Annotated in this window: 191 protein-coding genes and 1 other RNA gene (2 of these 192 cut by a window edge); 87 read left to right on the top strand and 105 right to left on the bottom strand. The window is 31.2% G+C overall.

Going from position 1 to position 230686, the window contains the following annotated elements:
• The 8 genes from BT107_RS01050 to BT107_RS01085 all read left to right on the top strand — a co-directional run.
• Positions 1–240 carry the 3' end of an MlaD family protein gene (locus BT107_RS01050; protein WP_072301904.1) on the top strand. The gene continues 726 nt to the left of window position 1, outside the view, so 240 of the gene's 966 nt are visible here — the last part of the coding sequence; its start codon lies off the left edge, out of view; it ends in the stop codon at positions 238–240.
• A gap of 13 nt (positions 241–253) precedes the next feature.
• Positions 254–1588 (top strand): 4Fe-4S dicluster domain-containing protein, encoded by a 1335-nt coding sequence (locus BT107_RS01055; protein WP_072301905.1) that lies wholly within the window; start codon positions 254–256, stop codon positions 1586–1588.
• Positions 1589–1607: 19 nt separating this feature from the next.
• Positions 1608–2399, top strand: a complete 792-nt coding sequence (locus tag BT107_RS01060) for a (Fe-S)-binding protein (protein WP_072301906.1) — start codon at positions 1608–1610, stop codon at positions 2397–2399.
• Positions 2400–2467: 68 nt separating this feature from the next.
• Complete coding sequence (locus BT107_RS01065) at positions 2468–2956, top strand: ABC transporter ATPase (protein WP_072301907.1); 489 nt, start codon at positions 2468–2470, stop codon at positions 2954–2956.
• Positions 2957–3058: 102 nt separating this feature from the next.
• Positions 3059–5995, top strand: coding sequence for a serine hydrolase domain-containing protein (locus BT107_RS01070; RefSeq protein WP_072301908.1), 2937 nt, complete (start codon positions 3059–3061; stop codon positions 5993–5995).
• Positions 5996–6013: 18 nt separating this feature from the next.
• Positions 6014–7159 (top strand): N-acetyl-alpha-D-glucosaminyl L-malate synthase BshA, encoded by a 1146-nt coding sequence (bshA, locus tag BT107_RS01075; protein WP_072301909.1) that lies wholly within the window; start codon positions 6014–6016, stop codon positions 7157–7159.
• A 257-nt stretch (positions 7160–7416) separates the two neighbouring features.
• Positions 7417–8865, top strand: coding sequence for an MBOAT family O-acyltransferase (locus tag BT107_RS01080; RefSeq protein ID WP_072301910.1), 1449 nt, complete (start codon positions 7417–7419; stop codon positions 8863–8865).
• 4 nt (positions 8866–8869) lie between these two features.
• A complete protein-coding gene (locus tag BT107_RS01085) occupies positions 8870–9820 on the top strand; it encodes a hypothetical protein (protein ID WP_072301911.1) in 951 nt (316 codons plus the stop codon).
• Positions 9821–9834: 14 nt separating this feature from the next.
• Here BT107_RS01085 and BT107_RS01090 read toward each other — a convergent pair whose 3' ends face one another.
• The 18 genes from BT107_RS01090 to BT107_RS01180 all read right to left on the bottom strand — a co-directional run bounded on the left by BT107_RS01090 (position 9835) and on the right by BT107_RS01180 (position 31016).
• Positions 9835–10998 (bottom strand): GNAT family N-acetyltransferase, encoded by a 1164-nt coding sequence (locus BT107_RS01090; protein ID WP_072301912.1) that lies wholly within the window; start codon positions 10996–10998, stop codon positions 9835–9837.
• Between the two features lie 19 nt (positions 10999–11017).
• Complete coding sequence (locus tag BT107_RS01095; protein ID WP_072301913.1) at positions 11018–12226, bottom strand: GNAT family N-acetyltransferase; 1209 nt, start codon at positions 12224–12226, stop codon at positions 11018–11020.
• Between the two features lie 80 nt (positions 12227–12306).
• On the bottom strand, positions 12307–13488 hold the full coding sequence (locus tag BT107_RS01100) for a GNAT family N-acetyltransferase (RefSeq protein ID WP_072301914.1): 1182 nt from the start codon (positions 13486–13488) through the stop codon (positions 12307–12309).
• A gap of 2 nt (positions 13489–13490) precedes the next feature.
• Positions 13491–14684: a GNAT family N-acetyltransferase gene (locus BT107_RS01105; protein WP_072301915.1), complete on the bottom strand. Its 1194-nt coding sequence runs from the start codon at positions 14682–14684 to the stop codon at positions 13491–13493.
• 38 nt (positions 14685–14722) lie between these two features.
• Positions 14723–15664: a GNAT family N-acetyltransferase gene (locus tag BT107_RS01110; protein WP_072301916.1), complete on the bottom strand. Its 942-nt coding sequence runs from the start codon at positions 15662–15664 to the stop codon at positions 14723–14725.
• 8 nt (positions 15665–15672) lie between these two features.
• Positions 15673–16920, bottom strand: a complete 1248-nt coding sequence (locus BT107_RS01115) for a GNAT family N-acetyltransferase (RefSeq protein WP_072301917.1) — start codon at positions 16918–16920, stop codon at positions 15673–15675.
• 12 nt (positions 16921–16932) lie between these two features.
• Entirely contained in the window at positions 16933–17892 is a 960-nt protein-coding gene (locus tag BT107_RS01120; RefSeq protein WP_139254254.1) for a hypothetical protein, read from the bottom strand.
• Positions 17893–17896: 4 nt separating this feature from the next.
• Positions 17897–19228: an MBOAT family O-acyltransferase gene (locus BT107_RS01125; RefSeq protein WP_244543086.1), complete on the bottom strand. Its 1332-nt coding sequence runs from the start codon at positions 19226–19228 to the stop codon at positions 17897–17899.
• A gap of 247 nt (positions 19229–19475) precedes the next feature.
• On the bottom strand, positions 19476–20639 hold the full coding sequence (locus tag BT107_RS01130) for a GNAT family N-acetyltransferase (RefSeq protein ID WP_072301920.1): 1164 nt from the start codon (positions 20637–20639) through the stop codon (positions 19476–19478).
• 58 nt (positions 20640–20697) lie between these two features.
• Entirely contained in the window at positions 20698–21522 is an 825-nt protein-coding gene (locus tag BT107_RS01135) for a cupin-like domain-containing protein (protein ID WP_072301921.1), read from the bottom strand.
• Between the two features lie 46 nt (positions 21523–21568).
• A complete protein-coding gene (locus BT107_RS01140) occupies positions 21569–22600 on the bottom strand; it encodes a GNAT family N-acetyltransferase (RefSeq protein ID WP_072301922.1) in 1032 nt (343 codons plus the stop codon).
• Between the two features lie 10 nt (positions 22601–22610).
• Complete coding sequence (locus BT107_RS17350; protein WP_084639067.1) at positions 22611–24308, bottom strand: NeuD/PglB/VioB family sugar acetyltransferase; 1698 nt, start codon at positions 24306–24308, stop codon at positions 22611–22613.
• 114 nt (positions 24309–24422) lie between these two features.
• Positions 24423–25034, bottom strand: a complete 612-nt coding sequence (locus tag BT107_RS01155) for a sugar transferase (protein WP_072301923.1) — start codon at positions 25032–25034, stop codon at positions 24423–24425.
• 39 nt (positions 25035–25073) lie between these two features.
• A complete protein-coding gene (locus tag BT107_RS01160) occupies positions 25074–26144 on the bottom strand; it encodes a hypothetical protein (RefSeq protein WP_072301924.1) in 1071 nt (356 codons plus the stop codon).
• A gap of 200 nt (positions 26145–26344) precedes the next feature.
• On the bottom strand, positions 26345–27370 hold the full coding sequence (locus BT107_RS01165) for an ATP-grasp domain-containing protein (RefSeq protein ID WP_072301925.1): 1026 nt from the start codon (positions 27368–27370) through the stop codon (positions 26345–26347).
• Positions 27371–27392: 22 nt separating this feature from the next.
• A complete protein-coding gene (locus BT107_RS01170; RefSeq protein ID WP_072301926.1) occupies positions 27393–28700 on the bottom strand; it encodes a phenylacetate--CoA ligase family protein in 1308 nt (435 codons plus the stop codon).
• Between the two features lie 106 nt (positions 28701–28806).
• A complete protein-coding gene (locus BT107_RS01175) occupies positions 28807–29955 on the bottom strand; it encodes a glycosyltransferase family 4 protein (RefSeq protein WP_170854682.1) in 1149 nt (382 codons plus the stop codon).
• Between the two features lie 35 nt (positions 29956–29990).
• On the bottom strand, positions 29991–31016 hold the full coding sequence (locus BT107_RS01180; RefSeq protein ID WP_072301928.1) for an acyltransferase: 1026 nt from the start codon (positions 31014–31016) through the stop codon (positions 29991–29993).
• 325 nt (positions 31017–31341) lie between these two features.
• Here BT107_RS01180 and BT107_RS01185 point away from each other — a divergent pair, with 325 nt between their 5' ends.
• Positions 31342–33330: a right-handed parallel beta-helix repeat-containing protein gene (locus tag BT107_RS01185; RefSeq protein WP_072301929.1), complete on the top strand. Its 1989-nt coding sequence runs from the start codon at positions 31342–31344 to the stop codon at positions 33328–33330.
• Positions 33331–33398: 68 nt separating this feature from the next.
• Here the strand turns inward: BT107_RS01185 and BT107_RS01190 are convergent, their stop codons facing one another.
• From BT107_RS01190 to BT107_RS01245, 12 genes are read right to left on the bottom strand one after another with little or no spacing between them, the layout of a single operon-like run.
• A complete protein-coding gene (locus BT107_RS01190; RefSeq protein WP_072301930.1) occupies positions 33399–34307 on the bottom strand; it encodes a hypothetical protein in 909 nt (302 codons plus the stop codon).
• Positions 34297–34758 (bottom strand): hypothetical protein, encoded by a 462-nt coding sequence (locus tag BT107_RS01195; RefSeq protein ID WP_072301931.1) that lies wholly within the window; start codon positions 34756–34758, stop codon positions 34297–34299. The genes BT107_RS01190 and BT107_RS01195 overlap by 11 nt, the downstream gene beginning before the upstream one ends.
• Before the next feature lie 10 nt (positions 34759–34768).
• The gene (locus tag BT107_RS01200; RefSeq protein ID WP_072301932.1) at positions 34769–35191 is read right to left on the bottom strand and encodes a thiol-disulfide oxidoreductase DCC family protein; all 423 of its coding nucleotides are present in this window, start codon (positions 35189–35191) and stop codon (positions 34769–34771) included.
• The gene (locus tag BT107_RS01205) at positions 35191–36177 is read right to left on the bottom strand and encodes a glycosyltransferase family 2 protein (RefSeq protein WP_072301933.1); all 987 of its coding nucleotides are present in this window, start codon (positions 36175–36177) and stop codon (positions 35191–35193) included. The genes BT107_RS01200 and BT107_RS01205 overlap by 1 nt, the downstream gene beginning before the upstream one ends.
• A 6-nt stretch (positions 36178–36183) precedes the next feature.
• A complete protein-coding gene (locus tag BT107_RS01210; RefSeq protein ID WP_072301934.1) occupies positions 36184–37266 on the bottom strand; it encodes an EpsG family protein in 1083 nt (360 codons plus the stop codon).
• Positions 37267–37272: 6 nt separating this feature from the next.
• The gene (locus BT107_RS01215; protein ID WP_072301935.1) at positions 37273–38481 is read right to left on the bottom strand and encodes a glycosyltransferase; all 1209 of its coding nucleotides are present in this window, start codon (positions 38479–38481) and stop codon (positions 37273–37275) included.
• A 2-nt stretch (positions 38482–38483) separates the two neighbouring features.
• On the bottom strand, positions 38484–39584 hold the full coding sequence (locus BT107_RS01220) for a glycosyltransferase family 4 protein (RefSeq protein WP_072301936.1): 1101 nt from the start codon (positions 39582–39584) through the stop codon (positions 38484–38486).
• A 5-nt stretch (positions 39585–39589) separates the two neighbouring features.
• Positions 39590–40564 (bottom strand): polysaccharide pyruvyl transferase family protein, encoded by a 975-nt coding sequence (locus BT107_RS01225; RefSeq protein ID WP_072301937.1) that lies wholly within the window; start codon positions 40562–40564, stop codon positions 39590–39592.
• A 3-nt stretch (positions 40565–40567) separates the two neighbouring features.
• Positions 40568–41851 (bottom strand): hypothetical protein, encoded by a 1284-nt coding sequence (locus BT107_RS01230; RefSeq protein ID WP_139254255.1) that lies wholly within the window; start codon positions 41849–41851, stop codon positions 40568–40570.
• Positions 41852–41880: 29 nt separating this feature from the next.
• Positions 41881–43404 (bottom strand): lipopolysaccharide biosynthesis protein, encoded by a 1524-nt coding sequence (locus BT107_RS01235; RefSeq protein WP_072301939.1) that lies wholly within the window; start codon positions 43402–43404, stop codon positions 41881–41883.
• A gap of 40 nt (positions 43405–43444) precedes the next feature.
• On the bottom strand, positions 43445–44728 hold the full coding sequence (locus BT107_RS01240; protein ID WP_072301940.1) for a nucleotide sugar dehydrogenase: 1284 nt from the start codon (positions 44726–44728) through the stop codon (positions 43445–43447).
• 22 nt (positions 44729–44750) lie between these two features.
• Positions 44751–45749, bottom strand: a complete 999-nt coding sequence (locus tag BT107_RS01245; protein ID WP_072301941.1) for an SDR family oxidoreductase — start codon at positions 45747–45749, stop codon at positions 44751–44753.
• Positions 45750–46271: 522 nt separating this feature from the next.
• On the opposite strand from BT107_RS01245, the gene BT107_RS01250 reads away from it, so the two are divergent.
• From BT107_RS01250 to BT107_RS01265, 4 genes are read left to right on the top strand one after another with little or no spacing between them, the layout of a single operon-like run.
• Positions 46272–47399, top strand: coding sequence for a DegT/DnrJ/EryC1/StrS family aminotransferase (locus BT107_RS01250; protein WP_072301942.1), 1128 nt, complete (start codon positions 46272–46274; stop codon positions 47397–47399).
• Positions 47396–49327 carry a polysaccharide biosynthesis protein gene (locus tag BT107_RS01255; RefSeq protein ID WP_072301943.1) on the top strand — a complete coding sequence of 644 codons (1932 nt, stop codon included), beginning with the start codon at positions 47396–47398 and terminating at the stop codon, positions 49325–49327. The genes BT107_RS01250 and BT107_RS01255 overlap by 4 nt, the downstream gene beginning before the upstream one ends.
• Before the next feature lie 14 nt (positions 49328–49341).
• Positions 49342–50130 carry a polysaccharide biosynthesis/export family protein gene (locus tag BT107_RS01260; protein WP_072301944.1) on the top strand — a complete coding sequence of 263 codons (789 nt, stop codon included), beginning with the start codon at positions 49342–49344 and terminating at the stop codon, positions 50128–50130.
• A gap of 36 nt (positions 50131–50166) precedes the next feature.
• Positions 50167–52542, top strand: a complete 2376-nt coding sequence (locus tag BT107_RS01265) for a GumC family protein (protein ID WP_072301945.1) — start codon at positions 50167–50169, stop codon at positions 52540–52542.
• 54 nt (positions 52543–52596) lie between these two features.
• Here the strand turns inward: BT107_RS01265 and BT107_RS01270 are convergent, their stop codons facing one another.
• Positions 52597–53337 (bottom strand): tyrosine-protein phosphatase, encoded by a 741-nt coding sequence (locus tag BT107_RS01270; RefSeq protein ID WP_072301946.1) that lies wholly within the window; start codon positions 53335–53337, stop codon positions 52597–52599.
• Positions 53338–53369: 32 nt separating this feature from the next.
• Positions 53370–53948 (bottom strand): PhnA domain-containing protein, encoded by a 579-nt coding sequence (locus BT107_RS01275; protein ID WP_072301947.1) that lies wholly within the window; start codon positions 53946–53948, stop codon positions 53370–53372.
• Between the two features lie 172 nt (positions 53949–54120).
• On the opposite strand from BT107_RS01275, the gene BT107_RS01280 reads away from it, so the two are divergent.
• A complete protein-coding gene (locus tag BT107_RS01280) occupies positions 54121–54762 on the top strand; it encodes a protein-L-isoaspartate(D-aspartate) O-methyltransferase (RefSeq protein ID WP_072301948.1) in 642 nt (213 codons plus the stop codon).
• Here the strand turns inward: BT107_RS01280 and smpB are convergent.
• Positions 54759–55220, bottom strand: coding sequence for an SsrA-binding protein SmpB (smpB, locus tag BT107_RS01285; protein WP_072302877.1), 462 nt, complete (start codon positions 55218–55220; stop codon positions 54759–54761). The two genes, BT107_RS01280 and smpB, sit on opposite strands and share 4 nt — an antisense overlap.
• An 85-nt stretch (positions 55221–55305) precedes the next feature.
• On the opposite strand from smpB, the gene BT107_RS01290 reads away from it, so the two are divergent.
• Positions 55306–56043, top strand: coding sequence for a DUF6503 family protein (locus BT107_RS01290; protein WP_072301949.1), 738 nt, complete (start codon positions 55306–55308; stop codon positions 56041–56043).
• Here BT107_RS01290 and BT107_RS01295 read toward each other — a convergent pair.
• From BT107_RS01295 to clpB, 3 genes are all read right to left on the bottom strand, one after another.
• Entirely contained in the window at positions 56030–56575 is a 546-nt protein-coding gene (locus BT107_RS01295) for a phosphoglycerate mutase family protein (protein WP_072301950.1), read from the bottom strand. The two genes, BT107_RS01290 and BT107_RS01295, sit on opposite strands and share 14 nt — an antisense overlap.
• A 120-nt stretch (positions 56576–56695) precedes the next feature.
• Complete coding sequence (locus tag BT107_RS01300) at positions 56696–57292, bottom strand: TetR/AcrR family transcriptional regulator (protein WP_072301951.1); 597 nt, start codon at positions 57290–57292, stop codon at positions 56696–56698.
• A gap of 101 nt (positions 57293–57393) precedes the next feature.
• Positions 57394–59982: an ATP-dependent chaperone ClpB gene (clpB, locus tag BT107_RS01305; protein ID WP_072301952.1), complete on the bottom strand. Its 2589-nt coding sequence runs from the start codon at positions 59980–59982 to the stop codon at positions 57394–57396.
• Positions 59983–60150: 168 nt separating this feature from the next.
• Here clpB and ytxJ point away from each other — a divergent pair, with 168 nt between their 5' ends.
• Positions 60151–60540: a bacillithiol system redox-active protein YtxJ gene (gene ytxJ / locus BT107_RS01310; protein WP_072301953.1), complete on the top strand. Its 390-nt coding sequence runs from the start codon at positions 60151–60153 to the stop codon at positions 60538–60540.
• Between the two features lie 94 nt (positions 60541–60634).
• On the opposite strand, the gene BT107_RS01315 is transcribed toward ytxJ, so the two are convergent.
• Entirely contained in the window at positions 60635–61102 is a 468-nt protein-coding gene (locus BT107_RS01315) for a GNAT family N-acetyltransferase (RefSeq protein ID WP_072301954.1), read from the bottom strand.
• Between the two features lie 165 nt (positions 61103–61267).
• On the opposite strand from BT107_RS01315, the gene BT107_RS01320 reads away from it, so the two are divergent.
• Positions 61268–62155, top strand: a complete 888-nt coding sequence (locus BT107_RS01320) for a hypothetical protein (protein ID WP_072301955.1) — start codon at positions 61268–61270, stop codon at positions 62153–62155.
• A 73-nt stretch (positions 62156–62228) separates the two neighbouring features.
• Here BT107_RS01320 and fumC read toward each other — a convergent pair whose 3' ends face one another.
• Both fumC and BT107_RS01330 read right to left on the bottom strand, forming a co-directional pair.
• A complete protein-coding gene (gene fumC, locus BT107_RS01325) occupies positions 62229–63626 on the bottom strand; it encodes a class II fumarate hydratase (RefSeq protein ID WP_072301956.1) in 1398 nt (465 codons plus the stop codon).
• A gap of 121 nt (positions 63627–63747) precedes the next feature.
• Complete coding sequence (locus BT107_RS01330; protein WP_072301957.1) at positions 63748–66180, bottom strand: TonB-dependent receptor; 2433 nt, start codon at positions 66178–66180, stop codon at positions 63748–63750.
• Between the two features lie 276 nt (positions 66181–66456).
• Between BT107_RS01330 and BT107_RS17460 the strand changes: the two genes are divergently transcribed.
• Positions 66457–66630, top strand: a complete 174-nt coding sequence (locus tag BT107_RS17460) for a hypothetical protein (protein WP_170854684.1) — start codon at positions 66457–66459, stop codon at positions 66628–66630.
• Positions 66631–66799: 169 nt separating this feature from the next.
• Here the strand turns inward: BT107_RS17460 and BT107_RS01335 are convergent, their stop codons facing one another.
• From BT107_RS01335 to prfB, 4 genes are all read right to left on the bottom strand, one after another.
• Positions 66800–69310, bottom strand: a complete 2511-nt coding sequence (locus tag BT107_RS01335; protein WP_072301958.1) for a TonB-dependent receptor — start codon at positions 69308–69310, stop codon at positions 66800–66802.
• On the bottom strand, positions 69307–69780 hold the full coding sequence (locus BT107_RS01340) for a hypothetical protein (RefSeq protein WP_072301959.1): 474 nt from the start codon (positions 69778–69780) through the stop codon (positions 69307–69309). Before BT107_RS01340 ends, BT107_RS01335 begins: the two co-directional genes overlap by 4 nt.
• A gap of 108 nt (positions 69781–69888) precedes the next feature.
• The gene (arsC, locus tag BT107_RS01345) at positions 69889–70230 is read right to left on the bottom strand and encodes an arsenate reductase (glutaredoxin) (RefSeq protein ID WP_072301960.1); all 342 of its coding nucleotides are present in this window, start codon (positions 70228–70230) and stop codon (positions 69889–69891) included.
• A 19-nt stretch (positions 70231–70249) separates the two neighbouring features.
• A protein-coding gene (gene prfB, locus BT107_RS01350) for a peptide chain release factor 2 (protein ID WP_139254257.1) occupies positions 70250–71348 on the bottom strand; the annotation gives its coding sequence in 2 pieces (ribosomal slippage) (positions 70250–71284 and positions 71286–71348; 1098 coding nt in all).
• Between the two features lie 89 nt (positions 71349–71437).
• Between prfB and BT107_RS01355 the strand changes: the two genes are divergently transcribed.
• Positions 71438–73837 (top strand): zinc-dependent metalloprotease, encoded by a 2400-nt coding sequence (locus BT107_RS01355; protein WP_072301961.1) that lies wholly within the window; start codon positions 71438–71440, stop codon positions 73835–73837.
• A 17-nt stretch (positions 73838–73854) separates the two neighbouring features.
• Positions 73855–74877, top strand: coding sequence for a threonine aldolase family protein (locus tag BT107_RS01360; protein ID WP_072301962.1), 1023 nt, complete (start codon positions 73855–73857; stop codon positions 74875–74877).
• Here BT107_RS01360 and BT107_RS01365 read toward each other — a convergent pair.
• Positions 74872–75186 carry a YegP family protein gene (locus tag BT107_RS01365; RefSeq protein ID WP_072301963.1) on the bottom strand — a complete coding sequence of 105 codons (315 nt, stop codon included), beginning with the start codon at positions 75184–75186 and terminating at the stop codon, positions 74872–74874. The two genes, BT107_RS01360 and BT107_RS01365, sit on opposite strands and share 6 nt — an antisense overlap.
• 236 nt (positions 75187–75422) lie before the next feature.
• Here BT107_RS01365 and BT107_RS01370 point away from each other — a divergent pair, with 236 nt between their 5' ends.
• A complete protein-coding gene (locus BT107_RS01370) occupies positions 75423–76523 on the top strand; it encodes an OmpA family protein (protein WP_072301964.1) in 1101 nt (366 codons plus the stop codon).
• A gap of 93 nt (positions 76524–76616) precedes the next feature.
• On the opposite strand, the gene BT107_RS01375 is transcribed toward BT107_RS01370, so the two are convergent.
• The gene (locus BT107_RS01375; RefSeq protein WP_072301965.1) at positions 76617–77072 is read right to left on the bottom strand and encodes a thioredoxin family protein; all 456 of its coding nucleotides are present in this window, start codon (positions 77070–77072) and stop codon (positions 76617–76619) included.
• 41 nt (positions 77073–77113) lie between these two features.
• Positions 77114–77440, bottom strand: a complete 327-nt coding sequence (locus tag BT107_RS01380) for a YbaB/EbfC family nucleoid-associated protein (RefSeq protein WP_072301966.1) — start codon at positions 77438–77440, stop codon at positions 77114–77116.
• 145 nt (positions 77441–77585) lie between these two features.
• Between BT107_RS01380 and BT107_RS01385 the strand changes: the two genes are divergently transcribed.
• The 3 genes from BT107_RS01385 (at position 77586) to capB (ending at position 82144) form a co-directional block, all read left to right on the top strand.
• The gene (locus BT107_RS01385) at positions 77586–79646 is read left to right on the top strand and encodes a S9 family peptidase (protein WP_072301967.1); all 2061 of its coding nucleotides are present in this window, start codon (positions 77586–77588) and stop codon (positions 79644–79646) included.
• Between the two features lie 74 nt (positions 79647–79720).
• Complete coding sequence (gene capA / locus BT107_RS01390) at positions 79721–80761, top strand: cysteate synthase (protein WP_072301968.1); 1041 nt, start codon at positions 79721–79723, stop codon at positions 80759–80761.
• Between the two features lie 123 nt (positions 80762–80884).
• Complete coding sequence (gene capB, locus BT107_RS01395) at positions 80885–82144, top strand: cysteate-C-fatty acyltransferase (protein WP_072301969.1); 1260 nt, start codon at positions 80885–80887, stop codon at positions 82142–82144.
• A gap of 84 nt (positions 82145–82228) precedes the next feature.
• On the opposite strand, the gene BT107_RS01400 is transcribed toward capB, so the two are convergent.
• Positions 82229–83413: a hypothetical protein gene (locus BT107_RS01400; RefSeq protein WP_072302878.1), complete on the bottom strand. Its 1185-nt coding sequence runs from the start codon at positions 83411–83413 to the stop codon at positions 82229–82231.
• A 274-nt stretch (positions 83414–83687) separates the two neighbouring features.
• Complete coding sequence (gene fahA, locus BT107_RS01405; RefSeq protein ID WP_072301970.1) at positions 83688–84971, bottom strand: fumarylacetoacetase; 1284 nt, start codon at positions 84969–84971, stop codon at positions 83688–83690.
• A 111-nt stretch (positions 84972–85082) separates the two neighbouring features.
• Between fahA and glyA the strand changes: the two genes are divergently transcribed.
• The gene (gene glyA / locus BT107_RS01410) at positions 85083–86354 is read left to right on the top strand and encodes a serine hydroxymethyltransferase (protein WP_072301971.1); all 1272 of its coding nucleotides are present in this window, start codon (positions 85083–85085) and stop codon (positions 86352–86354) included.
• A 54-nt stretch (positions 86355–86408) separates the two neighbouring features.
• Here glyA and BT107_RS01415 read toward each other — a convergent pair whose 3' ends face one another.
• From BT107_RS01415 to BT107_RS01450, 8 genes are all read right to left on the bottom strand, one after another.
• Positions 86409–87053 carry a hypothetical protein gene (locus BT107_RS01415; protein WP_139254258.1) on the bottom strand — a complete coding sequence of 215 codons (645 nt, stop codon included), beginning with the start codon at positions 87051–87053 and terminating at the stop codon, positions 86409–86411.
• Positions 87054–87204: 151 nt separating this feature from the next.
• Entirely contained in the window at positions 87205–87870 is a 666-nt protein-coding gene (locus BT107_RS01420) for a response regulator (RefSeq protein ID WP_072301973.1), read from the bottom strand.
• Positions 87871–87893: 23 nt separating this feature from the next.
• Positions 87894–89873 carry a tetratricopeptide repeat protein gene (locus BT107_RS01425; protein WP_072301974.1) on the bottom strand — a complete coding sequence of 660 codons (1980 nt, stop codon included), beginning with the start codon at positions 89871–89873 and terminating at the stop codon, positions 87894–87896.
• 107 nt (positions 89874–89980) lie between these two features.
• Positions 89981–90295 carry a hypothetical protein gene (locus BT107_RS01430; RefSeq protein WP_072301975.1) on the bottom strand — a complete coding sequence of 105 codons (315 nt, stop codon included), beginning with the start codon at positions 90293–90295 and terminating at the stop codon, positions 89981–89983.
• Between the two features lie 135 nt (positions 90296–90430).
• Positions 90431–91162, bottom strand: coding sequence for a LytR/AlgR family response regulator transcription factor (locus tag BT107_RS01435; protein WP_072301976.1), 732 nt, complete (start codon positions 91160–91162; stop codon positions 90431–90433).
• A 148-nt stretch (positions 91163–91310) separates the two neighbouring features.
• Complete coding sequence (locus BT107_RS01440) at positions 91311–92825, bottom strand: choice-of-anchor Q domain-containing protein (RefSeq protein WP_244543087.1); 1515 nt, start codon at positions 92823–92825, stop codon at positions 91311–91313.
• Between the two features lie 13 nt (positions 92826–92838).
• Entirely contained in the window at positions 92839–93231 is a 393-nt protein-coding gene (locus BT107_RS01445; protein WP_072301977.1) for an acyl-CoA thioesterase, read from the bottom strand.
• A gap of 4 nt (positions 93232–93235) precedes the next feature.
• Complete coding sequence (locus tag BT107_RS01450; protein WP_072301978.1) at positions 93236–94285, bottom strand: glutaminyl-peptide cyclotransferase; 1050 nt, start codon at positions 94283–94285, stop codon at positions 93236–93238.
• An 88-nt stretch (positions 94286–94373) separates the two neighbouring features.
• Between BT107_RS01450 and ffs the strand changes: the two genes are divergently transcribed.
• From ffs to fsa, 3 genes are all read left to right on the top strand, one after another.
• Positions 94374–94471, top strand: an RNA gene (gene ffs / locus BT107_RS01455) — signal recognition particle sRNA small type.
• An 83-nt stretch (positions 94472–94554) separates the two neighbouring features.
• On the top strand, positions 94555–95364 hold the full coding sequence (locus tag BT107_RS01460) for an SDR family oxidoreductase (protein WP_072301979.1): 810 nt from the start codon (positions 94555–94557) through the stop codon (positions 95362–95364).
• Positions 95365–95437: 73 nt separating this feature from the next.
• Positions 95438–96091, top strand: coding sequence for a fructose-6-phosphate aldolase (fsa, locus tag BT107_RS01465; RefSeq protein ID WP_072301980.1), 654 nt, complete (start codon positions 95438–95440; stop codon positions 96089–96091).
• Between the two features lie 75 nt (positions 96092–96166).
• Here fsa and BT107_RS01470 read toward each other — a convergent pair whose 3' ends face one another.
• Positions 96167–97567 carry a hypothetical protein gene (locus tag BT107_RS01470; RefSeq protein ID WP_072301981.1) on the bottom strand — a complete coding sequence of 467 codons (1401 nt, stop codon included), beginning with the start codon at positions 97565–97567 and terminating at the stop codon, positions 96167–96169.
• 170 nt (positions 97568–97737) lie between these two features.
• On the opposite strand from BT107_RS01470, the gene BT107_RS01475 reads away from it, so the two are divergent.
• Positions 97738–99360, top strand: a complete 1623-nt coding sequence (locus tag BT107_RS01475) for an ABC-F family ATP-binding cassette domain-containing protein (RefSeq protein WP_072301982.1) — start codon at positions 97738–97740, stop codon at positions 99358–99360.
• 122 nt (positions 99361–99482) lie between these two features.
• Entirely contained in the window at positions 99483–100037 is a 555-nt protein-coding gene (locus BT107_RS01480; RefSeq protein WP_072302880.1) for a fasciclin domain-containing protein, read from the top strand.
• Positions 100038–100041: 4 nt separating this feature from the next.
• On the opposite strand, the gene pheT is transcribed toward BT107_RS01480, so the two are convergent.
• Positions 100042–102468 carry a phenylalanine--tRNA ligase subunit beta gene (pheT, locus tag BT107_RS01485; RefSeq protein WP_072301983.1) on the bottom strand — a complete coding sequence of 809 codons (2427 nt, stop codon included), beginning with the start codon at positions 102466–102468 and terminating at the stop codon, positions 100042–100044.
• A gap of 126 nt (positions 102469–102594) precedes the next feature.
• Between pheT and BT107_RS01490 the strand changes: the two genes are divergently transcribed.
• Positions 102595–103830, top strand: coding sequence for a TlpA disulfide reductase family protein (locus BT107_RS01490; RefSeq protein WP_072301984.1), 1236 nt, complete (start codon positions 102595–102597; stop codon positions 103828–103830).
• On the opposite strand, the gene leuB (BT107_RS01495) is transcribed toward BT107_RS01490, so the two are convergent.
• The gene (gene leuB, locus BT107_RS01495) at positions 103823–104941 is read right to left on the bottom strand and encodes a 3-isopropylmalate dehydrogenase (protein WP_072301985.1); all 1119 of its coding nucleotides are present in this window, start codon (positions 104939–104941) and stop codon (positions 103823–103825) included. The genes BT107_RS01490 and leuB (BT107_RS01495) overlap by 8 nt on opposite strands.
• A gap of 1 nt (position 104942) precedes the next feature.
• A complete protein-coding gene (locus BT107_RS01500; RefSeq protein ID WP_072301986.1) occupies positions 104943–106115 on the bottom strand; it encodes a 2-isopropylmalate synthase in 1173 nt (390 codons plus the stop codon).
• Positions 106116–106261: 146 nt separating this feature from the next.
• On the opposite strand from BT107_RS01500, the gene BT107_RS01505 reads away from it, so the two are divergent.
• Positions 106262–107806 carry a hypothetical protein gene (locus BT107_RS01505; protein ID WP_072301987.1) on the top strand — a complete coding sequence of 515 codons (1545 nt, stop codon included), beginning with the start codon at positions 106262–106264 and terminating at the stop codon, positions 107804–107806.
• 1 nt (position 107807) lies between these two features.
• Here BT107_RS01505 and BT107_RS01510 read toward each other — a convergent pair whose 3' ends face one another.
• From BT107_RS01510 to BT107_RS01530, 5 genes are all read right to left on the bottom strand, one after another.
• Positions 107808–108500: an RluA family pseudouridine synthase gene (locus BT107_RS01510; protein ID WP_072301988.1), complete on the bottom strand. Its 693-nt coding sequence runs from the start codon at positions 108498–108500 to the stop codon at positions 107808–107810.
• Between the two features lie 63 nt (positions 108501–108563).
• Positions 108564–109382 (bottom strand): 3-methyl-2-oxobutanoate hydroxymethyltransferase, encoded by an 819-nt coding sequence (gene panB / locus BT107_RS01515; protein WP_072301989.1) that lies wholly within the window; start codon positions 109380–109382, stop codon positions 108564–108566.
• A gap of 145 nt (positions 109383–109527) precedes the next feature.
• Positions 109528–110019, bottom strand: coding sequence for a hypothetical protein (locus tag BT107_RS01520; RefSeq protein ID WP_072301990.1), 492 nt, complete (start codon positions 110017–110019; stop codon positions 109528–109530).
• 5 nt (positions 110020–110024) lie between these two features.
• Complete coding sequence (locus BT107_RS01525) at positions 110025–111860, bottom strand: Xaa-Pro dipeptidyl-peptidase (protein WP_072301991.1); 1836 nt, start codon at positions 111858–111860, stop codon at positions 110025–110027.
• 25 nt (positions 111861–111885) lie between these two features.
• Positions 111886–113310, bottom strand: coding sequence for an L-serine ammonia-lyase (locus BT107_RS01530; RefSeq protein WP_072301992.1), 1425 nt, complete (start codon positions 113308–113310; stop codon positions 111886–111888).
• Between the two features lie 234 nt (positions 113311–113544).
• On the opposite strand from BT107_RS01530, the gene dnaK reads away from it, so the two are divergent.
• Both dnaK and BT107_RS01540 read left to right on the top strand, forming a co-directional pair.
• Positions 113545–115443, top strand: a complete 1899-nt coding sequence (gene dnaK, locus BT107_RS01535; protein WP_072301993.1) for a molecular chaperone DnaK — start codon at positions 113545–113547, stop codon at positions 115441–115443.
• Positions 115444–115565: 122 nt separating this feature from the next.
• Positions 115566–116513 (top strand): hypothetical protein, encoded by a 948-nt coding sequence (locus BT107_RS01540; RefSeq protein WP_084639070.1) that lies wholly within the window; start codon positions 115566–115568, stop codon positions 116511–116513.
• Positions 116514–116526: 13 nt separating this feature from the next.
• Here BT107_RS01540 and BT107_RS01545 read toward each other — a convergent pair whose 3' ends face one another.
• Positions 116527–117093: a GNAT family N-acetyltransferase gene (locus tag BT107_RS01545; protein WP_072301994.1), complete on the bottom strand. Its 567-nt coding sequence runs from the start codon at positions 117091–117093 to the stop codon at positions 116527–116529.
• On the bottom strand, positions 117090–117737 hold the full coding sequence (locus tag BT107_RS01550) for an alpha/beta hydrolase (protein WP_072301995.1): 648 nt from the start codon (positions 117735–117737) through the stop codon (positions 117090–117092). Before BT107_RS01550 ends, BT107_RS01545 begins: the two co-directional genes overlap by 4 nt.
• 91 nt (positions 117738–117828) lie before the next feature.
• Between BT107_RS01550 and BT107_RS01555 the strand changes: the two genes are divergently transcribed.
• The 15 genes from BT107_RS01555 to BT107_RS01625 all read left to right on the top strand — a co-directional run bounded on the left by BT107_RS01555 (position 117829) and on the right by BT107_RS01625 (position 133730).
• Positions 117829–118254: a PaaI family thioesterase gene (locus BT107_RS01555; RefSeq protein ID WP_072301996.1), complete on the top strand. Its 426-nt coding sequence runs from the start codon at positions 117829–117831 to the stop codon at positions 118252–118254.
• A gap of 3 nt (positions 118255–118257) precedes the next feature.
• Entirely contained in the window at positions 118258–119364 is a 1107-nt protein-coding gene (locus BT107_RS01560; RefSeq protein WP_072301997.1) for a chorismate-binding protein, read from the top strand.
• Between the two features lie 65 nt (positions 119365–119429).
• Positions 119430–121187 carry a 2-succinyl-5-enolpyruvyl-6-hydroxy-3-cyclohexene-1-carboxylic-acid synthase gene (menD, locus tag BT107_RS01565; RefSeq protein ID WP_072301998.1) on the top strand — a complete coding sequence of 586 codons (1758 nt, stop codon included), beginning with the start codon at positions 119430–119432 and terminating at the stop codon, positions 121185–121187.
• A gap of 42 nt (positions 121188–121229) precedes the next feature.
• On the top strand, positions 121230–121574 hold the full coding sequence (locus tag BT107_RS01570; RefSeq protein WP_072301999.1) for a DUF2853 family protein: 345 nt from the start codon (positions 121230–121232) through the stop codon (positions 121572–121574).
• Between the two features lie 87 nt (positions 121575–121661).
• Positions 121662–122489 (top strand): CvfB family protein, encoded by an 828-nt coding sequence (locus tag BT107_RS01575; RefSeq protein WP_072302000.1) that lies wholly within the window; start codon positions 121662–121664, stop codon positions 122487–122489.
• Between the two features lie 158 nt (positions 122490–122647).
• Complete coding sequence (locus BT107_RS01580; RefSeq protein WP_072302001.1) at positions 122648–123256, top strand: sporulation protein; 609 nt, start codon at positions 122648–122650, stop codon at positions 123254–123256.
• A gap of 2 nt (positions 123257–123258) precedes the next feature.
• Positions 123259–124164: a 1,4-dihydroxy-2-naphthoate octaprenyltransferase gene (menA, locus tag BT107_RS01585; RefSeq protein WP_072302002.1), complete on the top strand. Its 906-nt coding sequence runs from the start codon at positions 123259–123261 to the stop codon at positions 124162–124164.
• Between the two features lie 37 nt (positions 124165–124201).
• On the top strand, positions 124202–124948 hold the full coding sequence (locus BT107_RS01590) for a LytR/AlgR family response regulator transcription factor (protein ID WP_072302882.1): 747 nt from the start codon (positions 124202–124204) through the stop codon (positions 124946–124948).
• A gap of 409 nt (positions 124949–125357) precedes the next feature.
• A complete protein-coding gene (locus tag BT107_RS01595) occupies positions 125358–127388 on the top strand; it encodes a sensor histidine kinase (RefSeq protein WP_084639072.1) in 2031 nt (676 codons plus the stop codon).
• A 22-nt stretch (positions 127389–127410) separates the two neighbouring features.
• Positions 127411–128091, top strand: coding sequence for a metal-dependent hydrolase (locus BT107_RS01600; protein ID WP_072302003.1), 681 nt, complete (start codon positions 127411–127413; stop codon positions 128089–128091).
• 10 nt (positions 128092–128101) lie between these two features.
• On the top strand, positions 128102–129151 hold the full coding sequence (locus BT107_RS01605; RefSeq protein WP_072302884.1) for an o-succinylbenzoate synthase: 1050 nt from the start codon (positions 128102–128104) through the stop codon (positions 129149–129151).
• Positions 129142–130080 carry a CPBP family intramembrane glutamic endopeptidase gene (locus BT107_RS01610; protein ID WP_072302885.1) on the top strand — a complete coding sequence of 313 codons (939 nt, stop codon included), beginning with the start codon at positions 129142–129144 and terminating at the stop codon, positions 130078–130080. Before BT107_RS01605 ends, BT107_RS01610 begins: the two co-directional genes overlap by 10 nt.
• The gene (locus tag BT107_RS01615; protein ID WP_072302004.1) at positions 130070–131122 is read left to right on the top strand and encodes an AMP-binding protein; all 1053 of its coding nucleotides are present in this window, start codon (positions 130070–130072) and stop codon (positions 131120–131122) included. The genes BT107_RS01610 and BT107_RS01615 overlap by 11 nt, the downstream gene beginning before the upstream one ends.
• A gap of 92 nt (positions 131123–131214) precedes the next feature.
• On the top strand, positions 131215–131634 hold the full coding sequence (locus BT107_RS01620) for a TonB-dependent receptor (RefSeq protein WP_072302005.1): 420 nt from the start codon (positions 131215–131217) through the stop codon (positions 131632–131634).
• Positions 131635–131639: 5 nt separating this feature from the next.
• Complete coding sequence (locus BT107_RS01625; RefSeq protein WP_072302006.1) at positions 131640–133730, top strand: VWA domain-containing protein; 2091 nt, start codon at positions 131640–131642, stop codon at positions 133728–133730.
• A 32-nt stretch (positions 133731–133762) separates the two neighbouring features.
• Here the strand turns inward: BT107_RS01625 and BT107_RS01630 are convergent, their stop codons facing one another.
• Both BT107_RS01630 and BT107_RS01635 read right to left on the bottom strand, forming a co-directional pair.
• Positions 133763–135037, bottom strand: a complete 1275-nt coding sequence (locus BT107_RS01630; protein WP_072302007.1) for an MFS transporter — start codon at positions 135035–135037, stop codon at positions 133763–133765.
• A gap of 22 nt (positions 135038–135059) precedes the next feature.
• Entirely contained in the window at positions 135060–136688 is a 1629-nt protein-coding gene (locus BT107_RS01635) for an acyl-CoA carboxylase subunit beta (protein ID WP_072302008.1), read from the bottom strand.
• Positions 136689–136780: 92 nt separating this feature from the next.
• Here BT107_RS01635 and BT107_RS01640 point away from each other — a divergent pair, with 92 nt between their 5' ends.
• The 3 genes from BT107_RS01640 (at position 136781) to ettA (ending at position 139788) form a co-directional block, all read left to right on the top strand.
• Positions 136781–137764, top strand: coding sequence for a Gfo/Idh/MocA family protein (locus tag BT107_RS01640; RefSeq protein ID WP_072302009.1), 984 nt, complete (start codon positions 136781–136783; stop codon positions 137762–137764).
• 65 nt (positions 137765–137829) lie between these two features.
• On the top strand, positions 137830–138006 hold the full coding sequence (locus BT107_RS17465) for a CAL67264 family membrane protein (protein ID WP_170854685.1): 177 nt from the start codon (positions 137830–137832) through the stop codon (positions 138004–138006).
• 90 nt (positions 138007–138096) lie between these two features.
• Complete coding sequence (gene ettA, locus BT107_RS01645) at positions 138097–139788, top strand: energy-dependent translational throttle protein EttA (RefSeq protein ID WP_072302886.1); 1692 nt, start codon at positions 138097–138099, stop codon at positions 139786–139788.
• A gap of 61 nt (positions 139789–139849) precedes the next feature.
• Here ettA and BT107_RS01650 read toward each other — a convergent pair whose 3' ends face one another.
• Both BT107_RS01650 and BT107_RS01655 read right to left on the bottom strand, forming a co-directional pair.
• Entirely contained in the window at positions 139850–140968 is a 1119-nt protein-coding gene (locus tag BT107_RS01650) for a GTP cyclohydrolase (protein ID WP_072302010.1), read from the bottom strand.
• A 76-nt stretch (positions 140969–141044) separates the two neighbouring features.
• A complete protein-coding gene (locus tag BT107_RS01655; RefSeq protein ID WP_072302011.1) occupies positions 141045–142070 on the bottom strand; it encodes a transporter in 1026 nt (341 codons plus the stop codon).
• Between the two features lie 104 nt (positions 142071–142174).
• On the opposite strand from BT107_RS01655, the gene BT107_RS01660 reads away from it, so the two are divergent.
• From BT107_RS01660 to BT107_RS01675, 4 genes are all read left to right on the top strand, one after another.
• Positions 142175–142429 (top strand): DUF4834 family protein, encoded by a 255-nt coding sequence (locus BT107_RS01660; RefSeq protein ID WP_072302012.1) that lies wholly within the window; start codon positions 142175–142177, stop codon positions 142427–142429.
• Between the two features lie 101 nt (positions 142430–142530).
• Positions 142531–144966, top strand: a complete 2436-nt coding sequence (locus BT107_RS01665) for a YfhO family protein (RefSeq protein WP_072302887.1) — start codon at positions 142531–142533, stop codon at positions 144964–144966.
• Positions 144966–146252 (top strand): glycosyltransferase family 4 protein, encoded by a 1287-nt coding sequence (locus BT107_RS01670; RefSeq protein WP_072302013.1) that lies wholly within the window; start codon positions 144966–144968, stop codon positions 146250–146252. The genes BT107_RS01665 and BT107_RS01670 overlap by 1 nt, the downstream gene beginning before the upstream one ends.
• Positions 146236–147696: a lipopolysaccharide biosynthesis protein gene (locus BT107_RS01675; protein WP_072302014.1), complete on the top strand. Its 1461-nt coding sequence runs from the start codon at positions 146236–146238 to the stop codon at positions 147694–147696. Before BT107_RS01670 ends, BT107_RS01675 begins: the two co-directional genes overlap by 17 nt.
• A 78-nt stretch (positions 147697–147774) precedes the next feature.
• Here BT107_RS01675 and BT107_RS01680 read toward each other — a convergent pair whose 3' ends face one another.
• Together BT107_RS01680 and uvrA (BT107_RS01685) are read right to left on the bottom strand one after the other, a co-directional pair.
• Complete coding sequence (locus BT107_RS01680; protein ID WP_072302015.1) at positions 147775–149037, bottom strand: hypothetical protein; 1263 nt, start codon at positions 149035–149037, stop codon at positions 147775–147777.
• A gap of 119 nt (positions 149038–149156) precedes the next feature.
• Positions 149157–151934 carry an excinuclease ABC subunit UvrA gene (uvrA, locus tag BT107_RS01685; RefSeq protein WP_072302016.1) on the bottom strand — a complete coding sequence of 926 codons (2778 nt, stop codon included), beginning with the start codon at positions 151932–151934 and terminating at the stop codon, positions 149157–149159.
• Positions 151935–152188: 254 nt separating this feature from the next.
• On the opposite strand from uvrA (BT107_RS01685), the gene BT107_RS01690 reads away from it, so the two are divergent.
• Together BT107_RS01690 and BT107_RS17470 are read left to right on the top strand one after the other, a co-directional pair.
• A complete protein-coding gene (locus tag BT107_RS01690; protein ID WP_072302017.1) occupies positions 152189–152770 on the top strand; it encodes an RNA polymerase sigma factor in 582 nt (193 codons plus the stop codon).
• A gap of 71 nt (positions 152771–152841) precedes the next feature.
• On the top strand, positions 152842–152985 hold the full coding sequence (locus tag BT107_RS17470; protein ID WP_170854686.1) for a hypothetical protein: 144 nt from the start codon (positions 152842–152844) through the stop codon (positions 152983–152985).
• Positions 152986–152996: 11 nt separating this feature from the next.
• On the opposite strand, the gene BT107_RS01695 is transcribed toward BT107_RS17470, so the two are convergent.
• Positions 152997–153659 (bottom strand): endonuclease III domain-containing protein, encoded by a 663-nt coding sequence (locus BT107_RS01695; RefSeq protein ID WP_072302018.1) that lies wholly within the window; start codon positions 153657–153659, stop codon positions 152997–152999.
• A gap of 52 nt (positions 153660–153711) precedes the next feature.
• Here BT107_RS01695 and bcp point away from each other — a divergent pair, with 52 nt between their 5' ends.
• Positions 153712–154164 (top strand): thioredoxin-dependent thiol peroxidase, encoded by a 453-nt coding sequence (gene bcp / locus BT107_RS01700; RefSeq protein WP_072302019.1) that lies wholly within the window; start codon positions 153712–153714, stop codon positions 154162–154164.
• A gap of 40 nt (positions 154165–154204) precedes the next feature.
• Here bcp and BT107_RS01705 read toward each other — a convergent pair whose 3' ends face one another.
• Positions 154205–155650: a nicotinate-nucleotide adenylyltransferase gene (locus BT107_RS01705; RefSeq protein ID WP_072302020.1), complete on the bottom strand. Its 1446-nt coding sequence runs from the start codon at positions 155648–155650 to the stop codon at positions 154205–154207.
• Positions 155651–155739: 89 nt separating this feature from the next.
• Here BT107_RS01705 and BT107_RS01710 point away from each other — a divergent pair, with 89 nt between their 5' ends.
• Both BT107_RS01710 and BT107_RS01715 read left to right on the top strand, forming a co-directional pair.
• Complete coding sequence (locus BT107_RS01710; protein WP_244543088.1) at positions 155740–156507, top strand: MBL fold metallo-hydrolase; 768 nt, start codon at positions 155740–155742, stop codon at positions 156505–156507.
• A gap of 11 nt (positions 156508–156518) precedes the next feature.
• Positions 156519–157031, top strand: a complete 513-nt coding sequence (locus BT107_RS01715; protein WP_072302022.1) for a hydrolase — start codon at positions 156519–156521, stop codon at positions 157029–157031.
• A gap of 81 nt (positions 157032–157112) precedes the next feature.
• Here the strand turns inward: BT107_RS01715 and BT107_RS01720 are convergent, their stop codons facing one another.
• The 8 genes from BT107_RS01720 to BT107_RS01755 all read right to left on the bottom strand — a co-directional run bounded on the left by BT107_RS01720 (position 157113) and on the right by BT107_RS01755 (position 164149).
• The gene (locus BT107_RS01720; protein WP_072302023.1) at positions 157113–157772 is read right to left on the bottom strand and encodes an alpha/beta hydrolase; all 660 of its coding nucleotides are present in this window, start codon (positions 157770–157772) and stop codon (positions 157113–157115) included.
• A 1-nt stretch (position 157773) separates the two neighbouring features.
• Positions 157774–158097: a hypothetical protein gene (locus tag BT107_RS01725; RefSeq protein WP_072302024.1), complete on the bottom strand. Its 324-nt coding sequence runs from the start codon at positions 158095–158097 to the stop codon at positions 157774–157776.
• A 91-nt stretch (positions 158098–158188) separates the two neighbouring features.
• Positions 158189–158608, bottom strand: coding sequence for a hypothetical protein (locus tag BT107_RS01730; protein WP_072302025.1), 420 nt, complete (start codon positions 158606–158608; stop codon positions 158189–158191).
• 68 nt (positions 158609–158676) lie between these two features.
• Complete coding sequence (locus BT107_RS01735; RefSeq protein ID WP_072302026.1) at positions 158677–159933, bottom strand: dihydroorotase; 1257 nt, start codon at positions 159931–159933, stop codon at positions 158677–158679.
• The gene (locus BT107_RS01740; RefSeq protein WP_072302027.1) at positions 159930–161852 is read right to left on the bottom strand and encodes a BatA domain-containing protein; all 1923 of its coding nucleotides are present in this window, start codon (positions 161850–161852) and stop codon (positions 159930–159932) included. Before BT107_RS01740 ends, BT107_RS01735 begins: the two co-directional genes overlap by 4 nt.
• A gap of 53 nt (positions 161853–161905) precedes the next feature.
• Positions 161906–162913, bottom strand: coding sequence for a glycosyltransferase family 2 protein (locus tag BT107_RS01745; RefSeq protein ID WP_072302028.1), 1008 nt, complete (start codon positions 162911–162913; stop codon positions 161906–161908).
• A gap of 4 nt (positions 162914–162917) precedes the next feature.
• Positions 162918–163604 (bottom strand): SGNH/GDSL hydrolase family protein, encoded by a 687-nt coding sequence (locus tag BT107_RS01750; RefSeq protein ID WP_072302029.1) that lies wholly within the window; start codon positions 163602–163604, stop codon positions 162918–162920.
• Between the two features lie 101 nt (positions 163605–163705).
• Positions 163706–164149, bottom strand: coding sequence for a hypothetical protein (locus BT107_RS01755; protein ID WP_072302030.1), 444 nt, complete (start codon positions 164147–164149; stop codon positions 163706–163708).
• Between the two features lie 284 nt (positions 164150–164433).
• Between BT107_RS01755 and BT107_RS01760 the strand changes: the two genes are divergently transcribed.
• The 10 genes from BT107_RS01760 to BT107_RS01805 all read left to right on the top strand — a co-directional run bounded on the left by BT107_RS01760 (position 164434) and on the right by BT107_RS01805 (position 180030).
• Positions 164434–165183: a hypothetical protein gene (locus tag BT107_RS01760; RefSeq protein WP_072302031.1), complete on the top strand. Its 750-nt coding sequence runs from the start codon at positions 164434–164436 to the stop codon at positions 165181–165183.
• A complete protein-coding gene (locus BT107_RS01765; RefSeq protein ID WP_072302032.1) occupies positions 165184–167952 on the top strand; it encodes a TonB-dependent receptor domain-containing protein in 2769 nt (922 codons plus the stop codon).
• A 6-nt stretch (positions 167953–167958) separates the two neighbouring features.
• Entirely contained in the window at positions 167959–169182 is a 1224-nt protein-coding gene (locus tag BT107_RS01770) for a DUF4249 domain-containing protein (protein WP_072302033.1), read from the top strand.
• A 10-nt stretch (positions 169183–169192) separates the two neighbouring features.
• On the top strand, positions 169193–170956 hold the full coding sequence (locus BT107_RS01775; RefSeq protein WP_072302034.1) for a hypothetical protein: 1764 nt from the start codon (positions 169193–169195) through the stop codon (positions 170954–170956).
• Positions 170957–171367: 411 nt separating this feature from the next.
• Positions 171368–173044, top strand: a complete 1677-nt coding sequence (gene ilvD, locus BT107_RS01780; RefSeq protein WP_072302035.1) for a dihydroxy-acid dehydratase — start codon at positions 171368–171370, stop codon at positions 173042–173044.
• An 82-nt stretch (positions 173045–173126) separates the two neighbouring features.
• The gene (ilvB, locus tag BT107_RS01785; RefSeq protein WP_072302036.1) at positions 173127–174860 is read left to right on the top strand and encodes a biosynthetic-type acetolactate synthase large subunit; all 1734 of its coding nucleotides are present in this window, start codon (positions 173127–173129) and stop codon (positions 174858–174860) included.
• Between the two features lie 58 nt (positions 174861–174918).
• Positions 174919–175446 (top strand): acetolactate synthase small subunit, encoded by a 528-nt coding sequence (gene ilvN, locus BT107_RS01790; RefSeq protein ID WP_072302037.1) that lies wholly within the window; start codon positions 174919–174921, stop codon positions 175444–175446.
• Positions 175447–175492: 46 nt separating this feature from the next.
• Entirely contained in the window at positions 175493–176968 is a 1476-nt protein-coding gene (ilvC, locus tag BT107_RS01795; protein WP_072302038.1) for a ketol-acid reductoisomerase, read from the top strand.
• A gap of 70 nt (positions 176969–177038) precedes the next feature.
• A complete protein-coding gene (gene ilvA / locus BT107_RS01800; RefSeq protein ID WP_072302039.1) occupies positions 177039–178289 on the top strand; it encodes a threonine ammonia-lyase IlvA in 1251 nt (416 codons plus the stop codon).
• Positions 178290–178443: 154 nt separating this feature from the next.
• Positions 178444–180030, top strand: a complete 1587-nt coding sequence (locus BT107_RS01805; RefSeq protein WP_072302040.1) for an NADP-dependent glyceraldehyde-3-phosphate dehydrogenase — start codon at positions 178444–178446, stop codon at positions 180028–180030.
• Positions 180031–180064: 34 nt separating this feature from the next.
• On the opposite strand, the gene BT107_RS01810 is transcribed toward BT107_RS01805, so the two are convergent.
• The gene (locus BT107_RS01810; protein WP_072302888.1) at positions 180065–180703 is read right to left on the bottom strand and encodes a hypothetical protein; all 639 of its coding nucleotides are present in this window, start codon (positions 180701–180703) and stop codon (positions 180065–180067) included.
• 110 nt (positions 180704–180813) lie between these two features.
• Complete coding sequence (locus BT107_RS01815) at positions 180814–182970, bottom strand: TonB-dependent receptor (RefSeq protein ID WP_072302041.1); 2157 nt, start codon at positions 182968–182970, stop codon at positions 180814–180816.
• Positions 182971–183203: 233 nt separating this feature from the next.
• Here BT107_RS01815 and BT107_RS01820 point away from each other — a divergent pair, with 233 nt between their 5' ends.
• The gene (locus BT107_RS01820) at positions 183204–184394 is read left to right on the top strand and encodes an MFS transporter (protein ID WP_072302042.1); all 1191 of its coding nucleotides are present in this window, start codon (positions 183204–183206) and stop codon (positions 184392–184394) included.
• A 69-nt stretch (positions 184395–184463) separates the two neighbouring features.
• A complete protein-coding gene (locus BT107_RS01825; protein ID WP_072302043.1) occupies positions 184464–186044 on the top strand; it encodes a TPM domain-containing protein in 1581 nt (526 codons plus the stop codon).
• Between the two features lie 71 nt (positions 186045–186115).
• Here the strand turns inward: BT107_RS01825 and leuB (BT107_RS01830) are convergent, their stop codons facing one another.
• The 5 genes from leuB (BT107_RS01830) to recG all read right to left on the bottom strand — a co-directional run bounded on the left by leuB (BT107_RS01830) (position 186116) and on the right by recG (position 193105).
• On the bottom strand, positions 186116–187171 hold the full coding sequence (gene leuB / locus BT107_RS01830; protein ID WP_072302044.1) for a 3-isopropylmalate dehydrogenase: 1056 nt from the start codon (positions 187169–187171) through the stop codon (positions 186116–186118).
• Between the two features lie 39 nt (positions 187172–187210).
• The gene (locus BT107_RS01835) at positions 187211–188725 is read right to left on the bottom strand and encodes an alpha-isopropylmalate synthase regulatory domain-containing protein (RefSeq protein ID WP_425291835.1); all 1515 of its coding nucleotides are present in this window, start codon (positions 188723–188725) and stop codon (positions 187211–187213) included.
• 35 nt (positions 188726–188760) lie between these two features.
• A complete protein-coding gene (gene leuD, locus BT107_RS01840) occupies positions 188761–189357 on the bottom strand; it encodes a 3-isopropylmalate dehydratase small subunit (RefSeq protein ID WP_072302046.1) in 597 nt (198 codons plus the stop codon).
• 105 nt (positions 189358–189462) lie between these two features.
• Entirely contained in the window at positions 189463–190854 is a 1392-nt protein-coding gene (gene leuC, locus BT107_RS01845; RefSeq protein WP_072302047.1) for a 3-isopropylmalate dehydratase large subunit, read from the bottom strand.
• Positions 190855–190999: 145 nt separating this feature from the next.
• Positions 191000–193105, bottom strand: a complete 2106-nt coding sequence (gene recG, locus BT107_RS01850) for an ATP-dependent DNA helicase RecG (protein ID WP_072302048.1) — start codon at positions 193103–193105, stop codon at positions 191000–191002.
• Between the two features lie 71 nt (positions 193106–193176).
• Here recG and BT107_RS01855 point away from each other — a divergent pair, with 71 nt between their 5' ends.
• From BT107_RS01855 to BT107_RS01870, 4 genes are all read left to right on the top strand, one after another.
• Positions 193177–195264: a M1 family metallopeptidase gene (locus BT107_RS01855; RefSeq protein WP_244543089.1), complete on the top strand. Its 2088-nt coding sequence runs from the start codon at positions 193177–193179 to the stop codon at positions 195262–195264.
• 2 nt (positions 195265–195266) lie between these two features.
• Positions 195267–196172: a patatin-like phospholipase family protein gene (locus tag BT107_RS01860; protein ID WP_072302050.1), complete on the top strand. Its 906-nt coding sequence runs from the start codon at positions 195267–195269 to the stop codon at positions 196170–196172.
• Positions 196169–197068 (top strand): patatin-like phospholipase family protein, encoded by a 900-nt coding sequence (locus tag BT107_RS01865; protein ID WP_072302051.1) that lies wholly within the window; start codon positions 196169–196171, stop codon positions 197066–197068. The genes BT107_RS01860 and BT107_RS01865 overlap by 4 nt, the downstream gene beginning before the upstream one ends.
• A 92-nt stretch (positions 197069–197160) precedes the next feature.
• The gene (locus BT107_RS01870) at positions 197161–198222 is read left to right on the top strand and encodes a hypothetical protein (protein WP_139254260.1); all 1062 of its coding nucleotides are present in this window, start codon (positions 197161–197163) and stop codon (positions 198220–198222) included.
• A 240-nt stretch (positions 198223–198462) separates the two neighbouring features.
• Here BT107_RS01870 and BT107_RS01875 read toward each other — a convergent pair whose 3' ends face one another.
• Together BT107_RS01875 and BT107_RS01880 are read right to left on the bottom strand one after the other, a co-directional pair.
• Complete coding sequence (locus BT107_RS01875; RefSeq protein WP_072302053.1) at positions 198463–198981, bottom strand: DUF7935 family protein; 519 nt, start codon at positions 198979–198981, stop codon at positions 198463–198465.
• Between the two features lie 86 nt (positions 198982–199067).
• Positions 199068–199811, bottom strand: a complete 744-nt coding sequence (locus BT107_RS01880) for a hypothetical protein (RefSeq protein ID WP_072302054.1) — start codon at positions 199809–199811, stop codon at positions 199068–199070.
• Between the two features lie 180 nt (positions 199812–199991).
• Here BT107_RS01880 and BT107_RS01885 point away from each other — a divergent pair, with 180 nt between their 5' ends.
• Positions 199992–200750 (top strand): glycosyltransferase, encoded by a 759-nt coding sequence (locus BT107_RS01885; protein WP_084639076.1) that lies wholly within the window; start codon positions 199992–199994, stop codon positions 200748–200750.
• Between the two features lie 12 nt (positions 200751–200762).
• On the top strand, positions 200763–202184 hold the full coding sequence (locus tag BT107_RS01890) for an ArnT family glycosyltransferase (RefSeq protein WP_072302055.1): 1422 nt from the start codon (positions 200763–200765) through the stop codon (positions 202182–202184).
• A gap of 33 nt (positions 202185–202217) precedes the next feature.
• Here BT107_RS01890 and BT107_RS01895 read toward each other — a convergent pair whose 3' ends face one another.
• The 3 genes from BT107_RS01895 to BT107_RS01905 form a co-directional block, all read right to left on the bottom strand.
• The gene (locus BT107_RS01895; RefSeq protein ID WP_072302056.1) at positions 202218–203798 is read right to left on the bottom strand and encodes an FMN-binding glutamate synthase family protein; all 1581 of its coding nucleotides are present in this window, start codon (positions 203796–203798) and stop codon (positions 202218–202220) included.
• A gap of 108 nt (positions 203799–203906) precedes the next feature.
• The gene (locus BT107_RS01900; RefSeq protein ID WP_139254261.1) at positions 203907–205187 is read right to left on the bottom strand and encodes an amidohydrolase; all 1281 of its coding nucleotides are present in this window, start codon (positions 205185–205187) and stop codon (positions 203907–203909) included.
• Between the two features lie 46 nt (positions 205188–205233).
• Positions 205234–205695: a GNAT family N-acetyltransferase gene (locus BT107_RS01905; protein WP_072302057.1), complete on the bottom strand. Its 462-nt coding sequence runs from the start codon at positions 205693–205695 to the stop codon at positions 205234–205236.
• A 153-nt stretch (positions 205696–205848) separates the two neighbouring features.
• Between BT107_RS01905 and BT107_RS01910 the strand changes: the two genes are divergently transcribed.
• From BT107_RS01910 to BT107_RS01920, 3 genes are all read left to right on the top strand, one after another.
• Entirely contained in the window at positions 205849–208170 is a 2322-nt protein-coding gene (locus BT107_RS01910) for an ATP-dependent helicase (RefSeq protein WP_072302058.1), read from the top strand.
• A gap of 78 nt (positions 208171–208248) precedes the next feature.
• Complete coding sequence (locus BT107_RS01915; protein ID WP_072302059.1) at positions 208249–208851, top strand: zinc-ribbon domain-containing protein; 603 nt, start codon at positions 208249–208251, stop codon at positions 208849–208851.
• Positions 208852–208932: 81 nt separating this feature from the next.
• Positions 208933–209553 (top strand): L-threonylcarbamoyladenylate synthase, encoded by a 621-nt coding sequence (locus BT107_RS01920; protein WP_072302060.1) that lies wholly within the window; start codon positions 208933–208935, stop codon positions 209551–209553.
• A 76-nt stretch (positions 209554–209629) separates the two neighbouring features.
• Here BT107_RS01920 and BT107_RS01925 read toward each other — a convergent pair whose 3' ends face one another.
• The 3 genes from BT107_RS01925 to BT107_RS01935 all read right to left on the bottom strand — a co-directional run bounded on the left by BT107_RS01925 (position 209630) and on the right by BT107_RS01935 (position 212042).
• Complete coding sequence (locus BT107_RS01925) at positions 209630–210481, bottom strand: OmpA family protein (protein ID WP_072302061.1); 852 nt, start codon at positions 210479–210481, stop codon at positions 209630–209632.
• 73 nt (positions 210482–210554) lie between these two features.
• Positions 210555–211559, bottom strand: coding sequence for a glycosyltransferase family 2 protein (locus tag BT107_RS01930; protein ID WP_072302062.1), 1005 nt, complete (start codon positions 211557–211559; stop codon positions 210555–210557).
• A 36-nt stretch (positions 211560–211595) separates the two neighbouring features.
• Complete coding sequence (locus BT107_RS01935) at positions 211596–212042, bottom strand: type I restriction enzyme HsdR N-terminal domain-containing protein (RefSeq protein ID WP_072302063.1); 447 nt, start codon at positions 212040–212042, stop codon at positions 211596–211598.
• Positions 212043–212068: 26 nt separating this feature from the next.
• Here BT107_RS01935 and holA point away from each other — a divergent pair, with 26 nt between their 5' ends.
• Entirely contained in the window at positions 212069–213070 is a 1002-nt protein-coding gene (gene holA / locus BT107_RS01940) for a DNA polymerase III subunit delta (RefSeq protein WP_072302064.1), read from the top strand.
• On the opposite strand, the gene BT107_RS01945 is transcribed toward holA, so the two are convergent.
• The 5 genes from BT107_RS01945 to uvrA (BT107_RS01965) all read right to left on the bottom strand — a co-directional run bounded on the left by BT107_RS01945 (position 213071) and on the right by uvrA (BT107_RS01965) (position 222566).
• On the bottom strand, positions 213071–213451 hold the full coding sequence (locus BT107_RS01945; protein ID WP_072302065.1) for a DoxX family protein: 381 nt from the start codon (positions 213449–213451) through the stop codon (positions 213071–213073).
• 119 nt (positions 213452–213570) lie between these two features.
• The gene (locus BT107_RS01950) at positions 213571–215982 is read right to left on the bottom strand and encodes an alpha-ketoacid dehydrogenase subunit alpha/beta (RefSeq protein WP_072302066.1); all 2412 of its coding nucleotides are present in this window, start codon (positions 215980–215982) and stop codon (positions 213571–213573) included.
• A 163-nt stretch (positions 215983–216145) separates the two neighbouring features.
• Positions 216146–218989, bottom strand: coding sequence for a gluzincin family metallopeptidase (locus BT107_RS01955; RefSeq protein ID WP_072302067.1), 2844 nt, complete (start codon positions 218987–218989; stop codon positions 216146–216148).
• Between the two features lie 7 nt (positions 218990–218996).
• Entirely contained in the window at positions 218997–219683 is a 687-nt protein-coding gene (locus BT107_RS01960) for an LOG family protein (RefSeq protein ID WP_072302068.1), read from the bottom strand.
• A gap of 51 nt (positions 219684–219734) precedes the next feature.
• Entirely contained in the window at positions 219735–222566 is a 2832-nt protein-coding gene (gene uvrA, locus BT107_RS01965) for an excinuclease ABC subunit UvrA (protein WP_072302069.1), read from the bottom strand.
• A gap of 124 nt (positions 222567–222690) precedes the next feature.
• On the opposite strand from uvrA (BT107_RS01965), the gene BT107_RS01970 reads away from it, so the two are divergent.
• Positions 222691–223218 (top strand): hypothetical protein, encoded by a 528-nt coding sequence (locus BT107_RS01970; RefSeq protein ID WP_072302070.1) that lies wholly within the window; start codon positions 222691–222693, stop codon positions 223216–223218.
• 80 nt (positions 223219–223298) lie between these two features.
• Here BT107_RS01970 and BT107_RS01975 read toward each other — a convergent pair whose 3' ends face one another.
• The gene (locus tag BT107_RS01975; protein WP_072302071.1) at positions 223299–224375 is read right to left on the bottom strand and encodes a hypothetical protein; all 1077 of its coding nucleotides are present in this window, start codon (positions 224373–224375) and stop codon (positions 223299–223301) included.
• A 175-nt stretch (positions 224376–224550) separates the two neighbouring features.
• Here BT107_RS01975 and BT107_RS01980 point away from each other — a divergent pair, with 175 nt between their 5' ends.
• Positions 224551–225306, top strand: coding sequence for an XRE family transcriptional regulator (locus BT107_RS01980; RefSeq protein WP_072302072.1), 756 nt, complete (start codon positions 224551–224553; stop codon positions 225304–225306).
• Between the two features lie 10 nt (positions 225307–225316).
• Here the strand turns inward: BT107_RS01980 and BT107_RS01985 are convergent, their stop codons facing one another.
• Positions 225317–225778 carry a COG2426 family protein gene (locus BT107_RS01985; protein WP_072302073.1) on the bottom strand — a complete coding sequence of 154 codons (462 nt, stop codon included), beginning with the start codon at positions 225776–225778 and terminating at the stop codon, positions 225317–225319.
• A 215-nt stretch (positions 225779–225993) separates the two neighbouring features.
• On the opposite strand from BT107_RS01985, the gene BT107_RS01990 reads away from it, so the two are divergent.
• Together BT107_RS01990 and BT107_RS01995 are read left to right on the top strand one after the other, a co-directional pair.
• Positions 225994–226299 (top strand): DUF6660 family protein, encoded by a 306-nt coding sequence (locus BT107_RS01990; protein ID WP_072302074.1) that lies wholly within the window; start codon positions 225994–225996, stop codon positions 226297–226299.
• Between the two features lie 109 nt (positions 226300–226408).
• Positions 226409–230686 carry the 5' portion of a CusA/CzcA family heavy metal efflux RND transporter gene (locus BT107_RS01995; RefSeq protein ID WP_072302075.1) on the top strand. The gene runs 48 nt beyond the window's last position, so the window shows 4278 of its 4326 coding nt (coding positions 1–4278); its start codon is at positions 226409–226411; its stop codon lies off the right edge, out of view.

Consider the following 230686-nt stretch of genomic DNA (forward strand, 5'->3'; position numbering starts at 1 on the left):
ACCGTAACAAACTTAGATAATTTACTAACTAAGATAGATAAAGGAGAAGGTTCATTAGGAAAATTAATGAACAATGAAGAACTTTACAACAATCTGGCAGGGGCATCTAAGGAATTAGACCTATTGTTACAAGATTTTAGATTAAACCCTAAACGTTATGTAAACGTTTCTGTTTTTGGAAAAAAACAAAAAGAATACGAGTTGCCAGAAAATGACCCTGCAGCCGAAATAAAAAACTAACTAACTATTATATATGGAGTACCTTCCCAACATTATTTTCTTACTGGTATTAGTTGCTGGTGTAGGATTTTTTGCGAAAAATGTTAAAACACTTTCCCGTAATATTAAACTGGGGAGAGATGTAGATGTAAGTGATAATAAACCCTTGCGTTGGAAAAATATGGCACGTATTGCCTTAGGACAAACCAAAATGGTTGTGCGCCCTATTCCAGGTATTTTACACATTATTGTGTATGTTGGTTTTATTATAATTAACATAGAGGTATTAGAAATTGTTATAGATGGTTTACTGGGAACGCACCGTATTTTTGCTCCACTTGGTGCTGTTTATGATGTGTTAATTGGTTCTTTTGAAATTTTAGCGTTCTTGGTAATTGTTTCTGTTGTTATTTTTTGGATTAGAAGAAATGTAATTAGGGTTAAACGTTTTATGAACCCAGAGATGAAAGGTTGGGCTAAAAAAGATGGTAATCTAATTTTGTACATAGAATTGGTATTAATGGTTCTATTTCTAACAATGAATGCAGCAGATTTTCAACTACAAACTATAGATGCATTACATTATGTTAAGGCAGGTTCTTTCCCTATTAGTCAATTTATAGCACCAATATTTGGAGGTATGTCAGAGGCTAGTTTAATAGTTGTAGAACGTTCTGCTTGGTGGATGCATATTACAGGTATTTTATTGTTCTTAAATTACTTATACTATTCTAAACATTTACATATTCTATTAGCTTTCCCTAATACGTATTACGGTAAAGTACAACCAAAAGGGCAGTTAGATAATTTAGCAGCTGTAACAGCAGAGGTTAAAATGATGATGGATCCAGATGCAGATCCTTTTGCAGCACCAGCCGAAGGAGCAGAAGATGCTGGAGAGCCAGATAAGTTTGGAGCATCAGACGTTACAGATTTAAATTGGGTACAATTGCTAAACTCATATACGTGTACAGAATGTGGTAGATGTACAAGTGAGTGTCCTGCAAACCAAACAGGTAAATTATTATCTCCAAGAAAGATAATGATGGACACTAGAGATAGATTACATGAAGTAGGAGAAAACATAGATAAAAATAAAGGCGAGTTTGTTGCAGACGGTAAACAATTATTAGGAGATTATATTACTCCAGAAGAATTGTGGGCTTGTACATCTTGTAATGCTTGTACAGAGGCTTGTCCTGTAAGTATAGATCCATTATCTATTATTATGGATATGCGTCGTTACTTAGTAATGGAGCAATCTGCAGCACCATCAGATTTAAATAATATGATGGGGAATATAGAAAATAACGGAGCGCCTTGGCCATTTAATCAAATGGATAGGTTAAACTGGAAAAACGAATCTTAAATAGAAATCCAAAATATTTATGAGTAACGAATTAAAAGTGCCAACAATGGCAGAGTTATTTGCCGAGGGTAAACAACCAGAAGTATTATTTTGGGTTGGCTGTGCAGGAAGTTTTGATGATAGAGCTAAAAAAATCACCAAAGCATTTGTAAAAATATTAAATAAAGCAAACGTAAGTTTTGCTGTTTTAGGTACAGAAGAAAGTTGTACTGGAGATCCTGCAAAAAGAGCAGGGAACGAGTTTCTGTTTCAAATGCAAGCCGTTACCAATATAGAGGTGATGAATGCATATGAAGTAAAAAAGGTGGTAACAGCTTGTCCTCATTGTTTTAATACAATTAAAAACGAATATCCGGGATTAGGCGGTAACTACGAGGTTGTTCACCATACACAGTTTTTAAAAGATTTATTAACTGAGGGAAAAATAACAATGGAAGGTGGTCAATATAAAGGAAAACGTATTACTTTTCACGATCCTTGTTACTTAGGTAGAGCAAATGGTGTGTATGAAGCACCTAGAGATCTAATACGTAAGTTAGATGCAGAGCTTGTAGAAATGAAAAACTGCAAGAAAAAAGGATTATGTTGTGGTGCAGGTGGTGCTCAAATGTTTAAAGAACCAGAAAATGGTAGCAAAGATGTTAATGTAGAACGTACGGAGCAAGCATTAGATACTAAGCCAGAAATTATAGCAGCTGGTTGTCCTTTTTGTAATACAATGATGACGGACGGTGTTAAGAGTAAAGAAAAAGAAGGAGATGTAGAAGTTCTAGATATTGCAGAACTTATTGCTAATGCAGAAGATTTGTAAAATAATCTTTTAGGTAGAATGGAAGTTTTTAAATATTAAACGTCTATTTACTTTTAATAAAAATATATATGCTAGTAGATTTTAAAGAATTGTCAGACACATCTCGTGTTTGGATATACCAGGCCAGTAGGTCTTTATCAGATCAAGAATTATTAGAAATTGAAGAAGGTTTGAAATCTTTTATTGTAGACTGGACAGCGCACGGTAGTGAGCTTACTGCTGGTTACGAAATTAAGTACAAACGTTTTATCATTTTAGCACTAGACCAAACCAATGCATCTGCAACAGGTTGTTCTATAGATGCATCTGTACATTTTATTCAGTCTTTAGAGAAAAAGTACGAGATAGATTTGTTAGATAAAATGAATGTCTCTTACAAGCAAGGAGAATTTATTGCATATAAGAATTTAATCGACTTTAAGAAAATGGCAAAAAATAAGTCAGTTTCTAAAAAAACCATTGTATTTAACAACTTAGTGGCTAATAAGCACGAGTATGTAAATCATTGGGAAGTTCCAGCAGAAGAAAGTTGGCACGGTAGATTTATGGTTGTATAAAAATAGTTTCCCAAGTCTTTTTTTTTACTTCTTCTATCTAAATAGAACAAAGTTCTTAACCTAAAAAGTTTACCCAAGAACAAACCTGTTTTACCCTAATTTATGCGGTTATTTTTATCAATTTCTTTATTCTTTTTTAGTTTTTTAGTAGTTAATGCTCAGGAATTAGATTCGTTAGTGCCCACTGTAGATCCTTTACTAACTAAGGATTATGTTTTGCAAAAAAGATGGGTAGATGACCAGTACAATGCTATGACTTTAGATGAAAAAGTTGGGCAATTGTTTATGGTTAGTGTAGCGTCTGATCAAAGTAAACAAGCAACAGCTAAAATTAAAGAGCTTGTTACTAAAGAACATATTGGGGGAGTTATATTTTCTAAGGGAGGTCCTATTCGTCAGGCTAAATTAACCAACACATACCAAAAAGCAGCAAAAATACCGTTACTTATTGGTATGGATGCAGAATGGGGTTTGGCTATGCGTTTAGATTCTACTTACGCGTTTCCTTGGAATATGACCTTGGGAGCAATTAAAAATAATGCTGTTGTAGAAAAAGTAGCAGAACAAATAGGTAAACACACCAAACGTATTGGTGTACATATAAATTTTGCGCCAGATATAGATATTAATACAAACCCTTTAAACCCTATAATAGGAAACAGATCTTTTGGAGAACAAAAAGAAAACGTAGCTAAAAAGGGGATTGCTTTTGTAAACGGATTTGAAAAAGCAGGCGTACTGTCTAGCGGTAAACATTTTCCAGGTCATGGAGATACAGCAACGGATTCTCATAAAACCTTACCTGTCATTAATTTTACTAAAGAAAGATTAGACAGTATAGAGTTATATCCATTTAAAGAACTTATAAAACACGGAGGTTTAAGTAGTGTAATGATTGCACATTTAAATATTCCTAGTTTAGAAGAAAGACCAAATTATCCGTCATCTTTATCAGAAAATATAGTAACTAATTTATTGCAAGAAGAATTACAGTTTAAAGGCTTAGTTTTTACAGATGCTTTAAATATGAAAGGTGTTGCAGACCATACAGATCCAGGAGACGCAGATTTAACAGCTTTTTTAGCTGGGAACGATATTTTATTGATGCCTTTAGATGTTGCAAAAGGAAAACAGAAAATAATAGAAGCTTTTAATTATGGTGTTATTTCTGAAGAGCGATTGGCACATTCAGTTAAGAAGATTTTAAAAGCGAAATACAAAGCAGGTTTACACAAGCACAAACTAGTAAATCTTAAAAATTTGTATGAAGATTTAAATACATTAGAAAATGACTTAGTGTATGAAGAAGCAATTGAAGAAGCAATTACGGTTGTAAAAAATAAGCTAGATTTAATTCCTGTTGTAAAACTAGAGAATAAAAAAATTGCATATTTAAGTTTAGGAGATGCGTCTGGGGATGACTTTTTACAAGAGCTAAAAAACTACACGACTATTACAGAAGTAAAAGAGGATAACTTACAAATACTGTTGCAAAAATTAAAGCAGTTTAATATTGTAATTCTTGGGCATCACAAGAGTAATGGTAGTCCTTGGAAATCGTATAGATTTTCTCAAAAAGATTTAGAAATAGTAAAAGCAGTATCGGCATTAAGAACATCTAACTCTATCTTGGTAAATTTTGCAAAGCCATATTCACTTTTAGATATAGATATGTCTGCTTTAGATGTTGTGGTAATGGGATACCAAAACAGTACCTTGGCACAACAAAAAACTGCACAATTACTATTTGGAGCAATAGGAGCAAAAGGCAAGTTGCCTGTTTCTATAAGTTCTAAATATCCTGTAGGTACAGGAGTTAAATTTGAGTCTCTAAAAAGATTAGGGTACGATTATCCTGAGCGTGTAGGCTTAAGTAGATACGGCTTACAGAAGATAGATACTATGGTCTTGGCTGGTATAGATTCTTTAATGTTTCCTGGAGCACAAGTTTTAGTAGCTAGAAAAGGAAAAATAATTTATAATAAGAGTTTTGGTAAACCAACCTACGAGTCTACCGATAAAATTACAAACAACTACATATACGACTTAGCTTCAGTAACCAAAATTTTAGGTACACTACCTATGATTATGAAAATGGAGGAGGAGAATAAAATTACTCTAAACAATACCTTTAAAGACTTAAATCCTGCGTATGCAGACACCGAATTAAAAGATGTAACTGTTTTAAAAGCACTGTCTCATTATGGTAGATTACCTGCTTGGATAGCTTTTTACGTAAGTACACTAGATAAAAATAGAAAACCATCTAAGGAGTTTTATAGTAGTGAAGAATCTACAGATTACCCATATAAAGTTTTTGATCATTTATATTTAACAAAAGCCTATAAAGATTCTATTTACAATAGAATAGGTAGACAAGATTTAAAATCTAATAGATATAGGTATAGTGATGTAGGTTATTATGTATTTAAAAAGTACATAGAAGATACGTATAATGATGATTTAGATAAGTTGGTAGATGGTTTTTTGTATCAATCTATAGGAGCAAATCGTACAGCTTACAACCCTTTAGATAAGTTTTCTAAGGATATGATTGTACCCTCTGAAAAAGATAATTATTACCGTTATGCAACTGTACAAGGATATGTGCATGATATGGGAGCAGCAATGCAAGGTGGAGTGGGTGGCCATGCAGGATTATTTAGCAATGCCAATGATGTAGCAAAAATTATGCAAATGTACTTACAAGGTGGTTATTATGGAGGTACGCGTTATTTTAAAGAGCGTACTATTAAAAAATTTAATACCTGCTATTTTTGCGATGAAGATGTCCGTAGAGGGGTAGGTTTTGATAAGCCACAAATAAAAGGATCAGGCTCTACCTGTGGTTGTGTGTCAAGAAAAAGTTTTGGTCATAGTGGTTTTACAGGAACCTATACATGGGCAGATCCAGAAGAAGAAATAGTGTATGTGTTTTTATCTAATAGAACTTATCCTACCCAAAATAATAACCTTTTAGTTAAATCTGGGTTAAGAACAAGAATTCAACAAGTAATTTACGACTCCATACTAAATTAAAATAGTAATTTTGTTATAATGAAAATAGCTATAGTTTGTTACCCAACGTTTGGAGGAAGTGGTGTAGTTGCCACTGAGTTAGGAATTGCTCTTGCAAATAGAGGACATGAGATACATTTTGTAACGTATAGACAACCGGTAAGGTTAGAGCTTTTAAACGAGCGTATACATTTTCACGAAGTAAACGTACCAGAATATCCATTGTTTCAATACCAGCCATACGAGTTGGCTTTATCTAGTAAATTAGTAGATACAGTTAAGTTTTTTGGTATAGAAATGTTACACGTACATTATGCAATACCGCACGCATATGCGGGGTATATGGCAAAAAAGATGTTAGAGGAAGAAGGAATTTATATTCCAATGGTAACAACACTACACGGTACAGATATTACATTGGTAGGTAAGCATCCGTTTTACAAACCAGCGGTAACATTTAGCATTAATAAGTCTGAGGTTGTTACGTCTGTATCAGAAAACTTAAAGCAAAGTACATTAGATCTTTTTCATATAAAAAAAGAAATACATGTAGTTCCAAATTTTATAGATAAAACTAATTATAACGCAGATTATACAGATTGTCAACGTTCTTTAATGGCAAATGATAATGAGCGAATTATAACGCACATAAGTAACTTTAGAAAGGTAAAAAGAATACCTGATGTTGTGCAAATATTTAAACAAATACAAGATAAGACTGCAGCTAAATTGGTCATGGTAGGTGAGGGGCCAGAAAAAGCAAAAGCAGAGCAATTAGCAGAAGAATTAGGTATAAAAGACAAGGTTGTTTTTTTAGGAAACAGCAACGAGGTAGATCGTATTTTATGTTTTACAGATTTATTCTTATTACCATCAGAAACAGAAAGTTTTGGTTTGGCAGCTTTAGAAGCTATGATGCATAGAGTACCTGTAATCTCTAGCAACACAGGTGGTATACCAGAAGTTAATGTAGATGGCGTAACTGGTTATATGAGTAATGTAGGTGATGTAGATGATATGGCATTAAATGCATTAAAGATTTTAAAGGACGATGAAACTTTAAATAGATTTAAGGATAACGCAGAAAAAGAGGCGCATAAGTTTGACATCGTAAACATTCTTCCTATGTATGAAAAAATCTATGAAGATGCCTTTAAAAAGTACTATAAAAATTTGCATCAATAAGTTTTGTTAAATACTGTTACACATCGATAAAAGTTGCCCTTTATAAGGTTTTATTGGGTGTAGTTTTGTAACTATCTAAATTAGTTGACTTATATCTAAATTTTATGTTTTATGCTTCTTTGTGTTAGATTATCAGTACTTTATGTTTTTGTCTAATTGATAAGAACTAGCACTAAATGAATACCTTTTTTTAATATTAGGAAAAATAAAACAGAGACTTTAGAAAAAGAGAATATAAATATAACTTTTAATTTAAGATGCTTTTTAATTCTATAGATTTTGCAATTTTTTTGCCGGTAGTGTTTATACTCTATTGGTTTGTTCTTAATCGTAATTTAAAAGCACAGAACTTATTATTATTAGTTGCCAGTTATGTCTTTTATGGTTGGTGGGACTGGAGATTTTTATCTTTAATAGCGTTTAGTACTTTAGTAGATTATACCCTTGGAGTTCTTTTAGGAAAAGAAGAAAAAGAAAGTAAACGAAAAATCTATTTATGGATAAGTGTTATTGTAAATCTTGGATTTTTAGGTTTCTTTAAATACTATAACTTCTTTGTCGAAAGCTTTGTGGATGCATTTACTTTTTTCGGTCAAGATATAAAAGTAGGAAGCCTTTCTATTATATTACCGGTAGGTATTAGTTTCTATACTTTTCAGACTTTAAGTTATACCATAGACGTTTACAAACGAAACCTAGAACCAACAAAAAAGTTTATAGCCTTTGCAGCTTTTGTTAGCTTTTTTCCGCAATTAGTTGCTGGTCCTATAGAAAGGGCATCAAATTTACTGCCTCAAATACTTAAAAAAAGAACCTTTAATTATTGCGAAGCTAAAGATGGGTTACGCTTAATGTTATGGGGTTTGTTTAAGAAAGTGGTAATAGCAGATTCTTTATCGCCCATAGTAAATGATATTTTTTCTAATTATAGTACCTTATCTTCTCCGGTATTAATTATGGGAGCTGTTTTCTTTGCTTTTCAGATTTACGGAGACTTTAGTGGGTATTCAGACATAGCTATAGGTACATCAAAACTATTTGGAATAGAATTGATGTCTAACTTTAAATTCCCTTACTTCTCTAAGAACATAGGAGAGTTTTGGAGACGCTGGCATATTTCTTTGTCTACTTGGTTTAGAGATTATCTTTATATTCCGTTAGGAGGCTCTAGAGGCTCTAAAATGGTTGGAATAAGAAATGTATTTGCTATTTTCTTGGTAAGTGGATTTTGGCACGGAGCAAATTGGACATTTATTTTCTGGGGACTTTTTCACGCATTATTATTTTTACCTAGTTTTTTAATAGGAACCAATAGAAAATATGCAGAAGTTAAAAACACCCGTTTAAATGTGTTGGCAATGATATCTAATGTATACAGAACATTGCTAACCTTTATATTAGTTACAATTGGATGGGTCTTTTTTAGAAGTGAAACTATTACAGACTCTTTTAGTTATTTAAAACGAATTGGATCAAGTTTTTCGGGAATACCATACATACATCCTAATGGATATAGATTAGTAGATTATATAGTGCTACTTGTATTTTTTATAGTTTATGAATACATTATAAGAAATAATGAGAGAAAGCCAATTGGCTTTAAAAATAGATATGTTCGTTTGTTTGTTTATATATTATTGGTGTTTTTAATGTTGTTGTTTTATGACGATGGTGTAGATAGATCATTTATTTACTTTCAATTTTAGAAGTATGAAAAGAGTTATATTAAAATTTGTAATATATAGTTTAGTGCTAGTTCTTGCTTTAGAATTGTTAGTTCGTGTTTTTCATTTACATAATGAAAGACCAGAACGATATTTAGATGAGTATGGCGTTGAAAAATGGGTGCCAAACCAGGAAGGATATTCTGTTACAGGAAATAGAAAACAAAATGTGGGAGCATACAGAATTAATAATTTTGGATTTAATTCTGTTTATGATGATTATACAGTATCTAAAGACAGTATAGAGGTCGCTATTGTTGGAGATTCGTTTATTGAAGGATTTCATCAAAATTATACAAACTCAATTAGTAGAAAGGTAGAAAAAAAGTTACCCAATATAAAAGTATTAGAATTTGGATATGCAGGCTATAATTTATCTGAAGAGTTGAATTTAATAGCATCTTATAATCATCTGTTTAAAGATATAGATAGAGTAGTTATTTATATGAGGTATACAGACGATTTAATTACAGGGGAATATAAGGTATCTGGTAGATTATCTTTAGATACACCGGTAAATAGATTGCTTAAAAAAAGCAAGTTAATTGTCTATGCAAAAGATATAGGTGCTTTTGACCCTATTAAAGATAAAATTGCAGCGACAATTAACTTTGTAAAGGGTGTAAAAACACCTGAGGTAAAAGAAACTAATAAGGATGCTATATATCTTGCGAACTTTAAAAAACTAATAAAAACATATAATTACGACAAAGAAAAAAATGTTTTATTGTTAGATTATAGTCTTTGTTCTAGTGAATTTTTGAGTTATTTAAAACAAAACAACTTTAAAACAATTGATTTTAGTTCCGATTTTATAAAGAGTAAAGAACCTAAAACTTTAATCTATGATCAGCACTGGAATAATCTAGGAAGAGAAATTATAGCAGACGAAATTGTAAATTACATTAAAAATGAAAATATTGAGTTAGTGAAATAATAGTCATTACTATTTTATTTTTTGCTAACTTTTTGATATTCATTTTCACTTATAATTAGGTAATTGTTCTCTGCTATTAGATATATTTTTATAGTATCTACGTGTTTTGTAGTTGTATAAGCAAAGTCATACATATATTTTTTTAAAAAATTATAGTCCTTAGTATCAATTGCAATTTCTTTTGAACTATTTAAATTAAATTGTTCTGTACCTTTGGTTTTTGTTATTGCCGAAACGGTAATGTTTTCATCCGCTTCTTCAAATTGTTTGCTTTTTAGAAACTTGGTTTTAAGGTTCGGAATTATTTCATTTATTTTTTTCGCCTTTAAATTTTCTTTAAGCTTTATTTTAAAGATCTCTGTTTTTCCTTTAATCTTAGACAGGAGACTAGCTTTAGAATAGGTTATATGGTGTTCAAAATTATAAATTGTATCGCTCCACCTTCTTTTGTAATCCATACCGCCAACTCCCATTTCATAAAGCACATAGTTGTTAGTACAACACCATTCTACTTGTTTGTATATTTCAACATGGCCTAATCCAAATTTAGAATAGTTAATATCGTATGAAGAAATGGTACTAAATAACATTTTACCAAAATGATAATTTAAAGAGATTTCTATAGGTTTGTCTTCATCATAAATAACAAAAAGGGAAGCTTGTTTGTTTTTTATTTTCTCGTAAGTTTCATCTAGTAAAATATCCCATTTATAGAGTTCTTTGTTTACTTCATTTCGCTGCTTAAATCTATTTATAATCATTTCTTTTAACGAGTTAAAAATAAACTCGTAAGTATCTTTAGAAATTTCACCGTAATACAATTTGTAGGTTATAGAAAAACAAGCTTCTAATCTATTTACATACCTACGAATTATACTTCTGTATTTAGATTTAAATTGACGTTGTAAATAAGTGTCAATTGTAGAATCTGAATTTAAATGTATAGCATAACCCCAATTGTTCTGAGCTATTATTTTATGCGCTATTGTTGCGTCTTTTATATGTAGTTTAATATAACTTGGCACCAAACTTAAAGATAAGTTCTTAGTGTTTATATCATTGTTAATAGTAGTGTTCTCTATCTGCTCGTTAAAATAGTTAAGAGAAGTAACTACAGAAGGGATAGAATTACCTTTGAATAAGTGTGTGTTAAATATTATTTTATTGGTTGAAGTCATTGAAACTTATTCTAAATATTTATGATGATTTAATACTTATTTTTTGAGTGTTTTTTTCTCCCTTTATATAATAAATGCTAGCTAATTTAGTGTCTTTGTAAACGCTAATGGCTGAGTTTTTTTCAAAATTTTTGTGTAAAAAATCATTTACATAAAATAAGAGGTTGCTGTATTCTTTATCTAAATAATTAATCTTCACTATTTTTTTATCTTTTGGTATAGCTACGCCATTAGTTATAATGTAGGTACTATTGTTTTGTGCGTCTTTTTTATTAGATAATCTATATTTAAATTTAATATATTTTCCATATGCTAAATGAAATTTCATTTTTTTTAAAAGAGCTACCATTCTAAAACGAAGCTTATGAAATACTATCGTTTTTTTTGCTTTTAGTGTAGCTATTATAGATTTAGAATTATATATAATATGCTCTTGGTATAGGTATGTTTTATTTATCCACTGACGTTTATGAAAAAAGTCTCCTCTTCCCATATCAAATAACTTTATACCATTGTCATAACACCAGCGTAAGTGTTTTATGGTGTTTAAATGCCCTAGATTATACATGCTATAATCAACATCAAAACAACTATTAAAGTGAAGCATTGTTTGTCCGTCTATAAAATTTAGCGTAATATTTATGGGTTTATCTTTGTCATAAATTACATAGATGCTTGCTTTTTTTTCAAAAATCATTTTAAACATTATTTCTTCATAGTAGTTTAAATATGGTAATTCAAAATTATGCTCTTCTTTTTGGGTAAATCGTAAGGCCGTTATTCGTTTTAATTCTTTAAATAACCTTTTATATTCTATTTCTTCAATTGCTCCATAGTACATAGTATATGTTGGCGCAATAGATAAGTCTAGTCTGTTTTGGTGTCTTCTAAGCTTGTTTGTTCTAGATTTACCTACTTGGTCATTTAAAAAAGCATCACAGGTGTTGTGGTCACCAAAGTAAACAGCATAGCCGTTGTAAAGAGGAAAACTAATTTCTTTTAAGTTTGTCTCTTGTATTGTAGTTTTTATGTCTAAATAATTAGGAATATCATATACAATACACGTTTCTATATTATATGTTTTATCTGGAGTATCAGTAGTTTTATAAACAACGGTTTTTAGGTAGTTATTTGTTATTTTATTGTAAAACCACGGAAAAGTCTTGTCTTTAAAAAAGAGATCAAGAAAAAAAGAAAATCTAGTGTGTGGTTCCAAATTGTTTAACATAAGTGTTTACTAAAACGCGATCTATAATTGTAACGCTTTGTTTAAAATAAGTATTGTAATAGTGGTTGCGTAATAACTCTTTAATCTATAATATTTAAAGACCATTTATTATTTTTAGCTACTACATAAAAATTATTTTTATTATCTAAATTTTTATAAACTTTAATGTCTTTATAGTGTTCTTTAGACGTAAAGAGTAAATTAAAAATAGGTCTTTTTAAATAAAAATAAGCTTCATTATTTTCAAAATCTAATTGAACGCTGTTCGCAGTTAGCTGGTTCTCTTCTATTTTAGTGTGCGTTACTTTTTTTTCTGTACTAGCGTTATGTGTCTGTTTGTGTAATTTTTGCTTTACTCTTTTATAGTACGTAATAAAATTTGCTTTTTTTAGAGTATAGTACAGTATATAAGTGCCTTTTGTTTTTATTTTTTTAGCATAAGCATTAAAACTAGCTTGTATAGAGCTAGGATCGTAAATTATGCAGTTGTAAAAATCAAAAGTAGTGGTTTTCCAATCTTTTTTGTAATAATCATAACCTTTTAGAAGATCATATGTTACTATGTTGTTTTTTATACACCATTCTATGTTTTTAAGCATGTCTAAGGAGCCTAAATGAAATTTAGAGTAATCTATATCATAGCAGCTCATTATATAGTAGCCAAGTGTTTCCTTAAACATATTAATACGTATACTAATAGGTTTTTGGTTATTATAAATAACAAAAATGCTAGCCTCTTTCTTTAAAATTAAATTGTAGATGGTATCTTGGTATTCATCAAAATGGCGCAACTCATAGTTGTTTTCTTTTTTTTCTTCAAACCGTCTAATTAATAAAGCTTTAAGTTCTATAAATAAACTGTTATATTTTTCTTTTGTAATATCTCCATAATAACAAGTGTAAGTAATGTCGAAACATTTTTCTAGTCTGTTTTTATAGCGTCTTAAATTAGACCTACTTTTAGTTCCAAAATTAGCAGTAAGATATTCTTCTACAGTTGTATACTTTTTTGTTTCAACTAAATATCCTTTTAGAGTTTTTAATTGTATTTTTTTTAATTTTCTAGCCTCGTTAGGTATGTATGTATCTAAGTAACCTGGTACATCAACCACCTCATAAAATGTGTTTTTGGTATTTTTTATATTGGTGCTTTTTGTAGTGTATAAAGTTTTTGTTTGGTATGTTATTTTTTTAAAAAATGGTAAGGTATTATCATTAAAAAATAAGCCTTTTAAAAATACAGTTTTATTATGTTTAGCCATAGTTAAAATGCTTTAGCAACTGTTATTTTATAGCTTTTTTTTATTCCTTTTAAAATGAAACTTTCTTCATTTTCTTTATAAATAGTAATAGAAGTAATGGGTTCTTGCAAAGTATATAGAATATCATAAACAGGCTTTCTTAAAAAATCATATTCTTCTCTAAATAAGTCAATAACTATATCTAATTTAGAAATATCATCATCAATATTTAGCGGTATAGTTTTATATTTATAATTGATATTTGTTTGTTTTAATGCCTCTTCTTTTTCTTTATTATTTTTGTTAATATAGGAGTGGTAAAGATTATCTATGTTAACTTTTTTTAGCAGTTTAATTATAAAATAGAAGCTTTTAATTTTAAAAGCTTTTATAGAGGCAGAAATAGAAGAGCGTAAATATTTTGGATCAAATGCTATCTGTTTTTGAAAGTAATATGTACTATTAGTAAATTTTGTTTTATATGAGTAAGATCCTTTTACCAAATCAAAAATTTCCATATTATTGTTAAAGCACCATTCTAATTGAAAAATTAGATCAGTAAAGCCTAAATAAAATTTAGAATAATGCACATCAAAACCTCTTACAAAACCATACAGAACTTTACCCATTACAGGAGTTAAAGATATACTAATAGGGTTGTTCCCGTCGTAAATTACAAATAGACACGCTCTTTTTTTATTTATTAATTCATAACCATTTTGCTCGTATCTATCCCATACAGATAAATCATAATGTTCTGTGCCTAACAAATCAAAACGTTTTTTGATCATTTCGGGAAACTTATTAAACAGGCGGTCATATTCTATTTTTTCAATACTTCCAAAATATACTTTATAGCTTATATTAAAGCATTTCTCTAATCGTTTTTTATATGTATTAAATTGAGATCTTTTTTTTGCATTAAAATGTTTTGTAAGGTAATCTTTAAGATTGCTATAATTAGTTAAATTAATCATAGAACCTTTATAGGTGTTAAGCTTAATAAATTTTATGTTGTTACTCGTGGCAATAGTTGGTTCTATATAATCCGGCACATCATTAAATAAATATGCTTTTTTATTAAAATCTAAAGGAGTAAAAGACTTATTTGCATAGAGAACGCTATTGGTAATCTTATTTTTTAATTGAACATAGAAAACCGATAAAGCCTTTGGCTTTAGAAGTATGCGGTCTAGAAAGTCTATGTTTATTAACATCTTTATTTATTTGCTATAGCTTAAGCTTAGTTACTTTGTTATTTAACTTTGTATAATAATTTATCTAGAGAGAAGTATTTTCCTAGAATTTGTTTATCTCTTAAATACTGCAATAATCTAAATTTTAGCCGGGTTATTTTTACCCAGGCTATGTCTACTATAGCGTTGTTATTGTAGTACAATCTATTGTAAAAATTATAATGGTAATTACTCCACTTTAGTTTGTAATAAGTCTCTCCCATAGACAGATCAAAAATACTAACATTATTCTGTATACACCAAGTAATATGGTTTACCATACAGATGTCTCCTATGTTATATATAGAATAGTCAACATCATAGGCTTGTATATGACTAAAAACAATATCTCTAAGATGAAAATTTAAAGTAATGCCAATAGGCTTTTTATTGTCGTATAAAACAAATAGAGAAGCTTCTTTTTTTAAAATTTTGTGATACACATAGGTTTGTAAATTATCCCAATCTGCAAGGTATCTGTTATGTGTTTTTTTTTGGTGAAACCTGTTTTTTAATAAACTATAAAATGTCTTAAAAATTAAGAGGTAAGTATTTTTTTCAATACTACCAAAATAAACACTGTTTGTAATTTTAAAGGAGCTTTCTAATTTTTTCTGTTTAGAGCGTAAATTTTTCTGATTTCTTTTACTTAGTTGGTCTTGTAAAAAATTAGCAGTACTAACTTGGTTTTTTAGGTTCACTAAAAAGCCTTTATATTGTGGTACATCTATAAATTTTAAATTTCCTATATTTTCTTTATGCTCGGTAAGTTGTATGTAGCTTGGTATATTTATTATAAGGTGCCTACTAGATTTATCAACAACTAAATTTTTAGCAGATGTAATAGGTGTGCTTGTAATTGAATTATATAAGGTGTCATCAAAAAATGAAGGCTTACTTCCCTCTATAAATAGACAGAAAACAAAGTTTGTTAATTTTTTAGAGAAATATTTTTCAAGCATACGATACCTTATTCTTCTAAATTATAAGCCATAAATGTAGTAACGTTTTGTAAACCTTTAATATAGTAATAATTCTGTTGGTTTGTTATTTTATAGAGCCTTACATCGTTTAATTTTTCTGATTTCTTGTATAAAAAATCATATACATATTTTAAGAGATGTTCATTTTTAACATCAAAAATAGATAACTCTTTTAAGTTTTCTTTTACGGGACTTGTATTGTTTTTTACAGGAACTGTTTTTTCTGTTTTTTTTGTATTGTTCTTAAGAGCAAATGTAAGTTGATGAAATTTTTTATGAATATTCTTATCTCTTAAATAATTTTTAAAATTAAAAAAGAGTAGCGTTATGTGCATCGTTATTTTTGATACAATAGACTTAGAGTCATAGACAATATGGTATTCAAAATTATACGTTGTTGTTGCCCAACGTTCTTTATACTCATAATAACCTTTAGAGAAATCTAAAAACTTAATGCCATTGGCAATACACCAATCTAGTTGTTTAATAATACTAGTAGTTCCAAGTCTAAAAGGCGAGTAATCAATATCAAACACTCTAATGGTATCAAAAGCAATAGTGTCAGAAAAATTTAATAAGGTAATTGCAATTGGTGTTTCTTTGTTGTAGGTAACAAATAATGCCGCTTTTTTCTCTAACAGCATTGGGTAAGTCACATCAAAATAAAAGTCCCATTCTTTTGGGTCTAAATTATTATTAGTCTCCTGTTTGTCATTAAAACGTTTTATAAGTAATTTTTTAAAAGCTGAAAAAAGAGAGTTGTATTTTTCTTTAGTAATAGTTCCATAATACATATTATAACTAATGTCAAAAGAGTGTTCTAGCTTTCTTTTGTATAGATTAAACTTGTAATTACTGTTCTTACTAAGCCTTTTTTGCATATACTCCTTAACACTTAAAAAGTTTTCTAACTCACATAAGTAACCAGGGTATTGTATCGTTTTTTTTATTTTATATCTAGAGTTGTTTAAAACACTTTGGGTATTAAAAAAAGTATGTACATCATAAATTAAAAAAGTCTTTTTTAATGACGTGTTACTTTCTTCTTTGGCAATAGTGTAGGTAATTCCTTTTGTATTTGTTTTAGCAGTATTTATATATACTAGTTTTTTAGCGCTTTTAAAAAAGCTAAGATCTGGAAACAGGTTAAACGATACTTCCTTTTGGTCATCCAAAAAATGACTCAACCACTTTTTTATAAAAGTTTTGCTAAGAAAAGGATTGTTGTGTATCATTTTTTAATAGAACTACTTTTTTTTAGAATCTGATAAAAGTATACTTTTAACATCGTCGCTTAAGGTTTTACTGAACTTTTTAGCACTTTCAGATACCATATGTGTTCCATCATATGTATTGTATTCAGAACTTGTTTCAGAATAATCTAAAAACGAAATATTTTTTACTTTAGCAATGCTGTCAAACTGATAATTAAAATTCTCCCACTTTTCATTTTCAAGTTTTAAATTTTCTGGGGTTAAAGGCATACGTACTATAAAAACATCTCCTTTTTGTTTTAAGTAGTCTATTGTTTTTGCAAAGCTTAGAAATCTAATTTTACTAATTTCTTGTGTTTTTAAAAATTTATCTTGAAATTCAATTGTCTTTTTTTTCCAATTAGTAATATCTTCTTCCGTAACGGTATAAGATTTACTTTTTAATTTAAACTCATTCCATCCGTTTGGGTGTGCCACTAAGTTATCCCATTTATTAGTTGGGTAAAATGCATTGTATAGAGAAATTGGGTAACAATTACTAATATAATCAAAATTTGGAGCAGAAGTAAAATTAGTAATTTTACCAAGAATTTTCTCTTTGTCTAGTTTTTCTAAGGCAGACTCATCTAAGTTTTTTACAGAGCTAAAACTAATAGGAGAAACAGATAAAATAAATAAACCTTTTTTAGTGGATTTTTTCAACTTGTTTTCTATAGCGTTTAAATAAGTATCTCCATACTGAGACTGCTCAAAGTTAATGGCAAAATTAACCATTGGTTTATCTAAATTAAACTCACTTAAATTGTCTTCAAATATTTGAGGCGAAATGCCTTGACTTGCAGTAGATACTCCTATTATAAGACTACCAGCTTCTTGACAGAATTTCGGATAATTTTCATCTACATAACCAGTAGATACTTTATACATAAAACTAAAGTACACGCCAGTTAATACTACACAAAACAGAATTATTTTTAATAAGAAATGTTTCATAAGACTAAAATTGAAAATAGATGAAAGAGTTCTGTCTGTTAATTCCAAATAACACAATAACTAAGATATAAGCAAAGCATATGAGCCATTTACGGTATTTAGGTTTATCTAGAACTAGTTCATACACTTTATCGTTTCCTTTGTAATAATGAATTATTTGTACAATAATTATAAAAAGTACGCATAAAAATAACTCTAGGTAATTGTTAAGCAAGTTAATGTGTAAACTTCTTAAATTAAACATACTTTTTATATAAAGTATGGCACTAGATACAGATGATGATCTAAAAAATACTAGCGATATTAAGAAGTAAGCAAATCCAAAAAACCAATGAATTTTGTTTAAGAAAAATTCTAGAAATTTAAATTTTGCAATTAATGCTTTTTTGCTTGGCTTAACAATACTTACTTCAAGTATAATTAGTAAGGCATTTAGCATACTCCAAACAACAAAAGTCCAGTTGGCTCCGTGCCATAAACCAACAATAAAAAATACAATTAATGTAGCTGTTAATTTGTTAAGTTTTACTTTATTTATAAGAGGCAAGTAAATATAATCTTTAAGCCATAACATTAAAGATATGTGCCATCGTTGCCAAAAATCAGAACTATTTTTCGCGAAAATTGGTCTGTTAAAATTCTGCATTAAATCTACACCTAATATTTTAGCAGTACCTATTGCAATGGTTGTATATGCAGAAAAATCATAATAGATCTGGAACATAAAGAAGATAGCACCTAATATTAGAGAAAATCCATGGGGACTTTCTGGATCTGCATAAGCCTCATCTACATATATACCTAGTCTGTCTGCAACTACAATTTTTAGAAAAAATCCCCAAGCCATCATAATTAGGCCTTGTTCAATATTTTTAATATTAATAGTTACCTTTTTCTTTAACTGTGGCAATAAAGTAGATGCTCTCTCTATTGGCCCAGCAACTAACTGCGGAAAATACCCTACATATAAAGCAAAAATACCTAAGTGCCTTTCTGGCTTTATATTTCCTCTATACACATCAATGGTATAACTCATTGTTTGAAAAGTATAGAATGAAATTCCTACAGGTAGTAAAATCTGACTTATATGGTAACTTTGCTCAGCCTCTTCAAGAGGTATAGATATTCCAAAAAATTCTAATAAACTGGCAAGTGATGTAGAGAAAAAGAATAAATACTTAAAAGCTACTAGTATGCCTATGTTTACAAAAATACTAATACCGGCAAAGATTTTTTTTGTTCTTTGTATATCGGTAGCATAAATTTTAAGAGCACAGAAATAATCTACTACAGTAGATGCTATTAGTAATAAAACCAAAGCAGGTTCAGATTTCATATAAAAATAATAACTACCAATTAGTAGCCATATCCATCTAAACTTATGAGGTATACAATAGAAACCTATAACAATAAGCGGTAGAAAATATAAAAACTCAAAAGAATTAAATAACATTTTAGTAGTAGTTATATGGTGCTTAGTAACAAGCTAAATTAACTATTTCATCACTAGAATTAGTTTAAAAATGCTGAAATGTTAAAATATAAGATAAGTTACGCTTTATGATAGTCTTATCTGAAAAAAATTACGCTGTTATGGTTATTTTTTCTATTGTCTTAGGACCCACAATTAAGTATTCCTGACTATGTTTTATTTCAAATACAGTAATAGTATCTATAGGTGTAGACTGTAAAAAAAGATAGTCATAAACAGGTTTAGATATGATACTAAAACTAGTATCATTATATGCTATAGGAGTTAAATTATCTGTACTGTAGTCCGTTAAAGTTGTAATTGTATAATTGATATTGTTATTTAATCGTTTTTTATTTTTACGAAGTAAGGTTTTTATTTTGGTTCGCTTTTCTGCTATTTTATACGATTTTAAAAAGTTTTTAAATTTAATTTTTGAAGCTTCAATACTGGCAATAAAACTATGGACTATTTTTTTTGAGTAGATAATGTGATTTTCATACTCGTACATGTAATTGCTCCAAAATCTTTTATATTCTAAATCTCCATAACCCATATCTAATAGCTCATAATTGTGATTAAGAGACCATTCTATAATTTTATAGATAGAAATATTACCTAATGAAAATTTAGAAAAATTAGGATTAAATGAAGAGATTGAAATAAATAGAATATTTTTAAAATGATAATTTATACAAATATTTATAGGCTCTTCATTACTATAAATAACAAATATAGAAGCCTTTTTAGTGTTCACTAAATTAAAAACTAAATTGTAGTAATAATCCCAGTTTGCAAGCACATCGTTGGGCTCATTTCTTTGGTTAAAACGATGCACTAACATTTTATGTAATGCATCCATTAAAAAGCGATATTGCTCTGCGGTAATACTTTCAGTTATCATGTTATAACTGTAATTAAAACAAAGCTCAAACCTATTTACAGATCTATTAATGCTAGTTCTAAATTTTTTAGAATATTCATTTCTTAAAAATAAATCTATAGTTGTTTTTTCTTTAATATGTATAGCACAACCGTTTACATCTTTCTGGAATACTTTTTTTACACCTATACTCTCATCTGTATAAAAATAGGGCGTTAAATACTTAGGAAATAGCTTAATAGATACGCATTTCGGATTTAAAATTGGTGTTGCATCTTCTTCTAAGCTGTACAATGTTTCTGTATTGTAGTTGCTCTCTAATTTAGTGTAGTAGGGAAGTATGTGTCTATTTTCGGTAAATTCTGTATAAAAATCTTTTGTAGTAAGGAACATAACTTTTATAGTAATATAGCGGCTAGGAGAATTATTTTTTTAAACAGGTAATGTGTAGTTACTTAGAGCAACAATAACAATTATTTGGTTTGTAATATCCTCTTCTATGTAAAAAATTAAGGATTCTCATTTTTAATATTTCTAACTTGGTATAGCCAAAGTTACTAATACTAATAGAGCTGTCTAAAGCCTGTACATAATGCCACCATTTTTTTGGTAAAAATAAAACATCTCCAGGTTGTAGCACTACTTTGTAAAACGGAACATTTTTAAAGTTCGTAAATTCTTCAGCATTAAAATTAGCAAGATCAATTTTGCTTGCTACAGCACCATTTATGTATTTAGAACTTGGGTATATGCTTTTAGCATGTGTAGGAGGTACTATAATAAATAATTTTTCACCCTTAATCTGTGCATACATATTATCTCCAGAATCGTTATGGAAGCCTGTAACGGTTCCTTTAGGACCAATCCAAGCAGCTATATCATTTACAGCAGTGTGCTGTTCAAAAATTGTAAAATCTGTATCTCCACCTAAATTAGGTAAATAGTTAAATATATCTAGCGTTGTTAAATAGTCTGTGAAATTAGTATCCGTGTTTGCTTCTTTTAATTTTTCTAAATAACTCTTAAGCGTAGATTTTTGGTATTTAGTTTCTCCTTGTATATAATTACCAGCGAGTAAGTTTACTTCTTTATCATCTGCTAAATTTATTAAATACTCTAAACTCCATTTTTTAGTTGCGCCCCAGTCTTTTGCATATCCTTTTATAACTACAGGCTTTTTTTTGTTAAAAAGAATGTTTTTAAATGAGTTAGTGTCAACCGTAGCTAGTTCTTCTACAGGCTTACTTAACTCCAAAATTTCATCTAAAATATCCATAAGAGTCCTGTTTATTAATTAAATATAATAAGATTTATACAAAGCACTATTTATTGTACCTATATAACGGAAAAAAAGATGTTTTAAGTAAAGGCGTTAAATTTTTATTTTGACTAGATAAAGTATTGTATTCTTCAGTGTTTAGAATGTATTTCCAAACTTTAAACTTTTTATAATCATTGGAGAAAGAAGCTTTAAAGTCGAATAAAGAATCGTGATTTCCGCCAAAACCACCACCTAGGTTAAAATAAGAGTATCCTTCTAGTGTTCCTTGTACACGTACTTCATTTAAAATAAACCGAATAGGAGATAAGTGCTTGTATTCTTCTAAGGTGCCAGATAAATGATATTGTATTATGGTTTTATCTGTTTTTATAATTAGAGCAGCAGAAGCAATTGTATTGGTGTCTTTGGCAACAGCAAAAACAATCTCGGCATTGTATTGGTTACTTTTTAAAATATCGTAAAAATAATCTTCCTTAAAAAAATAGTTTTCATTTGCCTGTAACCTAGACATTGTTTTGTAATACATGTCAATAAAAATAGCGACATCTTCTTTTGTTTTACCAATTCTAGAGTAGAACAGTTTTTTATTTCTATTGATATATCGCTTTGTTGTTTTAGAAAAATTAGACTCTTGCTCTTCTAAGGTTTGTTTTAGATTTAGGTTTACAATTTTACTTATGTTTTCAATTTTTCCTAGACCAGATAATATTCTTTTCTGATTGTCTATATATGGGTTTAAACTACTGTAGGCACAAATAATATTCTTTTGCTGAAAGTAGATACGTAACTTGTTGTAAAACGGAGTAAGGTTGGTGTCTGGTGTAATGTTTTTACTTAGCGGACCACCATAACCATATACAGAAGTAACATCAAAAAAAGAACTGTTTTTAATAGGCCTTATAAGTACAGGAAATGCTATAATAGTATCTTTTGTTGTATAGGAAATAAGTGCAATTTCTTCATCATCATGAGCACAATTGATATGGTAGTCATAGGTATGATAAAAATCATACCCAGCTACTTTATCTAAAAGAGCATCCCACTCTTTCTTATTTCCTATTATTTTCATCATACACTACATCCTAATAAGGTCTTCTATATACAGGGAAGTAATTACAAACTTCATCACATGCTGTGGCAGAAACAATAGGTTCTGATAGTGAGTCGTATATTTCTTTGTTTATTATTTTTCTTCCGGTATAGAAAATGACATCATCATCTTTTGGAAAAAATACTTTTTTACTCTTGTATAAACCGTCATCATCTTTTAGGCCACCACCAAGAATATAGAATTTCTTTTCTTGTTGTACAGCCCATTTTAATATTTCAACTCTTAAAAAGTCATTTGGCCTACATTCAAAATACTTAGCTCGTGTACCTCCTAAAAATGCATAAAGCGTATTATTGTTTATAATAACAAGTTCAACAGAAGCTGCTATGTTATCTTTATATGATTTGGCTATGGCAAAACTATTTGGATTTGCGTGTATTAAATTTTCAAAATATTGCTTTGGAAAATAGTAGATTTCTTTAGCATTATTACGGTCCATAGTTTCAATATATACTTTATGAAAATTTTCTATTACACTATCTGTAATTTCATTTCCTTCGTATAATTTAAAGGTAAGTTCGTGCTTTTCTGCTTTTCTATAGTTATTTCTAACCTTTGTAGAAAAAGCAGTCCATTGGTCTTCATCATTTTCTTTAACAGTACCTTTTACGTTACGTAAGGTTGCAGAGAGTTCTCCTGTGTAGTTTACATGATTGCCATTAAGGTTAAAACGCACAAACTCTGAAACTATATTATTTTTATTGTACCAACTATCTACCATTGACCAAAAATGGTTTAATATTTTTGTCTTAGAGCAATCTTTGCATAGTGGGCCGCCATAACCATAAGGAGTAATAACATCCTTGTAATTTTCAATAGCATCAATTTTACGAATGTAAAATGGCATTATTGTAGCAGGTATACCGTCTTCAGTTAGTAAAAAGTAACGCAATTCATCAGTAGAATTTTCGTAATACTTTAAATACTCATAGGTGTAGTATACATTATTACACCAATAATTAGTTAATAATTCTTTATAGACGTTTATTTCTTCTAATGTTTTTAAATCCTTTACAAATAAATTGTATTCTTTAGCTTTTGGCTTCTTTTTAACCACTTTTCCTGGGTTACCTACAACAGTAGAATAATCGGGAACATTTTCTATAACAACAGAACCAGCACCAACTGTAGCCCATTTGCCAATAGTTACTTTTGGTATAACAACAGAATTTGCCCCAATAAAAGCACCTTCTTTAACGTGTACTTCTCCACATAAAGTTACTTGCGGAGCTATATGTGCATAATCTTCAATAATTGAATCATGATCTACACTAGCACCACTATTTATAATTACGTGTTTTCCAATTTTAGCATTAGACTGTACTATACCACCCGCAAAAACAACTGTTCCTTTGTCTATTGTTGCTGTTGTAGCAACCATTGCACTTTTATGTGTAATAGAAATGTAGTCTACATCTAAAACTTTAGCAATTTTTTTACGTATTTTATTGTTGCCAATAGCAATAATCATAGGACTGCCCACAATAGGGAAGTTTTCATAATTTGTAGCTACTTTTTCAACCTTTAAAGATGCAAATAGACTGTTTTTAGGTGCGTTGTCAAAAACATCAGTTATTTCATAACCGTTAGACTTTAAGGTGTCTATAATAACGTACGCATGGCCACCAGCTCCATATAAGCGTACTTTAATTTTGTTAGGTTCGTCCATATTTTAGATAAAATAAGATTTAAAGAATACTATCTTTTTGGTTTATTAACCTTGTGTATTAGGAGTGCTACATCTGGGGGGAATTTTATTATAGCACTTAATATGTATTAATTTTTATTTTGTTGGTGTGCCTGTAAACGTAGTCATGTTTAGGTTGTCACTATTATTAACACCTTCTTTAAAAAAGACCTTCTTTACAGTTAAAAGAATAATTTTAAGATCTGTTTTAAAAGATCTGTTTTCTACATACCAAACATCTAACTCAAATTTTTGCTCCCAAGAAATAGCATTTCTACCATTTACTTGTGCCCAGCCTGTAATTCCAGGTTTTGCTAAATGTCTTTGTTTTTGAAAACTATTATACAAAGGCAAGTACTCTACCAATAAAGGTCTAGGACCAACAAGGCTCATGTCATTTTTTAAAACATTCAGCAATTGTGGTATTTCGTCTAAAGAATATTTACGTATAAAGTTTCCAAATTTTGTAACTCGTAAATGAAACGGTAATAGTTCTCCATTCGCATCTTTTTTGTCGGTCATAGATTTAAACTTAATTACTTTAAATATCTTCTCATTTTCACCTGGTCTAGGCTGAAAAAAGAAAACTTTTCCGTTATTTAAAAAGAATAAAACTATGGCAACAGTAAAGAACAGGGGGAATAAGAAAATAAATCCTAAACCGGCAAGAAGAAAATCTAAAAGTCTTTTAAAAAAATTAATGTACATTTTTTTTGATTGTTTTGGCAGTTGTTGTTTTGGTTTAAATTAATTGTTTTCATAAAAATGCATTCCCCATTGGTTAATTGAGGTGGTTATGTGCGTCATATCTGTACTATTGTACCTAAAGTCTATATGTATATTTAATAGATAAGACCAGCTATCTGTTTTTTCATTCCCTGGCCATAGTTCAGATGGGTAAATATCTTTGCCAATTAAAAATGCTTTTAAACTTAAAAAAGTGGCTCTATCTTTAAATACCAAATGCAAACCAAAAGGTGTGTTTTTACTGTCTGTTAGAATGTTAAAGTTACTATTTATATTTAGATGCTGTAAAAGGTACTCAAAATTCTGTTTTTTATAAGAGGTATAGTCTTTTTGTATATAAGAATTAATATACGTCTTATGTTCTTCTTTTAGCGCTACAACATCATACTGGTGTTGTAAGTAGGTTTCAGACGCTCCTATAAGTCCTAAATAGATGTCTTTTGCACTAGAGTCTACAGTAGTAGCAATGTATTCTTTTTTAAGATCCATTGCGGTAGTAATAGCTTCCCAATTGTTGTAAAAGGCTGTATTAGGTAAAATTTCTACATTAGATTTTTTAATTTTTTCTTTGTTGGGTTGCCATAAAATACCTCCTAATGCAATGGGTAATGTTTTACGTAAAGATGCCACACAATAATCTGCAGTACTTGTTAAACAACCAGTACTTAACCAGCCGTGAGAGTGGTCTTCTATACAAATAGGTCTGTTTGCTGTAGTAGGTATAGTGTAGTTAAAAAATCCCCAGAAATTATTTAAAAGAACAATGTCATTTTTTGTAGCAAAATCTAATACATTTAAATCATGCGTTGTAGTAAACGGGTCTATGGTGTAAAAATGTATGTTAGAATAACAGTTTTGCAGCCAACTGGTAACATGCTGACAATAATATTTAGGAAGCCATATTTTTTCAATGGACTGTTCAGAAATAAGTTTGTCAAAAATATACTTCATAGCGTGTCTTCCTGTATAGAATAATTGGTATTCAGGAATGTACTCTAACGTATTAAAATCAGTAATTTTATCAGCATCTGTACTGTGAAAAAAAGAACCCAAACCTGCTTTATTTTTCATAAATAATACTACTTACTAATTTTATGCCAAAAATAGCCAAAAAAAGAAGTGTACGCCAATATATACAGAGTTCTAGATATAGTGTAGTATTAATTAGATTAACGCATCGTTTACTTGTTTTCTTAACAAGAAAATTAAGAGGTTTTGTGTAGTGTTAATAAGAATGTTAAACCTTGTTAACAGCAGAGTTACTAGCTATTTTACAGTGCTTCTATTTGTAGCAATCGGTCACATTTAACGTAGGTTATTCCACTTTTGTACCTATTAAATTTAGCAATGTCTGTATGGCCTTTTAGCCATGCGATATAAATTGCAGCGGTATTTATGCCTGCTTCATGAGAAAATGGGTAACCACCTCCAAATCTAGGATTTAGCTCTAATACATAAATTTTTTGGTCTGCAATAAAAATATCACAATCTAAGTTGCCGGTATGTTTTAATTTTTTTGCAATAGTTTCTCCTATGGCAGTTATTTCTGGTTGTATTACAGAGGTTGCTTTGTCGGTTTCTCCAGATCGCATATACAGTTTTTCTCTTGCAAAAGTACCGTAGTAATCTCCTTTAAAATTATTTAAAACATCTAGTCCGTATTCTACACCTTCAATTTTTTCTTGTATTAATATGGCCTGGTCTATACTGTTTTTACTAGCATTGATTAGAATAGATTTTTTCAACTTTAATTTTAATAGTTTGTATACCAGTAAAAGTTCTTCTTTAGTATCTACAGTTTCTATACCTATAGATGCGCTTCCCCATCTAGGTTTAAGTACCAAAGGAAAACTCAATATATTAGCGTCTATAGCTTCTAAAGCTAAGGCGTAGTCTATGTATGTTTTTGGAGTTAAAATATTATTTTCGACTAAAAAATTATAAGTTTTCCATTTGTCAAAAGCAATGTCTATAACCGCTTCACTAGAGACAAGTACGGCAACACCAATTGCTTTTAATTCGTCTTTATGTTTGGCCAATATGGGCAACTCTAAATCGTTTAAAGAAATTATAGCATCTACATGGTACTCTTTACAAATTGCAGATATACTACTTATATAGTCATGATCATAAATACCCGGAACTATTTTAGCTATGTCTGCATCTATTAATGCTGGCGCATTAGCAAGCATATCGGTTGCTAGCACAAGACCATTGCCGTTTAATGCTTCTTTAAAATAATTAATAAGGTAATTTCTTCTGCCTGCGCACGTAAAAAGTATATTTGTTTTTTTCATCTGTATATTTTAAATGCGTAGGCTAATTGCTTTTTTTATAGAGGTTAATGGCTATTTTTCTTTTTCCAGATTTTAAAGACGGAATTTCATGCACATACGCTACTTGTATAGTAGCATCTGTACCAATATCATTTTTAAACAAGGCAACTAATTCATCTTCTCTTAAAAAATTGGTAGTTGTGTTTATTTTTATTTGATATTCTTTTTCTGCTGTTTGTATAAATTGTAATTGTTCTACCTCATGAAAATCGTATACGTAAGCATGCATTGTAAATGGGTTTAATGCATCTCCATTTGTTTTGTACAATACATCCATTTTTCTTCCTTCTACGCTTTTTAGCATCGGTAAGGCATCTTTATTATCGTCGTAAAAAGAACCCACATCTCCAGTATCATAACGGATCATGTGTGTAGCTGTATTGTATAAATCTGTAACAACAATACGTCCTATTTCTCCTTTTTTTGCAGGTATATCTTTGTCTAAATCTAGTATTTCTATCTTATAACTTGCCCAGTTTATGGTAAAATAAGTCTGGTTAGGTAGTTGTTGCGCAAGTATACCATTTTCAACATTAGAATATCTAGATACGGTAGGCGCTTTAAAATAATATTCCATTTTAGACTGTACGGTAGGCGATAAGCCCTCTGCAATTGCAATTGTAGATTGTATGTTGCAGTCTAAAGGTTCTGCGTTTACTTTGTCTAAATATTTACAAATAGTCTCAAAGCCAGATGGGTAACCAAGCCAACCTTTAGCAGAGCTGTCTTTTTGTAAATTGACTATTAATTTTTTAATGTAATCGTCGGTTAATTTACTAACATCTAACTGTTCTGTGTTTTGTAAATAAGCCAAAAGTTTGGGTTTTTTGTAGTATGCGGCCCAAAAACGAAGGTATAGTAATTTCTGCCCAATTGTAAAACCAGCTAACTTTGCAAAGTATAGGGTGTCTGCTGTATTTCTTTTTTTCTTTAGAGGAGTTTGGTACACTTTAAAAGGCGCACCTGTAGAACCACTAGTACTCACAGAAATTAATTTTTCTGGTTTTAGGGTTTTAGATGTAATAGCCTTAAAATTAGCCTTTATGGTATTTTTATCTACCACAGGAAAATCTTCTAGGTTTTTAACACCACTATATTCTTTGTAAAATTCAGTAGTAGTTACAGCACTATGCAATAAAGAAGTTAAAGCAGCTCTTTGTTCTTTTAGCTGTTTTTCTTTAGAAGAGCTATAAAAAGACTGAATAGATTTTAAATCTTTTTTTATAACACCTCCTTTAAGAGTATCAAGAGTCCAAAAAGCAAAATTTCTACATTTAGCTGCTATTCCCATAGGTCTATGTACTGATTTTTAGTTGGTTGGTTATTAAAAATTCAAATATCAGCAAATAGTCGTTATCTTTTCTTAAAACTATCAGAAATTACTTAAAATATTACGCTTATTTTTCTAACGAAATGTATTCTTGGTGTAGTTGTTCCCATATGTATGAACGCTCGTAGTTTTTAACCATAATAGCTCTACATGTATTGGGGTTGTATAGTTCTTCTTTATGGTCGTAAAACTGAAGCATTTTAGCATACAGAGCCTCTGCATCTTTTACAGGAATAATAGTACCATTAACACCCTCTTGTATAATTTCGTTACAACCATTTATATCTGTTACAATACTATACAGTTTCATAGCGCCAGCTTGCATAACAACATTTGGGAACCCTTCTCTGTAACTAGGAAACGTTAACGCATCAGAGATTGCAAAATAAGGCCTAACATCTTCTTGCCAACCAATACCTAAAACCGTATCGTTATTGTAAATGTAATCTAAAGACGCTTTGTTAAGGGGGTCTAATTCTGTCTCAAAAGTACCCACCAATAATAATTTTACATTCTTTTTTATAGCCGCTAACTTTTTAAAAGCAAGTATTAGCTCATTAATACCTTTGTCTGCCACCAATCTGCCAACAAACGTAAACACAATATCTTCTGGCGCAAAACCTAATTCTGTTCTTAACTTTAAATTGTCTGCTGCAGTATACAAGTCAGGATTAAAATGATTGGTGTCTATACCGTTAGAACTACCCTTACCAATTACTTTTAGCTTGTCTTTACGTGTAAACTTTTCTTTAATAATAATGTCTTGCAACCCAAAAGAATTAGGGTAAATTTTAGTAGCGCAAGCGTAGGTAATTTTTTCTACAAGATTTAAAATGGTTCTTTTTGTACCCGTAGCTTCTAACAATGGCAAACCAGCAATAGTATGTAATCTGTGTGGTACACCAGCTAATTTAGCAGCTAACATAGCAGCAGTACCAGCTTTTGGCGTGTGACTATGTACTATAAAAGGCTTTTCTTTTTTAAATATTTTGTACAGGCCGTATACAGATTTTACATCTTTTATAGGTGTTATTTTACGGGTTAACTCTACAGCCATAACAGGCACTCCTTCTTGTTTGCGTACATCTTCTAAGGCGCTACCACCACTAGAAACACCAATTACATCATAGTAATTGCTCATGTAATGCAATTGTCCTGTAAGTAGTTTACCCAATGAGTTGGGAATTGTGGTAACACGAATTAGTTTCTTTTTCATAATAATGATTGGCCTTGCAAGATAAAGTTATGATTTTATACGCCTACTATATTTTTACTCTGTGGTAGTTTTGAAATTAACTTTACGCAAAGAAAAGATACAATCATAGATGTTATTGCTATTAGAGGACTTTCGATTAAAGGGTTAATGGGCTCTGTACGGTAAAAAGAGTAAATATATTGAACAACGTTTCTTACTATAATAATATGTACCAAGTATATCCCAAAAGTATATTTGGCTAAATAGTTAATAAAATTATTAAATTTAATATTCGTAGACCCAAAATTTTGAAAGAAGATAAAAATTGCAGTAACTAATAATACGCTAGAAATAGATAAATTATTATTTATAATATTTATTAACTCTCTATTAAATAAATAACAATATAATATAGGTAATATCGCTAGTGTAACTAAACTTGCAATAAGAAGTATTGCCTTTATTTTAGGTAAAATAATAGGGTATTTTCTTAAATATACACCAAGTAGCATATAACCTAAAAAGCCACCAAAATAGTTTAAGATAAAATAATAATTACCATCTATATGATAAAAATCAGGCAAAATAAAACTTATATAAGGTAATAGAATAGTACACAACCAAAGTAGAAGTATAAATTGATATTCCTTTTTTGTAGAAGCTATTATCCACGGGGAAATAACAGGTGCTAACAAATATAAGCCACATATAGTATATATAAACCAATAGACACCAGTAACCGGAGACAAAGGAATTAAAATCAACTTTTTTATAGTTATACCAAGTGTATTTACACCTATTAGATATTGAATTAATAAAATTATTAATGACCAAAATAATACAGGTAAGGCTAGTCTAGAAAATCTTTTTATATAAAACTCCTTCATTTTAATTCTAGTAGGTAATAAAAGAGCTCCAGAAATAGTTAAAAACAATTCAGAACTAGGATTACCTAATAAAGAAATTATAACAGCATAAAAACCGTACGAGTCTTTAGTAGACATTGCAGAATGTGTTAAGATCACTAAAAAACAAGCTAGTACTCTTAAATTGTCTATATAATGTATTCTTTTGCTTTCCATTTATTTTCTATTAAAATTTAAAAAGTTCAAATCTAGTTATAAAAGCTATTTTTATTGTAATTAATCTATTAACTGGTAAATTTTAACGGTAACGGTTATACTAAAACCATAAAAAAGTGAGTTTAATTTAAAGTATATGGCTTGTTCATATACAGATAAATACTACAAATTAGGTAGTTCGTCGATTTTATCACTAAAAATAAGGGTGTAAACGTCTGAAATTAAGTTTGTAGCGTAATTGTTTAAGTTAGTTGTCGATTTTTATGAACATTTAATCGATTATTACGTTAAAATTGTATCTTTAAACCCCAACACTAAAAGTAGTATGTACAAGCAGCCATTAACCCTAGTAAAAGTTTTAGTTTTTAGCTTATTGCTAATAGCGCCAGTAACCTCTTGCACGCAAGAAGATTTGTTAGCTAATGTTATAGCAGAGGCAGAAACACCAGAGCCAGATCCAGAGCCAGATGTTACCCCTGTAGACAATTTAAAAATTAATACAACACCTTGTGACTATACTATAGAGAATTTAGAAGCGGGTACTACTTTGGCTGTAGAATGCCAACTAGATCTTAAAGGTGCTACCATAACCATACCTTCTGGAGTTACTTTAGAATACAAAGGCGGTGAAATTATAAATGGAACGTTAAATTTTGCTAGTGCAGGTAAAATAGATGGTAATTTATTAAACCATAAACTTACGGTTGCAGGTAATGTCAGCTTACTAAGCGAAACTTTTATATTGCACCCTAACCGCTGGGAATTGGTACAAGGAGTAACTACAACACAAATTGCACAAAAAAATAATGATAATTTAGAAGAATTAATGTTCTATACAAAAAGCATTGGTGCAACTACTTTTAGCATAGATAAGTTTGATGCTTATTTTGAAGTTTCTAAAGTTACTAGTACTAAAACTAATGCTAATTTTTATCCAACTAAAGAAAGTGTCAATGTTCCTGGTGACTTTACATTACTAATGTCTGATAATACAGTACTTAGGGTTTTTCCGAATAGTAATTCTGATTATGCTTTATTAGCAGCAAGAGAAGTCAGTAATGTAACTATTAAAGGAGGAATTTTAATAGGAGACAGAGATGAGCATAGTTTTCCCGATGGCGGAAGACATGAAAAAGGACATTTATTGTATTTGCATGCAGCTGTAGACTCAAAGGTAGATGGGGTGACTATGAAATATGCTAATGGTGATGGTATGAAAATAGATGGCATTAATTTCACTTATAATCCAGAATATAAGCCTACTCATAATATTTTGGTTCAAAATTGTTTGTTTGACTCCAATAGAAGGAATAATTTATCAATTACGGATGGTTTTGATATTACTATTGATAATAATACATTTTTAAATGCCGGTGTAGATACAGGCAAATCTGAAGGTGTAACGCCCAAATTTGCTATAGATATTGAAGCAGCAAGAACAAAAGATGAAAATGGCGATTATATTTATTATGAAAAATCGTATGACATTACAATCAGTAACAATATTGAACGTGGTAGTGCAGGAGGAGGCTTTACTGTGCACATAGGCGAGGATGTGTCCATCGAGAATAATGATGTAGAAACTAATATATCTTGGAGTTTTGCTTCAGGTGTAAAAATTATAAATAATTTAGTACAGGCTAAAAGTGAAGAACAAAAATTTGCTATTTTAGGAGGGCGATCAGATAATTCAGTAGGGTCTTTTGACAATGAGATATCAGGTAATAAAATAATAGGTTATGGCATAGGGATTGTCATTCATAATAGAGAAAATTTAGTTTTTGACAATGAAATAGAAAACTGTGGAGTTGGAATATATTTACGGAACTTATCCAATTCTAAAGTGTATTCTAATACAATTTATTCTGATGAAAATTTAAAATCAGAAAATAGCAGGGGTATTTCTGCATTTAGAGCAAATATTAATGATGTTGAAATTTACAAAAACATCATAAATGTTAAAAATGACCCTATGCGCCTTATGGAGGTTAATGATACTGATGAAGGAGAGGATTATGCATTTAACGTTTATGATAATGAATTAAACTCTTCTGTGTTGTCGACCATTTCCAAAAGTTCAGGAATTAATTTCTATGAGAATAATTTTAATATTGGAACAATAATTTATAACAGTTCTAATCTAGATTTTAAAGATAATATTATAACAGCAGAAACTACACATGGATTTGAGTTAAGAGATAATTCTAACAATATATTATTTACAGATAACTCTATAGATGTTAGTGCAAAAAAAGAGTGTATAAAATCTGATACAAGTTCTAGCTTTCAAGAAAAAGATAATTCTTGTCTGTAATATATGTTAAAAATAGATCGATCAATAATAAAAAAGGCTATGATCTCTGTGTATCATAGCCTTTTTTATTATATAAATAGATTAAATAGTCTGGAAAAGGGTATATCTGTTAATGGTAACAAGACAAAAACGACTAAGTAAAATTTAGAGAATTTTGTTATTTTATTATCTTCTATGGACTGTATAAAACCAAGAGCACTTAAAATAATAGCAAAACCTTTTACTGTAGCAATAGGATATGTTGAGAATATAAAAATGATTAAAAACCAATTTCTAAATTGCGCTAATTTATACTTATTAGGCAAGCAAAAAGTTATAGCAATCATACCTTCAATAAAAATTGTCCAATACGATAGAAAAAAACTAGAAGACGATATGCTTACGTTGCTTAGTAAATTAAAAGAATCTTTTGGATTGACTGTATTAATTAAGAGGTCAAGGTTACTCTCATTTGCTTTTAAACTTAATATATCAATATTATTTAAGATAGAAGTAACTCCAAAAAATCTAGGGTCCGTTGTATTTGTAAATTCAAAAAATGAGCCGTTCAGGAATTCAGGAGCTAAAAATTTACCAATAGTAGCAAACAAAAAACACAAACCAATAATAATCTTAGCTTGGTAAGATAACATATAGATTTTATTTTCTTCCTTAGAAAAAAATAGCACTATTGCTACTGCAATAATTGCATAAGCAAATATATGTTTATGATTAGGTACGTATGCTACTAAGTCTAGTATTAAGTAAAAAATGGCAGAAATTAATGCTAATAGTGCCCAATAGTATTTGTTCTGTAAAATATTTTTAAAAAGTAATGGAGGAACAAGAAATACAGGCATAAAAATAGCTAAATAATTATTGTCGTTCATATACATTAATAAAACGATGATTATTAGCTTTAAACTAATTGTTAGTGGCTTCTCATTAAATAAGAGCGCATCTTTTTTATTAAGCGCTGTTAAAAATTTAGTTAGCATAATTAATGTCTTTTAGTTTAATTTCTTTAGTTTTAGCATCAAAATCAACAGTTAAAACTTCAATTTTTGTAATTAAGGCATTATCTATTAAAAGAGAATTTACACTTGTAGGTTTTAATGTAATATTTTCTTTTTCAGGATTAAAAAACCATTTTTTAGATTTAATCTTTTTTGAAATTTCTTTTAGTCTATCATCGCTAGGAAGTATTCTTAAAGCAACATCTTCATCTTCAAACTCAGGGACACTTCTTAAGTTTATAAAATACTTTTTTGAGTTGTAGGTAACTTCAAAACCAGCTACTCTGTATAGCATTTTGTCTATTTTGCCAAACATACGCATACCGCCTCCCATCCAACTATCTAAGCCTTTACTTTGTACTAGGTATATGTTTCTTGCAAAGAAGAATAACATTAAAGCAGGTATCGTTATTTTTAGTAATTTTAATTTCATATCATAAAAATTAAATGAATTGATCCTTTTCTTCTTGAGAAGGTAATCTGCATGTTTCCTTTTTGCCAAAAAAGCGATATCTATTTTTTGCTATAAAATTGTACACTCCATTTCTTATAAAACTAGGTATAACTAATAAAATTTTAGCTAATATTCGGTACCCTGTACTTAAATTAGTATACACTTTTAGTACGGCAGTTGATTGTTTATATAATTTGCCATTTTCATAAAAGAAGATTGTAGATAATGTACTATCTGTAACCTCTACATTAAACGGTTTTAGCAACTCCTTTGTGATGTCTGACTGTAACGAGCTGTAATAAATAATTTTTTTATGATCCTTATGTATTATTTGGTCAATAAAGTTATTGCATAGATTGCATACGCCATCAAAAAAGATAATTTTTTTATTCTCTAAATCTAGTTGTTTCATTATTTAATAAGTTTTATAAGAGGTTGAGAAAACCTGAAAAGAAAAAAGTTTTGTAACATTATACGTCTAAAAATATTTTTCTTTTTGTTAGCTACAGTTTGTTTTATATATAAGATTTTTTTTGCATCAAGGTTCTTTTTGTAATCTAATATTTCTTTGTAGCTGTATTTGTTTTTAAACATCATAAAAAAAGCATTGATGTTTACTAGTGTTAACCTTTCTTTAAAATAACTTGTAACCTCTGGTTTGTTTTCAGTATTATTTTCAAGATAGAAAGTCTTTATATTATCTAAAATTTTAATATAATCATTTAGATATTTTGTTTTCATAGACTTACTTTTATTTCTAGTGATAGAATTATCTGATTGCAAAAACTCAGAACAAATAATATCGGTAGCCATTACTTTGTTGGCGAAAAAATAAGCACGAGTATTAAACTCAAAGTCTTCCCCATATATTTTTTCTAAAAAGACAAGATTATTTGCTTTTATAAAAGATCTTGAATAAAGTTTATTACAAGCAGATCCAGAATATTTAATTGTGTTGTAATAGGTAACGCCTTTAAATATTTTATTATTATTTAGAGCTAAGCTATTTACAACTGTGCCTTCTTTTGTAACTTGGTTAAAACCATATTCTAAAATATCCAGTTTATTTTCTTTAGCAATTTTATAGATGTTTTTTATAGAATTGGGAATAAACCAATCGTCCGCATCTAAAAACAATATATATTCGCCAGAAGCATTTGTAACACCAGTATTTCTAGCTCCGCCAAGGCCTTTATTTTTTTGAGAGACTACTATTATATTAGAATACTGTTTTGCAAGAGCATTAGCTATTTCAAGACTATTATCTGGAGATTCATCATCTACCATAATAATTTCAAAATCAGATTCAGCTATTCCCTGCTCCAAAACACTTTTTATACAATTGTGTAAATAATTAGCAACATTATACATAGGTACAATTACACTGATAATTTTCATATTTTTTTATTTTGAATAGTAGATGTAAAACATAAAGTACGTAAACAGAAAATATAAGAATACTACTCTCCCAATTACAATATGCTGTTTTTTGTAAAATGCTTTTTTTAAGAAAGGATATATAATAACCAAAGCCATTAAAAACCAAGACAAATATGCAAATCTATTAGAAAAGCCAGCTCTTATAATAAGTATCCAAAAGGCATTAGATATGACATAGGTATTAAATATTGCACTGTAAATTTTATCGTTAAAGTTTCTTTTTATGATAAAATACCAACCCGTAAAAACAGCAAAAGAACTATAGAATAAAAAATCAAACCTAAACGCCCCAGAGTTCTCAGAGGTTAAATAACCAGCAAATCTATCATCTCCAAAACCTAAAGAAGCAAACATAGCTTCCCAAAAACCACCTAAAGCTAGTGACATTGGTATGCATAGGACCCAAAATGCAATATACACTTTAGGTTTGTTGTATACCAAGCTAGCTATATAGGCAAGCGTAGGTAACAGTATAGTTTTATGAAAAAGAATGGCAATAAATATTATAATTAACTGCACAATTCTTTTTTTAGGAAAAGAAAGGGCTAATAGAAATATAGAGGTTGCTAAACCATTTCTAATACCATTAGTGCCATAGGTCCAAAAAGAAAACGAAACGATTAACATTAAAAAGGAATAGAACCAGTACTTTTTAAAGTAGACTTTAGAAATTCTATACATAGGGTATATGTATATAACGACACAGGTTAAAAAAAAGATATGCACGTTCATGAAGCTAGCACAAAACTTCATAAAATAGTGGAAGAATAAATCTTTATCTCCTATGATTTCTCCTCCATATGAATAATGATTAAAATGTCTAGAATATGTTAACATATCCGTGAAATATTTGCCGCTTATAGGTCTTAAGCCCATGTAAATAACTAATATAAAACACAATGCGTAGCCAATTGTTCTTATGTATTTTATGTTTTTATCACTGTTAATATCAACTACGTATGAGTGTAATAGCGTAGCTAATACTATAAATAAACAAAGGTTAATATAGTAGGGGTAATAATTCTCTAAAGAAATAAATTCTATCATAAGCTTTTACGATAAATATTGATTAGCTACTCTAACTAAATTAAATTTATTTAATAACTCTTTTTTATTTTCGATTAATTTTTCCTGATGTGTATTAGATTGTAAAACAGCCTCTAAAGCTTTAGCGAATAATCTTTCTTCACTAATAAATTTATCATCCGAAGGAATACCTAATATACCTTTATAAAGGTTGGGTGTAATTATACCTGCTTCTACCGCTATGTTTTCATCAGTACTTGTTGTCTTACTTAGACTCATTAATTCTGCGATGCCTTCTGTGCAATTAGATGAAACTATTGGAGTGTCAAGTGCAATTGCTTCAACTATTACATTTGGAGTGCCTTCATAATGTGAGGATAAAGCTAAAACTTTAGCTTTTATTAAATACTTATAAGGATTTGTTCTTCTTCCTAGAAAGTGAACTTTAGCCTCTAAGCCTAATTCTTTGATTAGTTTTTCTATATGTTTTAAAACAGAATCATCACCATCACCAATAATGATTAAATTTGCGTTTGGTACATTTTTAACGACTATAGAAAAAGACTTAATAAGATGCCAAGGAGATTTTTGAATTGAAAAACGTCCTAAAAATAAAATGCTATTTGTTTTTAAAAGATCATTTTCTTTACTTGAAGTTATTTCTTCTAAAGATTTTTCTTCTATTTCTTTTAAATCATGTGGATTATAAATTACTTTTAATTTTTCAGTAAATTTAAAATCACATTTTTTTAATAAGTCTTCTTTTATTGCATTGCTAATGCAAACGACTTTATCTAATTTATTATAGGTGTATTTGTATCCAAATTTAGTCATTTTACTAAATAAAGAATTGTTACTCAGTTCTACGCTTTTTAATGCGTGTATACTAGCAATCTTATAATCTTTGGTATATGTTAGTGAGCTGAAAAAATTAGCCATATCACCAAAAGAAATAGTATGTGTAACCTTATTTTTCTTTATTATTTTTTTTATTCTAAAAGGTATTGAAAAATAAAATTTCAATCTTTCAGATTTTTTCATATCACTAAAATCTTTTTCAGAAAGAAAAAGCTCATCATCATTAAAGTTGATAATATCATCTTTTAATTTAATTAGCTTTAGAGCTTTAATTTGGTATCCTTCTTTTTTATAAAAATTATAAAACGAGTAGGCTAAACGTTCCATTCCTCCCACGCTGCCATAAGGTATAATTAGTAAAATGCTTTTAGGTTTCATATTTATGATAATCCTTTAAATAAAGTATCCCAAATAGGAATAATATTTTTTGTTAAGTATTTTTCAGATTTTATTCTAGCATTTAACCCCATTTTCTTTCTTAAATCATAGTCCTTAATTAAGGAACATATTTTAGAAGAAAAAGTGCTGATATCACCATTTTTTATTAAAAAGCCATCTTTCTTATCGTCGATTATATCTTTTGGGCCAGATGGACAATCAAAAGAGATACAGGGTACACCATACGCCATAGCTTCTATAAGTACCATGCCAAAACCTTCTGACCTAGATGACATTACATAAATAGATGCTTCTTTATACTTAGTTTCTATATTTTTTACTGGTTGATGAACAAAAACATTTTTCGAAATCCCTAAATGTTCTGCTAGCTTTATATGCTTTTTATCCTCATCAATTTTTCCATATATGTTAAGTATCCAGTCAGGATATTTTTCAAGAACTATTTTCCAACTTTGTAAGAGTCTGTCGTATCCTTTTTGAAAACCATGATTGCCAACTGCTAATACATTTTTATTAGCTAAACTGCTCAATTGTTCCTTTTCAGGGAAAAAAGACAATGGATTAGGAATTACAACCATATTTTGTAAGTTCCACTCTTTAGTATTCCCGTTTGTAAGAACCACAAATGTATCATATTTTGCAGCTCCTATATCCATCAACTTAAACATAATTTTACGTTTAAGTTGATCTAAAACCTTCAGGTTATCTTTTTTAATTTCTATATTTTTTGAAGCGTGTCTCTCATAGACCATAGGGCAAGGTTTGCCAATGATGTAGGGGAGGAGTAATCCTTTTAATCCATCATCACAAACACTAATAACATCAGGATTTATTTTTTTGATAATTTCCTTTATGCCTTTTCTGTAATTTATAAAATACTGTAAAGGGTTGCCTTTTGCAGTAACATCATGATATGTTATCTTTTCACTAAAATCATAAAATAGGGACGTATTTCCTTGGTTTAGAGTAAGAATATGTACGTCATAATTAAGGTTTTCAGTTAAATAACTAGCCTTAATAGATAATACACGTTCTAAACCTCCGGAGCCACAAATTTGATTTGTAATGTATAATAACTTCATGTAAATTATTTAGTAGCGATAAAATTTCTACACTTCTCTTTAAGTGGCTCTGCTAATTTGTGGTGTAATCCTAAATTAGTAACCATAGTATCCTTAGTTATTTTTCCTTGCAAATCAAAATTAGCTTTAAAATCGCCAGTTTTACTATCTACAGTAATGTGGTTAAAAAGCTCTAAAATACCATCGAACCTACAAGAGTCTACAAAGCTATCAAAACTGTTGATAAAAATTACTGGTGTTCCCATAGCCAAACAAGGCAATGCGCAGTGTATTCTAGATGTTATAACTAGTTTTGCTTTAGCATATTTATGTAGTAAATCTTCTGCCATTGCAAACTTTTCTTCATCTGAGTAGGTGTTTGCCTTAGGTTCTTGATTAATAAATGTTGCAGATTCTAATAAGTCATCACTAATAAAGTTACGCAAATGCTTTGCTTTTTTTCCTAATTTGAAAACTTTTCCGTCAAGAACACTTTTTATAGTTCTTTTTAAATCATAAAAAACCTTTTCAGATCTTGGGTAATTGTACAACGGATCTACAATGTAAATATCATCTGTACGTTCACTATCGTCTACTTTGTAGGTATCTAATGTTAGTGTTAAACAACCAGAAAAATAAGCGTCAATCCCTTTTTCTTGGAGTATTTTAGCCGTAAATTTATCTCTACAGCCTATAGGTTCATGCTTTTTTAAATACGCAATTCCTTTTTCACTTAACATATTAGGAGCCGCTGTATTGTTCATGTGAAAAGAAACAAATAATGGATCTATAGGTTCTGAAGGCACCCAATTGGTAGTATTGTGCGTAAACCAACCATTCATAATTACTTTGATATCATCTCCTTTATAATCTGCTAATTCTTCGCGATTGATAAATTCATCAACCTGAGGAATAAATTGTTTAGCCGCAAGACTCTGGATGTTATCTCCAACGTTAAAAAAACGTTTGTTTTCTGCGTAAGTAAATAATCCGTATTTCATTTTTTAAATTTTTTGGTATCTAATTAGTTTGTATATTTTATATAGTAAAGGGTATTTTTTTTGTAAAAGAAATCTGCTTTTTTTCTTCTTTAATACGCTTTCTTGGTTTTTATTTATAATAGCATCTAAGTCTAAGTTTATAAACTTAGTTATAGCTTCTTTTTCTTTAGCCTCGTCTTCTATTACAAAAAATGTGTCTGTTTCTCTTGCCTTATCTTGAATACATGTCCATTGGTATTTAAGTCCTTTTGTCATTACAGCATTATCTCCAAAATTCTTAAATAATAAACTGTAAAAATTAGCGGGTACTATAAAACCATAATCTTTAGGGTCTGCGTTACATAGCATTAAACTAAGTATAGTTCTTTGACATTTGTGACATACATTACAGTTGTAATCAACTCTTTCGTCTGCATAACAAACTCTTAATTTTAATTGCTGATCTATGCTGTTTACAAAATCTACAACATTTTGAGTTTTTTCTGTTCTTCTAAACTCATAACCATTGTGGGTAACTTTACAATTGGCCCATTTCATGTTTTCATCTATGTACGGAGAAGAACCCCAACTATAAGTTACTTCTTTAGTAGCAGATGCAGCTATATTTATATCTGTAATTTTATGCTTGTAGCTTAATGGTGCTATAACCCCAAGTAAAGCCATACCGTGTTGTACGGCTCCCCACCAGCCTAAACCATCTACAAGTAAGTCTACTTTATAAGTGTAAAATTCTCTTAAGTTAGACTCTATATAGAATAATTTATCGTGGTTAATAATTTTTTCTTCAGAATTAAATTTTACAAACTTATTCCATTTTGTTTTATCATTAATTTTAACATCAGCTCCATGAATTGAAATTAAAAAAGGGTCTTTATTGTATACCCTGCTAAAAGAATCATAAGTGTCTAAACCACCACTAAATAAAAGAGATGAATTAGTGCCGTCTATAACAGTATCAACTTTGTTTTTAACGTGTAAGTCGCCTTTAATATCTTTATTTGGGTGAAATTTAATAAACTGTCTTTTTAATTCTTCTAAAGAAGCATAAAAAGTACTGTCAATTTCATCTATAAATACATCAAAACCAACAAACCAAGCAATAGGCATTATATTGGCTAAAAACGGTATAACAGCAATGCTATTTGGAGTGTCGCTAATATTTTGGTCGTATTTGCTATAGTATTTATTATTTAAATTGAAATATTCTTTAATATCATCACTTACGGTATAATCGTAAGTAATAGTATTCTTGTCTTCAATTTTAATAGTATTTAGATACAATTTCATGTTATCATTTTTAAGCATAGAGCGTATATCTATTTTCTTTTTAATAGTTTATTTATTGGCTTTTTAAATAAATCTTTTTCAAAAGGAATTAATCCTAAAGTATACATAAGTGTGCCATATACTACAGTATAAATTATAGCTTTGTATATAAAATTAAACCAATCTTGACCTGGTATTAGGTTTATAAAATAAGCTATACCAAATGCCAATAGTATGGCTATGCTTGTTTTGTTTAAAAGCTGTTTAAAAAAACGAATAATATTTAAGCCTATCTTTTTATGGTAATAAAAATTCATTACATTTTGTACTATAACCCAAGCTGCTACCGAACCAGTAATCATCCCTAGGGCACCATTTTCTTGCGCTAATATGGCACCTAGTATAGTACCTAGTATCATAAAAGAAAGGTATAAAATAGCTTTAAATGCTAATTTACTTTTTGCTTCTAAAATTGAGTTTCCAAAGCCTTGTACTAGCGGTAATGTGTATGCTGCCATTATTAAAATAGCAATTAACCAAGATTCATAACTACCTTCTGGACCTAATGTTTTACCTACCCATAACAAAACAAATTGGTGTCCGAAAAACAAAAATGCCCCAAAAATAAACATAAGAACAATAAAAGAAAGTCTCCCAATCTTTATCATCATATCTGTTAATTCTTCTCCTGTAGCTTTACCTACAGTCATTTGTGTTGCTCTAGGTAAAAATACGCCAGAAATAGCAGTAGAGAAGGCCCCATAATAGGTGCCTAGTGTAATACCAATACCATAAATAGTTAGTACTTCTGGAGGGCTAGTACTTCCTAATACCCAATGCCCAGCTTTCCATTGAAAAATACTTACTAGTGCAAAAACAAAAATCCATCCAGAATAACTAAAAATTTGCTTTACAAATACAAAAGAAAAACTATGTAATTTTATTTTAACCTTCAATTTCTTGAAGACAAAGGTTAAGGTAATGGCAATAATTAGCAGGTTAAATACGGTGTCTAGAATAACAAGCGAAATAGCTTTGCCACCTAAAGTTAATACCGCAACAACAGTAAGAGAACGTGTTATATACCTAATAATGTTTAATGTTTTAGGAAATACAAAAGACTCGTACCCATAGCAAATACCTGTAAAAGCAGCACCCGGCAAGCTAATAGATAGGTTAAAAATTAAAATACCAAATATGGTTTTGGCAATTTTAATTTCTTCCCCGTTCATTTTTGTAAAGTAGGAATCTATAAAGAAATTGTAAAATACAAGACCTATAATTACTATTATCGCAGATATAACAAAGAAAATAAGCATGGTGGTTGCTAAAAAGTTTTCTTCACCCTCTTTATCTTTCTCTGCCCTGTACTTGGCTACAAAACGCACAATGGTGCTATTAAGGCCAAAATCTAATAAAGATATGGTACCAACTAGTGCACCTATGGTAATGTAAATGCCATATTGCGAAGCTCCTATATAGCTAAGAATAAAAGGAGTTAATAAAATGCCCACTACATTTGTTAAAAATATAGTGGCATAATTTAAAAAGGCTCCTTTTTTTAATTGACTCAAAATGGTTTGGTTTTATGTTTACTACTAGTGGTTGCTAGTATTATAGTCTTCCGTGTACTTCTTTTGGGTCTAATATGCCTTTAACATCATACAAAATACCATTTGGCTTAAGTAAAGATTTAAGGTCTAGCTCTAAAAACTCTTTATGTGCAACGGTTAATATAATTGCATCATAAGTACCTTGAGGTAGAGTAGTAGTAGTATCTAAATTGTACTCATGTACTACTTCTGCCGGGTTAGCCCATGGATCGTAAATTGTAACTTGTGTACTATAACTCTCTAGTTGTTGTATAACATCTACAGCGCGTGTGTTACGTACATCTGGGCAGTTTTCTTTAAATGTAATACCCAACACTAAAACATTAGCGTTTTTAATTTTAATATCTGCTTGTAGCATTAGTTTAATAACCTCAGATGCTACATAGCTACCCATACTGTCGTTTAAACGTCTACCTGCTAAAATAATTTCTGGATGATACCCAAATTCTTGTGCTCTTTGTGCCAAATAATAAGGGTCTACACCTATACAGTGACCACCAACCAAACCTGGTTTAAATGGTAAAAAGTTCCATTTTGTACCAGCGGCTTCTAGTACAGCATGTGTATCTATATCCATTAAGTTAAATATTTTAGCCAACTCGTTTACAAAGGCAATATTAATATCTCGTTGCGAGTTCTCTATTACTTTTGCAGCTTCGGCTACTTTTATAGTTGGTGCTAAATGTGTGCCTGCTGTAATAACAGATTTGTATAGCGCATCTACTTTTTCTCCTATTTCTGGTGTAGAACCAGAAGTAACTTTTAATATTTTTTCTACCGTATGTTCCTTATCTCCCGGGTTTATACGTTCTGGAGAATACCCAGCAAAGAAATCTACATTAAATTTTAAACCACTAACTTTTTCTAATACAGGAATACACTCTTCTTCTGTTGCACCTGGGTATACCGTAGATTCGTAAATTACAATATCTCCCTTTTTTAATACCTTACCAACAGTCTCACTAGACTTGTATAAAGGTGTTAAATCTGGTCTGTTATTTTTATCTACAGGTGTAGGTACTGTTATAACATAGTAGTTACAGTCTTTAATGTCTTCTAAATTGTGAGAACAAAACAAACCGGTTTCCATTTGCGCATTTGTACGCAATACACCTTGTAACACAGCATCTTCAACTTCTAAGGTGCTATCTGTTCCAGATTGTAATTCAGCAATTCTACCTTGGTTAATATCAAAACCAATTACAGGATATTTGGTAGCAAACAAGCGAGCTAATGGTAAGCCCACATAGCCTAATCCTATTACAGCAATTTTTAAGGTATTCATAGTGTAGTGTTTATTTCTTAAATTATTTTAAATTTTCCCAGTACCAATCTACAGCTTCTTTTAAGCCATCTTCAATTTTGTATTGTGGATTGTAATTTAATAAGTTTTTAGCTTTGTCTATAGAGGCCAAAGAGTGTGGTACATCTCCTTGTCTTTCTGGACCAAACGTAACTGCTACATCTTTAATTTTAGGGTCAAACTTACTTAGGTATTCTTTTAATAAAGTAGTTAACTCATTTAAGTCTGTACGCTCGCCACAAGCAACATTGTAAACTGTATTTACAGCTTCTTTGTTTGTTGTAGTAATAGCTAAAATATTCATTTGTATTACATTGTCTATATACGTAAAATCTCTAGAAAAAGATCCGTCTCCGTTAATTTTTGGAGACTCGTAATCCATAAACTGCATTACAAACTTAGGAATAACAGCTGCGTAAGCACCTTTAGGATCTTGTTTTCGTCCAAAGACATTAAAATAACGCAAGCCTACAGTTTCTATACCGTATGTTTTAGAAAAAATATCTGCATACAATTCATTCACATATTTTGTTATAGCGTAAGGAGACAACGGTTTCCCTATAACGTCTTCTACCTTAGGTAAGCCTTTAGAATCGCCATACGTAGACGAGCTAGCAGCATAAACAAAACGTTTTACGCCATTATCTCTAGCAGCAACTAACATGTTTAAAAAACCAGATACATTAACAGCATTACTTGTAATAGGATCGTTTATAGATCTAGGAACAGAACCTAAAGCAGCTTGGTGTAAAATATAATCTACGCCTGTAGTTGCTTTTTTACAATCGTCTAAATTACGAATGTCGCCCTCTATTAAAGTAAATTTTGGATTGTTAAAGTGTTGTTCTATGTTTTTCTTGTGTCCTGTAGCAAAGTTATCTAGACAAGTAACTTTGTTGCCATTTTTTAGTAAAGCTTCAATTAAATTAGAACCAATAAAACCGGCACCGCCAGTTACTAAAATATGTAAGTTAGAGTCTAGTTGTAATGTTGTAATATCCATTTATTTTTTTTGAAAATATAATAGTGAATTTGAAAGTGCGAAATAACTGCTTTTTTCTTTAAAATAATTGTATTTCCGATGAATTGCCACTTATTGTAGTTAAACTTTTTGTTCTAGAAATATTTAGCCCCTTTGTTTTGCTAGATGCTCCTTTTTTAGTTTCAAATTAGTTGTTATATTTTATCTTTTTAAGCTTGATAAAAAGTCGTTTTTTAGAATGATTTTTCGTCTAGTTTTTGTTTGATTTTCATCTCAATTTTGTGTTGTTTTTTCATTGATTTATTCTTGTTTTAAAGGGCTGTTTTTACTGCTGTTTTCTAATTTTTATGTAGAGCGATTTAGGCTATTTTAGGATAAAACATATTTTTTTGAACTTGGAAGCTTGTTTTAAATCGTATTTAATCGATTTTTATACAAGTTTACCGATTTATTAAAGTGCTAGTACTTGATTGAGAAAATTTACAATAAATTTGAAGCCGCTATAGAATTATTAAAAATTATATTTGCTTCAAAATAAGTTATATGCCAGAACAAAGTAAGATATGGTTGTCTTCTCCACATATGGGTGGTGAAGAACAGAAATTTGTAAAAGAAGCTTTTGATACCAATTGGATAGCTCCTTTGGGACCAAATGTTACTTCTTTTGAACATGCAATATCAACCTATATAGACAACAATGTATTTACTGCAGCGCTTAGTTCTGGAACTGGAGCAATACATTTAGCATTAGAATTATTAGGTGTTTCTGCTGGTGACGAAGTGCTATGCCAGACATTTACTTTTTCTGCATCTGCTAACCCAATAAAGTATTTGGGCGCTACTCCTGTATTTGTAGATAGTGAAGTAGATACCTGGAACATGTCTCCTAAATTGTTAAGAGAAGCTATTGTAGATAGAATTGCAAAAGATAAAAAGCCTAAGGCAATAGTAGCGGTACATTTGTATGGTATGCCGTATAATGTTACAGAAATTACAGCTGTTGCAAAAGAATTTGATATTCCTGTAGTAGAAGATAGTGCAGAAGCTTTAGGGAGTACTTTTAAAGGAGAAAAATGCGGTAGTTTTGGTACCATTGGTATTTTGTCTTTTAATGGAAATAAAATAATTACAACATCTGGCGGTGGCGCATTGGTTACCAAAGATGAAAGCATAAAGAATAAAGCAATTTTCTTGGCTACACAGGCTAGAGAAGATGCTCCTCATTACCAACATAGTGTTGTTGGGTACAATTATAGAATGAGTAATGTCTTGGCCGGAATTGGTCGTGGACAAATGCTTGTTTTAGATGAAAGAGTAGCGGCTAGAAGAGCAAATTATCAATATTATTACGATAATTTACAAACAATAGAAGAAATTGAATTTTTAAACGAACCAGAAGGTTCTTTTTCTAATAGATGGTTGAGTTGTATTTTAACACCATCTTTTAAAGTTAGAGAAGAAATTAGATTACTATTGTTAGAAGAAAATATAGAGTCCCGTCCGTTATGGAAACCTATGCATTTACAACCGGTCTTTAGTGGTTGTGCTAGTTATATGGATGGTACGTCTGAAAATCTTTTTGAGAGAGGCTTGTGTTTGCCAAGTGGTTCTAATTTAGAAAAAGAAGATTTAGAAAGAGTTGTACGTATTATAAAGTCTAAGTTTTTATGATTAAAAATTACTTAAATAATAATGTAACTAGATATGCCTCTAAATGGCTTGTCTTGGGTATAGATGTGGTTATTATGATAATCGCCTTTATACTATCTTACCTTATTAGATATAATTTAACCTTGGAATTTGATGTGGCACAACTGCCGTTTCAGATTCCTATTGTAGCTGTTGTTTCTACATTAGCTTTTTTAATAACAGGTTCTTATAAAGGAGTTGTTAGACATACAGGTGTTAAAGATGTATATAACATTTTTAACGCTATTTGCTTGTCTAGTATTTTGATGATTTTATTAGTCTTGGCTAATAAAAAATTAGCTGTTTTTGGATGGACAACCATTCCTTTACAGATTATTATTGTGCACAGTTTAATAGGATTTTTAGCATTATCTGCTTCTAGATACTTGTTTAAATCTTTATACAATACCATAGTTAATAAAAGTTTACACAATACAAAGCGTGTTCTAATATATGGAGCAGGTGAGTCTGGTATAATTACACATAGTGCAATAACAAACCATTCTAAGTCTAATGTAAAGGTTGTTGGGTATATAGATAACAACAACAAAAAGGTAGGTAAAAGTATAAACGGTGTTAAGGTATTTAGTAAAGAAGAACTTAATGAGGAGTTTATTGTAGCAAATAGTATCTCTGAGGTTATTTTTTCTATTCAGAATATAAACCCTACTGCTTTAAGAGAGTTGGTAGAGGGTATGGTAGATTATCCTGTGAAGGTTAAAATTGTACCGCCAGTTGAAGATTGGATTAATGGGGAATTAAAATTCTCGCAAATTAAACAAGTACAGATTGAAGACCTACTAGATAGAGCGCCTATAAATATTGAAAACTCTAAAATATCTGAAGAATTAAAAGATAAGGTTGTAGTTGTTACAGGAGGTGCAGGTTCTATTGGTAGCGAATTGGTACGCCAAATATGCAAATACGATTATAAATCTTTAATTGTTATAGACCAGGCAGAATCTGCTTTGTACGATTTACAACAGGAATTGAAACAAAACGGATTTCATAATTTCTTACCTATTGTTGGCGATATTAGAGATAAAAATAGATTAAATCATATTTTTACGGAGCATAGGCCAAGTATTATATTTCATGCAGCAGCATATAAACATGTTCCTTTAATGGAGTATAATTCTTATGAAGCCATAAAAATTAATGTTGCAGGTACAAAAGTGTTGGCAGATTTAGCAATACAGCACAATGTAGAAAAATTTGTATTTGTATCTACAGATAAAGCGGTAAACCCAACCAATGTTATGGGTGGTACCAAAAGAATTGCAGAAATGTATATTAGTTGCATGCAGCAAGAACAAAAAACAAAGTTTATTACAACTAGATTTGGTAATGTTTTAGGTTCTAATGGATCTGTAATTCCATTATTTAAAAAACAAATAGATAAAGGAGGTCCTTTAACAGTTACGCACAAAGATGTAACACGTTTTTTTATGACTATTCCAGAAGCATCTCAATTGGTTTTAGAGGCTGGTGCAATGGGAGAAGGCGGAGAGATTTTTATATTTGATATGGGTAAGTCTGTTAAGATATTTGATCTAGCTAAAAATATGATTAAACTTTGTGGTTTAAAATATCCTGAGGAAATGGATATTAAAATAACAGGACTTAGACCAGGAGAAAAGTTGTATGAAGAGCTTTTGGCTAACGGAGAAAACACAATGCCTACCTATCATAAAAAAATAATGATAAGTAAAGTAAGAGGGCTAGATTATTTAAAAACAAGATCTTTAATAGACGAGTTGTGTATAAATAATATGTTCTTTAAGTCTAATACCATAAGCTTAATGAAACAAATAGTTCCTGAGTTTATCTCTAGCAATTCTGACCTTTGTGAAGTAGATAAAGAAATAGCGAAAGAAAAAGAAGAAAATATACTAACAAACATTAACTAAGTAAAAATCACTATATGAAAACCATTCAATCTATTTTAAATAAAGTTCTCCCATTTTTTATCATTGCAATTTTATTTTCTTGTGCTTCTAAAAAAGATGTAGTTTATTTTCAAAACTTATCTGCTTTTGAAACAATGGTAGCTACAGAAACATACACACCAAGATTAAAGGTTGGTGATAAAGTGGCGTTAAGTATTACAAGTGAAAATCCAATTGCAAGTGCTCCTTTTAACATGTCTACTGGTGTTACTGCTAGTGGTGAGCAAGCAACTGCTGGGATGACTTATTATTTAGTAGATGTAGATGGTAATATTACATTGCCTGTTTTAGGAGTGCAACAAGTAAAAGGAATGTCTATACCAGAAGTAAAAGCATCTGTAAGAAGTAAGTTAATAGATGGTGGTCTTTTAAAAGATCCACAAGTAATTGTTGCTTTAGATGGTTTTAATATCACTGTTTTAGGACAAGTTAGATCTCCTGGTACATTTTATATACCTGGACAACGTATTACAGTATTACAGGCCTTAGGTTTGGCAGGCGATTTAGATATTACAGGGAATAGAAGTAATGTTTTAGTAATGAGAGATTTTAATGGAACAAAAGTTTCTACACGTATAGACTTAACCAAAAAAGAAGTTTTAAATTCTCCTGTATATTACCTTACACAAAACGATGTAATTTACGTAGAGCCAAATCAATCTAAAGTTAACGAATCTAAATCTAGTAATAGAGCTTTAACGTTATCTGTGGCTTCTTTATTATTAACACTAACAACTACTGTTGTAGTTTTATTAAGAAACTAAAATTTAGATACAATAAAGATTTAGACTTTAAAAAATATGGAAATAAATTCTACCAGTAGTGGTATTAAAAGCGGTATTGATATTAAAGAAATTATTAAAAATTACACCAAACATTGGAAGTGGTTTGTAGTTTCTGTGTTTTTAGCATTAGCGCTTGCTTTTGTTTACCTAAGGTATACGGTACCTCAATATTCGGCTATTGCTAAAATTCAGATTATATCTGAACAAGGTTCTAAAAGTGAATTGAATGTTTTAAAAGACATGGGCGGATTTTCTTCGGATAGTGATGTAGAGGTATTGGATGAAATATTATCTATTAAATCTAGATCTAATTTTATAGAAGTAGTAAAAAATTTAAATCTAAATATTAGAGTATTTACAGAAGGTAGAATTTTAGAAACTGAAGTGTATAAAAAACCGCCTTTTACATTTAACTTCTTAGAACATGATTCTATTGTAGATAAAGCTAATCTTTCATTTTATATTAATTACATCTCTGAAGATAAGTTTGGGTATTCTAAAACAGCAGAATCTAAAGTAGAGAAATTTACTTTTGGATCTAAAGTGCCAACAGCAGCAGGCGATATTGTAATAACACCAGCTTTTACAAACCCAAAAGGATACAAAGGTAGAAAGTTTAAGGTTATAGTTAGTCCAGTAGAGATAATAGCAGAAGCGTATCGAGGGAAAGTAAGTATTGCGCCTACAGAAAAGGGTTCTAAAATGTTAGACTTGTTTTTAACAGATGTAGACCAACAAAAAGCAAAAGATGTTCTAGATGAATTGATTAGAATCTACAATAAAAATGCACTGGACGCAAGAAAAGCTATAGCCGATAAAACATCTAATTTTATTGATGATAGAATAAAGGTTATTGCCTCTAGTTTGTCTGGTTACGATCAAGAAGAGCAAGATTTTAAAAGTGAAAAAGGAGTTTCTGATATTCAAGGGGAAACCAGTTTTAATTATAGTATGAGTACCTCTAGTAGTCAAGAATTGGAGAGTGCTAGAATACAATTAGGAATTGTAGACGCTATGAAAGACCAGGTTGAAAATCAAAATGGTTTTAATGTTTTGCCAACCGGAGTAATGCAAGATCCTTCTATTTCTAGCGCTGTAAGTAAATACAACGAATTGGTTATTACTAGAGATAATCTTTTAAAGAATGCGAGTGCTAACAACCCAGCAGTACTTGCTTTAAATGATCAGTTATCTGGTATTAAGCAAGGAGTAGCGTCTAGTTTATCTAGTACAAAAAATGCTTTAGGATTGCAGGTTAATAATTTAAGCAAGCAAGTAAGTCAGTTTAGGTCTAAGTTGTATACATCGCCAACAAACCAAAGAAAATTAACAGACATAACTAGGAAACAAAATAGTATAGAAGGTATTTATTTGTTTTTATTACAACGAAGAGAAGAGTCTCAGATTGCTTTTGCATCTGCTACTCCTAAGTTAAAAACTATAGATAATGCGTACAATTATGGGTATGGTCCTGTTTACCCAGTAAAGAGAAATATTTATTTGTTAGCACTAGTAGCAAGTCTATTTATTCCTTTTGGATTTATATATGTAAGTGATTTATTAGATAATAAAATTCATAATAAATTAGATTTGGAAAAACTAGTAGGTTCTATACCAGTACTAGCAGAAATACCAAGTCTAGGTAAAAATCCAGGATTGGTTAAAAAGAACGACAGATCTGTACAAGCTGAAGCTTTTAGAATTCTACGTACCAATATAGATTACTTTATGCAGGCCAATAACAATGGTAGAAAGAATAATATTGTTTTTATGACTTCTAGTGTGTCTGGAGAAGGTAAAACTTTTTTAGCATCTAACTTGGCACTTATTTTTGCAAATACAGATAAGAAAGTATTGTTGGTAGGAGCAGATATTAGAAATCCTAAATTGTATACATTTTTTGATCCTTCTGAAGAAAAAGGAAATGCAAGAAAGAAAAACGTTGGTCTTACAGAGTATTTAACATCTGATATTGCTGTTAGTGATATAATTAAGCCAACAGTTTTAGAGGAAACTAAATTAGATATAATTTATTCTGGTAAAATTCCGCCTAACCCTGCAGAGTTATTAATGAGTACTAAGATGAAGACTTTGTTTGAAGAAGTATCTGAGCAGTACGATTATGTTATAGTAGATACGGCACCTATGGTTGTGGTTACAGATACACTTTTAATAAGTAAGTATGCAGATCAGTTATTGTATGTTACAAGAGCAGGTTCTACAGAAAATAAGGTAATACAACACCCTATACACTTAAAACAAGAAGGTAAGATTAATAACCTTAGCTTTATTGTGAATGATGTTCCAGAAGCCGATTTAGGTTACGGTGGTAAATACGGATACGGTTATGGTGTAAATAAGAAAAGATGGTGGCATTTATTTAAAAAATAGATAATCCATTTACAAAATAAAAATCCCAGCTCTAATAAGGCTGGGATTTTTATTTTAACCAAAATTATAGTTTGTATTTTCTATAATTGGTTTTAGTTTTTCAATTGTTTTTAATGGTAACTTTATTTCTTTTAGAGTTTGTAGCTGCCTGCTATTATGAACATCTGAACCTACAAAGTTGTACATGTTAGCATCCAATAGTTTTAATGCTGCTTTGTGTACTTCTGGGCCATAATAATTACAGAGTGACAGTAGGTTTAATTGAAAAAATGTACCTAGCTCTTTGTAATACTGGTAATCACCAAATTTATTATGTACAAAAGCATACCGTTCTGGATGTGCTAGAATAGGTGAAATTGGTAAGTGATTTAATTTCTGTACAGCATCTTTAAAATTAATAGATTCTTGTAAAAAAGACATCTCTATTAATATAAAGTCTTCTTTTAAAGGCATAAACGTTTTTGTGTCTATGATGCTTTCAAAATAAGGATCTACCATATGCTCTGCTGCAACTTCTATAGTAAAAGAATCCAGATTGTTACTTTTTAGTTCGTTTTGTAACAGCGCTAAAGATGCTTTAATAGTTTGCGGTGTGTTTGGGTAATAACCACTCATAATATGTGGTGTAGCTATAAAATTAGTTACTCCAAATTCCTTAAACCCTTTTAAAAGGGATATAGATTCTTCAGGTGTTTTGGCACCATCATCTATACCTGGTAGAATATGATTATGAATATCTGTAAAACCCTCTAAATAGTCAATTAAAAAATATTTTTTACTAAAAAACTGAAACATTAATATGTATTTCTTTAGGTGTTAATTAGAGCTTATAATTTTTTTACGTACTTGGTAATAATAACAATCTGTTGTCCGTCTACTTTACCTTCTATGTATTCTGCATTTTCGTGATCTAAAGATACTCTACGTACTGCAGTTCCTCTCTTAGCAATCATGCTAGAACCTTTAACAGGTAAATCTTTTATAAGAACAACACTATCGCCAGCATTAATAATAACACCGTTACTGTCTCTGTGTATTATCTTGTCTTCATCGTCTTCACCTTCATTAGTTGCTTTTGCCCATTCTAAATTTTCATCATCTAGATACATCATATCTAAAAGGTCTTGTGGCCAACCTTCTTTACGTAATCTACTAAGCATACGCCAAGCAATTATTTGTACAGGTATTTGTTCGCTCCACATACTGTCATTTAAACAGCGCCAGTGGTTTGCATCTGTTTGCTCTGGATCTTCTATTTGCGTAATACAAGTAGCACATGCAAATATAGTGTCTTGTAAATCTCCGTTTTTAGCAGGTAAAACCGCGTAAGGAGCTAAATTTTCTTCATTGGAGCAAAGTTCACATTTGTTTTGGCTTCGTTTACTTAATTCTCTTTCGATGCTCATAAGGTATTTCTTTATTAATTATTTTTCAAAAATACGTATAATGTTTGTTCTAAACTTAGTAAGTGCACAAGTTTAATTTTAGAGATTTAATTCTGTTTCTGCAAACAGTTTTTACTAGAAAATCCTGTTTTTTATGCTTAAATTCGCATCACAAACTAAACCATAAATACCCTTGAAGGATACCTTAAAACACCGTGGTAAACGCAACCTTTTAGCAGACACTTTAATAGCCAAAGGAATTACAGATAAATTGGTAATTGAGGCAATTAAAAAAGTGCCTAGGCATTTATTTTTAGATAGTAGTTTTGAAGATCACGCCTACCAAGACAAAGCTTTCCCTATTGGTGCGGAGCAAACAATTTCTCAGCCTTATACCGTTGCTTTTCAATCACAATTGTTAGAGGTAAAGCCAAACGATGTTATTTTAGAAATAGGAACAGGTAGTGGGTATCAAACAGCAGTTTTATTGCAACTTGGTGCGCGTGTTTTTACTATAGAAAGACAATCTCAGTTATTTAAAAAGAACAAGTTGTTTTTTCCTAAAATGGGAATTAGACCTAAAAAAGCTATTTTGGGAGATGGCTATAAAGGCTATCCAGAAGAGGCGCCTTACGATGGTATTATAGTTACAGCGGGTGCGCCAATAGTGCCTAAACCATTACTAGCGCAATTAAAAATAGGAGGTAGGTTGGTAATACCAGTTGGGGTAGAAGACCAAATAATGACGTTGTTTGTGCGTAAATCTGAGCTAGAATTTGAAAAACAGGAATTTGGTTCTTTTAAATTTGTGCCACTTTTAGAAAATAAAAACTAGTTGTTAAAACTCTTTTTAATACGGTCTAAATCTCTTTTGTTATCTCTGTCTTTAATACTGTCTCGTTTATCGTGTAGCTTTTTACCTTTAGCTAATGATATGTTTATTTTGGCAAGGCCTCTATCATTTAAAAAAAGATTAAGAGGTACAATTGTTAGCCCAGAATTTTTTACTTCTTTCTCTAACTTTTTTAACTCTCCTTTATTCAATAATAACTTTCGTTCTGCTTTTGGTTTGTGATTGTAGTGAGAGCCATGAGAATACTCATCTACCTGCATATTTATAATAAAAAGTTCACCTCTATCATTAAACTCGCAAAAGCTCTCTGTAATAGATGCTTTACCTTCACGAATAGATTTTATCTCCGTGCCAGATAATACCAAGCCAGCTGTATAAGTATCAATAAGCTCATACTCAAACCTAGCTCTTTTGTTTTTTATATTGATTTTTTTCTGCATCATAGAGTACAAAAATAGAATAATTTAAACCAACTTTGTAAAGAATTTAAAAGCATTACAACTAATACACTAAAGATTTTATTTTATGGTGAAAAAAACGATACTTTTCTTATTGTTGATAGTAATAGCAGCTTGTAAGAATGAAAAAAAGGAAGAAATAACAGCACAAACAATCGTAGATAAATCTATTGATGTTTCTGGAGGTGATTTGTACAAGACAAAAAATATTTCTTTTGAGTTTAGAGATAAAAAGTATGTTTTAGAGCAAACAGATGGAAAAAAGGTAATGAAGCGTATTTTTATGCAAGACTCTTCTAGTATTACGGATATTAAAGCAGAAAAATTTAGCAGGTTGGTTAACGATAGCCTTGTTGTTGTGGCAGATTCTACAGCTAAAAAATATGACAATGCTATAAATTCGGTTTTTTACTTTGCACTTTTACCTTATGGTTTAAATGATGCGGCGGTAACTAAAGAGTATTTAGGAGAAGTTACAATTAAAGGAAAAGAGTATTATAAAGTAAAAGTTACTTTTAGTGAAGAAGGTGGAGGAGATGATTTTGACGATACGTACCTGTATTGGTTTAATAAAGAAACATTTAAACCAGATTATTTAGCATACAAGTTTTTTGTAAATGATGGAGGGATGCGTTTTAGAGTAGCTTATAACGAGAGAATTGTAAACGGAATTAGATTTGTAGATTATGAAAACTACAAACCTAAAACCGAATCTGATAAGATTTTAGAAATAGATAGTATGTACCAGAATAACGGTTTAGAATTACTATCTAAAATTGAGCTAAAAGATATTAGTCTCGACTAATATCTAAATTAAGCTTGTTGGCAGTGGCTTGGTTACCAATAATTGTAACGGTATACAAGCCGCTGTTATCATAATCGTCTATTTGTGGGTATTTTTCTTCGCCAATAATAGCATTTACAAATTTATTAATTGTGTTGCTATGCCCTACAACTAATACTTTTTTACCAAAATTGTCTGTAACAAACTGTTGAGGATCTATTGTAGTAGGATCGTAACTAGTAACAGTAATGTTTTTCTGTATAGCTGTTGGTGCTGCTGTCATTTGTGTTCTCTCGTAGTCTGTAGAATAAATAGCATCAAAATCTACTGGCTCAAAGGCTTTAGCCCAAAATATAGATCTTCCTAATCCTTCTTGAGATAATTCTGGATTAGAGTTCTCTGGATTAGACCTATCCTTTTCTGCGTGTCTTATAAAGTAAAAAGTAGATACAGTGTTATCTGCTATATCTTCTTTGGGTGCATCTTTGGTATCCTTGCAGCTAAATAATCCTGTAAATAGAAGTACTAAAAAAATAGATTTTATAAATTTCATTTTAAAATAATTTATTGAAGTTGTTGTATGTAGTATAACTTAATTTTTAGCAGAAAAGTATGTTGCTTTTCTATTAAAAAAGTTATGTGTATGCTTGTCTTTTAGGTGTTATAGAAAAAATTATATTTTAACTTCTTTTTCTATAAGGTGGTTAATGTAAGTAACCGTATTTAAAAGGTATTTACGATCTTGAGTAACTGTGGCCATAGCTACAGAACCTTGTAGCATAGTATATAGCTGTTTTGCAAATTGTAAGGGAGATACAGGTAGTTTTAACTCGTTTTTATTTACGCCTGTTTCTAATACTGCTGCTATTTTACCTTCAATGGTACGTACAATTTCTTTAGCTGCACCAGATAAAGTCTTGTTGTTGTATTCTGCGTCTACGCCTACATTAATTATTGGGCATCCCCCCATATCTAATGTAAAAACTGCATATTGCCTGTAGAAGCTAGTTAAACTAAATATTTTATCTAAAGAATTGCCTTCTATTTCTAAACGCTCATCAATCTTTTCTAAAAGCTTGTTTGTATTGTGTTCAAAAGCAGCTAATGCTATTTCTTCTTTGTTTTTAAAATTACCATATAAAGCACCTTTTGTTAGTCCGGTTGCTTTAGTAATATCGCTCATACTTGTACCAACATAGCCTTGCTTGCTAAATATTGGCGCAGAAGTTTTTATAATGAATTCTTTGGTTTTTTCTGCCTTAGTGGACATATGCTTGTTGCTTGTTTCTACGAATATATAAAATCTATAAAATAGAACCATAAAAAAAGCTTCCTTAACGGAAGCTTTTTTACTATTCTTATCACTTTTTCTTAATTCTCGTTTCTAAATACCAGTTTATTATCAAAACTATCTATTAAAACAATACTATCTGTAGAAATAGTACCTGCTAATATTTCTTTAGATAAGTTGTTTAAAACTTCCTTCTGAATTGTTCTTTTTACGGGTCTAGCTCCATATTGAGGATCGTAACCTTTGTCTGCTAAAAACAATACAGCTTCATCTGTAGCATCTATTGTAATGTTTTGTTCTGCAACTAATTTTTTAAGACTATCTAATTGTATACGTACAATTTTTATGATGTCTTTTTTAGATAATGGCGTAAACATTAAAATATCATCTATTCTATTTAAAAACTCTGGTCTAATACTAGATCTTAATAATCCTAATACATCTGTTTTTGCAGCTTCAGTTGCTTTTATAGCATCTTTATGCTTGTCAAAACTTTCTTGTATTATAGAGCTACCTATATTACTAGTCATAATAATAATGGTATTCTTAAAATCTGCAACTCTCCCTTTGTTATCTGTTAGTCGTCCTTCATCAAGAACCTGTAATAGAATATTAAAAGTATCTGGATGCGCTTTTTCAATTTCATCTAACAATATAACAGAATAAGGTCTACGTCTAACAGCTTCGGTCAATTGTCCGCCTTCATCATACCCAACGTATCCCGGAGGTGCACCAACTAGTCTACTTACAGAGTGACGTTCTTGGTATTCACTCATATCTATTCTTGTCATTGCATTTTCGTCATCAAATAAATAAGAAGCAAGTGTTTTTGCCAGTTCTGTTTTACCAACACCTGTTGTTCCTAAAAATAGAAACGAACCAATTGGGCGTTTGGCATCTTGCAAGCCAGATCTGCTTCTTCTAATAGCGTCAGACACGGCTACTATAGCTTCTTCTTGCCCAACAACACGTTTGTGTAAAACGGACTCAAGATCAAGTAACTTTTCTCTTTCGCTTTTTAGCATCTTGGTTACAGGTATACCTGTCCATTTAGCTACAACATCAGCAATATCTTCATAGGTTACTTCTTCTTGTATTAAAGTCCCGTGACTTTGTTGGTCTGCTAACGTATTCTGTAGTTTTTCTAAAGCCTCCTGCGATTCTTTAATTTTACCGTAGCGTATTTCTGCTACTTTACCATAATCACCATTACGTTCTGCACGTTCTGCTTCTAGCTTATAGTTTTCTATATCTTGTTTAACTTGCTGTATATTGTCTACAACTGTTTTTTCGCTATCCCATTTTGCAAAAATTTCGTTACGTTCTTCTTTAATGTTAGCAAGATCTATGTTTAGGCTCTTTAATTTATCCTTATCATCTTCCCTTTTTATAGCCTCAATCTCTATTTCTAGCTGCATTATTTTACGGTCTAAAACATCTAATTCTTCTGGTTTAGAGTTAATTTCCATTCGTAATTTAGCAGCAGCCTCGTCCATTAAATCTATGGCCTTATCTGGTAAAAATCTATTTGTAATGTAACGTTGAGATAATTCTACGGCACCAATTACAGCTTCATCTTTAATACGTACTTTATGGTGTGCCTCATACTTTTCTTTAATTCCTCTTAAAATTGAGATAGAACTTTCTGTACTAGGTTCGTCTACTATAATTTTCTGAAATCTACGTTCTAGTGCTTTGTCCTTTTCAAAATATTTTTGATATTCGTCTAGAGTAGTGGCACCAATTGCACGTAACTCTCCACGGGCTAATGCCGGTTTTAAAATGTTAGCAGCATCCATTGCGCCATCTCCACCACCTGCACCAACAAGTGTATGTATCTCATCTATAAACAATACTATTTGTCCGTCTGCAGATGTTACTTCTTTTATAACAGATTTAAGTCTTTCCTCGAACTCACCCTTGTATTTTGCGCCTGCAATTAAGGCTCCCATATCTAAAGAGTAGATAATTTTATCCTTTAAATTTTCTGGAATATCTCCTTGTATTATACGGTGTGCAATACCTTCTGCAATAGCAGTTTTACCTACACCAGGCTCACCAACTAACATTGGGTTGTTCTTAGTTCTTCTAGATAAAATTTGCAATACTCTACGTATTTCTTCATCTCTACCAATTACAGGATCTAACTTTCCTTCATCTGCTAATCTGTTTAAGTTTTTAGCATATTTTTCTAATGAATTATAGTTTTCTTCTGCACTTTGCGATGTTACATTGTTGCCATTTCTTAATTCTGTAATAGCAGCAGTTAAATCTTTTTCTGTTACTCCTTGATCTTTTAGAATTTGAGAGATTTTACTTTTAGACTTAAAAACGGCTAAGAGTAGGTGTTCCGTAGATACGTACTCATCATTCATTTTTTTAGCAACAATAATAGCTTCGTTAACTGTTTTACCAGCTTCGCGAGACATCATTATATCTGCGCCAGTTACTTTTGGTAAGCTTTGTAGCTCTTTGTCTATTATTTGTGTTAATAACGCAACATTTACATTTAGTTTTTTTAAGATGAAAGGCATTACGTTTTCATCTACCTTAATTAATGCTTTAAATAAATGTTCGTTCTCTATTTGCTGGTTCCCAAGTTCCTGAGCAAGTAATTGTGCCTGCTGTAAGGATTCTTGAGATTTTATTGTGAAATTATTAATGTTCATATATGTTGTGTTTTTTATAGTATTAGTATTTTTACAAGATTAAAGACAATTACCTTACCAAATACAAATACAAGACAAAATGGCTGTTATTATTGAGTTTAACAAGACATTTAGTCAGTTGTAAGTTTAGGGAATTAGATCGACTTAACTATAAAATTAAGAATTATAATGGGATTATTTACAGGTTTATTTGGTGGTAATGGAGAAAAAAAGGAGGAGAAGCAATTGCCTTGGATACCTTTAACCACTGTGGAACAATTAAAAGATATTGAAGAAAAATCTAAAACTAAAACGCAGATTATCTTTAAGCATTCTACCAGTTGTGGTATTAGCCGTATGGTAATAAAAATGTTTAGAGATACTTACGATTATACAGAAGAACAGGCAGATTTGTACTATTTAGACTTGTTGCAATACAGAGAAGTTTCTAATGAAACGGGTTATAAATTTCAGGTGATGCACCAATCGCCACAATTATTAGTGGTAAAAAACGGTGTAGCTGTAGCTAATGCATCTCACGGTAGTATAAACGAACTGCATTTAGAGAAATATATTTAAAAGGAGAGGTTTCTTTTAAACATATAAAAAAGCCCCCTGCATATGCAAGGGGCTTTTTTATATGTTTAATTATGACAAAGAATGTGCTTTTTAGTTAGTTTAAGTTAAGTTCCATCTTAATACTGCTCCTTTTATAGACAACATCTGGTTCTACAGGAATTTCTACAAAACCTATTTTTTTATAAATGTGTAACGCATTGGTAAGTTTTACACTAGAGTATAGAATTACTTTACTCCATTGTTCTTCTTTTGCAAAATCTATTGCATAATTTAAAAGAGCTTGCCCTATTTGTTTTCCTTGGTAGGCTTCATCAACAGCCATTTTACCTAGTTCGTATACGTTGTCTTCAATTTTAATATATGCTACGCAACCAACAATTGTATCATTAAGCTTAACAAAAAAGATGTAACCACCTTTATTAATTATAGTGTCTTCGCAATTATCTAGTAGCTCTATATCCTTTTCTTCAACCTCAAAAAACTTTTTTATCCAATCTAAATTTAATTTTTTAAAGGTTTTAGCGTATTTTGGCTGAAATGGTATAAATGTTAAATTATTCATTAAAAATTACAATTTTTTGAGTTTTATTCTGTTTACCGATATATATTGATGTTAAACCATTTTTTAAGAGCATATAATCTAAATATTAAACTGAAACGTATATAAATTAAACCAAAAGGTTAACTTAGTCAAGTTAATAAATTAAACTGAATTAATAGTATTGTTATGAGTGAGAAAAAGAGTAATACGGGGTTAAAGGTACTTGCTGTTTTGTTAGGAGTGGGATTGTTAGGTTCTATTGCCTACACAGTATCATTGTATAAAGACAGAGAAAGAACCAAAACTGTTTTGACACAAGAGAAGGAGTATGTAGTTAATGATTTAACTAGCTTACAGTCTGAGTACGATAAAGCTATTATGGAGAGCAATGCTACAAATGAAGAATTAGTAGAAGCTAGAGATAGAATTGCTAAATACATTGACTCTGTAAAAACAATGAAAACAGATATATCTTCTTTATCTAGATACAGAAGACAAGTAGATTTATTAAAGAAAGAAAGAGCATTTTTACTTAAAAAAGTAGATTCTTTAACTACATCTAACACAATGTTAGCTATGGAAAGAGATAGTACATACCAAGAGTTATCTAAACAAACTGTTTTTAATGATTCTTTAGTAGTACAAAATACTCAGTTAGCTGATGCAGTAGAAAAAGGTTCTGCTTTAAACTTAGCTAAATTTTCTGTAGATGCAGTAAAAGAACGTAGTAGTGGTAAATTAGTTTCTACTACAAGAGCTGGTAGAGCAGATAAGCTTAAAATTTGTTTTACAGTTGCAGATAACGCAATTGCACAAGCAGGTGATAGAGAATTTTATTTAGAGGTATTAGATCCTCAAGGAAATGTTTTAGGTGAAGGAACTACTAAATCTAACGAAGGTGGTGCTTCTTTAACATATAGTAAAGCAACTGCTTTTTACTATGAAAACAGAACATTAGATATTTGTGATTACGTAAACAAACCAGTAGGTGATTTTCAAAAAGGAAATTATATGGCTATTGTTTATGATTCTAAATTGAAAATATTAGGTAAGAGCGAGTTTACTCTTAAATAGACCTAATAGTACATATAAAAAAAGGTGCAATCTTTAGATTGCACCTTTTTTGTTTTTATAAATAATTGATTTCTTATTTTAAAGAACCAACCATTTCTTCTGGTTTTACCCAATCATCATACTGTTCTGCAGTTACATACCCTAAATTAATAGCTTCTTCTTTTAGAGTTGTACCATTTTTATGAGCAGTGTTCGCAATTTCAGCAGCTTTATAGTAGCCAATTTTAGTGTTTAAAGCCGTTACAAGCATTAAAGAGTTATTTAGTAATTCTTTAATTATTGCGTGGTTAGGCTCTATGCCAGCAACACAGTTAATATCAAAACTAACACAAGCATCGCCAATTAATTGAGCAGATTGTAATATGTTAGCAGCCATCATTGGTTTAAATACGTTAAGTTCGTAATGACCTTGTGTACCACCAACAGAAATAGCAACATCGTTACCCATAACCTGTGCACAAACCATTGTTATAGCTTCACATTGTGTTGGGTTAACTTTTCCTGGCATAATAGAACTTCCTGGTTCGTTAGCTGGTATAACTATTTCGCCAATTCCAGAACGTGGGCCAGAAGCCATCATTCTAATATCGTTAGCAATTTTATTTAAAGAAACAGCTAATTGTTTTAAGGCTCCATGGCTTTCTACAATTGCATCGTGTGCAGCTAAAGCTTCAAACTTATTTTCTGCTGTTACAAATGGTAAGCCTGTAAATTCTGCGATGTATTTAGCAACAAGAACATCATAACCAGCAGGAGTATTTAATCCTGTACCTACTGCGGTACCACCAAGAGCTAACTCGCTTAAATGTGGTAGTGTATTTTCTAATGCTTTTAAACCGTGGTTTAATTGAGATACGTAACCAGAAAATTCTTGGCCTAAAGTTAATGGAGTAGCATCCATTAAGTGTGTACGTCCTATTTTTACAACCGAAGCAAATTCTTTAGATTTTTTCTCTAATGTATCTCTAAGTTGTTTTACTCCTGGAATAGTATTTTCTACAATTTTTTTATAGGCAGCAATATGCATACCTGTAGGGAAAGTGTCGTTAGATGATTGTGATTTGTTAACATCATCATTTGGTTGTATTGTTTTTTCGCCTTCGCCAATAACTTTTCCAGCTATTTCATGTGCTCTGTTTGCAACAACCTCATTAACATTCATATTACTCTGTGTACCAGAGCCTGTTTGCCAAATTACTAAAGGAAATTGATCATTGTGCTTACCAGCCAAAATCTCATCACACACTTGTGCAATTAAATCTCTTTTTTCTTCAGCTAATACTCCTAATTCACAATTGGTATATGCTGCTGCCTTTTTTAAATATGCAAAGCCATATACTATGTCTAAAGGCATAGAGGCAACAGGTCCAATTTTAAAATTGTTTCTAGAGCGTTCTGTTTGTGCTCCCCAATATTTATCAGCAGGTACTTCTACGTTACCCATTGTATCTTTTTCTATTCTAAAGCTCATTGTACTAATTTTTTATAGATACAAAGGTAAGGTTTTGGAGAATTAATTTTACGTATTTAAAACAAGGATTTATAGAATTTTTGAGAAAAGATGAAGCTATAAAGAAAAAAGCAATTTACTTTTAATTAAACTTATAAGTAAAAGTTGCTCTAATATTTCTTTGATCTGATTGTAACTCGTTATAAGAATTTGAGTTTTCTAAATTGGTATCTGAATATCTTATATAATTATTAAAGATATCGGTTACACCTACAGAAACTGAAGCTTTGTTTTTTAAGATACTTCGGCTAAATACAAAATCTAATCTATTTAAAGCTTTCGTTTTTGTTTGCGAATTGTTATTGGCACCTATGTGGTAAAAGTTTGTTTGAAAATCTACCTTGTATAGTACAGGTAATTTGGCACTAAGGTTAGCGTACCATCTTATCTGATCTGCTGTAAAATCCACATTAACTAAGTCGTTACTGGAATTGCTATAATTGTAATTACCAGATAAACTTTGGTTGTAAACCATTGCGTTTAAAGAAAAGCGCCATTTTTTAATAGGAACGTAAGTAGCAGTAGCATCTATACCATATCTATATTCTTCTGCTATATTCCTTTTTGTTTTTGCAATTACAGGTGAAGTTACAGTAGTACCATCTATAGTTATGGTTTCTGTATTTCCGTTTTCTATAACTACATTATGTATTACATCTTCTGTTTTTGAGTAAAATAGGGCAGATGTAAACGTGATTTTATTCCATTTGTTTAAGTAATTAAACTCAAAAGAGTTTGTAAACATTGGATCTAAATCTGGATTGCCATAAAATAAATTAGTTTTACTAACTCTATTAGGAAAAGGATTTAAGTTACCTGCTGTAGGTCTGTCTATTCTTCGACTAAAGTTTAAACTTATTTTTTCTTTAGTTGTAAATTCATAGCTTAGAAACATAGATGGAAACCAATTTACATAAGATTTTGTTTCCTTAGTATTTAGGTTTGTTAGCAGTACAGATACGTCTGTGTTTTCTACACGCATACCAGCAGAAATATTAAAGTTACCAAAGCCTTGTCCAAATTGTAAATAGGCAGCATTTACATTTTGACTGTAAATTAGGTTATTACTAAAGTTGGTGTTTTTTGTGAAAATTGAATTAACAATAGACCCTTCTAAATAATCTACCGTATAGTTGTCAAAAATACCTCTGTAGCCTAGTTCTATTTTAGAATTGTAGTTATTACCAAATGGTAAAGTATAGTCTAGTTGTAAAAGCTGACTAATTTGATGATCATCTGTAATTGCCTTGTCAAATAACTTGTCATTGCTATTAGGTAAAATAGCTTCGTTAATTGCTCTGTCTTCTAGTTCTAAACTTCTAGAGTATTGGTAATCTATGCTTAAATCATGGCCTTTTTTATTAAACTTTCTTTTGTAAGTAGTAGAGTAACGTACGCTTTCTTCATCACTATCTTCAAGTGTGTTTCTAACTCTATTTACTAAGCTAGCATCTATAGAATTAAAATTATCTATAGTTATGTCTGTATTGTTTAGCCCAGAAGATTTTGTGTAAGAAACAGAGTTTGTGATACTCGTAGTTTCATTTAAAAATAGTTCTAGACCTACGCTTGTGTTTAAGCTTTTGCTTTGTCTGTCTAATGATCTGTACTCATTTTCATAACCGGTACTATTTTTAGTATCATCTAAAAACTCATTTTTAAATAAGGAATATCCAGGTCTATCTTTATTTATATAGGATATATTAGAAAATATATTAAAATATTTTTTCTTTAAACTTATGCTGCCTCCTAACTTAAAGTATTTAGGATCTTTTACGGTTGTTGTAACAGAACCACTTACTCCAGATTTTTTAGTTTTTCTTAGTATGATATTTAAGATTCCTGCCGTTCCAGAAGAGCCGTATTTAGAAGAGGGGTTTGTTATAACTTCTACCTTTTGTATGCTGCTAACAGGCATTTGTTTAAGAGCTTCTGGACTTATGCCAGATAGTGTAGAGGGTTTACCGTCAATTAGTATTTTTACATTATTATTGCCTCTAAGGCTAATTGTCCCTTGTGCATCTACAGTTACAGATGGTATGTTATTTAGGACATCGGATGCAGAACCACCATTAACTGTTAAATCTTTACCTACATTATATATTTTTTTGTCTAAACGAAGTTCTACTGTTGTTTTATCTGCAATAAGTTCTACTTCATTTAATTTTTCTACGTCCGCATCTAATTTAATTTCTCCTAAGTTTTTAGAAGAACTCAAATCTAGATTATTTAGGTTAACTACTTTATAGCTTAGATACTCTACTTTTAAGTGGTATGTACCACTTGGAATTTCTATTACAAACTTTCCGTTTTTATTTGTAACACCCCCAGAAATAAAATTAGGGTTGTTAGGGTCTTGTAATATTAATGTAGCGTATTCTAATGGCTTATCGGTGTTACTATCTTTAATAGTACCTGTAATTTTAATATTTTGTAAGTTTTTACTTGGTTTAGCCTCTTGTGAGTAACCTAAAATAGATAAAAGTAGAAAAGCTAATAATAGTGTGTTTTTCATTATAGCATAGTCTTGTAAGTGGTTAGTTTATAGACCAAATTAGCTTTTATCTTTGTAAGCATAGTGTAGTAGGTGAGTAGTTTAAGTTTAGTCAGTGGGTTTAGTTAGTAAAAACAAATTAAATTTATTCTATGTATCGTTAATTTTTAAGATAATTTTAATACGTCTTCTACTACAAATATAAAATAATTCTAAAATAATTCTAATTTTTTTTAGTTTAAGATTTGTACTATTCATCTTAAGAAGTATCTTTGTAGTCGTTAAAATAAATTATATATGTTCGAATTTGACCAGTACTTAGGTTTTTTAGCTTTTTTAACTATCCTTACAATAGGATTTTGGTTAATGATATTTTTATTAACTTTTGTTATACCTTATTGGTTGGGCGGATCACTTATAGAATTTCTTAAAGAAAAACGAGAAGCTAGAAAAGCAAAACGATTAGAATAAAAAAAATATAAAGAGACTCAATTGAGTCTCTTTTTTTTGTGCTTATTTTAGTTATGTAGTGTATTTATATTATTAAATTATTTTACAGCTATTATGGTTGTGATTTTTTTAAATAAAAAAAGAGGCCCAGGAGGCCTCTTTTTTAGTTGTATATAAGTTGTGTTATTGTTTAACCTTGCATATCCATATCATCTCCACTTTCTCTCATTTCTCCTTTACTACGTTGATTTTTCTGTTGGTTAAATCTGTATGTAAAAGTTAAAGAAGCACTTCTTTGTCTCCATTGAAATTCGCTGTTAGAGATAATATTTTCTGTTGTACTTTCAGACATCCTTTTTCTTGTATTAAAAATATCATTAACACTTAAAGATAAAGTAGCTTTGTCATTAAGTAAGTCTTTACTTAATGCTAAATCTGAACCAAACATTCCTTTTCTAGTAGTCTGAGCATTCTCTGAAGGACCTCTATACGTTAAGTTTGTTTGAAAATCGATTTTTGCAGGTAATGGAATTTTTGCGCTAAATTTAGAAAACCAACTAAAGTTATCTGCATCAAAATTTTGAGTAATTACTTCGTTCAAGAAGTTAGTATAAGAGTGTTCTCCTTCTACGGTTTGTTGAAACAAGTTTAGGTTTAAACTAAATCTCCAATTTCTCATTGGTGTGTAGGTAGATGTAATGTCTAACCCATATCTACTTTCTGTAGCTAAGTTAATAGGTGTTCTTGCCTGTACTGGTATTTCAACAGAACTTCCTGGATTGGCAGGATCGCTTATGCTTACAAACTCTCCTGTTTCTTGTGTTATAAATTGAAAAACACCAGTAGAGTGGTTGTAGTAACCAGAGATATTAAATAATATTTTATCCCATCTTTTTAAGTAGCCTAAATCATAAGCATCTGTGAATGTTGGGTCCAAGTCTGGATTACCAAAAAATAAGTTAGTATTACTAGATCTAGAAGGGAAAGGATTTATAAATCTAGATCCAGGTCTTCTTAATCTTTTACTGTAACTTACTGTAAATTGTTCCATTTCTGATAACTCATATCCTAAGAAAACAGAAGGGAACCAGTTTGTGTATTTTTTATTGTTGATATCATTAGTTTCTGCTAATTCTATATCAATGTCTGTGTCTTCTACTCTTAAACCACCAAGTAAGCTAAATTTATCAATCTTAGTACCTAATTGTACATAGGCTGCATTTACAGTTTCATTAAAAAATAAAGTGTTACTAAAATTGGGGTCACTGTTAAAGATGCCGCCTATTTCTTGACCAAAGTCATAATCTGTAGTGTAGTTGTTAAAGTTACCTCTATAGCCAGCTTCAAACTGAGAAGCAAAATCTTTACCAAATGGTAATACATAGTCTAATTGTACTAATTGCTTAATTTGGTTGTTATCAGTAATTGTACGTTCTAAAGGGCTATTGGTTGTGCTACCGCTAACTACCTCTTCTATACTAGCGTTCTCTAATTCGTCTGATCTAGAATATTGGTAATCTATAGTTAATTTATTACCATCTTCGTTAAACCTTTTTTCGTAGTTTAATGAGTATTGTACTGTTTCTTCGTCATCATCTTCATTCGTAGTTCTTTCTCTTTCTATGGTAGGGTTCATATTACCATCAAAATTAAAGAAGTTAACTTCTGCAAGGTCTAAACCATTAGAATTTCTATATAAAACAGAGTTTGTAATACTGCTTGTTTCATCAATAAAATACTCAAAACCTATGTTGGCATTGTAGCTTTTACTGCTTCTTGTGTATTCTCTATATTCGTTTTCAAAACTAGAAGGGTTACCGTCTTCATCTAAGTATTGATTTTCAAAGAAAGCATTACCAGGACCAGTTCTGTCTCTGTAGCTTAAGTTTGTGTAAAGGTTAAATTTATCTCTTCTAAGATTTATGTTTGCAGAACCGGCATATTGCTCAGGATCCCCTACTGTAGCAGAAACAGAACCATTTAAACCAGCTGTTTTGCTTTGCTTTAAAATAATGTTTAAGATACCAGCAGTACCTTCAGCATCATATCTAGCAGATGGGTTTGTAACAACCTCTATTCTTTCTATAGCATCTGCAGGTAAAGATTTTAATGCAGCATTGTCTAAACCAGATAGAGCAGATGGTTTACCGTTAATTAAGATTTTAACACTTTCGTTTCCTCTTAAGCTAATTGCACCTTCTACATCTACATCTACAGATGGTACGTTATTTAATACATCTGTTACAGAGCCACCTTTAACGGTTAAGTCTTTACCAACATTGTATATTTTTTTATCTAATCTAAGTTGAACTGTTGTTTTTTCTGCAGTAATAACAACAGCGTCTAACTGCTCAACATCTAAGGCTAATTTAATAATGCCTAAATCTTTAGAGTTAGATAAGTCTTGATTGTTTAATGTGTAAGTTCTATAAGATAAAAATTCAACTTTTACATTATATATGCCTGCGTCTGCAGTAACATTAAATTTCCCTTGTTCATCTGTTATTCCACCAGTAACTATAGATGGGTCTTTAACACTTTGTAATATAAGTGTTGCGTATTCTAAAGGATCTCCTGTTTCATCATCTACAACAGAGCCTGTAATCTTAACTTTTTTAGGATCTGCTTTTTGTGCATTAGGACCTTGGGCGTATGTAATTACAGTAGCAAATAATAATACTAAGGAAAATAAGTGTTTCATTCTTTCTTTTTAGTTTTTTTCTTTTTCTTTTTTTTGGCCTTTTTAAAACCTTCTTTTTCTAAAGCAACATACGCATCATACTTTTCTTTTGGCAATGCAGCTTTTAGTTCTTCAGATTGTTCTTTTTGTAATTTTTCAATGCTTTCCCTCATTTTATCACCTTCTAGTTTTAAAATTTGCAGCTCCATATACTTTTTAATATACTTGGTTAGAGTAGTACTTAGGACTGCTTGTTCAAAACTATTAAGTTCTATAACTTCAGTAATTTTTGGCATTTGTAATTCTACAATTTCTTCTGCTGTAAGTGGTTTTGGCTTTTCATTAGACTGTGTTTGTGGCATTTGGTTTCTAACACGACCTCTTCCAGATCCATTATTATAACCGTTACCGTAGCCATATTGCGCTTCTACAGTAGAAACAGATAATACAAATGTTAATGTTGCATAAAAAAATATTTTTTTAGTTTTCATAACTTTCTGAATTAGTAAGAGTTTAAAAATTAAAGAAGGTTTAATCTAGTTTGGTTAAAGATTTGTTAAAAGAAAATAGCAATAAAAATGCCAAAAGCTAAAACACTTCTAAATTATAGAATTTATTAGCTCGGTAGGCCTTCCAATTACAGCTTTTTCACCATTAACAATTATTGGTCTTTCTATAAGTTTAGGGTTGGCTAGCATTGCATCTAAAATTTCTTCGTTAGATAAATCTTTGCCTTTGTAGCTCTCTTTCCAAATAGCTTCGTTTTTACGAACAAGACCTATTGGCTCTATGTTTAATAAGCTTATAATTTCTTCTAATTCTTTTTTGCTAGGTATATCTTCTAAATATTTTACTATTTTAAACTCTTTACCAGAGTCTTTTAATAAAGCTACACCTGCTCTAGATTTGCTACATCTGTTGTTATGGTATATTGTTATCATCTTTTTTAGTTTTACTATTTTAATCTTCTTGTTTTTGGCCCATCATCATTAAATAAGCTTTTAAAAACTGATCTATATTACCGTCCATAACAGCATCTACATTACCAGTTTCTTCTGCAGTACGCACGTCTTTTACCAATTTGTATGGGTGCATAACATAATTTCTTATTTGCGAACCCCATTCAATTTTCATCTTACCTGCTTCAATTTCGCTACGTGCTTCTTGCTTTTTACGCAATTCAATTTCGTATAATTGAGATTTAAGCATTTTCATGGCGGTAGCTCTATTGTCGTGTTGCGAACGAGAGTCTGAGCAAGAAATTTGTATGCCAGAAGGTTTATGACTTAATTGTACTTTAGTCTCTACCTTGTTTACATTTTGGCCACCAGCACCACTAGAACGAGCTGTTGTAATCTCTATGTCTGCGGGGTTAATTTCTATTTCTATGCTATCATCTGCTAAAGGGTACACATATACAGAAGCAAAAGAAGTGTGTCTTTTTGCATTACTATCAAACGGAGAAATACGTACCAAACGGTGTACACCATTTTCACCTTTTAACCATCCAAAGGCAAAATCACCTTCTATTTCTAAAGTAACTGTTTTTATACCAGCTACATCACCTGCTTGGTAGTTTAGCTCCTTTATTTTGTATCCTTGTTTTTCTGCCCACATAAGATACATGCGCATAAGCATAGCTGCCCAGTCGCAACTTTCTGTTCCGCCAGCACCTGCAGTTATTTGTAAAATAGCCGTAAGTTCATCGCCTTCATCAGAAAGCATATTCTTAAACTCTAAGCTTTCAATATGTGTTTTAGCTTTGTTGTAGTGTAGTTCTACTTCTTCAGCAGTAACATCGCCTTCTTTTAAAAACTCTAGTAAAACTTCAAGGTCTGCTATAAGTACTTTAGCATCATCAAAATCTTTTACCCATTTCTTTTTAGACTGTAACACTTTCATCTGAGCTTGCGCTACCTGTGCATTATCCCAAAAATTCGGAGCTAAAGTTTTTTCCTCTTCATTTTCTATTTCTATAAGCTTGGCATCTATGTCAAAGATACCTCCTTAACGCACCAAGGCGATCTAAAAGATCTTTGTACTGATCTGTTGTTATCATTCTTAAAATAATTTAAAAGCAAAAATAGTACTAAACTATGGTTGTACAATCTATTTTGTATAAATTTAGAAAATCAAAAAAAATAACCAATGAGACGTATTTCTATTTTTCTATTACTAGTGTGTAATTGTATAGTGCTAACTGCACAATTTGCAGATAAGAGTAAAAATTTTAAGAAATATAATGGCTATTTTTCTTTTTATTATGATGTAAAAACAGATAAAATATATTTAGAAGTTAACGATCTAGAAAAAGAGTTTCTCTATGTAAACTCTTTAAGTAGTGGTGTTGGTAGTAATGATATTGGTTTAGATAGAGGGCAGTTAGGAGATAGCAGAGTTGTGTACTTTAAAAAAGCAGGGAATAAATTGTTATTAATACAGCCAAATTTAAAATACAGAGCTATAACAGATAATTTATTAGAAAAACAATCTGTTGAGCAAGCATTTTCAAAATCTATTTTAGGCGGATTTAAAATTGAAGAAGAGAAAAACGGAAAGTTTATTATAGATATTACGAGTCTTTTTATGCAAGATACGCACGGTGTTATTTCTAAATTAAAGAATACAGGGCAAGGTTCTTATAGTTTAGATGCAACAAAAAGTGCTTTTAATTTAGAACGAACAAAAGCTTTTCCTAAAAATATAGAGTTTGATGTTTATCTTACTTTTAAAGGAGAAGCAAAAGGAAGATATATAAGTTCTGTAACACCAACATCTGGTTTGGTTACAGTAGCCCAACACCACTCTTTTGTAGAATTACCAGATGCGGGCTACAAAAAAAGAACTTACGATCCCCGTAGCGGATCTTTTATGTTTTCTTATTATGATTATGCTACCCCAGTGCAAAAAGACATAAAAAAACGATTTATAGCAAGACACCGATTAGAAAAGAAAGACCCAAATGTTGCTGTAAGTGAAGCTGTAGTGCCTATAGTTTATTATTTAGATAACGGTACGCCAGAACCTATACGTTCTGCTTTATTAGACGGTGCAAAATGGTGGAATCAGGCATTTGAATCTATTGGGTATAAAGATGCCTTTCAGGTAAAAATACTACCTTCAGATGCAGACCCAATGGATGTTAGATATAATGTAATACAATGGGTGCACAGAGCAACAAGAGGTTGGAGTTATGGAGCTAGTGTTACAGATCCAAGAACAGGAGAAATAATTAAAGGTCATGTTAGTTTAGGAAGTTTACGTATACGTCAAGATTTTTTAATAGCGCAGGCATTAACAGACAAACCTTTTGCAAAGAGTAATGATAATTATAAAAAAATGCTCGATTTGGCATTGGCACGTATACGTCAGCTTTCTGCTCACGAAATAGGGCATACTTTAGGGTTTGCTCATAATTTTGCAGCTAGTACCAATAATAAAGCATCGGTTATGGATTATCCTCATCCTCAGTTTTCTTTAAAAGGAAATAAAATAGATTTTACAAATGCGTATGCAACAGGAATAGGAGCTTGGGATAAATATACAGTTGCCTATTCGTATTCGGATTTTAAAGAAGGTGTAGATGAAGCAAAAGCATTAAAAGAAATTATTAAAAAATCGCATAAAGAAGAGTATCGATTTATATCTGATAGTGATGCAAGAGCAAGTGGAGGTGCACACGCGTATGCGCACTTATGGGATAATGGAAGTAACGCAGCTGAAGAGTTGAATGATGTTTTAAAAATTAGAGAAGTCGCTATAAACAACTTTTCTATTGATAATATTAAAGAAGGAGAACCAAATTCTGTTTTAGAAGATGTTTTTGCCCCATTGTACTTTTTTCATAGATACCAAACAGAAGCTGTATCTAAAGTAGTTGGTGGTTTAGATTATAATTATACAGTAAAAGGAGACGAACAATTTACGGTTAAAACTGTCTCTAAAAAAGAACAGCAAGAAGCTTTACGTACATTGCTTAAGACTGTAAATGCAAATTATATTGCAATTCCTAAAGATAAATTAAATCTGTTTCCTCCAAGAGCAATGGGTTACAATAGAACAAGAGAGTCTTTTAACGGAAAAACGGGAGTATCTTTTGATCCGCTTTCTGCGGCAGAAACGGCAGCAGATATTACACTTTCTTTTTTATTGCATCCACAAAGAGCATCTAGATTAGTACAGCAGAAGAGTTTAGATAAGAATCAGCTTGGGTTACCAGAAGTTTTAGATGCTTTGTTAAACGAAACTTTAAAAGCAAATAATAAGGACACTTATATAAATCAAGTGCAACAAAACATAAACTTTAGAACTTTATTTTATGTAATGAATCTAGCAGTGAGTAAAAATGTACATCCGCAAGTGAATGCAATTGCAAATTTTAAGTTAAGAGAAATAAAAAAAGAATTTGCTTTAAAAGATAATGCGTATGCATTAGAAGTTGTAACAAGAATAAGTCATTTTCAAGAACATCCAGAGCTATTTATTACAGTTAAGTCTCCTAAAATCCCTGACGGATCACCAATAGGAATGGAATGTTTGTCAAACTAAAAAAATAAATAATTATAATGAAAATTAACCTTATAAGCGATACAGTAACAAAGCCAACACCAGAGATGTTAAATGCAATGTTTACATCAGAAGTTGGTGACGATGTATTTAAGCATGACCCAACTGTAAATGAATTAGAAGCTAAAGTAGCTGCTATGTTTGGTATGGAAGCTGCTTTGTTTTTTCCTAGCGGAACAATGGCAAACCAGACTGCAATAAAATTACATACGCAACCAGGAGAACAATTAATATGCGACAAATATGCTCATATTTTTAATTATGAAGGTGGAGGTGTAAGTTTTAATAGCGGTGTTAGTTGTAGGTTGGTAGATGGTGATAGAGGTATGATGACAGCAGAACAGGTTGAAGAAGCTATTAATCCGCCAGATTTTTACCATAGTCCACTTACTACTTTAGTGTGTATAGAGAACACAGCAAACAAAGGTGGTGGTGCTTGTTGGGATTTTAAAGAGTTAGAGAAAATAAAAGCAGTTTGTGAAAAACACGGGTTAAAGTATCATTTAGATGGTGCTCGTTTATGGAACGCACTGGTAGCTAAAGGTGAATCTCCAAAGCAATATGGTGCTTTGTTTAATACAATAAGTGTTTGTTTAAGTAAGGGTTTAGGTTGCCCAGTAGGTTCTGTTTTGGTTGGTTCTAAAAAAGATATAGATAGAGCAATACGTGTACGTAAGATGTTTGGTGGTGGTATGCGTCAAGCTGGTTATTTGTCAGGAGCTGCAATTTATGCTTTAGATAACCATATAGAACGTTTACATGAAGATCACAGAAAAGCTAAAGAAATAGGAGTGGTGTTAGATGGTCTTAGCTTTGTAAAAAGCGTAGAGCCTATAGAAACTAATATTATAATTTTTGCTATTGATGAAAAGCTAATAACACAAGAACAATTTTTAGCTAAATTAAAAGAGAATAATGTGGAAATAATAGGTATGGGACAGGGTAAACTAAGAATAGTTACTCATTTAGATTATACAGATAATATGCATAACAGGTTTATATCTATTCTAAAAAGTTTATAAATTATATAAAGAACTAATATTATTTTTTAGGTTTTTTATACCATTTTCCATTCCTGCTTCAGAAGAGTAAAATTGGCTTTTTCCAATAACTTTGCCTTCTAAATTTTTTAAATTAAATAAGAATTTACCGTTATAATCAGTCTTGCGTTCAAAAATGTTAAGACTGTTTATAGCTGGTACTATATTCTTAATTGTAGTATTTAATTCTTCTTTGCTAGAAAAACTATCTCCCTGTAGTAAAACAATATTATTTTCAGTTTTTAAACGGAAAGTGAAAGTATTGTCTTTATTCTTTGTTATATGTATCATTATTTCTCTTTTGTCTTAAAGATAAGATAATTTTATATCTAAAGTTAAAATAATTTTAAGATTTTATTAAGATAGTGTATTTGTTCAAAAATTAACCATTGTTAATCTTAATGCATCAATAAAATAAGGGTTTTTAAAATTTTTGTTCTCTTTTTTGTGTTTTATCGCTCATAAAATTTTATATTTGCAGTCTAACATTAACATATTTTAACATTAATTAAACACATTAACCAAAAATGAAAAAATTATTATTCTTATTTGCAGTTATGACTGCATCAGTTACTATGGCTCAAGATTTGCCAACAAATCCAGAACCAGGTAAATGTTACGTACGTTGTACAACTCCGGATGTATACGTAAACGAATCTATAACAATTACAACTAAGCCAGCTTATTCTGTTTTAAAAACAGTACCTGCTACTTTTAAGACAGTAACAGAGCGTGTATTAGTAAAAGATGAAAGTAAAACACTTAGAGTTGTACCTGCTAAATGGGGAACTGAAACAATTTCTTACGTAGCTAAAGAAGGTGGTAACACATTAAGTATTACTCCTGCTAGTTTTAACCCTAGTTCAGAAACTATTGAAGTTAAACCAGCTTATGCTGTATGGGAATTAGGTGCTTCTGCTCCTGATTGTGCTTCTGGTAATCCTGACGATTGTAGATACTGGTGTTACAAAGGTTACCCAGCTGAATTTACAACTATTCAGACTCAAGTTTTAGGTGCAGATGCTTCTGTATCAAAAACTCCAATTGGATCTAGAGATGCTTCTTACAAGAAAACTGTATTGGTTTCTGGTCCTTCTGTTGTAGAAACAATTATTCCTGCAGAATATAAGGAAATTACTAAAACTGTTTTAGATAAAGATGCTTATACTACTAATGTATCTGTACCTGCTGTTACTAAAACAATAACAAAAGAAGTATTAAAGCAAAAAGGTGGTCTTACTACTTGGAGCGAAGTTGAATGTTCTTTAGTGCAATACCAAGCTTTACCAATTAACTGGAACTTAGGTAGCTCTACATTAACTGCAGAAGCTAAAAGAATTATTGATTCTAGATTAATGCCAATTTTAAGTCAAAATCCAGGTGTTAAATTAGAGATTGCTTCTCATACAGATGCAAGAGGTAACAATGCTTCTAACCAGAGTTTATCTGAAAAAAGAGCTAAGTCTGTTGCAGATTACTTAATTACTAAGGGTGTTAACTCTAGTTTACTAGTAGCAAACGGTTACGGTGAAAACAAATTAAAGAACAGATGTAAGGATGGTGTTTCTTGTACAGAAAGAGAGCACGCTGCTAACAGAAGAACTGAGTTTAGATTAATTAACAACTAATAGTAAACCTATTATAGTTAATCACTAACCAAATATAAAAGGGCCTTCAATTAATTTTGAAGGCCCTTTTTGCTTTTTAATAGATTAAGATTTTTAATCTGTATATTTTTTTAGAAACTTAATGTGGTGTTGTGTATCTCCATTCATACTATACCCGTGTAAAGCGCCTTTTTCTCTTCCTTTACTATCTAAAATTTTTAGGTTAGGAAAAACACCCTTTTTGTTATACTTAGCCATTAAATCCATATTATGTTTTAATTGCTCAGGAGTAAGTAAATCATTGTTTCTAGGAATGTCTATATAAAGTAATTCGTAGTTTTTTGCAATCTCTTTAAATTCGCTTGTTTCAAATAAATCTTTTTTAAGCATTTTACAAGGTCCACACCAATCGCTGCCAGTAAAATAAACTAAAATGTTTTTATCTTGTTTTTTAGCTCTTTTTAAAACTGTCTCGTAATCTGTATTCCATTCTACATCTGCAATTACTTTAGTAGAAGGTGCTGTACCAAATAATATTGGAAAAATTAAGGCTATTAATAAGTGTTTCATCTTTGTCTTTTTTTATATTCTTGCAAAAAACTTGCCATTATTTATTTAAATAACGAATCCATTCCCGGAATATTGGGTAAACCGTCTTTTGCAGCAGCACCTAATTCTGTTTCATTAACCTGTGTAGCTCTTTCAATAGCCTTATTTAATGTTATAATTAGGTAGTCTTCTAATTGTTCTTTATCCTCTAAAAGGCTTTCATCAATCTCTATGCTTTTAATAGTCCTGTTTGCTGTAATGGTAACTTTTAGAGTGTTGTCACTAGATTTTTCATCAATTAAAACAGAGTTTAAGCGTTGTTTTGTTTCTTCAACTTTTTGTTGGGTTTCTTTAAGTTTTCCCATCATACCCATCATATCTCCAAACATAATTTTTAGTGTTTTAGTTATTTCTTAGCAAAATTAATAAATTGTAACTCAATCAATCTTAAAAAAAAATGAAAGTCACAAAAAATGTATTGTTATGTTAGTTAGTATTATTTTTGTTGCTTCATGTAAATAAAAAAAGAAGCCTATGGCTAATATTAAAATTCCTGTTGCCAAAAAAGAACCTAAAGAGTTAGTTAAGCATAACGACGTTAGGATAGATAACTATTACTGGTTAAACAATAGAGAAGATAAAGAAGTAATTACATACTTAGAAGAAGAAAATACATATTATAATACTTTAACGGCGCATACTAAGGACTTTCAAGACGCTCTTTTTAGTGAAATGAAAGCTCGTATAAAAGAAGATGATGCTTCTGTGCCGTACAAGCTGAATGGTTACTGGTATGGTACTCGTTACCAGATAGGAAAAGAATACCCAATATACTCTAGGCGTAAAGGTGAAGAAAGCGCTCCTGAAGAAATTTTGTTTGACTGTAATGAGTTGGCAAAAGGAAGCGACTATTTTAATCTTAGCGGTGTAGCTATAAGTCCTAATAATAATTTAGCAGCTTATGGTGTAGACACCGTATCTAGAAGAGAATATACTATTAGAATAAAAAACTTAGAAACAGGTGAAATTTATGATGATGTTATAGAAAAAACTACAGGTAGTAGTGTGTGGGCGGCAGACAATAAAACATTGTTTTATACAAAGAAAGATTCTGTTACTTTAAGATCAGATAAAATATACAAGCATAAGTTAGGTACACCAACAGCAGAAGATGAATTAGTGTATCATGAGGAAGATGAAACGTTTAATACGTACATATATAAGACTAAATCTAAAAAGTTTATTATTATAGGTTCTTCTAGTACCTTAACGTCTGAGTATAGATTTATAGAGACAGATAATCCAGACTCTGAATTTAAGATTTTTTCTCCAAGAGAAAGAGGGTTAGAGTATTCTATAGCACATTATGGAAATCAGTTTTTTATATTAACAAATAAGGATAAAGCTTTTAATTTTAAGTTGATGAAATGCAATGATACCGCTACTGCATCTAACTTATGGGAAGAGTTTATACCACACAGAGCAGATGTATTACTTGAAGATTTAGATATTTTTAAAGATTATTACATTCTATCTGAAAGAGAAAATGGCTTAAATAATATAAAAATAGTTCGTTGGGACACTAACGAAGCATATTATTTGCCTTTTGAAGATGAGACATACACAGCTTATGTAGGGACTAACCCAGATTTTGATACTTCAATCTTAAGATACGGTTACAACTCTTTAACTACGCCAAGTTCTGTAATAGATTTTAATATGGATACTAAATCCAAAGAAATTAAAAAAGAGCAAGAGGTTTTAGGAGGTGTATTTAAAAAGGAGAACTATAAATCTGAGCGAATTTGGGCTACAGCTAGAGACGGTGTTAAAGTGCCAATGTCTATTGTATATCATAAAGACACAAAGTTAGATGGTAAAAGTCCTGTTTTACAATATGCATACGGTTCTTATGGATATACTATAGATCCTTATTTTTCTACAGTACGTTTAAGTTTGTTAGATAGAGGTTTTATTTATGCAATAACACATATACGTGGAGGTGAGTATTTAGGCAGAAAATGGTATGAGGATGGTAAACTTTTAAAAAAGACAAATACCTTTACAGACTTTGTAGATTGCTCTAAGCATTTAATTAATAATAATTATACTAGCAAAGAGCATTTGTATGCCTCTGGTGGCTCTGCAGGTGGTTTGTTAATGGGTGCAATAATTAATATGGCGCCAGAATTATATAATGGTATTATTGCAAGTGTACCTTTTGTAGATGTTGTTACTACTATGTTAGACGATTCTATACCACTAACTACGGGCGAGTACGACGAGTGGGGAAACCCTAACGATAAGGAATATTACGATTATATGAAGTCTTATTCTCCTTATGATAATGTTGTGGTACAAGACTACCCAACAATGTTAGTAACTACAGGTTTGCATGATTCGCAAGTACAATATTGGGAACCAGCAAAATGGGTAGCTAAATTAAGAGAATCTAAAACAGATACTAATTTATTGTTCTTAGATACTAATATGGATGCAGGTCACGGTGGGGCATCTGGTAGGTTCGAGGCTTTAAAAGAGGTTGCAAAAGAGTATGCCTTTTTAATAGATTTAGAAGGAAAAATCTCTAAGTAAAAAAAAATACTTAAATTTGTACCGTATTTGATAAGTAAACCAATATAAGCTTATCATATTATAACCAAATGCGCATGAAAAATAAAATTAATGCCTACAACAATGTTTTAGAGTTAATAGGTAATACTCCATTAATTAAAATTAATAATATTACTAGCTCCTTTAAAGGAGAATATTACGCTAAAGTAGAGGCTTTTAATCCAGGACATTCTGCAAAAGATAGAATAGCAATTCATATTATTGAAGAAGCAGAACGTAAAGGGATATTAAATGAGGACAGTACAATTATAGAAACTACATCTGGTAATACAGGTTTTAGTATCGCTATGGCAAGTATTGTAAAAGGTTACAAATGTATTTTAGCAGTAAGCTCTAAATCTTCTCCAGACAAAATAGATATGTTGCGCTCTATGGGTGCACAAGTATATGTTTGTCCTGCTCACGTTAGTGCAGATGATCCAAGATCTTATTACGAAGTTGCTAAAAGGTTGCACCAAGAAACAGAAGGTTCTATATACATTAATCAATACTTTAACGAGTTAAACAGACAAGCACATTACTTATCTACTGGTCCAGAAATTTGGGAACAGACAAATGGTAATATTACGCATCTAGTTGCTTGTAGTGGTACAGGAGGTACAATTTCTGGAACAGCTAAGTATTTAAAGGAGCAAAACCCTAATGTAAAAGTTATAGGTGTAGATGCTTTTGGATCTGTATTAAAGAAATATCATGAAACGCGTGAATTTGATGCTAATGAGATTTACCCATACCGCATAGAAGGTTTAGGTAAAAATCTTATACCAGGAGCAACAGATTTTGATACTATAGATAAATTTATAAAAGTTACTGATGAAGAAAGTGCACATACCGCAAGGGAAGTGTCTGGAACAGAAGGGCTTTTTGTTGGGTATACAAGTGGAGCTGCAATGCAAGCTGTAAAACAGTTATATGCAGAAGGTGAATTTGACGCTAATAGTAGAGTAGTGATTATATTTCCTGATCACGGTTCTAGATATATGAGTAAAATTTATAGTGATGAATGGATGGAGGCTCAAGGCTTTTTAAACGCTGTTAAGACAGAGGAAAAAGCAGAGATTCAATTTGTTAAGTAAAAAGGAAACTACAAAAAAATAAAAAAAGCAATGAATTTTAATTCATTGTTTTTTTTTGTTCATAAAATTGTTATGAAAACTTGCTGAAATTCTGTACTTTTGCAGACAGCCAAAATAGCTTAGATGAGAGATTTATTTGATAGAATACTAGCGAACAAAGGACCATTAGGAAAATGGGCATCGCAAGCAGAGGGATATTTTGTTTTCCCTAAATTAGAAGGAACCATTTCTAATAGGATGAAATTTCAAGGGAAGGAAGTAATTACTTGGAGTGTTAATGATTATTTAGGTTTAGCAAATCATCCAGAAGTTCGTAAAGTAGATGCGCAAGCAGCTGCAGATTACGGTTCTGCGTATCCAATGGGTGCACGTATGATGTCTGGACATACAGATTTACACGAGCAATTACAGAATGAGTTGGCTGCGTTTGTAAACAAAGAGTCAGCTTACCTTTTAAACTTTGGTTACCAAGGTATGGTATCTACTATAGATGCTTTGGTGTCTAAGGATGATATTATTGTTTATGATGTAGATTCTCATGCTTGTATTATAGACGGTGTTCGTCTGCATATGGGTAAACGTTTTACGTACAAGCATAACGATATAGAGAGTTTAGAGAAAAACTTAGAACGTGCTACTAAAATGGCAGAACAAACTGGCGGAGGTATTTTAGTTATCTCTGAAGGTGTTTTTGGTATGCGTGGTGAGCAAGGTAGATTAAAAGAAATAGTTGCTCTTAAGAAAAAGTTCAACTTTAGATTTTTAGTTGATGACGCTCACGGTTTTGGTACTTTAGGTAAAACTGGTGCTGGTGCTGGTGAAGAGCAAGGAATACAAGATGATATAGATGTATACTTTGCAACATTTGCTAAATCTTTAGCTAGTACAGGAGCATTTATAGCTGCAGATAAAGAAATTATAGATTATTTAAAATATAACTTACGTTCTCAAATGTTTGCAAAATCTTTGCAAATGCAACTTGTGGTAGGTGCTCTTAAGCGTTTAGATATGTTAAGAACTATGCCAGAGTTAAAGAACAAGCTTTGGGAAAATGTTAATGCATTACAAAGTGGTTTAAAAGAACGTGGTTTTGATATTGGAACTACAACTAGTTGTGTAACGCCGGTGTTTTTAAATGGTAGTATACCAGAAGCTATGGCTTTGGTTAGAGACTTAAGAGAAAATTATGGTATTTTCTGTTCTATAGTTGTATACCCTGTAATACCAAAAGGACTTATTTTATTAAGAATGATCCCTACAACTTCTCATACATTAGAAGATGTTAATGAAACTCTTATTGCTTTTGATGCAATACGTGAGCGTTTAACAAATGGTACATACAAAAGATTATCTGCCGCTGTTGCAGCTGCAATGGGAGAGTAAATATCTTTTATTACATATATTAAAAAAACCCAAGCTTATTAGCTTGGGTTTTTTATTTGGATTCTTTTATGTGGTAGTCAAATATTAGAATTTTTGACTATTAATTATTCGTTTTATATTCGCTTTTAAATCTTCGCCAGCATCATAAACCATTTGTTCGTTACTAGGGAACTGTACTGACTTTAAGCTTAGCATTGATATTAAATCGCTACTTAAAGCTCTTTTGTCTCCTCTGTAGTTTGCGTAATTATGTATAAAAGCAAATTCACTAGATAAAGGATACGAGTTTACTTGTTGCTGTGTTTTTAAATCAACATAACTAACAACACCTGTAACTTGTGCAGTCTTAGATTGTGTAAATTGATAAAAATTACAAGTAACAGTTTTAAATTTATCTGTTTTTACTTTGTTACCGTCTTCGTCTACTACAACTTGGCCGTCTTCATCTAAAACATATTTAAAACCATCTTTTACTTGTGTTTCTTTTACAAGTTCTTTTTCTCTTATTTGTTCTGGAGATATATTGATATCTCTAAAATCAACCTGCATTTCATAATCGTATGCAATATTATTTACAGGGCTTGTGTGGTACTCTGTCCATAAACTGTTAAGACCATATGTGTTAAAGTTAAGTAGGTCATCTTCTAGACGTACAGGAATAATTTTGTCTGTACTATTTACAAGTTTAACTTTTATATAGTCAATACCTTTACTGTGTGCTTCTTCAATTTTTACTCTAGAGTCTGCGTAATTAGGGCTTAGTTCATTTAAATAATTAAAATCGTCATAAGCTCTTCTGTAATCCTCTTTTTGTACAGCGTTAGCTAGTAAATTACTAGCGTTGCTATATAAGTATTCTGCTAATTGTTTTTTAGAGGATAAAATTTTATCGTCATAATTCTTAATATCAAACTTAGCATTTCTATTTTCTTCCGTAATTCTTAGGGGAAGTAATGGTTTTATTTGCTCTTGAATGTTTTTAAGTCTACTGTATGCGTTAAATATATTTTCGTAATTAGCCGCATTACCATCTTTTTTTAAGAATGTAATTTTGTTTAATTCTCTTTCTGTATTTTTCTTAAAAGCATCTTCTAATAAAGCTATATAAGGCTGATTACTTTTTTTAGTTTTATTTGCAGCTAAGTTTTTTACAGACGTTTGTATAACAGATATGTAATTACCCGTGTTTATGGCTTCCTGAGTTTTTTTAACTCCTCCACAGGATGCTAAAAATAAAGATACTGTGGTTAATAGTAGAAATTTTCTCATAACGTTTTGGTTTATTGTTGTAGGTATGTTTTCAATAGTCGTGCCAACATACAAAAGAGCAAACGTTATATGCTGCTCAATAGTATATTTTAAAGGGGTTTTTATACTTTTATTTTTTATTACAAATTATTTAAATAGTATTTTTATATTGATTTATAGTAAAATTACTGTACAATAAATCATCAATTTAAGCTTGTAAATTTGATAAAAAAATGATGTAAAAAAGAAAAATTCCTGTTAAGGAATTTTTCTAATCAATAGTATAAGGTATAATTTATTTTATAGTAACTGCAGGTAGTAATTTTGTGGAAACTTCTCCAAAACCAATACGAACCCCATCTTTAATACAAAAACCTCTTAATGTTACAGTATCATTGTCTTCAATAAATTTTCTAGTCTCACCATTAGCTAAAGGTACTGGCTTTGTACCTTGCCATGAAAGTTCTAACATAGAACCGTAAGAATCTGGAGTAGGACCAGAAATTGTTCCGCTACCCATCATGTCGCCACTATTTACTTTACAACCATTAATTGTATGGTGTGTTAATTGTTGTGCCATTGTCCAGTACATGTATTTAAAATTAGATTTAGATACAGTTGTTGGCTCTCCGTTTTCAGGTGTAATATCTACTTCTAAATTAATGTCAAAAGATTTACTTCCTTTTTGTTGTAGGTAAGGTAGAGGTGTAGGTTCTTGAACAGGGCTTTCTGTTCTGTATGGCTCTAAAGCATCTAAAGTTACAATCCAAGGAGAAATTGAAGAAGCAAAGTTTTTAGCCAAAAACGGACCTAGTGGTACATATTCCCATTTTTGAATATCTCTAGCGCTCCAGTCATTAAAAACAACCATACCAAAAATATAATCTTCAGCCTCCTCAATAGGTATTGGTTCTCCTAAAACGTTAGCATCTGTAGTTATAAAAGCTGTTTCTAGCTCAAAATCTACTAATCTAGAAGGTCCAAAAACAGGTGTTTCTGCTCCTTTAGGTAATGTTTGTCCGTTTGGTCTATGTACTGGTGTACCGCTAGGTATAATGGTAGAGCTTCTGCCGTGGTAACCTACTGGTATGTGTAGCCAGTTTGGCATTAGAGCATTTGCTGGGTCTCTAAACATAGTACCAACGTTAGTAGCGTGTTCTTTGCTAGAGTAAAAATCTGTATAATCGCCAATTAATACTGGCAATTGCATTTCTACTTCTTCCATAGTAAACAACACAATTTTTTTATGTTCTTCGTTATTTTGTAAAGCAGAATTGTTTATGTCAAAAATTTCGCTAATTCTATTACGAACTAAACGCCAAGTTTTTTTTCCGTCTGATATAAAATCATTTAAAGAATCTTGTAAAAAAATATCATCTGTTAACGGAATACCATCAAAATACCCTAATTGGTGCAGAGCACCTAAATCTATTGCATAGTTTCCTATACGAGTACCTATGGTAATAATATCGTCCCTAGTTAAAAATACACCGAAAGGAATATTCTGAATAGGAAAATCTGAATTTGAATCAACAGAAATCCAGGATTTTTTTGAAGGATCATTAGTTTTTATAGGCATATTGTACGTGTTAATTTAATTATGATAAATTTCTTTTCAAATATATTATTTTCTTCTGATTAAAGATTCTCAATTTGTATTTTTACACTTTATTAACGCAATAAAATATCTATGCAACGCGATAACCAAATTTTTGATTTAATTAATGACGAAAAAGAACGTCAATTAGAAGGAATAGAATTAATAGCTTCAGAGAATTTTACGAGTCCACAAGTTATGGAAGCGGCAGGCTCAGTGCTTACCAATAAGTATGCAGAAGGGTATCCTGGAAAGCGTTATTATGGTGGTTGCGAGGTTGTAGACCAAGTAGAGCAATTAGCTATAGATAGAGCTAAAGAACTTTTTGGAGCAGAATATGTTAATGTACAGCCGCATTCTGGTTCACAGGCCAATGCATCTGTCTACCACGCATGTTTAAAACCTGGAGATACTATTCTTGGTTTTGATTTATCTCACGGTGGACATTTAACTCATGGTTCTCCAGTAAATTTTTCAGGTCGTTTATATAACCCAGTTTTTTACGGGGTAGAAGAGCAGACAGGGGTTTTAAATTATGATAAAATACAAGAGATAGCAACAAAGGAAAAACCAAAAATGATTATTGCAGGTGCTTCTGCTTACTCTAGAGATATAGATTTTGAGCGTTTTAGAGTTATAGCGGATAGTGTTGGTGCTTTATTGTTGGCAGATATTTCTCATCCAGCAGGTTTAATAGCTAAAGGTATTTTAAACGATCCTATGCCACATTGCCATATAGTTACTACAACTACGCATAAAACATTACGTGGACCAAGAGGAGGAATGATAATGATGGGTAAAGATTTTGACAACCCATTTGGAATAACTCTAAAAAATGGAAACTTGCGTAAAATGTCTGCTTTATTAGATTTAGCAGTTTTTCCTGGGAATCAAGGTGGTCCTTTAGAGCATATTATAGCTGCTAAGGCTATTGCTTTTGGAGAAGCTTTAACTGATGAATATTTACATTATATGATTCAGGTTAAGAAGAATGCAGCAGCAATGGCAGCAGCATTTATGAAAAAAGATTATAAAATTATTTCTGGAGGTACAGATAATCATATGATGCTTATAGATCTTAGGAATAAAGATATTACTGGTAAAGATGCAGAAAAAGCATTGGTAAAAGCAGATATTACAGCAAATAAGAATATGGTTCCTTTTGATGATAAGTCTCCTTTTGTAACATCAGGTATTCGTTTTGGAACAGCAGCTATTACTACGCGTGGTCTTAAGGAAGAACATATGCAAACTATTGTTGATTTTGTAGATGCCGTAATTACTAATCCAGAAGATGAAGAAGTACTTGAAGAAATTAGAGAAAAAGTAAATGCTCTAATGGAAGGTAGAGCATTGTTTAACTAAGTTTTAAGCTTGTTACCGTTTTTATGGAAAACCTTTTTAAGGTTTTCCATAATTTTAAATATGATCTACCATAAATAAGTCCCCCTTATTTGTGGTATTATTACTAACATCATATATCACGGCATCTTCTTCGGACTCATAATAAAGTCCCCAGAATCCGAAGTAAGATTTTTCAGTTATATTGGTTAAGTCTATTTTATCTTCTGGTAAAAGAGGTAGATGTATCTCTGTTGGCAGCTCTAGTTTATCCGTCACTAAGTTGTCAATGTTGGTTACAAGTGTGTCCAGTATAGCGTCTAAACTATTTACAATGCTATTTTTACAGACCTTACTAATTATTATAGAGGTATCTGTTAAGTAAATTGCAAGTTCAGCTATATCTACAAATTGCTCTGTATTATTTCTTAAACTTTCTAAACTGCTATAAAATTCCTCTAGTCTTGAAGAATTTATATCTAATTTATCTTTTAACCAGTTAGAGTTATTGTAATAACAAACACCTTCTGATAGCCAAAAGTTAGATTGAAATTCTACGCCTATCTCTAGACTGTCTTGAGTGTTTTTTAGAACTCTAATAAGTACTCCAGAAAAATAGGCTTTTTCTAGTTTATTTCTAAAGATTTCTAATTGCTTTAAAACACTTTTTGGGACAGTATTAGAATAGCGAATTCCATTGTATTTTGATGGGTTAGTCATCATAGTATCAATTGTAGGTTATACTTAATACAAAACTATGGTGATTTTCCGAATTTAGATTACACGTAAACCTCAAATTTTATGAGGTTGTTATGTTTTAAAGGGGTTCAAATGTTAAAATTTAGAATGAAGCTTCTTTTTTCTGACTGTTTAATTATATAAAACCTCTTCTTTTAGCTTCATTTATTAGAGCTAAATCGTTCTCGTTTTCTATGTCAAAAATAAATTTTAACTTTCGTTTTCTGGTTTCAATTCCGGTTACAGAAAGATTTACATAATCTACAAGATCCTTGGTTTTTATTCCTAACGATAAACGGTAAAGAATTTCTTTATCATCTTCGTTAATCATAATATTGTTTGTCATTGTTTTTCTAAAAACATCAATAGCAGATTTAGAATAATATGTACTATCATTTAAGACGTTGTCTAGCGCTTTTTCTAGAACTTCATCATTAACTTCTGTTTTAACAATGTAACCATCTGGATTTACAGAAGAAAAAATATTGCTAATTCTTAGGCTATCGCTAAAAGAAGATTGGAATATTATTTTTGTTTTAGGTGATATTTCTCTTAGTAACATACCTAAGTTCTCACCGGTTTTATTTCCGTCTAAGTTTTCTTTGTCTGGCTTTTCTATCTGAATATCTAAAAAAGCAACATCAAAAATATTACTCTCTATAAGTTCTTTTGCTTTTTGATAGCTATTTGCTGTTGTTAGATTGATATTGTATTTAGCTGGATTTATATCAGCAAAAGTGTATTGATACCCTTTTAAAATAAGTTGATGGTCATCTACTGCTAATATTTTTAAGGTTCGCATATTATTTGAAACTTTGATCTTGTTTATGTAAGTAATATATTGTCGTTGTCTAAAGGAATGGTGATAGTAATTCTAGTTCCTTTGTTTATTTCGCTGCTAATTTGCACTTTAGCATTAATTTTATTGGCTCTAGAGTATATATTTTTGTGTCCTATTCCTTTTTTATTTTTTTGGAGGTTAAAACCTACGCCGTTATCAGATAAAATTACAGATAAATTTGAGTTCTTCATACTTAAATCTAATAAAATATTTTCAGCCTTAGAATATTTAACACAGTTTTGAACTCCTTCTTGTATCATTCTGTATAAATTAATCTTTATTTCGGCGTTTAAGTGATCCCAGTCTATATGCTTATCAAAATTAAAGTTGGTTTTAATGCTAGAAGCTTTGCTTGTGTTGTGTAATAACTCTATTAAAGAGTTTGTGAAGTTTTGCATTTTTTTAGAAGAAGAAGCACTAAGTGTGTGAGATATAGTTCTTATTTCTTCTGCTGTTTCTTGCAATTGTTTAATTAAATCTAAACGCTCAGCCATTGCCTCTTCATCTGCTCTTTTGTTGGTAGCTTTTAAAATTAGACCAATACCAGTTAAGCTACCAAGTACACCGTCATGAAGTTCTTGTGAAATTCTTAATTGTTCTTCTTGCTTGGCTTGGGCTAACTTTCCTTTTTGTGCAAGCATTAAATTAAAGGTTTCTAAATTGGTCTCTTGTTGTTCTTGTTCAAATTTTAATTTCTGATTTTTTAAATACTGACTACCAATTACAAAGATTGCGAAGGCTAATAATAGAGCGCCTATAACAAAAGAAATAAGCATTTGTTTTTGTTGTTCTAATACTTCTTTTTCTTCTATGACTTCATCGGTTTCATATTTTATTCTTGTAAACTTGTCTTGTAACAGGCGTTCTTCTGCAATTAAGCTATCATTAAGAACAATGTATTTGTGTGCGTAGGTACTTGCGTTAATAGGGTCTATTGTTGTTAAAATGTCATAAGCTTGTAATAGTCTTTTGTTATTTTTGTTTTGTAGTGAGTATTCTTCAGATTTTTTAGCATTTTCTAATGCTTTAGAAGTGTCTTTTTTTAGAATATAAAATTCTGCTAAATTAAAATGGCTTATGGCTAAACCAGAAATATCATTTAAGCTATCTCTTAACTTTAAAGAGTAGAGTAGTTGGTTTTCTACATTAGTAGTGTCACCAGATTTTAACTTTGTATAAGCAAGGTTATCTAGTACCTTAGCGTAAAATGTTGTTTTGTTTTCAAATAAACTATCTACTTCTAATATTTTTTTATAATTTTTAATAGCACTTTTATAGTCTCCTTTATCTCTGTAGACATTCGCAATGTTATTAACTACAGAGGTATTTATTGTGTTGTTTGGTTTGTATTTTTTGTAGTATTCAAGTGCCTTGTCATAATATCCTAGTGCCCTGTCATGCTCTTTTAGTGCATTTGTTACGGATCCTAAGTTGTTATAGCTGTGGTATAAGTTTTTGTCTTCTCCTTCTAAGGTTTTATATATTTCAATAGCTTTAATGGTTGATATTTCACTTCCTCTGTAGTCTTTTACATTAGATTGAAGCAAAGCTAAAGACCTTAAAATGTCTCCTTCTTTTTTTTCGTTTTTTTGCAACTTTAAAATTTTCTGAGCTTTTAAATAGTAAAAAAAACTACTGTCTATTTTTGATTTAGTTTGAAAAAAATAGGCTAAATCCCAATAAGCGTATGCCAATAGAGTTGAGTCGTTCTGACTGTGAGATAAATCAATTACTTTTTTATTTGTTTCTCTAAATTTTACAGAATCTTTTTGATTTAGATATGTATAAGCAAGAGATTGTAGTTGTCTTCTGTGTATGGAGTCCTTTTTGTTTTGTAATAGGTTTATGGTGTCGTTTGTTTTTTGCTGATATTTTGTGTTTTCTGCAGAACTACTTTTCTCTTTTTCATTGGTACACGAAGAGATTATAACAATTAAAATTAGAAGAGTGAAAAATTTTTGCACGTAGATTTGGTTTAAGGAAACACCAAGGTATAAAAAAAGCCTTAAATGTTAAATTTAAGGCTTATAAATATTTTATTTTTTATTGTATATGTATTCTAATTTGGGAGTTAGTTTACTGCGCCACCACTACCTTTAGGAGCTTCAACCTCATCATCATCAGTAGCAATTGCTCCACCACTACCTTTAGGAGCTTCAACTTCATCGTCATCCGTAGCAACTGCTCCACCACTACCTTTAGGAGCTTCAACTTCATCGTCATCCGTAGCAATTGCTCCACCACTACCTTTAGGAGCTTCAACTTCATCGTCATCAGTAGCGTTTACATTTTCGTATAAGGCATCATTAGAGTTGGTGTCTACATCACAAGAGAATAATAATAGACTAAAAATAAACATCGCAAGCAGGTTAATTAAATTTTTCATAATCATTTTTTTGGTTAAATTATTTTATTGCTTTGCTAAAGTATAATTATTCACTTATAAAAAAAGTAAGAATTTATTTCTTTTAGTATGTGGCCAGCTTCTGATAGTGATTATATTGTTTCTGATAGTATTTAGTTAATTTTGTGTGGAAATTGCATTTTTCGCCATCTTGTTTTTTAATTTGTCTATGTTTTCTTTGTAGGACTTGGAGAAAGGGAGTTGAAGATCTGATCTTTTTATATTACAAATACTTTTTCCATAGTTAATTCTAGATACATACTCTGTATTTAAAATGTAGCTTTGATGTATTCTTATAAAGTTTTCTGGCAATTTATTTTCAAATGTTTTTAATGTTTTAAAAGCACTAATTTTTTTTCCATTATTTAAAAATAAATCTGTGGCATTATTATCTGCTTTTAGGTATAGAATTTCTGAAGTGTCTATGTATTGATAATCTTTATAAGATTGTAAACAAAGAGTAGGTGTTGTTTCTTTTTTAGGAGTTTGTTTTCTTATTTTAAAAACAGCTTTTCTAATATCAAACTCATTATAAGGTAGTAGCCAGTAGTCAAAAAAACCATTTTTAATTGCATCATAGGCATAATCTTTAGAGGTGCTAACGCCTATAATTAAAGGAATTTGATCAATATATTGGTGTAAGTCAGAAACCATTTGAAAGTACTCTCTTGTGTTTTTCTGTAAATCAACAAAAATGATATCTGGACTGTATTTTAAAATACTGTTTAAAGCAACGTTAGAATTTTCTGAAATATCTACACAAGAAAAGTCGTTGTATTCTTCTAAAAAATGCTGTAATTGCAGATTAGAAGAAGCAGAGTTTCCTATAATAATATATGAATAATTCATTTCAAACGTTCTCAGTATAAAACTAAGCATAGATTATTGAAACATATTATAGGTAAACCTCTAATTTTTTGTGGTTTTAAGTGTTAAAATATTGATTTTTATCTGTTTTAGGGATAAAATCTTACATTTTTAAAAGAAATTAGATTAATTAGTTGTTGGGTGTAAACTCATAAGCACCAATATCTGGAGAGATTGTTCTATTATTCCCTTTAATGTCTAATGGTGTTTTAAGAGCATTATTTTTATCTGCGTTATCTATTGCAACAGAGTTATTCTGGATTTTAAAGCTATTTTTCAGAGGATTTGCAAAAGCTGTTTCTGCTGAGATATAGGGAAGTGTATAATGTAATTCATCTTTAAAATTATAAAGGTTGCTTGTTACTTTGGTGTCAAATTTTATAATACAATTTGTAAACTTAAAGCTTAGTGGGCTAGACGGAGATTCTATTAAAAGTAGTTCATTGGTTGCGTTGCCATCTATAATACTGTTTGTAAAGTTTACCTCTAATGTATTTGCTGTGTTATTAGTAGAGGTGTTATTAATTTGTAAAGCTGTACCTGTACGGTATGTTCTAGACCAGTAATTAGCAATTGTAGTGTGATTAAAATTATAGGTACCAGCTTGTTTTAATTGTAATGATGCGTAGCCAGCATTTGCAATTACACAATTATAGGCTTCAATATTAGAGTTTAGTGCATAAATATTAGTTTGTAGGCTATTGTATATTTGTGTGTTGCTAAGGGTTAGGGTAGTGGTGTTGCTTTCTCTTTTTCCATTGATATAAATACCAATGCTTGCGTTTTTTATAGTAGCGTAGTTTATGGTGTTATTTGTACTTCCTTTTTCTATCCAAAGACCGTCCCATTGTCCGGCTACATTTGTATAAGAAGGCTCTAATCTATCTGCTTCAAAAAGAACTTCATTTTCTAATAAATTCTCGTCTGCACTAAGTTTTCCGTTAACTTGTATGCTTGCATTGTCTTTTATTAGTATGCCAGAATTTTTATGAAAATAGATTCTTGCGCCAGCATCTATTATTAAAGTCTCATTTTTGGGAACGGTAGCATAGCCGTAAATTACATATGGTTTACTTGCTGTAAAATGTAAATTATCTTCTTTTAGTGTAAACCCATCTTTTGTTAGTTCTTCGTTGCTTTCTTCTAATGTTAAAACAATAGTCTCTGTGGTGCCATTTTCAAACTTGGTAGGAAACAAAAAAATAGCATCTTTTACTAAGCTTACAAGTTCAACTTTTTGTGTGTTACTGCCACTATCAAATAAAATAGCATCGGTATATAAAAAATCTGAAACTTTAGTATTTGGCACATTTATCTCTACAAAGATATAAAGACTGTCTTTTGCATAAAGAGGAGTATTGGTAAAACTTTCGCCAGCTTGTCCGTCTACATTTAGCTTATAATAACTATTAGCACCTTTTGCTAGTTTTATTGTGGGTATTTGTAAATCTGTATTACTTTTATTGTAAACTTTAAAACCGTAAGTACTGCTATTTATAGTAGAGAAAACAGTATCTAAGTAAACTGTGTCTTTAGAGAAAGATAAATTACCAGTGCTATCTTCAAAATTAAAATCTTTACGACAAGAACTCCCTAAAATAACAAAGAATATAATTGCTATATATAATAAGGAGTGCATTTTCATTTTTAAGTATAAACTAGTCTATAAAAATATTCTTGATTTCTTCTGAAACTCTTATTGGTCTTAAACTTTTAGAGTTTAGTAGGCACCATTCTGTTTTAGCTTTTAAAATAATCTTATTGGTTAACGAGTTGCGCATTTCTACGATACGAACTGAAATTGCTCCTTCAGACTTTTTAATATATGTTTTAACTTTAATAATGTCGTCTAGTATAGCTGCAGCTTTATATTCTAAAAAATGCGTACTAACAACCCACATATGGTTTTCTTGTACTTCTTTGCTAGCAGATGCTTGCCAATGTTCTTTGGATATATCTTGTACCCATTGTAGGTATCTAACATTGTTTACATGATTTAGATCGTCTAAATCATCTGCTGTTACTGTAATAGTTTTGTGGTAGACTTTCAATGTCTTACTTTTTTATAATATTAACCTCAAACATCTTATCCCAGTTTTTACCCGTTACAAAAAATGTTTTGGTAGTAGGGTTGTAAGCAATGCCATTTAATACATCTACATTGTCTGTTTTTGTAACCTTGTCCTTAAGTCCGTTAAAGTTAATAATACCTTCTACTACGCCGCTTTCTGGGTTTATAATTACAGCAACATCCTGGCCAGACTGCCAAGTATTGGCGTAGATTTTACCATCTACGTATTCTAGTTCATTAATTTTAACTAGCTTTTTACTATTTGTATATATTTCTATAGCGCTTTCTTCTATTAATGTTTCTGGATTTAATGTCCATATTTTTTCAGACCCATCACTCTTGTATAATTTTTCTCCATCATTACAAAATCCCCAGCCTTCTTTACTTTTTCCGTAGGTAAACTGGTCTATTTCTTTAAATGTATTTGCGTCATAAACAAAGCCAATATTGCTTTGCCAAGTAAGTTGGTATATCTTATTATTTAAAATAGTAATACCTTCTCCAAATTGGGTGTTTTTTAATTTATGTTCTTTATAAACTGTGCCAGTTTTGTAGTCTAGCTTAACTAAAACAGATTTTCCTCTTTTTCCAGTTCCTTCGTACAAAGTATCTTTATGGAACTCTAAGCCTTGGGTAAAGTAATTTGGATTGTGTGGGTATTCGTTAATTACTTCGTAACTATATATGCTTGGAGATTTAGATGCAAAAACAATAATTTTTTTAGAAACCTCAGCTACAGTATCATCATATTTAACTTCTGCAGTAATAGTTTTGCTACCAACTTTAGGTACGTCTAAAACTAATTTGTTGTCTTTTATATCAATTTTCTCACCATCTATAGAATAGGTAATACTATTAATAGTCTTGTTTTTTTTGTTTTTTAGGTTGATATCTACCGTTTCATTTTGGTGAAATTTGGCATTTTTACCTGAAATCTGTATTTCAAACAAGCTTGAAGCAGGAGTATTTGCTCCTCCGCAAGAAGCTAGTAAAATAGTTAGTGCGCTGTAAGTTAAAAACTTAAGTGTTTTCATAATAGTAGTGTTATTCCTAAGCAAGGTATTTAATAAAAATTAGATAGAAAAATGATTGCGTCAAATTTAAAAGATTGTATATTTGCAGCGGCAAGTCCTACACGACCAGCTCCTGTTTAATCCCCCAGGGTGGGAACGCAGCAAGGGTACACGGTTGAGCGGTGCGATGTAGGTAGCTTGCCATTTTTTATGCGCTAAATTTAGCAGAGCATAATTTCCACCATCCTTTATTTATTTGTTAATTTGCACTCATAATTATCTACAATAATATGAGTAAAAAAGTAGTCTTAATAACAGGCGGTTCTTCAGGTATAGGAAAATCTATTGGTATATATTTAACTGCACAAGGCTATAAGGTTTACGGCACTACGCGTAACAAGGCAAAATATCCAAATTTTAACGATTTTAATTTAGTAGAACTAGATGTTAGAAAAACAGAAACTATAGCGCAAGCTGTATCTTATGTTGTAGCGCAAGAAGGTTCTATAGATGTTTTGGTAAACAATGCAGGTGTTGGTATTACCGGTCCAATAGAGGAAACTCCAGACGAGGAAATTGTAAATGCATTTAATATCAACTTAAATGGCCCAATACATTTAATGAAAGCCGTTTTGCCGCAAATGAGAAAGCAAAAAAACGGACTTATAATCAATATTACATCTATTGCTGGTTATATGGGGTTACCTTATAGAGGTATTTATTCCGCTAGTAAAGGAGCTTTAGAGCTTGTGGTAGAGGCAATGCGTATGGAGGTAAAAGATTTTGGAGTACATATTACAACTGTGGCACCAGGAGACTTTGCTACTAATATAGCTTCTGGTAGATATCACGCACCTCTTTTAGAAGATTCAGCATACAAAATACCTTACGGCAATACGTTGCAGGTAATGAATGAACACGTAGATTCTGGTGAAGATCCAATACAGGTTGCAAAAATGGTATTTAAAATAATGAATACTAAAAAGCCCAAAGTACATTATAGAGTAGGGGCTTTTATGCAGAAATTTTCGTTGTTTTTAAAGAAAATTTTACCAGATAAAACATATGAAAAATTATTATTGAACCATTACAAGTTGTAGTTTTGTACAAATTGTAAAATAGGCTGATTAACAACCATATTTATTTAAAACATAATTTTTAAAATAACAGAAGATGAAATTTTTTATTGACACAGCAAATTTGGCACAAATCAAAGAAGCACAAGAATTAGGTGTTTTGGATGGTGTAACAACTAACCCTTCTTTAATGGCCAAAGAGGGCATTACAGGTAGAGATAATATTTTAAAACATTATGTAGATATCTGCAACATTGTAGATGGTGATGTTTCTGCAGAAGTTATTGCTACGGAGTACGATGCAATGATAAAAGAAGGTGAAGAGTTAGCAGAATTGCATGAGCAAATTGTTGTTAAATTACCAATGATAAAAGACGGTATTAAAGCTTGTAAATATTTTTCTGATAAAGGAATAAGAACTAATGTAACTTTAGTTTTTTCTGCAGGTCAGGCTTTATTAGCAGCTAAAGCAGGTGCTACTTACGTTTCTCCTTTTATTGGTAGATTAGATGATATTTCTACAGATGGTTTAAACCTTATTGCAGAAATTAGACATATCTATGATAACTATGGTTTTGCTACGGAGATTTTAGCTGCATCTGTTAGACACACAATGCATGTTATAAACTGTGCTAAAATTGGTGCAGATGTAATGACAGGGCCTTTATCCTCTATTGAAGGATTGTTAAAACACCCTTTAACTGATAGTGGTTTAGCTAAGTTTTTAGAAGATTATAAAAAAGGAAACTAAGTTTCTTTTTACTGTATAAAAAAAATCCCCTAGAATTTATTCTAGGGGATTTTTTGTGTTTATATGTCAGTTTTGTTATTTATTGTAATTACCATATATGTTAGCAAAACCATCTATAATTTTACCATTGTCTGTAATTACAGCTCTGTTTAGTTTTCCGTTAATAATTAATATATTATTTAACTTTTTAAGATCTTCTGCTCTGTATTGTGTTTTCTGGTCTAAGTTATTAGATTTTACAATGTCTTTCCAGTTCTTTTCATCTGTACGTAGACTAATTCCAATATAAGTGTACTTATTGTTTGGATTTTCTTTTAGCTGATTTACACGATTTGTAATGTGTCTAAAATGTACATTGTTCTCACCCATCCAAAAATAGAAGACAACATTCTTGTGTGCTTTACTAATATCTTCTAATGATTTTTTTTCGCCATCTACATTGTGTATGTAAATTTTTGGTAGTACTAAATTAGGTTGTAAATTTTTGATGCTCTTGTATAAAGAGTCTATTTCGCCAATATGTTTGTTATTACTTGCTACTTTGTGTAAGTCTTTCATGAAAATGGTATTATTTTCATAAGTATCATCAGAACGCAGTAAGTAGTTCAATGCTACATTTCTAATTAAGTTGTCTTTTAGGTTTTTTTCGCCAACCATACTATCTATTAAAGTAATTTGGTGCTCATTAAAATGTAATTGATTGATGTAAAAACTTCCATTAACCTCACAACCTTCTTTACAATTTATATAAGACATACCACCAAAGTGTTGCTTCATAAAATTATAATACGGTGTTATATAAGTATAATTAGGATTGTTGTATGTCAACTCTTTTCTATAGTTGTAAAAACCTTCTGGAGGCTGCATTAAAGCTTTTTCCTTTACGGCTCTTCTGTGTTTAAAAGGATATTTTTCTTTGTATAAATAGGTAGTGTAGTCAATACCTGTTTTTGCAATACGTACAGCATTGTCAGTTAAAGAAGCTTCTGTTTTAAGGGTGTTAAGTAAGTCTATTTTTTTATCATGTAAAGAGTCAACCTTTTTGCTAAACTCATTAGGATTTAAAAAATACATTTTTTCTACAATGTTTAACTCTTCATCTTCATGAGTTAAAAACATTTCGAGTAAAAAATTGTTTATCTCTTGTCCTTTTCCATCAAAAACTAGTGACTCATCAAAATCAACTGTATTTACTCTTATCAAAAGGCTGTCACCTTTTTCTAAATAAATATATTGCACTTCTTCGTGTCCAAAGTGGTATAAGCCTTCCTCGGCAGAAGAGTCTAACTCAAAAGCAAACCTATTATTACTGTCTAATTTACTAGAACAAACCTTACGATCATCTTTATAAAGAATAACGCTATCGTTTTTTGGGTTTACAATTTCACCAGCAAAGTATATGTATGGGGAGTTTTTTTTATTCTCACCACAACTAAATAAAAAAGTAATGGAAAGAAAGAGTAAAAATTTATTCATATAATATATAGCTAACGTTACACACAAATTTAATGAACCTAAGGGTGTACTATTGTTAATGTGTCGTTAAAATAATTATTAGAAAGATAAAATAGCTATTTTATTGGTTGAAATGTATTGGTTTAAGGGTTTAAAATTCACTATTTTTGCACAAATTTTAAAATTAAAATATGCTATCAGTATCTAATTTATCTGTTCAATTTGGTAAAAGAATTCTTTTTGATGATGTTAACGTAAGTTTTACTCAAGGAAATTGTTATGGTATAATTGGTGCCAACGGTGCTGGTAAATCTACCTTTTTAAAAATATTATCTGGGCAAATAGACGCTACCTCTGGTCACGTGCATTTGGAGCCAGGAAAAAGAATGTCTATTCTTGAGCAGAACCACAATGCTTATGATGAATCTACTGTTCTAGAAACAGTGGTAATGGGGAATAAGCCATTATATACAATTAAGAAAGAAATTGATGCTCTTTATGCAGATTATGACGATGCAAATGCAGACAGAATAGGAGAGTTGCAAGTTTTGTTTGAAGAAATGGATGGTTGGAATACAGACAGTGCAGCAGCAACAATGTTGTCAAATTTAGGTATTTCAGAAGAGTTTCATTTTACTTTAATGGGCGATTTAGATTCTAAACTAAAGGTAAGAGTTTTACTTGCACAAGCACTTTTTGGTAGTCCAGATGTATTAATTATGGATGAGCCTACGAACGACTTGGATTACGAAACAATAAACTGGTTAGAGCGTTTCTTGGCTGGTTATGATAATACAGTAATAGTAGTATCTCACGATAGACACTTTTTAGATGCGGTTTGTACTTCTATTGGTGATATAGATTTTGGCAAGCTTAATATATACTCTGGTAACTACACATTCTGGTACGAGAGTAGTCAGCTTGCAGCAAGACAAAGAGCTCAACAAAATAAAAAAGCAGAAGACAAAGCAAAGGAGCTTCAGGAATTTATTATGCGTTTTAGTGCTAACGTTGCAAAAAGTAAACAAGCAACATCTAGAAAAAAAATGCTTTCTAAATTAAAAATAGATGATATTAAACCATCTAGTAGAAGGTATCCTGCTATTATTTTTGAAAGAGAAAGAGAAGCAGGAGATCAGATATTAAATGTAGAAAATCTTTCTGCAACATCTGAAGATGGAGATTTGCTTTTTAAAGACCTTAGTTTAAACTTAGCAAAAGGAGATAAGGTTGCAATAATCTCTAAAGATTCTAGAGCAACTAGTGCTTTTTATGAAATTATAAACGATAATAAAAAAGCTACTTCAGGAGAATTTAAATGGGGTGTTACAACATCGCAATCTTACTTGCCAGCAGATAACTCGGACTTTTTTAATAAGCCAATTAACTTGGTAGATTGGTTACGTCAATGGGCAACAACAGAAGAGGAAAGAGAAGAGGTACATATTAGAGGTTTTCTAGGTAAAATGCTTTTTAGTGGTGAAGAAGGATTAAAAAAATGCACAGTACTTTCTGGAGGAGAAAAAGTAAGATGTATGCTTAGTAGAATGATGATGATGAGGGCTAACGTGCTTATGTTAGATGAGCCTACAAACCACTTAGACTTAGAGAGTATTACAGCATTTAACAACTCGTTAAAGAACTTTAAAGGAACAGTGTTGTTTACAACGCATGATCACGAATTTGCAAATACAGTAGCAGATAGAGTAATAGAGTTAACACCAAATGGATCTATAGATAGATACATTACTTTTGATGAATATATGTCTGATAAGTCTATAAAAGAACAAAGACAAAAATTATACGAATCTTAATTTAAGGTTATTTTATCGATAAAATACCTATTTTATAGTTGTACGTACAGTAAAAGTTGTATATTGTCGGTGAACTTATGCAGTTCACCGACAATTATTATGATTATTACTCTAAAGCAATTATGAAATTTCCCCCAATTCATCTTCTAATAGCTATACTATCTGTAGGCTATTTATCAGCACAAAATACTACTCAAACTACTAAGAATCAAGGGATGAATCCCAATTTTTCTATTGTAGAAAACACACAACAATCGCTAACACACCAGACATTATTGGCTGCTATGCAAGGATCAGATTTAGAGGATTTGTTGCGTAATGATGGACCGTTTACCGTGTTTGCACCTTCAGATAAGGCGTTTAGTAAAATATCATCAGAAAAGATTGCAGAGCTACTTAAGAGCGAAAACAAAAAAGACTTAACTTCTTTACTTACCTACCATATAATAGCCGGAAAAATATCAGCTTCTAAAATATTAAAAGCGATGTGTCAAGGTAATGGAGTAGCTACTTATACAACAGTTCAAGGAAAAGAAATTGTAGCAACTATGAAAGGTACAGATATTATACTTACAGATGCTCTAGGGCATTCTGCTAAAATTACAGCTGCAGATGCAGAACAGTGTAATGGTGTAATGCATCTGATAGACAGCGTAATTTTACCGAAACAGATTTAACGTATTAACGTAATTCTGCTCCTAATTTATTTTCGTAGTTATTTCTAAGCTTAGACATTATTTTGTCTATTTGCTTATCTTTTAGTGTGTCTTTATCATCTGCTAATGTAAAGCTTACAGCGTAAGATTTTTTGCCTTCTGGTAGTTTGTCTCCAGTGTATACATCAAACAAGTTTACTTCTTTTAAGAACTTCTTTTCAGTTTCAAAAGCAATATCATAAAGATCTTTAAAACTAACTTTGGAATCTAGTAATAAAGCAAAATCTCTTTTAACAACAGGGTATTTGCTTATCTCTTTAAATATAACAGTATTTTGTGCGGCTAGTTTAATAATATTATCCCAGTTAAAATCTGCAAACAATACTTCTTGTTTAATATCAAAAGCATTTGCAATTGTAGGTTTAATAACGCCAAATTCTACTAAACTTAGTTTGTTTCCTTTTAATGATAAACCTTCTTGGTAAACATCATTTTCTACAGGTGTAGAGCTTGTTTTGTTTATTCCTAGTTTACTAAGAACTGTTTCTATAGAGGATTTAAGGTAAAAGAAATCAGATTTTTTCTGAGCACCGTACCAATTATCATCTTCTTGATTTCCTGTTAAAAATAAAGATAAGTGTTTATTTTCTATACGCTTGTCAGAGAAGTTGTGGTATGTTTTTCCAAATTCAAAAAACTTAAGGTTTAATCTTTTTCTGTTAATGTTATGAGATATAGCTTCTAGTCCACTAAATAACATAGATTGTCTTAAAACAGATAAATCTGAACTAAGCGGATTTAGCATTGCTACAGAATTTTCATCCTTTATAGCTTCAGAATGCTTGTTGTATTCTATGGTGGTTAAACTGTTTGCCATTATTTCATAAAAACCTTGACTAGCTAACTGGTTTCCAATTACATTTTGTAGTTTGTAATCTTCAAACCTAGATGTAGTTGCTATAGACGCATTTAACTTAGTGGTAAAGTTAATATTGTTGTAGCCATAAACTCTTAAGATTTCTTCAATAACATCTACTGGTCTTTGTACGTCTACACGATAAAAAGGAATAGCAAGACCCATTCCAGATTCAGATACATTTTTAACCTTAATATCTAAAGATGTTAAGATAGATTTTATAGTCTCTCTAGAAATTTCTTGTCCTATTAACTTATTAATTTTTTCATAAGTTAAAAACACCTCATGATCTTCAACCTTTTTAGAATAAAGATCTACAATGTCAGATGTAATGTCTCCTCCAGCAATTTCTTTAATTAAAGAAGCTGCTCTACGTAACGCGTATTCAACATTTTGTATGTCTATACCTCTTTCAAACCTAAAAGAAGCATCTGTATTTAATCCGTGTCTTTTAGCAGTTTTACGTACAGAAACAGGATTAAAGTATGCACTTTCTAAAAAGATAGAAGTTGTATTTTCTGTTACACCAGAATCTTTACCTCCAAAAATACCAGCAATACATAGTGGTTTTTCTTCATCACAGATCATTAAATCCTCTTCGTGTAGTTCTCTTTCTACATCGTCTAGGGTTGTAAATTTTGTTCCGGCAGCAACCGTTTTTACTTCAATCTTGTGACCTTTAATTTTATTGGCATCAAAAGCATGTAATGGCTGCCCTAATTCGTGTAAAACGTAATTGGTAGCATCTACAACATTGTTTTTTGGTGTTAAGCCAATAGAACGCAACCTATTTTTTAGCCAATCTGGAGAATCTTTAACTTCTAGATTGCTAATAGTAACACCACAATACCTTGGTGCTAAATCATTATTAAGTACGTCTACTGCTATTTTTAACGACCTGTTTTCTATGTTAAAATTAGTAACAGGTGGTGTAATAAGTTCTTTTGTAATTTCTTGCTGTATTAAACCAGCTCTTAAATCTCTTGCAACACCAAAGTGGCTCATTGCATCTGCACGATTAGGAGTTAACCCAATCTCAAAAATAATATCTGTTTCTACTTCAAAGATTTCTGCGCAAGGTGTTCCAGGTTTTAAGTCTTCGTCTAAGACCATAATACCATCATGACCCTTGCCTAAACCTAGTTCATCCTCAGCGCAAATCATTCCGTGACTTTCTTCACCACGAATTTTACCTTTCTTAATTTTCCAAGCTTCACCTTCTGCAGTATATAACGTAGTGCCAATAGTTGCAACAGGTACTTTTTGTCCTTTATCTACATTTGGTGCACCACAAACAATTTGCACAGGAGCATCTGCACCTATGTCTACAGTTGTTAATTTTAGTTTATCTGCGTTAGGGTGTTTTATACACGTTAATACGTGCCCAACCACAATACCTTTTAGTCCACCTTTAACGGTTTCAAACTCAGAAATACCTTCTACTTCTAAACCTAAATCTGTTAATAATTCTGCTGTTTTCTCAGCTTCCCAATCAATATGTAAAAACTGTTTTAACCAGTTGTAAGATATTTTCATTCTAAAAATTTAAAGCCTCAAAGATAGGACAATGAAAATAGAGATTCAACACATATTTTAATCAATTCTCTTTTTTTATTGTAAGCTTTCAATTTATATTACGATTTTTACAGAAACCACTTTATTATGAAGAATATAGGATACCTTTTTATTGTTTTATTATTTGTTTTTTCTTGTTCTGAGTCAAAAACAGATAAATTAGAAGAAGGTAATTGGTTGTTAGAATTAGGTATACAAGACAACCAAGTGCTACCTTTTACTTTTTCTGTTAATTATACTTCTGAAAATAATATAGAAATAAATGTTTTTAATGCTGAAGAAGTAATAAAGGTTGATGAAATTACGGTTAAAGGAGATTCTATTACTATAAAAATGCCTGTTTTTGAAGGGTATTTAAAAGGAAAATTTACAGCAAAAGAAATAACAGGTAATTTTATTAAAGAAAGTTTAGATAGAGTAGTGCCTTTTACAGCAGTATGTGGCAATGAAAAGAGATTTAAAATTAGTGCAGAAGCTAGGAAAGATGTCACTGGTATTTGGGAGACTGTTTTTAGTCCTGAAACAGAAGATAGTTATATTGCAAAAGGAATTTTTAAGCAAGATGATTCTAAAGTTACAGGAACATTTAGAACGACCACAGGAGACTATAGGTATTTAGAAGGAGTGGTAGATGGAGATTCTTTAAAACTTTCTACTTTTGATGGAGCCCATGCATTCTTGTTTACAGCCAAAGTAACAGATTCTATTTTAAAAGGAACTTTTTATTCTGGAAATCACTTTAAGGAACCATTTATAGCAAAGAGAAATAAATTGTATGAACTGCCAGCAGATACAACACTTACTTATTTAAACGAAGGTTATAAGAAATTAGATTTTTCTTTTCCTGATATAGATAATAAGATGGTTTCTTTAACTGATAAAAAGTATAATAATAAAGTAGTAATTGTACAGATAATGGGAACCTGGTGTCCTAATTGTTTAGATGAAACTAAGTTTTTAACTCAGTTTTTAAAAGAGCATAAGAATGAAGAATTAGAAATAATCTCTTTAGCTTTTGAGTATGCAAAGACAAAAGAAAGCGCTTTTGATAAAATTAGCAGATTAAAAAATAGAGTAGGAGTAACATATCCTATTTTATTAGCGCAGTACGGAAACTCTAGCAAAACAGAAGCACAGGAGAAATTACCAATGCTAAATCATATTTTATCTTACCCAACTACTCTGTTACTAGATAAAAATGGTGATGTACGTAAAATATATACGGGTTTTAATGGTCCTGCAACAGGAGAAAAATACACAGAATTTAAAGCCGACTTTACAGCTACAGTGAAAAACTTGCTAAAAGAAAAATCTACTAAATAATAGTAGATTTTCCTAAGCCTATGTTTTCATCATTTAAGTGTAAATACTCATCTGTATCTACAATACTGTTTGCTATGTAATTACCAACATAATCTGTTCCAAATCTACTGTCTGGGTTTAGATCAGATGTAACTACATTATTTATTATTGCATTTTCTACAGCCATATAAATAGCTTGTGCCTCTTCATTTAAACCGTGATGTTCTATTAACATTGCAGCAGACAAAATTGCAGCTATAGGATTTGCTATATCTAGACCCGTTGCTTGTGGGTAAGATCCATGAATAGGTTCAAACATTGCAAAGTCTGTACCAACAGATGCAGAAGCAAGTAAGCCAATAGAACCCGTAATAACGCTAGCTTCATCAGAAATTATATCACCAAACATATTGTTGGTCAAAATAACATCAAACTGTGCAGGGTTTAAAATCATTTGCATAGCGGCATTATCAACAAATAGAAAGTCTAATTCTATTTCAGGATAACTTTCTCCTATTCTTGTAACTACTTTGCGCCATAGTCTAGATGTTTCTAGAACATTAGCTTTGTCTATAAGTGTTACTTTTTTTCTTCTATTTTTAGCAGCTTTAAATGCTAAGTGCGCCATTCTACTAATTTCTTTTTCAGAATATTCACAAAGATCAGAAGCTACAGTACCTTTTTCATTTAATTTCTTTTCACCAAAATAAATGCCTCCGGTTAATTCTCTGTAAATAGTAAAATCTACTCCAGAAATAATTTCTTTCTTTAGCGGTGATCTATCTATTAAGCTAGGGTAAACACGTACAGGTCTTATGTTACTAAAAAGACCTAACTCTTTTCTAAGCTTAAGTAAGCCTTGTTCTGGGCGTACTTTAGCAATAGGATCGTTATCGTATTTTGGATCACCGATAGCGCCAAAAAGAACAGCGTTAGAATTTTTACAAATTTCTAAAGTTTCATCTGGTAACGGGTTACCAGTTTGGTCTATCGCAGTAGCGCCAACTAAGGCAGGGGAAAAGGTGAAATGGTGGTTAAATGTAACCTCTACAGACTGTAGGCATTTAACAGCTTGCGCAAGAACCTCTGGTCCTACGCCATCACCGCCAAGAAGAGCTATTTTTAAATTCATATTATACGGTTGTTTCTATTTGTATGTTACAGACGCTTATTATTTCATGTATGTCTTCATCTACGATTTCTTTTTTTCTATCAGCAAAATTTAAAAACTCAGTATAAACAACATCTAATTGTGTTTTAGTAAGTTCATAACCAATATTTTTAGCTCTGTAAGCTAAAGCAGCTCTACCGCTACGTGCTGTAAGTACTATAGAAGATTCGTTAACACCAACATCTGCAGGGTCTATAATTTCGTAAGTTTCTCTGTTTTTAATTACTCCGTCTTGGTGTATACCAGAACTATGTGCAAAGGCATTAGCGCCAACAATTGCCTTGTTTGGCTGCACTGGCATTCCCATTTTACTAGACACCATTAAACTAGTATCGTACAATAATTTACTGTTTATGTCTGTATCTAGGTTTAAGTTAGGGTGTTGTCTTAAAATCATAACAACTTCTTCTAAAGAAGTATTCCCTGCACGTTCACCAATACCATTAATTGTACATTCTATTTGTCTAGCCCCGTTCATAACACCAGCTATAGAGTTAGCAGTTGCCAAACCTAAATCATTATGACAGTGACAAGATAAAATTGCCTTGTGTATACCCTCTACGTTTTCGTATAGATATTTCATTTTTGCTCCATATTCTTCAGGTAAACAATAGCCTGTTGTATCTGGAATATTAAGTACAGTTGCACCTGCTTTTACTACTGCCGAACATACTTTTGCTAAAAATTCATTATCTGTTCTACCTGCATCTTCTGCATAAAACTCTACATCTTCTACAAATGTTTTAGCATATTTTACAGCAGCCACAGCTCTCTCTATAATTTGATCCTTATTAGAATTAAATTTATATTTTATGTGAGAGTCAGATGTGCCAATCCCTGTATGTATTCTAGGTCTTTTAGCATATTTTACAGCCTCTGCAGCAACTTCTATATCTTTTTTTACAGCTCTTGTTAAACCACAAACAGTTGCATTTTTAACTAATTTAGCTATCTCTTTTACAGAATTAAAATCTCCAGGGCTAGAAATAGGAAAGCCAGCTTCTATTACATCTACACCTAAGAGGTCTAAACGTTCAGCAATTATTAGCTTTTGTGTAGCATCTAATTTACATCCTGGAACTTGTTCTCCGTCTCTTAGTGTTGTGTCAAATATTTGAACTTTATCTTTACTCATTTTATTTATATAATTTTGGGCTGCTATACGAATATATAGTCCTTTATTCTTAATATTGAATCAGCTAAAAATCATTTACAACGTTTAAGTGGTTTTTAAAAATATTAATTAATTGATAATCAGTTATTTAAATTCATTTTTTTACGATGACAACTCCTCATAAAGATGCCCTGTTTGTATTGGTAAAGTCTCTTTCTAAATCAGAAAAGAGACAATTTAAGTTGTATGTAGGTCGCTTAGGTGTAAATACTGATGCTAAATTTTTAGCGCTTTTTAATCTTTTAGATAAGACAAAAAGTTACAGTGAAAAAGCTATACTAGAAAGTGGTATTGTTAAAAAAGCACAACTATCTAATTTAAAAGCACATCTATACAAGCAAATTTTAGTTAGTTTAAGATTAAATCCCGTAAACCAAAATATACGTGTACAAATTAGGGAACAATTAGACTTTGCTACTATTTTATACCAGAAAGGATTGTATAAACAAAGTTTAAAGCTTTTGGATAAAGTAAAAGGAATTGCTATAGAGAACGAGGAAAAAAATATAGCTTATGAAATAGTTGAGCTAGAAAAAATAATAGAAACACAATACATTACACGTAGTATACCAGACAGAGCAAATGAATTAGCAGTGCAAGCAAAAGAGCTATCTGCACAAAATGTAATGACAAGTAAGTTAAGTAATTTGTCTTTACAGTTGTATGGTATGATGCTTAAAGTTGGGTATGTGCGTAGTGATGAAGATTTAAAAAAAGTAAAAACTTACTTTAATGATCATTTACCTATCTATGATATTGAAGATTTAGGTTTTAGAGAAAAACTTTGGCTTTACAAAGCATATTTATGGTATAGTTTTTTAATTCAAGATTTTTTATCTTGTTATAAATATGCTAATAAATGGGTAGACCTTTTTTATGAAAATAAAGATATGATTTATCTAAACCCAGTTTTCTTTTTAAAAGGAAGCAACTATTTATTAGAGTCGTTGTTTTATGTAAAGTATAGTTCTCAATTTAAAGCTACATTAATAAAAATGGAAGCAATGATAGAGAGCAAGAGTTTTCCTAAGAACGATAATATTTCATCTCTAGCGTTTTTGTATTTAAACTCTAATAAGCTAAATCAGCACTTTTTAGAAGGTACTTTTGAAAAAGGTTTGTATTTAGTGCGTATTGTGGAATACGGAATTAATAAGCATAAAGATCGTATAGATGAGCACCACATAATGTTATTGTATTATAAATGTGCTTGTTTGTATTTTGGTGTTGGAGATAATAAAATGTGTATACAGTATTTAAAGAAAATAATAAATAATAAGAACTTAAAAATGAGAGAAGATCTTATGTGTTTTTCTCGTGTGTTAAGTCTTGTTGCGCATTATGAGGCTGGTATGGATTACCATCTAGAGGTACAATTAAAAAGCACATATAAGTTTTTAATAAAGATGAACGATATGCACGCTGTGCAGAAAGAGATGATCAAGTTTTTAAGAAACTTAAGAGATATTTATCCTACAGATTTGCCAAATGCGTTTAAAAAGTTACATACAGAATTAAAGAAATACGAAAATCATCCTTACGAGAAAAGAGCCTTTTTATATTTAGATATTATCTCTTGGTTAGAGAGCCATTTGTATAATAAACCAGTAGGTGAAATTGTACGTGAAAAAGCAAAAAAACTAACTAGATAGTTTAAGAACAAACATCCCATATAGGATCATCTGGTAAAGGGGCTATAATTTCTAATGGCTCCTTTTTTACAGGGTGAATAAAAGACAATTTACGAGCGTGTAAATGTATGCCACCATCAGCATTACTACGATTAAAACCGTATTTTAAGTCGCCCTTTATAGGGCAGCCAATACTTGTAAGTTGAGATCTAATTTGGTGGTGTCTACCTGTTTGTAAGTTTATTTCTAGTAAGTAGTAATTGTCTAGTTTTTTAAGAACAGTATAGTCTAAAATAGCTTTTTTGCTATCTGGCACCTCTTTAATGTTTGCGTAAGATTTGTTTTGCTTGGTGTTACGTTTAAGGTAGTGTACAAGCGTATCTTTAGTTTTTTTAGGCTGTTGTTTTACAACAGCCCAATATGTTTTTTTAGCGTCTTTTTCTGCAAACAATTTGTTTAAACGCGGTAATGCTTTAGATGTTTTAGCAAAAACAACAATTCCGGTTGTAGGCCTGTCTAATCTGTGAGCTACACCTAAGTAAACATTGCCAGGTTTGTTGTATTTTTCTTTAATATAATCCTTTACAATATCACTTAAAGGAGCATCACCTGTTTTGTCTCCTTGTACAATGTCGCCAACACGTTTATTTATGGCAATAAGGTGGTTGTCTTCATACAATACCTGAAGATTTTGAGGAGTAGAAACGGTTTTCATTTAAAATTTATTCTAAAGAGCTGTTGTTAACTTTTGTCTAACGACTTAATTCTAATTATTTGCTTAGTATTGTTCCTCTTCGTTAGGGAAGTCTTTAGTTTTTACATCGTCTACGTAGTTGGAAATGGCAGTACCCATTTCTTCATATAAGTTCATATATCGTCTTAAAAAACGAGGATTAAACTCTTTTGTCATACCTAAAAGATCGTGTATCACAAGTACTTGTCCGTCTACATCGCCACCAGCACCAATTCCTATTACAGGAATTGTTAAACTCTCTGCAACTTCTTTAGCAAGTTTTGCAGGAATTTTTTCTAAAACAATAGCAAAGCAACCTAATTTTTGAAGTAATAATGCATCCTCTTTAAGTTTTTTAGCTTCTTCCTCTTCTTTAGCTCTAACTGTATAAGTGCCAAATTTATAAATAGATTGTGGAGTTAAACCTAAATGTCCCATTACCGGAATACCAGCATTAAGAATACGTTTTACAGAATCTTTAATTTCTATACCACCTTCTACCTTAATAGCGTGTGCGCCACTTTCTTTCATTATGCGTATAGCAGAACGTAAAGCTTCTTTTGGATCGCTTTGGTAACTACCAAAAGGAATATCAACAACAACTAAACATCTGTTAATAGCTCTTATTACAGAAGATGCGTGGTAAATCATTTGATCTAAAGTAATAGGTAATGTAGTTTCGTGACCTGCCATAACATTACTAGCTGAATCACCAACTAAGATAACATCTACATTGGCATCGTCTATAATCTTTGCCATAGAATAATCATAGGCAGTAAGCATAGAGATACGTTCTCCGTTTTTCTTCATATCTACGAGCGACTTCACTGTAACTCTTTTATATTCTTTTTTGGCAACTGACATTGTATGTTTATTTAGTTTAGATGCGCTAAAATTATGAAAAAAGATTAAGAGTACGCATCTTTATTATATTTAAGAATGTGATATGTTTTATATGAATTGATAGAATTATATAAGTGGAAAAGATTTTAGAAGATTGTAAGTAATATCAGCTAATTACATCATCTTCTCTTTTAAATTGTTCCTTTTGTTCTCCTTTAAGCTGTAGTTGTTGCTCTATTTTATCTTTAGTTGGTCTTAGTGTTATAAAGTAAATTATGATAAAACCTGTAATGCTTAGGTAAAATAAATTACTGTTAGATAAAGCAAATACTAAGCAAACAAAAGCAGAACCCTCTACAAAAGCAAATTTGTAAATTAAGGCAGATTGATAAACGCCTAGCTTTTGTTTTAAAGATTTTTTATCTAGAATAGGCTCAATCTTCTTTTTAAAAACGTAATTACTTAAGTATATGCCTATAATGGCTATAAGTGGTACAATTACAATACTTGGGGTATTTATGGGAAAAGTAAATATCCAGCTTTCTTGTTGAAAATAAAGAAAAATAGTAAAAAGTAATATGCCAATGCAAAAAACTAAATGCATTACAGACATAACTTTTAAGTATCCTTTAAAGGTAAGTGAATTTCTATCTTCCATATATTTTACTTAACGGCTTTTATATAGCTTTCTATACCACCAACAATTGGTATAGAAATTTCAGTTTCGTTAGTATCTATAGTTAACTCTGTCCCTGGTTTAGGTAAAATAGTAAACTGATTATCACTAGAAAAAATAACCAATCCAATTTGTTGTCCTGCAGGTATTATCTGGTCATCTGGTTGTAAATTAAACGTCATAGTATAAAATTTACCAGGCTTTAATGGTTTGCTTTCAGATATGGATTTGTGATTTTGAGGATCTGCCCAGCCACGCGTAATAATGTTGTCTGTAATAAGAGCATCTTTATTTGTATTCCAAGGTAAAGAAACTAAGGCAATAGATAAGTTTGCCGCAGGTTTACTGCTAGCAAGTTTTATTGTAATTGAAGTTGTACCAGAAATATGCACATCTTTAGTGAATATTGGGGTGGTGTATAGTAGTCTGTTTTTAGAGTTAACAGCTTTTGCTAATTCTTCCATTGAAATGTTATGGTCGTCTACTAAGGTTTCAGTTTTTTTATTTTTGTTAGATTCTACTTCTAGTTTACCTTGTTCTGGAGCTCCATTTTTTAAATGTAAGACTACAGGAGATGCTTTAGGATTTGGGTACTCGTCATATGGAGTAGGGTTGTCTTGTGTATCATGTTCGCGAACAATCCAAGCTCTTTTGTCTTTTTCTACATCGTTCTTAATGCCGTGTAAATATCTAGTAAACCAACGGTTCATTAATGTTATTGGAGGAGGTCCACCATGACCGTTTTGGTGGTAGTATATTTGTGTTGGTAATCCTTTTTCTTTTGCAGCTTTGTAAATACGGTAGCTGTGTTCTGGTACAACATTCCAATCGTTAAAGCCGTGAGACATTAATAAAGCCGCTTTCATAGGCTTCATTTTAGTTAGGTAATCGCGTCCGGCCCAAAAATCGTTAAAATCTCCGGTTTCTCTGTCCATACCATTTATTAGCTCTGTATCTCTAATGGTTTTGTTGCTGTAGGCACGTTTACTAGGGTCTCCACTGTGTATAAAATCGTATAAAACATCTATATCTTCACCTAAATAACCACCAGGACTCCTTACTAAGCCGTTAGAGCGGTAGTAGTGGTAAGAAGATGTGTTAGGTGCAATAGGTATAATAGCCTCTAAACCTTCTACACCAGTTGTTGCTGCAGCTAAAGGTATTGTTCCGTTATAAGATGTGCCTGTCATACCTACTTTTCCTGTAGACCAAAAAGCAGTAACTTCTTCAGTATTGTCTGGAGAGGTAAATCCTTTTGCACGACCACATAACCAGTCAATAACAGTTTTTGGAGCTAAAGCTTCATTAGGTCCGCCAACAGTAGGAGCTCCTTGAGAAAATCCTGTTCCTGGTGCAGATGTGTGTACTACAATGTAGCCTCTGGGAACCCATTTTTGTATGTGAGAGTTAGATATTATAGGGCGTTCACCTCTGCGTTTTACTTCAGGATGAGAGCGTTTTGGAGCTTTTTCACCTAATTCGTGATTTACATTCCAAAATAAACCTTCTTCTGCTCCGGTAGCAGTACCAGCATAATAGGGACTAGAACATAAAATTATAGGCAGTTTTAAACCTTCATTTTCAGTTTGCTCTGGTCTTGTAACGCTAACGTGCATACGATCTAGTTTGCCATCGCCATCAGTATCAAACGTAGTTTCTACAAATAGGTCATGACGTATCCATTTATCAGGATCACTAAAGCCTTCTACAATTTGTGCTTCACCGTCTTTAAAAACAGGAACCGTTTTTTCAGTTTGTGCAATACTTATTATTGATAGAAATAAAAATAAGCAGCTTACTTTAAATTTAATTGTAGTTTTCATAAGGTAAAGGTTTAATATATCAATCTTAACAATCACTTAAAAATACACCAACGGCTAAGCCACCTGTAGATGTTTCTTTATATTTAGAGTTCATATCTTTTGCAGTTTCCCACATTGTATTAATAACTTTGTCTATGGGTACTTTTGCATTTGCAGGATCTGAGTCTAGTGCTAACTCTGCAGCATTAATAGCTTTTATTGCGCCCATAGAGTTACGTTCTATACATGGTACTTGTACTAAGCCACCAATAGGATCGCAAGTTAAACCTAAGTGGTGTTCCATAGCTATTTCTGCAGCCATTAAAACTTGTTCTGGAGTACCGCCTAAAAGCTCTGTTAATGCACCAGCAGCCATAGCAGATGACACGCCAATTTCTGCTTGGCAACCACCCATTGCGGCAGAGATAGTAGCTCCTTTTTTAAATAAACTACCAATTTCTCCGGCAACTAGTAAAAACTTTTTAATGTGACTAAAGTCCGCATCGTGGTTTTCTATTACCATATAATACATTAGTACAGCGGGTATAACACCAGCGCTACCATTTGTAGGAGCTGTTACAACGCGACCTAAAGATGCGTTAACCTCGTTTACACTTAATGCAAAACAGCTAACCCATTTTAGTATTTGTCTAAATTTTACTTCTGTATTACGTATAGTTTCTAACCACTCTTGTGGTGTGTTGTAGGGTGCATCGCCTTTTAGTTTTTCGTGTATATCAAAAGCACGTCTACGTACATTTAATCCGCCAGGTAAAGTACCTTGTGTATGGCAACCAATATGCATACACTCTAACATAGTACCCCAAATGGCTTTTAATTGTGTGTCTACTTCTTCGTTTGTTCTTAAAGACAGTTCATTTTCCAAAACAATTTCAGAAATTGTTTTATTACCAGCTTTACAATGTTCTAGTAAAGCAACACCAGAATTTACTGGATGCGGAAAAGTTTTAAAAACCTGTATGTTTTCTTTAGCGTGTATTCGCTCTTCTTTTACAACAAAACCACCGCCAATAGAGTAGAAGGTGTCTTCGTAAACACTATTATCGTCCATTATGGCAGAAAATTTAATGCCATTTGCATGAAATGGCAAAGATGTCTTTAAAAAAACAATGTGCTCTGTTGCGCTATAAGTAATAGGGTATTTGCCTAAGAGTAGAAGTTGGTTGTTTTGTTTAATGGTGTCTATAATAGTACCGATATTTTGCACCTCCATTGTAACAGGGTCTTCTCCAGAAAGTCCTAACATAACAGCAAGGTCTGTTGCGTGTCCTTTACCTGTTAAAGATAAAGAACCGTACAGCTCTGTTTGTATAGTTTTAACACTGCTAATGCTTTGTGTTTGCTGTAACTCTTGTAGAAAGCGCTCTGCAGCTCTCCAAGGTCCAAGTGTGTGCGAGCTAGAAGGCCCAACACCAATTTTAAGCATATCAAATATACTGATGCATTCCATTTACGAAAACGTTTTATTACTACGGACAAATATACATTTTGGAATGATATAACATACCTTTTTACCATATTAGTTTGTTTGCGTAGTTATAAATCATCATACATAAATCTGCTAATGAAGAAATTAATAAAAGTCTTTACTGCCACCTTGTCATATTTTATTTCCTTGGCATATTGTTTGTCAATCTAATATCAAAATATAAATATAAACGCTAATTTATTTAAGTAATATAATATGAGTAAAATTATTGGTATAGATTTAGGAACAACCAATTCTTGTGTTTCTGTGATGGAAGGGAATGAAGCGGTTGTAATTCCAAACGCAGAAGGTAAGAGAACTACGCCATCTGTAATTGCATTTGTAGAAGGTGGTGAAATTAAGGTTGGTGACCCTGCTAAAAGGCAAGCGGTTACAAATCCTACTAAAACCATATATTCTATTAAACGTTTTATGGGTAACGTATATTCTGAGTCTAAGAATGAAGCAGATAGAGTACCTTATAAAGTAGTTAAAGGAGATAACGATACACCTAGAGTAGATATAGACGGACGTTTATACTCTCCTCAAGAATTATCTGCTATGATTCTTCAGAAAATGAAGAAAACTGCAGAAGATTATTTAGGTCAAGATGTAACTAGAGCTGTAATTACAGTTCCTGCTTACTTTAACGATGCGCAAAGACAAGCTACAAAAGAAGCTGGTGAAATTGCTGGTTTAACAGTAGAGCGTATTATTAACGAGCCAACTGCTGCTTCTTTAGCATACGGTATGGACAAAAAAGATACAGATCAGAAAATAGTAGTATTTGATTTTGGTGGTGGTACACATGATGTATCTATATTAGAATTAGGTGATGGTGTTTTTGAAGTATTATCTACAGACGGAGATACTCACTTAGGTGGTGATGACGTTGATCAAAAAATTATTGATTGGTTAGCTGATGAATTCAATAGTGAAGAAAGCATAGATTTACGTAAAGATGCTATGGCATTACAACGTTTACGTGAAGCTGCTGAGAAAGCTAAGATTGAATTATCTTCTTCTGCATCTACAGAAATTAACTTACCATATGTAACAGCTACGGCTTCTGGCCCTAAGCATTTAGTACGTACATTAACTTTAGCTAAATTTAATCAGTTAATAGATGATTTAGTAAAAAGAACTATAGCTCCATGTGAGTCTGCATTAAAAGCTGCAGGTTTATCTAAGAGTGATATTGATGAAATTATCTTAGTTGGTGGTTCTACAAGAATCCCAGCTGTTGTTGAAGCTGTTGAAAAATTCTTTGGTAAAAAGCCATCAAAAGGGGTTAACCCAGATGAGGTTGTTGCAGTAGGTGCAGCTATACAAGGTGGTGTTTTAACAGGTGATGTTAAAGATGTATTATTATTAGATGTTACTCCTTTATCTTTAGGTATTGAAACTATGGGTAGCGTAATGACTAAGTTGATTGAAGCTAACACTACAATCCCAACTAAAAAGTCGCAAGTATTCTCTACGGCAGCAGACAATCAGCCATCTGTAGAAATACACGTTTTACAAGGAGAGAGACCAATGGCTAATGATAACAAGACAATAGGTCGTTTTCATTTAGATGGTATTCCACCAGCACAAAGAGGAACTCCACAAATTGAAGTAACTTTTGATATTGATGCAAACGGTATTATTAAAGTATCTGCAACAGATAAAGCTACTAACAAAACGCAAGACATTAGAATTGAAGCTTCTTCTGGTTTAACAGAAGAAGAAATCAAGAAAATGAAAGCTGAAGCAGAAGCTAATGCTGAATCTGATAAAATTGCTAAAGAAACTGCAGACAAGTTAAATGAAGCAGACGGAATGATTTTCCAAACTGAAAAGCAATTAAAAGAATTTGGAGATAAGATTTCTGATGATAACAAGAAACCAGTAGAAGAAGCTTTAGAAGAATTAAAGAAAGCTTACGAAACTAGAGATATAGCAGTTATTACTCCAGCTTTAGATAAGATTAACGAAGTATGGAAAGGTGCTTCTGAAGAAATGTACAAAGCCCAAGCAGAAGCTCAAGGTGGTGCAGCTCCAGGACCAGATGCTGGTGCAGAAGCTAAAGAAGGTGATGATGTAGAAGATGTTGACTTTGAAGAAGTAAAATAATATTTTACACAATACAATTTAAACCCACTAAATTAATTTTTAGTGGGTTTTTTAGTACAATAGAACCACCATTTACACCTTATTTAGTTTTTTATAACTAATAAATGAACTAATTTTGGAGTATGACTATAACTAAACATAACCTATACAATTTTTGCTTAGTATTAACCTTTTTGTTGCCTATAACCATTGGTGCGCAAGAGCTACGCATTTTTTCAAAAGCCGATTTTAATTTAATAGGAAACGTAAAAAAGAGTACTGTGATTACCAATTACGGTAAAGAAGAGTTTTACTTTAATAAAGAAGGTAAGCTAACAAAGTCTATTACACGTTATACAGATGAAGATTATAGTATTACATATTATAAATACAGTAATAATGAGATATTAGAAAAACGCTTAGAAAATTACAGAGATGGAGTTTTTGATAAGAACACATCTATAGCTCATATTTACAAAATAGATACTACGGAAAATAAAAAAGTAATAGAAAAAATACTAACATACAGTAAAAAATTTTTAGATCAATACGAGTATGAGTTTGATGCTGAAAATAGATTAAAAGTAATTAAACGTATAAATGATGAGGAGATAGATGAAACCACTATTGAGTATACAGTATACGGAGCAGAGAAAGAACAAGCGTATTACTTAAACGGAAAGCTATTAAAGTCTATAAGAGAATCCTATAAAACAAACTCTAAGGGCGAGAAATTAAAAACAGTGCTTACCAAAGAATTTATAAAGGGCAAACCGTTAAAGGCAGAAGAAGTAGTTACAAAAGAGAATGGTAGTATAGTGTCTAAGGATTACTTTACTGCAGATGCAGCAGAGACTAAGTTTGTGTTTCGTAAAAAGGAAGTGTACACGTATAAAAAAGACAACCAAGTAATAGATAAAATTACGGTTAAAACAGCAAAGAAAACATATGATGTTACTTATTTACATCAGTTTGACGGTGAGAATGGCAATTGGATTAAGCAAGTAATTTCACCAGACAATACATACATTACCAGAAAAATACAGTACTACCCAGAAGAGGTAGTAACAGAAGAAACTATAAAGAATTAGTATTTAGGAACTGTTATTTATTAAAATGTGTTTGTTTTAAAGTAGGCCACTCTTCTTTTAAAATACCGTAACAGCAAGAGCTACGTCTAAAGTTATTTTTTGTAGTTACGTTTTTTCTTAAGATACCTTCTAAACTAGCTCCTAGTTTTTCAACAGCTTTTCTAGATTTTATATTTCTTTCGTCTATACGGAGTTCTACTTTTTCAAAACCTAAGTGTTCAAACGCATAGGAAAGCATTAGAAACTTCATTTTATGATTAAGGCCTGTGCCTTGTGTTGCAGGAGATATCCAAGTCCATCCAATATGTAATACTTTGTTTTTGGTGTCTATATTTCCAAACCGCGTAGAGCCTACATAGCTAGATGTTCTTTTGTCGTATATGGCAAAAGCAATTACATTATCTGCTTTAAGAGCATTAGAAATATATTCCTTTAAATTAATTAAGGTAGATATGTCACTAGAGCCAAATTTGTATAAATCTACTTGTTGTGCAACTGGCCATAATAAATCTGTGTGACTGTGTTCTAATGGAATTAACTTAACAATATTATCTTCTAATATTTGCGTGGTGTTTATCATTTTACCAGATTGTTTATTACTTCTTTTTTAACTTCATGAGTGCCATTAAAAGTTATAAAATTTGTGTTAGGGTCTATAATATTCTTAACTCTTATTTTTTCTAGCTCTTTACGGTCATCATCAAAATAAGCATCTTCATTACCAACTATATATGTTGTTTTGGTGTTATTATCTTTTAAGAATGTAAAATCTTCTTTGTGTAATTCTTTTGGTATTGTGCCAGCATACAATACAAAATTAGTACACTTTATTTTTTCTTTAGCCAACCATCTTGTAACTACAGATACACCTTGGGAATATCCTAACACAATAAAGTTACAATTGTCTGGAATATTCTCTGCCTGGTATACCGTATTTAAATAAGATATTAAATTCTCTGTTTCTGTGCTCGTGTTTTCTCTAGTGAGCCAACTAGCGCCAATATGAGTAAATTTATTGTTTAAGTAGTATTTAGAAGGTGCTTGTGGGGCAATAATATAATTTTCGGTTTCTGGGAGTTCGTTAAAATACCGCAAAAAGTATTTACTAAGGTATCCTATGCCGTGGCACACAAGCCAGACATTTTTAGTGTCTTTTGTTAATGTGTTAAGTGTAGTGTAAGAGTTGGTTGTTGTATAGCTTACTTCTTTTTCTATTGGCTGCATAAAATGTGCTTTGCTGAGGTCTAAAATCAAAATTTAAAGTTATAGCTTTTGTTGTATATGGATTGATTATTTTTACAAAAAAAAATAGGGTATGAACGAAATTCAAGAGAAAATACTACGTATTTGTAATGAGAACTCTAAGAATACTTTAATGGAAACATTAGATATAGAGTATGTTGAGGTTGGAGAGAATTTTTTAGTAGGTAAAATGCCAGTAGGGCCTAAGGTATATCAGCCAGACGGAATTTTACACGGTGGTGCTACAGCTGCTTTAGCGGAAAGTGTTGGTAGTGCGGCTTCTTATATTTTTTTAAACGGACAAGAGTTTTTTGTACGTGGATTAGAAATTACTGCCAATCACGTAAAAAGTGTTAAAGAAGGTAATGTTTATGCAAAAGCAAGCATAATACACAAAGGAAGAACTACACAGCTTTGGGAGATTAGAATTACCAATGATGCAGGTGAGTTGGTATCTTTATGTAAGTTAACAACTATTTCTCTGCCAAGAAAAAAGTAATAGATGAAACATTTTTTTGAGCAACTACAAACTCAGTTAGATTTAACTAAGCCTTTTGTAGTTTACAGAAAACCAAAAGAAACTAAAGTTAATGCAATATTACAAGCAGATGCTGTTTTGCATTACGTAAAAGATTATCAGGAATCGGGATTTGTATTTGCACCTTTTAATAGTAAAGATGCATCAATCTTAATACCAAATACAACTGTTTTAACAACTACTTATACATCAGAAGAACAAAATGCTAGTTCTTCTCTAGATAGTGTTGTGGCGTCTACTGTAACGGCTAAAGAGAATCATATCAACCTTGTAAAAAAAGGAATTGCAGCTATAATAAAAGCCCAGTTGCAAAAAGTAGTGTTGTCGCGTACAATAGAAGTAGCAACAGCAAAAGCTCCTTTAGATTTATTTAAGCAGTTATTAGATGTATACGATACTGCGTTTTGTTATTTGTGGTATCATCCAAAAGTAGGGATGTGGTTAGGGGCAACACCTGAGGTTTTGTTAAAAACTGAAAACCAGCGTTTAGAGACTTCGTCTTTGGCAGGTACTCAGGTTTATAAAGAAGGGCAAGAACCAATTTGGGGAGAAAAAGAATATAACGAGCAAGATGTAGTAACTCTGTTTATAAAAAAAGAATTAGAGGATAAGGTAACCAATTTAAAAGTAACAAATGTAGAGTCTGTAAGAGCTGGTAAACTATGGCACCTTAGGACTAAGATTACGGGAGTAATGCAAAATAACTTAAAAGATATTTTAGTAGCATTGCACCCAACACCTGCAACTTGTGGCTTACCAAAACAAACAGCAAAAGAGTTTATTTTAGCAAATGAGAATTACAATAGAAGCTATTATACAGGCTTTTTAGGAGAGCTTAACTTTAGTAAAGAACTACATAGAGCTAAGACAAGGCGTAATATAGAGAATAGAGCATATACTGCAATTAAAAAGGTTTCTAATATCTATGTTAACTTACGTTGTGCAGAGGTAACTAATACAGGAATAAAGGTATATGTTGGTGGCGGAATAACAAAAGGCTCTAATCCAGAAAAAGAATGGGAAGAGACAGTAGCTAAAAGTGGTACTATGTTGCGTATTATTCTAAAATAATTGGGTAAACAATAGTTTACAATGTACTTTTGCACAATTAAATTACTAATAAATATTCTTATAAATTGAGATACTCCAGTATACCTAGCGCCCAATCTGTTATATTACATTGTAAGGCAAAAGGAGTTAAAGATATAGTAATATCACCAGGTTCTAGAAATGCACCATTAACCATTGGTTTTACAGAAGATCCTTATTTTAAGTGTTACAGTATTGTAGACGAGCGTTGTGCAGCTTTTTTTGCATTAGGCATAGCACAGAACACAGGTAAGGGTGTTGCTGTTGTTTGCACATCTGGTAGTGCATTGCTTAATTATTACCCGGCAATTGCAGAGGCTTTTTACAGTGATATTCCTTTATTGGTTATTTCTGCAGACAGACCAACGTATAGAATAGATATAGGGGACGGACAAACCATTAGACAAGCTAATGTGTTTAAAAATCACATAGGATATCAGGCTAATTTAAAGCAAGATGTTTTGCACGCTACAGCAACTGTTCAAAAATATGGTAAAGCATTATTGTTAGCTAAAGAATCTCCAGAGACGCAACAGAACAACATAAATAATTACAATGGTGTAGAGTTGCAAAAAGCAATAGATTATGCTTTAGAAGAGCGCTCACCTGTACATATAAACGTTCCTTTTGAAGAGCCTTTGTATAATACGCAAGACTATGCATCTGTTTTTCCTAGTATAAAGGAAGAGGAAGACCCTACATTAGAAACATGTTCTCGTTTAGACGATTTTGCAGCTATATGGAATAACGCTAGTAAAAAAATGATTTTAGTGGGTGTTAATAAACCCAGTGTGGTAGAACAACAGTTTTTAGATGAATTAGCTGAGGACGAATCTGTAATTGTTTTTACGGAAACAACATCTAACATACATCATCCTTCTTTTTTTAATAGTATAGATAGTATTTTGGCTCCTATTGAAAAATTAGATAATAAAGACGAATTGTTTACGACATTGCAACCAGATGTCTTGTTAACTTTTGGAGGTTTGATAGTGTCTAAAAAAATAAAACAATTTTTACGTACATATAAACCAAAGCATCATTGGCATATAGACGGTAAAAAAGCTTACGATACATTCTTTAGTTTATCGCATCATTTTAAAGTAGATACAAATACATTTTTTAATGCTTTTTTAGATAAGACAAAATATAAGGAGAGTGGTTATTATGAGTATTGGTCTAAGGTTAAGCTTGGTTATGAGCAAAAGAGAGAAGCATATTTAGAAACTATTCCGTTTTCAGATATGTTGGCTTTTTCAAAAATACTACCTAACATACCAAGTGGTTACCAAGTACACTTGTCTAATAGTTCTACGGTTAGGTATGCACAGCTTTTTCCGCTAAAAAGTGCGTTAAAAGTATATTGTAATAGAGGAACAAGTGGTATAGATGGTAGTACGTCTACAGCTGTAGGTTCATCGATCTACGCAAAAAAACCTACTGTTTTAATAACAGGTGATTTAAGTTTTTTATACGATAGTAATGCACTTTGGAATAACTATATAAAGCCTAATTTTAGAGTTATAGTATTAAATAATAGTGGAGGTGGTATTTTTAGAATATTACCAGGTCAAGAAGAGACAGATAACTACAAAACATATTTTGAAACAACTCATAACTTAGATATCTCTAATTTATGTAAAATGTATAGCATTGATTATAAGCTCGCTGAAGATGAAGAAATGTTAGAAAAACATTTAGAGAATTTTTATGAAGAATCTGATAGACCTAAATTATTAGAGGTGAAAACACCTAGAATAATAAACAATAAAATTTTGCTTAGTTATTTTGATTTTATATCTTAGAAGCATTATTAACATTAACTATCAAAAAAGAACATTAAAATTATGAGTCAAAGAGATGATTTAATTACAAAATATGCAGCAGACATAAAAGATAAATTTGGTGAAACTGCAGATATGGATTTATTAACTAAAGTAACTATTGGTTTAGGTCCGTCTATATACAATAAAGACTCTTCATTAGTATCTGGTTCTGACGAAAAAGAATTAGAAACAGTTAAGAAAAACTTTTTAATGAAGAAGTTAGGGATGAGTGATGATCCTAAATTAATGGAAGGTATAAAAGCTGTTATGGATAAATATGGCTCTGCTAATAGAAATAAGCACAGAGCTGTAGTATATTATAAATTAGCACAGCATTTTAAAAAAGAATCTGTTTATAACAAATAGAACTTTTAATAAAATATTTTAAAAGAGGCTATCTTAAGTAAGGTAGCCTCTTTTTTTTACTGTATTTTTGCGATATACAATTGTAAAATGGAATTAGGAAAATATAACACACTAGAAATTTTAAGAGACACCAGTGTTGGTTTGTTTTTAGGAGATGAAGAAGGTAATGACGTTTTGTTGCCTAACAAGTACGTACCAGAGAATTTTGAGATAGGAGATATGCTTACTGTATTCTGCTACTTAGATTATGATGAAAGACCAGTTTCTACAACATTAAAACCATATATTACCCGTAACGATTTTCATTTGCTACGAGTAGCTGAGGTAAATAACTTTGGTGCTTTTATGGAGTGGGGATTAGAAAAACACTTGTTGGTTCCTTTTAGAGAACAACGTACTAAAATGGTAGATGGCCAGTGGTATATTGTGTACTGTTATTTAGATGAAAAAACAGATAGGTTAGTTGCATCTAATAAATTAGATAAATTTTTATCTAATGAAGAGTTAACTGTAGAAGATAACGATGAGGTTAATATTTTGTTTACACGTAAAACAGATCTTGGATGGGAAGTTATAATTAATAACTTGCACAAAGGTTTAGTGTATTCTAATGAAGTTTTTAAAGATATATCTATAGGAGATAAGCAAATAGGGTATATTAAAAATATAAGAACAGATAATAAAATAGATGTTTCTCTACAGCCTTTAGGTCATTTAAGCTTAGAACCTGTAGCTGCCAAAATTTTACAAAAAATTAAGGACGACGGGGGTTATTTAGGCTTGCACGATAAATCTGATCCAGAAGATATTAAAATACAGTTACAGCTAAGTAAAAAAGCATTTAAAAAAGGCGTGGGTACTTTGTATAGAGAGCGCAAAATAGAAATTAGAGAAGATGGTCTTTATTTGCTTTAAAAGAAAGTAACAGTTAGTTTGTAAAATTAAACCTACAAGATTAATTTTGTAGCATAATTTAATAGTACAACATTTTTTATTAGTTTAAAAAAGGTTTAAATTGCATAGACCACAATGTCTTTTACATTACTATTGAACTAACCACTAAATTAAAGAATATGCCATTTATAGAAGAAGTAGATTTACTAGAATTGCATAAGGATATAGACAAAGCTCAGTTAATGAACGAGCGCTTACTAGATCAAATTAAGTTTAAAAATAAAGAACTCAAGAGAAAAAAGAGACAACGTAATGTTTTAGGAGTAATTGCAGCTGTGTTTTTTCTTGGAACGTTAGTCTTCACCTCGTTTTCTGCGGGTTTGTCTACAAGGGCAAGAGCTTTTAATAAACAAGAGAATAATAACATATTGGTATCTATAGATAGTTTAGATGTTATTAAATCTAGAATTAATAACCTTAAAGAACAAAACGAAGAACTTAACTTTGTAAACGATTTTTATTTAGCTAAAAATATTTTAGACAAAAAAATAATTTATTCTGTTCAAGTAAAAACATTTGTAGACAATAATGTAACATTAGTGTCTAATACATTGGCAAACACTTTATTTGTAAAGAATAATCCTTTTTACACATATTCTATTGGTAATTTTGAAACTATTGATGAGGCTAGAACATTTAGATTACAGCTTGTGAAAATGGGTTTTGAAGATGCTTTTGTTGCCTCTTATAAAGATGGTAAACGATTAAAAATAGAGAACCCTAATTAAGAATGAAATTAAAAGCTTGGGTAAATGCAGCTAGGTTAAGAACCTTGCCTTTGTCTGTATCTGGAATTATAGTTGGTTATGCGCTTGCAAGCTTATTTGGTTTTACTAATAGCACTATTTTTATATTAGCCTTGCTAACAACTGTTGCGTTACAAGTAACTTCTAATTTTGCAAACGACTACGGAGACGGTGTTAAGGGTACAGATAACGACACAAGAATAGGACCAAAGCGTGCTTACCAAAGTGGTATACTAGCAAGAAAAGAACTTAAAAGAGGTATTATTATAGCTATAGTTATAAGTTTAGCTTTAATAATAGCATTAATATTATCTGCATTTAGCACAGATAGTCTTGTGTATATAGCTATTTTTTTTGTGTTAGGTATATTGGCAGTATGGGCATCTATAAAATATACGGTAGGCGAATCTGCTTACGGTTATAGGGGTTTAGGAGATGTGTTTGTATTTATATTTTTTGGTTTAGTTAGTGTATTGGGCTGTATGTTTTTGCTTACTAATAAACTATATGCAGTAGCATTTTTACCTGCAATAACAGTTGGGTTATTAAGTGTGGCAGTTTTAAACTTAAATAATTTACGAGACATTATATCAGATAAAAACTCGGGAAAAAATACAATAGTTGTTAAAATGGGCTTTTTAAACGGAAAAAAGTACCATTATTCAATACTTATAGTTAGCTTTATTTGCGCATTAGTTTTTACACTATATAGCTATACAAATTTTATTAATTTTATATGGATAATAGCTTATATACCTATAGCTAAACATTTTACAAGAATTGTTAAAATGAAAGATTCATTAACAATGGATCCTGAGTTAAAAATAGTAGCTTTGAGCAGTTTTTTATTTGCTATTTTGTTTTATTTTAGTTTTAATAATTTTTTGTAAATTAGCGTATATAAAGTCCATCCTAAAACCAACAAAATTGGAAAAACCCATAAAAATACTAATTGTAGAAGATAATGTTATCATAGCAGATGATATGCAATCAATGCTAGAGGAGATAGGCTATGAAATAGTAGGTAACGTTATTGTTTATGAGCAGGCAGAGGAAGTACTAAGAACTACAGAAGTAGATTTAGTGCTTATAGATATCATATTAGCATCAGATAAAACAGGTATAGATCTAGGTAAGCATATTAGAGCAAACTATAACATTCCTTTTATATTTGTTACGTCTAACTCAGACAGAGCTACAGTAGAAAAAGCAAAAATTGTTAAGCCAAACGGGTATTTAGTAAAACCTTTTGAGCAACAAGATTTATATACGTCTATAGAAATAGCTTTATCTAATTTTAACTATTTAGACAAACAAGGACTTACGGAGGACGATGTAGATAAGCCTATGTCTAACTCAGTTTTAAAAGATTCTATCTTTGTTAAAAAACAACACCTATACTACAGAATTAATTTCACAGATATACAGTTTATTAAAGCTGATAATGTATACTTAGAGGTAAACACTGTAGATAAGAAGTTCTTGGTAAGGTCTCCACTAAAAGATTATTTAGAGAAATTACCTAGAGATAAATTCTACAGGGCTCATAAATCTTACATTGTAAATGTAGATCATATTGGCGCTGTAAATTCTAAAGATGTTATGATTAATGATAAGTTAATCCCGATCTCTAAAGAATTTAAAGAGTTTATAATTTCTTCAATGAATTCGTAAAACTGACTGTACAAAATAAAAAAGCCTTACTAATTTTAGTAAGGCTTTTTTATTGGTTATTGGTGTAAGTTTTTACTGTAGAATTTTTGTTGTTACTTTGTTTGTAGAAAATAGGTATGCATCTCTATCTTTTTAAGTCTTATGTTATTGTGCTAAAAGTGTTTTATTTTAGCAAATCGGAGCTTTTATTTTAAATAATTGTAAGTAATTCTTACAATAGAGCACATTTTTTATAAAAACAAAGAAGTTTTGCCCTATTATTTTTACTATTTTAAGCCTATTATTATTAAGAAAATCATAACTTGCCCTAGACTTTAACAGAAACTTAAGAAAAAGAGAAATTTTAGAGTTTCAGTCTCTTTTTGCTTAACTTTCGTTAGGCTAAATATTATAACAGACCTCTCAGAATATGATTACTATAATTGCTGGTATATTGAGCAACCAAAAAACAAGAATAACCAATCTAACTCCAAGAATAAAAGTAGTAAGCACTAAAACGTGTTGTGCTGCTCTTATTTTATTATTTATAGCAACAAGTAATCTGGTTGCTCAAGAAATACAACTACAACAAACAGTTCTAGATAGTTTTGTAAAAATACCATCTGCAAAAGATAAGTTTAACTATTTTTATAAGACGCCAAATAGATACAAGGAAAATTCTAGTTATGAGTGGTTAGAGAGCATAGACTCTATGCTTACCAAAGCAAGAACGGCACAAGATGATGGTTCTATTGAGTATTATAAAATTCTTCAGGCTCATATACATCAAGATTTAGTGCAGTATGATAAGAGTATAGCAATTACAAATGAGCTATATATAGATAAAACAAAACTGACAGATACTCTAAAAAGTGCGCTATTAGATATAATGGATGAGAATTATTCTCAACTTAAATTATATGAAAAGCAAATTGCCATTCGTAAAGAGAAAAAAGAACTAGGGTTAGCAGATAATATCTCTTTTTTCGACATTTATGCAGATCAGGGCTTGTACCAAAAGGCAAGAAGCGAGTATATTAGAGAAATGAGTAATTCTATTAGTAATAAAGATTACTATGGTCAGGCACTTTACAATAATAAAATCGGTGATTTTTTAAGATTAGATAAATCATCACAGGTTGCTTTAGATAAATACCAAGAGGCAAGAAAATTTATAAATACTTATTTAGACACTATTGCAAGACCCAAAACAGAAGATGATTTGGTTAAAGGAGCTCTTTTAAAAGGAGTTATAGAAGGTAATATTGGTAAATGTTATATGATCTTAAAAAGATACGATGAAGCTATACCATTGTTAGATTCTAGTTTAGTTAAGATAAGAGAAAACAATGTAGAAGTATACTCGCAAGATGCAGTAGAAAACACATTAGACTTGGCAAATTGTTATTTGCAAACCAATAAATTAGATAAGGTTTTAGAGTTAATTAACGACGATTTGCGTACAATTAAGGTTTCTAATGTATTGCGTAAAAACCAGTTGTTAGCTGTTTATTATCAAAAAATGAACGACTTTAGAAGAGCTAACTATTATTTAAATAATAACATTAGAATAAACGATTCTATTAGAGTTAACGAGACACTTAAAAAACACCAACAAATAGCAACAGTCTTTGAAAAAGAGTTAGAAAACTCTGAAGACAGGTTAGATGAGAAAAAAATAGAATTAGAGAATGCTAAAATAGAAGCTCAGGCAAATGATGAGCGTATGAGTCTTATTTTAATCTCTTTAATATTTACATTGTTAGGTTTAGGAGGTTTAGTTTTTGCTTATATAAAGAGTATTAAAAACCAACGTGTTATTGCAAAGCAAAACAATATTATAGAAAGTCAGTTAATAGAAAAAGACTCGTTATTAAAAGAAATTCACCATAGAGTAAAAAATAACCTTCAGATGGTATCTAGTTTGTTAAGTCTACAAACTAAAAACACTAAAAGTAAAGCTGCTATTATGGCTTTAGAAGAAGGTAAGAGTAGGGTTAAAGCAATGGCTTTAATACACCAAAAACTATATCAGAATGATGATTTATCTGTTATAGAAATGCAAGGTTATGTAGAGAGTTTGGTAAATAGTGTGCAATCTGTATTTAAAAAGGGTGGTCATAATATTACCATTACAATAGATGCAGAGGGTGTAGAACTAGATATAGATAGAGCAATTCCGTTTGGTTTAATATTAAACGAACTTGTATCTAACTCGTTTAAATATGCCTTTCCAGAGAACGACGATAACGGTAAAATCTATATACATTTAAGAAACACAGAAACGGGTGGTTATTTTGAGTATACAGATAACGGAGTAGGTTTACCAGACGATACAGACGAAAGAACAAAGTCTTCTATGGGTATTCGTTTAATGAATCGTTTAGTAAATCAGCTACAATCTACACTTAATATAGATAAATCTGTAGAAGGAGTTCGTTTTTGGTTCAATTTTAAATAAATTTGAACTAAAATAAAATACTATGAAAATTACATTCCTTGGTCACGCAACTTTGTTACTAGAAGTTGGAGACAAAACTGTTTTGGTAGATCCATTTATTTCTGGAAACCCAAAGAATACTAATTTAGTAGATAAAGATACTTTAAACCCAGATTACATATTAGTTACTCACGCACATCAAGATCACGTTTTAGATGTAGAAGATATAGCTAAAAGAACCGATGCTGTAATTGTTAGTAATTTTGAAATTGCAACGCATTACGAGAGCAAAGGACTAAAAGTACACCCTATGAATCATGGTGGTAGTTGGACTTTTGATTTTGGAACCGTAAAATACGTAAATGCAATACATACATCTTCATTTGCAGATGGGGCTAATGGTGGCTTACCAGGCGGATTTATTATTACATCAGCAAATAGAAGTATTTACATAGCTGGTGATACAGCTTTAACTATGGATATGAAACTTATCCCTATGTTTACAAAGTTAGATTTGGCTGTTTTACCAATAGGAGATAACTTTACTATGGGTGTAGATGATGCTATTATTGCATCAAACTTTGTAGAATGTAATACAGTTTTAGGATATCATTTTGGTACTTTTGGTTTTATAGAGATTAATGAAACAAAAGCTGTAGAAAAATTTAAAGCAGCCGGTAAAGAACTACATTTATTAGCAATAGGTGCATCACTTACAGTATAATATAGCTGTAATGGAAGCAACTTATAAAAAATATACACTAGACTTTAAAAGACCTAGCGGAACCTCTAGAGGTGTGCTTACGCAAAAAGAAACTTGGTTTATCATTTTAAAACAAAACGATAAATTAGGTATAGGTGAGTGTGGCATATTAAGAGGTTTAAGTATAGATGATGTTCCAAATTACGAGGATAAGCTAAAGTGGGTGTGTGCTAATATTCATTTAGGTTTAGACACGCTTTTAAATACTTTAACAGAGTTTCCTAGTATACAATTTGGACTAGAACAAGCATTTTTATCATTAGCATCAGAAAATCCTTTTACCTTGTTCAAAAACGATTTTTCAACCAGTGAAGCTAGTATTCCTATTAACGGACTAATCTGGATGGGAGAAGAATCTTATATGCATCAACAAATACAGCAAAAACTAGAAGATGGTTTTAGTTGTATTAAAATGAAAATTGGAGCAATCGATTTTGATAAAGAAATAGCGCTTCTAAAATCGATTAGAGCAAAATATAAAAAAGAAGAAATAGAACTTCGTGTAGATGCAAATGGTGCTTTTAAAGAGGATGCTTTAGTTAAGTTGAAGATTTTATCTCAATTAGATTTACACTCTATAGAACAACCAATTAAGCAAGGCAATTACGCCCAAATAAAAAATCTTTGTGCTGTTACGCCATTACCTATTGCTTTAGACGAAGAATTAATTGGTGTGTTTGGTGTAACAAAAAAGGAAGAACTGCTACAAACTATACAACCACAGTATATTATTTTAAAACCTAGTTTAGTTGGTGGGTTTAAAGGTTGTGAAGAGTGGATTTCTATTGCAGAAAAATATAATATTGGTTGGTGGGTAACAAGTGCATTAGAAAGTAACATTGGTTTAAATGCAATTGCGCAATGGACATATGGTTTGCAAAATAAAATGCCACAAGGTTTGGGTACAGGAGGTTTGTATACTAATAATTTTAATAGCCCTTTAGAAGTTAGTAATGGGGCAATTAGCTACCGTAAAAATCTAAATTGGCAAGAAAATTTAATAAAGAACTTATGTATATAGAACAAGGATATAAAGGAAAAACTAGAGGTCTATGGAAGTATTTTATTATTCCTACAGCTTTTATTATTTTAATGATTTTTAATTATATAGCAGTAAAAGCATCACCTGTTCCATTAGATAAGTTAATGGGTGATATGATAAAACAGTTTGGTAGAAATACTGTTTTTGCTATTAATTTATTTCCTTTGGCTATGGGCTTTTTTTTAGTTTTAGGATGGACAAAGCTGGTACATAGGCAATCTGTAACATCTTTAACAACAGCAAGAAAAAAGATAGACTTTAAGCGTATAGGTTTTTCTTTTGCTTTTTGGGGTTTATTAACTGTTTTTTTATTTGCTGTGGGATTTGTGTTATCTCCAAACGATTTTGTTTTCAATTTTAAAGTAGGACCTTTTATAGCCTTAGCAATTATAAGTTTGCTGTTAATACCCTTACAAACTAGTTTTGAAGAATACCTTTTTAGAGGACATATGATGCAAGGTCTAGGACTCTTGGCAGGCAATAAATTAGTGCCGTTAATTATAACATCAGTTTTGTTTGGTGTTATGCATATGGCTAATCCAGAGGTAGAAACGCTAGGTTATGGTATTATGGTGTATTACATTGGTACAGGTTTCTTTTTAGGAATTATTACGCTAATGGATGAAGGTTTAGAGCTTGCGCTTGGTTTTCACGCTGCAAATAATTTAATTGGAGCTTTGTTGGTTACTGCAGATTGGACCGTTTTTCAGACAGATTCTATTTATGTAGATGTGAGTAAACCAGAACTAGGCTGGGATATTTTTGTACCTGTTTTAGTAATATATCCAATATTAATATTTCTTTTTGCTAGAAAATACAAGTGGACAAATTGGAAAGAAAAACTAACGGGTAAAGTTTTAAAAGAAGAGGAATTATCTCCTGAGCAACTTACAGATAATGCATTTTAAAACAATACATCCTAAATTTAAACTTAATGGTGTTTCTTTCTCTAATGATAGCCTAAAAGCATATGCTTTAGAGTTAATTAAGAAAAATAATTTTGAAAATGCCATAGGTTTGTTTTTACAAGATTGGCTTTCTGTTGCAGCAACTTTAACAGTGCATACTTCTGGTTCTACAGGTACTCCTAAACCAATTACGTTGCAAAAAGAGCAAATGGTAAATTCAGCTTTGGCAACAGGTTCGTTTTTTAATTTAAAAGAAGGAAGTACGGCACTATTATGTTTGCCTGCAAGTTATATAGCAGGTAAAATGATGTTGGTTAGAGCATTAATTTTAGGTTTAGAATTAGACTACGTAGATCCTAGTTCTAATCCTTTAGAAGAAATAAATAAACAATATAAGTTTTCTGCAATGGTTCCTATGCAGGTTTTTAATTGTATAGATAAATTACATTTAATAGATACACTTATAATTGGTGGTGCATCAGTTTCTATAGATTTAAAAGAAAAGTTAAAAGGAAGAAAAACACAGTTGTTTGAAACTTATGGGATGACGGAGACTATTACCCATATAGCAGTAAAAGAAATTAATGCAGCGACTTTTAAAGCATTACCAAATGTAGCACTCTCTTTAGATAAACGTAATTGCTTGGTTATAGACGCTCCGCAAGTTTCTAAAGAAATTATTAGCACTAATGATGTTGTAGAGTTGGTTTCTAAGGGCGAGTTTAAATGGTTGGGTAGGTTTGATAATATTATTAACTCTGGAGGAATAAAATTGAATCCAGAGCAGATAGAAACTAAATTGTCAGATTTTATAACTGTACCATTTTTTATAACTAGTTTACCAGATAGTTTATTAGAAAACAAGCTTGTTTTACTAATAGAAGGAGAGCAAACAATTGAAGACTTAATTTTCTCTCTTAAAAGTTCTACAGCATTTACTTCTTATGAAATACCTAAAGAAGTATATTATATACCTGAGTTTACTCGTACAGAATCTGGAAAAATTCAACGTGCTAAAACTTTAGAATTACTTAAAAAGTAACTTCACTCACTCAAAAGTACACTTCCCTAATTCCGTGTTTTTCTATTGGCGACTGTATTGTAGGTTTGTTTTAAACTTATAAACCAATCATTATGAAAAACTTTTTATTTGCCTTATGTATTATTTTTTGTAGCACACAATTAAGTGCCCAGACAAAAACAGATAAAGTTGTAGTTACAGATAGTGGAGATGTATTTTATAGCTGCTTTTCAAAACTATCAGATAATCTACCATTTAATATTTACGAGTTTGGGGCGGAAAACATTAATTCTCAGCAAGATTTGTACAATGCAATTAGAGCTAAAGTTCCGGGTGTTCAAATAACCAATACTCAGAATAATAATACGCCAAAAATTAATATGAGAGGAGATAGTAATACCATTGTTATTATAGACGGTGTTCGTTATACAGATACTTCAATTTTACAAACCATTAGCCCTTTAGATATTGAAAAGGTGTATGTCGCTAATTCTGTTGCGGCCTCTAATTATTTGCTAACCAAAAGAAACTAAATTTTATGAAAAATCTATTATTTATACTTTGCATAATTGTATGTAGCATACAAGCAAACGCACAAGAACTAACAATTACGGGTATAGTTACAGATGCTACTGGTCCTTTACCAGGAGTAAATGTTATTAGTTCAGGAACAAAACATGGAACAACCACAGATTTTGATGGCCTATATACTATAAAAGCCAAAAAAGGGGACACGTTAGCATTCACCTACATAGGTTATAAATACAAAGAAGTTGTAGTAAAAGAGAGTCTTAAAATTGATGTTGTCTTAGAAGAGGATACTGCCACTTTAAAAGAAGTAGTTATCACAAGTTATGCAAGCTCTTCAGAAATAGCATACACAGGTAATAATGTTAGAAAGGTTACAAAGAGAGAGAAAATACAAAACAAAATTTCTAATCAATTAGCGGGTAATGTTGCAGGTGTGCAGATTACAAAGGGCACAAAAAACACGGCTAAACCAATAGTAATAAGAGGTGTATCTTCAATTAGCGCAGGTAATGAACCATTATATATTGTAGATGGAGTTCCTGCAAAAGAGGGTAACAGAGCTATTTATAAAATTAAACCATCAAAAATTAAATCTATGGAGGTTTTTAAATCTCCTAAGGCAAGTGTTTTGTTTGGTGAAGCAGGTAAAAATGGATGCGTAATTATTACAACAAAAGGATATACTAGTACAATTAATTACGATGAGGAATATGCTAAATTATCAGAAAATCAATTTAAGAAAGTTACGCTAGACCCTCTTTCTACTTTTTCTATAGATGTTGATAAAGCTGGTTATAGTAATATAAGAAGAATGATAAATAACGGGGAAGATATTCCTTTTGATGCTGTTAAGGTTGAAGAAATGGTTAATTATTTTGATTATGCTTACCCACAACCAACAGAGGAGCATCCATTTTCTATAACTACAGATGTAGCTAAAACGCCTTGGAATACGCAAACAGAATTGGTTCGTATAGGTTTACAAGGAAAAGAGTATTTAAATGAAGAATTGCCAGCATCTAACTTAACTTTTTTAATAGATGTTTCTGGCTCTATGGGAGATTATAATAAATTACCACTTTTGGTATCTGCTTTTAAATTATTGGTGCATCAACTTAGAGAAAAAGATAAAGTTTCCATTGTAGTTTATGCAGGTGCTGCTGGTGTTATTTTACCACCAACAAGCGGACATCAAAAAGAAAAAATAATAAATGCATTATCTAAATTAGAAGCAGGCGGTTCTACAGCAGGCGGTCAAGGTATTCAGTTGGCGTACAAATTAGCAGAAAAGAACTTTAAAAAGAACGGAAACAATAGAGTAATACTTGCTACAGATGGCGATTTTAATGTGGGTGCGTCTAGTAACAAGGATATGGAAAAATTAATAGAGGAAAAGAGATCTTCTGGAGTATTCTTGTCTGTTTTAGGTTTTGGAATGGGGAATTATAAAGATTCTAAGTTAGAAACATTGGCAGATAAAGGTAATGGTAACCACGCGTATATAGATAATATGCAAGAGGCTCAGAAAGTATTTGGTAAGGAGTTTGGAGGTACGCTGTATACTATTGCTAAAGATGTAAAAATTCAGGTTGAATTTAATCCTGCTAAAGTACAGGCATACCGTTTAATTGGTTATGAAAATAGACTTTTGGCAGATGAAGATTTTGTGGATGATACTAAAGATGCAGGTGAATTGGGTAGTGGTCACAAAGTTACAGCGTTATACGAGGTAGTTCCTGTTGGTGTAAAAAGCGATTATGTAAAAGATGTAGCAGATTTAAAATATACAAATACAGAGGTAACAGATAGCTATACTGATGAGTTGTTTACGGTTAAGTTTAGATATAAGAAACCAGATTCAGATACAAGTACAGAAATGGTTCACATTCAAAAAAATGAAGAAACAGAAATGTCGGCAGATTTTAAATTTGCTTCAGCAGTAGCTTTATTCGGATTGCAATTGCGTAAATCTCAGTTTACAAATAGTGCTAGTTTTAGTACTGTACTTAAGTTAGCAGAGCAAGGTAGAGGAGAAGATAAGCAAGGATATAGAGCCGAGTTTATACGTTTAGTAAACGCTACAAATAAGGAATTATAAAATAGATAGTGGTTGTGTTTTTAAAGTGCTAGCTAATTATGGTTAGCACTTTTTTTATGTTGCAATCTGTAAAATAATACAGAGGCTAATAAACCAATTAAAGAGAAACTTGCAAGCATAATAAAAACGTGTTGGTGTCCTAATTCACCAGGAGAATTATCTAGTAAAACACCCATTAAAGGACCTGCAAAAATATCTGGCGTATAGCCAATAATAGAAATAAGCCCTACTGCAGTTCCTGTTAAAACTAGAGGTATGTGGCCTTCTTGCATAGTTGCAAAATATAAAGAACGTACCGCATAAACACCGGTAACTGTAATTAAAATAGAGACTAAAAACAGCGTTGTACTTGTAGGTGTTATAATTCCAGAGGCAAATAGTAAAGATCCTAAAATACTAAGTATAAAACTTATAATAAGCCAAAGTGTAGTTTTGCTTCTATCTGCAATAAAACCTATTAAAATGCCAATAATAGGTCTAATAAAGAGTAAAAGTGTACCAATTTCGGCAGATTTCACCTCATTGTATAACATTACTTCTTTTGCGTAAAGAGAGAAAACATCTGTTATTTTATAGCCAACATAAGCACACAAAATAATTACCATTAACAACCAAATTGAGGGTATTTTTAAAACCGTTTTTATTTGGTGTGTAGATATAGACTGTATCTGTATTTCTTCTTCTTTTATACTATTAGACTTTAAAAAGAACCAGACAATAATGCCAATTACAACTATAATGCCAGATGTTACCCAAACAATATAATTAAAAGCTTCTGTTCTATTTGCTAGGCTTGCTGTTTCTACAGCTCCAATTATAAATAAAGAAAATATAAAAACGCCTAAAGCACCAAAGCTAGCACCAACTAGTCCGCGACCACCATCTAAAAAGCCAAACGCTTTACCTTGCGAGGTATTTCCGCCCCAAACACGAGTAGCTTTTATCATTGGAGCCCAAAACAAGAAAATGGTTGTAAAACCCCAATAACCGTACAATACTTTAAGTACAAAATAACTTGGATTAGCAGCAAGTACTAATCCGCCTAGAGCAGTAGCAAATAATGCCATCGCAATTAATTTTCTAGGAGGAAATCTATCAGCTATTGGTCCGCCTAATAAATAAGATGCCATAGCAACAAAACCATAAACAGAAAAACAAGTACCTAGCTCTAAATTGGTTAAATTAAAAACCTCTAATACGGTAGGTCTAAAAACTCTTGCTAAAACAAAAGGTAATATAAACACTGCTTCTCCAGATAAAATAAGGAGAAACAAATAGAGCCAGTTATGTTTTCTTTTAGTGTCGATAAATAGATTTTTGATTATAAAATTAAACCTGTATTACTCCTAAGTTAAAAGGCTTTTCAATAGGAGCGTGGTCTGCAGCTTCAATACCCATAGAGATCCATTTTCTAGTATCTAATGGGTCTATTACACCATCTGTCCATATGCGAGAAGCAGCATAATAAGGAGATATTTGCTCGTCATATCTAGCTTTCACTTTATCAAACAATTCTTTTTCTTTTTTCTCGTCTATTTCTTCTCCCTTTTTAAGTAAAGAAGCTTTTTCAATCTGCATTAAAACTTTAGCGGCAGAATTACCACTCATTACAGCAAGTTCTGCACTTGGCCAAGCAGCAATTAATCTAGGATCGTATGCTTTACCACACATAGCATAATTACCAGCACCATAACTATTACCAATGACAATGGTAAATTTAGGAACAACAGAGTTGCTAACTGCGTTTACCATTTTAGCACCATCTTTAATTATACCGCTATGCTCACTTTTACTGCCTACCATAAAACCAGTAACATCTTGTAAGAATACAAGCGGAATTTTCTTTTGGTTACAGTTGGCAATAAAACGAGTAGATTTATCTGCGCTGTCATTATAAATAACGCCACCAAATTGCATTTCTCCTTTTTGTGTTTTTACCAATTTACGTTGGTTGGCAACTATACCAACAGCCCAGCCATTTATACGACCATAGCCTGTAATTATAGTTTTTCCATAACCTTCTTTGTATTCTTCAAAATCAGAATCATCAACTAGACGCTTAATAATCTCAAGCATATCATACTGGTCACTTCTAGATTTTGGTAGAATACCATAAATATCTTTAGGATCTTCTTTAGGCTTTTTAGCTTCAATTCTATTAAAGCCAGCTTTATCGTAATCGCCAATTTTACTTACTAGATTTTTTATTTTATCTAAAGCATCAGCATCGTCTTTAGCTTTATAATCTGTAACTCCAGAAATCTCACAGTGTGTAGTTGCTCCACCTAAAGTTTCGTTGTCAATATTTTCTCCAATAGCAGCTTTAACTAAATAACTACCAGCTAAAAATATACTAGCTGTTTTATCTACAATTATGGCTTCATCACTCATAATTGGTAGGTAAGCACCACCAGCAACACAGCTTCCCATAATAGCAGAAATTTGAACAATTCCTATACTACTCATTCTGGCATTATTTCTAAAAATGCGTCCAAAGTGTTCCTTGTCCGGAAAAATTTCGTCTTGCATTGGTAAATAAACACCAGCACTATCTACCAAATATATAATTGGCAATTTATTTTCTATTGCAATTTCTTGCGCTCTTAAGTTTTTCTTTCCGGTAATTGGGAACCAAGCACCAGCTTTAACCGTAGCATCATTAGCAACAACAATACATTGCTTGCCTTGTATATATCCCATTTTAACTACAACGCCACCAGAAGGGCAGCCACCGTGTTCTTTATACATACCTTCACCTGCAAAAGCAGCTATTTCTATAGCATCTGCTTTAGAATCTAATAAGTAGTCTATACGCTCTCTGGCAGTCATTTTACCTTTTGCGTGTTGTTTTTCAATTTTACTTTTGCCACCACCCAACTTTACTTTAGTCAGTTTATGTTTTAAATCTGATAAAAGGAGCTTGTTGTGATCTTCGTTCTTATTGAAATTTATATCCATTCTTTAAAAATTGCTTTAGACCATAAAGATAAGTGGAATAATATATATGATATTGATTAACTTTGATAAAATATATAAATAAAGTTATTTTAATGCGAGATAAAATACGCTGGGGAATTATAGGGTTAGGTAATATAGCTGAAAAATTTGCTAAAGATTTAGCTTTGGTTAAAGATGCGGAACTGGTTTCTGTATCTTCTAGAAACGTAGAAAAAGGCACATATTTTGCAGAAAAACATAGTGTAAAAAACAGATACTCTAGCGCGGTAGATTTATGTAATTGTAAAGATGTAGATGTAGTTTATATTGCTACGCCACATACAATACATGCAGAATTAGCTATTTTAGCTATGAACAGTGGTAAGCATGTTTTATGCGAAAAACCAATGGGTGTTAATACAACACAAGTAGAAAAAATGATAACAGCATCTATAAAAAACAATGTTTTTTTAATGGAAGCTTTATGGAGTAGGTTTCTGCCATCTATACAAAAAGTAAAAGAAATTGTAGATACTAAAGAATTAGGAGAAATAAGCTATTTAAAGTCTGACTTTGCCTTTTACGGCTTAGATAGAGCAGAAGATAGCAGACTGTTAAATGCTAATTTAGCAGGAGGTTCTTTATTAGATATAGGTATTTACCCTGTGTTTTTAGCATATCTACTTTTAGGAAAACCTAAAGAAATACTAGCAACAGCAAACTTTTATAGTACAGGTATAGAAAAACAGATTTCTATTATTTTTAAGTATGATAACGCACAGGCGCATTTGTATAGTGCATTAACTGCTAACACAGAAACTAGTTCAGAAATTTCTGGAGCTAAAGGACTTCTAAAATTAGAAACCAGATGGCACGAAGCAGAGGGTTATTATATTGAAAAAAATAGAGAAAAAGAATACTTTAAAACTCCTAAATTAGGTATAGGGTATACGCACGAAATTAAAGAAGTAAATACATGTATTAGAAACGGAAAAATAGAAAGTGAACTATGGTCGCATCAAAATAGTTTGGATTTAATACATTTATTAGATCAAATTAGAGAAAAAACAAACATAGTTTTTCCTTTTGAAGCCTAATTTATTAGGTATTTTCCCCATAAAATTACGATATTTGACAATTACTAAACCAACAAAATTTGAAGATGAATAAAAATACAGTTTTAGCGTGGGCTACATTTATTATGATATTTGTAGGTTTGGCGCTAATTGCACTAGGTGCTTTTAGATATGATGATGTTGCCGGATGGGGATTTGCAGCCGTAGGTTTTGGCTTTTTTGCTATTGCATGGGTTTTTAATGCACTTAAAGGTAGAGTGTAAAACATAAAATATTAAGGCAAAACAGTATTAACCATACACTGTTTTGCCTTTTTTTAATTGAATTATTTAATAACTAATAACATAAAAAATATGTCTGACGATAAGAAAGTCATTTTTTCAATGTCTGGTGTAACAAAAACCTTTAAAACGGCCAATACTCCAGTATTAAAAAATATATATTTAAGTTTCTTTTATGGTGCCAAAATTGGTATTCTAGGTCTTAACGGCTCTGGTAAATCTACCTTATTAAAAATTATAGCAGGTTTAGATAAAAACTATCAAGGAGATGTTGTTTTTTCTCCTGGGTATAATGTTGGCTATTTAGAGCAAGAGCCTAAATTAGACGAAGATAAAACTGTAATAGAAATAGTAAAGGAAGGTGTTGCAGAAACTGTAGCTATTTTAGATGAGTACAATAAGATAAACGATATGTTTGGCTTAGAAGAAGTGTATTCTGATGCAGATAAAATGGACAAGTTAATGGCTAGACAAGCTGTTTTACAAGATCAGATAGATGCTAGTAACGCTTGGGAATTAGATACTAAATTAGAAATTGCTATGGATGCTTTACGTACTCCAGATGGCGATAAAAAGATTAGTGTATTATCTGGTGGTGAGCGCAGAAGAGTTGCTTTATGTAGACTGTTATTACAAGAACCAGAAATTTTGCTTTTAGATGAGCCTACTAACCACTTGGATGCAGAATCTGTACACTGGTTAGAGCATCATTTAGCACAATATAAAGGTACTGTTATTGCTGTAACGCACGATAGATACTTTTTAGATAACGTAGCTGGTTGGATTTTAGAATTAGATAGAGGTGAAGGTATTCCTTGGAAAGGAAACTACTCTAGTTGGTTAGATCAGAAATCTAAGCGTATGGCAGATGAAAGCAAAGTAGCCTCTAAACGTCAAAAAACATTAGAACGAGAGTTAGAATGGGTGCGTCAAGGTCCAAAAGGGCGTCAAAGCAAACAAAAGGCACGTTTAAAGAATTACGACAAATTAATGAGTCAAGATCAAAAACAGCTTGACGATAAGTTGGAGATTTACATACCTAACGGTCCGCGTTTAGGAACTAATGTAATAGAAGCAAAAGGTGTTAGTAAAGCTTTTGATGATAAATTACTTTATGAAGATTTAAACTTTAGCTTGCCACAAGCAGGTATTGTTGGTATTATTGGTCCTAATGGTGCTGGTAAAACAACAATATTTAGAATGATAATGGGAGAGGAAACTCCGGATAAGGGAGAGTTTAGTGTTGGTGAGACTGCTAAAATTGCTTATGTAGACCAAAGTCACTCTAATATAGACCCAGAAAAAACAATCTGGCAAAACTTTAGTGATGAGCAAGAGTTGGTAATGATGGGTGGTAAGCAAGTAAACTCTAGAGCTTATTTAAGTAGATTTAACTTCTCTGGTAGTGAGCAAAACAAAAAAGTAAGTATGTTGTCTGGTGGTGAGCGTAACCGTTTACACTTAGCAATGACGTTAAAAGAAGAGGGTAACGTTTTACTTTTAGATGAGCCAACAAACGACTTGGATGTAAATACTTTACGTGCCTTAGAAGAAGGTTTAGATAACTTTGCAGGTTGTGCTGTTGTTATCTCTCACGATAGATGGTTTTTAGATCGTATATGTACACATATATTGGCTTTTGAAGGTGATTCTCAAGTCTATTTCTTTGAAGGGTCTTTCTCTGATTATGAAGAGAATAAGAAGAAACGTTTAGGTGGAGATTTAATGCCAAAACGTATTAAATATAAAAAGTTAATTAGATAATTTTCTAATTACTACAATAATAAAAAAGCTCCTTAGAATTATCTAAGGAGCTTTTTTGGTTTTATAAGTTTTTACGATACGTTCTACGTCTTCTAAAAATTTCAGGATCAAAATTTTTCCAGATTTGCCTAATGGCTGTATTTTCTTCTAATTCTGGAGTTCTAATACAATTTTCTATATTTTTAGCTTTAAAGGTTTTGTAGCATTCATTAAAAAGAATGGCAGTTACACCTTTGTTTTGGTAGTCTGGATGTACACCTATTAAATAAAATATAACATCCTTACTGTGCTTTTTAGCTTGTAATAAGTGGTACGCACCAAACGGAAATAATTTTCCTTTTGATTTTTGTAATGCTTTTGAAAAAGAAGGCATCACTATAGAAAATGCAATGATTTTATCATTCTTATCTAAAACAAATTTTATGTATTCTGGATTTATAAAACTGATGTATTTCTTTTTAAAGTGTTCTTTCTGTATGTCGTTTATAGGAACAAATGAAGCTAATGAAGCGTAAGACTCGTTAAAAAGATCGAACATTTCATCTGCTAAAGGCATTACCTCTTTAGTTTTTGTAAAGTTCATTTCTTTTAAGTTGTATCGCTTTTTTATTAGCGCTTGTATTCTTTTAAAAAATTCAGGTTTAACATTAGAAAACGGAAATTTGTTTTCTAAGTATTCTTTTTCCTTTTTAAAGTCTAAACGCTCATAGTGGTGTACATAATAAGGGTGGTTGTACCAAGTGATCATATTACCTATATGGTCGTAGCCTTCTGTTACAACACCAACTTTATCTAGATTAGAAAAGCCCACAGGACCTTCCATATATTCTAAATCGTTTAACTTACCTAATTCTTCAACCTTTTGTAAAAGTGCTTCAGATACGTTTGTGTCATCAACAAAATCAAACCAACCAAAGCGCATCTTTTTTACTTTTTGCTGCTTAATTTCAATCCAATTAATCATGGCAGCAACTCTACCTACAAGTTTGTCTCCATCGTAAGCTAGAAAAAACCAAGCGTCTGCATCTTTAAAAACAGGATTTTTATCTTTGTTAAAAGAATCTAATTCGTCACTAATAATGGGTGGTACCCAATATGGAGAATCTTTATATATGGTAAACGGAAATTTTACAAATTTCTTTAATTCAGAAGTCGTTTTAGCTTCAACAATAGTAATCATATTCTAATATCTTTTTGCTACATCAATATTAGGGATATTAATTAATAAGAGAAAGCTTGTGGTTTACTATTTTATTTTAAAAATCAATTGGCTCGTCGTCCTTAGATTTTTTCTTCTTTTTACCCTTTTTTGCTTTTGCTGCTCTTTTTGCTTCTTTTTGAGATTTCTTTAAATCTTTTTTTCTGATTTTTCCGTCTTTAGTAGTTGCATTTTGGTCTTCTATAGCAATTTGTTTGTCTTTATGGTTGTCTATTCTGTATGAAAAACCCGCTGTAGCAAACATTCTTGTTGGTGTATCTTTTATGTTGGCACCTAAATTAAAATCTACTTGCATATTTTCTGCAATTAAATAAGCAGTACCTCCTCTGAAAACTACATCAGAATATCTATCGCTTTTAATACCTTGATTTTCTACAAAAACACTCCATTTAGGATTCCTTAGTGCGTGAGATAAAGAAACTACATAATTCCATTCTGGAAAATCTGTACCTATTCTGTCATAAGCTACATTTGTAATAAGTACAAATTTAGAAGATAATCTACTTTGTGTAGCAATCATACCTCTTGGAGATATTGTTGCTTCATTTGGGTAAAACGGATTGTCTCCTAAAACAAAGTTTGCTCCTGCATATACAGAAATGGCAGGAATTAAATTTTTAAGTTGAAATGTGTTGTTCGCTTTCCAGCTGTATAAATCTGGCTTGTTAGCTTCTTCACTTTTATAAGGATCAAAAATTAAATATTTAAGTCCAATTCTATTTCTTCTAAAATCTGTAAATTTTTGATCTGGAAAACCAATAGCTGAATATGTTCTGTTTTCGTTGGTGTATGTAGCTTCGTAAATAAGTTCTAATTCTTCAAAAAGTAAACCATATCTAAGGGCTAAATCTACACCTAAAAACTTAGAATCTGTTTGTAGTGTGTTGTGGCTTTGTTTTTCATAAGAAACTCCAAATTCTGATTGTATAACACCTGTGCCAATTGCGTATGCACTTACAGATTGTCCTGGTCTGTTAGAGTTTATAACGTCTGTATATTGTGATATTCCTAAAAAAGGAAGTGTAAATAGAAATAAAGAGAATATTTTTTTTAAGTTTTTCATATCAGTAAGGTTGCCTAAAAGTCACTTTTATTATTATTTTAAGAGAATTACTCTTTATATACAACGACAGAATTGTATTTTTGATATAAATTTTTACAACAATTATGAATTTTTTAATAGCCATTCTAGTAATTATTGCGGTTTATTACCTGTTAAAGTTTTTGGTGCGCCTGTTTGCGCCTAAAATGATGAATTATGCAGCTAAAAAAACGGAAGAACATTTGAAGAAAAAATTTGAGCAATTTGCTCAAGACTCTAATCAGAATACAACAAATAGTACTACAACTAAAAAAGATAAATTTAAGTCTAACCCATCTAAAAAAGTTGGGGAATATATAGATTTTGAAGAAGTAGAGTAGTACTAGATACAACCAACCAAAATTATATTAGTAGTCTAACAATTGCTTAATTGTTGTTTACTAGTGTTATGTGTGATAATTTTAACAACACTAAAAACGAAATGAAAATCAGCTTTAAATCAATCTTAACAAACTTTTTTGTTCTTGTCTTATTTGTAGTTGCTTCTTTGGCTTATTTTACTCCTGTTCTTCAAGGTAAAAAAATATTTCAGTCAGATATTGCCCAGTACACTGGAATGGCAAAAGAGCAAAATAATTTTAGAGATAAAACAGATACAGAACCATACTGGACAAATAGTGCTTTTGGTGGTATGCCAACGTATCAATTAGGAGCTAATTATCCAAATAATTATATTAAAAAATTAGATAAGTTAATACGTTTTTTACCTAGACCAGCAGATTATTTATTTCTTTATTTTTTAGGTTTTTATATACTATTATGTTGTTTAAAAGTAGACTATAGATTGGCTGTAGTTGGCGCATTGGCTTTTGGTTTTAGTACATACTTAATTATTATTTTAGGTGTTGGCCATAATGCAAAAGCGCATGCATTAGGCTATATACCTATGCTCTTAGGGGGTATAGTGTTAATGTTTAGAAAAAAATATATACTAGGTTTTATTCTTACGGCATTTGCAATGGCTTTAGAAGTAAATGCAAATCACTACCAAATGACCTATTATTTTATGCTTTTAATACTTATTTTAGGTGTAATTTATTTGATATATGCGGTTGTACAAAAACAATTAAAACACTACTTTGTTTCTGTTGGTTTGTTAGTTATAGCTGTTGTTTTGGGTATTGCTACCAATGCTACAAATTTAATGGCAACCAAAGAATATTCTGACTGGAGTACTAGAGGTAAATCTAGTTTAACAATTAATCCAGATGGTACACCTAGAGTAAGTACAGGTGGTTTAGATAAAGAATATATTACCCAATACAGTTATGGTATTGTGGAGTCTTTTAATATTATAGTTCCAAGGTTATTTGGTGGTTCTAATGCAGAAAATTTAGGAACAGATTCTAAGACGTACAATTTTTTAACTAATAAAGGCTTATCTAGAACTAAAGCATTAGATTTTACAGAAAGTTTGCCATTGTATTGGGGAGACCAACCTGGAGTTTCTGGTGCTGCTTATGTTGGTGTAGTTCTGTTTTTCTTATTTATACTTGGACTTTTAATTGTAAGAGGAAAAGTAAAATGGTGGCTTTTGGCAGGTGTTATTATGTCTTTGGTTCTTTCTTGGGGTAAAAACTTTAGCTTGCTTACCAATTTTATGATAGATAACTTTCCGTTGTATGATAAATTTAGAGCAGTATCATCTATACAAGTAGTACTAGAACTTTGTATACCCTTGTTAGGTATTTTAGCTTTAATGACTTTATTTAAAGAAAAAGAAAATAGAGCCAAATACAAGCTACATTTATTAATTAGTGCAGGTATGGTATTAGGAACTTTACTGTTGTTATTATTTGCTAAAGGAATGTTTTCTTTTGATGCGCTTAGTGATGATACTTATAGAAAGTATTTTGGAGACGAAGTTTTAACAATGATAAAATTAGACAGACAAGAAGTGTATTCTAGTGATATACTAAGGTCTATAATGTATGTTGTTTTAGCTATGTTAGTCTTGTATTTATTTATACACAACAAACTAACTAAAAGTATGTTTGCCCTAGCAATAGGTGTTGTAATTATTGCAGATTTAGTTTCTGTAGATAAGAGGTATGTAACTAAAGACGATTTTGTTAGTGCTAGACAAATGGAACAACCTTTTCCTAAAACAAAAGCAGATGAGCAGATTAAGCAAGATAAATCTGTATATAGAGTTTACAATCCGCAAGAGGGCTTAAATGGTGCAAGCACATCTTACTATCATAATTCTATTGGTGGTTACCACGGAGCTAAGCCTGCAGCAATGCAAGATTTATTCGATTTTCATATTTACAAAAATAACGTTAGAGTGCTAAGTATGCTTAACGTAAAGTATGTAATACAGCAAGACGAAGAAGGGCGTAGTTACCCAGCTGTAAACCCTAACGCAAATGGTAATGCTTGGTTTGTACAAAGCCTAAAAAAGGTGTCTTCTGCTAATGAAGAAATTACGGCTTTAGATAGTTTAAACGTGAATACTGAAGCTGTTGTAAATACTACGGAGTTTCCAAGCTTATCTAAGTTTAATTTTGCCAAAGATTCTACGGCAGTAATAAATCTAGATAATTACGAGCCAAACCACTTAACATATACAGCTATTAGTAAGAATGATGCATTAGCAGTTTTTTCTGAGATGTATTATAAGAATGGATGGAATGCTTATATAAATGGTAAAAATGTACCTTATTTTAAAGTTAACTATACATTGCGAGCATTAGAAATTCCTGCTGGTAAGCATAAAATAGAATTTAAATTTGAACCAGAAATTGTTAAAAATGGAAGTAAAATTGCTCTTGCTAGTAATTTGCTACTGGCTTTAATTGTTCTTGGTGGCTTATTTTTGTCTTTTAGAAAAACGGACAAAAAAGAAGAAGCATAATGCAAAAGGTACTTATAATTACCTATTATTGGCCGCCAGCTGGTGGTCCAGGTGTACAAAGGTGGCTTAAGTTTGTAAAGTACTTAAGAGATTTTAATATTGAGCCTGTGGTTTATGTACCAGAGAATCCTAATTACCCCATTACAGATGCTTCATTTGTGAACCAAATTCCCGAAGACATAAAAATATACAAGCATAAGATTAAAGAGCCTTATGGTTGGGCTAGTTTTTTATCAAAAAATAAAACAAAGCAGATAAGTTCAGGACTAATACAACATAAAAATCAATCTACAGTAGAGAAATTTTTACTTTGGGTACGTGGTAATTTTTTTATTCCAGATGCACGTAAAAACTGGATTAAGCCATCTGTTTCTTACTTGTCTTCTGTATTAGAAAAAGAACAAATAAAGACGGTTATTACAACTGGTCCGCCCCATAGTGTACATTTAATAGGACTTAAACTTAAGCAAAACCTTGGGATAAATTGGGTGGCAGATTTTAGAGATCCTTGGACATCTATTGGATATCATAAAAAATTACGCTTAAGTAAAGCATCAGCTAAAAAACATAAATATTTAGAACATTTGGTTTTAAATACTGCAGATAGTATTGTGGTTACTAGTGAAACAACTAAGAAAGAGTTTTTAGGGATTACAACTAAACCAATAGAGGTAATTACAAATGGGTTTGATGGAGCTGTTGCAGAAAAGGTTGTTTTAGATAATAAGTTTACGATATCTCATATTGGTTCTTTGTTAACTGGTAGAAACCCAGAAAATTTATGGGAGACATTATCAGAATTGTGTGATGAAAACGAGGATTTTAAAAATAATTTGTCGCTTCAGTTTGTTGGTGTTGTAAGTGAAGATGTTTTAGAAACTATTTATAAATATAAGTTGAAGACTTATGTTAACTTAATAGGTTACGTATCTCACACAGAAGCTTTAGCGTATCAAGAAAAATCGCAGTTATTATTGTTGTCAGAAATAAACTCACCAGATACTGTTGGTATTATTGCAGGTAAGTTGTTTGAGTATATGCGTGCACAAAGACCAATTTTAGGAATAGGACCTAAAGGTTGGGAGGTAAGTACCATAATAAAAGAAACAAATACAGGAGTTGCTTTTAATTATGATGAAAAATCTAGTTTAAAAAGTTTACTTTTAGATTGGTTTAAAGATTATAAGAAACAAGAATTAAGAGTCAACTCTACTACTATTAATACATATAGTAGAAAAGAACGTACAGCTAAATTAGCGAAGCATTTATATGGGTATCGTATTTAAACAAACTTTTAACAATACCATTGTAACCTTTTTTGGTTTTGGCATTGGTGCCATAAATACACTTTTTCTATACACCAATTTTTTAACTAAAGAATACTACGGTTTAGTTACTGTTATACTGGCAACAGCTGCCTTGTTAATGCCAGTTTTAACCTTTGGAGCACAGAATACATTAGTTAAATTTTATAGCAGTTATAAGGATAGTAAAGATGTTAATTCGTTTTTAAGCCTAATGTTGTATTTGCCTTTAATCTTAATTATACCCTTAGGCATTTTTAGTTATTTTGCGAATGACCTTATAGGAAACTTTATAGCAGAAAAGAATGAAGAAGTAAAAGATTATGTATGGTACATATTTTTTATAGGTTTAGCAATGTCTTATTTTGAGATTTTTTACTCTTGGGTAAAAGTGCATATGAAATCTGTTTTTGGAAACTTTATGAAAGAGGTTTTTGGTAGATTGTGTATTGCTATTTTATTAGTATTAGTTTACTACAATATAATAACAGTAGACTTTTTTTTAAAAGCATTAGTAGGTGTTTATGTCTTACGAATGGTAATAATGAAGATCTATGCTTTTACGTTAGAAATGCCAAGTTTCAGTTTTAAGTTACCCAATAATTATGTGTCTATTGTAAAGTATAGTGCGTTAATTATTTTGGGAGGTTCTGCAGCGGTAATATTGTTAGAGATAGATAAATTTATGCTAAACCAATATGTAGAAATAGAAAATGTTGCCTTTTACGGAGTTTCAGTTTTTATTGCTACAGTTATAACAGTTCCGTCAAGGGCAATGCACCAAATAACGCACCCGTTAACGGCAAAATTATTAAACAATAAAGATAAGCCAGAGCTGCGCAAACTGTATAAGAAGTCTTCCTTGACCTTATTCATTATTTCTGGAATTATATTTTTACTAATTATGTTAAACCTTCAGGAATTGTATAAGTTAATGCCTGTTGCGTATAGAGGAGGAGTATTGGTTGTTTTTTTAATAGGACTAACTAAAGTTTTGGATTCTATTTTAGGAAACAGTAATTCTATTCTTTTCAATTCGGATTATTACAGAGCTATTCTTGTAATGGGCGTGTTGTTAGCTATTTTAGTTGTTTTTTTAAACTATATTTTAATTCCGGCTTACAATCTAGAAGGTGCCGCTTGGGCTACTTTTATTGCTATAGCAAGTTTTAACTTTGCAAAGATTATGTATGTATACGCAAAGTTTAAAATGCATCCGTTTAGTATAGACACTTTTAAAGTGTTACTTATATTATGTGTTTTAGGTGGACTGTTTTATTTTATCAATTTTAACTTTCATCCTATAGTAAACATTGTCTTAAAAAGCATTTTAATAAGTATAGTTTATGTGTTGGTTTTGTATAAATTACGAGTTTCTGAAGATGTCTACAGCATTGTATCATCTTACTTAAAAAAGAAAAAGTAAACTGTAATAAAAGTAAAGCCCCTGAAGAATTAATTCTCCAAGGGCTTTAACAACTAACAACCTAAAAAACTGTCTTTATTAACTTCTACTTCTTGTACTAGAACTAGTTCTGCTAGATCTAGATGGTGTTTTTGCTTTACTTCTGCTAGAGCTACTTCTTGTTGAAGAGGCTCTGCTTTTAGAAGAACTACTTCTACTAGGTGCTTTTGTAACAGTTCTAGTTGTTGTGGTACTTCTTGTAGCTCTACTATTTGTACTCTTAGGTTTTCTACTAACCGTTGTAGTTCTTTGAGTAGTTGTTCTTGTTGGTGCTTTAGCTACACTTCTGTTTGTACTTCTTGTATTACCAACTCTACTATTTGTATTGCTACTTCTAGATGGTGTTTTGTACGTAGTAGATCTTGTTACCGTCCTAGTATTAGCAACTGGCTTTCTTGTTGTAGATCTACTTGTTGTACTACCTCTACGAGCATTACTATTAATAACAGCATTATTACTTCTTTGAGAAACACTACTATTAGTAGCTCTTCTGTTGTAATCTACAGATCTGTTACTTTTACCTGAGTTATGTGCAACAGCCCTAGAGTTTGTTCTGTGTGTAGCAGGATTAACAGTTCTGTTACTTCTTTGTGTTACTCTGGTGTCATTTCTATATACATTAGAAGATCTATAATTGCTACGCCTGTTTTGCTTATAAGACTTACCAACTTTTACATAAGATTTTCTATAGTTGTTTCTGTAAGGACTATAATATGTATATCTAACAGGAGCATAATATCTTCTGTATGGTCTAGATTGTACTAAACAAAAGTTTACTGCAGGTCTATGAAAATAGTTATGGTAACTGTTAAAAGTGTAGTTTCTATTATACCTGTTTATATATCCTCTATGGTAATCATAATAACCCCTGTTGTTATAATAAACATACATACCACCTAATCTATTAACTCTATTATTTCTGTAGTCAATATTTATGTCACCAATTTGTTCTACTCTACCATAATAATCATAATAGATACCAACGTTTTCTACTTGTATTACAGCACCATAATCATCATACTGTACATAACCATTATAGTTATATCCTGTATTAAAAGTGATGTTGCTATTTCTACCTAAGTTTATGCTAGCGTTTACATTTACTCTATTATCAATATAAAAGTCGAATTCACCATCTGGGAAAACTGAAAACGTAACACCGTTTTCTACAAAGATGAAAGAATTGTTTTGTCTAAAAGTATTGCTTGTTGCAACCTTATTCTCTGTGTTTTCTATAGTTACAGCCATTGTACTAAACGTACCAACGATAAGTGCTGTAAAAAGGAGTACTGATTTTTTCATACTATAAGGTTTTATAAATTCTGAATGTAACTATTTACATTCTGTTATCTATAATACAAACAGCGTGCCAAAAATATAAAACACAACTAACTAGTTGATTTTCAGTTGTTTTTTTGAGTCTATAGTTTTTCTCTTAGGTATTTAGCTGTAAAAGATTTTTTGTTTTCAGCAATTTGTTCAGGTGTTCCTTCAGCAATAAGTTCTCCTCCTTTAGAACCTCCTTCTGGTCCTAAATCTATAATAAAGTCGGCACATTTTATTAAATCTATGTTGTGCTCTATTACAATAACCGAATGTCCTTTAGCTAATAATGCATTAAAAGATTTAAGTAGCTTTTTAATATCATGAAAATGTAAACCTGTTGTTGGTTCGTCAAAAATAAATAACGACTTATTAGTTGTTTTACCTTTAATTAAGAACGATGCTAGTTTAATTCGCTGTGCCTCGCCTCCAGATAGAGTAGAAGAAGACTGACCTAATGTTACGTAACCCAAACCAACATCTTGTAAAGGTTTAAGCTTGTTCATTATTTTTGTTTGTTGATGCTCTTCAAAAAAAGCAATAGCATCATCAATAGTCATTGTTAAAATATCATCTATGTTGGCATCCTGAAACTTTACTTCTAATACCTCTTTCTTAAATCGTTTACCGTTACAAGCATCACACTCTAAATGTACATCTGCCATAAACTGCATTTCTACAGTAATTTCACCTTCACCTTTACATTTTTCACACCGACCACCATCTACGTTAAAAGAAAAGTGTTTAGCTTGGTATGCTCTAAGCTTGCTTAATTTTTGTGCAGCAAACAAAGCTCTAATGTCATCATAAGCCTTTATATAGGTAACAGGGTTAGATCTAGAAGACCTACCAATTGGGTTTTGATCTACAAACTCTACATTTTTAATGCTCTTAAAACTACCCTCTACAGAAGTAAACTGACCCGCTTTTTCTCCGTAACCTCCAATTTCTTTTAATACTATAGGATAGAGTAGTTTTTTTACCAATGTACTTTTTCCGCTACCAGATACTCCTGTTATTACAGTTAGTATACCTAAAGGAAATGTTACATCTATATTTTTAAGGTTATTTTCTCTAGCGCCAATTATTCTAATAAACTCGGTAAAGTTTCTTCTTTTTTTAGGAACTTCAATCTGTTTAGTACCATTAAGGTAACTAGCTGTTAAAGAAGACGATTTTAAAATATCTGCCATTGTACCATTAGCAACAACCTCGCCACCGTGTGTACCAGCTTCCGGACCTATGTCTATAACTTGGTCGGCAGCATTCATTATATCCTCGTCATGTTCTACAACAATAACGGTGTTTCCTAAATCTCTTAAAGATTTTAATACATCTATTAAGTTCTCTGTATCTTTTGGGTGTAAACCAATACTAGGTTCATCTAATATATACATAGAACCAACCAAACTACTACCTAAAGATGTTGCTAAGTTTATACGCTGACTTTCGCCACCAGATAATGTGTTAGATTTTCTATTAAGTGTTAAGTAACTTAAGCCTACTTTATTTAAAAAGCTTAGTCTTGTAGTTATTTCTACTAAAAGGCGCTTTGCAATTTGCTCATCATACTTATTTAAAGAAAAAGTTTCAAAAAAATTAGTTAAGAGTTCTATAGGTAGCTCTACTAATTCTGATATACATTTATCATTAATCTTTACATAGTCTGTTTCTGGACGTAAGCGTTTGCCTTTACAAGTAGTACATTTTGTTTTACCTCTGTAACGAGATAACATAACTCGGTTTTGTATTTTATAGCTCTTGTCTTCTAGCATTGCAAAAAACTTATGTAAGCCAGTAAAATGTTTATTACCATCCCAAACTAATTGCTTCTGCTCGTCAGTTAACTCAAACCAAGGTTTGTGCACAGGAAAATCAAATTTATAAGCAGCAGCTACAAAGTCGTCTTTATATTTACCCATACGTTCTCCTTTCCAAGGAAAAAGTGCACCTTCATAAACAGATAGAGCAGTATTGGGAACAACCAAATCTTGGTCTATACCAATTACTTCTCCGTAACCCTCGCAAGTAGGGCAGGCACCAAAAGGGTTGTTAAAACTAAATAGGTGTACATTAGGCTCTACAAACTTAATACCGTCTAGCTCAAATTTATTACTAAAAGGAGTTTGTTTACCTGTTTCTAGTTCTTCAATAATACAATCTCCTTGTCCTTCAAAAAAGGTTGTGTCTACTGCATTAGCTAATCTATTGTAAAAGTCTTCATCATCCTTAGTTATAATTCTATCTACAACTAAATCAAACTTTCTATCTATTTCTGTAATAGAATCATCTATACGTATTACTTTTCCTTTATACTTTATTCTAGCATATCCTTGTTTAGAAAACATTTCTAAAGCTTTTAACGGCTCGCGGTCTTCCGGTACATTTATAGGAGCTAATAATAACAACTTTGTATTGTCATTATATTCTTTAATAAAGTTTATTACATCTGTTACGGTATGCTTTTTTACTTGCTTACCAGAAACAGGAGATATGGTTTTACCAATTCTTGCATACAACAACTTTAGATAATCATAAATTTCTGTTGTAGTACCTACGGTAGAACGGGGGTTTGTAGAGTTTACTTTTTGCTCTATTGCAATTGCAGGAGCTATACCTTTTATATAGTCTACTTTAGGTTTATCTAATTTACCTAAAAACTGACGTGCATATGAAGATAGACTTTCTACATATCTACGTTGTCCCTCTGCATAAAGCGTATCAAAAGCAAGGCTAGATTTACCAGAACCAGATAATCCTGTAATAACAACTAATTTATTTCTAGGAATTACTACATCTATATTTTTGAGGTTGTGCAGTTTAGCACCTTTAATAATAATATTATGTTTTGGGTCGACGTCTAAAAGTGTATTCATGTTCGTAATTAATACTGTAAAGATACAATATGTACCTTTTAATAACCACAAAACACGCTTTTACATCAAAAATGGGGGTAATCACAACATAGATTTTTTCGGAACCTCTTATTTTACATATATTTGAAGTGTAATTAAACTTATAGGCCTATATAGCGAACATTACTTTTTTAAAAATTATTAAACACTATTACATGCACTTATTCCCATAATGGGAAGGGGTACGCATTAAATAACCAAAAAAGTAACTCGAAATGGATCTACAAATTGAAGACTCAGTATTAGTAAAAAAATATATTAATGGAGACGAAAAATCTCTAGAAGTATTAATAAATAGACACAACCAAAGAATTAGTAGTTTTATTTACTCTAAAGTTTTAGATAGAGACATTACTGAGGATATATTTCAAGATACATTTATTAAGGTTATAAAGACTTTAAAAAAGGGTTCTTATAGTGAAGAAGGTAAGTTTTTACCGTGGGTAATGAGAATTGCACACAACTTAATTATAGATCACTTTAGAAAAAATAAGCGTATGCCAATGTTTGAAGGTAGCGATGACTTTAATATTTTTTCTGTAATAAGTGATGATAAGTTAAACGCAGAAAAGCAATTGATAAAAAATCAGATCGATTCTGATCTTAAAGTTCTTATTGAAGAATTGCCAGACGATCAAAAAGAAGTTTTATTAATGCGTATCTACAAGGATATGAGCTTTAAAGAAATCTCTGAGAATACAGGAGTTAGCATTAACACTGCATTAGGAAGAATGAGATACGCTTTAATTAACATGAGAAAAATAATCGAGAAACATAATATCGTTTTAACGAATTAATAGGTTTTTAAGCTTAAAGTATAATATTTCTAAAATAGTACCGTTATCTTAATATAACAATACTATTTTATATGGAAAAAATTTACTCTAAACAACAAAACAACTCTTGTAGAATGACAACATCAGCAAGTACAGTTCAATTTATTATGAACTATTCTAAATCGTTGAATGTGATTAATTACAAGGAAATGCAGTTTGAAAACATTTTAAACTAAAAAAAAGAGCCTTATTGGCTCTTTTTTGTTTTATAATACTCTTCAATTACTGTTTTCCTACCAATAGTCTTGGTAATTATATCATTTTCTAAATTCCAGCCTCTTGCAGGCGAATATTCTCTGCCGTACCAAATTATTTGTAAATGCAAATCGTTCCATAATTCCTTAGGAAACAGTCTTTTTGCATCTTTTTCTGTTTGCACAACATTTTTACCATTTGTAAATCCCCATCTGTACATAAGTCTATGTATGTGTGTGTCTACTGGAAAAGCAGGTATACCAAATGCTTGCGATATTACAACGCTCGCCGTTTTATGCCCCACTGCAGGAAATTTTTCTAATGACTCCAAGTCTTGTGGCACAATACCATTATGCTCGTCTATTAACATTTGTGATAAGCCGTGTATTCCTTTAGCTTTCATAGGAGACAAGCCTACGGGTCTAATAATTTCTCTAATTTCTTCTACAGTTAACTTTACCATATCGTAAGGGTTATCTGCTTTTTTAAACAAAAGAGGCGTAATTTTATTTACCCCAACATCTGTACTTTGTGCAGATAGTAATACTGCTATTAATAAAGTATAAGGATCTTTATGGTCTAACGGAACTGGTATAGATGGGTATAATTCTTTAAGAGTGTTTATTGTAAACGTTACTTTTTCTGCCTTCGTCATTTTTGATTAGCTTTACTAAAAATTAGAATAAACGAATTTAATTAAATTACTTATGAATACTTTAAAAGTAGGAGACAAAGTAGCAGATTTTACATCAAAAGATCAAGATGGTAATGCCGTTAGCTTGGCAGATTATAAAGGTAAAAAGTTAATTGTATTTTTTTATCCAAAAGCAAGTACACCAGGGTGTACTGCAGAAGCTTGTAATTTAAGAGATAATTATAAAGAATTGCAAGCAGAAGGTTACGAGCTTTTAGGTGTAAGTGCAGATTCAGAAAAAAGACAATCTAATTTTAAAAATAAGTACGATTTTCCTTTTCCGTTATTAGCAGATGAGGACCATACTATCTTAAATATTTTTGGTGTTTGGGGAACTAAAAAGTTTATGGGTAAAGTTTATGATGGTATTCATAGAAAAACATTCCTTATAGATGAAGCAGGAGTAGTAACTAAGGTTATAGACAAGGTTAAAACAAAAGACCACGCGGCACAAATATTAGAATAAAAACAAAAAAAACCGCAGTTTTAAAACTGCGGTTTTTTAATTATTTTTTACTTTCTTTTCTGGTAAACAATTCCTTACGTTTAATTATTTCGGAAATTCCTTCTGGTAACATCTTTTCCCAGCCTTTTTCTCCGTTAGTAATTTTCTTAAGTACATCTCTAGAAAATATATGTAGTATCTCTGGATCATAATCAAAAATGTCCATTACCTTACCATTGTATTTAAAGAACTTATAAAGTTCTTTCATTCTTGGGTGTACTTTAACGTTGTTACTAGTCATTATTTGCCCAGTTTCTTCATTCTTCATAGGGTATAAATACACCTTTAAATCTTTAAAGAATAACTTGCCAAAAGCTTCTAGTATACCACCACTTAAATGTCTGTAGTATTTCTCGTCAAAAACCTCTACAAGGTTATTAACTCCCATTGTTAAACCAATCTTGGCTTTTGTATAATTACTAAAGTATTCTACTAGTCTAAAGTATTCTTGAAATTTAGAAATCATTACAGTATGGCCAAGTGAACAAAGTAGTTCTGCTCTGTCCATAAAATCTTGCTCATCTATTTCTCCACTAGCTTTTAAGTTTGCTAGTGTAATTTCAAAAATTACAATGGTTTTATCTGGATTAACTGTTTGCTCATTCATAAAAATATTATGAGACTTTTCAAACATATCCATATTTACTTTAGTTACGGGTCTGTAACTACCACGTAATGCAAGTATATTTTTTTTGTATAAAACAGCAGCAGGTAAAAGGTTGTTACCGTCAGGTCCAAACATCACCGCATCGGTCATATCATTCTTAATTAACTGTAAGCTAATTAGTCTGTTATCTACTTTTTCAAAATTAGGACCAGAGAAATTAATCATATCAATCTCTACCGTATCCTTATCTATATGGTCGTATAAATATTTAAGTAATTTACGAGGTTTATGGTATTTGTAAAAAGCACCATAAATAAGGTTAACACCTAAAAGACCTAAAGTTTCTTGCTGTAATCTTGCTTCGTTTTGTTTAAAACGAATGTGCATGATAATCTCATCAAACTCTTTTTGGTCTGGATCTAACTGAAAACGTATTCCAATCCATCCGTGACCTTTGTATTTTTTAGCAAAATCTATAGTAGCAACAGTATTTGCGTAAGAGAAAAATAAACGTTCAGGGTGTTTTTCTCTACTAATACGTTCTTCCATAAGTCCCATTTCATGAGAAAGCATCGTTTTTAAACGAGCTTGGGTAACGTATCTACCATCGTTTTCTACGCCATAAATAGCGTCACTAAAATCTTTATCATATGCACTCATTGCTTTAGCAATGGTTCCAGATGCGCCACCAGATCTAAAAAAGTGTCTGGCAGTCTCTTGTCCGGCACCAATTTCTGCAAAAGTACCGTAGATATCAGGATTTAAATTTATTCTTAGGGTTTTGGCTTTAGTAGAAGGGATATTCTCAAAAGCAAAATCTTTTTTTAAGACTGATGACATTCTTTGTTTGTTTTTTACGGTATACAAAGTTAACAAGATAGATTTATCTATTAAATAAATATGTTATAAATTTGATAAAAAAGGCTGAATTGTTAAAAATCACATTTTTGGGTACAGGTACATCTCAAGGAATACCAGTAATAGGTAGCAAACATCCTGTATGTCTAAGCAAAGACCCCAAAGACAAAAGACTTAGAGTATCTGTTTTACTTTCTTGGGATAATTACAACTACATAATAGATTGTGGGCCAGATTTTAGGCAGCAATTATTACAAAATCCTATATCTAATTTAAGCGGTGTTTTATTTACACATGAACACTCTGACCATACTGCTGGTTTAGATGATATTAGACCTTTTTTCTTTAGACAAGGAGATATACCAGTATATGCAGACAAACAAGTAATAGCAGCTCTAAAAAGACGTTTTGCTTATATATTTGCTGATGAAAATAGATATCCAGGCGCTCCAGCTGTTGCTATTAACGAAATTAAAGAAAACACACCTTTTAAATTAGGTAACAAAGTTGCAATACCCATTAAAGTATTGCATAATAGATTAGAGGTTTTTGGTTTTAGAATTGATGATTTTGTTTACTTAACAGATGTAAAAAGCATATCTAAAGAAGAGATAGCTAAGCTAACAGGTGTAAAAGTATTAGTTGTTAATGCATTGCGTATAGAAGCACATCATTCTCATTTTAACTTAGACGAAGCTTTAGCGTTTATAAAAGAGGTACAACCAGAGACAGCTTATCTTACACATATAAGTCATTTACTAGGTTTTCATAAAGAAGTAGAAAAAATATTGCCAAAAAAAGTACATTTGGCCTACGATAATTTAACCATAAACATTTAGAATTATACCGAATGAAAAAGTATTTATATTTATACCTATTTATTTTTGCAGCATTAATAGCACTTTATCAATATGTAAGCGCAAATAAGATGATAGATGCTACCAATACTAAATTTGGAAAATTACAAGCTAAGATAGAAAAGCTTGAAGCTAGTAATACTAAGCTTGAAGACTCTTTACAAACAACAGCAATAAATATTTTAGATTTAAAGTATTTTTTATTAGAAAATAACGATGACGCTTTATCTAATTTCGATCATTTAAACATAGATAAGCCTGCTAGATATATTGCAGATAAATTAATAGAAACAAACGAATCTAAAGGAGACAACCCGTTAGTGCCTTATGAGGGTATGGAGGGAGATTTTAAAATTAATAAAATTAAAGTTTTAAACCATAAGTGGATTTTAGCCGATTTTTCTGATGGAAAATATTGGGGAGAACTTCTTATAAAATATAATCTTAAGGACGATTTAGGTGTAGATTTTACAATGATGGATCATCTTTTATACAGAAGAGATTAAGTAAGAAGCTATTTTAAAACTAAAAGAAAAGCCCTGAATGTAAATTCAGGGCTTTTCTTTTATGTAGTAAGTATGTTGTGTCTATATTTTGTTAGACAACCATTCTTTAAAAGAATAAAAACCTTGTGGCGCAACACCGTGACCAACAGGGTATTCTTCATAAGTACAGTTTATACCTAAACTCTTTAAGTATTCAGGTGTTTTTTGTGCCCAGCTTACCGGTATTACTTGGTCTACACTACCGTGAGATGCATATATGTTTAATTTGCTAGGGTCTTTGTCTGTTTTTAATTTATCAATTAAATTTTCGTTGATATAACCACTAAGTGCAATAACATTTTTTATTTTTTCTGGATATGCTATAGCTGTTGCATAGCTTAAAATTGCACCCTGACTAAAACCTAATAATGTAACATTATCTTTATCTAAATGATATGTATTACAAGCTTCATCAATAAATGTTAGTATTTTTTGGATAGATTCAGCAGCTTGCTCATCATCACTCCATTTTCCTTTTTCGGCATCAAAATTAATAGCATACCAAGCATTACCGTAAGGCTGCATAGGGTAGGGAGCACGTACAGAAATAATACATAACTCTTTTTGTAATTCTGTGGCAAAAGAGAAAAGGTCTTCTTCATTGCTGCCATAACCGTGAAGCATAAATAAAACAGGTGTTTTCTCTTGTTCTACAGTTGCAGGTTGTATAATATATTCTAAAGATAAAGGTGCAGTTGTCATACTAATTGATAAAAGTGAACCATTTTTGAGAAGCTTTTCCTATAAATGGAATTTCTTGTTTTTTGTTATTTAACATACCAATAAACCCATAGGTCCAAAGTACTATGTATGATATATATAACCCCATAGAGGCATACATATTAAGCCATTGACTAATGAATAGTGCAAAACCTAAAAAAAACAAGTTTAGACCAAAGTTTTGTCTAATATGAAAACGAGCAAATTCGTGCTTATCGTCCATATTCATCGTAATAGCAATTAAAGTACCAACACCAGTAAGGTAAGATACAATTGCAGTCGTTTTTCCTTTAGGATTTACACTCATTTTATTTTTTTGTGCAAGGTAAAAATTTTGCAAAAAAAAAGAGGTCTAATTAAGACCTCTTTTTAATTTTTATTTTATATTTTAAAACATATTAAAAGAATAATATATGTGTAACTATTTGCCAAATACCTAAAGCAATAGCAGCCATACCTAATTTACCTTGTAAAGGTCTTAGTTTAGCTAATAAAACTTCTCCTTTTGCTTTTGCTTCTTCATTTTTAGCTAACAAATGCTTGTTTATCATTCCGTAACCTAAAATAAAACCTAATGCAGCTAAAAGCACATTTACAGCTAAAAAAGTAATCCAGTAAATAGGGAAAGTTGTTAACCATCCGATGTTTAATACAGATGATATAATACCCCAAACTCCCCAAAAACAAAATACTAAACCAATCCATCCTTGGTAAGGTGTAATCTTGTCTAAAAGTTCTTGTGCGTTAGGTTTTTTTGATAATAGTAACGATGGTGCTGCTAAAATACCTAATAGTATTAGCGTAATTCCAAAAATCATAGTTTTATTTATTAGTTGTTAAAAAAGTTGACTAACGTTTAGCCATTAGTTTAACGCAGCTGTATGTATTATAGTATATCTAATTTTGTGTTATTTATGATACCAAATACCTGTCCTTTTAACTTCTCTTCAAAAAACATACAGTTTTTAGCGGTACTTGTGCTTGTTTGCTTTGTAACATAGTGCAGTGTATCATTGTCAAACAACGTAAAACAAGCTGTATTTCCTTCTTTAATTTCTGGAGTTTGTAAACCATATCTTTCTCTCCCTTTACTTAATATTTCTACAGCAGTTTCTGTATCAAAAATAGAATTTAGAATTCCAAAAGAGGACTCTAGACCAGTGGTGCCATAAGCAGCATTGTCAAACTCAACTTTTTTCTGTTCAATATCTAAGGGAGCGTGATCTGTAGTTACAAAATCTATTGTTCCGTTTTTAACACCTTTTACAAGTGCAGTAACATCTTTTTTGGTCCTTAGCGGAGGTAATACTTTGTATACAGTATCAAAATCTTCTAATTTTTCATCTGTATATAATAGGTTGTGTATAGCAACACTACAACTAACATCTAAGCCCTTCTTTTTAGCTTCTGCAATTAGTTTTACTGCACCAGCTGTAGAAACAGTTGGTATGTGTAGTTTGCCTCCAGTATATTCTAAAATAAATAAGTCTCTTGCTATTTGTAATTCTTCAGCTAGAGCGGGTATTCCTTTTAAACCTAAACCTGTAGATACAGCACCTTCATTTACAATGCCTTTTCCGGCAATTTTGGTATCCATCGGAAAAGAATAAATTAAAGCATTAAAATTTTGAGCGTATTGTAATGCTATTTTTAAAAGGTTAGAGTTGCTTGTAGGTTTTTTATAATCTGAAAATCCTACTGCACCAGCGTTTTTCATATCATATAACTCAGCTAAATCTACTGTTTCGCTATTAACCGTTAACGCTCCTAGTGGGTGTAAATTTGTTATTTGCTCTTTAGCTTTGTCTTTAATAAATGCAATAGTAGAGCTAGTGTAAGGTATAGGGTTGGTATTGGTGTTTAAAATAATATCTGTAAAACCTCCTTTAGCGGCAGTTTTTAAACCGTTTGCAATAGTTTCTCTTTCTTCAAAACCAGGCTCACCAAAAGAAACACTAGTATCTAACCAACCTATAGAAATACAAAGATTTTTTTTAGATATAACTTTAGTTTCTTTTTCTGGAGTTATAGCATCTGCAATTTTAGTTATAATACCATCTTTTATTAAAATATCTTTTGTTTTAAGATGGATATCTTTGTTGTTACTATTATAGACTTTGGCAGATTTTATTAATATATTCATTTAAGATATTTTTGAATAAGAACTTCTAATACTAAGAAAAACAAAGCAAAAATAGCAAACCATTTCCAAAGCTCAGACACCTTTTGGTTATTTTCTAAATCTCTAAATAACTGACTTATGCTATTATTTTGTTTAAGCTTAGCAATAGAATTACTATTTATATACGTAAGATTACTCTCTTTTCTGTCGTAATTAAAACTAAGTGCACCTAATTTTAAATCTCCTTTTTTTATAGTGTAAATACCATCTTTATCAGGATTATTTGTAAAACTAAGTGTAGTCTTAGTTGTAAAAGATTGTTGCAGAGGTATAAACTCTTTACCGTTTTTTTCAATTTTTAAAATAAGATCTTTGTCTAAACTTGTCGCAATATCTATTTTAGAAGATGTTCCAAGTATTGTATATAATTTAGGAATGCTAAAGCTGTTATACCCCATATTATACAGCGTAGGCACAATTAAAGGTGAACCTTTAAAATTAGAATTTTCTTTTAGTAAGCTAGATGTAAATAAGTAGATACCATTAGCTCCAAGTAAAAACGGAGTGTTATCCTGGTAACTTAATAGGCTAGGTGCAGTGCTTTTTATTTTGAAATAGCTGTTTACAGTTGGATACTGAAAATTAGTTACTCTTTTTTGAAAAACATTTTGATACAACGGATGAGAAAAATTAATGCTTGTAACTTTATTTTCTCGTTGAATAAAGCCCTTTATACTCGTTGAAAAGTAATTAGATAAAAGAGAATTATAACTGTTAATATTAATATCCTTAGACGGAATAATAACTAAGCTGCCACCATTGTTTGCAAATGAGATTAAAGCATTTTTTAGTGATTCTGGAATTGAATTAATTTCGTTTAGAACAATTAAACTTTGGTCGTTTATACTACTGTAGTTTACTTGGTTTAATTTAGTGCTTGTTGTTACAAACTCGTCTTCAGTAAAAATTCGGTTTATAAAAGTATTATCTGCATTAGATATAGTAAGCACCTTTATTTTTTCTCTTTTGTTGATGTTAAAAAAGAAGTTGTTATCGTACTTTAAACCAGCATCAACTAATTCAATTTTGCCATTAATTGCACTGTTTTTTGGTAGTGTAAAATAAACTAAAGCTGACTTTGTACCATTAAAATTAGCAGAAGTTTTGGCTATTAAAGTATCGTTATTATATAATGCTACGGGGGTGTTTTCTGCAATATTGTTTGCAGATAATTTAGCACTAAGTTCTATATTGGTAGCATCGGTCTTAGAAATATAAACACTATCTATACTGGTATTTGTAAATGTATCTGGAGATAGCTTTACAAAATGTAGATTAGTAGTTTTTAGTGTGTCTATCGTTGTAGTTTCAGTTCTTTGCTGAAAATCGGAAAGAACAATAATATCTTTTATACTATTTTTAGAGGTACTAAAAAGTGTGTTTGCTTTTAATAAAACTTCATTTATGTTTAGTTGATTGCTACTATATTCTAAAGACAGTAAATTATTTTGAATTTCTTTTAAGACAACATCTTTATATGTATCTGTATTAGTAAATAAGCTAAACTCTTTTTCTTTATCACTGTTTTTAATTACTTCTTGTACTGCAGATTCTAAAAGACTAGTTCCGTTTTTTAATGCTTGCATACTAAAAGAGTTGTCTATATAAATTACAGTTTCTCTTTTTTTAAAGGCGTCTTTATTAGTAAAATAAGGTTGAGCAAAAGCAATTATGATAGCAGTAAACAATAAGAGTCTAGTGCATAAAAGAAGCCATTTTTTTAAGTTTCGTGCTTTTTTAGATTCAATTTTTACTTTCTGAAGCAACGCTACATTAGTAAAGGGAGTTTTTTTAAATCTACGGAGTTGAAAAAGATGAATAAATAGTGGAACCAATAGTAAAAATAAAGCCCAAAGAAGATCCGGATATTTAAACTGCATTCCTTAATTTAATTTTTCAAATATAAACAAATTGAAGTAAAGCGAATAGTACTTTAGCAAAAGAAAAAATAATCTTTTACAGTGTTAAGGTTTAAAGAATTAAGATATGTTTTTATGTTTACTTGTTCTTCTTGGTTGGCAACAGTAATAATTATTAGTGGGTTAGTCTGTTTTGCAACAGAAGAGAAGTGATGTAGTTTTTGATCATATATGTCTTTTCCTATTTTTTTATTGTTATTACATACCCAGTAAAACGGAATTTGTTTTGTTAGTAGTTTCTTGGCTATTTCTTTTCCTTTTTTTCCTGCGCCCCAAACAATTAATGTGTTATTTGCCTTGTGCTCTAACTCTAAGAAATAATCTAATTTTATATCTAAGAAATAATTTTGAGCATAATGCTCACTAGTTCTAGAGGTTCTTGTAGAATAGTCTCGCCATAAATGTAAAGTTGAATTGCAAGGAATACATTTTAAATTATGTTTGTAGAACCTAAAAGCTAAATCATAATCTTCTGGATACCTATTGGGGTTAAAACCGTCAACTAGATCAAAATCTGATTTGTGTACCATCCAACAAGGAGAAGGAACAACGCATTCTTTATAAATTTCGGAATAATTACTGCCGTTTATGGTTAATTTGTTTAGCCATTCTTCATACATTTTATAGCCATCGTTAACTCCATTTTCTGCAAAATATTTAACCTTACCAATTGCAATATGTTTTTGTCCGTTTTTTAAAAGCAAAGAGAGTAAAACTTCAATTTTATTAGGAGTCATAATATCATCAGAATCCATTCTGGTAATATAACTTCCGTTTGCTAATGTATAGGCAAATTGTAAAGCGCTAATAATACCTTTACCTGTATTTAATGTTGTTTTTATTCTGTTGTCTTTTGCAGCGTATGCGTGTAGTATAGAAGCACTATTATCTGTAGAATGGTCGTTTATGGCTATTATTTCCCAGTTTTTGTACGTCTGTAAAATTATAGAAGAGATACATTCATCTAAAAATTTTTCAACATTTTTAAACGGTATAAGAATACTAACTAAAGGGGTTTGCATTGTGTTATTTCTTTAACGCTTTGGCAATTGCCTCTTCTGCTAAAGGAGCCATAATCTGATAGCCTAATTTATTTGGATGAACACCATCTCCAGAATGCTTTTTTTGCAATCCGTTTTCTTTTGTAGCCATTACAGAAAAGTAATCTAGATATATAAAATTGTTTTCTTTGGCATATGTTTTAAGCATTGTATTTAATGCAGGTATTTTTGTGTTTGGATCTTTGTTAGGAGCCCAAGGATAGTCAAATGCAGGAAGTGTAGAAGAAATTACAACTTTAATATTGTGTTTGGCCGCTAACTCTGCCATACTCTTAATATTATCAGTGATTTCATTTAATGTAGTAGGGCCGGTGTTACCAGCAATATCATTAGTGCCAGCTAATATTACAACAACTTTAGGATTAAGGTTTATTACATCTTGTCTAAAACGCAATAACATTTGTGGTGTAGTTTGTCCGCTTATACCACGATTTATGTATGGTTTATCTTTAAAGAAACTAGGCATAGCATTACTCCAACCTTCTGTAATAGAATTACCCATAAAAACAATTCTATTTTCGTTTTTTACAGGAGTACTTAAATTGGTATTAGCCTCTTTGTATTTAGTTAAATTAGCCCAGTCTTGTGCTTGTGAGTTGCATGACATAAAAAAACAGAGAATTAAAGTACTATAAGTTATTACTTTTTTCATCTTTTAATTTTAGTTAAAGACCGAAGGTAATTAAAAAATACATTACTATTAAAATGAAGCACAAGAAGTAGGCATTCTTATGCTTCAATTTAATAAAGTATTTATATTTTTTTTATGTTCGCGTTTAAGCCTTCAACAATACCAATAATATTATTTATAGTCTCTGTAAAATGATGTTTAATTAAATCGTTTGGTATGCGTATAGTTGTAAACCCATTTTTAAAAGAATGCATTGCCTCTTCTAAATCGTTTATAGCTTGCTCATGGGTTAGCATATTGTATTCTGTATCTATTTCTATATTAAGTTTTACTCTAGAAATAGCTATATCTATAGATTTTTTACCGTCCCACCATTCTAACATAGGGTTTAGGTTTCTTTCTTTTAGGCCATAATATAATTGTATAGCCTCTTTAGGTGTATTGTTTTTTAAGATTAATCTGTTTAATCTCACTTGATGCTTAGCACATAATTCAACACCAAATGCATCTATGGCATTTTTGTGGTCAATATAGCTCAGCTCTTTCTTACATTCTAAACATATCATTAATAGTAGGTTTAATAAGGTTTGGGGTTATTATAACCGTACTTTTTTTAGTTTATTATTTACGTTTCGATGAAATACACACAACTTCTAAACTTTTAGATGAAATACACTTTTTGGGGCTAATTAGTTTGTAATTCTTTCAATACAATATACTTTTTTATTTTTTTTGTTAAAATTATATGAATATTTGTTAAAATTTAATTAAATTATCCTGTAAAAGATATATTTGAGTTAATAAATAACCTTACCAAACCTTTGTCTTTAATATGAACCAAAAATGCATAATGTACATAGTGTGTATTGCTATGTTTTGTATCTCTCCCTTTTTGTATAGTCAATTAGATTTTGAAAATGATTTTAGAAATACCAATGTTGACTTATATAGTTGGTTTGACAAAGAAGTTGGATTAGAAAAAACAGTTATCTATAACGGATTTTTAGATGATGGTGATGGTTATTTTGAAAAAGATAGATCGTTTGAAAATACAAATAGATATTACAAACAATTTGATTTTTTTGATGGAAGCATAGTATATGACAAACAATTATTTAATAATGTAAAAATTAAATATGATGTTTTTGAAGATGAATTGCTTCTTAATTTGAAAAACAGTAATAATAATCTAATTACTATTCAACCAATAAATAATAAGGTAGACAGTTTTGTTTTAAACTCCCAATACTTTGTAAATATAGATAATTTAACTGTTGAGAAAGGGAATTATAAGGGTTATCTAAAATTATTATTAGATAATGAAAATTTTCAATTGTATAAAAAACATCTAAAAAGTAGAATAGAAAAAAGGTCTAGTAACAAATTATTATATCAGTTTTCAGACAGAGAATATAATTTATTACATTATAAAAAAAGTTTAATAAAGATTAAAAATATTAGAAATCTAAATAAAATTTTTCCCGAGTATAAATCTGTTATTAGAGAATATTCAGTTAAGGACAAAAGAAGTGATTCTAATATTATAGATTTATTAAAAAAAATAAATTTATTAATGAATAAAAAGGCTAAAGCGTTATAAATGAAAAAATATATAATTTTAGCTTTAATATTACTCTTTAGTTTAACTACTTACTCTCAACAAAAAGAAACATTAGTAACTATTCAATTTAAAGATTCTCCTATTAAAGATGTTTTAAGTAAAATTGAAAACAGCTATAATCTTAACTTTTATTTTTCTGATAAATGGTTTAATAGTGGTAAAGTATCTGGTATTTATACAGAGGAAAAATTAACAACCATTTTAGAAGATATCTTTAAAAATACAGATTTAAATTATTTTATTGATAAAGCAAATGTTTATATTCTGCAAAATAGAATTGTATACAATGAGTTACCTAAAATTTTCTCAGCTCCAATAAATGATACAGTAAGTATTAAAGAGAAAAAAAGTAATATTATTACCCCTGTTTTTTACAATAAAAATAATAATGATGTAAATAATAGTATCATTGAAACTGTTAGGATTGGTAAGTCTACTATAAATAGTACTAAAAGTATTTTTACATTAAGCGGGTATATAAAACAACATTTAAATAATGAACCTATTCCTAATGTAACTATTTATGTAAAAAATAGAAATTTAGGGGTATCTACAAACAATAATGGTTTTTATGAAATTAAGTTGCCCAAAGGAGAAAACTTAATAGAAGTGAGCTCTATAGGTGTAAAGACACAAATAAAAAGAGTCTTTTTATTTAATAATGGGCAGTTAAATTTTAGTTTAAATGAAGATATAGAAGAATTAGATGAAATTATTGTAGATGGTGCACAAGATGTTAATGTAGAAGAAACCCTAATGGGTACTTCAGAAATAGACTCGGAAGAGTCTAAAAATATACCACTGGTTTTAGGAGAACGAAATATATTAAAAGTGGCAACTACACTACCAGGTATTACTACTGCAGGAGAAGGAGCTACAGGCTTTAATGTAAGAGGAGGTAAAACAGACCAAAATTTAATACTTTTAGATGATGCAGTTATTTATAACCCATCTCATTTTTTTGGTATTTTTCAGGCTTTAAACCCATTTACAACTAAGAGTTTAAAAGTATACAAAGGCAGTATTCCTTCAGAATTTGGAGGGCGTTTATCATCAGTTTTTGATATAAAATCTAAAGATGGAAGTATAGATAATTTTACTGGCGAAGCATCCATAGGGCCAATTACAAATAATATTGCATTAGAACTTCCTGTTGTAAAAGGTAAATCCTCATTAATGGTTGGTGGGAGATCTACTTATTCTGACTGGGTTCTAAAATCATTGGATGATGATAATTTAAAAAAGAGTAAAGCAAATTTTTATGACTTAATAGCAAAGTACAATCATAAAATTAATGATAAAAATGACATTAAAGCTACAGCATATTACAGTAAGGATGTTTTTAGCATAACTTCAGATTCCTTATACAGTTACAATAATGCAGTTTTTTCTTTAAGCTGGGATAATCAGTTAAACGATAAAAATGTAGGTAATTTATCCTTATTTAACAGTCATTACGGATTTAATATAGATTATGATGGAGATACAAATGATGATTTTGCGTTTGATTACGGAATTATAGAAACAGGTTTTAAATATAAAGTAACATACTTATATAATAGTAAACATAAAATTAACTATGGTATAACTAGTAAGCTATATAATGTTACCCCAGGTAATAAAGAACCTTTGGGAGATGAATCTGATGTAGAGAAAATTAATTTAGATAAAGAAAAAGGATTGGAATCTGCTATTTTCTTATCAGACGATTTCGAATTAAATGATAAATTGATGTTTAATTTAGGAGTTAGATATTCAGCCTTTACAACATTAGGAAAAAATATAACAAGAGTTTATAAGAATGAAGAACCTAAAAATGATGAAACAGTAGAAGAAATAGTAAACTTTGATAATAATGAAGAAGTAAAAACTTATGGAGGGTTAGAAACTAGAATAGCTGTTAGATACTTATTAAAAGATAATTTATCAATTAAGGCTAGTTATAATAAAATGTATCAATACATACACACTTTATCTAATAACACTACAGGGTCTCCTATTGATACTTGGAAATTATCAGACTACAACATTAAACCACAAAAAGCAGAACAGTTTGCTTTAGGATTATATAAAAATATTGAAGGGAATGATTATGAAATTAGTTTAGAAGGCTACTATAAATTGTCTAATAACGTGCCAGATTTTAAAACGGGAGCACAGTTAACATTAAATGAAAATATAGAAACTGAAATTTTGCAAGGTAAAGGAAAAGCTTATGGAGTAGAATTTTTAGTACGTAAAAATGCAGGAGATGTAAATGGATGGTTAAGCTACACGTATTCTAGATCTTTTTTAAAGTTGAATAGTAAGTTTTCTGAAGAACAAGTTAACGACGGAGACTATTTTCCTTCAAATTATGATAAGCCTCATAACTTAAATTTGGTTTCTAATTTTAAAATAACACGTAGGTTTAGCTTTTCAGGTAATTTTACATATCAAACAGGAAGACCAGTAACATATCCCATTGGAAACTTTACATACAAAGGATCAAATTATTCAATATACAGTGATAGAAATAAGTTTAGAATACCAGATTATTTTAGGTTAGATCTAAGTTTTAATGTAGAAGGTAATCATAAACTTAAAAAAATAGGACATAGTTTTTGGAACATATCTGTGTACAATGTACTTGGAAGAAATAACCCTTATTCGGTTTATTTTGTAACAGAAGACAATGAAGTTAAGGCGTATAAAAGCTCTATTTTTTCTATTCCAATTCCAACCATAACTTACAATATAAAATTTTAAACTGAAATGATAAAAAACATTATAAATCTTAATAAGGCTTTCTTTGCTTTTTTACTAGTTACTTTTTTATTAGTAGGTTGTATTGAGGAGTTTACTCCAGAAACAAAAGATTATGACAGTATATTAGTTGTAGATGCTGTTTTAACAGACGAGTATAAGTATCAGAAAATAAAGTTAAGTAGAACTTTTAAATTTGAAGAAGACGGTGCTAAAAGCGAAGAAGGGGCTACTATTTCTATTTCAGATAATTTAAATAATGAATATAGTTTTAGTGAGTTAGAGTCGGGAGAATATGTATCAGATGTAGCTTTTAAAGCAGAAAACTTAGAGTATGTATTATATGTAAAAACAGCTAACGGTAAAGAATATAAATCTACTGTTACAATTTTAAGTACAGGTAGTGAAATAGATAATGTCTCTGGGAAAATAACAACTAATTCTAATCAAGAGCAAGGTGTTTCAATAGTGGTAGATGTTAAAGAAGCTTCAGGAGAAGTAAAGTATTATAGGTATGAGTATGAAGAAACTCATAAAATTATAGCACCATGGTTTAACAAAAGAAAAGCTATTATAGTTTCTGAAGAACCACCTGAAATAAAAATTGAAAATTTTAATGATGAAACAGGTAAAGTTTGTTACAGTACTAAAGAGTCCAATTCTTTAATTATAGGATCTACAGAGGGCCTAAGTGGAGGACAGTTAGTTAATTTTCCGGTAAGGTTTATAGATAGAAATGATTATAAAATTTTAAACAGATATACCATATTAGTTAAACAGTATATTATATCTAGAGAAGCACATACTTTTTATAAGACTTTAGAGGATTTTTCTAGTTCAGAGAGTTTGTTTTCGCAAATACAACCTGGTTTTTTAAAGGGAAATATAGAGAGTGTAAATGATAAAAATGAAAAAGTTATTGGTTTTTTTGAAGTTTCATCTGTTTCATCTAAAAGAATATTTTTTGAGTATAAAGATATTTTTACAGATAAACCTTCTAATGCTAAGTATCCATTTTCTTGTTCATTTATAGCTCCTACAGATGAAAGAAAAGTAATAGAAATTCTTAAAAATAATAGCTATACATGGATTACAGATGAACCTGAGCTCTGTACTAATGAGTTTTGTCCTTATGGTGAAATAGAAGAAGGACCTAATGTATATGTTAGAGTTGCATGTGGAGATTGTAGTGTTTTTAGTAGTAGTATAGTTCCTGATTTTTGGGAAGATTAAAATATAATTAATGAAAAAAATATATAAAATTTTTATCTTGTTTTTTTTTATTCAATTTTCCAATTTTTTAATTGGTCAACAAAATAAAATAGAGAGTAATGTTTCTAACGCATTAAAAGAACAAGTTTTTATACATTACAACTCTAGTTTGTTATTAGTAGGTGAGTATCTTCACTATACTATGTATTGTACTTATTTAAAAAATCAAAAACCAAGCACTATTAGTAAAATTGGTTATGTAGAACTAGTAGGTGAAGGTAATAAAGTTATTATTAGCCAAAAAGTTAGGCTTATTAATGGTTTAGGAAGAGGAGATTTTTTTCTACCCGTTTCTATACCCAGTGGAAACTATAAAATTATTGGATATACAAATTGGATGAAAAATAATGAAACCACATCTTACTTTGCTGGGGACATTAATGTTATTAATCCTTATCAGGAAAATCAAAAAATAAATTTTATAACAAATAAAAATTTAAGTAATAATAATTTTGATCTAAAAAACGAAACTACAAATAAAGTCGATTTAACAGTTGAGTTGTCCAATAACACATACAAGCAACGTTCAAAAGTGAGTATGTCGCTATCTCCAAATCAAGAACATATTAATGGCAATTATTCTATATCTGTTCATCAGAAAAATTCTATTATTACAAATACAGAAGATTATTCTAATAATTATAAAGAATTTAAAGGTGAGGAATATCCATATATTAAGCTTGTAGAAGGTAGTGCAATTTCTTTACCAGAGTTACGGGGGGAAATTATTAAAGGAACTATAGAAACAGCTAATACTGCTTTACCAATTCATAATATTTCTATCTCTATTTCCGTACCTAATAGTAATGGTTATTTTTTTAAATTTTCAAGAACAAACAGTAAAGGAGAGTTTGTTTTTATTTTAGATAAAGAGTATGATGCTGATGATGCTGTTATTCAGGTAATTAGTAAAAATAATAATGATTATAAGTTAAAAATATTACCATATACAGGAGTAGATTTATCAAACTTAACATATAAAAGACTAAGAATACCATATTCGGCTAATCAGTTAATATTAAATAGAAGTATCCATAATCAAATAGATAATGCCTATTTTGAATTAAAACCAGATTCAATTTTAATTAACAAAAAGAGTGAACCCTTTACAATGAATAATAAGATTGTTTACAAACTAGATGATTATACGCGTTTTAAAACAGTAAAAGAAACATTAATAGAAGTAGTAGACAATGTTTGGTCTAAGAAAATAGATGATAATAGATATGTTTTTCAAGTAAGAATGGAAAATAAAGCTTATGATTATTTTGAATTGCCAGAAATTAAGGCTCTTGTTCTTGTAGATGGTGTAGTTGTTCAGGATCATACAATTATGATGGATTATGATGCTAGAAAAATAGAAAGTATTAGTCTTTTAAAAAGAAAATATGTTTACGGAGAAGAAGTTTATCAAGGTATAATTGAAATTTTCACAAAAGCGGGTGATTTCAAATTACCTTATTCTAAATCAGGTGTAATAAATTATAATTTGTTTAAGCCAATACAAAATTTAATTTATTATAAACCTAATTACAAAAAATTAGATATTAATAAACATATTCCAGATTTTAGATATCAATTGTTATGGGAACCAAATATTACTTTTAAAGATTTAAAAACTAAAGAAATAGAGTTCTATACGTCAGATGTAAAAGGAGCTTTTACACTTACACTTAAAGGGTTTACAGAAAATGGTAAGGAAGTGTCAATAGAAAAAGATTTTATAGTTGAATAATTTTTTAAAAATAAAAAGTAGTATTTAAAAAAAATTATATCTAATATTGTTATCAGAATGAAAACAAACAACATAATTATTATCGTATTAGTCATTATTATCTCTCTCTGGGGGTGATACGGTCTTATATTGATTTTAAGAAAAGCCTGTGTCATACAAATTGACACAGGCTTTTTTTTGTTTTAAGCTTTACGTAAAGCTTAGATGTTAGGAGTAAATACTCTAAATAAAAATAGCTGAGTGTGATACAAATTAAGGGTTTATGTTTCTGGTAATTAACGAGTTAAGTAAATATATTGAAGGTTGAATTTATATAAAAAAACAATGTTAAAAAAATGAAGAAAGTGAAAGAATTATATTTGAATAGTAAATTATATTTAATAAAGTCAAAGAATTACAATATATAGCCAAATGGAGTTAAATAAGTACAGTAAGAACGTAACACAAGACCCTACACAACCAGCAGCACAAGCTATGTTGTACGGTATAGGTTTTAAAGATGAAGATTTTAGTAAGCCAATTGTGGGTATTGCAAGTACTGGTTACGAAGGTAATCCGTGTAATATGCACTTAAATGATTTAGCTAAGGACGTTAAGGAAGGTGTTAATTCTAATGAGTCTGTTGGACTAATTTTTAATACAATTGGTGTTAGTGACGGTATTTCTATGGGGACTCCAGGAATGCGTTTTTCATTGCCTTCTAGAGATATTATAGCAGATTCTATGGAGACTGTTGTGCAAGGTATGTCTTATGACGGTTTAGTAACTGTTGTTGGTTGTGATAAGAATATGCCTGGTGCACTTATGGCTATGATCCGTTTAAATAGGCCATCTATATTGGTTTATGGTGGTACCATTGCTTCGGGTTGTCATAATGATAGAAAGCTAGATATCGTTTCTGCTTTTGAAGCTTGGGGAGAAAAGGTGGCTGGTACTATGAAAGAAGAAGAATTTGGTTGTATTATTAAAAAAGCTATTCCAGGTGCAGGTGCTTGTGGTGGTATGTATACAGCAAATACTATGGCTTCAGCAATAGAAGCATTAGGTATGTCTTTACCTTACAACTCATCTAACCCAGCAACAGGAAAAGAAAAAAAGCAAGAATGTATAGATGCAGGTAAACAAATGTATTACCTGTTAGAAAAAGATATTAAGCCATTAGATATTGTTACAAGAAAATCAATAGAGAATGCAATTCGTTTAGTAACAATTATGGGAGGTTCTACAAATGCTGTATTGCACTTTTTAGCTATTGCTAGAGCAGCAGATATAGACTTTACATTACAAGATTTTCAAAAAATAAGTGACACCACTCCTTTTATAGCAGATTTAAAACCTAGTGGTAAATATTTAATGGAAGACGTACACCGTATTGGTGGTATTCCGGCAGTATTAAAATACTTATTAGAAAACGGATTGTTACACGGAGATTGTTTAACTGTTACCGGTAAAACATTAGCAGAAAACTTAAAAGATGTTCCAGGTTTAATAGAGGGGCAAGATGTTATTCGTCCTCTAGAAAACCCAATTAAAGCAACAGGTCATTTACGTATGTTGTATGGCAATTTAGCAGAGAATGGCTCTGTAGCAAAAATAACAGGTAAAGAAGGGTTGTTATTTAAAGGTACAGCTAAGGTTTTTAATAGCGAATACGATGCTAATGATGGTATTAGAGACGGAAAAGTTAAAAAAGGTGATGTAGTCGTCATTAGATATGAAGGACCAAAAGGCGGACCAGGAATGCCAGAAATGCTTAAACCAACAGCAGCTATTATGGGTGCTGGTTTAGGGAAAGAGGTAGCATTAATTACAGATGGTCGTTTTTCTGGTGGTACACACGGCTTTGTTGTTGGTCATATTGCACCAGAAGCTCAAGATGGAGGTACAATTGCACTTGTAAAAGATGGAGATATTATTACAATAGATGCAGAAACAAATGCAATTAATGTAGATGTAACCAAAGAAGAACTTGCAAAACGTAAAGAATCTTGGTTGGCTCCAGAATTAAAATTTAAAAAAGGTGTGTTATACAAATACGCACGTTCTGTATCATCTGCAGCACAAGGTTGTGTAACGGATGAATTTTAACTAAAAATTTAAAAATTAGAAAAGTAACATTGCTTGGTTTTTAAAACTTTACAATAACACTTTTTACTTTAACTCTTTGAAGATGGAAACAGTAAAAGAAAAAAAGACAGGATCAAAAACTAAAAAGACCATAAAAATAAGTGGTGCAGAAGCAATTATACATTGCTTATTAGCAGAAGGAGTAGATTTAATTTATGGCTACCCAGGTGGTGCAATTATGCCTGTTTATGACGAGTTATATAAGTTTCAAGATAAATTAACTCATATTCTTACACGTCATGAGCAAGGGGCAACACACGCAGCTCAAGGGTATGCAAGGGTTTCAGGTAAAGTTGGTGTTGCATTAGCAACTTCTGGTCCTGGAGCAACAAATTTAGTGACAGGATTGGCAGATGCCCAAATAGATTCTACACCAATGGTGTGTATTACAGGCCAGGTTCCTAGACATTTATTAGGTACAGATGCTTTTCAAGAGACAGATATTGTTGGTATTTCTACACCAGTTACAAAATGGAATTACCAAGTTACAAGAGCTGAAGAAATTCCAGAAATATTAGCAAAGGCTTTTTACATTGCTAGATCTGGTAGACCTGGCCCTGTATTAGTAGATATTACTAAAGATGCACAGTTTCAAGAATTTGATTTTAGTTATGAAGCCTGCGTTGGTGTACGTAGTTACAATCCGTTTCCTAAAATTGATACGGCAAAAGTAGAAGCTGCTGCGGCACTAATTAATTCAGCAAAAAAGCCACTTATTGTATTTGGTCAAGGTGTAATTTTAGGAGAAGCAGAAGCACAACTTAAAGCATTAATAGAGAAAGCAGGTATACCATCTGCGTGGACTATTTTAGGTGTTGCTGCATTAAATAGTGACCATCCTTTAAACGTTGGTATGGTTGGTATGCACGGTAATTATGCTCCAAATGTATTAACTAATGAGTGCGATGTTTTAATTGCCATTGGTATGCGTTTTGATGATCGTGTTACTGGTAATTTAGATAGCTACGCTAAACAGGCAAAAATTATTCATTTTGATATTGACCCTGCTGAAATTAATAAAAATGTACAAACAGACGTTGCTGTTTTAGGCAATGCAAAAGATAGCTTAGAGGCTTTACTTCCTTTTATAAAAGAGAATGAGCACAAAGCTTGGCATACTGTTTTTAAAGAAATGTATCAGGTAGAGTTTGATACGGTTATAGAAAAAGATATTCGTCCAACCAAAGAAAGATTGACAATGGGCGAAGTTATAGAACAGGTTAATTTAGCTTCAAAAAATAGCGCCGTTATAGTTAGTGATGTTGGTCAGCATCAAATGATTGCTTGTAGATATGCAAAATTCAACCAGACAAAAAGTAATATTACATCTGGTGGTTTAGGTACTATGGGTTTTGCTTTACCAGCTGCTATTGGTGCCAAAATGGGAGCAATGGATAGGGAAGTAGTAGCTATTATTGGAGATGGCGGTTACCAAATGACAATACAGGAGTTGGGCGTAATTTTTCAGCATAAAGTACCTGTAAAAATCATTGTATTAAATAACGATCATTTAGGAATGGTACGTCAATGGCAAGAGCTATTTTTTGAAAAAAGATATGCATCTACTGTAATGGTAAATCCAGATTTTGTAAAAATAGCAGAAGGCTATCACATTAAATCTAAACGCGTTAGTGAACGTAGCGAGTTAAAATCTACAATTGAAGAAATGTTAGCGTCTAAAGAACCATATTTTTTAGAAGTTAAAGTAGAGCAAGAAGATAATGTTTTTCCTATGATTCCTTCTGGGGCTTCAGTATCAGACGTTAGATTAAAATAAGTTTAATTAAAAAATTCCAATAAAGGCTTTAATAGCACAAAATTGGGGCAATAAAAGAATGAAAAATAATTGGTATACCATATCGGTTTATTCTGAAAACAACGTAGGATTGTTAAACAGAATATCAGGCATATTTTTAAAAAGACACATTAATATAGAGGCTTTAAATGTTTCTAAATCAGAAATTAACAGCGTTTCTAAGTTTACTATTGTTGTGCATACTACAGAGCAATGGGTTATAAACATTGTGGGTCAGATTGAAAAACAAATAGAGGTCATAAAGGCATTTTATCATAATGATGATGATATAATTTACCAAGAGTCAGCTTTGTTTAAAATTAAATCAGATTTATTGTTTGATGAACGTGAGATTCAGAACATAATAAAAGAGAACAACTCACAAATAGTAACTGTAGCGCGTGACTTTTTTGTGCTTTCTAAATCTGGTAAAAGAGAAGAAATAAATAAAATGCATGAGCAACTAGAACCTTACGGAATAATGCAATTTGTACGTTCAGGTAGAATTGCAGTAAGTAAAGCAGAAATGCGTATTAGTAGCTTATTAGAAGAATTTCAACATAATTAATTAATCATTCTCAGTATACGTATTGAGATAAAAAAGAGTACAGAAAATGTCAAATTATTTTAACACCTTATCACTAAGAGACAAATTAACTCAGTTGGGTAAATGTAGATTTATGGATACTACAGAATTCTCTGATGGTGTAACAGCATTAAAAGGCAAAAAAATAGTAATTATTGGCTGTGGAGCTCAAGGCTTAAACCAAGGTTTAAATATGAGAGATTCTGGTTTAGATATTTCTTATGCTTTGCGTGATGCTGCTATACAAGAAAAAAGAGCATCGTTTAAAAATGCTTCAGAAAATGGTTTTACTGTAGGTAATTATAAAGAATTAGTGCCAACAGCAGATTTAGTAATTAACCTTACCCCAGATAAGCAACATACAAATGTTGTAAATACAGTAATGCCGTTAATGAAAAATGGTGCAACATTATCTTATTCTCACGGCTTTAATATTGTTGAAGAAGGTACACAAGTACGTAAAGATTTAACTGTTATAATGGTGGCGCCTAAGTCTCCAGGATCAGAGGTTCGTGAAGAGTATAAAAGAGGTTTTGGTGTACCAACACTTATTGCAGTTCACCCAGAGAACGATCCAGAAGGTAAAGGTTTAGCGCAAGCTAAAGCTTATGCAGCTGCTACAGGCGGACATAAAGCTGGTGTTTTAGAATCTTCTTTTGTTGCAGAAGTAAAATCAGATTTAATGGGTGAGCAAACTATTTTATGTGGTTTGTTACAAACAGGTTCTATTCTTTGTTTTGATAAAATGGTAGCAGAAGGTGTAGATGCTGGATATGCTTCTAAATTAATACAATACGGATGGGAAACTGTTACAGAGGGTCTTAAATATGGTGGTATCACTAATATGATGGATCGTTTGTCTAACCCTGCTAAAATAAAAGCATTTGAGTTAGCTGAAGAGTTAAAAGATATTATGCGCCCATTATTTCAAAAACATATGGATGATATTATGGAAGGCGAATTTTCTAAAACAATGATGGAAGATTGGGCTAATGGTGATAAAAACCTATTAGATTGGCGTGCTGCTACTGGTGAAACTGCTTTTGAAAAAACAGCTGCTGGTGACGTAGAAATTTCTGAACAAGAATTTTATGATAACGGTGTATTAATGATAGCTATGGTAAGAGCAGGTGTAGAACTTGCTTTTGAAGCTATGACAGATTCAGGTATTATTGAAGAGTCTGCATACTACGAATCTTTACATGAGACTCCGCTTATTGCCAATACAATTGCACGTAAAAAGTTATTTGAAATGAACAGAGTTATTTCTGATACTGCAGAATACGGTTGTTATTTATTTGATCATGCTTGTAAGCCTTTATTAAAAGACTTTATGGCCAAGGTAGATACTTCTATTATTGGTAAACCATACGCTGCTGGTGCAGGCAATGGTGTAGATAATGCTAAATTAATTGCTGTAAACAAGGCATTAAGAGAGCATCCGGTAGAAATTGTTGGTGCAAGATTAAGAGCGTCTATGACGGCAATGAAACCTATTGTATAAACCAAACTAAACTATTCTATAGCCTGCCTGGTTTCTTAGAAACTAGGCGGGTTTTTTAATTTTATTTTCAATGCATTATTTTCCAAATATAGAAGACATACGTAAAGCAGCTACTACAATAAGCGCAGTTGCAGATATAACCCCATTACTAGAAAGTATTCGCTATTCTAAACTTTTTAATGCTTCCATTTTATTAAAAAGAGAAGATTTACACCGTGTAAGATCTTATAAGATTAGAGGTGCTTTTAATAAAATTAATTCATTATCTGCTGAAGAAAGAAAAAGAGGAGTTGTTTGTGCAAGTGCTGGCAACCACGCGCAAGGTGTAGCTTTTGCTTGTAATCATTTAGGTATAAAAGGAACTATTTATATGCCTTCTGTTACGCCAAAACAAAAGGTAGAACAGACTGAAATGTTTGGAGGAGATTGGGTAACTATTGTTTTACAAGGCGATACTTTTGACGATTCATCTAAAGCGGCTATTCAGTTTTGCGAGGAGCATAAAAAGGTATTTGTACACCCTTTTAACGATCCTAAAACAATTGAAGGTCAGGCTACAGTTGGACTAGAAGCTATTCATCAATCTAAAAAAGAAATAGATTATGTATTTGTTGCAATTGGAGGTGGTGGTTTAGCTGCCGGTTTATGTGGTGTTTTTAAAGCTTTATCACCCAATACAAAAATAATTGGTGTAGAGCCTGCTGGTGCTCCTTCTATGAAAACAAGTATAGAAAACGGCGTAAATACAGAACTTACACAAATAGATAAATTTGTAGATGGTGCTGCTGTACAACGTGTGGGCGATTTAACTTTTGAGATTTGTAAAGAGTATTTAGATGCTGTTATTACAGTACCAGAGGGTAAAGTGTGTCAAACTATTTTAGATTTGTACAACAGAGATGCCATTGTAGTAGAACCTGCGGGTGCATTAACTATTTCTGCGTTAGACCAGTACGCTACAGAAATAGAAGGTAAAAACGTAGTTTGTATTGTTAGTGGTAGTAATAATGATATTACTAGAACTGCCGAGATTAAAGAACGTGCTCTCTTGTTTGCTAATTTAAAGCATTACTTTATTGTTCGTTTTCCGCAACGTCCAGGAGCTTTAAAAGAGTTTGTTGCAGAAATTTTAGGACCTACAGATGATATTACTCATTTTGAATATTCTAAAAAATCTAGCAAAGAGAATGCACCTGCTATTGTTGGTATAGAACTAAAGAGCCCAGAAGATTTAGATCCGTTAATTAATAGAATGAAAGCCAATAATTTCTTTGGTGATTACTTAAATAATAAGCCCGATTTATTTCAATATCTAGTGTAAATAAAAACAATTTTACAGATTTTCATTAAAAATCACAATTGAAAACGTTTTCGTTGATTTGCAGCTAAATATAATGGATTATAAGCTTATTTATAAACATAAGATTTAGTAAATTCACTACTCAAGATAATAGTTTAGTCTTAAAATTGAAAATATGAGTGTAACTACAATACCACAAGAATATAAAATTACCGAGCTTATAGAACAAAAAGAATACTTAGTTGGTGGCGACTTAAAAAAATGGAGCGGACCAAGTACAGAAGTATTTTCTACAATTTCGTCTACAGAAGAATACAAACCAACATTGTTAGGTAGTATTCCAGATATGGGAGAAGAAGAAGCTTTAGATGCGTTAAATGCAGCTTTAAAAGCGTATGATCAAGGACAAGGAGCTTGGCCAACTATGCGCGTTAAAGAGCGTATAGATTGTATGGAGAAGTTTGTAGACAAAATGGTTACTAAGCGAGATGAAGTTGTGAAACTTTTAATGTGGGAAATTGGTAAATCTCTTCCAGATTCTGAAAAGGAATTTGACCGTACAGTAATTTATATTAAAGATACAATTGAAGATTATAAGCAGTTAGATAGAGATGCTGCAAAGTTTCAAAAAAGTGATGGTGTTTATGCACATATTCGCAGAGGGCCATTAGGGGTTGTTCTTTGTTTAGGACCTTATAATTATCCATTAAACGAGACATTTGCATTGCTTATTCCTGCAATAATAATGGGGAATACCACAATATTTAAGCCTGCTAAACACGGTGTTTTATTAATTACGCCATTGTTAGAGGCTTTTCAATCATCATTCCCAAATGGTGTTGTAAATATTATTTTTGGTAGAGGTAGAGCAGTAGCTAGCCCTATTATGAAAACAGGTAAGGTAGATGTACTTGCGCTAATAGGTAACAGTAAATCTGCTAATGCATTACAAGATCAGCACCCAAAAAGTAATAGGTTGCGTTTGGTTTTAGGTTTAGAAGCTAAAAACCCCGCTATTATTTTACCAGATGCCGATTTAGATTTAACTATAGATGAATGTATTGCTGGTACGTTATCTTTTAATGGTCAGCGTTGTACAGCTCTTAAAGTTGTTTATGTACACGAGAGTATTGCAGAAGAATTTAACAAGCGTTTTGCGAAACGAGTAGACGAACTTAAGTTTGGTAACCCATGGGAAAATGGAGCAAAACTTACGCCATTACCAGAACCAAGTAAACCTGCATATATACAAGAACTTATAGATGATGCTACAGCAAAAGGAGCATCAATCTTAAATGCAAAAGGCGGAGAGACTACAGATAATTATATTTGGCCAGCAGTATTATACCCTGTTACTAAAGATATGCGTGTGTACCAAGAAGAGCAATTTGGACCAGTAGTGCCAATTGTTTCTTTTAGTAATATAGAAGAACCTTTAGATGATATGGCTGCGTCTAATTACGGGCAGCAAGTAAGTTTATTTGGTAAGGATGTGTATACATTGGCACCGTTAATAGATACATTAGTAAACTTAGTTTGTAGAGTAAACTTAAACAGTTCTTGTCAAAGAGGACCAGACGTTTACCCATTTACAGGTCGTAAAGATTCTGCACAAGCAACATTAAGTGTGCACGATGCTTTACGTTCTTTCTCTGTACGTACTTTTGTTGCGTCTAAAGACAACGATATTAATAACGAAATTATAGAACAATTATTAGAGACTAGATTATCTAACTTTATTAGTACAGATTATATTTTATAGTACTATAATTTAAGAAGTATAAAAATCCTCTCAATTAATTTTGAGAGGATTTTTTTTCACAGTTTTTCATTATTTTTTCAGCTCTGTCTAATCCGCTGTAAGGATAAAATTTAATTGTTTGCTCTTCTTTTTTAAATAATTCTACAGCTTTTTTTACATCTTTACAAAATGGCTCTAATGGTTGTCCAAAAAACTTAGCTGCTCCCATATCCCATTCTGCTTTACTTAAAATTACTCTTGGGTTATTTGGTGCAAGTGCTAATGCTTTGTTATATATGGCAACGTTTTTACCAGATAATGTCATTCCATATTTTTGTCCGTCAAAAGCAATATATGCTGTGTTTAATAAAGCGTAAGACATTAATATTTCAGGATTGTTTTCAGATAGTTTGTCAGCAGCATCTAAAAATGTTTTTGCTTTGTTTAGTTTAGCAGTTAATACGGCTTCATCCTTAACACCAAACGCACTTATAATTTCTACGGTAGCAGCATAATACGGTGGTAGCCAATTTTCTTTTTCTGCCGTAGAAATACGCTCAAAAATTTGTACTGCTTCTATGTTCTTTTTGTTTTTCCATAACTCAAATGCTTTGGTCATTCCTTTTTCATATTGTGTTTGTGCAGTTACACTTGCTACACATACAAAGGCTACTAATAATGCTAACTTTTTCATTTTATTAAATTTTATGTTGTTGTTTATTGCTTTTTCAAATATCATAACCTTTGGTTGGTTATGCATTTTTAAGTTACTCAGTTGTTACTTTTAGTTTCTGAAACGTAGATTTATAAATTATCTAGTTGATTGTCTTTTTTATTATCACTTATAGTCCAAAAGAAACCAACAAAAAAGAAGCGATCTGCAGCTGGTCTAATAGTTCTACTCTCAAAAACACCATTAGAATTAGATTGGTTTTTAAATTGATATCCGTTTATATTTTGCGTGCCAAAAACATTGCTAACAGAGAAGTATAGTATTTTTTGCTGACTAATTAAATACGCCCAATTTGCATTTACAGCGTTGTAGTTTTTTGCTTTACTATTTAAAAAACCATTTTTATTTGGGTCTGTATAGTTACGCCCAGAAGCAAAATTATAGCTTAAACCAACCTGACTTTTTAAATTACTTATAAAGTGTTTTATAACTACAGAAGCATTGTGTTGCGATGCAAAACTTGGTGTAGCTTTGGTTGGGTAATTTTTGTAATCTCGTTCTGTATCTAAATACGAGTAAGACACCCAGTATTCTGTGTTTTTAATAGTTTTATTATCTCTCCAAAATAAGTCTAAGCCCTTTGCAAAACCAGCACCATTATTACTATAGTTTGCTGTTGGTAGTGGTTGTTCTGTATTGTATTTTACTAAGTTGTTATAGTCTTTGTAATAAGCTTCAGCCCTAAATATTTGCTTGTTTTTTACATACTGATAATTGGCAATTAGATGTGATGTATTTTCTGCTGAAAAATTGGTATTAAATTTTAAATATTCATTTCTAGGATTTTGGTAAAATTGCCCATATGCTAATGAAACTTGAGAGTTAGCGCCAGATTTGTATGCTATAGAAGCTCTAGGTGACGCGGTAAACTCATTTAATAAGCTAGAATACTCACCGCGTAAACCAATATTTGCAGCCAATTTTTTAGAAAAGAAAATATTTGCTTCTGCAAAAGACGCAGTAATGTTGTTATTAAATGTATAATTATAAGTATCCTCATTTAATGCAGTATAGTCTTCATTGAAATTGGTAATAAAATATTCTGCTCCAAAATTTAAACGAAATCTACTGTTGTAAAACTTACTTAACTTTAATTTTAAATGAGCAGCATTTTCTGTGTCTTGTACAGTATTGTCTATAATATCTAAATCAGAATAATCATTAGCGTAAGACAAGCCAGTTTGTATGCTCCAATCATTTTTAAAAAAGTCTTTATAGGATGTATTAAAGTATAAATTTCTATTTTTCATACCAAAGCGTATGCCTTCTTGTATATTTATGTCCTCTTGTGTTACATCAAAATTTACAGTGCTAAAAGCTCCATATAACTTAAGTAAACCATTATTATTAATTTTATGTCTGTATACAGCTTCACCACCAAAAGATTGTACAGGTTTATGCCACTCATTATTATCTGGGTAAAGCTCTTGGTACGGTTTTAAATTTATGTATGATGCATTTATACTAAGTGAGTTTTTTTTCCATTTTTGAGTGTTTCCAATACCAGCGCCTACTGTCATTAAAGATATGTCTGTACGTTCCTCCTCCGGCTCATCAATACTATTTAAAAGTAAAACACTAGATAATGCTTGTCCGTATTCAGCAGAATATCCGCCAGTAGAAAAAGTAATTCCTTTAAATAAAAAAGGAGATAATCTGCCACGTGTAGGTATGTTATTGGCTGTAGGTGAGTAAGGACTAAATACGCGCATACCGTCTACAAAAATTTGGGTTTCTTCAGCATCTCCACCGCGAACAAATAAACGACCGTCTTCTGCAACGTTAGATGTGCCAGGTAGTGTTTGTAGCGCACCAATAAAATCGCCCATTGCACCAGCAGTAGTAACAATATCTAAAGGTTTTAGCGCTGTAACTTTCGCATTTTCTCCTGCCTTAAATGAGCCTGCATTTACAATTACAGCATCTAAAGTATTTACGTCTTCTTTAAGTTTTATGGTTATATTTTTTAAGTTTTTAACCAAGTCAGTTAAGTGGTACGTTTCAAAAGAAATAAACGAAACTATTAAAGTTTGTTCTCCTGTTTCTTCTGTGGTAAATGTAAATGTTCCATTGTCTATAGTTGCTGTACCATCATAAGTGCCATCTAAATAAACGTTGGCACCACCAATAGGGAGGCCTTTATTATCTGTTACTTTTCCAGAAATGGTGGTTTGTGCAGTTAGCGATAACTGAGTTAGTATAAATAATAAGAAAAGAAACTGTTTCATTTTAATAAGGTTTATTATTGTTTTAGATTGATGCTACAAATGTGACCTAGTTTGCAGTGTTTTGATAAAAAGAAATACCCAATTGTAGAATTTTACAGACCAACTGTTTTTTATACATTAATTAACATAAATGTGTTAATTCTGTAGTGTTGTTTCGGTAGTAATCTAGTTACCTTTGTACGCTTGTTTATGATTGAATTGTAGTCTAATTTATTTAGAAAGAAGTAGAAAAAATGAGCGCTAAGAAAATGAATAAAAAAGCATTAATTGCTTTAGCTATTGGGGGGTTTGGTATTGGAATGACAGAGTTTGTTATTATGGGTATTTTACCAGATGTAGCAATAGCATTAAAGATAACTATACCGCAAGCAGGACATTTTATAGCTGCATATGCTTTAGGAGTTGTAATTGGTGCGCCAATATTATCTACAATTGGTAGCAAATGGCCATCTCATAAAATGTTATTGGCTTTAATGCTTTGGTTTACTGTTTTTAATACACTTTCTGCTTTCTCGGAGAGTTACTCTAGTTTGCTAATTTTTAGATTTTTATCTGGTCTTCCTCACGGTGCTTTTTTTGGTATTGGGGCAGTGGTTGCTGGTAAATTAGCAACACCAGGTAAAGAACCACAAGCAATGGCAATTATGTTTGCAGGTCTTACTGTTGCAAATGTAATTGGTGTACCTATAGGTACTTATTTTGGGCATCATTTTAGCTGGAATGTAGCTTTTATGATGGTAGGTGTTGTTGGTATTATGGCTATGTTAGGTGTTTACTTTTGGATGCCAAAATTGCCTCCATCATCATCAGAAAATGTAAAAAAAGATTTTCAGATTTTTAAACGATTAGAACTTTGGGTTCTTATTTTGTTAACTACAGTGGGTACAGGTGGCTTTTTTGCTTGGTATAGTTATATAGCGCCATTAATTACAGACGTATCTAAATACCCTGAATATATGATTGGTTATGCTATGATTTTAGCAGGATTAGGAATGGTTGCGGGTAATTTTTTAGGAGCAAAATTAACAGAGAGGTTATCGCCAATGAGAGCCGTAATTACAAGTTTAGGTCTAATGGCTTTAGCTTTAGTAATTAATGCTTCTTTTGCAGCTAATCCCGTTTTAGTTTTAGTCTTAACTTTTGTAATTGGAGCAATATCTTTTAGTGTAGTTACACCATTACAAATGGCAATTATAAATGCATCCAAAGGATCAGAAATGTTAGGTTCTTCTATGAACCAAAGTGCATTTAATATGGGTAATGCATCCGGAGCTTATTTAGCTGGTTTGCCAATAGCAATGGGGTATAGTGTTATATCTTCTAGTTATGTTGGTGCTATTTTAGCCGGTACAGGTGCTTTAATTGCTGTTGGTATTGTTTTAAGTAGAAAAAGAAAAAAGAAAGCAAATAGCTCCAATCAATAATTAGTAGGGTAATTTTATCTTGTCAAGCTTGTTTTTTATTTCTAGTTTAGTTTGATATAAAACTAACCAATGAAATTTAAACAATACGGCTACCTACTTCTTTTACTTTTTGTACTACAATCTTGTACTAATAAAAACCCAGAAGAGATCGATATTTCTGAAACGGAAATTGAAGTATCCTATCTTAAAGATGAAGCTATTGAAGATGTTATTACTGTAGCGCCAATAGTTGAGGAGGATTCAATTTATAAAGCTGAAGAAGAAGAAATAGTACAAGATCTAGATATTCCAGAAACTGTAATAGCAGAAACAGAACCAGAATCAGAAGAACAGTCTTACAAACCTGTAGAATATCCAGTTTTTAAAGCTCCAAATTATTCTAATAAAGAAATAAAGTTTTATACGGTAGCTGATATTCCTAAACCTAGAGGAGAAGGTATTTTAGGATACGTTAGTGATCCAGATGGTTATATCTCTGCTATATATGAAGAGGAGATAAATAAAGTGTTGTTTGAGCTAGAAGCACATACATCTGCAGAAGTTACTGTTGTTATTGTTAAAAGTATAGGAGATAGAATACCTAAAAACTTTGCAACAGAACTCTTTAATAAATGGGGAATTGGTAAAGCAGATAAAGATAATGGTTTATTAATTTTAACTGTAATGGACCAGCGTAGAACCGAGTTTGAAACTGGTTATGGCTTAGAAACGGTGCTAACAGATAATACTTGTTATAGAATTGGGACAGATGAAATTGTTCCATTTTTTAAAGAAGGAGAATACGGTCAGGGCTTACTTAAGGCTTCAGACAGAGTAAAACAAATTGTAGAAAATCCAGATACTCTAGATTATATATACTCTAATGATGTTACTTATGAAGTAACTAGCAATAACAATAATACTAACTATTTTAATTATTTGCCTAGTAATTTGGGAATCTGGTTTTATGTTTTTATGTTATATATAATTAGTTGTATTTGTTTAAGCTTGTACTTCTATATATACATAGAAAGTATAGATAGGTCTAAAGAAGATTATTATGATAAATACAACAGACTGTTAGAGCATAAAATGGGATGTTTATATATTTTATTTCCAATTCCGTTACTTCATTTAAATAGCAGAATTATTAATTTATTAAAATCATATAGGTACGACCCCAGATTTAGTAAGGTTAATGGTAAGCCTTTGATATTATTGAATTCTAAAAATGAGAGAAACTTTTTAAAAGAAGGTCAGATTATAGAAGAAAATATAAACTCTGTAGATTATGATGTTTGGGTAACAGACGATGAAAGTGATGTTTTAATATTAAAGTATGAAGGCAATTCTAGTAGAAAATACGCAAGATGTAAAGAGTGTAAGTATAAAACAAAAGGGAAAACTAGATCTAAAGTTACTAAAAGAGCTAATTATGATAGACAAGGTGAACGTATAGATTATTATGAATGTAAAAACTGTAATGATAAAACATCTGAAGTTGTTGTATTAGCAAAATTGGTAAGAGAAAGCTCTAGTTCTTCTAGTAGTTCTAGCTCTGGGAGTGGCTATTCATCATCGTCATCTTCTTCATCATCTTCATCTTCTTCCTCATCTTCAAGTTATGGAGGTGGTAGCTCTGGAGGAGGAGGAGCAGGTGTTAGCTGGTAACTTTAAAAATATAAAAAGCCTTTGAATGTAGATTTCAAAGGCTTTTTCACTAGTATATAATTGTACTAAGATTATATGTTTTTAACCAGCCAATTGCCTACTTCACTTGTTTTAAAAGATTCTCCACCATCAGCTAAATCTTCTGTTACATAGCCTTCTTCTAAAGATTTGTTTACAACATCTCTTATTGTTTGTGCTTCTGTAGTTAATCCAAAATCTTCAAATAACATTGCGGCAGATAAAACTGTTGCTAGTGGGTTAGCAATATCTTTTCCTGCTGCTTGTGGGTAAGAACCGTGTATTGGCTCGTATAATTTATTTTTTGTTCCTACAGATGCAGATGGCATTAACCCCATAGATCCAGATATTACAGAAGCTTCATCTGTTAAAATATCTCCAAAAAGATTTTCTGTAATAATAACATCATATTCACTTGGCCATTGTACCAAACGCATAGCTACAGCATCTACAAACTCATAACTAACAGTTACTTCTGGGTAATCTTTTTCCATTGCCTGTACTGTTTCTCTCCATAGTCTAGAAGATTCTAATACGTTAGCTTTGTCTACACAACATAATTTTTTGCCACGTGTCATTGCCAATTCAAAACCTTTTACAGCAAGTCTTGTAATTTCATCGCGAGTATAGGTCATTGTATCAAAAGCAGTGTTTCCGTTATCTTTTCGGCCTCTTTCGCCAAAATAAACACCACTAGTAAGTTCTCTTAATATAATTAAGTCTGTACCTTCTATACGCTCTCTTTTTAATGGAGATTTATCTATTAAAGAAGGAAAAGTAAATGTTGGTCTAACATTAGCGAACAGGCCTAATTTTTTCCTCATTTTAAGTAACCCTTGTTCAGGTCTTACTTTAGCAGAAGGGTCATTATCAAATCTAGGATGACCAATAGCGCCAAATAAAACAGCATCTGCTGCTTCGCAAATAGCGTGAGTTTCATCTGGGTAAGGCTCACCAACAGCATCTATAGCTGCAGCTCCTGTTAATGCAGGTGTCCAGTTAATTTCGTGATTGTATTTTTCTGCAATAGCGTTAGATACTTTTATAGCCTGGTCTATTACTTCTGGTCCTATACCGTCACCGGCTAATACTGCTATGTTTAGTTTCATATTAATATGTACTCTTTATGTTATTATATTTTTATTTTGCTAAATAATATTTAGCATTTTCTCTGTTGCTTTTATTGCAGATACTGTCTGGTCAGAGTCTAAACCACGAGTTTTAAATTCGTTATCTGCTTTTTTCCAAGTAATAATTGTTTCGCATAAAGCATCAGAATTACTACCCGGCGGTATACGTACGGCGTAATCTATTAATTTTGGCAACTCAATTTTTTTAGCTTTATAAATCTTATTTATCGCATTCATAAAAGCATCATACTGGCCGTCTCCTTGAGCATTTTCTTCAAAAAGTTCTTTCTCTATCTCTACAGCAACTGTAGTAGATGGCTTTAGACCCTTAGAGTGGGTAAGCACGTAAGACTTTATAATTACCTTTTCTTGGTAACTACCGCTATCTAAAACATCAGAAATTATATACGGTAAGTCTTCTTTAGTAACCTTTTCTTTTTTATCACCCAACTCAATAATACGTAGTGTAACTTTCCCTAAATCATCATCATTTAGAGTAAGACCAAGTTCTTGTAAGTTTTTTAAAATGTTTGCCTTTCCAGATGTTTTACCTAGTGCATATTGTCTTTTTCTACCAAAACGTTCTGGTAGTAAATCGTTAAAATAAAGATTCTTTTTACTGTCTCCATCTGCATGTATGCCGGCAGTTTGCGTAAAAACGTTTTCGCCAACAATAGGTTTATTTGCAGGTATTCCAAAGCCTGTAAAAGTAGATACAAGTCTACTTACGGTATACAAAGATGTTTCTTTTAGAGCTATTTCTATATCTGGTAAAAAATCGTTAATTACAGCCACAACACTTGCCATTGGAGCATTACCGGCACGTTCTCCCATACCGTTTACGGTTAAATGTAGTCCGTGGCAACCCGCTTTAAGAGCTTCCATAACATTGGCAACACTTAAATCATAATCATTATGACCGTGAAAATCAAAATGAAGATTTGGATACTTTTTAACTAAATCTGTTATGTAAGCAAACGTTTCTGTGTGCGTTAAAATTCCTAAAGTGTCTGGCAGTAAAACTCTTTTTATAGGTTGATTTGATAAGAAATCTAAAAATTGATATACATATTCTAATGAATTTCGCATACCGTTGCTCCAATCTTCTAAGTAAACATTTGTTTCTATTTGATGCTTTTGAGCAAGAAGTATAGTAGCTTCAATTTCTTTGAAATGCTGCTCTGGTGTTTTTTTTAGTTGATGCGTAAGATGATTTAATGATCCTTTAGTTAGTAAATTTTGAACCTTAGCACCAGCATCTTGCATCCATTTAATAGATACGCCATTATCTACAAAAGTTAAAACTTCTATTTTATTTATAAAATTATGAGAAGCTGCCCAATTTGTAATTTTTTGCACGGCAAGTAATTCACCGTTAGATACACGAGCCGAGGCAACCTCAATTCTATCTACTTTTAGTTCTTCTAAAAGTAATTTGGCAAGGGTTAATTTTTCAGAAACAGAAAAGGACACTCCAGATGTTTGTTCACCATCACGGAGTGTGGTATCCATTATTTCAATTTTTCTTTTCATTATAGTTTTGGTGGGTTATTCAGGTACGTATTAAATTATAGTGGAGTATTTTCAGCAAAAGCCGTAATCTCTTCTTTAATATTTAATAAGTAATCAATATCATCAAAACCATTTAGCATATTGTCTTTTTTGTATGCATTAATGTCAAACGATTCTTTTTCTCCAGTACCAACAATAGTAATGGTCTGTTCAGGTAAACTAATTTCTACTTGTGCTTTAGGGTCTTTTTCTGTTTCAGCATATATTTTTTCTAAAAATTCTGCAGAAACTTGTACCGGTAATACCCCGACATTTAAACAGTTATTTCTAAAAATATCAGCAAAAAAACTAGAAACTACACACCTAAATCCATAATCGTATACTGCCCATGCTGCGTGTTCACGAGAAGATCCTGAACCAAAGTTTTTACCACCTACCAGTATTTTACCAGCGTATTTATCTTGGTTTAATACAAAATCTTTTTTAGGAGTATTGTCTGGGTTATAGCGCCAGTCTCTAAATAGATTATCTCCAAAACCTTTACGTTCTGTAGCTTTTAAAAATCTAGCAGGTATTATTTGGTCTGTATCTACGTTTTCTATTGGTAGCGGAACTATGCTACTTTTTAATGTGTTGAATTTGTCGTATGCCATTTTAAATTTACTTTTAACCTCTAGCTTTTGGCTATTGGTGTATTTTAATTATCAATTTTCTAAAGCTTTTAGTTGGTAACTAAGAGCTAATAGCTAACAGCTATTTTATAGCAATTCTCTGGGGTCTGTTACTTTTCCAGTAACTGCTGCAGCGGCTGCAACAAGAGGAGATGCTAACAATGTTCTAGAACCTGGACCCTGTCTACCTTCAAAATTTCTGTTAGATGTACTTACCGCGTATTTGCCTGTAGGTACTTTATCATCATTCATAGCTAAACAAGCAGAACAACCTGGTTCTCTAAGTTCAAAACCAGCAGCTGTTAAAATATCTAATAAACCTTCTTCTTTAATTGCAGCTTCTACTTTATGAGAACCAGGAACCAACCAAGCGGTAACGTTTGGTGCTTTTTGTTTTCCTTTAATAATCTCTGTAAACGCTCTAAAATCTTCAATTCTTCCGTTGGTACAACTTCCTAAAAAGACAAAGTCAATTGGCTTACCAATCATAGAATCACCTTCATTAAAGGCCATATATTGCAACGATTTTTTATAGGTAGATACACCACCTTCTAAACTCTCTGCAGTTGGTATGTCATTACCAATACCCATACCCATACCAGGATTGGTACCGTAAGTAATCATTGGTTCTATATCTTCACCTTTAAAAGTAAGTTCTTTATCAAAAGTGGCATTTTCTTCAGTATATAATGTATCCCAATATGCTTTTGCTTTATCCCAAGCAGTACCAGTTGGTGTAAATTCTCTTCCTTTAACGTAATCTAATGTTTTTTCGTCTGGAGCAATCATACCACCACGGGCACCCATTTCTATGCTTAAGTTACAAACCGTCATACGGCCTTCCATAGACATATTCTTAAATACATCACCAGCATATTCTACAAAATATCCGGTAGCACCAGATGTAGTTAATTGTGATATAATGTATAATGCAACATCTTTAGGAGTAACACCTTTACTAAGGTTACCAACAACGTTAATACGCATACTTTTTGGTTTAGGCTGCATTATACATTGTGTAGCCAATACCATTTCTACTTCAGACGTACCAATACCAAAAGCAATTGCACCAAAAGCACCATGTGTAGATGTGTGTGAGTCTCCACACACAATAGTTGCACCTGGTTGTGTAATTCCGTATTCTGGACCAACAACGTGTACAATGCCATTTTTCTCGTGACCTAATCCCCAATAACTAATACCGTGCGCGTTAGAGTTTTCTTCTAAAGCTTTTAACTGTTTAGCAGATAAAGGATCTTTTACGGGTAAGTGTTGGTTAATAGTTGGTGTGTTATGGTCCGCAGTAGCAAATGTTTTTTCTGGGTGTTTAACACCAATGTTTCTACTTTTTAAGCCTAAAAAAGCAACAGGACTTGTTACTTCATGTACCATATGGCGGTCTATAAAAAGAACATCTGGTCCGTTTTCTATTTTTCTTACTACGTGGGAGTCCCACACCTTGTCAAACAGTGTTTTCATGTATTATTTATTTTCGTCTTAGTTAGGATAAAGATTTGTGTAATTCTACACTATCTTATTCTTAAGTTTCTAATAAAACCTCTAACTATCAAAAATAAAGAATACTAAAAATTGTTTGTTAAAATATTGTGTAAAATTACGATGTTCAACTTATATACGTCCATATGTTTTTGTGCTTTACAAGTTGTGCGTATGCTTCTGAAACCACAGTATTACTAGGATTACTAAGACTAGGGTCCTCTTTTAAAATTTTAATAGCATAATGCCTAGCCGTTTGTAAAATGTCGTTGTCTTTTACAATGTCTGCTATTTTTAGGTTTAAAACACCGCTTTGTTGCGTACCCATAATATCTCCAGGTCCACGAAGTTTTAAATCTACCTCTGCAATTTCAAAACCATCGTTGGTACGCACCATTGTTTCTAGTCTTGTTTTGGCATCAGGGGACAGTTTATGACTGGTCATTAAAATACAATAACTTTGGTCTGCACCACGACCAACACGACCTCTTAATTGGTGTAGTTGAGACAAACCAAAACGTTCTGCACTCTCAATAATCATAACAGAAGCATTAGGTACATTAACACCAACTTCTATTACAGTTGTAGCTACCATTATTTGAGTTTCACCTTTTATAAATCGTTGCATTTCAAATTCTTTGTCAGCGGGTTTCATTTGTCCGTGTACAATTGATATTTGATATTTAGGTGCAGGAAAATCACGAGATATACTCTCGTAACCATCCATAAGATCTTTATAGTCCAAAGCTTCAGACTCTTGTATTAATGGGTAAACAACATATACTTGTCTGCCTATATTTATTTCATCCTTTAAAAAACTAAAAACTTTTAGTCTGTTAGAGTCAAATCTGTGTACGGTTTTAATTGGTTTACGACCAGGAGGTAACTCATCTATTACAGAAATATCTAAATCGCCATACAAACTCATTGCTAAGGTTCTAGGAATAGGAGTGGCTGTCATTACCAAAATATGCGGAGGCACAGTGTTTTTACGCCATAGTTTTGCACGTTGAGCTACTCCAAATCTATGTTGTTCATCTATAATTGCTAAGCCTAAATTTTTGTATTGTACCTTATCTTCTAATAAAGCGTGTGTGCCAATTAAAATATGAAGTTCACCACTTTCTAAATCTTCGTGAATAACTTTTCTGGCAGATTTTTTTACAGAACCTGTGAGTAAAGCTACTTTTATATCTAACCCTTGTAGTAGTTCTGTTATGCCGTGGTAGTGTTGTGTTGCTAAAATTTCTGTAGGAGCCATTAAACACGCCTGAAAACCATTGTCTAAAGCCAGTAAAATTGTCATTAAAGCAACAATAGTTTTACCAGAACCAACATCTCCCTGTAAAAGTCTGTTCATTTGTGCATTACTGCCTAAATCTGCTCTAATTTCTTTAATAACTCTTTTTTGAGCATTAGTAAGCTCAAACGGCAAATGGTTGTTGTAAAAATCACCAAAATAAGTACCTACCGCAGTAAACGGAAAGCCCTTAATTTTGTTTTTACGAACCATTTTTTTTGCAATTAACTGTAGCTGAATGTAAAATAACTCTTCAAACTTAAGCCTAAACTGTGCTTTTGCTAATTCTTCCTGACTTTTAGGAAAGTGTATATTTAATAGGGCATCACTCTTACCCATTAACTTTAATTCAGATAATAAATAAGTAGGTAGTGTTTCTACAAACCTAGCTTTTGTATCTAAAAAAAGCTGTTGCATTAACTTACTTGTACCCTTGTTTGTAATACCTCTACTACTTAGTTTTTCTGTAGAAGGGTAAATAGGTTGCATACTAACTTTTAGCCCTTTTTTATGGTCTTCTAAAAGTTCTAATTCTGGATGAGGCATAGAAAAAGTACCATTAAACCAATTTGTTTTACCGTATATAACATAAGGTACATTTAGTTTAATGTTTTCTCTAATCCACTTTTGTCCTCTAAACCAAACCAGCTCCATTTTTCCAGTCTCATCTACAAAAGTGGCAACGAGTCTTTTTCCTCTTTTTTGCTCAATAGCTTTTAACTGTATTATTTTACCTATTACTTGTACTTCTGCGCTATTGCGTTGCAGCTCATTAATTTTGTAATAGTGTGTTTTGTCTAAATATCTATTAGGAAAAAGATTTATTAAATCTTGATAGGTGTAAATGCCTAATTCACCCTGTAAGGTTTCGGCTCTACTTGGGCCAACACCTTTTAAATATGCAATGGGAGTTTGTAAATAATTAGCATTCATACGACTAAAATAAACCGAATCTGAACAACTGCAAAAGATGAAAATGCTTATTTTGGTTGAAAATTAGAATGATGACTTTTTTTAGATACTTTTCTCTATTTTTTATTTGCACTCAATGTCTTGTTTTACAGGCACAAGAGCAATCAAAAGTAGACTTTTTAGAGGCAGATGTAGTGTTGTACCCAAATGCAGAAACCAAGACAATAAATGGTACTGTTAGCTATACTTTTACAACATTAGCAAAGGTAGATTCTGTTTTTTTAGATGCAAAGCATATGACCTTTACTAAAGTTTTGCTAAATAATAGGTCTGTAAAACATATTGTAGACGCAAATAGAATTACACTGTTTAAAAAGTTAAAAGAAGGAAAAAAGTACAAATTAGAGCTTACCTACAAAGCAGAGCCAAAGCAAACACTTTACTTTTTTGGGTGGAATAAAGAGGATACTACAAACAACCAAATTTGGACACAAGGACAGGGTAAATATACAAGTCATTGGTTACCTAGTTTTGATGATATGAATGAGAAAGTGGTGTTTAATTTAGACATAACGTTTCATGAAAAATACCAGGTAATTGCTAACGGAAAACTTAAAAGTACAAACACAACTAATGGCTTAAAAAGATGGCAGTATACAATGTCTAATCCTATGTCTAGTTATTTATTAGCTTTTGCTATTGGTAAGTATTCTGTAAAAAAACAAGTTTCTAGTTCTGGCATACCAATAGAGCTATATTACTACCCAAAAGATTCTGCTAAGGTTGAAACTACATATAGATATAGCAATGAGATTTTTAACTTTTTAGAGAATGAAATAGGTGTGCCTTATCCTTGGCAGGTTTATAAACAAATACCTGTTAGAGATTTTTTATATGCAGGTATGGAAAATACAACAACAACCATTTTTTCTGATGCTTATGTTGTAGATTCTATTGCATATAATGATACCAACTATGTAAATATTAATGCGCACGAATTGGCACACCAATGGTTTGGAGATTTAGTTACAGAGGTTAGTAGTAATCACCATTGGTTGCACGAGGGTTTTGCAACGTATTACGCGTATTTAGCACAAAAAGAAGTTTTAGGAGAAGATTTTTTTAATTGGAAGTTATATTCAACAGCACTACAATTAGATAAATTTAGCCAAAATAATAAAGGAGAATCTTTAATAAACCCTAAAGCTAGTAGTTTAACCTTTTACGAAAAAGGAGCTTGGGCTTTACACGCTTTAGTACATAAAGTTGGTAAAGATGCTTTTAAAAAAGGTGTAAAGAAATATTTAGAGAAGCATAAGTATAAAAATGTAACTGTATCAGACTTTTTAAAAAGTATAGAAGAGGCTAGTGGTACAGATTTATCAGACTATAAAAAAACGTGGTTAGAAGCTACGACTTTCCCAACAGATAAAGCAAAAGCTATTTTAAAAAAGACATCTTCTTCTGTTGCATCATTCTATATGCTACAAAAAGAATTAAGTGTAAGTAAAAAGCCAAATAGCGTAATTATAGACAGGTATTGGGAGCAAACAACATCAACAGAACTTAAAAATAATATTATAGAATTTTATTCAAAGTCTTTATCTAAGGCTGTTAAGGATAATATTTTAAAATCTAACAACGTAATGTTACGCAAAACATTGGCTTTAAATACGCCTAAAATTTTAGGAGAAGATGTTTCTTTCTTCGAGTCTTTTTTAACCGATGAAAGCTATACAACTATAGAAAATATATTATATAAGTTATGGATTTATAATCCAGAAAAACGCGTAGATTATTTAGATAAAACAGAAGGAGTTATAGGTTTTTCTAGTAAAAATGTTAGACAATTATGGTTAGCATTGGCAATTATGACCAAAGAGTATAATGTAGATTTAAAAGCTGAATATCTAAAGGAATTAAGAGGTTATACAAGTGAAGTAGAATATTTTGAAACTAGGCAATTGGCTTTTTCTTATTTAAACGATTTGTTTTATTTAGATGATACTAACCTAAAAGATTTAATACACGCTACAAACCATCCTGTTTGGCAGTTTAAAAAGTTTGCCAGGAATTTGGTTGAAGATTTACTAGAGAAAAAGGAATACAAAAAGAAATTAGAAGAGCTAGAAGGTCAAGTTTCTAAAGCAGATTTTAAATATATTAAAAGTAAATTGTAATTATGCGAGCAATGGTAATTTCTGGAGGAGGTAGTAAGGGTGCTTTTGCAGGCGGTGTAGCACAATACTTGTTACAAGATGCAAAACATAATTATGATATGTTTATTGGCACATCTACCGGAAGTTTACTTATTTCTCATTTAGCATTGCAAAAAATAGAGAAAATAAAATCTATTTACACATCTGTTAATCAAGAGCATATTTTTAGCTCTTGCCCGTATACAATTACCAAAAAACACGGTATAGAAACTATTGGAATTAATCATTTTAGAGTATTAAAAAATATATTGCTTGGTAGTAAAACCTTTGGAGAAAGTCACAATCTCTTAAAACTAATAAAACAGTCTGTAACAGAAATAGAATTTGATTTATTAAAAGAAAGAAAGATAGAAATTGTAGTTACTGTAGCAAATTTATCTTTAAATAAAGTAGAGTATAAGTCTATTAAAGAATGTACTTACGATGAGTTTTGCGAGTGGATCTGGATCTCTTGTAATTACACACCATTTATGAGTTTGGTTAAAAAAAATGGATGCGAATATGCAGATGGTGGTCTTGGTAGTATGGTGCCTATAGAAGAAGCTATTAAAAGAGGAGCAACTATTATAGATGCTATTATTTTACAGACCGAAACCAATTTATTTAATAGAATGCCATCTAAAAATGCATTTTCGTTGTTAACCAATATGTTTGCTTTTATGGCAGACAGAATAGAACAACAAAACATACGTATTGGGAAGTTTGTAGCCAACCATAACAATACAATTATTAACTTTTATTACACACCTACCATTTTAACTACAAATTCGCTTATTTTTGAAGAGAAAAAAATGACTGCTTGGTGGAAAAGTGGTTACGATTTTGCAAAGAATAAAAATACAGAAACTAACCATATAGATATAGAATGAGAGCATTAGTTATTAGCGGTGGCGGAAGCAAAGGAGCGTTTGCCGGAGGAGTAGCTCAGTATTTAATGGAGATAGAGAATAGAGATTATGATATTCTTGTGGGTACTTCTACAGGTAGTTTATTAATTTCTCATTTAGCATTAAACAATGTTGGTTTGTTGTATGACTTGTATACCAATGTAAATCAGCGTAAAATATTTAGTTTAAATCCGTTTGTGGTTAACCGTAAAGGAGATAGAGAATTTGTATCTATTAACTATTTTAATGTGTTGCTTCAGTTTATAAAACGTAAACGAACTTTTGGTGAAAGTAAGTCTCTACGAACTACAATTAAAAAACATTTTACAGTATCAGACTATAGGCAAATTATAGAGAATACGTCTAAGGATGTTGTGGTAACGGTTTCTAATTTATCTAAAAATAGAGTAGAGTATAAGTCTATTAGAGATTTTAGTTATGAAGAATTTTGTGATTGGATCTGGATTTCTTGTAACTATATTCCTTTTATGTCTTTGGTGAAAAAAGATGGATACGAATATGGTGATGGTGGTTTAGGCTGTGTATTACCTATAAGAGAGGCTATAGAACGTGGCGCTACAGAAGTAGATGCCATTATCTTAGAATCCGAAAAAATGGAACACAATAAAGTATTAGGTAAAAATCCGTTTTCCTTAATGCTTAGTATTTATGGTTTTGTTTTAGACCAAATAGAATACCATGATATATCTGAAGGTGTAATTTATGCAAAACACAAAGGTGTTAAGCTAAATTTATATTACACGCCAACAAAACTTACCGAGAACTCTTTAGTCTTTAATAAAAAGTTAATGGCACAATGGTGGGAGCAAGGGTTTAGTTATGCTGAGAAAAAAGTCACAAAACTTAGCAATATATAACCATATTTTGGAACTTATTTAAGGGTGTTTTTTAATACGAATTACTGTTTTTTATCGTTATTTATTTTTAACAAAATATGTAACCTTAAATTATGATGACGAACCTTAAGTTCTTAAGATTTTCTTTACTTGTTTCATTAGCTTTTATAAATGTATTTAGTTTTTACTCCTGTAATAAGGAAGATACTAACAATGATGATGCTAGTGTTACAGAAGATGCCTTAAAATTAGATGAATATTTTTATATAAACGAAGAAAAAACGGTAGTAAACTATATTCTTTCGTCAGAAGATTATAATTCTTTTTTAGTTCCAGATACAGAAAAAGATTTTTCTAAAATTACCAAAAAAGTTTACGAGCATTTTGAAGATGATTTCGATTTTATTTTTATTCTTTCTAATGAAAAAGAACAACCTAGCGGTTTGTATTATGGTGTTACATACACAGCTCAAAATAATATAGAAGGAATAGGAGGAAACCTTTATAATGGTACTGCAAAGTATGGTTCTGCAGGTAAACTAAAGAGTGTTATACATATGCCTAGAACGGAATATATTAAAAATGGTCCATTCTTACATGAAATTATGCACTATTGGGGAAACTATGATTTTATAGAAACACAAGAAAACGGACATTGGGGTTTCTCTTCTATAGGAGGGCAACTAGGTGGTTTTGATGAGTTAGTAGACTCTGGAGATAATACATACATTGGAAAATTAAATGGAGAAAAAGGATTTGGAACCTTTGCAAACGGAGGTAATAGTATTCCTTATAGTAATGCAGAACTTTATTTAATGGGTTTAATTGGAGCAGATGAGTTAAATGATATTAAAATTGCTAAAAATGCAAAAACAACAAAGTACGGTGAGTTTGCTGCAGATGAAATTATAACATTAACTGCTAGTGATATTGTAGCTAAGCACGGAGAAAGAAAACCATCTGTAGCAGCATCGCAAAAGTTATTTAATGCTATTGTAGTTGTAATTTCTAAAAGTGCGCTTTCTAAAGATGTAATGAATAGTTTAGAGGATAATATAGAGAATTTTTCTAGAAATGCTGCACCAGATGCTTCTTGGGGAAATACAAATAACTTTTGGATGGCAACTAAAGAAAAAGCAACATTAAATATAGTAATACCTAATCCTAAAAAATAGTATTAATTTATCTTTTTTAAATATTTCAAAGGCATCTAAAAAGTTATTTTAGGTGCTTTTTTTATTTGTACAATGGGTTTCTATATGTGTATATAGATATGAATTTATATTGTTTTAAAAGCCTTTACAGCTTCTTTTATATAAAGAAATAACTATTATATACGCAAGTGTCAAAAAGCAATCGCAAAAAAAAGACTGTCATAAGACAGTCTTTTAATTATAAAATAATAAGTTTATTGTTTACCATAATTCACTAATCTCTTTTTTAATAAAAGTAAGAGCTGTTGCAGATGGTGAAGGTTTGTCCATAGTATCGTTTAATATATCTTCTCTTAACTTGTCTGCAGATTCTGTCTGACTTAAAGCAGTCTTACGAATTATTTGTACTGTAGCGCTTTTAGCTGTTTTAATGATATTCCAGCTTTCGTCAGATAAATATATTTGTTGAGATAGGTTATGATCAAACTCCTTTTCTATATTCTTTATTAATAAAGTTTCATATGCATTTTTATCATTACCAACTGGGGCAACACGCACAACTAAACTTGGAATAGAAATACGTTCTAAAAAAAGGGCCATACGCTCATAAGCTTGTAATCTTGTAGGTAACGTACTTTTCTGAGAATCTTTATGCAATAAAAATCTTCTTCTTCCGTCTTCGTTTTTAGTGTGTAATTTAAAAAAATAAAATGCTACAATACCAGTTACTACACTTGGTAATAAATATGCAAACATTTGTAAAACTATTTCAGATGTCATTGTGGTTATTTTTAAGTTTGACTACGGTTGTAGAACGCATATTTTTTTCAAAAATTATATAAAACCAGAAATAGTCTTTTTGTCAATTATTTTAAATTTTTCATATGTTCTCTAACTCTAAGATAAAAGTTAGGATAGTCAGTATGTATTTTAAATAAAAGGTTAGAAGTCTCTTGTGTTGTACTTTCTAACGTAATACGCTCAGCAACTATATCATACTTAGTTACTAAAGTATTGTGCAATGCAGATAAACTTCCAGAATTACTAGAAATTGTTAATTTAGAATCTGTATTTAAGAGCATTATTTTAGATATGTTTTCTAAAAATGCTTCACCTGTAGCACTTATTTTAGTTTTAGAAGCATCTAAAACGTTTTGTGCACTTTCTGTTATTACAACTTCACCATTTACAACACTAATTTTAGCATTCTCTCCTAAAGACTGTTTTGCGTTTGTTAAAACAACAATAGCAGTAGAATCGTTTTTACTAAAAGAAGTTTCTAAAATAGATAGTTGTGTTTCTTTAGATTTTAAAGCCTCAAGTGTTTTCTCCATATTCTTAGAATTCTGGCTAGAGACCTGCGTAAAGTTTTTAAGATTGTTTAATAAAGATTTATTAGCTTCTTGTAGCTCAGTAGCCTGACTTTTATACAGATCAGATTCAGCAACACTTACTTTTGCGATTTTCTTAGCTTCAGCTAAGGCTATATTAGTCTTAGTAATGCTATCTTTTAAATTATCTATTTGCAGTATCAAATCGCTCTTTTTCTGAGCAAAAGCAGCAGTAGTTACGCATAAAAGTAGTAGGATAGATAGGGTAATCTTTTTCATATATAATTATAATTTGAGTGACAAATTTAAACATTTAATTAAGGTGACAATTGTTATTTTTAAAAGATGCTTTTTTAGAGTTAAAAAAACGGTAACTGCTTAAAATATTGTTTAAAGATGTACTGTAAATAATGACTGGCATATTGTTTTTTAATATCTTGCGACACAAAATTAATTAGTGTGCCAAAATTATCTTATACAACTTGTATTGTAATACCTTGCTATAACGAAGTTAAAGAGCTTAAGAATAGAGTTTACAACGGTTTTTTAGAACAAGATTCAGATGCATTTATATGTTTTGTAGATGATGGCTCTACAGATGGCACTTTTAAAGAGTTACAAGCTTTAGAGAAGCAGTACCCAACAAAGGTAGTTGCATATAAAAATGAAGCTAATGTTGGCAAGGCAGAATCTGTACGAAACGGTATTAATTATGCTGCTGCTAATTTTGATTTTAAGTTGATTGGTTATTTAGATGCAGATTTGGCAACTTCTTTAGAGGAGTTTTGTTCTTTAACGTCTTATGTTAAGGATAATATATCTTTTGTTTTTGGTTCTAGAATTATGAAATTAGGTTCTATTATAGAACGCAAATCTTCACGTTTTTTTATAGGAAGGTTTATAGCAACAATAATATCTAAAATACTAGATTTAAAGGTATACGATACGCAATGTGGCTCTAAATTATTTACTAAAGAGTTGGCATTAGAAGTTTTTAATAAACCTTTTGTTTCTCGCTGGCTTTTTGATGTAGAAATTTTTAATAGAATAGTAGTGTTTTATGGTAAAGAGATTGCACTGCAGAAAATGTTAGAAATTCCGCTTAAAAGATGGGTAGATCAAGGAGATTCTAAAGTAAAAACATCTTATTTTTTTCAACTTTGGTTAGATCTTTATAAGATTAATAAAATTGTAAAACAAAGTGCAAGCGCACAATAATAACAGTATAAAATGACTGATAAAAAAACTACCATTAATTATATGTTGATAGCCGTTTTGTCTATCGTTGTGTTTAGGTTTATTATTACTGGTGCCATACCATTACTGGATAAAACAGAGGCTCGCTATGCAGAAATCTCTAGATTAATGCAAGAAACAGGGGAGTGGGTTGTTTTACAAATAGACTATAATGTGCCTTTTTGGGCAAAACCACCGTTATCTACTTGGATGTCTGCAATGAGTTTTGAGCTTTTTGGAGTAAGTGAGTTAACCGCTAGATTACCTTCTTTTTTATTGGGTGTAGCAATGCTTTTTATATTGGGTTACTTTGTTAGAAAAACAAAAGTATCTCCATTATTACCAGCACTAGTTTTAGTAACAACACCAGAGTTTTTAATACATATGGGAGTTGTTTCTACAGATTCTGCTTTGTGTTTTAGTGTAATGTTAATTATGTTATCTTTCTGGAAAAGTATTTCATCAGACAAAAAAACAATTTGGAATTACCTCTTTTTTGTAGGTGTAGGTTTAGGATTTTTAGCCAAAGGACCATTGGTGTTAGTGTTAACGGGAGCTCCTGTGTTTTTCTGGTTGTTGTTAGACCGTAAAACATTTTTCTCTAACCTAGGTAAATTACCTTGGATAGTTGGTTTGCTAATTACTGTAGTTATTGCGTTACCTTGGTATTTATTAACAGAACAAAGATCACCAGGTTTTATAGATTATTTTATTGTAGGCGAGCATTTTAATAGGTTTTTAAAGCCAGGATGGAGCGGAGATTTATATGGTCAGCCAAAAACACAACCATTAGGTTTAATTTGGGTATTTATGTTGTCTTTTTGTTTGCCTTGGTTTTATATAGTATTGGCAAAAATAGTAAAGCTTAAAAAGCGCATTTTAGATGATAAGTATGTGGCGTTTTTATTGTTTTGGTTGTTTTGGACACCAATTTTCTTCACTATTTCTAAAAACATTTTACATACTTATATTTTACCTTCTACAGTACCAATGGCACTTTTAATTGCACATTGGTGGCCAGAGTATAAACATAAAAGAAAAGCTTTAATAGCGTGCTCTATATTTCCTATTTTAGTATTTATAGCAGGTGCTGGACTTTTGGTTACTGACCAGTGGAAAGTATATATGAACTCTGATAAGTTACTAATAGCTAAATCAAAAGAATTAAAAATTGATAAGAACCCGCCTATTTTGTACCTTGATTCTAAAACATATTCTAGTCAGTTTTACAATAAGGGTAATGTTATAGACACTAGAGAAGAACCTGCTAAAATAGATTCTATTTTAGAGGCTTATGATAAACTTTATATTTTATCGGATAAAAGAGAGTTTTACCTTTTACCTAAAAAGTATGTAAGTAAATTACAGGTAATAGATACAACAAAAAAAGCACGTCTTTATTTGTACAATAAATAAGTGCTTTTACCATTATAATTTTAAAAAACGAGTCTATTTTTTAGGCTCGTTTTTCATATATTCTTTTCCTCCTAAATGTTCACAGTCATACAATTCTTGCATACCATTAAAAGGAACTTTTGCCTTGTTGTAACCGTATGTAAATGCTAAACTTCTGTTTAACTCATTATCATCTAAGTTTACTTGTATGTCATCCATAGTATATTGGCAAGGATGCTCGTAACCAGATGCATGTGTAATCTCTATTAGTTCTTTTCTAAAACTTTTAAAGTACTGTGCTAAACGATCAGATTTTAAAGTCACATTAATTCCGTTTTGCAACCATTTGTTTTGTGTAGCAATACCTGCTGGGCAAGTGTTTGTATGGCAAGATTGTGCTTGTATACAACCAATACTCATCATAGCTTCACGAGCTACGTTAATACAGTCTACGCCCATAGCAAATGCCATTGCTCCTTTAGCAGGGAAACCTAATTTTCCACTACCAATAAAAACAATTCTCTCTGTAAGTTTTTTTTCTAAAAACAATTTATATAAGCTAGAGAAACCATAAACCCAAGGTAAAGACACGTGATCTGCAAAACTTGGAGGCGCAGCACCAGTACCACCTTCACCACCATCTACGGTAATAAAATCTGGACCTTTACCAGTTTTAACCATTAGATCAGCAAGTTCTTCCCATTGGTCTAATTTACCAATAGCACCTTTAATACCTACAGGTAAACCAGTTTCATTAGCAATTTTTTCAATTAAGGCTAATAATTCAGGTACTGTATTAAATGCTTTATGTGTTGCAGGAGATAAAACATCTTCACCAATTTTAACACCTCTAATTTCAGCCAATTCGGCTGTAATTTTAGCACCTGGTAAAACACCACCTTTTCCTGGTTTAGCACCTTGAGATAATTTTATTTCAATGGCTTTTATACAAGGGTTGTTCTCTACTAAAGTTTTTAATTTTTCCAATGATAGGTTTCCGTCTTCAGAACGAACACCAAAATATCCTGTTCCAAAATGAAAAACTACGTCACCACCTTGCTTATGGTAAGGAGATAAACCACCTTCACCTGTATTATGGTAAGCACCACTTTTTAGTACACCTTTATTCATTGCTTCTACAGCGGCTGCAGATAATGAACCAAAGCTCATAGCAGAAACATTTATAGCAGAAGCTGGTCTAAATGGTTTTTTTCTTTTATTGTAAGCACCAATAACTTTAGCACAAGGTAAAAATGTTTTGTCTTTTGCGTTTGGATGGTTATCATCAATTTTATATGCCATCATTTGGTTTTTTACAAAAATATGCTGGTGTGCATATACATCTCTGTCTGTACCAAAACCTTCATAATTGTTTTCGCTTTTAGCAGATGCATAAATCCATCCACGTTCTATACGATTAAAAGGTAACTCTTCTCTGTTGTTGGCAACAAAGTATTGTCTCATTTCTGGACCAATACTCTCTAACATATAACGTATATGTCCTACAATTGGAAAGTTATGAGATATTGTGTGCTTTTTCTGAAAAAAGATATCGCGTATTGCAACTATGGCTAGTCCAATAATTACCCATATCCACCAAGAGATATTAGATAAAAAAGTTAAAAATGAATCCATTAAATGTAAGTTAGTTTGGCGTTATACTTGTTTTAAGAAAGAAATATAATGCTCATAATTATACTGCAAAAATACCAAAACAATATGTATTTAATACATAGCTGAATTTTATTTATTTAAATAATCCAAGCTCATCTCAGTTAGTGTTTTAACACCTAAAAGCATTCCTGCATCGTCTATTTTAAAGTCAGGCGTATGATGTGGGTAAGCCTCGGTAGATCCAGGTGTCATTCCTCCTAAAAAGAAATAAAAACCAGGAACAACTTCTTGAAAATAAGAGAAATCTTCACCACCAGTAGTTGCTTTTGTTAACTGCACATTAGTTGTACCAGCTACACGCTGCATTGTTGGTAGCATTTGGTTTACCAGATCAATATTGTTAAATGTTATAGAAGTCTGACTTTCTACTTCTAACGTAGCGCTACCGCCATATGCTTTTGCAATAGTCTCTGTCATTTCTTTCATTCTACGTAAAATAACTTCACGCATTTCTGGGTTTAAAGTTCTAACTGTGCCAATTAGTTCTGCACTTTCTGGAATTATATTAAAACGCACACCACTAGTTATTTTGCCAACGGTAATAACAGCAGCTTCTTCAGTTAATTTAGATTCTCTACTTATTATAGTTTGTAAACCATCTATAATTTTAGCAGAAATAAGAATAGGGTCTACACCAGACCAAGGTTGTGAGCCGTGTGTTTGTTTCCCTTTAACTTGTATAACAAAACGTTCTACAGCTGCCATAATACCCTCTGTTTTGTATTTAATAACACCTACAGGAGTAGCAGAATTTATATGTAAACCAAAAATAGCATCTACCTTAGGGTTTTCCATTACGCCTTCTTTTATCATTAAGGCAGCACCACCTTCTTCTCCTGGAGGTGCACCTTCTTCTGCAGGTTGAAAAATAAACTTAACAGTACCTTTTATTTTATCTTTATTTTTGGCTAAAATCTCTGCAACACCCATTAATATAGCAGTATGTGTATCGTGTCCGCAAGCGTGCATTACACCAGTTTCTACTCCTAAGAACTGATCTGTAACATTAGACTTAAAAGGTAAATCGTTACGTTCTGTTACAGGTAAAGCATCTATATCTGCTCTTAAAGCAATTACTTTTCCTGGTTTTTTACCTTTTAAAATACCTACAACACCAGTTACGGCAACACCTGTTTGCACTTCTATACCTAGACTTTTTAGGTGAGCAGCTATTTTTTCTGCGGTTTTAAATTCTCTGTTAGATAGTTCTGGGTTTTGATGAAAATGATGCCTCCATTCTATTACTTTAGCTTCAATGTTTTTGTATTCGCTATCTAAATTGTGCTTTTGTGCCTGTATAGCAAAGCCACAGAGCATAAGTCCTAAAATTAAATTGTTCTTTGTTTTCATATATAGTTTAGTTGATTGTTATATTGGTTTTTATCAATCTTAAAAATTAAATTTTCATTCTCATATTAACTAGGTGTTCTTTAAATCCGGCTTTTTTATACGCTCTTAACGCAGCCGCATTTTCACTGTAAACATCTAATCGGACTTCGGTAATATTTTTTTCTTTTATCCATCTAAATAAAAAATCTATAATACTTTTGTTTACGCCTTTGCCACGTTGTTCAGGATCTACATACATAAAACCTAAATATGCATATTTACTATGTTTTAAGTGAGATTTAGCAGGAGTAATAGTAGCGTAAGCAGAACCAATAAGTTTATCCTCTAAAGTAGCAACAGCAACCGCAGTAGCATCATCTTTTAATAAATTTTCTATACTGTAGTAAGAAATTGGATCTGGTTTTAATGTTTCATCAAAAGGACGTTCGGCTTTAATAATTCCTTGTTCAAAAGACTTTAAAACTGCAATATCTTCTGTAGTAGCCAATCTAATCTTAATTTCTTTCAATGTAATTTGTATTTTTAATTGTAGTATTTCCTAAAGATATTTAAAATATGAAAGAATGTAGATTTATTGTTTATAATTATTGATACTACTTGTTTTATCTAGTGTTAATTATGGTTAAATTTACACTTCTCTAAATTATATAAGAAAAATCTATTGGAAGAATTTATTGCCCAACTAAACGAGGCACAAAAAGCACCAGTTTTACATACTAAAGGACCGTTAATGGTAATTGCCGGAGCAGGTTCTGGTAAAACTAGGGTATTAACATATCGTATTGCATATTTAATACAACAAGGTGTAGACCCGTTTAATATTTTGTCGCTTACGTTTACCAATAAGGCTGCAAGAGAAATGAAAATTCGTATTGCAGATATTGCAGGTAGTGCAGAAACTAAGAGTTTATGGATGGGAACTTTTCATTCTATATTTGCTAAACTATTGCGTTTTGAGGCAGATAAATTAGGGTATCCTAATAACTTTACTATTTACGACACACAAGATTCACAACGTTTAATTGCTTCTATTATTAAGGAGATGCAACTAGATAAGGATATCTATAAATACAAGCAAATACAAAATAGAATATCATCTTATAAAAATAGTTTAATTACAGTAAAGGCCTATTTTAATAATCCAGATTTAATAGAGGCAGATGCAATGGCAAAACGCCCGCGTACTGGTGAAATTTACAAGAATTATGTAGATCGTTGTTTTAAAGCTGGAGCAATGGATTTTGATGATTTATTATTAAAAACCAACGAGCTTTTAAATGTATTTCCTGAAGTTTTACAGAAGTATCAGAACAGGTTTCAGTATATTATGGTTGATGAGTACCAGGATACAAACCACTCGCAATACCTAATTGTAAAAGCATTATCAGATAAATTCCAGAACATTTGTGTTGTGGGAGATGATGCACAAAGTATTTATTCTTTTAGAGGGGCAAACATTAGTAATATTCTAAACTTTCAGAAAGATTATGATAATGTTGCAATGTATAGACTAGAACAAAATTACCGTTCTACAAGAAACATTGTAAATGCAGCTAACTCTATTATAGAGAAAAACAAAAATCAGTTAGAAAAAGTAGTTTGGACGTCTAATGATGACGGACCATTAATAAAAGTACATCGAAGTATTACAGACGCGGAAGAAGGTAGATTTGTTTCTAGCACTATTTTTGATACTAGGATGAATGAGCATTTACACAATGGTGAATTTGCTGTTCTTTACCGTACAAACTCACAATCTAGAGCAATAGAAGATGCGTTGCGTAAAAGAGATATTCCGTATAGAATATATGGAGGATTGTCTTTTTATCAACGTAAAGAAATTAAAGATGTTTTAGCTTACTTACGCTTGGTAATTAACCCTAAAGATGAAGAGGCTTTAAAACGTATTATTAACTTTCCTGGACGTGGAATAGGACAAACAACCATAGATAAGTTAATGGTAACTGCCAACCATTACGGTCGTTCTATCTTCGAGGTTATGGAGAATATAGATAAAATAGATCTAAAAATAAACTCCGGAACTAAGCGTAGATTATCCGAGTTTGTTAATATGATAAAAGGTTTTCAGATTATGAATAAAGGGGCAGATGCCTTTTCTTTATCTGAGCACGTTGCTAAAAAAACCGGAATTCTTTTAGAGTTTAAAAAGGATGGTACACCAGAAGGTATTGCCAAAATGGAAAACATAGAAGAACTTTTAAATGGTATAAAAGACTTTGTTGAAGGACAAATGGAATTAGCCGATGCAACGGGTAATATTGCAGAGTTTTTAGAGGATGTTGCACTTGCTACAGATTTAGATAACGATAAAGGAGATGATGACCGTGTAGCACTTATGACTATACATATGGCAAAAGGATTAGAATTTCCGCACGTATTTATAGTTGGTATGGAAGAAGATTTGTTCCCTTCAGCAATGAGTATGAGCACCCGTACAGAGTTAGAGGAGGAGCGTAGGTTGTTTTATGTGGCGTTAACGCGAGCGGAAAAGCAAGCATATTTAACCTACACAGAGAGTAGGTACCGTTGGGGTAAACTAGTAGATGCAGAGCCAAGTAGGTTTATAGAGGAAATAGATGAAAAATATATAGAGAATTTAACTCCGGTTAGCAACTATAAATATAAATCTTTAATTGATAAAAATATCTTTGGCGAGGTAGATAAAAGTAGGTTAAGACAAGTTAAACCAGTTTCTGGTATTGCGCCAACTACTGTAAAACCTAATGAAAATCAATTACGTAAGCTAAGAAAATTACGACCAGAATTAGCAAATCCTGTAAGTAATAATTCGGACTTAGATCCAAGTCTAGTAGAAGGTGCTGCTGTTAATCATTCTAGATTTGGTAGAGGTGTTATTATTAAAATTGATGGTGTAGGAAACGATAAAAAAGCAGAAATAAAGTTTGATAAAGGGGATATTAAAAAACTCTTACTACGTTTTGCTAAATTAGAAGTACTGTAAACAGGGATGTAATTTTCCTACTAAATGGTTTTATTTGTATTATATTTAAAATGAATAATAACTATAAAACCAACCAATATGATTTTTTACGGGTCTAATTCATCACATTTAAAATCCAAATCTACAAGGCAAATACCTTGTAGTAATTGTAAAGAAAGTTCTAAGTTTAATATAGAAATATATGGTAAGTATGCCCATTTGTATTGGATTCCTATTTTTCCAATAGGTAAAACAGGTGCTGCGGTATGTACTAATTGTAATACCGTTTTTGAACCAAGACAAATGGATCATAACTTAAAGTTAGAATACAAAAATGTAAAAGGAGAAGCTAAAACTCCAGTAAAACATTTTTCAGCTTTATTTATAATAGGACTTTTAATAGCAGGTTTTAGCTTTTCTTCTTTTTTAGATGGAAAAAATACGGAGGACTATATTAGTGAACCACAGGTTAGTGATGTGTACAGGTATAAAACAGAAGATAATAATTATTCTACAATGAAAATAGCATCAATTTCTGATAGTATTTATATTATGGATAACGAATATTATACAGACAAAAAATCAGGAATTAGCGAAATAAACCTTGCTAAAAATTATACTAAAGAACAATACGGTTATACTGTAGAGGAATTAAAAGACTTGTATAAAGATCAGATTATTTATCAGATAGATAGAGATTAGGTCTATGTAAGTTTTTGCAGTGTGGCGAGACTAATTTAGGTAGTAAAAAATTACTGTTATTAGTTTTTAAAACAAAAAAATATGGCTCAGTTTATTAAAATATATTCAGATAATCCAAACCCTGCAGCAATTAAAAAGGTTGTAGATGTTCTAAAAAAAGGAGGCTTAATAATATATCCAACAGATACAGTATATGGTCTTGGGTGCGATATTACAAATACAAAAGCCTTAGAGAAAATTGCGCGTATTAAAGGAGTAAAATTGGCAAAAGCAAACTTCTCTTTTATTTGTGCAGATTTAAGTAATTTATCTGAATATGTAAAACAGATAGATACAGCTACATTTAAAATTTTAAAAAGAGCATTACCTGGTCCTTATACATTTATTCTTCCTGGTAACAATAACTTACCAAAAGACTTTAAAAAGAAAAAAACAGTAGGTATACGTGTGCCAGATAACTCTATAGCTAATGCACTGGTTAAAGCACTTGGCAACCCTATAGTTTCTACATCTATTAGAGATGAAGATGAATTGTTAGAATACACTACAGATCCTGAGTTAATTTATGAGAAATGGGACAATCTAGTAGATATTGTAATAGATGGTGGTTATGGCGATAATACAGCGTCTACGGTTGTAGATTTGTCAGATGGTGAGCCAGAAATTATTAGAGAAGGTAAAGGAGATATAGATATATTTTAATTATAAAATTAAAATACTAGTAATAAAAAAAGCCTCGCATTTTGCGAGGCTTTTCTTTTTGTAATAAACAGTATTACTATTTGTTAATTGCAGGATCTTTCATTCCTTCTTCGATCATACTATAGAATTGATCAATTTTAGGAAGAACTACAATTCTTGTTCTTCTGTTCTTAGCTTTATCTGTAGAAGATACTGGTACGTATTGAGATCTACCAGCAGCAGTCATACGTTTAGGATCTACACCGTATTCAGTTTGTAAAAGACGAACTACAGAAGTAGCACGCTTAACACTTAAATCCCAGTTGTCTAATAAAACACCTTTTCTGTAAGATACAGCATCTGTATGTCCTTCAACCATAAATTCAAAATCTGGCTTGTTGTTTACAACTTGTGCAACTTTACCTAATACTTCTTTAGCACGTGTTGCTACGTTATAGCTACCACTGCTAAATAATAATTTATCAGATATAGATACAAAAACAACACCTTTTTCTACACTAATTTGAATATCCTCATCATCTAAGTTTCCAAGAACACCTTTTAAACTTTGTACTAAAGAAAGGTTTACAGAATCTCTACGTGTAATAGCATCATTTAATTTACGAATAGTTAAATCTTTTTCTTGTAAACTTTCCAAAGACTTCTCTAAATTTTGAGCTCCTTTAGCAGATAAATCTGTTAAGTTACCCATATTATCTACTAATACTTGATTGTTAGCTTTAAGGAAATCGTTTTGATCTTCTAAAGTTCTTAATCTAGCAGTAGCTGTTGCCTTCTCTTCAATACAGCTGTTTAATTTTACTGTAGCTGAATTTAATAAATCTTCAGTTTCTTTATTTTTTGTTTCTAACTCCGCATATTTCTTTTGCGATACGCAAGAAGATAATAATATTGTAGCTCCTAAAACGCCTAAAAAAATCTTTTTCATATTCATATTACTATTAATTGTTAATTGGTTCAAAATTATATAAAATGTTCTATCTATTGGTACTATAATTTAGTTAATCTTTTACTAAATTGTTAAACTCTTTACTACCATTTACGAAATAAGACCACACAATGGACTTAATTTTGTGATATTTTTTGTGTTTCACTTTTAAATCTCTCTTTTTTAGTGTTTTGGGAATATTCCAGTAAAAACTAAAGTGAGCTTTTATGATTGCAAAAAAGTGCGAAAATCGTAATTGTGTCAAGAAACGTATACCTGCTATACCATCCAACAACAACCTTGCCAGAACTATAAAAATAGCCTTTTGTATTGGTATATTTTTTATGATGCTAAAAAGTGAATTTCTAAAGTTTAAAAACGTCTTTTTAGGGTTCATTTCGCTAAGTGTAGATCCTCCTATATGATAAACTGTAGATGTGCCAACATACATAACTTGTAGGTTCATATTTTGAGCACGCCAACATAAATCTATTTCTTCTTGGTGAGCAAAATAATCCTCATCAAAACCACCTAAAGTAGTAAAGGTAGATTTACGAATAAAAAGGCAAGCACCACTAGCCCAAAAAATAGGAGTTGTATCGTTATACTGACCTTTATCTTCTTCTAATGTGTCAAAAATTCTTCCTCTACAAAAAGGATATCCAAAACTATCTAAAAAACCACCACCTGCACCAGCATATTCAAAATGTGTTTTCTTTTTTAGATCTAATATTTTAGGTTGTATAATTACGGTATCTATATTTTTTGTAAAATGATCTGCAATAGGTGAAAGCCAATTTGGTGTAACTTCTACATCAGAATTAAGTAAACAAAAAACATCTGCATCAATATGTTGTAAAGCATCGTTATAGCCTTTAGCATAACCACCATTTATTTTATTTTCTACAATGCCTATACTTGGATAGTTTTCTTTAATAAATGCTATAGAATTGTCTGTAGAAGCATTGTCTGCAACATATATTTTATAATTGTTAGAGTATTCTAAAACAGAAGGTAGAAAGCGCTCAAGGAGTTTAACACCGTTCCAATTTAAAATAACAACTGCAATTTTAAGCATATTAAAATCTAATTTTTTATAGGTTCTACTACAAATTTAACTGTTAAAATCAGGAATGTCACGTAAAAACTCATAATTATCTTTAGTGGCATCTGTTTTACAGTAAAAATGATTTAATCCGTTAGTAACCATTAAGAAATTGGCGTCTAACTGCATATTGTATCTTGCAATTTGGTCAAAAGTAGTTTGTGTAATGTTTATTTCTGGAGCTTTACATTCTACTAAAACATCTATGCTTCCGTTTGGTTTAAAAATAACAACATCGTACCTTTTTTTTAAGTCGTTAATAACCAGTTGTTTTTCGACATTAATAAGACTTATGGGGTATTTTTTATGATAAATTAGATGATGTACCACATGTTGTCTAACCCATTCTTCGGGTTGTAGTACCACAAACTTTTTTCTTATCACATCAAATATATAGACTTTATTTTCGCTATTTTTGAAACGGAAGTTGTACGAATAAAAGTTAAGCTTCTGCATACTGCAAATTTGATGATTTTTTTTAAATGGACGAAGTAAAAAAACTAATCTCCGATATTAAAAACGGAAACGTAAAACCTATTTATTTTTTAATGGGCGAGGAGTCTTATTATATTGATAAGATTTCAGAATACATTGAAAAAACTGTTCTTTCTGAAGAGGAACGTGGTTTTAATCAAATGGTGCTTTATGGTAAGGATGTAACTGTAGACGATATTGTTTCTAATGCTAAGCGTTATCCAATGATGGCAGAGAAGCAAGTTGTAGTTGTAAAAGAGGCACAGCATTTATCTAGAACTATAGATAATTTAACTAGTTATGCTAATAATCCGCAGCCAACGACAGTTTTAGTAATATGCTATAAATATTCCAAATTAGACAAGCGTAAAAAACTATACAAAGCAGTACAAAAAAGTGGTGTTTTGTTCGAAAGCAAAAACTTGTACGAAAACCAAGTTGCAGATTGGATTAAAAAAGTATTACAAGGAAGTGGTTATAAAATTACACCTATAGCTGCACAGTTATTGGTAGAGTATTTAGGTACTAGTTTAAGCAAGATAAACAACGAATTAGAAAAGCTTAAAATTGTAATTACTAAAGATATAGAGATAACACCAGCCACTATAGAGGAGCATATTGGTATTAGTAAGGATTTTAATAATTTTGAGCTTAAAAAGGCAATTGGTGAGCGTAATACATTAAAAGCGGCACGTATTGTAAATTATTTTGCGCAAAACCCAAAAGACAATCCGTTTGTAGTAACAGTGACTGTTTTGCATACGTACTTTACACAAGTATTACAGTATCATGGTCTTAAAGATCACTCTAAAGGTAATGTTGCTAAAGTTTTAGGTGTAAACCCCTATTTTGTAAATGAATACCAAACTGCAGCCAAAAACTTTCCTATGAGAAAAGTAAGCGGAATTATTTCTGCACTTAGAGATTTAGACTTAAAAGGTAAAGGAGTAGGAGCAGCTAATATGTCACAGGCAGATCTGTTAAAAGAGCTTTTGGTAAAAGTTTTTTAATTATTTACCGTCTACACTAAATCTACCAGGACCTAAAAGGAATATTATAACAAAGAATAATAGGTAAAGAACAGCCATTTCTTTAACGCTAAATGGATCTGCACCATGTTGTACAAAAGCAGCAACTAACATTGTTACGGCTGCAGGCACAGCAAACCATCTTGTTTTATATCCTAAAATTATAAAGATTGGACATAGAACTTCACCAATAACCGCTAAAAATAAAGAAGGACTAGCTCCTATACCAATAGGGTCTGGAAATTTTATTTCTTCACCACTAAAAAAGTTTTGTAATTTAGGTATTCCGTGTGTAAGCATTATGGCCGACGGCACTATTCTTAAAAGTGCTAAGCCTATATTTGTTTTAATAGTATCTCTCATTGGTAGATCCGGGGATAAATAATTCAATGTATCTCAAATTTAGAAATATTTTTTTTAATAGACGATTATTAATCACTATTTCTATGAAGAAAAGACACAAAAAGTATTATTTAAAACAATTACCTAAGTTTTGGAAAACTAGTAGGGTTTGCCTCGTTCATAATTGAGTATATTTTTTCAAATATATCTTCTGCATTTGGTTTAGAAAAGTAGTCACCATCTGTAGCATAAGCTGGTCTATGTGCATTAGCAGTTAATGCTTGTGGCATACTGTCTAAAAATTTATAACCACCTTGCTTTTCTATTACTTCTTGTATAAGGTATGCAGAACATCCGCCAGGAACATCTTCATCTACAACTAAGAATCTATTTGTTTTTTGAAGACTTTTAACTACATCATGATTAATATCAAAAGGTAATAAACTTTGCGCATCTATTACTTCTATATCTATACCAACTTGTAATAACTCTTTTGCAACTTGCTCTACAATGCGCAATGTAGAACCGTAAGAAAGAACAGTAATATCTTTTCCTTCTTTTACAGTTTCTACTACGCCAATAGGAGTACAGTGTTCTCCTAAGTTAGTAGGCATTTTCTCTTTTAATCTATAACCGTTTAAGCATTCTATTACTATAGCGGGCTCATCAGATTTTAATAGTGTATTGTAAAAACCAGCAGCTTTTACCATATTACGAGGAACAAGGATGTGTATACCTCTTAATAAGTGAATAAAACCACCCATTTGAGAACCAGAATGCCAAATACCTTCTAATCTATGACCTCTTGTTCTAATAATTAAAGGCGCTTTTTGTTTACCAACAGTACGGTAAAGCAGTGTTGCTAAATCATCACTTAATGTTTGTAAAGCATACATTAAGTAATCTAAATATTGTATTTCTGCAATTGGTCTTAAACCTCTTAGCGCCATACCAATACCCTGGCCAATAATTGTAGCTTCTCTAATACCTGTATCTGCTACTCTTAATTCTCCGTATTTAGCTTGTAAGCCTTCTAAGCCTTGATTTACATCACCAATTGCACCAGCATCTTCACCAAAAATTAATGTTTCTGGATTGTTGCCAAATATATAGTCAAAGTTTTCTCTTAAAATAACTCTACCATCAACAGACTCAGATTCATCAGAATAAACTGGTTTTACTTCTGTTATGTTGCTAGCTCTATTATCTAGTTCGCTATGTAAGTGAGAGCTGTATTTTGGTTGAATTTCTTCCATATAAGAAGTAATCCAATTTAATAAAGCATTTTTCTCTGCAGTTTCTTCACCTATTAGGTATCGTAAAGCTTTTCTAGCGCTAGAAGCTAAATCTCTTTTTATAGGTTCTTCAATTGCAATTAAATCGTTCTTAATTTTACCTATAAAGTTTTTGTTAGGACTTTTACTAGCTACGTTATCTAGTAATACTACTAGTGTTTTTTTAGCTTCTTTATTTGGACTAATAAATTCTGTCCAAGCTTCTTTTTTAGCTGTTCTAACTATTTTCTTAATATCCTTTTCAATAGATAAAAGTTCTTCTTCTGTAGCTATATTATTTTCTAAAATCCACTCCTTAAAACGTTTGTTACAATCGTTTTCTTTTTCCCATTCTAGACGTTCTGCAGATTTGTATCGCTCGTGAGAACCAGAAGTAGAGTGTCCTTGAGGTTGAGTTAATTCTTTTACGTGAATTAATACAGGAACGTGCTCTGTTCTAGCAATTTCTGAAGCATTCTCGTAAGCGTGAATTAAAGCGGTGTAATCCCAACCATTAACTTTTATAATCTCGTATCCTTTATTATCTTCATCTCTTTGAAAACCTTTAAGAATTTCTGATATATTTTCTTTTGTAGTTTGATGTCTTGCGTGTACAGATATACCATAAGCATCATCCCAAACACTAATTACCATTGGTACTTGTAAAACACCAGCAGCATTTACTGTTTCAAAAAAATGGCCTTCACTAGTACTTGCATTACCAATTGTACCCCAACCAATTTCATTTCCATTATTTGAAAAATTAGTTGCGTCTATTCCTGAAACATTTCTATATATTTTAGAAGCTTGTGCTAGACCTAATAATCTAGGCATTTGTCCTGCTGTAGGAGAAATATCTGGACTACTATTTTTTTGTTGCGTTAGGTTTTTCCAACTTCCATCTTCATTTAAACTGTGAGTTCCAAAATGACCACCCATTTGCCTACCAGCACTCATTGGGTCTTTTGTAATATCTGTAGTTGCGTATAAACCGTGAAAAAACTGTTTAGGCTCTAATAAACCTAAAGCCATCATAAAAGTCTGGTCCCTGTAGTAACCGCTTCTAAAGTCTCCGTTTTTAAAAGAACGAGCCATTGCTAATTGCGGTAACTCTTTACCATCACCAAAAATTCCGAATTTAGCTTTACCAGTTAAGACTTCTCGTCTTCCTAATAAGCTACATTCCCTACTAGTTACGGCTATTTCAAAATCTTTAATGATTTGCGATTTAAAATCGTCGAAAGAAATATCGTCTTTTGTTTGTGGTTTTACGCTCATAGCTTAAGAAGTTATATTTCTGCAAAAGTACCAAATTTGATTGGTTTTTGCAATAGCTAAGATCGATATGTTATTGAATATTTAATAAAATATGGTCTATTTGATACATCTATATTATAGAATAATCATTTTTTTTACTTAAAATTGGTTATTTGTTATTTAATTAAAACCATTTTCTTGTAAATAGGCCGGTTAGTGACTTGGGACTTAAGGTTACAATAAATCTTATCTTTTCTCCATAATTTGGCTGAGATACTTCCCATCCGTTGTTAGAGTACATAGGGAAAAACAGTTCAAAATAATCTGTAACTAGATTTAGGCGTATACCTGCATCATAAACAAAACGAGCACTAGATCCAGAATTTTTAAGATACCCGGCATCTCCGTAGGCTTCAATCCACCTATAAATGTTAGTACTTACATTTGTTGTTGCTAACCAATCGTTTGCAAATGGATTTTCTAATTTAGACTTAAATCCACCTTCAGCAATTATTATTTGCTGGCTATAAATACCAGAGGATGCAGATCTACCTAAGTAGGCATAATCAAATAAATAATCTGTAGGTCTGTCTAATGCGAAACTGAAGTAATTAGAGTCGGTACTCTTACTTATAAATTTACCCGCAAAAAATCTTACATTTAATTGTCGGTTGTTTTGAAAAAGTTTTCTGTATTCTAGATCAAAAGATAATTTAGAGAAGTTACCTGCGTATTGCGCATCTATAAACCAGGACAGGTAATTTATTAAACCATTATTTGTATCTCTAAATCTAGCGTTTAAAACACTATAATCTGGTTCTATTTCTGTGTCTAAAACTAAGTTTTCATCAAAATCTCTAAAGACATTTACATAACGCATAAGAAAACTTTGGCTTCTGTTAGATCTCAAATTTTTTGGTCTCCAACTTAATCCAAATGAAGGTGTTATTTTTGTATACCTAGAATTTTCTTGAAAATGAAATGTTGAATAGCTTAAAGAGTATGTAGATAAAAATAGATTTTTATTTTTTTTAAAATCTCGGATTGAAAAATTACCAGATCCTACTAATGAGTTCTCTTTCGTTGCATATGCAGGAGCAATAGAGAAAGTAAAAGGTTTATCTAATAATGTGCTATTATGTAATTTTATAGAAGGTGTTAAACCGTCATAAGCATTAAATCTAATTTCGGGATTGTAAAAAATTTGATTGTAATATGGGTTCTCTGCATCTTTAAAAAACTGTAAGCGTAGTTTTTTATTACTGGCTAAGAAACCTTTTAAAGATTTCCAGTTGTCTCTTTGGTTGTATTCTGGTATTTTTTTATCGTAGTTTAAAACAAATTTATCTTCATCATTTCTTGGTATAGTAATGGTTTTTTCTCCTGTAATATCTGTAATCCAATATTTAGAAATTACAGAATCTTTTTTTAATCCAAATAGCGAAACAGGAAGATTGGCAGATGTTTTATTTTTTACTACAACCTGTAATGAATCTTCTGATTTAATAATTTTCTTAATCTTAAAATCGATTTTATCATTAGTTGCTATAAACTCGTCAAAAAACCAATCTATATCTGTGTCTGTAGATTTCTTTAGAATGTGTTCAAAATCTTTGGTAGTCACATTTTTTTGATTGTAGTTTTTGTAAAAATCTTTAATACTATTCTTTACCTTATCATAACCAATGTATTCTGATAAATAAGCTAAACCTAAACCAGATTTGTATCCATTTGCGATTTGCTGATTAAACTTTATTAAAGAATCGTTTGAAGCAATAAGGGGTTGATCTAAGTTTTTCCTAGCCGTAAGCATAGATAATAAAGCATATTGATCATTAAAATCGTACTTTGAAATTTCAAAACTTCTAACTCCCCATATTTTAGAAAACTTGCCTAATAATTTTTGTCCGTTATAAAATTCATCAACATAGGCTATCATTAAATAATTAACAATGGCATCAGTAATCCATTTTTCTTTTCTTGGATTTAGGTGTATACTCTCGTATAGAATATTATATAGCGTAGTTTTTAAGAATTTAAGTTCGTAATTAAACTCTTCAGAATAAGGAACAATAAAAGAGGGTAGTTGGTTAATACCATAAAGCGGATTTTTTTTGTAATCTAGCTCGCTTACCAATAATTTTTCGTGAGGAAAATCTCCTAAATTCTCTTTTATAAATTTAGTTACTTTATTAATGGATATACCTTGATAAATCTCCTCATATTTTTGCGACGTAAAATCTGTTTCTACAGTTAAGTCTGGTGTAACGTGTGTTATAAACCTTTTTTCTTTACTTAAAATAATTTCTGCACTAGTTCTATTGCTTCCGTCTATTACGGTAGTTCTATTACTATTTACGGTGTATTCATTAGTTTTGTTAAGGTTTGTTGTTAAAAACAAATCTTTAGAAGTTGTAAAGTATAATTTTGTTGTAATAATATCTGTTTGTAAATCTTCTAGATTTTTGTTGGAGTATAAATTCCATTTGCCATTGTAAGTGGCAGGAGTTAAATACCAATCTTTTAAGTAGTAATCACCTTTATCATTAAAACCAAAAGTGGTGTATTTGTTTGGGGGTAATTGAACCTTGTACTTAATATTAAGTGTAATTGTACTATCTGGAGCAAGTGGTTTATTTAACATAAACAAAAGAATGTCTTTGCTCTTTGTGTGTTTATTGGCAAGTGAGTTGCCTTTAGAATCTTTTGCGTTAAGTATTGTAGAAAATCCTCTTTCGCTAGATTTAGCTAGGTGTAGACTTTTTTTGTATTCCTCTGCAAAACGTTTTGCAAGAGCTGTTTTTTTACTAGAATAGGCATTTGCCCAATCGTTAAAATAAAGAACTTCTAAAGTGTCTTTAGATGTATTATTATATTTAAACTCTTGCTGAATTGTAATTTCGTGACAAGAAGTATCTAAAGTAGCATTTATTATAGTTGTATGTTGCGCATGTAATTGTACACAGAAAAAGAAAATAATTCCTATTCCTGCGTACGTTACAAATTCTTTTATTCTAAATGCTATCATACTTAAATTAGAAGTTTGGACTTAAATCATGTCCTTTGTAGAATGCATCAATTATTTCTACAACTTCATCTGCAGTATCTGCTATTTTAATAAGGTCTAAGTCTTTGGCGCTAATATTTCCTTCGCCCAACATTGTATCTTTAACCCAGTCCATTAAACCAGACCAAAAAGTAGAACCTACAAGTATAATTGGAAATTTACCAATCTTGTTCGTTTGTATAAGCGTAATAGCTTCAAAAAGTTCATCTAATGTGCCAAAGCCTCCAGGCATTACTACAAAACCTTGTGAATATTTTACAAACATTACTTTTCTAACAAAAAAGTAATCAAAGTTTATACTTTTATCTTGATCTATATATGGATTATCATGTTGTTCAAAAGGCAACTCTATATTTAAACCTACAGAAGTACCACCTGCTAAGTTAGCACCTTTGTTACCAGCTTCCATAATACCAGGTCCACCACCTGTAATTACACCATATCCTGCTTCTGCTATACTTTTTGCAACATCTACTGCTAACTCGTAATATTTAGAACCTTCTTTTGTACGGGCAGATCCAAATACAGAAACACAAGGGCCAATGGCGCTCATTTTCTCAAATCCGTGTACAAATTCTCCCATTATTTTAAAAAGTGCCCAAGAATCGTTTGTTTTAATTTCGTTCCAGCCTTTTGAGTGTTTTTCTCTTCTCATTCTATTCTAATTTATAAAGTATATACACTATTCTGTATACATTATTTTTAATTATTTTAATTCTTTTTTTAGGAATTTAGCAGTGTAACTTTTCTTGTCTTTAGCTATTTCTTCTGGTGTTCCTTTTGCAACTAACTTACCGCCACCACGGCCACCTTCGTAACCTATATCTATTATATAATCTACCATTTTAATAACATCCATATTATGTTCTATAACTAAAACGGTATTTCCTTTGTCTACTAATTTGTTTAAAACTTCCATTAATACCCGTATATCTTCAAAATGTAAACCAGTTGTTGGTTCATCTAGAATATAAAATGTATTGCCTGTATCTCTTTTAGATAATTCTGTTGCTAACTTAATACGTTGCGCTTCTCCACCAGATAATGTAGTAGATTGTTGTCCTAATGATATATAGCCTAAACCAACATCTTGTATGGTTTTTAACTTTCTATTTATTTTAGGAATGTTTTCAAAAAATGTTACTGCTTCATCTATTGTCATTTCTAAAACATCTGAAATAGATTTTCCTTTGTATCTTATTTCTAATGTTTCTCTATTAAAGCGTTTACCATTACAGGTTTCACAATCTACGTAAACATCTGGTAAAAAGTTCATTTCTATAACACGTAAACCACCACCTTGACAAGTTTCGCATCTTCCGCCAGTAACATTAAAGCTAAAACGGCCTGGTTTGTAACCTCTTATTGCTGCTTCTTGTGTTTTAGCAAAAAGGGCACGTACTTCTCCAAAGACACCAGTATATGTTGCTGGGTTAGATCTTGGAGTTCTACCTATAGGAGATTGATTAATGTCTATTACCTTGTCTATGTGTTCTAAACCGGTAATTTTTTTATATGGCATTGGCTTTTTAACACCATTAAAGTAATATGCATTTAAAATGGGGTAAAGGGTTTCATTAATTAAGGTAGATTTACCACTACCAGAAACACCGGTAACACCAATCATTTTACCTAATGGAAACTCTACAGATACATTTTTAAGGTTATTTCCTGTACAACCCGTAAGTGTTACTTTTTTACCATTACCTTTTCTACGTTTTTTAGGTACAGCTATTTCTCTTTTACCTGTAATATAATCGGCTGTAAGTGTATTAAAGTTTTTTAAATCTTCTGGTTTACCCTCAGATATTATTTCTCCACCGTGTTTGCCAGCTTTAGGACCTATGTCTATTACGTGATCTGCACGCTCTATCATGTCTTTATCATGTTCTACCACAATAACAGAATTTCCTATATCTCTTAAAGCTTCTAACGATGCTATTAAACGCTCGTTATCTCTTTGATGTAAACCAATGCTTGGCTCATCTAAAATATATAAAACTCCCACTAACTGTGAACCTATTTGTGTTGCCAAACGTATACGTTGCGCCTCGCCACCAGATAAAGATTTAGAACCTCTATTTAATGATAAGTAGTCTAGACCAACATTAAGTAAAAATTGTAGTCTTGTTTTAATTTCTTTAATTACTTCTTCAGCTATTTTAAGCTGATTTTTACTTAGTTTTTTATCAACCTTACTAAAAAAATCTGCCAAGTCAACAATATCCATTGTTGCTAAATCGGCAATATTTTTATCATCAAACTTAAAATACAAAGAAGCTTTTTGTAACCTAGAACCTTCGCAAGTAGGACAAATTACTTTGTCCATAAACTCTTTTGCCCAACGTTTAATAGGAGCAGAGTTGGCATCGTTAAACTGACTTTCTATAAAGTTAGAAATACCTTCATATTCAATTTTATAATTTCTTTTAATTCCTAAAGTTTTAGAATCTACTTCAAAACTCTCATTGCCACCATTTAAAATAACATTTATTGCCTCTTCTGGAATTTTAGAAATAGGGTCTGTTAGTTTAAAATTGTAACGTTGCGCAATAACATCTAACTGTTTAAAAGCCCAAGAGTTTTTATATTTTCCTAAAGGAGCTATACCACCTTCTTTTATAGATAATTTAGTGTCTGGAAATATTTTATTGGTATTAACTTGGTATTTATGTCCTAAGCCATTACAACTAGGGCACATACCTTTAGGCGAGTTAAAAGAAAATGTATTTGGCTCGGGTTTTGGGTAAGATATACCTGTGGTAGGGCACATTAAATCTCGACTAAAATAGCGAGGTTCTTTTTTACCTTCTTCCAAAATCATTAATACATTATCGCCACTATACATTGCTGTGTTAATGGTTTCAGAAATGCGTTTGTCTAAATCTGCGTTGTCTGATATTTTTAACCTGTCTATAACAATCTCTATATCATGTACTTTGTAACGATCTAATTTTAAACCTTTAACTATGTCTACAATTTCGCCGTCTACTCTCACTTTTACAAATCCTTGTTTAGCAATTTGCTCAAACAGCTCACGGTAATGACCTTTTCTAGATTTAATAACAGGAGCAAGAACGTTTATTTTTTTGTCTTTAAAATCATTTATAATAAGCTCCTTTATTTGAGCATCACTATAACTAACCATTTTTTCTCCTGTGTTGTAACTATGTGCATCTGCTGCACGAGCAAAAAGGAGTCTTAAAAAGTCATATATTTCGGTAATTGTACCTACTGTAGATCGTGGAGATTTAGAAGTTGTCTTTTGCTCTATGGCAATTACGGGCGATAAACCATCTATTTTATCTACATCTGGACGCTCTAAGCCACCTAAAAACTGACGCGCATAGGCAGAAAAAGTTTCTATATATCTACGTTGGCCTTCGGCATAAATAGTGTCAAAAGCTAATGACGATTTGCCACTACCAGACAGGCCTGTAATAACAACAAGCTTTTCTCTAGGTATGGTAACGTCTATATTTTTAAGGTTGTGCACACGTGCACCTTTTACCTCTATGTTTTCTTCGTATGTAATCATTTACTAATTTGGCAAAGTTGCTAAGTTACGATTTTGGATTTTAATTTAATAATTGCGTCTATTTAGTTTTTGTTAATTAGTACTGTAATTATATTTTAGCAGCATTAACTAAAAAAATACAACAATGCAATTATTAGGAATAGGCTCTAGAATACAACATATAGAATTAGGAAAAGGGGTAGTCACCAATGTAACTAGCAAGCATTATTGGGTTACGTTTATAGAAAACGGATTAGAAACAATAGATATAGATTCTGATTTTGAGGTAATTGAAGCTGTAGAAGATGAAGTGGACAGTGTTAGTTTTTCTGATGTAGAAACTTCTTTAATTTCGATATTAAGAAAATGGAGTGATGCCTCTAGTGTAACGCCAATTGCTGATAAATGGAAAAAAGGAACACTTATCTTAGAGCCAGGAGATGGTAAATCTTCTAATAAAGAAATACCTATTGATACTTTTTTTCATAAAATAGTTATGGTGCGTGACAGAATTAGAGTAATGGAGCAAAAAATTAATGCAAGTAAAAATCTAGATGATCAGGAGAAAATAGATTTACAGCAATATATTACACGTATTTACGGTAGTTTAACTTCTTTTAATGTGTTATTTAAAAGTAAAGAAGATCATTTTGTAGGTGAGCGCAGCAAATAAACAGAAATTATTATTATAGAAAAGAAAAAGCCCAAACTATGATTTAGTTTGGGCTTTTTTTGAGTCTAAAATTAGATTAGTTATTCTTTTTCAAAGTAATATTCATAAATATCCTCTTCTAAACCAACATTTTCAAATAATTCTTTTATTTTTAATGTAGATCCAGAAATTGTAGCTACTCCTTCAATATCTAATGCACCATTCTCGTAAACATAAGATTCTTCATCGTCATTATAAGTTTCTGTTTCAGAAAAAGCAACTAAAGTAAGCTGGTTCTCTTCCTCATTGTACGCCCATTTTCCAGATTTATCTGAAGAAAATTCATCATTGTTATAAATAACTTCACAAGCTTCGTCACTATCTATCCAATTTATATTTTTATCAGAAAATGAATTATTATATGTAAATGTTCCATCACTATTAAATTTTATTTTTAAAAAATTAACGGTAGAACATTCGTCAACAATTACTTCTTCATTACATAAAGTATAGTCAAAAGTAAAACAATCCTCTTCATTCACTTTTACTTCATCACCATCCGAAATTTCTTTTGTAAAGTTCCAAGTACCAACTAAATCACTATTACCACCCCAAGCTTCAACAGTTACACAAACCTCTGTAGGTTCACTAATATTACCCTCACCATCATACAAACAAATAACATAGCAAAAAGTGCCTGCTGTAACACTTTCGTCAAGGTTTACTTCAATAGCAGCATCATTTTCTTTACCAGCAGATTTTCCTTTTAAAAAGTTTCTATTCTTTTTAGTTTGTTCTCCTTTACCAGAAACATAAATTTCATCTCTAGGAACATCAAAATAAGAATCTGCCATTCCGTTTTCATCTTTTAATTGTATATAAGCGCCAGTATAATTTGATGCAGAATTAAATTCAATTTCAAATCCGTTTTTTTGAAAAGCAGATTGTTTGCTGTAATCCATAGTAAACTCTAAACCACCAGTAGGAGTAAGGGTTCCTGTTTTTTTAGTGGCTCCTTCTATAATTAAAGCGGAACTTAGACTGTTTATTTCTAAAGGTTCGTCTTCTTGAGCATTAATTTCAGCATCCTTATTTCCTCCAGAAGAATCGTCATCAGACGAACAAGAGAAAAAATTCATTGCTAAAAAGCATACTATTAATAGGTTAACTTTTTTCATTATTTAATAATTTGATTAAGGTTATAAGTAATTATTAACGAATGCAGTAGTAATTTATTATTTATATGTAGGATATACTACCTTATAGCAAATAGATATATATCTAAGCAGATGTTTTGTTTGGATTTATTCCATTTTAAATACTGGATTTATTCCTTAATTTGTATATTAGCGTATGGGAAAAGAGATTACAATAGAAATAAAGCGTTTTATAGAGGTGCGTAAAGACCTTAATTTTACTCAACCAGAGTTTGCAAAATTACTAGGTATTTCAAATACAACGGCAGATATAGAGCGTGGACGCACAAAGTTGTCTGGTAAAGTTGTTACAGAACTATTAAAGCAATTTAAAATAAATCCGTTATGGCTTTTTGGAGACAGTGATCAGCAATACTTATCTGCAAAAGAAAATAGTGTTATTCCAAAATTTGTTACGGTAGATGCTGAAGATCGAGAAAATATGGTGCTTGTTAATGCTAAAGCAGCAGCTGGTTACCCACAAAATATACAAGATGCAAGTTGGTATAAACAATTACCTGCGTTTGATTTGCCTATTCCAGAATTTAGAAATGCAACCTACAGAGGATTCCAAGTAGAAGGAGATAGTATGTTGCCTAATTTATATCCAGGAGAGTGGGTTTTAGCTAAGGCTACAGAAAGTTTAGACGATGTTAGTGCAAATAAAATGTATGTAGTTGTTTTGTATGATGCTGTATTGGTTAAAAAAATAGAAAAAGTACCAAACAGTAACTCAGTTTCTTTAATTTCTTTAAATGAAACATATCCTCCTTATCAAGTAGCTAACGATCAAATACAAGAGCTTTGGCAAGTAAATAGTAAAATCTCTTTTGGTTTAGATACTACTACAGAAAAAGGATTGTTAAAAGAATTACAAGAATCTATGGAAGAGCTTAAAAAAAGAATAAAGTAATAGCAGGTGTTTACAAAGACATACCGTGCATTGCTAAATAAGTAGCCACCCATATAATAACAGAAGAAAAGAAGATGCCAATAGTATTTGCTAAAAAAGCTTTCTTTTTTTCTATTTTAAATAAGTAAGTAGCAATTGTACCTGCATAGACGCCTGTGCCAGGTACAGGAAGCATTACAAAAAAGATAAGACCCCAAAAGCCATATTTTTTAATCTTGTCTGCAGATCCTGTTTTTGCTTTACGAGCAACAAAAATAGCTCCTTTTTTGTACACACGCCACTTTAATAAGTAGTGGTTTATTTTGTGTAAAAAGAAAAGCATCATAGGAAACACAAGCACATTAGCAGAGAAACACAATACAAAAACAACATAGATGTTTAAGCCATTGTACATACCATAAGGGATGCCAACTTTGGCTTCACCAAATGGGGATAAACTCCATAATATTGCTATAATGTATTCTGTAATCACTTTTGGTTAGGTTTTAATTTGCAAATTTAACATTACCATTTTAATAATAAACATATTATAAACATAAAAAAATACTAATTTTTAGGTTTTATAATAGCATCTATAACGTGTCTTTGGTCGTGATAGTATCTTTTTTTTTACAATTAGAATTTATTACGTGAGATTTTTTTGTTTTTGCAACAACATTGCATTGTAAAAGTTTATAAGTTTGTAGTGTGAAAGTACTAACAATCATATTATCATTATATATTCTAACACTAAACTTTATTCCTTGTGAAGACAGTGCGGTGCAAGACCCTACTGATACAGCAGAGTTAGTACAATCTTCGGTAGATGACCACGGGCATATAGATATGTGCTCTCCTTTTTGTCAATGCCATTGTTGCCACATAAACGCAACATATTATAAAATAGCAGAAGTAAAATTGCCTACACAAGAGATTTCTGCAAATCTTATCCTTCATTTTAATAGTTTAGGAAAAGATATTTCACGTTCCTTTTTACAACCTCCTAGGGCTTAATACAGCTTTTTTAATAGGATAATTACATCCTGTTTAGACTTCTTTAAGTCATTTGTTTGATGATTAATTCTAAAAATCGTCAAAAGTTCAACTGTATTAATACTTTTTTATGATTAATAAAATCATTGATTTTTCAATCAATAATAAATTTATAATAGGCTTGTTTACACTTGCCATTATAGGTGCAGGTATTTGGAGTGTTACCAAAGTACCTATAGACGCCGTACCAGACATTACAAATAATCAGGTGCAAGTAATTACACAAGCACCAAACCTAGGAACTGAAGAAATAGAACAATTTGTTACGTACCCAGTAGAACTGGCAATGAGTAATTTACCAGATGTAAAAGAAATACGATCTATTTCTAGGTTTGGTTTATCTGTTGTTACTATTGTTTTTGATGATGCTGTAGGCACGTATTTACCACGACAATTGGTATCTGAAAAACTACCAGAAATACAAGAGCAAATTCCAGACGGATTTGGTAAACCCTCAATGGGACCTATATCTACTGGCTTAGGAGAAATTTACCAATACAGCTTGGAGGTAGAAGAAGGTTTTGAAAAAGATTTTGATGCCACAAAACTAAGAACATTACAAGATTGGATTGTTAAACGACAAATGGCAATGGTGCCAGGTGTTGTAGAGGTAAATGCCTTTGGAGGTAAAATAAAACAGTACGAGGTTGCAATAAACCCTAGTGAACTTACGGCTATTGGTCTTACTATTTCAGATGTTTTTGAAGCTTTAGAAAATAACAATCAAAATACAGGAGGCGCTTATATAGAAAAAAATCATCAAGCTAACTTTATAAGAGGTGAAGGTTTGATAAAATCTATAGAAGATATTGCTCATATTGTAGTAAAAAAGGAAAATAACCTTCCTATTAAAATAAAAGATATTGCAACAGTAACTATGGGTAGTGCTGTGCGATATGGAGCTTTAACTAAGGATGGAAAAGGTGAAGCTGTTGGAGGTATGATTTTGATGCTTAAAGGCGCAAACACCAACGATGTAATCACTAATGTTAAAGACAGAATTGTACAAATACAAAAATCCTTGCCAGAAGGTGTATCTATAAAGCCTTTTTTAGACAGAAGTGAGCTTATAACAGAGACAACAAGTACTGTAACTAAAAATTTATTTGAAGGAGGTCTAATTGTAATATTTGTATTAGTATTACTTTTAGGTAATTGGCGTGGTGGCTTAATTGTAGCATCTACTATTCCGCTTTCTCTACTTTTTGCTTTTATATTAATGAATGTTTTTGGTGTATGGGCTAACTTAATGAGCTTAGGTGCTATAGACTTTGGTATTATTGTAGATGGCGCTGTTATTATAGTAGAAAGCACTGTCTTTTTAATAGCATCACAAATACTAAAAAGAAAAAAGATTAGTGCAACAGATAGAGATGAAATAGCACGTTCTTCGTCTAAAAAAATGATGAATGCTGCTTTCTTTGGTCAGCTAATTATTTTAATTGTTTTTATTCCTATTTTGGCGTTAGAGGGTGTAGAAGGTAAAATGTTTAAACCAATGGCGTTGACATTTATTTTTGCAATGGTTGGCGCAATGATTTTGTGTTTAACTTATGTACCAATGATTTCGGCCTTGTTTTTAAGAGCACCAAAGAATGATAAGCTTTCGTATGGTGATAAATTTGTGCATTGGGCAGAAGCTAGATATCAACCATTGCTTGAAAAATCATTAAAAAAAGGAAAATTAATTTTAGGTGTTTCTATTGCTTTATTGGTTGCAACAGTCTTTGTTTTTACAAAAATGGGAGGCGAATTTATTCCGCAATTAGATGAAGGTGATATTGCTTTTCACGCCATACTTAAACCAGGTAGTTCCTTAACTGAAACAATAGAAACAACAACTAAAATAGAGCAAATTGTAAAAGCAAAATTCCCAGAAGTAAAAACTATAGTAAGTCGTATTGGTGTAGCAGATGTACCTACGGATCCTATGCCTATGGATATTGCAGATGTTTTTGCTATTCTTAAAGATCCATCAGAATGGACATCGGCTTCATCTAAAGAAGAATTGGTTAAAAAAATTAAGAAAGAGGTTAGTCTAGTTCCTGGTGTTAATTTTGAGTTTACGCAACCTATAGAAATGCGATTTAATGAATTGCTAACGGGTGTTAGAGAAGATGTTGCTATTAAATTATTTGGAGACGACTTAGGTATTTTAGCTTCTAAAGCAGAAGAAATAGGAAAGCTAATAGCAGGTGTAGAAGGTGTTGCAGATATGAAAGTAGAAGCAACAACCGGACAACCACAAATTTCTATTAATTACAACCGTAGTAAACTAGCACAATATGGTTTACAAGTAACTACTTTAAATGGTATTGTAGAAACTGCTTTTGCAGGTAAAAAAGCAGGTGTAATTTTTGAAGGTGAGAAACGATTTGATTTGGTTGTGCGGTTAAATAAAGACAACCGAAGCGATATTACTGATGTAAAAGACTTGTTTGTAAACTTGCCTTCAGGATTTCAAATTCCATTACGCGAAGTAGCAGATATAAGTTACAAGCCTGGTCCAATGCAAATTAGTAGAGACAATACCAACCGTAGAACTTACGTAGGTATTAATATTAGAGATCGTGATGTTAAATCGGTTGTACTAGATATACAAGATGTTTTAGATAAAAAATTAAGCCTACCTCCGGGGTATTACCTAAGGTATGGTGGTGCTTTTGAGAATTTAGAACGCGCAAGTAATAAATTAAAAACAGTAGTGCCTTTAGCGCTATTACTTATTTTTATTTTAATCTATTTTGCATTAAAGTCTTTACCACAAACATTAATGATTTATGTGGCTATACCAACGGCAACCATTGGTGGTGTATTTGCATTATGGCTTAGAGATATGCCTTTTAGTATTTCTGCAGGTGTTGGTTTTATTGTTCTTTTTGGAGTAGCTGTGCTAAATGGTTTGGTTATGGTTAGTGGTTTAAATGAACTAAAGGAAGAAGGTGTTACCAATTTAAAAGACCGAATTATAGAGGGAACCAAACGTAGAATTAGACCAATTATGCTAACTGCATTTACAGATGTTTTGGGTTTTTTGCCAATGGCAATTTCATCTGGAGCAGGAGCAGAAGTACAGCGGCCGTTAGCAACTGTAGTTATTGGAGGTTTAGTAACAGCAACATTATTAACCTTGTTTATTTTACCAATTTTATACCATTGGGTAGAAGAAGGTAAGTTTACACTTAAAAAGAAACCAACTGTGGTTATTGCGTTATTTGTATTGTTCTTTTTATCATCATTTGGATTAAAGGCGCAGGATGCTAAGTTGGTACAACAAGAAATTGGTTTAGAACAGGCAGTTTCTTTATCAGCTACATATTACCCGTTAATAAAACAAAATGCTTTAGAGGTAGATAAACAAATACAATTAAAAAGTAGCGTAGTAGACTTAGGAATAACTTCTGTTTTTACTGGTGGTGAGGAAATTAAAGATGAAGCCGGGATTTACACTCTTGTGGGTTTTGGTCAATCTAATATAGATATTTTAGGAATTTCATCTAAAAAGAAAGTACAAGAGCAGCAAATACAGCTAGCTAAAAAGGCATATACACTATCATTATTAGAGGTAGAAAAGCAAGTTAAACTTGCGTGGGCAAATGCTTTGCAGGCTAAAAAGAGGTTTCTGTTGTATACAGAGTTAGACTCTATTTATGTGAAATTTGATAAAGCTGTAAGTCTAAATTATGAGGTAGAGGCTATTTCTAGATTGGAGTATTTGGCAGCTAAAAGCCAAGCTTTAGAGGTTAAAAATGAGTGCGAAAAGGCAAGTGCTAATTACAATGTAGCTCTATCACAGCTAAACTTATGGTTACCTAGTGATTTATTTTATGGTGTTACAGATGAATTTAATTTACCAGTTGTAGAAGAGCAACCAGAGTTTAAAAATCACCCGGAATATACAATGTTAGAGAATGCAGTATCATTAGCAGATGCTAATTATAAAGCGGCTAAAGCTCAAAATTTACCAAAGTTTAACCTTCAAGGCGGAATGCAACGGGTAAATGGTACTTCTGGTTTTTACAGTTATCAAGTAGGTTTGTCTATTCCGTTTTTATCTGGAGTAACTAAAGCACAAATTAAAACAACTAAAATTGATAAAGAAATTGCAGCCTCTAAAGCTACGTATGCTAAAAAGCAGATGGAATCTGAATTTTATCAAACTATAGAAAACTATAAAAAATGGAATTCTTCTTGGTTGTTTTACAAAGATCAAGTTTTGCCATTGGCTAAAGAACAGCGTAAAGGAGCTTTGTTTGCATATAAAGAAGGAGCTTTGGATTACAACGGTTTTACTCAATTAATAAAAGCAGCTATACAAACAGAATTTGATGCACAATCTGCATTTAAA

Source organism: Cellulophaga fucicola, assembly GCF_900119145.1.
Classification (GTDB): domain Bacteria; phylum Bacteroidota; class Bacteroidia; order Flavobacteriales; family Flavobacteriaceae; genus Cellulophaga; species Cellulophaga fucicola.

Coding starts and splice junctions, on each gene's coding strand:
- BT107_RS01240 (WP_072301940.1), bottom strand. CDS start 44,728: ATGAATACCTTAAAAATTGCTGTAATAGGATTAGGCTATGTGGGCTTA.
- BT107_RS01810 (WP_072302888.1), bottom strand. CDS start 180,703: ATGAAAAAGTTAGCATTATTAGTAGCCTTTGTATGTGTAGCAAGTGTA.
- BT107_RS01290 (WP_072301949.1), top strand. CDS start 55,306: ATGGTGAAAAAAACGATACTTTTCTTATTGTTGATAGTAATAGCAGCT.
- BT107_RS01600 (WP_072302003.1), top strand. CDS start 127,411: ATGAAAATTACATTCCTTGGTCACGCAACTTTGTTACTAGAAGTTGGA.
- BT107_RS01210 (WP_072301934.1), bottom strand. CDS start 37,266: ATGATAGAATTTATTTCTTTAGAGAATTATTACCCCTACTATATTAAC.
- BT107_RS01330 (WP_072301957.1), bottom strand. CDS start 66,180: ATGAAAAACACACTATTATTAGCTTTTCTACTTTTATCTATTTTAGGT.
- BT107_RS01580 (WP_072302001.1), top strand. CDS start 122,648: ATGCCATTTATAGAAGAAGTAGATTTACTAGAATTGCATAAGGATATA.
- BT107_RS01340 (WP_072301959.1), bottom strand. CDS start 69,780: ATGAAAACTAAAAAAATATTTTTTTATGCAACATTAACATTTGTATTA.
- ilvC (WP_072302038.1), top strand. CDS start 175,493: ATGTCAAATTATTTTAACACCTTATCACTAAGAGACAAATTAACTCAG.
- bshA (WP_072301909.1), top strand. CDS start 6,014: ATGAAAATAGCTATAGTTTGTTACCCAACGTTTGGAGGAAGTGGTGTA.
- BT107_RS01070 (WP_072301908.1), top strand. CDS start 3,059: ATGCGGTTATTTTTATCAATTTCTTTATTCTTTTTTAGTTTTTTAGTA.
- BT107_RS01900 (WP_139254261.1), bottom strand. CDS start 205,187: ATGAAAACAAAGAACAATTTAATTTTAGGACTTATGCTCTGTGGCTTT.
- BT107_RS01715 (WP_072302022.1), top strand. CDS start 156,519: ATGAAAAAGTATTTATATTTATACCTATTTATTTTTGCAGCATTAATA.
- leuC (WP_072302047.1), bottom strand. CDS start 190,854: ATGAAAACACTGTTTGACAAGGTGTGGGACTCCCACGTAGTAAGAAAA.
- BT107_RS01475 (WP_072301982.1), top strand. CDS start 97,738: ATGCTATCAGTATCTAATTTATCTGTTCAATTTGGTAAAAGAATTCTT.
- BT107_RS01360 (WP_072301962.1), top strand. CDS start 73,855: ATGAAAATTAACCTTATAAGCGATACAGTAACAAAGCCAACACCAGAG.
- BT107_RS01440 (WP_244543087.1), bottom strand. CDS start 92,825: ATGAAAATGCACTCCTTATTATATATAGCAATTATATTCTTTGTTATT.
- holA (WP_072302064.1), top strand. CDS start 212,069: ATGGACGAAGTAAAAAAACTAATCTCCGATATTAAAAACGGAAACGTA.
- BT107_RS01915 (WP_072302059.1), top strand. CDS start 208,249: ATGATTTTTTACGGGTCTAATTCATCACATTTAAAATCCAAATCTACA.
- BT107_RS01490 (WP_072301984.1), top strand. CDS start 102,595: ATGAAGAATATAGGATACCTTTTTATTGTTTTATTATTTGTTTTTTCT.
- BT107_RS01540 (WP_084639070.1), top strand. CDS start 115,566: ATGACTATAACTAAACATAACCTATACAATTTTTGCTTAGTATTAACC.
- BT107_RS01690 (WP_072302017.1), top strand. CDS start 152,189: ATGGATCTACAAATTGAAGACTCAGTATTAGTAAAAAAATATATTAAT.
- BT107_RS01170 (WP_072301926.1), bottom strand. CDS start 28,700: ATGGGAATAGCAGCTAAATGTAGAAATTTTGCTTTTTGGACTCTTGAT.
- BT107_RS01085 (WP_072301911.1), top strand. CDS start 8,870: ATGAAAAGAGTTATATTAAAATTTGTAATATATAGTTTAGTGCTAGTT.
- capB (WP_072301969.1), top strand. CDS start 80,885: ATGAGAGATTTATTTGATAGAATACTAGCGAACAAAGGACCATTAGGA.
- BT107_RS01125 (WP_244543086.1), bottom strand. CDS start 19,228: ATGAAATCTGAACCTGCTTTGGTTTTATTACTAATAGCATCTACTGTA.
- BT107_RS01385 (WP_072301967.1), top strand. CDS start 77,586: ATGGCTAATATTAAAATTCCTGTTGCCAAAAAAGAACCTAAAGAGTTA.
- BT107_RS01545 (WP_072301994.1), bottom strand. CDS start 117,093: ATGATAAACACCACGCAAATATTAGAAGATAATATTGTTAAGTTAATT.
- BT107_RS01670 (WP_072302013.1), top strand. CDS start 144,966: ATGCAAAAGGTACTTATAATTACCTATTATTGGCCGCCAGCTGGTGGT.
- BT107_RS01365 (WP_072301963.1), bottom strand. CDS start 75,186: ATGATACATATAACAAAGAATAAAGACAATACTTTCACTTTCCGTTTA.
- ytxJ (WP_072301953.1), top strand. CDS start 60,151: ATGGGATTATTTACAGGTTTATTTGGTGGTAATGGAGAAAAAAAGGAG.
- BT107_RS01275 (WP_072301947.1), bottom strand. CDS start 53,948: ATGAGCATCGAAAGAGAATTAAGTAAACGAAGCCAAAACAAATGTGAA.
- BT107_RS01415 (WP_139254258.1), bottom strand. CDS start 87,053: ATGATGACTAACCCATCAAAATACAATGGAATTCGCTATTCTAATACT.
- BT107_RS01895 (WP_072302056.1), bottom strand. CDS start 203,798: ATGGATTCATTTTTAACTTTTTTATCTAATATCTCTTGGTGGATATGG.
- BT107_RS01640 (WP_072302009.1), top strand. CDS start 136,781: ATGCGAGATAAAATACGCTGGGGAATTATAGGGTTAGGTAATATAGCT.
- BT107_RS01230 (WP_139254255.1), bottom strand. CDS start 41,851: ATGAAATTGTATCTAAATACTATTAAAATTGAAGACAAGAATACTATT.
- BT107_RS01680 (WP_072302015.1), bottom strand. CDS start 149,037: ATGAAAAAATCAGTACTCCTTTTTACAGCACTTATCGTTGGTACGTTT.
- BT107_RS01065 (WP_072301907.1), top strand. CDS start 2,468: ATGCTAGTAGATTTTAAAGAATTGTCAGACACATCTCGTGTTTGGATA.
- BT107_RS17350 (WP_084639067.1), bottom strand. CDS start 24,308: ATGGACGAACCTAACAAAATTAAAGTACGCTTATATGGAGCTGGTGGC.
- BT107_RS01060 (WP_072301906.1), top strand. CDS start 1,608: ATGAGTAACGAATTAAAAGTGCCAACAATGGCAGAGTTATTTGCCGAG.
- capA (WP_072301968.1), top strand. CDS start 79,721: ATGAAAAATAAAATTAATGCCTACAACAATGTTTTAGAGTTAATAGGT.
- BT107_RS01705 (WP_072302020.1), bottom strand. CDS start 155,650: ATGTCATCAGTCTTAAAAAAAGATTTTGCTTTTGAGAATATCCCTTCT.
- BT107_RS01875 (WP_072302053.1), bottom strand. CDS start 198,981: ATGACATCTGAAATAGTTTTACAAATGTTTGCATATTTATTACCAAGT.
- recG (WP_072302048.1), bottom strand. CDS start 193,105: ATGAATGCTAATTATTTACAAACTCCCATTGCATATTTAAAAGGTGTT.
- BT107_RS01945 (WP_072302065.1), bottom strand. CDS start 213,451: ATGAGAGATACTATTAAAACAAATATAGGCTTAGCACTTTTAAGAATA.
- BT107_RS01655 (WP_072302011.1), bottom strand. CDS start 142,070: ATGAAAAACTTAAAAAAAATATTCTCTTTATTTCTATTTACACTTCCT.
- BT107_RS01140 (WP_072301922.1), bottom strand. CDS start 22,600: ATGATGAAAATAATAGGAAATAAGAAAGAGTGGGATGCTCTTTTAGAT.
- panB (WP_072301989.1), bottom strand. CDS start 109,382: ATGTCAGTTGCCAAAAAAGAATATAAAAGAGTTACAGTGAAGTCGCTC.
- ilvD (WP_072302035.1), top strand. CDS start 171,368: ATGGAGTTAAATAAGTACAGTAAGAACGTAACACAAGACCCTACACAA.
- BT107_RS01375 (WP_072301965.1), bottom strand. CDS start 77,072: ATGAAACACTTATTAATAGCCTTAATTTTTCCAATATTATTTGGTACA.
- BT107_RS17465 (WP_170854685.1), top strand. CDS start 137,830: ATGAATAAAAATACAGTTTTAGCGTGGGCTACATTTATTATGATATTT.
- BT107_RS01525 (WP_072301991.1), bottom strand. CDS start 111,860: ATGAAAACTACAATTAAATTTAAAGTAAGCTGCTTATTTTTATTTCTA.
- BT107_RS01265 (WP_072301945.1), top strand. CDS start 50,167: ATGGAAATAAATTCTACCAGTAGTGGTATTAAAAGCGGTATTGATATT.
- ilvN (WP_072302037.1), top strand. CDS start 174,919: ATGAAAAATAATTGGTATACCATATCGGTTTATTCTGAAAACAACGTA.
- BT107_RS01740 (WP_072302027.1), bottom strand. CDS start 161,852: ATGCAGTTTAAATATCCGGATCTTCTTTGGGCTTTATTTTTACTATTG.
- BT107_RS01735 (WP_072302026.1), bottom strand. CDS start 159,933: ATGAATATATTAATAAAATCTGCCAAAGTCTATAATAGTAACAACAAA.
- BT107_RS01930 (WP_072302062.1), bottom strand. CDS start 211,559: ATGCTTAAAATTGCAGTTGTTATTTTAAATTGGAACGGTGTTAAACTC.
- BT107_RS01505 (WP_072301987.1), top strand. CDS start 106,262: ATGACAACTCCTCATAAAGATGCCCTGTTTGTATTGGTAAAGTCTCTT.
- BT107_RS01430 (WP_072301975.1), bottom strand. CDS start 90,295: ATGAAAAATTTAATTAACCTGCTTGCGATGTTTATTTTTAGTCTATTA.
- BT107_RS01835 (WP_425291835.1), bottom strand. CDS start 188,725: ATGAAAAGAAAAATTGAAATAATGGATACCACACTCCGTGATGGTGAA.
- BT107_RS01750 (WP_072302029.1), bottom strand. CDS start 163,604: ATGAAAAAAGTAATAACTTATAGTACTTTAATTCTCTGTTTTTTTATG.
- leuD (WP_072302046.1), bottom strand. CDS start 189,357: ATGGCATACGACAAATTCAACACATTAAAAAGTAGCATAGTTCCGCTA.
- BT107_RS01185 (WP_072301929.1), top strand. CDS start 31,342: ATGTACAAGCAGCCATTAACCCTAGTAAAAGTTTTAGTTTTTAGCTTA.
- uvrA (WP_072302069.1), bottom strand. CDS start 222,566: ATGATTACATACGAAGAAAACATAGAGGTAAAAGGTGCACGTGTGCAC.
- leuB (WP_072301985.1), bottom strand. CDS start 104,941: ATGAATTTAAAAATAGCTCTTCTTGGCGGTGATGGCGTAGGACCAGAG.
- BT107_RS01950 (WP_072302066.1), bottom strand. CDS start 215,982: ATGAGCGTAAAACCACAAACAAAAGACGATATTTCTTTCGACGATTTT.
- arsC (WP_072301960.1), bottom strand. CDS start 70,230: ATGATAACAATATACCATAACAACAGATGTAGCAAATCTAGAGCAGGT.
- BT107_RS01055 (WP_072301905.1), top strand. CDS start 254: ATGGAGTACCTTCCCAACATTATTTTCTTACTGGTATTAGTTGCTGGT.
- BT107_RS01825 (WP_072302043.1), top strand. CDS start 184,464: ATGAAATTTAAACAATACGGCTACCTACTTCTTTTACTTTTTGTACTA.
- BT107_RS01805 (WP_072302040.1), top strand. CDS start 178,444: ATGAGTGTAACTACAATACCACAAGAATATAAAATTACCGAGCTTATA.
- BT107_RS01665 (WP_072302887.1), top strand. CDS start 142,531: ATGAAAATCAGCTTTAAATCAATCTTAACAAACTTTTTTGTTCTTGTC.
- BT107_RS01460 (WP_072301979.1), top strand. CDS start 94,555: ATGAGTAAAAAAGTAGTCTTAATAACAGGCGGTTCTTCAGGTATAGGA.
- BT107_RS01200 (WP_072301932.1), bottom strand. CDS start 35,191: ATGAAACAACTAGATTTAGAGAATAAAAAAATTATCTTTTTTGATGGC.
- BT107_RS01195 (WP_072301931.1), bottom strand. CDS start 34,758: ATGAAATTAAAATTACTAAAAATAACGATACCTGCTTTAATGTTATTC.
- BT107_RS01675 (WP_072302014.1), top strand. CDS start 146,236: ATGGGTATCGTATTTAAACAAACTTTTAACAATACCATTGTAACCTTT.
- BT107_RS01865 (WP_072302051.1), top strand. CDS start 196,169: ATGAGAGCATTAGTTATTAGCGGTGGCGGAAGCAAAGGAGCGTTTGCC.
- BT107_RS01500 (WP_072301986.1), bottom strand. CDS start 106,115: ATGAGTAAAGATAAAGTTCAAATATTTGACACAACACTAAGAGACGGA.
- BT107_RS01960 (WP_072302068.1), bottom strand. CDS start 219,683: ATGAGAAGAGAAAAACACTCAAAAGGCTGGAACGAAATTAAAACAAAC.
- BT107_RS01770 (WP_072302033.1), top strand. CDS start 167,959: ATGATAAAAAACATTATAAATCTTAATAAGGCTTTCTTTGCTTTTTTA.
- BT107_RS01560 (WP_072301997.1), top strand. CDS start 118,258: ATGAAACATTTTTTTGAGCAACTACAAACTCAGTTAGATTTAACTAAG.
- BT107_RS01080 (WP_072301910.1), top strand. CDS start 7,417: ATGCTTTTTAATTCTATAGATTTTGCAATTTTTTTGCCGGTAGTGTTT.
- BT107_RS01980 (WP_072302072.1), top strand. CDS start 224,551: ATGGGAAAAGAGATTACAATAGAAATAAAGCGTTTTATAGAGGTGCGT.
- BT107_RS01215 (WP_072301935.1), bottom strand. CDS start 38,481: ATGAAACCTAAAAGCATTTTACTAATTATACCTTATGGCAGCGTGGGA.
- BT107_RS01695 (WP_072302018.1), bottom strand. CDS start 153,659: ATGACGAAGGCAGAAAAAGTAACGTTTACAATAAACACTCTTAAAGAA.
- BT107_RS01435 (WP_072301976.1), bottom strand. CDS start 91,162: ATGAATTATTCATATATTATTATAGGAAACTCTGCTTCTTCTAATCTG.
- leuB (WP_072302044.1), bottom strand. CDS start 187,171: ATGAAACTAAACATAGCAGTATTAGCCGGTGACGGTATAGGACCAGAA.
- BT107_RS01920 (WP_072302060.1), top strand. CDS start 208,933: ATGGCTCAGTTTATTAAAATATATTCAGATAATCCAAACCCTGCAGCA.
- BT107_RS01820 (WP_072302042.1), top strand. CDS start 183,204: ATGAGCGCTAAGAAAATGAATAAAAAAGCATTAATTGCTTTAGCTATT.
- BT107_RS01650 (WP_072302010.1), bottom strand. CDS start 140,968: ATGATTACTATTGTTGAAGCTAAAACGACTTCTGAATTAAAGAAATTT.
- BT107_RS01260 (WP_072301944.1), top strand. CDS start 49,342: ATGAAAACCATTCAATCTATTTTAAATAAAGTTCTCCCATTTTTTATC.
- BT107_RS01160 (WP_072301924.1), bottom strand. CDS start 26,144: ATGAAAAATAAAGCAGGTTTGGGTTCTTTTTTTCACAGTACAGATGCT.
- BT107_RS01370 (WP_072301964.1), top strand. CDS start 75,423: ATGAAAAAATTATTATTCTTATTTGCAGTTATGACTGCATCAGTTACT.
- clpB (WP_072301952.1), bottom strand. CDS start 59,982: ATGAACATTAATAATTTCACAATAAAATCTCAAGAATCCTTACAGCAG.
- BT107_RS01595 (WP_084639072.1), top strand. CDS start 125,358: ATGATTACTATAATTGCTGGTATATTGAGCAACCAAAAAACAAGAATA.
- BT107_RS01755 (WP_072302030.1), bottom strand. CDS start 164,149: ATGATATGTTTAGAATGTAAGAAAGAGCTGAGCTATATTGACCACAAA.
- BT107_RS01100 (WP_072301914.1), bottom strand. CDS start 13,488: ATGGCTAAACATAATAAAACTGTATTTTTAAAAGGCTTATTTTTTAAT.
- BT107_RS01450 (WP_072301978.1), bottom strand. CDS start 94,285: ATGAAAACACTTAAGTTTTTAACTTACAGCGCACTAACTATTTTACTA.
- BT107_RS01720 (WP_072302023.1), bottom strand. CDS start 157,772: ATGACAACTGCACCTTTATCTTTAGAATATATTATACAACCTGCAACT.
- BT107_RS01095 (WP_072301913.1), bottom strand. CDS start 12,226: ATGTTAAACAATTTGGAACCACACACTAGATTTTCTTTTTTTCTTGAT.
- fumC (WP_072301956.1), bottom strand. CDS start 63,626: ATGAGCTTTAGAATAGAAAAAGATACAATGGGTAACGTAGAAGTACCT.
- ilvB (WP_072302036.1), top strand. CDS start 173,127: ATGGAAACAGTAAAAGAAAAAAAGACAGGATCAAAAACTAAAAAGACC.
- BT107_RS01815 (WP_072302041.1), bottom strand. CDS start 182,970: ATGAAACAGTTTCTTTTCTTATTATTTATACTAACTCAGTTATCGCTA.
- BT107_RS01135 (WP_072301921.1), bottom strand. CDS start 21,522: ATGGATATTTTAGATGAAATTTTGGAGTTAAGTAAGCCTGTAGAAGAA.
- BT107_RS01180 (WP_072301928.1), bottom strand. CDS start 31,016: ATGGAAAGCAAAAGAATACATTATATAGACAATTTAAGAGTACTAGCT.
- menA (WP_072302002.1), top strand. CDS start 123,259: ATGAAATTAAAAGCTTGGGTAAATGCAGCTAGGTTAAGAACCTTGCCT.
- BT107_RS01925 (WP_072302061.1), bottom strand. CDS start 210,481: ATGAAAAAGATTTTTTTAGGCGTTTTAGGAGCTACAATATTATTATCT.
- BT107_RS01175 (WP_170854682.1), bottom strand. CDS start 29,955: ATGAAAAAGAAACTAATTCGTGTTACCACAATTCCCAACTCATTGGGT.
- BT107_RS01775 (WP_072302034.1), top strand. CDS start 169,193: ATGAAAAAAATATATAAAATTTTTATCTTGTTTTTTTTTATTCAATTT.
- BT107_RS01300 (WP_072301951.1), bottom strand. CDS start 57,292: ATGTCCACTAAGGCAGAAAAAACCAAAGAATTCATTATAAAAACTTCT.
- bcp (WP_072302019.1), top strand. CDS start 153,712: ATGAATACTTTAAAAGTAGGAGACAAAGTAGCAGATTTTACATCAAAA.
- BT107_RS01635 (WP_072302008.1), bottom strand. CDS start 136,688: ATGGATATAAATTTCAATAAGAACGAAGATCACAACAAGCTCCTTTTA.
- fahA (WP_072301970.1), bottom strand. CDS start 84,971: ATGCCTATAAAAACTAATGATCCTTCAAAAAAATCCTGGATTTCTGTT.
- BT107_RS01335 (WP_072301958.1), bottom strand. CDS start 69,310: ATGAAACACTTATTTTCCTTAGTATTATTATTTGCTACTGTAATTACA.
- BT107_RS17460 (WP_170854684.1), top strand. CDS start 66,457: ATGTTCGAATTTGACCAGTACTTAGGTTTTTTAGCTTTTTTAACTATC.
- BT107_RS01745 (WP_072302028.1), bottom strand. CDS start 162,913: ATGCAAACCCCTTTAGTTAGTATTCTTATACCGTTTAAAAATGTTGAA.
- BT107_RS01250 (WP_072301942.1), top strand. CDS start 46,272: ATGCCAGAACAAAGTAAGATATGGTTGTCTTCTCCACATATGGGTGGT.
- BT107_RS01510 (WP_072301988.1), bottom strand. CDS start 108,500: ATGAAAACCGTTTCTACTCCTCAAAATCTTCAGGTATTGTATGAAGAC.
- BT107_RS01165 (WP_072301925.1), bottom strand. CDS start 27,370: ATGAAAAAAACAAATATACTTTTTACGTGCGCAGGCAGAAGAAATTAC.
- BT107_RS01725 (WP_072302024.1), bottom strand. CDS start 158,097: ATGAGTGTAAATCCTAAAGGAAAAACGACTGCAATTGTATCTTACCTT.
- BT107_RS01090 (WP_072301912.1), bottom strand. CDS start 10,998: ATGACTTCAACCAATAAAATAATATTTAACACACACTTATTCAAAGGT.
- BT107_RS01605 (WP_072302884.1), top strand. CDS start 128,102: ATGGAAGCAACTTATAAAAAATATACACTAGACTTTAAAAGACCTAGC.
- BT107_RS01575 (WP_072302000.1), top strand. CDS start 121,662: ATGGAATTAGGAAAATATAACACACTAGAAATTTTAAGAGACACCAGT.
- BT107_RS17470 (WP_170854686.1), top strand. CDS start 152,842: ATGGAAAAAATTTACTCTAAACAACAAAACAACTCTTGTAGAATGACA.
- BT107_RS01975 (WP_072302071.1), bottom strand. CDS start 224,375: ATGAAAAAAGTTAACCTATTAATAGTATGCTTTTTAGCAATGAATTTT.
- BT107_RS01270 (WP_072301946.1), bottom strand. CDS start 53,337: ATGTTTCAGTTTTTTAGTAAAAAATATTTTTTAATTGACTATTTAGAG.
- BT107_RS01105 (WP_072301915.1), bottom strand. CDS start 14,684: ATGTTAATAAACATAGACTTTCTAGACCGCATACTTCTAAAGCCAAAG.
- BT107_RS01555 (WP_072301996.1), top strand. CDS start 117,829: ATGAACGAAATTCAAGAGAAAATACTACGTATTTGTAATGAGAACTCT.
- BT107_RS01530 (WP_072301992.1), bottom strand. CDS start 113,310: ATGGAATGCATCAGTATATTTGATATGCTTAAAATTGGTGTTGGGCCT.
- ilvA (WP_072302039.1), top strand. CDS start 177,039: ATGCATTATTTTCCAAATATAGAAGACATACGTAAAGCAGCTACTACA.
- BT107_RS01320 (WP_072301955.1), top strand. CDS start 61,268: ATGAGTGAGAAAAAGAGTAATACGGGGTTAAAGGTACTTGCTGTTTTG.
- BT107_RS01870 (WP_139254260.1), top strand. CDS start 197,161: ATGATGACGAACCTTAAGTTCTTAAGATTTTCTTTACTTGTTTCATTA.
- BT107_RS01970 (WP_072302070.1), top strand. CDS start 222,691: ATGCAATTATTAGGAATAGGCTCTAGAATACAACATATAGAATTAGGA.
- BT107_RS01550 (WP_072301995.1), bottom strand. CDS start 117,737: ATGCAGCCAATAGAAAAAGAAGTAAGCTATACAACAACCAACTCTTAC.
- glyA (WP_072301971.1), top strand. CDS start 85,083: ATGCAACGCGATAACCAAATTTTTGATTTAATTAATGACGAAAAAGAA.
- BT107_RS01115 (WP_072301917.1), bottom strand. CDS start 16,920: ATGATACACAACAATCCTTTTCTTAGCAAAACTTTTATAAAAAAGTGG.
- BT107_RS01355 (WP_072301961.1), top strand. CDS start 71,438: ATGAGACGTATTTCTATTTTTCTATTACTAGTGTGTAATTGTATAGTG.
- BT107_RS01130 (WP_072301920.1), bottom strand. CDS start 20,639: ATGTTCCTTACTACAAAAGATTTTTATACAGAATTTACCGAAAATAGA.
- BT107_RS01860 (WP_072302050.1), top strand. CDS start 195,267: ATGCGAGCAATGGTAATTTCTGGAGGAGGTAGTAAGGGTGCTTTTGCA.
- pheT (WP_072301983.1), bottom strand. CDS start 102,468: ATGAAAATATCTTACAACTGGTTAAAACAGTTTTTACATATTGATTGG.
- BT107_RS01880 (WP_072302054.1), bottom strand. CDS start 199,811: ATGAAAAAGATTACCCTATCTATCCTACTACTTTTATGCGTAACTACT.
- BT107_RS01155 (WP_072301923.1), bottom strand. CDS start 25,034: ATGTACATTAATTTTTTTAAAAGACTTTTAGATTTTCTTCTTGCCGGT.
- BT107_RS01120 (WP_139254254.1), bottom strand. CDS start 17,892: ATGAAACATTTCTTATTAAAAATAATTCTGTTTTGTGTAGTATTAACT.
- BT107_RS01205 (WP_072301933.1), bottom strand. CDS start 36,177: ATGAAAATTATCAGTGTAATTGTACCTATGTATAATGTTGCTAATTAT.
- BT107_RS01245 (WP_072301941.1), bottom strand. CDS start 45,749: ATGGATATTACAACATTACAACTAGACTCTAACTTACATATTTTAGTA.
- BT107_RS01625 (WP_072302006.1), top strand. CDS start 131,640: ATGAAAAATCTATTATTTATACTTTGCATAATTGTATGTAGCATACAA.
- BT107_RS01660 (WP_072302012.1), top strand. CDS start 142,175: ATGAATTTTTTAATAGCCATTCTAGTAATTATTGCGGTTTATTACCTG.
- BT107_RS01420 (WP_072301973.1), bottom strand. CDS start 87,870: ATGCGAACCTTAAAAATATTAGCAGTAGATGACCATCAACTTATTTTA.
- BT107_RS01470 (WP_072301981.1), bottom strand. CDS start 97,567: ATGAATAAATTTTTACTCTTTCTTTCCATTACTTTTTTATTTAGTTGT.
- BT107_RS01955 (WP_072302067.1), bottom strand. CDS start 218,989: ATGATAGCATTTAGAATAAAAGAATTTGTAACGTACGCAGGAATAGGA.
- BT107_RS01400 (WP_072302878.1), bottom strand. CDS start 83,413: ATGAGAAAATTTCTACTATTAACCACAGTATCTTTATTTTTAGCATCC.
- BT107_RS01380 (WP_072301966.1), bottom strand. CDS start 77,440: ATGTTTGGAGATATGATGGGTATGATGGGAAAACTTAAAGAAACCCAA.
- BT107_RS01480 (WP_072302880.1), top strand. CDS start 99,483: ATGAAATTTCCCCCAATTCATCTTCTAATAGCTATACTATCTGTAGGC.
- BT107_RS01295 (WP_072301950.1), bottom strand. CDS start 56,575: ATGAAATTTATAAAATCTATTTTTTTAGTACTTCTATTTACAGGATTA.
- ettA (WP_072302886.1), top strand. CDS start 138,097: ATGTCTGACGATAAGAAAGTCATTTTTTCAATGTCTGGTGTAACAAAA.
- BT107_RS01110 (WP_072301916.1), bottom strand. CDS start 15,664: ATGCTTGAAAAATATTTCTCTAAAAAATTAACAAACTTTGTTTTCTGT.
- BT107_RS01190 (WP_072301930.1), bottom strand. CDS start 34,307: ATGCTAACTAAATTTTTAACAGCGCTTAATAAAAAAGATGCGCTCTTA.
- BT107_RS01570 (WP_072301999.1), top strand. CDS start 121,230: ATGAGTCAAAGAGATGATTTAATTACAAAATATGCAGCAGACATAAAA.
- BT107_RS01890 (WP_072302055.1), top strand. CDS start 200,763: ATGACTGATAAAAAAACTACCATTAATTATATGTTGATAGCCGTTTTG.
- uvrA (WP_072302016.1), bottom strand. CDS start 151,934: ATGAATACACTTTTAGACGTCGACCCAAAACATAATATTATTATTAAA.
- dnaK (WP_072301993.1), top strand. CDS start 113,545: ATGAGTAAAATTATTGGTATAGATTTAGGAACAACCAATTCTTGTGTT.
- BT107_RS01220 (WP_072301936.1), bottom strand. CDS start 39,584: ATGAAGTTATTATACATTACAAATCAAATTTGTGGCTCCGGAGGTTTA.
- BT107_RS01760 (WP_072302031.1), top strand. CDS start 164,434: ATGTACATAGTGTGTATTGCTATGTTTTGTATCTCTCCCTTTTTGTAT.
- BT107_RS01620 (WP_072302005.1), top strand. CDS start 131,215: ATGAAAAACTTTTTATTTGCCTTATGTATTATTTTTTGTAGCACACAA.
- smpB (WP_072302877.1), bottom strand. CDS start 55,220: ATGCAGAAAAAAATCAATATAAAAAACAAAAGAGCTAGGTTTGAGTAT.
- BT107_RS01255 (WP_072301943.1), top strand. CDS start 47,396: ATGATTAAAAATTACTTAAATAATAATGTAACTAGATATGCCTCTAAA.
- BT107_RS01225 (WP_072301937.1), bottom strand. CDS start 40,564: ATGAAATACGGATTATTTACTTACGCAGAAAACAAACGTTTTTTTAAC.
- BT107_RS01615 (WP_072302004.1), top strand. CDS start 130,070: ATGCATTTTAAAACAATACATCCTAAATTTAAACTTAATGGTGTTTCT.
- BT107_RS01730 (WP_072302025.1), bottom strand. CDS start 158,608: ATGATTTTTGGAATTACGCTAATACTATTAGGTATTTTAGCAGCACCA.
- fsa (WP_072301980.1), top strand. CDS start 95,438: ATGAAATTTTTTATTGACACAGCAAATTTGGCACAAATCAAAGAAGCA.
- BT107_RS01765 (WP_072302032.1), top strand. CDS start 165,184: ATGAAAAAATATATAATTTTAGCTTTAATATTACTCTTTAGTTTAACT.
- BT107_RS01610 (WP_072302885.1), top strand. CDS start 129,142: ATGTATATAGAACAAGGATATAAAGGAAAAACTAGAGGTCTATGGAAG.
- BT107_RS01520 (WP_072301990.1), bottom strand. CDS start 110,019: ATGGAAGATAGAAATTCACTTACCTTTAAAGGATACTTAAAAGTTATG.
- BT107_RS01855 (WP_244543089.1), top strand. CDS start 193,177: ATGACTTTTTTTAGATACTTTTCTCTATTTTTTATTTGCACTCAATGT.
- BT107_RS01315 (WP_072301954.1), bottom strand. CDS start 61,102: ATGAATAATTTAACATTTATACCATTTCAGCCAAAATACGCTAAAACC.
- BT107_RS01935 (WP_072302063.1), bottom strand. CDS start 212,042: ATGCAGAAGCTTAACTTTTATTCGTACAACTTCCGTTTCAAAAATAGC.